The following is a 230,686-nucleotide window of genomic DNA, read 5'->3' as shown; positions in this document are numbered from 1 at the left end:
TTAAGCCATTGCTAAATGACTTTTTTTAGTAACTATAATTCTGATTGAATGGTTTTAATTAAATCTCCTACATTATTCATATTCATCAAATCCATCAGTTTAAATTTTATATTAAAAACTTTTTCTATTTCTGATATAATCATCATATGAGTAATAGACTCCCATCCATCTACATCATTTGCTGTAGTATCATCAGTTAATTTAAAATTTTTATGCTCTAATACTACAACAAAAGCTTCTTCTACTTTTAGTAAAATCTCTTCTTTATTCATTATGATTATCTTATTTGTGTTGAAAATATTTTCTTAATTCTTTTCTATCTATTTTTCCATTTATACTATGTGGAAATTCTTTAACAAATCGAACATGCGTAGGAATCATATAATTAGGCATTTTCTTTTTCATATAATCAAATAACTGCTCTACATCAAATTTTTCTGACTCGATGACTAAACCTAATTCTGCATTCCCTAAATTATTATAAATATCAAGAGCTACTATATTATTTTTTTTATCAGCTCCGGTTTTAGCATGAAACTCAATTTCTGCCAACTCTACTCTATATCCTCTTATTTTTACCTGAAAATCTGCTCTTCCTACATATAAGAAATCTCCTTCTTGATCTTTAAAACAAAGGTCCCCTGTTTTATAATATTTTACTTCTTTACCATTTTCTGATCTAGTAAAGAAACTTTGAGAATTTCGTTTTTCATTTTTCCAATATCCAGAAGTCATTTGAGGACCAGAAAGACACAACTCTCCTGTTGTATCTACTGATACTTCTTCATTTTTTTCATTAACGATAAGGTATGTGGTATCTTTATGAGGTGTTCCTATGGCTATTATACCATTGTGTGCTTTTTGATTCGTTATTTTATGGTATGGGTAAAAGCCACTATATACAGTAAACTCTGTAGGACCGTAATAATTAAATATTTTACAATTAGGGAGACAATCACTCCACTCTTTTGCGATATCATTGTGTAGTGCGCCTCCTCCAAAACTACAGTATCTTACATCAGGTGTATTAATCTCAGAAAAATAGGGGCGTAAATAATTTATTATAGAAGGTACCATTGTAAGTACAGTAAGTTTTTGCTCTATAATTAATTTAAAAATATAAAAATACTTAATTGCATTCTTTGGGATTGTATACATACAGGCTCCTGATAGTATCGGAAATAAGTACGTAACTACCGAAAAATCAAAAGTGAGTTCAAACATTTGAAGACACCTATCTGATGCTACCAAATTAAACTCGGGTTCTGCATCGATTGCATTTACTAAACTCCCTACATTATCAAAAGTAATAGGAACTCCTTTAGGAAGCCCTGTAGTACCTGATGTAAATAAAATATAAGCTAATTGATCTCCTAAACATGCTTTAGGTATCAAATCAATTATAGTATCTGTAAGATTCGTAGAAACAATAACTTCATAATCATTATATATCGAAGTCTCTGAGGAGTCGATTACATACTTAGTTTCTGTTAATTCGAATATTTTTATATTTCGTTCTAATGGTGTTGAGGGGTTTACAGGAACATATGCTTTTCCTTCTAACCATAGTGCTATAATACTTGCATATGTTTCTAGGTCATCATTTGTGACCAAACCTATTATTTTTTCTGAGTCTGCTATCCGGTCTATTATAGCAGTCCTTATTTTGGATACTGCAATAGCAAAATCTCGATATGTATAAAAAGTGTTATTGATACATAATGCATTATGATCAAAATGTTTTTCTATTGAATTCCCTATTCTTTTTATAAATTCCATACACCGTATAAATATACCTTACATGTCTTATTTTTGATATCTAAATTTAAGTAGATTTTAAAGTAAAGTTCAACTAATAGAAATGACCATCTCTGTTTAGCATAGTTAACGTATCAAAATCTAATTTTGTATCATTGTGTGCTAGTCCTTTTTTCAAAACTTTATGCCTAAAAATAGTGCTATATCTTTTAGAAATACTGTCTGACAATTTAGTATCGTCTGTAAAAATAAATTTAGACCTTACTGTTATAAAATTTTCTATTAAAGCATCTACACATAACTGATAGTCCTTATCTTCTTTTACCAAAAAGTATTTTACATTTAACTCATTATAATTGACAACATATGATAAGAAGCCTATAATTTTATTATTTTTCAGAATTTTTAGGTTATGAATATCTATATTGTTACTCATACCTGTCTGCAATGATTTATATGGATGTTTATTAGAAATCGGAGTTTGAATATACTGAATATTGCTTATTTGCCAATCCACATATTCTTTTGTTTTATGTATAAGATCATTTTTACATAATGGTTTAATAAACTCCCATACTTCTTCATCTATAGTATTTATATAATCATATGACAGTTCTTTTGTCCTTCTTTTACCTTTTACTATATTGATATATCGTATAATTGTATACACAAGGCTATCTATTCTATTTAATAGAAATCTAAATGATTTTAAAAATGGAAATCTACCAATAAGCATAGAGGCATCTATGCTAAAAAATATAGTGTGTCTTAGTCTTGATGCGATAACGGTAAAAGGTTGCTTTTTATAAAAATCAGCTACATTTTCTGCATATGATTTTATAAAAACCTGATTGTCTGCGAGGTTTACAGCTTCGTTATAAATATATGTTCCTAATATCGTATTTTTATATTCCTGATGTACCCACCAAGATATCATCCAATACATTTTTTTTGGTTCACCACTTCTTATATTTAACAAGTCTGGAAACATAAAAATAAAAGAAACCATCTTTTTATCTTCATATCCTATAACACCACAATGATCTTCATCTTCTATTCTAGGATTAGAAACTAACCACAATGCTTTACTTTTTGGTAATGGAGAGAGGTCGTCTTTCCAAAAAGTATTGTTTTTTATCCCTTCTCTTAATGCCCTCTTTGTTAAGGCAATTATTTCTAAATTTTTACTCATCGACTTTTTTCCCTAAAACAAAACTAATCTTAATCTTTAAGAATAGTAGTATTAATTTAAAAAATAATCTTAAAAAAATAACCTATTGTTATATCGTTAAGTTTTATGCTAAATTGAAAAAAATGTCTAAACTAAAAAAACTATTTCGTTATTTTTCTGAATACCTATATAATGGAAAGAAAGAAATAGCATTTACCTTTTCTAAGCTATTTTTTTTTAATAATTGATCATAAATCTCTTGGTTTATGATTAATTTCCATAGTTTAAAATCTTTAATATCTTTAGAAAATGAAGATTTAAATTTAAATAATGAGTCCATATTACTTCCTCCTAATCCCCCTCCTAAGTTGAAGAATTTATAATTTTCTTTTGTTCCTATTAAACGCATCTCGTCTATCAGTAATTTATTAGGCATTAAATGTAGATATTCACTTCTTGTTCCTGATAAATGGTACTGAATAATTTTATTTGTTTTTATAAAAATGCTTCCTGCTATAATCTTAGAACTTTCTTTTTCTATAGCAAGTAAAATATCTGTATTAAAATTATTACTCTTATATAGATTAAAAAAATAATCTGTATTAAAGTAATAATAAGAACTTGCATTAACTCTATTCATGCTTTCATAATAAATATCTATAAACTCTAAGATGTCCTTATTTGTTTCAGCTCTTTTAACAATACAATTTCTTCTAGACTTATTTACATGGGTTTTCAATCTATTCTGATAAGATTGACGTTGCATATCCTTGTCTATTGTTACATCAATATTTACCAATTTACCTCCTACTACAATCTCTCCATATCCATTTAAAACAATACTTTGTGATTTAACATAAGGGTTAAGGCGGCTAAATATTGATATAATATCTTTTGATCTAAAATATTCTGTTAAATTTTTAATTAAGATTGAATTATCAAACTTATCTGTAACATTCTTACTAATAGGACCACAATATCCATATACACTAGTTACATCATAATAGGGTGTTCCTGTAATTGATCTTATCACCATAGGTAAACCTATAATCACATCATCATGTTCATATATCAATAAAACAGCTTTATCATTTTCGCTTTTTGATATTTGATGATAATCATATGTATGATAGAAATCAAAATCGCCTATTTTATTCAAAAAATTATCCCATGTCTTTTTTGTAGTTATCTCCGACATCCTAACCATAAACTCATCAATTTTATGAAGTATTACTTGAATTAATTACTCTTAATAATTTCAAATAAAAGAGTGTGAGTTTAGTCGTAAAGTATTTTATAATATTACATTAAGAAAGGGATTATCTATTATTGACAGGAATATTTTAGTATTTTAAAACAATATAAAGTACTAAAAGAACTTCTTTATATAGAGTTATTATACCAAACAAAAAAACGCCTCAGAAAATCTAGGGTAATTTAACATCCTATAAAATGATATCTAGAAACCTGAAGCTTTATTTATAGTTCCTTAATTGATTAGCCTCTCGTTATGTATCAAAAACTCTAATTACAGCTTCTAATCATTATAATAGAAAATCAGCTAGTTTTTATTTCAGTAGACTTATATACTAAATGATAGTACGTTTTTAGTATATAGGGTGTTCTATAAAGTATCTATATATTTATTTTTTCACTTCCTTAAAACACTTATTTTCAATAACTTTTATTGTTTTTATGATAAGTTCCCCTCCTTTTTCAACAAATTTTGGATATATGGTATCAAAAGTGTCTTCTTCCATAACTTCTATAGGAACTTGACACAAAATAGTCCCTTCATCCAACTTATCATCAATAATGTGGGTTGTAATTCCTGTAATTTTAACCCCGTATTCTAGAGCGTCCTGAATTGCTGTTTTAGTCCCTAAAAAACTAGGAAAAAGAGAAGGGTGTATATTAATAATTCTATCCGGAAAAGCTGTCAACATTTCATCCTTAATAACATACTTAAAGTTAAGCATAAATATATAGTCTATATCTCGTTTTTTAATCTCATCAATTAGTCTCTTTTGATAAGAGATTAAATTATCAAAATCTTTTTTATATAACTGAAGTGTTTCAATTCCTATTTGCTGAGCTAATTCTGCTGCTCCACATGGTTCTTGCTCGTATAGTACGAGAGAAATTCTACTTTTCTTTAATTTTTGTTTTTCAAAGGCTTCTATCGTATCTCTAGCATTACGTCCCCATCCGGTTACTAGTATCGCCCAATTAAGTTTTTGTTCTGTATTCATCTAAATCTAATATTACTGAATTAGGATCTACTACAACATCCTTAGAAGTAATTACATTTTTAATCGTTTTTATAATAATGACAAAATCTAATCTAAACGAAAGATTTTTAACATACTCTATATCTATAGCTAGTCTATCATCCCAGTTAAGCATATTTCTCCCCGATACCTGTGCTAAACCTGTAATACCTGGTCTCACAGAATGCCTTATTTTTTCTTCTCCTTCATAATATGGTAAATACCGTATAAGCAAAGGGCGTGGTCCAATGAAACTCATCTCACCTCGTATAACATTAATTAATTGAGGGATTTCATCTAACGAAGTTTTTCTTACCAAACTACCCACTACAGTTAATCTATCTTTATCTGGTAATAATTGCCCTTTAGCATCACATTTATCGTTCATGGTTTTGAACTTTATAATACGAAAAATCTTTTCATTTTTACCAGGTCTTTTTTGAACAAAAAATGGTTTTCCTTGATTCGCTATTGCAAGAAAAATAAGTAATAATATAAATATTGGAGAGATACAGATCAACAAAACTAACGCTAAACAAAAATCCAGAATCCTTTTAGTAAAACTTTTATACACTTCTTAGTAAGATTATACGTTTTTCATTTCATTAACCATAACTCTTCTTTTACCTGATGCAAGTAAAGGAATTTCGTCAACATACTCTACAGTAATTTTAGCATCTTTTCCTAAATACTTTTTAAATTCATTAAGAAATTCTTCTTGACGAATGAACTCTTTTTCGGCATTTAATTTAAAATGATACCCTTTTGATGATTTTTGAATCAATTGGGCTTGTTTTAATTCTGGGTATTTATTGACGATTAAGACTAAGTTTACAGATATAATTTCGCCTGTTGTATCATAAATCAAATCTATCTTTCTTCCTGTTATATTAGTTAAAATAACTTTTGAATCTTTATTTCCTATAACTCCTACATCTCCTGTATCATATCTAATCATTGGCATAGCATAGTTAAAGAGGTCTGTTATCACAATTCTACCAGATTCTCCATCTTTTACTTTCTTATCTGAATCAAATTCTAAAACTTCTACAACATAACTAGCTTCATTTATCTCAAAATATTCTTGTTCTCCTAAAAACTGCTGTGCAATTATCCCATTTTCTACATTAGAATATCTTGATATTACTTTAATCCCAAAATACGTATATATTGCTTGTTTTGTATAATCATTTAACTTTTCTGATATAGCAATTATTGATTTTAGATTATTAGCTATTGGTAATGCTTTTTTTTGATCTAAATATTTGCATATTTCTTGGTAAGCAGAAGCATATCCTAACCAACTATTAGATGATGTACTCTTAGTTAAATTACTTATTATGGTATCCATAACTGTTTTCTTCTTTAAATCAAAAACATCAATAGGTACTATATTCTGAATCCATCGTGTAAGTATTCCTTTTTTTTCAAAAGCGTTCCATAATCTAAAATATGTAAGGCGATATCCTATTTTAAAACCTACTTTTTCAGAAAAGACTATATTATCTGCAATATTTCTTATTTTTTTTCTGTTATCTTGGTATACTTTAAAAGGTGTTCCTGTAGAACCACTTGTACTGACTATAGATTTGGGTAATTCTAAATATTTTTTTGACTGAAAATCCTCAAAACTACTTCTAATTATATTTTTATTTACTATAGGGAAATCTTCTAAGGTTTTATAGCTTTCATTTTCTTTATAATACCCTACTGTTTCTACTGCATGTTTTAATATTTTATAAAGATGAGCTTTCTTGGATTCTATAGCTTCTAAAGAGGTTGGGTTATCAATTATAAATTTAATTTCATCATAATGCTTTCTCTTTTTTGCCCCTGTTATTGCATCCATAAACCAGAAAGCTTTATGTCTCAACATCTCTGATATTTTTATATTATTTTTCATTTGCTTTATCAAGCTTCTTCAATAATTTCTTTAAACATAGGGTGTTTCAAATAACCGCCATAAGCAATATCAGGGGTTATGAAAGAGTTATTATCATTTCCTTCTATAATTACAGGTCCATTAGTACTAATCGCAATATCCCATCCTATAATACGATCAGGAATATAAGCAACCGCTTTCTTTATTAATTCACAAGATTCTTTAAAATATGGAATTTCGAAATTATGAAACACTACATCTGTATCTGGGTGCGCTTCTAATTGACGCCCTCCATATTTCATTAATTGATGACTTTTACCTATAAGGGTACCTTTTTCTAGATCTACAGATACATAAAGTCCTCCTGAACTACCATTATCAATAACATTACCTCCTCCTCCAAATCTCATGAATGCCGATAAGATATGAATATTTGCATTCTTGTCTATATAAGTATCAAATCGAATCGTATTTACACTATGCTTATATATTTTATTCACTACATCATTCTGTATTACAACTTCTTGATGAATACAATCATTAGCTAAAATATACGCTCCACAAGAGTCGATTTCTTTTTTTAAGTTTTGTTGGGTGATCAGATATACTCCTGTACCTCCCATTTCTGTAATCGATTTAATAAATAAAGATTTCTTACCTGTATTAATGAATACCGTATTAAAAAAATCATATAAACTTTCATTATCTATAATTGTATACATCTGAGATTCATAAAAGAATGTATTGCCTAAATTATAACTTATAAGAGGAGGAACAGGCATCGCATTTTTTTCCATATAAAACGCAAATGCCAACTTATTTCTTAATAATGATGAATATTGAAAATGATGAAGGTTTTTTGATAATGTTATTTTATCTACTTCTTTACTACTTAGATACTCCGTGTAATTTTTTACATTTTTTCGATATAGAAATTTTCCAAAATAAAAATAGGGGAATTCTTTTTTCGCTATCCAAAAAATAATAGCTTCTTTTATAATTTGAAAAAAACCTTTTCTATTATCATCTTGTAAAATTACCAAAAGTCTTTTATGTAATAAAAATAGCTTTGTTTTCATAACTAAAAAATCGGATTATTTATTACTCTCCTATCAAAAGTCTATATTCTTTTAATAATTCTTCCCAGATATATTGCCGCTCATATCTACTTGTAATAGAGTCTCTAGCCTTAGTAGCCATACTATTCCTCTTAGTTCCGTTCTCAATCATCATTTTCATACTTTTGCACAGTGTTTTCGAATCTTTAACAGGTATAATTATACCATTAATAGTATCTGATATAATTTCATTACAACCATTTATATTAGTTACAATACTAGCTAAGCCCATAGATGCAGCTTGCATTACTACATTAGGAAATCCTTCTCTATAACTAGGAAATGTTAGCACATCCGATATTGCAAAATATGGTCTTACGTCTTCTTGCCAACCTACAGAAATGATATTAGGATTTGTATTTATCTCATTTTCTGAATCTTCTGATATAGGATCTAGTTCTTTCTCATAAGTACCTAACAACAGTAGTTTAACATTATCATAAGTAGTATCTACTTCTTTAAAAGCTTTAATTAATTCATTAATCCCTTTATCTGTAACAAATCTTCCTGCATATACAAAAACAAGATCTGATTCTTTAATTCCTAATTGCTCTCTAAGTTCTTTATTATTTTTTTCTGTATATAATTCAGGGTTAAAATATGTTGTATCTATACCATTAGAACTACCTTCTCCAATAACTTTTAGTTTTTTAGGAGTTGTATATTTATTTTCTATAATAATAGTATTAAGACCAAATGAATTTGGATAAATTTTTGTGGCACAACTATACGTTATTTTTTCTACTACATCTAATAGTTTTCTTTTTGCACCTGTAGCTTCAAGCAATGGTAATCCTGCTATAGTATGTAAACGATGAGGAACTCCTGCCAGTTTTGCAGCTATCATAGACAATGTACCTGCTTTTGGAGTATGACTATGGACTATTTGCGGTTTTTCTTTTCTAAAAATTTTATATAAAAGATATACTGCTTTTAGATCCTGAAATGGAGTTATTTTACGAGTCATTTCTACAGGAAGTACTTTGATTCCTTCAGCTTCAGAAACCATACTAAGTTGATCTTTTCCGTTACTAGCTATACCAATTACCTCATAATATTGAGACATAAATTTTAATTGCCCTTGTAATAATTTGCCTAATGATATTGGCACTGTAGTAACTCTTATTATTTTTTGCATCTCATCCCAAGATTAAAAATATAATTATTTTAAATATTTTCCTGAACAAATATAATCATATGACTGTATTCGAAAATCAAAAAATAAAGGTTTCTTTTTGTAAATTATAAATACAATAAAAAAAACGAAGAATCATCAAAATATTTGTTTTTATGGTAAAACAATATAAATAGTAAGGACTAGGTATAAAAAAAAGTCAATTTTAAAATTAATAAAAAAATTAACATTCAAAATCAAGAAAATACACAATTAATTCTTTTTTTTATCGTTAGAAGAAAAATTAATCAATTAACCAAGTATAAATAACCCCCCAATGAAAAATTTATTGTATTTATTGTTTTTTACTTTTATTATTTTTTCTTGTAGTGATGAAAGTATAAATGACCCTGCTCCAAAACCTCAAGTAGAAAAACCTGATCCTGATAAGGAAGAAGATGTTGTTGTCCCTGATGAACCAGAAAATACTGCAACTACTCCTTGTACTATTGATTTATCTAAAACTGTTGCTAATTCTACAATTATATTAGATTGTGTATTAGATCTAAATGGTAAGACGATTACACTTCCTCCTGATGTAAAATTCGAATTTAAAGGTGGAGATATTATTGGCGATGGTAAATTAATATTTTCTGGTGGAAGTATTGATGGAAGGCTTTTAAGTTCTAAACTTAAGATTGAAGGAGATGTACAACTTAAAGAACCTACATTTAAATTCTATGCCTCTAGATGGGGAATTGTAGAAGGTAAGGTTCCTCAAAAAACAGCTGAAGAAAATAGACTAGCTATACAACATGCTATTGATGTAGTTAAATCTCTTACAAAATCTTTTGATAAAACATTGTTTAATATTAATAAATTAGATGCTTTTTTTCATGGTCCTGATAAATGGGCTTATGCAATGAAATTACCATCTGATTTTGAATTAACAATGACAAAAGAAACGCATTTAAGAGCTTTTCCTTCTCCTTCAGACTATTCGACCATACTTATTATGATATCTAATTCTGAGAATGTAACTGTTAAAAACGGGTTTCTACATGGAGAAAGAGATGAGCATACAGGACCTTTCAATATCTCAGGAAATTTAATGGTTGTAAAAACAGGAATTAATGTACATATTGAAGGTGTTTATATGGGATATGCTGGCTCTGATGGATTAGATATAGAGAGTTATAGAAATGCATATGATCCAAAATACATTCCAACTAGAAAGGTTTATGTTAAAGATTGCGTATTTGATTCTAATAGAAGAAATAACATGGCAATTACTGATGGAGTAGATATTACAGTAGATCGTTGTACATTTAAAAATGCAGGTGTAGATACCCCAAATTCTAAAGGTACTGCTCCTAGATATTCTATAGATATTGAACCAGATGTACAAGATTATAATAGACCTTTACAACTTGTAAAGACCGTTAAAATACTAAATTGTACAGAAACAGGAAGTATTGGTGGCGCCTTAGTTGTTGCTGCAGGTGATGATATTTTGGTTTCTGGAAATACTTTTGAAAAACGAACAGCTGTTAATACTGCTTTTAATGTTAAAATTAAAGATAATCCATCTCTAGGAGGTGTTATTGCTGGTATTGATGGTGTTACTGGCGTAAGAAATATAGAAGTTTCTGGAAATACTATTATCAATAGCACTCCAGGGATTAGAGCTACAAATCAAGCCGTTAAAATATTAAATAACATAATTAAAAATTGTGGTGTAGGAATTCAATTATATGATATTAAAGACTCTACAGTTTCTGGAAATACGATAACAAGTACTGGTATAGATGGTGATGGTATTAATGGACTTATAAAAGTAGAAAATGTAATGATTGAGAACAATAATATCGATGTTGATGACAGACCATTCCTTTTTACAGGTGTAAATACTGGTAACGAAACGTTTACTTTTAAAAGCAATACGATTAAATCAGGAAGATTTGGTATTATGCAAGGAACAAAAGGAGCTCGTTTTATAGGTAATACGTTTAACAATGGTGTTAGAATAGATAAATCGTATAATATAAAAATAGAAAATAAAAATATATTCAATCTATCTAACTCTCCTATCGAAATAAATGGTAATGAATCTAATGAAATTTATATCATTGGTAATACCATAAATAATACTAATAGAGGTCGAGGAATAGTAGGAAGAGGAACAACCTCTACAAATAAGGTTATTAAAATAAGTAACAATACTTTTAATTCTGCAGTTATTAATATTGAAGGTCATAACGGAGTATCAGTAACAGGAAACATTGTTAATAAATGGGATAACAACTATTCGTTTATTCATTATAGAGGGCAAAATGCTACATTTAATGCCAATAAAGATGATAAAGGAGTATTAGTAAATGTTACAGATATACAAGCCGGAAACAGTGTCAATGCACAATAAAAAAGAGTATTACATAGTTATAATTTCTTAATCTTTTTATAATTCAAAAAAAATCTGAGGAGTAAATTACTCCTCAGATTTTTTTTTGTAAACAATACGCCTAAATAAAGTATCATTTTTATAATTCAATATAGATTTATCTAGTTTAAATTATTTTAATCATGATAATTTCTCATATACCATTTCTGAAAGCAGAAAAAAGACCAAACCATAAAAGTATTATCTTTTCCATTTAAATGTTCTGTTACTAATTTAGAAACAGCTTCGACATTAAATATATTTTGTGTTTTCAAAAAATCTTTTTCTATATATCGTTCTAAATCTATACGCAAAGAAGAACGTAACCAATCTCCAATTGGTACTCCAAAACCAGCTTTGGATTTATTTAAAAAACCTTTAGGAAATTCGTCAGCAAAAGCTTCTTTTAATATATATTTTTTATTCCACCCTTTCATTAAAAAATCTTCGGGTAAACTATCTGTATAACTCCATAATTTTTTATTTAGAAAAGGAGCTCTACATTCTAATGAAGTTAGCATACTAGTTCGATCTACTTTAACCAACATATCTCCTTCTAAACTTATTTGTCTATCAATTCTTCTATACTCTGTTAAATTTTTAGGAGAACTAATAGCTGTCTTTTCTTTATAATAATCAAAAAGTGATGTTTCTATATATTCTGGTAGTAGATACATCGATAATGTATCAGAAGCAAAACCAAGAGATATAATATCCCAATAATAATTATCTGAATAATCAATAGCTCTTAAGAGTCTTCTCATCTTAAACCTTTTACCTCTTTTATCGCTTTTAGTATTCATCATAAAATCTATAGATTTTGATAAATACCGATGAACAGTTTCTGGAATTACATTAGTATACTTATGGTTAATTTTACCCATATAATATTTATTATACCCTCCAAAGACTTCATCCCCTCCATCTCCTGTCAATGCTACTTTTACCTTTTCACTTGTTTTATTTGCTACTAAATAGCTAGGTAATGATGATGAATCTGAAAACGGTTCATCAAAGTTTAATAGAACTTCATTAACATTTTTTTCAAGATCCTTTTCATTAAGAATAAACTCATGATGATTACTATTAATTAATTTAGCAACAGTTCTTGATTTATCTGACTCATCATATGATTTTTTATCAAAACCTATAGAAAAGGTATTTATTTTAGAAGAAGTCATTTTTGATAAGCATACTGAAACTACTGATGAGTCTACTCCCCCAGAGAGAAATGTCCCAATTGGAACATCAGAAACAGAACGACTTTCTACCGTTTCCTGAACTAACTCTTTTACTTTAGATTTTGCTTTATCAAAAGAAACTTTCTGCTTTTCCTTTTTTACAGGTTTATCTATAATTTCAATTTCATATGATTTAGTACTTAGATCATATGTCAAAAAATGATTTGCTTCTAACTTATGTATATTCTCATAAATTGTATAGGGAGCAGGAATATACGTCAGTCTAAAAAATAAATTTAATCCTGTCTTATCTATACCCGGAACAGTTTTAATTAATTTAAGAATTGATTTTAGTTCTGAGCCCCAAATAAATTTATCTTCTTGCTTGGTATAATACAATGGTTTTTCTCCAAAAAAATCACGAGCAATGAATATCTTATTTTTAGTTTTATCATAGATACTAAATCCATACATTCCATCTAATTTCTTAAACGAATCAGTACCCTGTGTTTCATATAGTTTTAAAATAACCTCTGTATCACTATTAGTACTAAAAGTGACTCCTTGTTTTATCAAATCTTCTCTTAATTCTCTATAATTATATATCTCTCCATTAAAAACAATTACGATATTTTTATCATCAGAAGATATAGGTTGTTTACCTGAATTTAAATCAATTATAGAAAGCCTTCTCATTCCCATAAAGACAGAAAAATCAGAACCTTCATACACAAACTCCCCATCATCATCTGGTCCACGATGTATAATCATATCATTCATGATTGTAATATCATTTCTTAACTGAGATGCACTATCTTTTTTTAAAGAAATAAAACCATTAATTCCACACATTCCTTTTATTTATTTATTTGGTTGTAATAAAATTCTTGAAGTAACAATGCATTATTATGTATATCATAATTACCATCAATTATTTTTTTCATTGTATTTTCTTTGTGGCTACTTGATATACTTAATAATTTTTTTGCCCATAATTGAGGGCTTTCTTCTAAAGACATAAAATCAACTTGCCCAGTAATATTTAATTCTTTAGAGATCTCATCTGAGGCTATAATTCTTAATCCAGAAGCTTGAGCTTCTATCAAAGTAACTGGTAGTCCTTCATTTGTAGAAGGAAATAAAAAAACATCCATTGCTTGTAGTAAAACTGGGACATCACTTCGAACACCTAAAAAAAGAATATTTTTTTCTAAATTCATTTCTTTTGCCATACGTTCAAAAACTGATTTATTAGGTCCTCCTCCAACTAATAGTAATAAACAATCATCTTTTATTTTTATCAATTCTTGAAAAGTTTGTAAAATAAATTGATGGTTTTTTTCGGGTACAAAATTACCAACATGACCTACTACTAATTTGTCCTTTAAATTTAATTCGGTTTTAATTTGTAAAGATTTTTCTGGATCATATATAAATTTACTCGAATCTATAGCATTATTTATAGTTCTAACCTCAGACATGTTTTTCTTACCATATAACCAAATCCCTGCTTTATCTCCACAAGAAAAATAATGATTTGCGTATTTAGTTATATTACGTTTTAATAGATTCTGAACTATAAATTTAAATGCAAAGCCTAAACTATGCCTTTCCTTAGAAAATGGATTTAGATTTAGATTATACAAACTGGTATGACTATGAGCAATCCTAATGCTTACGCCATTTTTCTTTGCAGAATTTAACACAAAAACACTCAATGCATTAAGATGTGAATGTACAATCTTATACTCTTTATGATCTATAAAAAAGTTATCTAAAGCTTTTTTATACTTTGACAGATTTTTAAAATTAATATTTTGCAATCTATATATTTTACCTCCAAGATTCTCGATTTCATCATCAAAAACACCTCTCTCTTGGCGGTGCAATAAAAAATCAAATTGAACTTTAGAACGATCTAAATTCCTATAATAATTCATTACCATAGTCTCAGCTCCTCCTCTATTCATAATAGTTAATACCTGTAATACTCTTATGGGTTTCATAGTATAGTGCTAAGAGGTTTTATTAGTTTTAAGAAGTATATAAATATATAGTAATACTCCAAAAGGAATCATTAGTATAGTCAATATTTTTTTAGGCGATTCTTTTATAAATCTCCAATTTTTGGATAACAAACTGCTAGATATATAATGAATTGTTTTTTTGATAAGTTCTTTAAAACTTGTAGCATATTTTATCTCTGTTAGTCTAGAAAAAGCAAATCCTTTTGGATGTCTTCTATATTGCTTTAGCATATTTAAACTCGAACCATCTGGCATGTATTCTACAATACACAAAACTTTATTAAGAGTCAAAACTTTATAATCTTGATCAATCATTTGATATAAATATCCAAGGGGAACAAATTTTTCGCCTTCAAATATTGGATATGGAGGGTATTTTTTGACTACTTCTGTCCTGTAGACTAACTTTTTATCTCCTATTACTTTATGTTTTTGGTATAGATCTATTACCGTAGTTTCTTGTATTTTTTCAGGAATTTTAGTTCCAATAATATCTCCATTTTTATCTGCATCTAGACCTATAATTCCTGCATACGTATTGTTTCCATTTTTTTTCCAGAAACTAACTATATTTTCTACTGCATCAACTGGCATAAAATCATCAGAATCAATACATACATTTAATTCTGTTTCTATTAATCTATATGCTGCATTATGCCCTCCATGCATCCCTAAGTTATCTTGATAATGATATATAATGTCAACTATATTTTCTAATTTCCAACTTTCTACTAATTCTTTTGTGTTATCTGATGACCCATCATCTATAATTAACCATACAAAATCTTTGGAAGTTTGCTTGACTAAACTTTGATAACATTGATCAAGGCAATATGCCCTGTTATAAGTTGGCGTAAATACTGTTAGTGTTTTCATCCGTAATAGATATAATACATAAAATAAGTAAATGAAAAATAGACAACCATCACTTTACCGATCATAAAATGCTGGTTTTTAAAAAATTGTTGTTTTAGGAATGGATAAATAATAATCAATCCCATCATAAACCATGACAAATAAGCAAATCTATTGGAATAATTAGCTTTAATAATTAAAATCCAAAAACCATTACAAATCAGATATGTGTTTAATAGTTGAAAATAAAATTTATCTTCAAATTGTTTTTTGTAAATAAAATACCATCCTGCAAATACCGCAAAAGCGCTATGAAATACAAAATCCCACCTAAACCCTGTACTAGAAAATGTTCCTGCTTCTGATTCTGATGTTAAATATCCAGAAAGTCTATCATCGGCAAAACCTAAACTGGCAAATATTGTAATCCAAAACCCTCCCATAACTAAAGATAATGGGATACAAAAAAGCCATCCTTTAAAATATATTTTAGGGTTATTATAAAAATAAGTCACAATAAATGCGAAAATTGGTAAATACAAAGTTTTATGAAAGAAAGTTGCCCATAAAAAGAAGAGCCCCATGACAATCTTTTTTTTATGAAAACATAACCCCCATAAGAATATTGAAGTTGCAGCTCCATTTCGAACACCATTCACTCCATATGTCCAAAAAGAAAAAGAAATCACAAACATTATAAATGCATAGTACCAATAATCTTTAAATAAAACCTTTGAAATCTTATATAATGGATATATATATATAAAAGTACAAATGGTAAGGAAAGTATGTATAGACATCCAACTAGATAGTGTTTTCATAAACACATCCCATCCATAATCATCAAAACTTGTAATTTCTTCTCCTAATTGGTATCGTTTAAATGCAATATTATAATTTACAGTATCTCCAAATATTCTATGAATAGGTCTTTCTCCTAAATAAAAAATTAAAAAGATTAGTAATAAATACCCTGTGATATTAATAAAACTTATATTTTTAGTTTCATCCATTTTCAGGATTAAAGTATGTAGTACCGTAAATACCACCAAAAATAAGCACAGATTAATGTACAAAGGGTAGTAATGTTCTAATGGCACTAAAGTATTCATTTAACTATACCGATTTAGTAATCTTTTTTATATTTCTATCAATTCTAAACATCATACTTCAACTCGTTTTCCATCTTTCTTAACTATTCTTGCTGGATTACCAACAACAACACAATCATTAGGTATGTCTTTTACCACCACAGCTCCTGCTCCTATTACTACATTATTTCCTATAGTGATATCTCCTATAATAATTGCTCCTGTATTAACAGAAACATTATCCCCTATTGTTGGTTTTTTCCCATTAACCTCACCTACAGTAACTAAATGATTAACATAAAAATTTTCTCCTATAGAATTTGCATTAAGAATCGTACTATATGGATGACCTGTTAACACTCCTCCTCCTAGTTTTGTATTAATATCAATTCTAAAATATTTTTCTTTCCTACAATAGAAGTTTAAAATATGTGCTAGTATTCCTCTAGTTCTAAAATAAAAAATTGTTCTAAAATCGGGTGAATATGCCAAAAAGTCTAATAATAAAGAAATTCTACTTCCTTTTTTTTGTTTAGCAAAAGCCCACCTATCTATATCCTTATGTATATCATTTTTGTTATTACTATACTTATATAACAAAATATGTGGTATTAAAAATATTTTGTAAAAACTTAAAATCAATGACCTCATATTGCAATTATTTTATTCTGATATTAGATTATTAAACATACTTTCCCAAAGTTCCATAACAGCATTCAATTTATATTGAGAAGAGTTTTCTCTAGCATGCTTACCCATTCTTATTAACTCTTCTTTATGATCCATTAATCGTATAAGCTCTTTTGCAAAAGAGTCATTGTCATACAACGAAACTAACGATCCATTATCTGTATTAATTATATTTCTAGGACCATGTGGGCAATCGAATGAAACAATAGGCAATCCACAAGCTTGAGCTTCTAATAAAACTAAAGGAAAACACTCATTATGAGATGTCATTACAAAAATCGAAGAGCTCAACATTTTATCTTTTATAGCATCTGTTGATCCTTTTAAAAAAACAACTTTTTCTAACCCATATACAGTAATCTTATCCTGTAAGGTCTTTATATAATGTAAATCTCCTTCGCCATAAATATACAATTTCCAATCTTTATTCTTTTCATATACAGTGTTCCATATATCAATCAGCATATCATATCCTTTAACTGGGGCGATTCTACCCGCCGCGATAACTATTTTTTCTGATATACTTGATACCTCTTTTGGATAAAATGTTAGTGGATTAGGAATAATAACCTTATTATTTGTTTTATAATATGTAGCTTCATCTTTATTAAGAACTACTAATGCATCATATTTACTCTCTACATAATCTGCAAATTTTAAGAAATACTTTTTTATAAGATTTTTTGGATTTTGACGGCTTTCTATTTCAATGTGTTTTGAATAGTGAAATTCTTTTACCTTAGGTATTCTTTTTTTAACAAAAGGCATAAAATATGTGTCTGTACTATGACTACAAACTACTACTACATCTGGATTAAAATAGTGTATCTCGGACTTAAGCTTACGAATATGTTTCGGTAATTTCTTTAGATTTACAGGATGAAAATACGATTTTTCTCTATTATAGTTTATTCCTAGATCTTTAAAAAGTATCTTATCATCAAAATGATAACATGGTTTATTGTTTTTTTGCTCTGTAGTTACTATACATATTTCGAATCCTTTCTTTGCTGCAAAATAATTAGCTTTAATAGAAAGTACTCTTTCGATACCTCCATGCAAATATACCTGGTCTATCACAAAAATTATTTTCATTAAGAAGCTCTTTTTTTAAGTGTTTCTTTAAATAATTGATCCCAGACAGAAGCTATTTTTTCTGGTAAATAATACGTTACTGATTTTCTTGCAGATTTACCCATCATCTGCCTTTTGTTTTCATCACTCATAAGAGTATTGATTTTATTCCCCAACTCTGCAATATCGCCGTTTTTAACTAAGAATCCGTTTTGCTGATCTTTAATAATATCAGAAGGGCCAAAAGGGCAATCAAAAGAAACACAAGGCACTCCGTATGCCATAGCTTCTGTTAATACCATTCCAAATCCCTCATATCTCGAGGACATTACATATATAGATGCTTCCTTATATTTTTCTGAAATATTCTTTACAGGAGGGTAAAAATTGACTGTATCTGAGATCCCCAAGTCACTGGCCAATTGTTCTAAATTTTCTTCTTTACTTATGGTTCCATATATATCCAGTTGCCAATCTGGATGTTGACTTACAGCTATTTTCCAGCTTTGTAATAAACGGTCATAACCTTTTTGAAAACTCTGTTTACCTACCGCAAGAACTTTTTTATTCTGCAAGGTACTTTGCGTATTTGGATAAAACGATAATGGATTGGGTATGACTTTTAGGTTTTTGAGATTCCACTCTTTTACATTACCTTCTGTAAGAACGACAAAGTGATCATAAAGTGAACCTCCTAAATTCATTAGTTTAAACTTAAAAGAAGAAATTAGACGATCTACTATTGATTGATGATCATTTCTAATTTCAATATTTTTAGAAACATGCCTTTCATAGATCATTGGATGTGATTTCCCTATAATCATAGGAAGAAGTAATCCCTTTATTCCATCATCACAGACTATTATGATATCTGGATCTACCTTTTGTAAGATGGATTTAATTCCTTTTCTATATTTAGAAATATAGCGTATTGGATTGCCTTCTACAGCAATATCATGGTAATAAATTTTAGCACTAAAATTATAGAATAAGGGCTCATCTCCTTGGTTTAAAGTTAAAATATGAATATCATAATCAAAATTATCTACTAAAAAGCTTGCTTTAATAGACAATACTCTCTCCAAACCTCCTGGACCACACACTTGATTTGTTATATATAATAATCTCATGGCTTTTAGCTTGTTAGGGCTGTATTAAGATATGTTTTAGATTTTTTGATAAGTACATCCAATTTTTTTTGCACTTCTATGTAATTTATAGTATCCAACTCATAATCTAATATTGTGTCTTTATCCAATAAAAACTTACTAAGTCCTACAGATTGCAATAAATCTCGCATACGTGTATTTATTTTATCACTTCTATTAAAAACAGCTAAGTTTTTATGTAATATTAAAGAGTATGCTACCGCATGAAATGAGTTGGCTAAAATACATTCTGCAGTATTCAATACAGTCAGAAATAGTTCTGGACCTTCTAAATAAAAATTTTTGTCAGCGTAATCAATTAATTCATTAAAAGCATAGATTTTCCATCCATTTTCTTTTTTCAATTTCTCTGCCAACTCCTTAATTACAGGATCGTTATCAAAATCATAAACGACTATATACTTCCCTTTATCTACGATATCTTTTTCTATCTGAGGAAGCATTAATGCTTGCCATTCTTTTGGCTCTAGTAAAAAAACCGGATCCAATACTTGTGTAACTTTATCAAAACCTAAATCTTCTAAAATTCTTTTCCCTGAAGATTCTCTTACAGAAACATAATCTAACCTAGATACTTTTTCTTTTACAAAACCTTTTATATCTTCTTCCAATTCATCAATAGCAAAACTTGCAGCATATGATAATTTTAACTTATTATCTGGTACAAAATCTAAATAAAAAGAAGGGTCTTTTCCATTTTCAAAAAAAGAATTCCATATTTGATCACTGCCACATATATAAGCATCGGCTTCAGGAATATCCGCTTTTAACTCTTCGTTAGATCTATATAATTTTTTACCACTCTTTATATATTTTTCAGAAAATTCATCAAACTTCTTTTTCCTTTTTAGGTTAATCAATCGCTTAGGCAATTTTAAAATCAAATATATAGCTCTAAAAAGAAAATTTTTATCAAAAAAAGGGCTAGAAACTATCCATAGCTTAAAATGCTTACTTAAATAAGGTGGCTTATAATGAATCGTTTCTGCTTCATAGCCTAAATTTTCTAAATATTTCAGTAAGGCATACTCTTGTAAGCTTGCGCCATAATTATACACTTCGTGACAAGTAATCGTTTTTATTTTCATAATTGTTATAACAATAGTTGATCTGGCTAATTAATTGATTATACCTCAATTATTCATTAAAATGTTAAATTTCTGTAATGATATTTCTTTATCTTTATTTACTCTATTATCTAGGTTCTCAATAACTTTTTTAACTAATATTTCATTATTCATATAGTTCTCTATACTAGTTGCAATAGCATCAGGGTTCATTTCACAGATTATACCTGTCTTATCATGTTCTATTATTGATGATGCTGTAGGGAAATTAGTAGTTACTATTGGTTTTTTTAACATAGCTGCTTCAATTACAGTTAAGCCTAAACCTTCAAACAATGATGTCTGGGTATAGATATCACAAGAATAGATATATGGGTATGGATTTTCCTTAAATCCTAGTAAAATAAAATTCTTTTCGAGATTATGAATGCGAATTAACTCTTCAAGAGTATTGCGCTCGGGTCCCTCTCCTATTACGTACCACTTCACATTCTTTTCTTTCTTTTTTAAAATTGAACAAGCTTCGATTGCCATATGTAATCCTTTTGCCTGTGCTAGTCTACCAACGGTAACTATTGTAGTTGTATTTTTTTCTTTTCTGAACTCGATTTTTTCTGAACTCATTTTTTTAATTAGCTCATAATCTGTAATATCTTTAATAATTGTAGTTTCTATTTTTTTTCCAATACCCTGTACAGCGCTCTGTAATGATATTTCATTTTCTTTTGAAACACATACAACTTTATTAAACTGAGTATAATGTTTAAAATCAAAATTAATAGTATACCCTGCTTTTTGATAATCTGTATTCAACCAAGCATATTTTTTATTAGCAATAACCTTATTAGCTACATAATATGTAGAAAACCCTTGATTATATGCTATAGCAATAGCATACTTTTTATCATGATTAGCAATTGATGAACCAAAAGCTTTCCAGTATTGCTGAGCTAAATGGTATGTTTTCTGGATGCTGTTTAGTTTTCTTAATAACAAGTAATGGATTCTTTTTATTTGACTCGTAAGAAAACCTGAGTTTAAAAATTGATCTTTATATATAATATTAACTTTTTCTGGTACAAATTTCTCAAACTCTCCTCCTTTATTTATAAGGATCAAATCAATCTCATATGCATCAAAACTAATATTTTGTAACAATGTTGTAAGGCTCTTTTCTGCTCCTCCACATTGTAATGATTCTATTACAAAAAGAATACTTTTTTTATGATTCTTATTTTCCATATTTTTTAATAAAATCGTCCGTACTCATATAGAAATCTTCTGCTTTTTCTTTTATTTCACTCTCATCCCAGTTCCACCAAGCAATATTATTTAATCTTTCAATGGTCTGTTTATCATGTTTAAACTTCAGGATTTTTGCAGGACTTCCTCCCACGACACAATAATCAGGTATTATGCTATTGCCTGTTACTACAGAGTTTGCCGCGATAGTTACCCCATTTCCTATTTTTGCTCCGGGCATAATATATGCCCCCATTCCAATCCATACATCATTACCTATAACAATACCTTCTCGTTGCTCTATTGTTTTCAAAAAATCATTCTTATCTTTCCCACTGGGTAATACTAACTCATCTTTAAAAAAATTATTGATTATAGGAAAAGATGTTATTCTTGAAGCTTGATGATACCCCTCGTCTACAATAAACCGTACATTGTTGGCTATACTACAATATTTTCCTATTTTTAATTCTGCCTTTGTCCATCGCCACACTAACGCCCCATTATCATAAGTTTTATGACCAATACTAGAAAAGTTATCATTTTTAAGAAAAACATAATCATGTATTCTTAGTGCATGGTGATAATCAATCCCTAATAATCTCCATAAAACATGTCTAACTTTATTTAACATAATAATTTAATTACTGTTGTACTAGTTCTTTAAAAATAGTTATCCATTGTTTCCCTACTTTATCCATTTCGAATTGGTAACTACTTTGTACTCCTGCCATGGCCATCTGTTCTCTCTGTTCTATATTATCGATTAAATAGGTTACTTTATTTTTAAATAATTCTATATCTCCCTCTGGTATAATAAACCCTGTTTTGGTATCCTCTATAATATCCTTAATAGAAGAGAATGTGTTAAAAGCTATAGGGACACATCCTGTTTGTAATGATTCTGTTAAAGTCATACCCCAACCTTCTATAGACGAGGACATCAAAAAAATTGATGCTTCTTTATAAAAAGAAAGAGGTTTCTGTTTTCCTAATAACATTACATTTTTTAGCCCCTGTGTTTCTATTAGACTTTCATACATTTTTTTATCTGGTCCATCTCCTACGATTTTTAAAGACCAGTCACTATATTTTTCTTGTAATTGTTTCCAAATTTTGATTAGCATACTTATTCTTTTACTTGCTTCATCTAATCTAGATACTACTAGTATAACTTTTCTTTTAGCTTGTATATCTTGCTTCGTAGCAAAATAGTCAAATGACAATGCATTACCAATACCTACAAGTTTTTCTTTATTTGGTAGAGAATAATATGATTTAAAATCTTCAATAAATCGTTCTGATAACAAAACAAATTTATCACTGTAATCATATCCTTTTTGAAATAATTTTTGAGTTTTTCTCTTATTTATAGCTTTATAAATAGGAAAAAATGTTAAATTAATAAGGTAGTATATTTTCTTAACATACTTTTTTTCTTGTACAAAAAAACGTTTTAATCGCTTTTTTAAAACCAGAGTTTCATATCCTGGTTTTGAATGATATGCTGTAATTATTTTACAAGTTGTATCATATACAGCTTGGTTTCCTACTAGGGTATACCATGGGCCTGCAGGAAATAAAATGATATCAATCTTATGATTAATAATAATTTTTCTTAATTCTAATGGATTATTGATACTACCTTGTATCTTTTCTATATGCTGAAATTGATCCAAAAACTGATTAAATAAACAATAACACTTTATATCATCTCTTAAAGAAAGATATTTTGCTAAATTTACTGTAGTCCTTTCTATTCCTCCTGCAGTTGATGAAAAAGGAGCATTCATAGCTATTAAAACATGTATTTTTTTATCTAATTTCAATTTAACTTTTTAAATTTCTTTTTTTATGTAATATCATTAATAATTCGGATATAGAACTCAACTTTATCATATAGCTAAATGTTAAATATAATAAAGAGCCTATTACACTCCCCACAAGTAATCTTACTATATCAATATCATATCCCATCTGGTATTTTAGTCCTTTGTCAGCAAAGTGTACTATCAGTCCCATAAAAAAAGCTATAATAACTGCAGGGATTATGTCCTTAATCTGCTCTATTGTATTATAATTAATAAACTTACCAGTATAATAGCTATTAATAAAAAATGATATGAGAGATAATAAAACGCTTCCATATAACAATCCGTCAATTCCTAACTGAAAAGTACAGGCTATAACTACTATTATTATTATTTTTTTTACTATTTCTAACTTCAGAAATAAATCACTTCTCCCTTTTACTTTTAAAATATTAAGATTATATGAGTGAATAGGAAATAATAAGCCATTTAAACATAGTATTTTAAAGTATGGAACAGCAGGCATCCACTTCTCTCCTAATAATAAACTGATTAATGGTTCTGCCAAAACTAACATTAGGGCAAGGGTTGGAGCTACAATAAAAATAACCATTTTCATTATTTTCTTATTGATCTCTTTTAAACGTACATCATCATCTTTAATACTTGCAAATAATGGAAAGGTTACCTTATTTATAATTTGAGTAATATTAGTTACTGGTAATTGCTTCAATGAATCTGCTCTATTATAAAATCCCACCTGTGCTGTTGTAAAGAACTTTCCGATAATAATTGTATATGCATTATTAAAAAATGTATCTATAATACTGGATATTGTTAATTTAAAACCATAACCAAAGTGGTATTTAAATTTTTCTTTACTAAACACCCATTTAGGTTTCCATTTTGACCAATACCATAACTGAATCGCCATTAATGATGATTGCACAATACTATTCCACACCAAACTCCATACTCCAAAACCATTATATGCCAAAGTTATACCTATAACACTACCTATTATTAATGATGGTATTGAGACTATTAACTGCCTTTTAAAGTCTAAATTTTTTAATAATATTGTGTTTTGAATTGTAGAAAATGCGTTGATAATAAATATCACTGAATATACGCGAATTAGTAATGTTAAAATCGCTTCCTTATAAAATAAGGCAATCAAAGGAGCTGAAAAAAATATAATAAGATAAATAACAATACTCCCTCCTAAATTAAAAAAGAATACTGTAGAAAAATCTTCATCATCAGGATCTGTTGTTCTAATTAAAGACTGACTTAAACCACTTCCTACTAAAGCTGACCCTATTCCTATAAAAACACCTATCAGCGCTATCAAACCAAACTCTGAAGGCAGTAATAGTCTAGCCAAAATAATAGACACCACGAACGATATTCCCTGAGTACTAAATTGCTGGATTGATGTCCAAAAAACACCTGAAAGTGCTTGTTTTCTTAATGACATTTTATTGTTTGAGTTATGATAATTTTAGAGTTATATCTCATACGTGTTATTTTTTTAAACTCATCATCGATATATCTCGTTAATTACATCTACAATCGTCCATTTACATCCTCTGTTAATATACCTTTAACATCATATAGAACACCGTTTGGCATTAACATCGATTTTAAATCTATATCTAAAAATTCTTTATGAGCAACAGTTAATACAACAGCATCGTACTTTTCTTTAGGTAAGTCCATTGTGGTATTTAAATTATATTCATGTAATACTTCTGATGGATTTGCCCAAGGGTCATATACTGTAACTTTGGTTCCAAAATCACTTAACTGGTTAATCACATCAACAGCTCTAGTATTACGTACATCAGGACAATTTTCTTTAAACGTTATTCCTAATACTAGTACATTCGCTCCTTTTATATGAATATCGTGTTTTACCATAAGCTTAATTACCTCTGATGCTACATATTGCCCCATACTATCATTTAATCTTCTTCCTGCAAGTATAATTTCTGGATGATACCCAAACTCTTGTGCTCTCTGAGCTAAGTAATATGGATCAACACCAATACAATGCCCTCCTACTAATCCTGGTTTAAAAGGAAGGAAATTCCATTTAGTTCCTGCAGCTTTTAATACATCATTAGTATCAATATCCATTAAATTAAAGATTTTAGCTAATTCATTAACAAAAGCAATATTAATATCTCTTTGAGAATTTTCAATTACCTTAGCAGCTTCTGCAACTTTTATTGTTGGAGCTAAATGAGTCCCTGCTGTAATAACAGAATTATATAGATTATCTACTTTTTTTCCTATTTCTGGAGTAGAACCTGCTGTAACTTTAAGAATTTTTTCTACGGTGTGTTTTTTATCTCCAGGATTAATCCGTTCTGGGGAATATCCTGCATAAAAATCTTCATTAAACTTCAATCCACTGATTTTCTCTAATACAGGAATACATTCTTCTTCGGTTACTCCTGGATATACCGTAGATTCATAAATGACTATATCTCCTTTTTTCAAAACCTGCGCTACCGTTTCACTTGATTTATATAAAGGAGTCAGATCGGGTCTGTTATTTTTATCTACTGGAGTAGGAACTGTAATCACATAATAATTACAATCTTTGATATCTTCTAAAGTAGAGGAACAATATAATCCGTTAGTATTTAAATCTACTTCATTTTTTAATACGGATTGTAATAACTCATCCTCTACTTCTAGAGTAGAATCAGTCCCTGAGCATAATTCTTCAATTCTTTTTTTATTAATATCAAAACCTACTACAGGGTATTTAGTGGCAAACAACCTAGCTAAAGGTAATCCTACATATCCTAATCCAATAATGGCTATCTTAATATCTTGTTGCATAATAGTGATGTGTCTTTATTTTTTTTTACTGGAAGAAAATTAGAAACTACTTTAGATTTTCCCAATACCATTTCACGGCTTCTTTTAAGCCTGATTTTATGTCAAATTTGGGAGCATATCCAAGTAATGCTTTTGCTTTATCTACAGAAGCCAGAGAATGCGGTACATCTCCTTTACGTTCTGAACCATACTTCATTTCTATATCTGCTATAGCAGAGTCATATTCCCCTAAATATTCTTTTAATAAAGAAGTCAATTCGTTTAATGTTGTTCTCTCCCCAAATGCTGTATTATATACATTATTCAATGCTTCTGGGTTATCTGATACGATAGATAATAAATTCATTTGTATAACATTATCTATATATGTAAAATCTCTAGAGAACGATCCATCTCCATTAATTACTGGAGATTCGTGCTTCATAAACTGCATCACAAATTTTGGAATTACAGCTGCATAAGCTCCGTCAGGATCTTGTTTACGACCAAATACATTAAAATAACGTAGTCCAATAGTATCTAAATCATATGTCTTTTTAAAATTATCAGCATACAATTCATTTACATATTTAGTAATAGCATATGGAGATAATGGTTTTCCTATTTTCTCTTCTACTTTTGGCAACGCTATAGAATCACCATATGTAGAAGAACTCGCTGCATAAATAAATCGTTTCACTCCTGCATCTCTAGAAGCTACTAACATATTAAGAAAACCACCTACATTAACATCATTAGATGTTATTGGATCATTTATAGATCTTGGAACAGATCCTAATGCTGCCTGATGTAATACAAAATCTACACCCTCACATGCTTTATGACAGTCATCAATATTCCTTATATCTCCTTCAATAAAAGTAAACTTAGGATTTTCTAGTAGTTTAGAAAGGTTTCTCTTATGCCCTGTAGCAAAATTATCTAGTCCTACGACTGTACTCCCTATATTAATAAGTGTTTCACAAAGGTTTGATCCTATAAACCCTGCTGCTCCAGTGATCAATATCTTTGAAGCCTGAAGTATTTCTTGTTGATTAGTGTTCATAAATTATATTTTAACCCTTAAATGTTTCAATCCCAAAGATTATACTTTTGTATAATCAACGCGAAATTAAGATTTACTTATAGAACACACAACATATGTTAAAGGGGATTTTAACCCTAAATTGAATTAATAATACTTCACTACCCCCCACAACCTTTATCTAACACCTTAACCACCTACAATACATGAATTAACAACAACCTAAAACAATGTATTATTTTTATTAACTATAACGTTTTCATAACTATAAAATCGCTTTCGTTTTTTTTAATAAATCACAAAATCCTTCAAATTTTAGCTTTTAGAAAAGACAAAAACGTATTCTAAAATTGTACTAGTGATATTAATTCTTCTTCAAATCTTTCTATACCTAAATATTGACTTTCGAGATGTAAATCAAATGGAATTGGGGTTTGCAAACTAGCCACCCGTTTTACGGGTGCATCAAGAAATGTAAAACAGTTTTCCATAATCAATGCTGAAATATCAGAAGCTATCCCCCCGAATAAAGTATCTTCTTGTAAAATGATCACTTTACCTGTTTTTCTAACAGATCTATAAATGGTTTCTTCATCTAAAGGTTGTAATGTCCGTAAATCTATTATATCCGCTTGAATATAGGGATATTTCTCTAATACTTCTGTAGCCCAATGCACTCCTGCTCCATAACTTATAACAGTAATATCGTTTCCTTCTATTATCACAGATGCTTTTCCTAATGGCAAATTATAATATCCTTCTGGGACTTGCTGACGAATATTTCTATATAAAGCTTTATGCTCAAAAAACAATACTGGATTAGGATCCTCAATAGCAGCAATCAACAAGCCTTTTGCATCAAATGGAAATGCAGGATATATAACCTTGAGTCCTGGTGTTTTAGTAAACCAAGCCTCATTAGTTTGACTATGAAAAGGTCCCGCTCCTACACCTGCTCCACAAGGCATTCGGATAACAACATCTGCTGATTGCTTCCATCGATAATTTGATTTTGCTAATAAATTAACAATCGGATTAAACCCAGAAGACACAAAATCTGCAAATTGCATTTCAACTATCGCTTTATGACTATTCACAGCCAATCCATATGCTGTAGAAATGATCCCAGATTCGCAAATTGGGGTGTTCCGTACCCGTTCTTTACCAAATAAATCTATAAAACCTTCCGTTATTTTAAAAACTCCTCCATATTCTGCAATATCTTGCCCCATAATCACAAGATTATCGTACTTATACATTCCTTCTTTTAAACCATCAGAAATTGCATCAATTAACCTAAGCTCTTTAGTACTGGATTTTGGTTTTATTTCAATATGATCAAATCTCGTATAGACATCATTTAACTCTTTATCCAAATCTACTTTAATAGCTGATTCGCTATTAGCCTGTTCCCAATGAGTTTCTATTTCGGTTTTCAAAACTGATCGTTTTTGAAGATCATCCTTCACAGAGATCACCCCTTTATCAATTAAATAGTTTTTATAATTCTCTACAGGATCTTTAGTACTCCAGTACTCCATTAGTTCCTTGGGTACATATTTTGTTCCACTAGCTTCCTCATGCCCTCTCATTCTAAACGTTTTGAATTCTAATAAAACTGGACGTGGATTTTGTCTAATACTCTTAGCTAAACCATTAACCTTATCATACACCTCTAGTACATTATTCCCTTCAATTATATGTGATTCCATACCATATCCTATACCCCGATCTGCAAGATGCTTACAACAATATTGTTCAGTAGTTGGTGTCGATAAACCATACCCATTATTTTCTATACAAAACAATATTGGTAAACTCCACACAGAAGCAATATTAAGTGCTTCATGAAAGTCTCCTTCACTAGTGCCTCCTTCTCCTGTAAATACTGCAGTAATTTTCGGGTTTTTAGTCAGAAGATTACTTAGAGCAATACCACAAGCCACTCCCATTTGAGGGCCTAAGTGAGAAATCATACCTACAATATGATATTCTTGTGTCCCAAAATGAAAAGAACGGTCACGACCATTAGTAAACCCACTGGCTTTTCCTTGCCACTGACTAAATAATTTATACAAAGGAATATCTCGTGTGGTAAACACTCCTAAATTACGATGCATCGGTAATATATACTCATCGTTTTCTAAAGCCGCTGTTACTCCTACTGATATTGCTTCCTGACCTATACCACTAAACCATTTAGATATTTTGCCTTGACGTAACAATACCAGCATTTTTTCTTCAATAAGTCTAGATTTAAGCATCTTAAAATACAACATAATAAGTGTATTTTCATGATACGCTAATCGATCAAAGTGAAGTGATTTTGTTTTCTCCGAAATATGCTCCATAAAAGAAAATTTGTTAAGTAAATGTACTTATTTTTAATCTCAGAATTTACATCACAACTACAATATTATTAAGTAGTTGTTAATTTTCACCTAACAATTCTATGAATTAATTAAATTTACTACAAAACTAGTGGTTAGCTTCTAAAAATTAATAAATTTGACTTATATCTTACTAACTATATATAAAATTTGAAGTACTATTTGGAGTTTTTAGCCGAAATACACTTATTTTAGTTCTTCAAGACACTATAACTATATTAATGAATACTATACCAAGCATAGATTTGGCAGATTTTCTGTCTGAGGATCCTTCTCTAAAACAAAAATTTGTCAACGAAATAGGAAAAGCCTATGAAGAAATAGGTTTTGTTGCATTGAAAAATCATTTTTTAAGCGACAAACTCGTAGAGAGTTTATATACAGAAATTAAAGCTTTTTTTGATCTTCCTACAGATGTAAAAAAGAAATATGAAATTGAAGGATTAGGTGGACAACGTGGCTATACCTCTTTTGGCAAAGAACATGCTAAAGGAAAGAAAGAAGGTGACCTTAAAGAGTTTTGGCATTTTGGGCAAGAACCCGATGCAGGCGCCAATTTATTAGAGAAATATCCTTCTAATATTACTGTAGAGGAGTTAAAAGAGTTCAATAGCATAGGAATGGAATCATATAAAATGCTAGAAAAAACAGGTATATACATTCTTAGAGCATTATCTCTTTATATAGGAGTCGATGAATATTATTTTGATCACTGGGCGAGTAATGGAAATAGTATCTTAAGACCAATTCATTACCCTCCGATCACAGAAGAACCCAAAGGAGCAGTTAGAGCTGGAGCCCATGGAGATATCAATCTAATCACATTACTGATGGGGGCCTCTACAGGAGGATTACAAGTCCAACGTAAAGATGGGCAATGGATTGATGCCATTCCAAAAGAAAACGAGCTAGTCATTAATGTTGGAGACATGTTGGAGCGTCATACAAACAATAAATTACGATCTACAATACATCGAGTAATAAATCCGCCAAAAGAGCAATGGAATCAACCTAGATATTCTATTCCTTTCTTTATGCACCCAAGAAGTGACATGAAATTAAATTGTCTTGAAGAATGTATTACAGAAGAAAACCCTAAACATTACGAAGATATAACTGCTGGAGAATTTTTACACCAAAGGCTTGTCGAAATTGGATTAATAAAAAAATAAAATACCTTCATGGATTTACAAGACCAATTAAAAAATTTATTTCCTGATCATCAACTCGAAAAAGAAGAAATTGTACAAGATCATAAAGATCAGATATGGATGCAAGAAGACCCAATACTTTGTAAGTATGAAAAAAGAAAAGGAAAACCAATCACCATACTCGAAGGATATACTGGAGCTGATGAAGATTTTAAAAAACTAGCGAAAGAATTAAAAACTCGTTTAAGTGTTGGAGGAAGTTTTAAAAATGATGCAATAATCATACAAGGTGATTATAGAAATCAAATTATGGAAATTCTTAAAGAAAAAGGATTTAAAGTAAAACGTGTTGGAGGATAGTATAAATTAATTATTTAATCAATGGCTACATTACACATTACCAATGGAGACAGTCTTACTAATAGAATGCAAGAATTAAAACTTGTCACAGGAGATTTTATGGTCTGGCGTGAAATGTTTTGTGAAGGTCCTACTGTAATTAAGGTAGAAACTGAAAATTCTATTAGAAAACGAAAAAGGTTTTTAAAAAAATACTATAGAATTTCTGCCTCTGATTATGATACTAAATTCATTTCACAATTAAAGAAATTAGATAGCATACTAGATTATGATGAAATAGTATTATGGTTCGAATATGATCTTTTTTGTCATATCAATATGGTTGCGGCGATTAGTTTGATTTTAAGAAAAGGAGTTAGAAATATTCCTATATATCTAGTTTGTAGTGGTAAAGTACTACATAAAAAAAAGCTATTTGGTCTCTGTGAATTATCCAACGAACAACTAAAACAACAATATCATAATAAAATCCAATTAACCCTTGATGATCTAGAACTTGCTGACCATGTATGGACTTTATATTGCGAGTCAAAGCCACAAAAAATTGCTGGCCAAATCAAACGAAACTCTTCTTTTGAATACTTATCCATATGCCTAAGAGCACATTTACAACGATTTCCTAATATGCTCACCGGACTTAACACCCTAGAACACAATGTTCTGGAGATGGTAGATAATTATCAAATTAAAAATATTAAGCAACTTACCGGATATGCTCTTGAATATCAAGGATATTATGGGTATGGTGATATGCAAATGAAACGTGTTCTTGCTAGGCTTTTTCAGTTTCTAAACCAGACAAAAGATATGCTTTTACTATCCGAAAGAGGAAAACTAGCCTTAGAACGTAAAAAAAATTTCTATAATACGCAAATATTAGATTGGCACTATGGAGGTGTTAAAAAATATGATTACCTATACAACAATGACACACACACATTATTAAAATTATAATATGGCTATAGCCGAATCCGAACTTATCATTAATGAAGATGGTAGTATTTATCATCTCAATTTAAAACCTGAACATCTAGCTCATCACATCATAACAGTTGGAGATCCTGATCGAGTTGATGAAGTTACTCAGTATTTTGATTCTATTGAATATAAAATTCGTAAACGAGAATTTCACACACAAACAGGAAATTATAACGGAAAAAGAATTTCTGTAATTTCTACAGGTATAGGCACAGACAATATTGATATCGTATTTAATGAATTAGACGCCTTAGTAAATATAGATTTCTCAACCAGAAAAGTTAAAGAAAAGCATACAACACTACATATCATACGTATAGGAACTTCTGGAGCAATACAATCAAACATCCCTATTGATAGTTTTATTATATCAGAAATTGCTATTGGTTTTGATAGTTTGCTTCATTTTTATGATAGTCAACATATACAACTACCAAATATCTCTAAAGAATTAATACAACATTTAGATTGGGATCAGAATAAATCAACACCTTATGTAGTTTTATACGATGAGAAATTAGGCAAACACATTGCTAACGATCCTCTTATCAATAAAGGAATCACAATTACTAATGTTGGTTTCTATGGCCCACAAGGCAGAGTCTTAAGAATTCCTCTTCAGAATGATCAACTCAATAAAAAAATAACTGAATTTAGTTATGAGAATAAAAAAATTACTAATTTAGAGATGGAAACTTCAGGAATATATGGAATGGCAAAATTACTTGGTCATAAAGCCGTTTCTATGAACGCTATTCTAGCAAACAGAACTACAGGAGAATTTAGTAAAACTCCAAAAAAAACCATCAACAAACTGATTACATATACTCTGGATAAAATAGTAAGTTATCAATAATAATCTAAACTTGTATAAAAAAGCAGATTACCTCTTTTTTTCTATACAAGTATATTATCTTAATTTATAAAGGATTATCCAAATAATATTTTAAGACTAATTAATAGATTTGCAAACAACAATACTGCAATAAAAACAACGATACCATTCTCTACAGAATTATTTTTTAACTTCGCAACTTTTACATATGTATTTTTATTTTTAAAAAAATCCTTTTTCATAACAATATTGTTTTTTTTGGGGGTTAAATCTTTTTATAAAGATACATCTTTTAGAAGAATAATAGTTCAAATATATATAAAAATAAATTATTTTTACCGATAAAAAACACAAAAACAACGATAAAAAGCAATTTATTAATCATTAAATACTATGCACACTATAAAAATAGGCGGTGTTCCAGAGCACTTCAATTTACCTTGGCACTTAACAATTGAAGACGGAAGCTACCTAAAGAATGATATACAATTAGAATGGGTAGAATATCCAGGAGGTACCGGCGCTATGTGCGAAGCCTTAAGAAACAAAGATATCGATATGGCCATAATCCTTACAGAAGGAATTATAAAAGATATTATAGATGGTAATCCTTGTAAAATAGTACAAACCTATATTAAAACACCTCTTATATGGGGTATTCATGTCGGAGCGAATTCTAAGTATAACCATCTATCTGAATTAGAAAACACAAAAGCTGCTATTAGTAGATATGGATCTGGTTCACACTTAATGGCACATGTAAACGCACAAAATCAAAAATGGGATTCTTCACTTCTAGAATTTGAAGTTATAAAAAACCTTAGCGGTGCAATAGAGGCTTTAACCAAAGGAAATGCGGATTATTTTATGTGGGAGCATTTTACCACAAAACCTTTAGTTGATAGCGGAACCTTTAGAAGAGTTGCAGATTGTCCTACTCCGTGGCCATGCTTTGTAATAGCTGTAAGAGAGGACATTCTAAGTAATAAAGCAAAAGAAATAAAAACAATCTTGAATATCATTAATACTACTACAGAAGATTTTAAACACATACCTAGTATCGAGAAAACATTAGCTAATCGGTATGATCAACAATTAGAAGATATACAAAAATGGTTAGCACTTACAGAGTGGAGTCAATCCCTAATCAAAAAAGAAACTCTTATAGAAATACAAAATCATTTATTTGATTTACAAATCATTGATAAAAAAATAGATCCAAAAAGACTAACTTTTAATATCTAAGTGTGTTTTTTCAGAAAAAACACTTCAAAATAAACACATTATAATAAAGGATATTACAACAAATTAAGATAAAAAAATAAAAACCAGCAGAGAAAACCAACATTACACAACAAATAACTAATTCTTAAACATTTACACAATAAGCTCTTATACAGTAAAAATATTTTGTACATTTGCATCACCTACCCCGATGATATGAACTAGTTATTAGTTGCAAAAGCAACCTTTTGGTTATACATGCATCTAATAATAAACTAAAAAAATATTTATTATGGTAACTTTTTTAATAATACTAACAGGGCTTGTTGCTTTCAACTTTATTTTACTTAAAATAAGCACTCAGTCAGTCGATACAGACAAAAAGAAATCAAAGACTTCTATAAATAAAATTGAAGATAAAAAATCTAAAGAATCAGACATCTCTAATGCAGCATAATTAACTACCAATTTACCCTCATTTGATTGGTTTCTGCTAAATATGAATTAGTTTTACTAAAATGCTTATTTCCAAACCAATACCCTCTATTCGCACTTAATGGAGAAGGATGTCCACTTGTCAAAACACAATGCTTAGAAGTATCAATCTTTGCTCCTTTTTTCTTAGCATACCCTCCCCACAATAAGAAAACTACATTTTTCTTATGATCAGATATTTTTTGAATCACAGCATTCGTGAACTCTTCCCAACCTTTATTTTGATGAGAACCTGCTTGATGAGCTCGTACAGTTAATGTAGCATTTAATAATAAAACTCCTTGTTTGGCCCAACGTTCTAAATTTCCATTTGAAGGAAAAGGTACATTTATGTCTGTTTCAATCTCTTTAAAAATATTTATTAATGAAGGAGGGTTAGCAATACCACCAGCTACAGAGAAACATAACCCATTAGCTTGCCCTGTCCCATGATAAGGATCTTGACCAATTATAACTACTTTAACATCATCAAAACTACAATGATCAAAAGCTGCAAAAATCTCAGATCCTTTTGGGTAACATGTATGATTTTTATACTCTGTTTTCACAAAATTTGCTAGAGCAGTAAAATATGGCTTACTAAATTCCTCTTTAAGTTGCTGATTCCAAGAAGTTTCAATATTTACATTCATATAGAGATGAAAAAATTATAGCAATTGTGTATTTTTGCTTGTTCATAAAACGATCGAATATAACCCAAAAATAGGGTAAAACAAAGTATGATCCACATTTCTAAAAAAACACTAGACGATCTAGAATTTGATACTGTACTTAGTCATATTGCAGAATACTGTAATACTGAGTATGGAAAATCAAAGGCATTACAAATTACTCCTTTTAGTACTAAAAAGCAACTTCATATTGCCCTACAAGAAGTATTTGAATATAAATCTTCATTTCTTAATGATACCCGAATTCCTAATCATAGTTTCGATAGTATTTCTAAAGAAATCAAGTTATTACACATAGAAAACACCTTTCTAGAAGCTTTTAATTTAAAAAAAATAGTCTCTATTAGCATCACTGCTAATGATTTATTATTTTTTTTAAAAAAAAATGCAGAACTATATCCTGTACTACACCAAACCTCATCAGAGGTCCTTTTTACTAAAGAAATTATCAATCTAATTGATACTATAATTGATAAGTTTGGAGAAGTCAGAGATAATGCATCCCCTAAGCTACTAAATCTTAGAAAAGAAATAAATAGTGTTCAAGGAAAATTAAATGGAAGTTTTGGAAGAGACTTATCGCGATATCATAATCTAGGATATCTAGATGAAATCAAAGAAAGTGTTGTAGATAATAGAAGAGTTCTGGCAGTAACAGCGATGTACCGTCGTAAAGTCAAAGGTGCCATTATGGGTAACTCTAAGACAGGTAGCATTGTATATATCGAACCAGAAGCTACTCTTCAATATAGTCGAGAACTTAGTAATCTTCTATATGAAGAAAGAGAAGAAATTGTAAAAATATTAAAAGACCTTACCAATAGACTACGTCCTTTTATTGATTTATTAGAACAATATCAAGACTACCTTAGTTATATTGATATCGTTTCTGCTAAATCAAAATATGCTACTAGGCTTAATGCTGTATTACCAAAAATTACTGAAAACAGAGAATTAACTCTAAAAGAAGCCTACCACCCATTATTATATTATTCTAATACATCAAAAGGTGATACAACCTTTCCACAAACAATAACCTTAGACCAAAACAATCAAATTATTGTTATCTCCGGACCTAATGCTGGTGGTAAAAGTATCACTCTAAAAACTATTGGATTGCTACAAGTAATGCTACAGAGTGGAATGTTAATACCTGTACATGAATACAGTAGAATATGTTTGTTTGATATTATCCTTACTGATATCGGTGATAATCAATCTATAGAAAATCATCTGAGCACTTATAGTTATCGTTTAAAAAACATGAAATATTTTCTCAGAAAATGTAATGATAAAACGCTGTTTTTAATCGATGAATTTGGAACAGGTAGTGACCCAGAACTAGGAGGTGCATTAGCAGAGGCTTTTCTTGAAGTTTTCTATGAAAGAGAATCCTTTGGAATCATCACTACACATTATGCTAATTTAAAAATGTTGGCTAATGAATTGCCCAATATGAGTAATGCCAATATGCTGTTTGATGCTAAAACATTAGAACCTCTATTTAAATTACATTTAGGTGAAGCAGGAAGTTCTTTTACTTTTGAGGTTGCTCAAAAAAATGGTATCCCATATAGTCTGATCAATAAAGCTAAGAAAAAAGTAGAGAGAGGAAAAATTCGTTTTGATAAAAGCATTGCTAACCTTCAAAAAGAACGATCTAAATTACAAAAAACTACTGCTGGGCTTAAAACGAAAGAACAAAAAGCAGAAGACGAAAAGGAACGTTTACAAAAAATCAATGAACGTATACAGCGTAAGTTAGAAAGCTATCAAGAATTATATGATAGTAATCAACGAATGATTTATTTAGGTCAAAAAGTAGATGACCTTAGTGAAAAATATTTTAATAATAAGAAGAAAAGAGAACTGCTCAATGAATTTATTAAAATTGTTGAAGTAGAAAATTCTAAACGAAAAAAGCAAACTCCAAAACAACGAACAGTAGAAAAAGTTAAAAAACAAAAAATTATAAATGAAGTAAAACAAAAGGTTGGAGTTATTCGAGAGAAGAAGAAAGAAGAAAAAAAGAAAGAAGAAAAAATCGAAGCTGCAAAACCCAAAATCACCTTACAAATTGGAGATCGAGTACGTATGATAGATGGTAAATCTATAGGCACTATAGATACACTAGAAAAAGGTAAAGCAGTTGTTAATTATGGCATTTTTACAACTAATGTGAGTGTTGAACAATTAGAATTTGTAGAAAGGAAAAAGAAATAATAACCAAAATATAAGATCTAATCTTGGACTTCAGCCTTCTAATCAAAAAGAAAAAATAAAAAGTTGTACATACATTGTACGCATACTGTATACACCCCTATAATCCTTGTTAAAGTATCCTTAAACCATAATTCTGAGAATTTTATCTTTATATATTTGGGGAAAATCAACCAAAATTTGCTTCAATAATTATGCGAAAATTATTTTTTGTAATCAGTATTACAATACTATTCCCGTTCATTATCCAAGGACAACAACCCCATAAACCTAGTACCGCAGAAATCTATCAAGCTATACAAAAATTAAACTTTCTAGGCTCTGTACTCTATGTAGCTGCACATCCTGATGATGAAAATACACGATTGATATCGTATATGGCTAATCAACAAAAAGCAAGAACAGCATATTTATCATTAACCAGAGGAGATGGCGGACAAAATCTAATAGGCGCAGAAATCCGAGAATTATTAGGAGTAATCAGAACTCAAGAATTACTCGCAGCTCGCAAAACCGATGGTGGAGAACAATTATTTACTCGAGCCAATGATTTTGGATACTCCAAACATCCTAATGAAACGCTTTCTATATGGGACAAAAAAGAAGTATTAAGTGATGTTGTTTGGGCAATTAGAAAATTTAAACCCGATGTAATCATCAATAGATTTGACCATAGAACACCTGGTAGTACACATGGACATCACACTTCGTCTGCTATGCTAAGTGTAGAAGCCTTTGATCTAACAGCAAACACAGCTATGTACCCTGAACATCTTAAATACGCAGAGACATGGCAACCAAAACGATTATTCTTTAACACTTCTTGGTGGTTCTACGGTAGTCAAGAAAAATTTAAAAAAGCAGATAAAACAAAATTATTAAAATTTGATACAGGGGTATATTACCCTATTTTAGGACTATCCAATAGCGAAATAGCATCTCTAAGTCGTAGTCAGCATAAATCTCAAGGATTTGGAAGCACTGGTAGTCGTGGACAACAAAATGAATATATCGAATTAATAAAAGGTGAATTACCAAAAGATAAGACCAATATTTTTGAAGGCATTGATACCTCTTGGAATCGTGTTAAAGGAGGAAAAGCTATTGGAGATATCTTAGCACAAATAGAGAAAAACTTTGATTTTAAAAACCCTTCCGCCTCAATTTCTCAATTAGTTAAAGCATATCAACTCATTCAGCAATTAGAAGATCAGCACTGGAAAATTATTAAATCTAAAGAAATTAAAGAAATTATTGCAACTACTGCTGGACTTTACTTAGAAGCCGTTGCTCCTGAAGCTAATATGACTAAAGGCAGTAAGGTATCCCTAAAAATAGAAGCAATTAATCGGAGTAATACCTATATGACATTACAATCTATTAAAATTGCTACACTTGGTATAAATGATACTTCTGATAAAATTTTAAAAGATAATATAAAAAACAACTTCGAATACACTGGGACTATCCCTAATGACATAAATTTCACAAATCCATATTGGCTTACTAATAAAGGAACATTAGGAATGTATACTGTATCTGATCAACAATTTATCGGAAAACCAGAAACAGAACGTACTATCAAAGCTACATTTACAGTAGCAATAGATGGAGTATCTATACCATTTACTAAAGCTGTTGTATACAAAACAAATGATCCTGTAAAAGGAGAAGTATATAAACCATTAGAAATTATCCCTATAATTTCTGCTAGTATTAAAGATAAAGTAATTATATATGCTAATGGTCCATCAAAACAAATCCCAGTTACTATAAAAGCAGGAAAAGCTAATCTAAAAGGGCAAATAACGCTATCACATCCTAAAAACTGGAGTGTAACTCCTACTCATATTGATTTTAGACTATCACAAAAAGGAGAAGAAAAAACAGTAGTATTTACACTTACTGCTCCACAAACACAAAGTGAAGGTTATATTTCTCCAAAAATCAAAATCAATGATGCCACTTATTCTAAAGAAATTATCACCATTGATTACGACCATATCCCCTATCAAACAGTAATATTGCCTTCTCAGACTAAAGTTGTTCGTTTAGATATCAAAAAGAAAGGGCAAAATATCGGTTATATAGAAGGTGCTGGAGATGTTGTTCCAGAAAGTTTACAACAAATTGGCTATAATGTAACAATAATTGACCCAGAATCTGTTTCTCCAGAAAATCTACAATCTTTTGATGCTATTGTGGTAGGTATTAGAGCATACAATACTGTAGAACAATTAAAGTTTAAACAACAATATCTATTAGAATATGTAAAAAATGGTGGTAACCTTATCATCCAATATAATACCAATCATAGATTAAAAGTAAAAGAAAATCTAGGACCTTTTCCTCTTACCTTATCAAGAGATCGAGTAACCAATGAAGACGCAGAAGTTACTTTTTTAGCCCCAGATCATCCTGTTTTAAACACTCCTAATAAAATCACATCTGCTGATTTTAAAGGTTGGGTACAAGAACGTGGATTATATTTCCCTAATAAATGGTCGGCAGACTACACCCCTATTTTATCGGCTAATGATAAAGGAGAAACAGAAAAGAAAGGAGCCTTACTAGTAGCACAATACGGAAAAGGATATTATGTATATACTGGATTAAGTTTCTTTAGAGAATTTCCTGCAGGAGTATCAGGAGCATACCGACTTTTTGCGAATATATTATCACTAGGGAAATAAACCTTAAAAAATATAGTAACTTTAAAATATGAAAGAAATCAAAGAAAAGGTAAAATGGAAAAAATTATATAGTGCTGTATTAATAGCTAATGTAATATACATCGTACTATTTTATATCATTACCAATAGCTATTCATAACAATTCTTTTAAAACAATCCCGTTCATCCATATACTAATTTAATCAATTATTACTTATGCAAATCATAGATTGGATCGTACTACTAAGTACTCTTCTATTCATAGTATTATACGGAGCTTGGAAAACCAAGGGAAGTAAAAATGTTAAAGATTATATCCGAGGAGGCAACGATGCACATTGGTGGACAATAGGATTATCTGTTATGGCTACCCAAGCAAGTGCCATTACTTTTCTATCTGCTCCAGGGCAAGCTTTTCATGATGGGATGGGGTTTGTACAATTCTATTTTGGAGTTCCTATAGCTATGGTAGTCATTTGTATGATATTTATACCCATATATCACAAGCTAAATGTATATACTGCATATGAATACCTAGAAAGTCGATTCGATCTAAAAACCAGAACATTAACTGCTATTCTTTTTTTAATACAAAGGGGATTAGCAGCAGGAATCACTATTTTTGCCCCTGCCATTATATTATCATCAGTATTAGGTTGGGATCTCACTACTCTAAATATTATAATAGGTATCCTTGTCATTATATACACCGTATCCGGAGGTACAAAAGCAGTTAATATTACACAGAAGCAGCAAATGGGAATCATTTTTATAGGGATGCTCATTGCTTTTTTTATTATCATCAGCTATCTCCCAGATGGAATAACGTTTTCTAAAGCATTAGATATTGCAGGTGCAAGTGGAAAAATGGAAGTTCTAGACTTTTCATTTGATCTCGATAATCGCTATACATTCTGGAGTGGTATTATTGGAGGAACATTCTTAGCCCTATCCTATTTTGGAACAGATCAAAGCCAAGTACAACGATACTTAACAGGTAAATCCATAAAAGAAAGTCAACTAGGATTATTATTTAATGGACTTCTAAAAGTACCTATGCAGTTTTTTATCCTATTAGTAGGAGTTATGGTTTTTGTATTTTATCAATTTAATCCTTCCCCTCTTAATTTTAACCCAAAGGGAAAAGAAGCAGTTGCCAACTCACAGTACGCAAAACAATATACTGAATTAGAAAATCAATTGTCCGACATTCATAATTCTAAAGAAGTATACATCAATAAATATCTTAAAGGAAGTGAACAAGAAAAAATCGATAATCATAGTTTTATACAACACCTAAACGAAGAAGATAAAAAAACTCGTAAAGCTGCTAAAGAATTAATCAAAAAAGCAGATGCTAATGTAGAGACCAATGATAAGGATTATGTTTTTATTCATTTTATATTAAACAATCTGCCTAAAGGACTTATAGGATTGCTTCTTGCTGTTATTCTCTCTGCTGCTATGTCTTCAACAGCTTCAGAATTAAATGCGCTAGCGTCAACTACCGTCATTGATCTATACAAACGAAATGTAAAAAAAGAAAAAAGCGAACAACATTATGTATCTGCTTCTAAGCTTTTTACATTAACATGGGGGATTTTAGCCATTATAGTAGCATGTTTTGCCAACTTATTTGATAATTTAATTCAATTAGTTAATATCATTGGTTCTATCTTTTATGGAAATGTTCTAGGGATATTCCTTTTAGCATTCTTTATCAAATTTGTAAAAAGTAATGCCACTTTTATTGCAGCACTAATCACTCAGGTATCCATAGTTTTAATATGGTATTTTACTATATTTAGATTAGAACAAATGGGACTTAAACCATATATCAGTTTTCTTTGGCTTAATCTAATTGGCTGTATTCTTGTTATGGCAATTGCCATGATGATACAACCTATAATAGGTTCTAAACCAAAAGTCAAAACTACAGTATGAATGTAGAAAAAACCATAAACTGGGGAATTTTAGGTTGTGGTAAAATAGCGCATAAATTTGCTAAAGACTTAGAATTTGTACCCAATGCTAAACTATATGCTGTTGCTAGCAGAACTATAGAAAAAGCTAAAGATTTTGGTCACAATTATCATGTATCTAATTGTTATGGAGATTATGAAACGCTCAGCAAAGATCCTAATATCGATGTAATATATATTGCTACTCCTCATGTTTTTCATTATGAAAATACCATAATGTGCCTTACTCATAAGAAAGCCGTTTTATGCGAAAAACCATTTGCCATGAATGCCAATCAGGTCAAAGAAATGATTGCTTTAGCAAAAAAGAATAACGTATTCTTAATGGAAGCACTTTGGACTTATTTCTTACCTCATTACAGATACGTTATAGACATCATTACCTCTAAGAAATTAGGAGAAGTAAAAACACTAAAAGCCGACTTTGGTTTTTCAATGTCTTTTGACCCATCAAGTAGAGTATTTAACAAATCTCTTGGAGGAGGAAGTCTCCTAGATGTAGGTATATACCCATTATTTACTGCGCTAAGTACCTTAGGCTACCCAGACGAAATCATTGCAACTGCTACACTAGGAAAAACAGGAGTTGATGAAGATTGTACTGTAGCATTACATTATGCTAATGGTGCAACTGCATCTTTATATAGTGCTGTTATAAAAGAAACTAGTACCGAAGCCATTCTAGAACTAGAAAAAGGAACAATACTTATCAATAGTCGTTTTCAGGAACCCTCTTCTGTAACCATTACTAAAAATGGAAAATCAGAATTAATAGAGTTTGAAGTACCTACAAATGGATATAATTTTGAAGCCATTCATGTACAAGAAATGCTACAACAAAACCGAACCGAAAGCACTATTATGAGTTTTGAAAAAAGTTTACAATTGATAACATTATTAGATACTGTTAGAAATCAAATAGGGTTACATTATACTTAATAAGGAATCAAGAATAGCATAAAAATAAATCAACAACCTCGAGGAAAACTCAATATCATTAAGATAAAAACTTAAACTATTAATTTATAATTTATACCAGTCATACTTTAAATTTACTGTAAAACAAAATGATGATTTTTTTCTTTATGTGAATTAGAAAATTAAAGTATAATCTTAGCTTCGGTTTCATTATAAAATGAAACCGAAGGAAAAAAGGGTGTTTTATTACGGTAAATTCAAAATGTAAATGGTATTATTACTAATGGATTCTGGTATACACCAGAATGAACTGTGCCTAAAAATAGTACGCTCTCATTGCTGTGTAGAATAGAATCCATGCATGATGTAAGTAAAGAAATATGGGTATACTGTTTTTACAAATATTTAATAATCAAAAAAGATACAGAGCTTAATGTGATTGGAGACAAGCTCCTGAAATATGCTTCTGAAAAAAAGAGTTTGATTCTCTGAGGCTAGCCTCAGAGAATCAAACTCTTCAATGAGGGATTAAAAAAAAGCGTTCTGAATTATCAGAACGCTTCTTAAACGATTTGTGTGTGTGAGAAAGAGTGTTTACTTAGCTCCCCACTCTAAAAGGGAGTCTTTGTTTAATTTAACATAGTCAGCATTGCCTGCCTTCTCTGCTAACTGTAACGAAGTTTTTGCTGCTTTTATTGCCCCAGCTTTATCTCCAGATTTTGCATAGATCAAAGATTGCTGTCTATGATACCAAAAAGCAGGGTTTTTACGTAGTGAAATAGCTTTATCTATATGTTCTTTAGCCTTAGCAATTTCTCCAACTTCTTTATAAAAAGTAGCTGCTTGATAGTGATCCCCTGCGGATGGTCCATCCATTACTTTTTTAATACTAGCCATTGCCTTTTCTTTTGAAGGAACCTCTACTTTTAATGCAACCTCTGTAGTTGCCCATAAAAAGCTTAGAATAGCAGAATCCATTTTAAAATCGCTAAACATAATGGTAAACGTTTCTACATTGATAGGAATAGTAGTTGCTTTTACCGTTGTTGTTAATGCAGCTTTAGTAGCATCCCATTTCTGCGGAGTTCCCCAATTATTAGCATCACTATAAAAAATCACTTCCCAATTTTCTTTTCCTGGTTTAGTATAAATTGCATAAGTTCCTTTTTTTAATTCTTTCCCTCCTATTTTTACATCATCACTAAAAGTAATTTGAGTATTTTTATTAGCCCCTGTTCTCCATAATTTATCATAAGGAACTAAATTCCCAAAAATAGCTCTTCCTTTCATACTAGGTCGCGAATATGCTACAGTGACATCTGTTAATCCGATAACCTGTTCTATTTTAGATGATGGACTTGGTTGAGGTGTTTTTACCTGAGCTTCTATTCCTATAGACAATAAAGCTACAGAAAAAAATAAGACAATCTTTTTCATGGTGTTTAGTTTAGTTTGTAAATTACGTAGTAACGAAAATAATAATTACAAATACATAAAAAGTTAACAAAAGCTTAAAATAAGGAATACTATATTTGCCTCTATTTTATAATTACAATGAGAAAATATATATCAGAATGTATAGGAACCTTTAGCCTAATATTTTGCGGTACTGGGGCAATGACTATTAATGAAGTAACCGGAGGTGATGTTAGCCATGTAGGTATAGCAATCACATGGGGATTAATTGTTATGGCTATGATTTATGCATTTGGAGAAATCTCAGGCGCTCATTTTAATCCTGCTGTCACTATTGCTTTTGCGTACGCCAAAAAGTTTGAATGGAAAGAAGTTCCCAAATATATTATGGCTCAATGCATTGGAGCTATCTGTGCCAGTAGTGTCTTATTATTTTTATTTCCTACAAGTGAGTTTCTAGGTGGTACACTACCTGTATTAGATGACCTTAGAGCATTTGTATTAGAACTACTACTCACATATTTTCTTATGGTAGTTATTATAAATGTATCCTCAGGATCCAAAGAAACAGGAACTATGGCTGGTATAGCAATAGGTGGAGTTGTACTATTAGAAGCGATGTTTGCAGGACCTATGACTAATGCTTCTATGAATCCTGCAAGATCTTTTGCTCCAGCACTATTATCTGGTCACTGGGAGCATCAATGGTTATATTTTACTGCTCCGATTATAGGAGCTTTACTAGCTGTTTTGACCTGCAAACTTGTAAAACATGATAATTGCTGTACTGAATGCTAAGTAAAAATATAAGCATCATTTATCTGATTAAAAAAAAGATATATCCATACACTCTTAAATAAATTCTAAAATTATCTACCCTATCATAAAATAAAATAATAACTACGTTGTTTATTAACTAGATAAAAAAAATGTTATCACTATAATTAATATATAAAAAGGTAATCTATAAAATTAATTCTTTTTAACATATATTTACATTTTAGACAAACCATATTCCCCTATGGAACATTACGTTACTGAATTCTGTGAAATAGAATTATATACTCAATACGTTATCATCACTATTAATGAAGATGTCAACTTCACTTTGAATGAAGCTTCAATTATTAGAGATAAGTTACGTAGTTACTATAAATCCAATGATTTTATAATGATTAGTCATCGTAAATATCATTATGATTTTTCTTCAGAGGTTTATAAAAAAGGACAGCTAAATAATATGAAAGGGCTTGCAATTGTTTCTAGTAGCGATACAGAAAGAGACAAAGCAATTATCGAACAACCACTATACGGAAAATCTTTTACTTTTTTTAGTACAATTGAAGAGGCTAAATCTTGGGCTGAATCTTTTTTCTAGACTGAATTCTTTATTTTGTTTAACAAAAAATATTTTTTGTTAAACAAAATAGTTTTACTTTTACTGTAATATTATCTCATAGACTATGAAAATTTATACGTTAAAAGCTAAACAGAATCTTCCTATATCCATAGAAAAAGCATGGGAATTCCTTTCTAATCCTAAAAACCTAAAGACCATAACCCCTGATTATATGGGGTTTACTATTTTATCAGGAGCTGACCGTAAGATGTATCCTGGTCAGATCATACAATATATTGTTACTCCAATAGGAAATATTAAAAACAAATGGGTTACAGAAATAACACATGTAAGAGATGGAGAATATTTTGTAGATGAGCAACGATTTGGTCCGTATGCATTATGGCATCACAAGCACTTTCTTAAAGAAATACCTGGTGGTGTAGAAATGGAAGACATTATTAATTACAAAGTTCCGTTTGGACTATTAGGTCAGCTAGTACACCCCTTTATTGTTCAACCAAAACTCAAAGAAGTTTTTGAATATCGAGAGAAAAAATTAAAAGAATTATTTGGTGTACTACACACCAAGAATAATCATCAAATTATATTCGAATAATGAGAAAAAATATTCTACTCATAGGCGGAAGTCATGGAATTGGTTTTGAAATAGCCTTAAAATTATATAATGATCACAATCTTTTTATTGCATCCAGAACTTCTGAAAATCTTAGTAATTTAGAAGTTACTCACATCCCTTATGATGCTTCAAAAGATGAAATTGATATCTCTATACTCCCTGACAGAATTGATGGTTTTGTATATTGTCCTGGGAGTATTAATCTAAAACCTTTTAAGATGCTTACTCCTACTATTTTTGAAGAAGATATGCAGATTAATTTTATGTTTTTGGTTAAGATTATACATGCATTACTTCCTAAATTAACAAATTCAGATCAAGCAAGTTTAGTATTCTTTAGTACTGTTGCTGTAAAAGTAGGAATGCCATTTCATACTAGTATAGCAGCAGCAAAGGGTGCTATAGAAGGTTTTGCTAAAGCTTTAGCTGCAGAATACGCTCCTCAGTTTAGAGTTAATGTAATTGCTCCATCGCTAACCGATACTTCTTTAGCAAAAAGATTACTAAATAATGAAAAAAAGAAAGAAATGATGAATAACAGGCACCCGATGAAACGTGTAGGAAAAGCAGAAGACATTGCTAATATCGCACAGTTTCTATTAAGTGATGATAGTAGTTGGGTTACTGGTCAGGTTATCGGAGTTGATGGAGGTATGTCTACCTTAAATATAAACTAATGACAAATAAAAAAATTACTATTTTTTGGTTTAGAAGAGATATTCGACTAGATGATAATGTAGGATTTCTAGAAGCCTTAAAAAGCGAAAACGCTGTACTTCCAATATTTATTTTTGATAAAAATATTATAGATAAACTCCCAAAAAATGATGCTAGAGTAACTTTTATTTTTGAAAGATTACAAAAAATTAGACAAGAACTTCAAAAAACATATAATAGTTCTTTAGCACTATACTATGATAGTCCAGAAAAAGTTTTTAAAGAATTAATTTCTAAGTATCAGATACATCAAGTATACACCAATCATGATTATGAACCTTATGCACTAGATAGAGATACAAAAATCTCTAACCTTCTACAAAAGAATAATATCGAATTTTATAGCTTTAAAGACCAAGTCATTTTTGAAAAAAATGAAATTGTAAAAGCAGATGGTTCTCCTTATATTGTATATACCCCCTATAAAAATAAATGGAAAGAAAAATTTGATCCTTCTACACTTATAATTCATTCTACAAAAAACCACCTACATAACCTAATAGAAAACATTGATCTGCCAAGTATCTCACTTCAGGAAATGGGTTTTATTGAATCTTCTATAAAAGTCCCTGATTATAACGTTTCATCGAACCTTATCCAAAATTATGAAGACACTAGAAATTTTCCATCAAAAGAAGATGGAACCTCTAAAATAGGACCTCACTTACGTTTTGGAACTGTTGGAATTCGATCCATCATAAAAAAGGCTATCGCAGAAGAAAATGAAGTTTTCTGGTCAGAACTGATATGGAGAGAGTTTTTTATGCAAATCTTATGGCATTACCCACATACCAAAGACACTGCTTTTAAATCTAAATATGATAGAATTCTATGGCGAAATAATGAAGATGAATTCAAAAAATGGACAGCTGGGCAAACGGGATATCCTATGGTTGATGCAGGTATGCGACAATTAAATCAAACAGGATATATGCATAATCGTGTGCGCATGGTTGTTGCCAGTTTTTTATGTAAACATTTATTAATTGATTGGAGATGGGGTGAAGCCTATTTTGCAGAAAAGCTATTAGATTATGATCTATCTGCTAATGTAGGTAATTGGCAATGGGCAGCAGGATCTGGCGTAGATGCAGCACCATATTTTAGAATATTCAATCCTACGACCCAAATTACTAAATTCGATAAGCAACTAACCTATATCAATACATGGGTAAAAGATCTAAATGATTTTACATACCCACAACCTATTGTAGAACATAAGATAGCAAGAGAACGCTGCCTTAAAACGTATAAAAATGCCCTAGATAGTTAGAAAACATAACACTACTCTAAAATATTTTTGCAAAGTTTTTTGTAATTTACGGATATTATAAATCATATAAATCAATAAATTATAAAACAATGAATACACAAGAAGTAGCTACACGATTAGTAGAATTGTGCCGCAAAGGAGAAAATATGCAAGCGATTAATGAGCTGTATGATCAGAATATTGTAAGTAAAGAAATGCCTGGATCACCTAATGAGTATGCCTCTGGAATTGATGCTGTATTAAAAAAGAGTCAAGACTGGTATGCTAGTGTAGAAGAGTTTCATAGCGGAGAAATATCTGATCCTGTTGTAGCAGAAAATCATTTTAGCTGTGCTATGAAAATGGATTGCACATTTAAAGAACAAGGACGTATGCAAATCGAAGAAGTATGTGTATATCAAGTAAATAATGGAAAAATTACAGAAGAGCAATTCTTCTATTCAATGCCTCCTCAGTAATCTTATACTAGAACAGGTAGTCAAAACAAATACTACCTGTTCTCTTATTTTTTTATCTAATAAATAAGAAGTTTTATTATTTCGTCTTTCTGTGATAAAATCATTCTTATAGCCAAGAAAATACAGAATATCCAATCGCATACTACAATGATCAATAAGCTTATGATCACCGATAATATTTTCTAAATATCCAAACAAATATAACTTAAAAAACACTACTGGATCAATACTCTTTTGACCAGAATCACCATAATATTTTTTAGTCCTATCATATAAAAAATCTACGTTCTAGATACTTAATCAGAAATTAATAGCTTGTTTTCTCCCCTACTTGCCATATATTTAACTTATATAAATCATGTATGATGAACATACATCCACACTTATAAAATAAGACCTATTAACTAAATGAAAAAATACTTATCATTAATTCTGACTATAATATTGTTATCTAACTGTGACAATAAAAAAGAAATAAATAAAAAAGAAATAAAAAATATTTTTAACTCTACAGTATATGTTTTGGTTTCAATTGGAGAAAGTAATAATAAATTCCACCCTAATTTGCATATGTTTAGAGATGATAAAAACATACCCTTTTTTCCAATTTATACTAGCAGAGAAAAAATTTTAGAAACTGAAATAGTTATGCCTGATAGTTTTCCTGCTAATGGAACAATTTTAGCGCTAATGTCATCTGATGAGATGACATACAAGATAAACTATTCACTAAATGACGAAATTATAATTAAAGGAAAAGAATTGAAAAAAATTCTAAGTAAAGAAATTGAAGAATTCAAAAAAAATAACAAAGATATTTTAGAAGGAGTTATCCTAAATAATTAAAAAACAAAAAATAACTCACTTCTATTCAAAAAAACAAAATTTGGGTAAATAATAAGAGAATTCCCTTCCCCATAGAAGTATATAAGCATAAACGACACCGCATAGTACAACAGCGAATTAAATCAAATATGCCTATGGCTTACATAATTTAATCCTAACAATATTTGAAAACGTGGTATGAAACTGCCAAATCCTCATATTGGACTTCTCTCAGCGAAGTGAAACAAACTTACATCAATACAAGTATTTTAAAAGATAGTCAGGTTGTTTTTAATATTAAAGGTAATTCATATCGATTGATCGTTAAATTTAATTATGAAAAACAATATTTTTTCTTTGTCAATAAAGAGGATTTAAAAACTAAAAATACTGCTAGTTAGATCTAGGAGTTTTATAAAATTCCTTCTGACTTTAATAAAAATGTAGCTTCATTAAGAAAATCGATAATCGAATGGCACGAAGAATATGGAGCTGACAATTTAAATATATAAACTGGTGCTAACACGGTGTATAAAACATAGCTAATAAGTGTTACATCAAAAGGTAAATGCTTATTTCCGAAGTCCAACAAATTTTCAAATTTGGCTTTTAAAGACATAAAATTAAACAAAATATAAAAATTCGGGTCTGTGTTTATTCTAAAAATTAGTGCCTTTTTATCCGCTACTATTCATACATAAAACGCTACAAATAATTAAAACTAAAATCTATATTATTTATGAAATAGTATAAAAAAAAGAATTATTTAAATCAATCTACGCAACTTTTTAAACTTTTTAAGACTATAGAATAGATAGAAAAATTAAACAAAATGGAAAATTATGAAAAAAACAAAATTATTATTCACGATACTAATTGGAACATTCATGGTCTTAATCTCTTGTTCAAATGATGATGATGATGATGAAAATTTGATCACCACTCAAAACTTAATTTCAAGATCCGAAGAATACTATAAAAACAATAGTCTTATATTTTCACTAAAATTTAATTTTCAGTACGGTAAATTAATTAGCATTCGGGATTCTGATGATCGTTATAATAAGATTTTATATGAAGGAGACTTAATATCAAAAATTTTAGAGTTTGATACAAATGGTAATTTGGAGTGGACAACAACATTTACTTACAATAATTCTGATGAACTAATTCAAAAAAAAGTAATCCCTAGCCCCAATAACTCTATGACTGATGTTAGTCGTCAAAAAAACTTTACTTATGAAGAAAATATAATCCAATCTGAAAGTTCTTGGAGTGATGGTGGGTTTCACAAAAATACAATCTCATTAAATAACAACAACTATATAATAGAAGATAAAATGTTTAACTTGGATAACGAACTTTTGATTCAAAGACTCTTTAAGTATGTAAATAATAATTTGACCAATCAAACCATAAAAAACTCAAAAAATAAAATTACATACGAAGGAACATATAATTACTTGAACAAACAAAGTACTAAAGAGTACAGGTATAATGAGTATCTATTTGGTGACAATTGGAAAAACAATAGTTCTCTAAATAAACAATTTGGTTTAGGTCAAATTAAACCTTATGAAATAAGCAAAAACTATATTTCAGATTATTATACCCATAATCTTATTTCAAACACCTCACGTACAGGAACGTTTAGTTATGAATTTGATTCGAATGACTATATAACCAAACAGACTGAAAATATTACTTGGTCAACTGGTGAAATATATAAAATAATTACAACGTATAGATATGAGTAAAAACTGTTTGCTACAATAGTAATTGTTGCACAACTCATATTTCTGAATAAACCAATGTTTTTTCAAATGATTATAACACAATTAGTATTGTAAATCAATTGAATACGATCTTTTAAAAACATAAATTGTAGTTCTTTTAACATTTTTATGAGTTGTACAACAGCTACAAAAGCTATAATTAATACGGGGTTAAGTGTCTAATCTAAAGTAAAGTGTATTTTTACTAAGTCTGCCTAATATTTTTCATTTAGCTTTAAACATAAAATTAAACAAAATAAAAAGTTTTGGCTAAGTACTTAATCTGAAATTAATCGCTTGTTTTCTACCCTACCTGCCATATATTTAACTTGTATAAATCATGTCTCTTAACGAACAGCACATCAGAACCTAATTAATCCCAAGAGCTAACGAAGAAAAAAAGATTGAAAAAAGAAGCAGGCTATATTGTCATTGAGTATCTAGATAATAATGGCAAAAAACAAACAGAGAATATAAGTTATGATCATATGAAACTCCAATAAGAGAATGATAAAATAACTATTCAATATAATCCTAACTCACCGAATGAAATAATAGAAATAGATGAATCTAAAAAACAAAAAAGATTTGTTACTTATGCCCTCTTATTCGTTACCCTTTTTATTATTATAGGAACAATACTTCATTATTTCTATGCAATGAAAAAAGGTAAAGAGTTTAGATACAAACCTATTTTTTTAATTTTGGTTGTAATTTTATTTTTAGTTTCTTTATATGCTACAATCACTGGACAAACTCTTTGTAATGGAAAACTGATGGAAAAGTAGTTTTATACTTGCGTACGATGCTTTTTCAGTCAGATTTGAACCTTTTATACTCATGATTGATGCTTTTTCACTCAGACTCGAACCTTTTATACTCCCTGATTAAGGAGACTGTTCAGTAAAATGTGTCACCAAGTATGATAGTATTCATTAAAGTATGTTACTACTTTAAAAAAAAATGATAGATTTGACTTAAAACCTGATAATTTAGAATTTAATAAACTCCTAATAATCGACAACTAAAATTGACGTTAGTCAGAGTTTTTAAAATGAAAGAATTAATAGCTATAACAGAAATCAGAAATTAAAATAAGTAGTTTGGAAAAAAACATATTCGTCCCCCTAGAAAGCCTATTCATTTTAATAAAAAAGAAATTCTCTTAGCAGAAGGGAAAACTGCTGATAAATTCTTTTTCTATAGCAAACAAGATGTTAAGAGGTTATACAATCCATACCAATTTATCAATAATTAGGTAACATTTTATTCTACTATAACATATACTTATAATAAACATTAACTACTATCAAATGAAATTTACTTTTTTTGTATTATTCTTCTTTTTATTCCTTTTTAACTTTTTTGGACAAACAATTGATTCAAAAAAATCTAGTAAAAATAACATCTATCTAGATACAAGTTCATCAATTTTTTTCTCTCAAATATCCATCAATTATGAACATATCTTATATGATGGAAAAAAGGTTTCTTGGTATGGTCGTTTAGGTGTAGGAAAAACAAAATTATTGTTCGATGATACTAAAAAGAATAAAAATGGAACTAAAAATAAAAATGACAGTAATACTGATTTTCTTTGCGGAGTAACTTTATTAACGGGTAAATCAAATAATCATTTTGAATTAGATTTAGGAACATATATAGGACAATATAATGGCTCGAGTATTATACCAATAATTGATTTAGGGTATCGATATCAAAAACCAATAAAAGGTATTAATTTTAAACTAAAAATAGGATCCCTTGGGATAGGAATAGGTCTTGGGTACAACTTTTAAACGATAAAGAAGTAATTTAAAGAGATGAATCTATTTTATAACCTAGATAGTGTTCTATAAACTCTGTAAACAAAAGAACAGGAGACCAGAATAAATGCCACCTGCTCTTTTGTTTGACAGTATCCATAATTTTGTGTAAATAAAATTTCAGCGGGTTTAACTTTTTATAGTTGAACCCGTTTTTCATATATAGTTAAGAACTGATTAAGTATTAATCCCCAATTGGGTATTGGAGCTGTCCACTTTTTAGTACTCTGCATTAATGCTAGATATACTGATTTTTTGAGGGCATCATCTGTTGGGAATGCCATTTTGTTTTTAGTGTACTTTCTGATTTTACCATTAAGGTTTTCGATAAGATTGGTGGTGTAAATAATCTTTCTGATCTCTATTGGGAAGTCAAAAAATACAGTGAGTTCCTCCCAGTTTCTTTGCCAGGATTGCACCGCATAAGGATATTTGTCATTCCATTTTTCTGCGAATCGATCTAGTTCTACTTTGGCCATTTCTTTATTTGGAGCATTGTAAATATGCTTCATATCTCCAGTAAATTCTTTTTTGTCTTTCCAGACTACATAACGTGCACTATTGCGTATTTGATGCACTACACAGACCTGAGTATCTGCTGTTGGGAATACGTTTTTGATAGATTGAGTAAAGCCATTAAGATTATCTGTTACAGTCACCAAAATGTCCTCTACCCCACGAGCTTTCATATCAGTAAGTACGCCTTGCCAAAATGCAGCAGACTCATTATGTCCAAGCCACATTCCCATGAGCTCTTTACGACCTTCTCGATTAAGCCCAACGGCTAGATAAATGGTTTTGTTTATTACTTTTCCAGCTTGTCTAACCTTAAAGACAATACCATCCATCCACACCACGCAATACACATTCTCTAAAGGCCTGTTCTGCCAATCTAGAACGTGTTGATTAACCCTATCAGTAATAATTGAAATCGCTGAAGTAGAGAGTTTAAATCCGTAGATTTCTTGCAACTCATCTTCAATATCAGAAACACTCATTCCTTTAGCATAAAGAGAGATCACTATGTTTTCAACTGATAAGGAGTTGCTTTTGTGTTTAGGCACCACAATAGGTTCAAAACTACCTTGACGATCTCTAGGAATCGTAATCTGGCTTTTACCAAATTCAGTCTTGACCTGTTTACTAGTGGTTCCGTTTCGAGCATTACTGGTAAGGTTCTTGGCATTCTTGGGATAACCCAAGTGAGCATCAAGTTCTCCCTGTAACATTGATTCTAAAGCAGTACTGTGAAGCTGTTTCAATAAACTGGTTAACTCGGCTTCGGTCTTTAAACCATCCAGTAAGCCACTTTCTAAAAATTGTTTCTTTAAATCTTCCATAAGAAAACTGTGTTATTAAAATTAAACAAAAAAAATTAGGCGGGTTTTAAAACCCGCCTAATTTTTATTTACACAGTTTATTGGACACTACCTTTTGTTTTTTAATCTAATCTATCAGAAGTTTTGCTATCTGGCTTTTTTGTGATGAAGTCATTCTTATAAAATATAACTTCTCTGATAACTCTGCTACATTAAGTTTTTCTGTATAACTTCCTGCATCCATTACCCTATTAATTATAGTTTCATGATAAGTACCATTAGCATTTAATATTTCTACTAGCACTCTTTCTTTTTTTGCTACATAAAAATTAATAGTTGTCTCTCTTTGTGCAGGATTGGGGTAATTAAATAACGTAGAGACTATTTTACGATCTTCATTATTAAAACTTTTCTCAACCACTCTCGCTATTTTTTCTGTTTCACCAAAGTATATATTATCTAGCCAAATACAATCCTCTCCGTTACTAATAGAATAATCTTTTTCATAAGTCCATGTAAAAACATGATTACCAGCACTAACAGTATACCGTACTTGACTCCAATCAGTAGTTCCACTCCATCTATTCTTTTCTTCTCCATCAATTCTAAATATTAAAAAATCATAGTCTTTTTCTGATGAAACTTTATAGTCAAATTCTATAATCATCTCCTTATCAAAACTTTTATGAATTGATAACTGCGTTCGCTCATCGTTTCTAATTTTCAATGACTTAGTGCTAAATCCATAATCAGGATTTAACTGAACTAAGTTCCATTTAGCATTATTAATAAAACTAAACTCTGCTTGACTATAATCATTAGTTTCAAAATCTACAACAGAAGATTCATTAGGATTTCCTTCTCCTTTTACCACTATTGTAAATACCTGATTATTTGATAAAGTTGCATCTTTTACCTTTAATTCTATTACATGCTTACCGATATATTCAGAAGTTGGAGTTCCTATAAGTTTATAACCATTACGATCAGATACAATCTGTAACCATTCAGCTCCTTTACTTAACTCTATTTGTAGCGCATCATCATTTTCATCAAAAGTATGAATAACATACTCATACTTTTCATTTATTAGTATTTCTTCTACAGGAATAGAAGTAATAACAGGAGCCATATTTCTAGGTTTTAGATTTATAATTGCAGAATTATTTTCTATCCAATTATGCTCTCCATTATGTGTAATCATTTCTGTTAAATAAAAATAGCCATTAGATTTTCCTCCCCATCCCCAATTGATATGAAAATAATCTCCTTGCTCGGTTACTTGATATCCATCTAATGCAAATAAGTGCCCTGCAGGTTTAGTAAGGCTACTTCTACCAGAATATAAAACAGGTCTTTTAGCTTCCATCTCTCGTTTCATTATCGCATTCCAATCTGATTGATTATAAGAATGTTTATAAATCTGACGAGCACTTTGGTCATACTTAAAATATTTTTTTAATATATTCTGAAGACTGTATGTATAAGCCCCAGAAGAATTGGCTCCATAATTCATATTTACTGCTACTCCACAATGATAAAGTAATTTTGCATTTTCCTCATCGGGTACCTCTTTAGACATACGACTCCAATGATATGTTGTCTCTCCAAAATTGACAGATAACTTACCATATTTATTATGAGAATACGTTTTAGATCCCGAGCCTGTTTTAGGGAATTCCCAATACCTTAGTACCTGTCCCATAGCAGTAGCAACACACCCCACTAGAGCATGCCCATCTCTACCGTCAGTATCCTCTGGGCATTGCTTATTCCACCCTGCCCCTTGGCTATACTTTATATCATTCATAAATGGAATTACCTCTGTACGTCTACCACTTAGAGAGCCTTGCCTTAAATTTTTCCACTCTGGTGATACATCATTAGACTTAGATGTTCTACTTATCAATACCTGATTATAAACATACTCCTTATACTGCTCCATCCAAGAGATAATAGCAGGATTGTTATCAGATACCTCTAATAAATTCTCATCAGAATATCCTAAAATAGGTTTAGCTGCATCATCCGCCGAAACGATTACAAATCCTCCTTCATTGTATTCAATTAAATAATAGGCTGTAATTCCTTTATAATTAATTTCATGTACCTTCTGTACTTTTTTTGATAAAGAAGACCTAAAATGGACGCCTCCATTAACCCAATTATTTGCTACATCTATAGCTGTTTTTTTGTCTATTACATTAGCTCTAATTCCAAAGAAAAAAAAGCATAAAATAACTGTCGAATAAGATAATAATCTTTTCATTTAAGTTGGTTTTAATTAAAATAATCTATTAAATAATAGCACGAATTTAATCTCTCTTACTTTAAATACTTAACTATCTTCTGAAAAAAAATAACACAAAAAAACTAGTAAAACACCATATTTTATATCGATTTAACTAATTACGCTTCACATATCATAAAACTGATTTTTACAATAGCTCTTCTAATAAGGTATTAACAAAATGAATGATTAAAAAAGGGAAAATTCCCTTAATTTTTAGAAAAAAGTGCTCAAAAATTAACAACTGCAGTGAACTTATCTTTAGAGATGTTTCCGAAATGTTTTTTTTTGATATCGAAGTAAGAATATAGAAACCATTAAACCATCTAGGGATTAAAGAAACTTCATTATCTTCCATAAGGCAGGATTTCGATTATCTTTTTTCCAAATTACAGAAAGTGTTGCTTTTTGAGATATTTTAGGGATTTCCAAAAATTTCACTCCTAGATCAAATCCATATTGTAATGATGTCGGTACTATAGCCACTCCAAGACCACTTTCTATTAACTTAAATATAGTTTGCGCATGTACCGATTTATGAGAAACCTTAGGAGTAAAACCTTTATCCTCGCATATACTCATAATTCTATCGTAATATAATGAGCTATAATCAGATGAAAATAAAATAAAATTCTCATTAGAAACCTGTGCTACATTCTTAAAACTCTTTTTATCCAAATGATGATCTGTTGGTAAAACTAAAGAAAATGTATCTACATGCACTGTTTTCATTTGTACTCCACTTGGTACTCTAGCAAGCCTAACGAAACCAAGATCTAGTTCATCCTTTTCAATAGCTTCTACCTGAAGGTGATTAGACATTTCCTCTAGACTAAACTTTATATTAGGATACTCCCCATTGACCTTTACTAATAAAGAAGGAATCACAGTTTGTACAGCAGAGCCCAAAAAACCTATTCGAATTTCTCCATCACTCCCCTTATCAATTAACTGAGTTTGTTTTATCGTAGAATCAATATGATTAAAAATATAATCCATTTCCTTTTTAAGATATTCTCCTGCCGCCGTTAAACTTACCTTACGTCTATTTCTTATAAACAACTCTACCTCCATGATCTCTTCCATCTGCTTTATTTGTCTACTTAGCCCTGGTTGCGAAATGAATAACCTATCCGCTGCTTTTCTAAAATGTAACTCCTCTGCTACAGCTAAAAAATAAGCAAAATGTCGAAGTTCTATTTGATAACCCATAGTTATTAGTTAATGATAAAATTAGTATTTCTAATTATTAAAAATAGGTATTAAATTAGTACTAGCAAATAAAAATATATCAATGTCAAATACAATACATCATTTTTCATACGGAGAAGATCATCTTACAGCAGGAATCGCTATTAAAATTGCTCTTGGAGAGATTAAAGGTCTTATCTCCGAAGCTTCTCGAAAGAAAATTAAAAAAAGTAGACAAGTTGTCGAAAATATTGTCGAAAAAGGGCATCCAGTTTATGGTATCAATACTGGTTTTGGACCACTTTGTACTACAAAAATATCTAAAGAAGAAACCAACATTCTACAAAGTAATATTTTACAAAGCCATAGTGTTGGTGTAGGAGAACCTATCGATACAGAAATTGCTAAATTGATGATGATTCTTAAGATCCAGTCGTTATCCAAAGCATATTCTGGTATTGCAGAAGAAACATTAGATAGAATTTTATGGCATATTGATAATGATGCTATCCCAATTGTTCCATGCCAAGGATCTGTAGGTGCTTCTGGAGATTTAGCTCCTTTATCTCATCTCTTTTTGCCACTAATAGGTTTAGGAAAAGTAGTGTATCAAGGAAAAATAATCACTACAGCAGAATTATTTAAGAATACAGGTCTGTCTCCTATAGATTTAGGACCAAAAGAAGGGCTTGCCCTAATCAATGGTACTCAGTTTATCGCCGCACATGCAGTACAGGTAGTTGCTAAATTACATAGTTGCCTATCACAAGCAGATATTATTGGAGCAATGATGATCGAAGGTTTACAGGGGTCTGTTAAACCATTTTTTAATGAGCTACATCAGCTAAGGCCATATAAAGGAAATATACATGTCGCATCTAGAATAAAGTCATTACTCCAAGATTCTGAGATTATGGAAGACCATATCGATTGTGATAGAGTACAAGACCCGTATTCTCTGCGTTGTATGCCTCAGGTACACGGAGCATCCAGAAATGCATGGTTGCATCTCAAAGAACTTCTGGAAATAGAACTAAATTCTGTAACTGATAACCCTATAATTATAAACGAAGAACTTACTATTAGTGGAGGTAGTTTCCATGGACAGCCACTAGCTATGGCTATAGATTACGCATGTTTAGCAGCTTCAGAATTAGGGAATATCTCTGACCGAAGAATATATCTAGCATTAGAAGGAAATTCTCCAGGAGTACCAAAATTATTAATGGAAGATACAGGGATCAACTCTGGATATATGATATTACAATATACAACAGCAGCATTAGCCAGTGAAAACAAAGGATTATGCTTTCCTTCTAGCGCTGATAGTATTCCTACTTCTCTAGGACAAGAAGATCATGTAAGTATGGGATCAATAGGAGGCAGAAAAGCACTTAGAGTAATCGATAATCTCGAAAAAATATTAGCCATTGAATTATTAACAGCCGCCCAAGCATTCGAATTTAGAAAACCCTTAAAATCAGGAGTTATTCTAAACGAGATTCATAAAAAAATACGTGAGGTTGTACCTTTTGCAAATAAAGATCGTGTATTTGCTAATGATATAGAAAAAGGAATCCGTATAATTAAAGATAAGACTATCATCATTGTTGCTAATCAAATAGCTATAAAAGAACAAGTTTCATTAGAAACTAAATTTTCATCAGAACTTGAAACCTACTAAGTAATTACTTTATAATCTAGTACATAGATCACAGTACTATTATAAAAGATCATACTAGAATTTAGAATAAAAAAATACTATGAAAAACTATAAATTGATAGGTCCAATTACCCAACTTATAAGTATGGATAAATCAACCATCAAAGGACCAATAAGAGATGAAGAATTGAGTATCATGAATGATGTTGGAATCTTAATTGAGGATGAAAAAATCCATGCTATAGATACATTTTCAGATATAAAAATAAAAGCTCTACACTTAAATGCTGAGATTATAGAATTGCATGGTCATCATGTATGTTTACCTGGATTTATAGATGCCCATACTCACATTTGCTATTCTGGGTCAAGAGCTAATGATTATGCTATGCGAAATGCTGGAAAATCATATTTAGAAATTGCTGAATCTGGTGGTGGAATCTGGGATACTGTTACTCAAACCAGAAAAGCAAAACAAGAAGAACTTTCTTGTGGTGTTGTAAAAAGAGCCAATACACTATTAAGAATAGGAATTACTACAATAGAAGTAAAAAGCGGATACGGCCTTTCTATTAAAGAAGAACTTAAAATGCTACGTGCTATAAAAACCGCAAATGTAGATACTGAAGCAGACCTAATTACTACTTGTCTTGCAGGACATATATTACCTAAAGATTTTGATGGAGATCACAAAACTTATCTAGAAGAAATCAGTACTACTCTTTTTCCTATTTTAAAAGAAGAAAAACTTACCAAACGTATTGATGCCTTTGTAGAACAAGGAGCATTCTCTACTGATGATATCTATCCCTATTTTGAAAAAGCTGTACTCATGGGATTTGATATCACTGTCCATGCCGATCAGTTTAGTGCAGGAGGTAGTGAAGTTGCTGTAAAAATGAATGCCATTAGTGCCGATCATTTAGAAGCTAGCACAGAAAATGAAATTAAAATGCTTGCTAACAGTGATGTAATTTCGATAGCACTTCCTGGTGCATCTATAGGATTAGGGTGTAGTTTTACCCCTGCCAGAAAAATTCTAGATGCTGGAGGAGCATTAGCAATAGCTAGTGATTGGAATCCCGGTTCAGCACCTATGGGTGATCTGTTAACACAAGCCTGTATTCTTGCTACGTTTGAGAAACTAAGTAATGCAGAAGTTCTTGCTGGGATAACAAATAGAGCAGCAGCAGCACTAAAACTTAATGATAGAGGTAAATTAGCACCAGGTATGTTAGCAGATTTTAACTTGTTTCAAACAGACCATTTTAATGAAATCTTCTACCATCAAGGAAAAATCACTCCATCAAAAGTATGGAAACGAGGTGAATTAGTATACAAGCAATAAAAATAGTAACCCTCTCGGTTGCTTCAAAATCCGTTAGGTCAATAAAAAAAATTAGATATGACTTTCAAAGAACAAATACTTCTAGGTATTCCTAAGATATTACCACCAAAAAAATCTTTAGATTCCGCAATTAGTCGTGCCCCCAAACGAAAACAAATCCTCTCTAATGAAGAGAAAAAATTAGCACTTATAAATGCACTACGATATTTTCCAAAAAACTGGCATACAGAACTTGCTAATGAGTTTTTAGAAGAACTAAATACCTATGGTCGAATATATATGTACAGGTTTATACCCGAATATAAAATATATGCACGATCTATTAATGAATATCCTGCAGTAACAAAGCAAGCTGCAGGAATCATGTTGATGATTCAGAATAATTTGGATAATGCTGTTGCACAGCATCCCTATGAATTAATAACCTATGGAGGTAATGGAGCAGTATTTCAGAACTGGGCACAATATCTCTTAACGATGCAGTACCTAGCATCCATGACTGAAGAACAAACTTTGCACATATATTCTGGGCATCCAATGGGATTATTTCCTTCCTCTAAAGACGCTCCTAGAGTAGTAGTTACCAATGGAATGATGATCCCTAATTATTCCAAGCCCGATGATTGGGAAAAATATAATGCTCTGGGAGTAACACAATATGGACAAATGACCGCTGGAAGTTATATGTATATTGGACCTCAAGGAATTGTACATGGCACTACGATTACTGTAATGAATGCCTTTAGAAAAACATTACAATCTGGTGAAACCCCAGCAGGTAAAATATTCTTAACCTCAGGATTAGGAGGAATGAGTGGTGCTCAACCAAAAGCAGGAAATATTGCTGGATGTATTACTATATGCGCTGAAGTTAATCCTAAAGCTGCTCAAAAAAGATATGAGCAAGGTTGGGTAGATGAAATCATTGAAGACATCAATACGCTAGTAGTTCGGACTAAAAAGGCAATGGATCAAAAAGAAATTGTTTCTATTGCATATCAAGGAAATGTTGTCGATATATGGGAGCGGTTTTATGAAGAAAACATTCATATACAATTAGGATCTGACCAAACCTCTTTACATAACCCTTGGTCAGGAGGATACTACCCTGCCGGAATTAGCTATGATGAAGCAAATACTTTAATCAGTAATGATCCAGACACCTTTAAAAATAAGGTACAAGAATCTTTATGTAGACATGCTGATGCAATTAACAAACATACTACCAGAGGTACTTATTTTTTTGATTATGGAAATGCCTTTTTACTAGAATCATCACGCGCAGGGGCAAATATAATGGCAGAAAACGGTATCGATTTTAAATACCCATCCTATGTACAAGATATTCTAGGACCGATGTGTTTTGATTATGGATTTGGACCTTTTAGATGGGTATGTACTTCAGGAAAACCTGAAGACTTGGATACCACCGATCAGATTGCATTAGAAGTACTAGAATCCATTAAGAAAGTTTCTCCAAAAGAAATTCAACAACAAATGCAAGATAATATCACTTGGATACGAGAAGCAAAACAAAATAAACTCGTTGTAGGATCTCAGGCTCGTATTTTATATGCTGATGCAGAAGGAAGAATAAAAATTGCTGAAGCTTTTAATAAAGCAATAGAGAATGGAAAAATCTCTGCCCCAGTAGTCCTAGGAAGAGATCACCACGATGTAAGTGGTACTGATTCTCCATATCGAGAAACTAGTAATATCTATGATGGTAGTAAATTTACTGCAGATATGGCAATTCATAATGTAATTGGAGATAGTTTTAGAGGAGCTACCTGGGTATCAATACATAATGGCGGTGGCGTTGGCTGGGGAGAAGTAATCAATGGAGGCTTCGGAATGCTTTTAGATGGATCTCCCGAAGCATCAGAAAAATTGGAACGCATGCTGTTTTATGATGTTAATAATGGAATCTCTAGAAGAAGTTGGGCCAGAAATGAAGAAGCTCTATTTGCTATAAAACGAGAAATGGAAAGAACACCACAACTTAAAGTAACATTACCAAACTTAGTTGATGATGAATTATTAGAAAGTTTTATATAAATTCATCATGGAAATTAATAGTATTACATCCAGTCAATTTAAAATCAATACTTGGTCAGGAGGGAAAACAACTCAGTTTTATATATACCCTCCTACTGCAACCTATCAAAAATTAAATTTTGATTTTAGGCTAAGTATGGCTACTGTAGCAATAGAAAATTCTATTTTTACTACATTACCTAATATATCAAGAACATTAATGGTATTAGAGGGCAATATAACTCTTAATCACGAAAATAAATACTCAAAACAATTGGGTAAATTTGATAAGGATGAATTTGAAGGAGGATGGAAAACATCGTGTATAGGAAAGTGTACTGATTTTAATTTAATGACTTCTGGAGATACCAAAGGCACACTAGCCGCTATCAATATTAAACAAAATAAAAACACCCAACATCCCATACATAGTAAATGGGATTGGATATTTATGTATATCTACTCTGGTAAGATCGAGATAGACATAAATACTAAAACTTATAGCCTAAATCAAGGAGACTTATTAGTGATAAACAAACCCGAAAACACTAATATATCTATTAATGCTAGTGAAAATAGTATCTTGATTGTTTCAGAAATAGCAAATTAAAAGAATACTATGAATCTATTTAAAATTAAAAAACCAGAAACCTCTGTAGTACCAATCATTATTAGTGTTCCTCATTCAGGGACAAAATTCCCTTCTGATATAAAAAAACAGTACAAAAAGAGAATGCGCAACCATTTAGATGATACAGACTGGTATGTAGATCGATTGTATGAATTTGCTCCTTCTTTAGGAATTACAGTAATCAAAGCAAATCTAAGTAGATGGGTAATCGATCTTAATAGAGATCCAGAGAGCGTACCTCTTTATAACGATAATAGACTTATTACTAGCAATACTCCAATCACAGATTTTTATGGTAATGCAATTTATAAATCAAAAGATGTAGAACCTGATGAAAATGAAGTAAAAAGGAGATTGAACACCTACTACTGGCCATATTACAAGCAGCTAGAAGAGATGTTAGAAGAAAGGAAAAAGCAATTTGGCACTGTATTACTTTGGGATGCCCATTCTATACGACATAAGGTTAGTACTATCCAAAAAGATCCGTTTCCTGATATGATCTTAGGGAATAACAATGAAAAAACAGCCGATCCTAAATTAATAAAATCAGCATTAGAAGGTTTACAATCAGGGAATTTTAAAATTAATCATAACACTCCTTTTAAAGGAGGGCATATTACTCGCTATTTTGGAAAACCAGAGAATAACATTCATACACTTCAATTAGAGATGAACAAAATCCTCTATATGGATGATAATGAAATTACATATAATAATGATAGAGCAGAAAAAGTGCAACAAGTACTCCTAAATACAATGAAAAACTTAATAGATACGCTTCAGAAAATATAAAAAAACCTCTGAAAATAAAAAATAAACTTAAAACAAATGAAAACCTACCATTTTAAAGGAATACTACAAAACACTGGGTGGAAAGAGAATACAAGTATAACGGTAAACCATAATGGTATAATTACTGACATCTCTTCTTTTGATTCGCAACATAGTCTACCTAATGAGATTACTAATGGTTTTGTGATTCCAGGGTTTCAGAATGCACACTCTCATGCTTTTCAATACGCAATGGCTGGTTTAGCAGAAAGACATGAAGGAGGCACTAATCCTGATGATTTTTGGGGATGGAGAGAAGCCATGTATCAATTAGCATTAAGTATGAATCCCGATCAGATGGAAGCAATAGCAACAATGCTATATGCAGAAATGGTACGTCATGGATATACTAATGTTGCTGAATTTCATTATATACATCATGATAAAAATGGAAAATCATATTCTAATCTTTCAGAAATGGGAAGTCGCCTAATTGCTGCAGCAAAAACTGCAGGAATTGGCATTACTCTTATCCCTATTTTTTATCAAAAAGGAGGTTTTGGAAAAAAACCAAATGATAGGCAAAGAAGATTCATCTCTCCTACTATTGATGAATATTTAAGACTATTAGAATCTAGTAAAGAAGCTTGCAAGAATTATAAACATGCAAATATTGCTATCGGAATTCATTCTATGAGAGGGGTAGCACCCTCAGACATTTCCGAAATAGCAAAATCTGGTCCTCAGGATATCCCTTTTCATATTCATGTATCAGAACAGCTAAAAGAAATAGAAGATTCAATAGCATATCTTGGAAAACGCCCTGTAGAATGGTTATTAGATACTATAGAAATGAATGAACGATTCCATCTAGTACATGCTACACACTTAACTGATAATGAAATTACTGGAATTGCCAAAAGTAAAGCCAATGTAGTACTATGCCCTAGTACAGAAGGTAACTTAGGTGATGGAATATTTCCTTTAAAAAAATACCAAGAAGAAGATGGAAAATGGAGCATCGGAACGGATAGCCATATCGGTATAAATCCTTTAGAAGAATTACGCATCTTAGATTATGGACAACGATTAATATCTCATAAACGAAATATTTACTCCTCTACACAACAAGGAGATTCTGGTATGTATGCCTTAGAAATGGCAACTATTACAGGAAGAAGAGCTATGAATAATTTCAATACTGATTTTTTTAAAGTGGGAGAACTATTAAATGCTTCAGTTATCGACGCTAGCTCACCTCTAATAACAACTTCGTCTGTAAAAAATTTAGCTTCTACAATTGTATATTCTGGTAATCTAGATATACAACTAGGAACAATTGTCCAAGGCAAAATGATTACTAGTTCTGGGAATTATGAAAAATACCAAACTATTAAAGAAAAATTTATAAAAACTATGAATGAATTAAAAAATAGGTAAATCAAAAATTTTAGACTAAGCCTAGTCCGAATATGAAATAAAAAGATACTATAGTGTAACATAAAAAAAAGGGATTATATTTTATAATCCCTTCATTTAGATTTAAAAAAAACAAATTCCCAAAATTTGTTATATCTCAACTACTTACGCATAGCATAACTAGAAGCTTTAGGTAGTTCTCTTAAAAAACTTATAATACTTTTAAAATTAAGCCCGAAAGTGAAATAAAAATTGTCCATAATTGTGTGTATTAAGGTTAACTCTCACTAATATAGCAAGTTATCAACAATAAATAAAATATTTTGCTTGTTTATTGTTAATAATCTGTTGAAAACACAATTTTTTAAGACAAAATACACAATCAATCCTAATTATTTATTTATAAAGAATATATAACTGTTTTTTTTTATGAAATTGAACATTAACTATTTTAAAAACTAAACTTTTATTATTTATTTTAAAATTTAAGTGAATTCTTACTTTTACTTAAATTGCACTTATGAAAACTGCCTCTGTAAAAGAACTTAAAACTGAATTAGGAGATTGCTCACATCAAGAGCTAATAGAACTGTGCTTGCGTTTATCTCGCTTTAAAAAAGAAAACAAAGAATTACTTACTTATTTATTATTTGACTCTACTAATGAAGATGAGTTTATAAAAACTATAAAAAGAGAAATTGATGAAGAATTTGAATCCATCAATATAACATCTTATTATTTTATTAAAAAGAGTATTCGTAAAATTTTACGTAATATCAAGAAGTATATCAGATACTCAAAAAATAAGGAAACCGAAATAGAATTAATACTTCACTTCTGTAGTAAATTAAACTGTTTCGCTCCTTCAATACATGATAATAATGTTCTTAAAAACATATATAATAGAGAAATAGTAGCTATTAAAAAAAAGATAATTTTAGTACATGAAGATCTACAACATGACTATCAATTAGAGTTACAAAAACTATCTTCTTAAGATCTTGTTCTACTAAACATACTTTTTTTTACCCTATATAACACGATTGCTAAATGATCTTGATAAAAAACACTTATCAATATTTTATGCTTTTATTCAGCAATAAACGTTTAAATTTTGTGTTTAATCAATAAAGTAAAAACAACTTAACAGTAATCATATGGATATTTGATATATCTTTGAGTCATATTAACTAATTTAAATTTTAACAATGAATAAAGGAACAGTAAAATTCTTCAACGATGCTAAAGGATTTGGTTTTATCACTGAAGAAGATTCTAACAAAGAACATTTTGTGCACATCTCAGGGCTAATCGATGAGATTCGAGAAGGAGATGCAGTTGCATTTGATTTGCAAGAAGGAAAAAAAGGATTAAATGCAGTAAATGTAAAAGTACTTTAACAGATACTCTATTTATTTTTTTATCATATAAGACCTGTCCAAAACGACAGGTCTTTTTTAAGTTTTATGAAGAGGTATAAAACAAAAAAGTAATTATCTATAGCTATTGTATACACAAACAACAAAACTCTACTGATTACCATATCAATAGATCGTTTTTCGATTATAATTCTTCTTAAAAATAATTTATGACTAGAATTTTATTTTTCTCTAAAACTTTTTAAACATTAATTTACTCTTAAAAGTTTTTTACGGTAAAATTATAGGTAAAATTTCACAATTGTTCGTAGCTTTAAGGCACTTAAAAACATCTCATATATTATAACGAATCTAAAAGCATTAATTAAATACAATGTTAGAATCTATGGATGCATCTATATTTTATCAAATCTTAATTTTTCTATTTCAAGGTTTTGTCATTACTTTTTTAATATTGCTCCTGTTTCGTTTACGAACAATAATAGGTTTAGGTGTGTTATTCACATCTATGGGGCTATTTCAATTTGTGCAATTTTTTATGGCAAGTACGCTCTATTTTGAAATATCAGACACTATTGTTGTTTCTCCTGGTTCATCTGTTTTATTCTCTGCGACACTTTTTGTAATATTAATAACTTATATTAAAGAAGGTGCTATTACTACTAGAAAATTAATTTATGCATTAATTATAGCTAATATCGTATTATGTTTTCTCTTACTCTGTTTTAGAATCAATATCGAAGGTGCATATAGTTATAATCCGTTTAATGTTTCTACTGAATTCTTTTTAACTAATATTTTTGTACTATCTATAGGAATTATTATCCTCTACCTTGATGCTATATTGGTTATCTTTTTATATGAATTTATTTCAAAACATACTGCAAATTTATTTTTCAGAATAGTATTTACTATGCTACTCGTATTGAGTTTTGATGCCATATTTTTTACGTTAGGTTCTTTCTGGCATTTCGAAAATTTACAGAAGATTTTATACTCAGGGATACTATCTAAAACTTTTATGGGATTTTTCTATAGTATTCTGTTTACCCTCTATTTAAAGTATTTTGAAAAAGAGGAATACCAAACCAATTATGCAACTATCAAAGATATTTTTCATTCTCTTTCCTATAAACAAAAATTTGAAGTAGCCGAAAAAGCAGTTCTACTAACAAAAAGTAGATATAAGACATTAACTGATTTAGTACCTGTCGGAATTTTTATAACTAGTGCTGATGGGAAAACCATATTTGTAAATCCAAAATGGTCTACAATTTCTGGATTATCACAAGAAGAAGCTTTAAATGATGGATGGCTTAATGCCATTCATCCTAAAGATCGTAAAAAGTTAAAACATGGCTGGTATAGTAATACAAATAAAAGAAAAACTTCTGATGCAGAATATCGGTTCATCAGACCAGATGGCACAATTACATGGGTATTAGGAAGAGTCATTCCAGAATATAATGACAAAAATCAAATTACTGGCTACATAGGTACTATTACTGATATAACAAAAATCAAATTATATGAACTCGAATTAAGTTTTTTAAAAGAAAAAGCTGAAGAAAGTGATCAGCTTAAATCTGCTTTTTTAGCAAATATGAGTCATGAAATTCGAACTCCTATGAATGGGATATTAGGTCTTGCTGAACTTTTAAATGAACCTCAGCTTAATGGAGATGAACGACAACTTTATTTAAATCTTATTAAAGAAAGTGGAGAACGAATGCTGACTATCATTAAAGATATTATTGATATTTCACAAATAGCAACTAATCAAGTTACTATTTCTGTTGATAAAGTAAATATTAATAAACAAACAGAATATCTATTTGATTTTTTTAAGCCTCAGACAGATAAAAAACATATCATACTCTCTTTATCTAACGGTTTATGCGAAAAAGATGCAATTATTAATACCGACAAAGAAAAATTTAATACTATCTTATCTTGCTTGATTAAAAACTCTATTAAATACACTAATGAAGGTGGTATCGAATTTGGATATCAAAAAGAGAATGATAATATACAATTTTATGTCAAAGATACAGGTATGGGCATTGATAAAAATAGACAGAAAGCTATTTTTGAACGATTTGTACAAGCTGATTTAGAGGTTAGATATGCATCAGAAGGAGCAGGTATTGGGTTATCGATTGCTAAAGCTTATGTAGAAATACTTAAGGGAGAAATTTGGCTTGATAGTAAAAAAGGTAAAGGATCTACATTTTATTTTACTATCCCATATACTAAGTGATACATTCTTACCTAAACAAAATAACATCCCTATAAAATATAGAGATGTTATTTATCATAGTTATTACATTATATCTTTTTTCTTTACTCTATTCTAATAATTTTAGCTCCAATTGCTCTAAGGCGTTCATCGATGTTTTCATATCCACGATCAATTTGTTCTATATTATGGATCACAGAAGTTCCTTTAGCACTTAATGCCGCTATCAATAAAGATATTCCTGCTCTAATATCTGGTGATACCATAGTAGTAGCTTTTAATATAGACTGAAAATCATGACCTATGATTGTTGCTCTATGGGGATCACATAGGATAATTTTTGCTCCCATATCAATTAGTTTATCCACAAAAAACAAACGGCTTTCAAACATTTTCTGATGTACCATTACCTCTCCTCTAGCTTGTGTTGCCACAACTAATACAATACTAAGTAAATCTGGTGTAAATCCTGGCCAAGGAGCATCAGCAATAGTCATAAACGAACCATCTATATAGCTTTCTATTTGATATCCGTCTTTATGAGCCGGTATATGTATATCATCTCCTATCTGTTCTAATGTAATTCCTAATTTCCTAAAAGTATTTGGAATCACTCCAAGGTTTTCCCAACTTACATTCTTAATCGTAATCTCACTTTTAGTCATTGCTGCTAATCCAATCCAAGATCCAATCTCAATCATATCAGGCAATACGCTATGATCGCATCCATTTAAAACCTCAACGCCGTCAATCACTAATAAATTAGAACCGACTCCTGAGATTTTTGCTCCCATAGTATTAAGCATCTTACATAATTGTTGTAAGTAAGGTTCGCACGCTGCATTATAGATCGTAGTTGTCCCTTTAGCAAGTACTGCTGCCATTACAATATTCGCCGTACCGGTTACTGATGCTTCATCTAATAACATATAGGTACCTGTTAAACCTTCTGGGGCTTCTACACCATAAAAACGTTCTTCTTTATTATATCTAAATTTTGCTCCAAGATTAATAAATCCCTCAAAATGAGTATCTAAACGTCTCCTCCCTATTTTATCTCCTCCAGGGCGAGGGATATAACCTTTTCCAAATCTAGCTAGCAATGGTCCTACAATCATTATAGAACCTCTAAGTCCACTTCCTTCTTTCTTAAACTGTTCACTCTCCAAATAATTAAGGTTAAGTTCATCACTCTTAAAAGAATATTTCCCTTTTCCTAGTTTCTGAATCTTAACACCCAAATTTCTCAGAATATCGATCAATTTATTAACATCTCGAATATCAGGTATATTAGTGATTGTAACTTTTTCTGAAGTTAATAATACTGCACAAAGAATTTGAAGAGCTTCGTTTTTAGCACCTTGAGGTGTTATTTCTCCCTTAAGCTGATGCCCTCCTTCTATCTGAAAAGTACCCATGTAATAGTTAATAATTAGTGGTTAGTAAATTGTAGTTTATTGAGGATTAATCAATAACGTTTTTTACCGCGATTGTTGGTTCGGTAATTCTTTTTACCTCCGTTTGTCGCTGTAGATGTAGAATATTTTTTCTTTTTTGCTCTCATCAGATTTGAAGAATCCATAAGATCTTCATCACTTCCTTTTAGATTAATCTTACCATCACTTAATTCATAAAGGTGATTAAAAATAGCACTATCCTCTACTGTATCTTTATTCCAGTTTAAATAACACTTTTTCATATGATTAGCAATAGTTAATGTAAGAGCATTTTTTAACTCTCCATCTTCCCAACTATTGGCAACATCAACCATTCTCTTAATATTATTTCCATAAAAACGATATTTTGGAAAATTCTGAGGATATGCAAGCGGTTCTGGTCTTTCTTGTAATTTTTCTTTAGTCAATACCGGAAAAGGAGTGTCAACATCTAGTTTAAAATCACTCATTATAAATAACTGATCCCATAACTTATGCTGAAACTCTGGTACATCTCTTAAATGCGGTTGTAAATTACCCATAACTGCGATGATAGATTTAGCAACTTTATTACGTTCTTCTCTATCTTCAATAGCAACGGTATGGTTGATCATTTTCTGTAAGTGACGACCATACTCCGGAATAATGAGCTTTTCGCGCTCAGTATTGTATTCTATATTATATATATCCATAAAATGTATGTAAAAATTGTGTAGCGATAATTCAAAGAATCAATATGTAAAGGGCTGTCAGAAAAAGTTTTTTGAAGACTCTTTAGTTGTAATGTGTATGCAAAACTGTAATAAATTCAGTTTGATAATCAATTACTCTTTTTGAATTATTCTATAATTTATGCGCAAAATACTAAAATAAAATAAGTAAGCTATGATCATTACTATATTTATTTGTTAACTACAATATCTATTTATGAGACTTTAAGCTAATTAAAAGGTTATAATTATAAAATTTAAGATCTTTCTCACTAAAAAATACAATGAAATTATAACGAAATTACTCCTTCTACTTGAGTAGTTATTTCTTTATATTTTAAAATAACATGGTCTGGATTTTTCATTCTTACATTAATAGATACACTTGTGTATTTTCCATTTTTGGATTGTTTTGTATGAATTACAGCGCCTAAATTATCAAAAATAGTTTCGATTTGTTTAATTTTGGTGGTATCAGTAGGTACAATAAATTTGTATAAGTATGCAGATGGCCAAATAGACGTTTCTTCTAATTGTCCTTTTAATTTTTGATAAAACTCTTCTGGGTCTTTCATATCCTCTGTTTAAACAAAATTTGGACTCAAAGATACGAGTTCTGTTTTAATAAAACGAAACTAACATGAGCCTAGATTTATATGAATACTCCCACTCTTTTTTTAAGAAGAAAAATTAGTATTCAATACGCTATGGTATTCTTCTATTGTATCTATATCCAAACCTTTATCAGCTACTGAAATTGTTTTTACTATCGTACTATTTTCTTTGATAATATATCGTGCTCCATAATCAGCCTTTAACTCTGTTAATTCATCAAAATATGTTATAGGTATCATCGCAGGGACTCCTACTCGTTCTCCAAGAGCTGTAGCAACAATAATAGTATTAGAATGATTACAAAATTGAGTAATCATCGAAGCATAATGTACCGCTCCTAATAAGGGTTGATCTACTAATGAAATCAAAACTACATCGTATTGTAAATCATCTTTTAAAATTCCCTGTATTCCACAACGTATTGTAGATCCCATGCCAGATTGCCAATCTATATTTTTAAAAATCGTTATCGGAAAATGATTCACTTCTTTGTATATAGCATCATAATATGCTCCTAAAACTACATAAACTGAAGTATCTTTTATCAGTAGTGCTTGTTCTATAGCGTATCCAATCATAGTGGTATCTCCCCATGGCAATAGTTGCTTTGGTTCTCTCATTCTAGTTGAAGAACCTGCAGCAAGGATCAAATGTGCTATTTTAGGCTTTTTTGGCGGCAACACTTTCTTTTTTTAACTTAGGAACAATATCATGGATAGCTCCTTTCTTTTCATATAATGGTATAGGATCTTGCCCTCTTATAACCGATAGAATTTCTGCAATAATAGAAATAGCAATTTCCTGCGGAGTTTCTGATCCTAAATTTAATCCTGCGGGACCATGTACCGAATCTAAAAACGATTCAGATACCTCTGGGAAATATTCTATAAGAGCAGAAAGCAATTTTTCTCTACGCTTTGCAGGACCAAGAAGCCCTACATATAATGGACTGGTTTCTCTTATAGCTTGAAGATACAGCATATCTTTAGCAAAATTATGAGACATCAGTATAATTGCTGTTTGATCATCTACATCAATACTATTACTATTTAAATCTTCGGGTGAGCTATGTATCATTTCTTTTGCTCCAGGAAAATCTTCTAATCGATTAGGTGTTGTAGGAGATCCTATCACAATAACCTCCCATCCCGTTACTGACGCCAACTGGCATAATACTGTAGCATCATGTTCTGTTCCTATAATTATTAGTCTAAAACAAGGTTGTATTTCTCTTTTAAAATTAGTTAAAGTAGTATCAAATTCATTTTGTTGAGAAAAAGAAAATATAAGTTCTTTATTAAACTGAATTACAGATCCCATATTAGACGTTCTTCCTTCTTCTTTTGAATACCATGATTTAATTTCAAATGGTATTCTACGGTTTAGATATTCCTGTATTGTAACTATTCCTGCATCATTAATCTCAAAAATTTCAATCAATATATATAATACTCCCTCACATCCTAACCTATATTTACCATCGTAAATCATCATTCTTGATTCTCCTGATGCGAATACATGCTGTGCCTGACGTAGTATTTCTTTCTCAACACACCCTCCACTGACAGCTCCTACCATTTTTCCATTTTGAAGTAGTAACATTCCTACCCCTGGTCTTCTGTAAGAAGAACCTTCTACATCTACTACAGTAGCCATAACAGCAGGTATCCCTATTTGTCTGGCTTTACCATAAGATGTAATTATTTCTTTGAATTCGTGTGTCATATAGATGTTACCCTAATAATTCTTTGGCTTTTATATGTTTAATAAACGGTTGCTTATACAATCGTATCCCTTTGGATGCTTTAATTGCATTAGCTACAGCTGCTCCTGCTGGAGGCAAAGTGGGTTCTCCTAATCCTGTTGGAGCAATATTACTTTCTATAAAATGAGTTTCGACTATTGGAGTTTCATTAATTCGTATTAAACGATAGGTATCAAAATTTTTGTCTTGTGGTTCCCCATCTGTAAATGAAAAATCTCCATACATCGCATGTCCTACTCCATCAATAATACCTCCTTCGATCTGATTTTTGGCTCCTAGTGGATTAACCACAATCCCACAATCCACCACACAGGTAATTTTTTTAACTACAGGCATATCATCCTCTACTATTACATCTGCTACTTCGGCTACATGTGTATTATGGCAATAGTATGCACTAAACCCTTGATATACTCCTTCTTTTGTATTTTTCCACCCAGATTTATCAACAGCTACTTTGATTACATTCTCTAATCGTTCAGGAGAGTATTGAATCTTTTCATCAGTAGTTCCTTTAACTTTTTGAAGTAAATCTAAACGTAATTGAATACAGTCTACCTCTATCAATTCTGCCAATTCATCAAAGAAACTTTGTTCAGCAAAAGATAAAAAATTAGTATATGGAGCTCTCCATGCTCCTGTTGTTATCTCACTTTGATAACTTGCCACATCTACTTGGTAATTTTTAATCGCACCTGCCGGGAAAAAATTTGGAATCAACCCATACATATTTGAGTTAATAGAGGCTTCTTTAAGGTGATATCCAGTGATCTCTCCTTCTTTTATAGCTGCACTAATTTTATATTTTATAGCTGGTCGATATATTCCTGCAGACATATCATCTTCTCTAGAGTATACTACTTTTACAGGGGCTTTAGCTATACTTGATATTTCTGCTGCTTCTAAGGCAAAATCTCCATATAAGCGTCTACCAAACCCTCCTCCCATTCTAGTCATCTCTACAGAAACACTATCTGGGTCTCGACCTAATAATTGTGCAACTCTACGTGCCGTACCCGCAGGTGTCTGTATGGGGCCTACCAGACGAACTTTCTCTGCTGTAACATCTGCAAAGAAATTCATAGGTTCCATACAATTATGGGGTAAAAATGGAGATTCATATATTCTTTCTATCACTTGATCTGCTTCTGCAAATGCTTTTTTAACATCTCCATCTGCACGTAATGTGTTAAATTCTTGTCCATTAAGAAGATTAATCAATATTTTATCATGATCTTCTGTATTTTCTAGTTTAGAATCAGATGTCCAGTTTGCTTTTAAAGCTTTTTTTCCTTTCATTGCTGTCCAAGTATCTTTTGCCAAGACCGCAATCTTATCTCCAAACTTAACTACATCTTTCACTCCTGAAATAGCTTTTACCGAAGTATCATCAAAATCTATCAGTTTTTTTCCAAAAGCTGGAGGTCTTAGTACTGATGCATACAGCATCATTTCTTCTTTATAATCCATTCCGTAGAGTGATTTTCCTGTAATAATTTTATCGATATCTACATTAGGAATATCTTTCCCTATAATCTTAAATTCTTTAGGGTTTTTAAGTACTATTTTTTCTGGTATAGGAAGCGTTACTGCTTCTTTAACTACTTCGCCATATCCTAGTTTATCTCCATTACTATTAATTATAACCCCATTTTCTGTCTTACATTCTGATGCACTTACTCCCCATTTGTTTGCTGCCGCATTAATCAACATTTGTCTGGCGGTAGCTCCTGTTTGGCGTAACGGTTCCCAACCTTGCCTAAGAGATTGGCTTCCTCCAGCTACTTGCCTAGTAAAATTCTTAGTATCTAATGCCCCTTGAGCTACAATAACATTATTCCACGACACATCTAATTCCTCTGCTATAAGCATTGGCATAGAAGTCTTAACACCTTGCCCTATTTCTGGATTAGGAGAAAAAATAGTTACCATACCATTATCTGCTATCTTGATAAAGGCATTAAAATCATTAAAATTTAATTGAGAAATATCAACAGGTGGTACCGTTTCAGGTTTACATGCCTGAAATAAATTAAACCCTATTAACATTCCACCACCAACTAATGCTGATGTTTTTATAAATGACCTTCTACTGAATGAAGGTGATATATTTTTTTTCATGTGTTCAAAAATTTATATGGGTTAACTCATTTTACTGGCGGCTACTTCCACTGCTTTTTCTATTCTATTATATGCAGCACATCTACAAATGTTACCACTCATTGCATTTCTAATCTCTATCTTATTTGGATTCTTATTTTGTTTAATAAAAGCAACTGCAGACATCATTTGACCTGCCTGACAATATCCACATTGTGGCACATCTACTTCTTTCCAAGCTTGCTGAACAGGATGTGAAGCATCCTCAGATAAGCCTTCGATTGTAGTTATTTCCATGTTTTTTACCATAGAAACCTGAAGTAAACAACTTCTAGTAGCAGAACCATCTAAATGTATAGTACATGCACCACATTGACCAATACCACAGCCAAATTTAGTACCAACCATGTCGAGGTGATCTCTTAACACCCACAGAAGAGGTGTATCCTGATCTACCTCAACAGTATGAGATTGACCATTAACTTTTAAATTATAAACTGGCATGACTTTTATGTTTTTAAAGATTTGTTTTTAACTAGTCTAAATAAAGCAATCATGTATCGATTGCTAATAAAGTTAGCAAAAAAAATATTTTCTTACTTCAATTTTAACAGACCTTTATACTTCTAGTAATATGATTTTCAAAATCCTTTTATAATTCCGAGATTTGCATCAAAACTATTCCTTTGATAAATAAAAGAATTGTAATCACCGGAGGACCAGGAACAGGAAAAACCTCGGTCATCAATAAAATTGAAGAAGCAAATTTTTTCTGTTTTCATGAGATTATACGAAGTATGACTCAGGAAGCTCAGAAAAGCAATGACTGTACCCCTATTGTTTCTAACCCAATAATATCTGTATCTGATCCTTATCAGTTTAATACACAAATTCTAAATGGTAGAATCAATCAGTTTAAAGAAGCGGCATTCAAAAGAAAAGAAATTACATTTTATGACAGAGGTATCCCAGATGTGCTAGCATATATGAATTATTTTAATCAATCTTATGACAACCAATTTATAACTGCTTGTAAAGATCATACATATGATCAAGTTTTTTTATTACCTCCATGGGAAGATATATATGTATCTGATGATGAACGATATGAAAGTTTTGAACAAGCAAAAGAAATTCATCATCACTTATTAGAGATTTATACTGAATTTGAATACAAATGCATAGAAGTTCCTTTTGGAACTATAAAAGAACGCTATGATTTTATTTTTAAAAATATAAAATGATTTGATAAACCCTCCTCTTAAAATATTGCAACAATTTTGGAATCACAAAAATTTCAGACCGCTTCAGGAGGATATTATCTCAGCAGTACTTGATCGAGAAGACACTTTTGCTCTTTTACCAACTGGTGGAGGGAAATCAATATGTTTTCAAGTTCCTGCTTTGTTAAATAAAGGTATTTGTATTGTTATCTCACCATTAGTTGCACTAATGCAAGATCAAGTAAAAAACCTTCAACAAAAAAATATAAAAGCAATTGCACTACCTAGCGGAATCAAATATTCTGAACTAGATACGTTACTTGACAACTGTATTTATGGGAATTATAAGTTCTTATATCTTTCTCCAGAACGCCTTCAGCAAGATATTGTACAAGAGCGATTAAAAAAAATGGATATCAATCTTATTGCTGTGGACGAGGCACATTGTATTTCGCAATGGGGAAATGATTTTAGACCATCTTATAAAAAAATAGAAATTCTTAGAAGAATTCATCCCTCAGTACCAATGATTGCTTTAACTGCTTCTGCTACTACAGATGTGGTTAATGATATTATTAAAGAATTAGATCTTTTTCAACCTAAAGTATTTAAACAATCATTTTTTAGAGCCAACTTAGGGTATAGAGTTGAAGATGTAATAGACAAAAATTATAGGCTTACACAGATTTTACACACACATTCTGGGAGTTCAATTGTTTATGTACGAAATAGAAAATCTGCAGTAGAGCTAAGTGATTTTCTTAATGCTAGTGGATATGTAACTACGTATTATCATGGAGGTGTAGATCGCCAAGAAAAAACTAAGCGTTTTAATAAGTGGTTAAATGAAGAAATTAGAGTTATGGTCGCAACAAATGCCTTTGGAATGGGAATTGATAAACCCAATGTGCGTACCGTAATACATTATACAATTCCCGAAAGTATCGAAAGTTATTTTCAAGAAGCCGGTAGAGCTGGTCGTGATGGAGTGCTATCTCTTGCTTTTCTTTTAAAAAACAAAAATGACAACCAACGATTGCATAATCAATTCATTAAGGTACTACCTAATACAGATACTGTAAAGTTAGTATATCGAAAATTATGTAATTATTTTAGAATATCATATGGCGAAGGAGAGCAAACAGTCCATGATTTTGGCTTTAATATGTTTTGTAAAACCTATAACTTAAATACATTAACAACTTATAATGTTCTTCAATTTCTTGATCGTTGTGGTGTTATTCGGTTTATACAACTTTTTACTAAAAAAAGTAGTATCCATATGTTATCAACCGGAAGTCATGTTTTAGACTTCTTAGAAAATAATCCTAAAAATCAGACTATTATAAAAGCTATTTTAAGAACTTATGGAGGCATTTTTGATGATGAAGTGATTATTAATATACCTTTAATTGCTTCAAAAATAGGTAAATCTGAAAAAGAAATAGTCACCACTCTCAATAAATTACAAGAAGCCAATTTGTTAGAATTTAAGTACAGTATATCTGATGCTGAAGTTATTTTTTTAGTTCCTCGAGAAGATGATCATACCATCAATCGTATTAAACACCATCTAGTAAAACAAAATACTGCAAAAATAAAAAAGGTAGATGCTATATTACAATACACAGAAAATAATACTGTCTGCAAGAGTACACAACTTCTTTTATATTTTGGAGAGCAAGATACTAAAGACTGTGGCATTTGCAGCTTCTGTATCAATAAAGACAAAACCACTAAACATATCGATCCTCAAAAGATCCAAGAAGATATTATTAGACTATTAAAAGTAAAAAACTTAACTTCAAGAGATTTACTAATGCAATTATCATATCCTGAAAAATTGACATTAAAAGTATTACAAGAAATGAATGAGCGTCAAATTATAAAAATCAATCATGATAACAACTATCAATTAGTATAAGAAATAATGAGAGACATACGAATCCTGTTTATGGGTACTCCAGATTTTGCTGTTGAAACCTTAAAAACCATAATAGAGCATAAATATACTGTAGTTGGTGTTGTTACCGCTCCAGACAAACCTGCCGGAAGAGGTAGAAAACTTAAAGCATCAGCTGTTAAAGAATATGCTGAGTCGAAGCATTTAAAAATTCTTCAGCCCACGAATTTAAAAGATGAATCTTTTATTGAAGAATTAACATCTTTAAAGATAAACCTAGCTATAGTTGTAGCTTTTAGGATGCTCCCAAAGGTAGTTTGGAATATGCCAGAATATGGTACTTTTAATTTGCACGCTTCTCTATTACCAGATTATCGAGGTGCTGCGCCGATAAATTGGGCCATTATTAATGGAGAACAAAAAACAGGAATCACTACTTTTTTTATTGATGAAAAAATAGATACCGGTCATCTTATTTTTCAAAAAGAGGTTGAAATACACTATAATGATACTGCAGGAGTATTACATGATCAACTCATGACAAAAGGCGCTAAGCTAGTCTTAGAAACTATCAAAGCGATAGAAAATGATTCGGTAATCGTAAAACCTCAACCAAAAGATACGGCTTTTAAAACAGCTTATAAATTAAATCGTGAAAACACTAAAATTAATTGGAAAGATGATATCTATACGATTTATAATCTAATTAGGGGTTTAAGTCCTTATCCTACAGCTTGGTGTCAATTATATAATAAAAACTCCTTTGAAAATGTAAAAATCTATACCGCACAACCAATTGAAGAAACTCATAATCATGAAGTTGGAAAAATTATTATTGAAGATACCATGATAAAAGTAGCTGTAAAAAATGGATATCTTATTATAAATAAACTTCAACTCCCTGGAAAAAAAGCAATGGAGTCTAAAGCTTTATTAAATGGTTACGTTTTTTATAGAGATGCAAAAATGCTCTAAAACCAAGCAATATCAAGGATTTAGAAATAAATGGAAAAAAACATACAGTTTTATTAACAATCATATTGAGTTATCAACAAATCCTTGTATTTACTGGGCTAATCCTTGCACGAATGATAAATCCGTATAAATTTGTAGAGCGTTTAACATATAAGATTGGTTTAACCAACAATTTAATTTAAAAATAGAATTATGAACAAAACAGAATTAATCGATGCAATGGCAGCTGATGCTGGAATTACAAAAGCAGCGGCTAAAAAGGCCTTAGAATCTTTCCTAGGAAACGTTGAAGGTACTCTTAAAAAAGGAGGACGTGTTTCTTTAGTAGGATTTGGATCTTGGTCAGTTTCTGAAAGAGCTGCAAGAGAAGGTAGAAACCCACAAACAGGAAAGACTATCAAAATTGCTGCTAAAAATGTTGTTAAGTTTAAGGCTGGTGCTGATTTATCAAGTTCAGTAAACTAATCAGTTCGTTTTCGATATTATCTAAAAACTCCCATATATGGGAGTTTTTTTATACTTTTTATTCAAAAAAAATGAGTAACTACTTTGTTTTTAACAAATATTTTTTTTAGATTTAAGATAAACAAAATTGCAAGTATGATATCACTTCAACCTTCAAAAGGACATTTGTTAGTTGCTGAACCATCGATTATAGGAGATGTATCGTTTAATCGTTCGGTAGTTCTTTTGGCAGATCATAGTGATCAAGGTTCTATCGGGTTTATAATGAATAAACCTCTTGAGTATTTTCTTGCAGACCTTGTGCCAGAAATTGAAGTAGAATTTAAAATATATAACGGTGGTCCTGTTGAACAAGACAACCTATATTTTATACACAAAATACCTGATCTAATACCTAATAGCGTAGAGATATCTAGTGGGATTTATTGGGGAGGAGATTTTACTATTGTATCTAAACTTATTTTAGATGACAAAATTACTCCTAATGAAATTCGCTTTTTTTTAGGGTACTCTGGATGGGATTCCAAACAACTTAATGAAGAGTTAAAAGCCAATTCTTGGGTAATTGTAGAAAACAATTACAAAAAGAATATTTTTGGAAAATCATATGATACTTTCTGGAAAGAAAAAATGATAGAATTAGGAGGAGAATATGTACTTTGGTCTAATGCCCCAGAAAATCCTGCATACAATTAATTCCCTAATCTTATTCTTGTATTTAACACTCCTAATAATCTTCTACTTACTTTAGAATCATAATTTTTTTTCCTGAATTTTGTAATAGGTAATATACCTATTATAACGTTAGTTATAAATAACTCATCTGCTTTTTGTAATTCAAACGGAGAAATAGAAGCTTCTTCTATCTGATAGTCCGGAAATTTCTCTAAAATTCGTAATAATTGAGTTCTAAGAACTCCTTTTAAACATCCATCAGCTAAAGGAGGAGTTTTTATTGTATTTCCTTTTACGATAAATAAATTTCCATTAAGAGCTTCGACAATCATCTTATTAGAATTAACTAATAAGCAATTATCAAAATTATTATCTTTAGCAAAAATTCCTCCTAGAATATTGACTAATTTATTATTTGATTTTAAAGTTGACAACAAATCTGTAGAAACATAATGATCTTTATAAAGAGTAACTTCATATTCCTGATCTTCAATTGTATAAAAATTTGATTGTAGATTAGCTACAGTTATACTATATTCTACCTCATTAGAAATAGGTGTATATAATCCTCCAGAAACTCTATGAATCATCAGCTTAACTCTTACTGAAGAATTCATATTACCATTTGCTGTAATGATATCTATAATCTCTTTCTCCAAAAATTCTGGAGTAAACTTCATAGGGATCTGCATCCTTAAGAGGCGCATAGAAGCCATTAATCTAAAATAATGATCTTCCCAGAATAAAAGTACTCCAGAATTAATTCTTATAGTTTCAAATAGAGCGTCTCCGTATGCATATCCTCTGTTATCAATTGCTAATACTGCTTTATCGCTTGCTACTATATTTCCGTTGATGTTAATCATAAAAAAAGACTCATAAATTAACCTTTATGAGTGTATAAATTTATATTTAAAAAAAGAATTATGCTGAGCCCAACACATGTTTAAGATTACTAACCATATTATCCCAAAGCATTTTATTTTCATCAATTTCATCATCTTCGGAGTAATCAGTAATCATAAGGGAAACATCTTTTGTTATTTCGTCTACCTGAATACGCATTTCGAAGAAATAATCATCTCCATTATCATCATCTTCTGACCATCTAAATTTCACTCGTTCACCACTTTTCTTACTTAATAGCTTTGCTTCCTCCTCAGAATCATCCCAGATAAATGTAAATAACTCTCCCCTAGAGTTCACGTTATCAGCAAACCATTCTGAGAGTCCTGATGGTGTAGATATATATTGGTATAATAGCTGTGGTGATGATTGTACCACAAATTCAATTTCATATTTTGTTTTTTCAGACATATCATTAATTGTTGATAAGCCAATATATAGATTAATTACCGACTTTAAAAGGACAATGAAAAAAAAATTAATTATCCATTATTGTTTGCCACATTCCATTTTGTTTTTATATTTGCACCCTCCTTAGGAACACTATTAAAGTGTAAGGTTATAAAAAGCTAATAAAGATAGCTTATAATAGAGATATGGCGAGGTAGCTCAGTTGGTTAGAGCGTCGGATTCATAACCCGGAGGTCGGGGGATCGTGCCCCCCTCTCGCTACTAAGATTATCAAAATAAAGCTGACTTTAACGAGTCGGCTTTTTTATTTTATGTACAACAATCATACTTCTATCCAGATCATATTTCTCAATCAGCTCTTTTAAACTCCGACCTGATTGTAAAAGCTCTATAATGATTATTTTTAAATCATTACTATGTACTCGTTGTACCATAATTCAAAGATTTTGCTTTAGGTTTCTGTGACACTCTATATCTAAACCGTTCTTACCACTTGGCTCAATATTAATTGTAAATGGTCAACCTTTGTGACCTAGCATTAAAGGAGCTTCAAGTATTGTCACTGTTCTTTTATTTAAAATACTAGCTTAGAGCACAACGCAAGGGCGTTTTTTTTGTGTTTCATGCCCCCTAACTTGGCTCAAGGTCTATCCAATAAATATCGAGATGTTTGGCCATTAATCATTCAACCCATCTGCTAAGGTAACATCCCATAAAGCTATTTCAGCCTGATGTTCGGAATCCTCAGCCTCTTCAATGTTTGCCCTGAGAATAACTTCTTTAAGTACTTTACGCTTTAATAGCTCATTAATTAAACACTTTTAGTATCCCCGCCTATTTTCTGAAGAAAGCATGATTCTCTGGTTCTAATGTAAACGTAGCACGTTCCGATGTAGACATAATTACACTCCTAATTAGTATCATTCTATCATAATTATGATATGTCATGCAAATATGATAGTACAGTATTACTAAGTCATAAGAAACATTATGTGATTTATAACAATCCACTGAAATATAAATCCTATTCATCCATAATAACCATTTTTAATTATATAAAAAGTGAATACAACCCTAGTTTTAATATTAAGCTTATCAATATAAACTGTTTCGCAACTAACGGGTTTTTCATTCATGAAACCATTAAATAGTTCGTAAAGATAATTTCTATTTTAATTATTATATTTGAGTTAATCTTAAAATGTAATTATGAAAAGTAAAAAAAGCATTGACAGTTTAGCAAAAAGCCTAGAAAATCAAAAAGGAGCAATCTTAGTTAACAAACAGGGTAAATCTCTTCAATATTGGTGTGGTTTAAGTGTAATTGGTGGTGATCATGGATCTCTTTTTCCACCTGATCCTAATAAATTAAAGAACTCAGATTCATAATATTATAATAATATATTATTATAAGCATTAAATGAAACATCTCATATTTTCTGAAAAAACGGATTTCTCAGTTAATAGAGTTATCGATTGGTTAGCTTATTATGATCAATCATTTGAAAAGTTTATTGGTCCTACAGAAAATAAGGATCTTTTTATATACAATGATAAAACCTTTTCTTTTACTTTTGGAGGAAAAGGTTTTTCTAATTCTTCTAAGGTTTACAAACAGTCACAAATTAATACGGCTACGACTTGGTTTAGGCGGCCTTACAAAAATTGTGATCATTTTCTGCAAGAATACGAATATCAAGGTGCCTACCCTAGAGAGAAGTTGGATTATACTATTTATCAAAGATTTAGAGTTTTTTGGGATTTTATAGGTTATAAGCTAAGCGAAGGACATCATTTTGGTTCTTTTAAAATCAATGAACTTAATAAACCTATAGTATTACAAGAAGCACAAAAGATAGGATTGTTAGTTCCCAAAACCTTAATCACCAATTCTAAGGAAGAGTTAATACATTTTTTAAGGGATTGTAATCAAAAAATTATAACTAAACCTATACATGAAGTGATGCGAGATCATCATTACGAACTTGAAAAGGACGAATACTTATTTATTTACCAAATGACTCAATTATTAGAGGAATTAGATGATAAGCCTGATATTTTTGCTCCCTCCTTATTTCAGGAATATATTGAAAAGGAATATGAGATTAGAACAATTTATATAAATGGAGAATGCTACTCTACGGCTATATTCAGTCAACTTAATGAACAAACAAAAATTGACATGCGTAATAGAGATGCTAATGAACCTACCCGCTATTTTCCCTATAAATTAGATGCTTCTACTGAAGAAAAAATAAATGTACTTATGAATAAGCTAAATTTGAATTTTGGAGCAATTGATTTTATAAAATCTGTGGAAGGAGATTGTTTTTTCTTAGAAATTAATCCGGTAGGACAGTATGGTGATGTTTCTATCTTTGGCAACTACTACCTACATAAGAAAATAGCAGAGTTTTTACTAAACAAAAAAGAAAAAAAATGATTGATGATTCAGAAAAATATAAAGATTTAATTTCGATACCAGAACACCCATCTATTTCTTATGATTTACATAAGATATCTATTTCACATCAAAGTAAAAAAAATAACTCAAAACGTTTTATCTATATGAAAAAATATAGAGGTGAAGGTTCAATTTTAGACTTCTATAAACCTAATTCGAATATTTTGTCAATTAAGGAAAATGACTAATACCTATTTTTTACTTTTTCCATCTTGTGTACCAGTTAACGGTACTAAAGTTAGTATTATAATGGATTTAGATAAAGGAACGTATTTAGAAATTCCGAATCTTTTGCACGACATCCTTTCTATAGATTTACAGAGGTTTACAATACACGAAATAATGAAAAAATTTGATCATCAATATGATCAAGGAATCAAAGAATATTTTCAGTTTTTGGTAGATAATCAATATGGTTTTTACACTAAAGATCCTAAACCATTTAGAAAACCAGAAGATATATTTTATAGCCCTTATAAGATAATTTCTTCTGTTTTGGCTATAAATACGACTACAAATTATGATCTTCCTGAAGTACTTAAACAGTTGGATAGACTTTCCTGCCAATTATTACAAATTAGGATTTATGATCCTTATGATATGGATAAATTATTTAATAGTTTGTCTCCACTAAAAGGAAGTTCTATAAAAATTTGTGAAGTTTATGTATGCTACTATTCTTTGATATCAGAAGAACAATTAATAACAATCTGTAAAGAATATCCCAATGTAATTATTGTTGTACATACTTCTAAAGAAAAGAAACAAATAAATATTTCTGATGAGTTTAATAAAAAAATAGTATTTACTGGGGAGCAGGTTCATGCTAATACAAAAGAAGTGTATGACCCAAGTCTATTCACAATCTCGCATTCAATGTACTATGAATCCAGACACTTTAATTCAGGATTACATAGAAAAGTATGCATAGATACGGATGGCTCTATTAAAAATTACTTATCGCACACTAAGGTATATGGAAATATCAAGGAAAATAAGATATCAGAAATCATCACTAAACCAAAATTTCAAGAGAGGTATTTTATAACGAACGATCAAATTGAAAAATGCAAATCCTGTCAATTCAGATACATGTGTGTCAGTAACTCAGATATCATAAAAAAGAATGGAAAGTATTTTAAAAAACACACCTGTAATATGGATTTTTAGTCTGTAGTTAATTTTAAAAGTTAATCAACATACTCGCTTCTAATAGTATAAACTGTTAGCCCTACTAATTTTAATTTTAAGTTTTTCAAAAAAGATATCTCTTTGACTATCAAACACTCTAACACATTCACTATTAAAATATAGTCATAAACTATGATGATGGCATTTTTCATCTATAATGCAATTTTTATGGTTAGTTTAATTCCTTCATCAATCTGGCTTTCTAAAGGAAATTCCCTTCCTAGCGTTTAGGTTCTCCTTTCCATATTTTAAAGGCTAATTTTCTTAGCTTCTAACTTATCAAAATCTTTTTCATCATCTTGTAAACTTAAAAACAAATTATCTTCAAGTTTTGAAAGATGTACCTGAACATTTTTACAACTTACATGTTTAATCCTATTTTACAAAACGCTTGCGCGATCCGAAATAAAATAATTTTGGAGTGCCTACTTTTATCAGGATAAAAAATACAGCTTATAACATTACATCTGAATTATGACTACAAAGTATGACAACGAATTTAAAATAGCATTTTGGTTCATATCGAAAGATAAAAACCAAAACACTTTTAAACAAATAAAAAAAGACTGCCTTTTCAGACAGCCTCCTCATACAAATAAGTGTATAAAAAAATTACATCTTTTCTGCTAGTTTTGTCAATTGGTCTGATTTCACCTGCATATATTCACTTAGTTTCTCGATTTCTTCACCAGGCAACTTAGTCATTAGAGCATTGTACTGACGACTAAGGTCACTACTCGCGTCACTTAATCTAAGAAAAGAATCCATGTCTTTAGCTTCTACAGCTTTTTTATAATTTGCTACATATCTTTCATAATCTTTGATATATTTTCTAGTGTCAGGATTACTTGTATGACCAGAAGTTCCTGGTATAGGGATTAATTTATTTGTTCTTTCAAATTCTTTTTTTCCATCTCTTTTTCCTGTAACCTTTTTCTTTTTCTTTACTTTAGGTTTTACTTCTTCTACAACTTCTTCAACAGCAACTTTTGTTGAATCCTGAACTTCTTCTACAACATCCAAAGCATCTGATTTTGGATCTTTTTTACAAGAAATTACTGATAATAATAGTGTACAAACAAAAATGGTTAAAATAGGTTTTCTCATAATTTTGATTTTAAGATAAAGCTGATTACATCAGCATTTTTATATTGGTTTTTGACTATGTATTCTACAACAAAGAGTTAAATTAAAGAACTATTTCAAAAAAAAATTTAATTCTTCAAAATTCATTTCATTCTGAGCACCTGATTGCATATCCTTAACAGTATACGTTTTATTACTCATTTCTGATGTCCCAGCAAGAACTACATACGGAATGGATCTTTTATTAGCATACCCCATCTGTTTCTTCATCTTAGCATTATCAGGATATAGCTCTGCTGTTATTTGATGATTTCTAAGCATATTAACTGCTTTTAAACAATACAATGCTTCTTCTTCTCCAAAGTTTATAAATAGTGCTTTGGTAGAAGTAGTAATTGTCTCAGGGAATAACTTTAATTCTTCGAGAACTAGATAAATCCTATCTAATCCAAAAGAAATCCCTACACCACTAATATCTTTTAATCCAAAAATTCCTGTTAAATCATCATATCTTCCTCCTCCTCCAATAGATCCCATTGCTACTGTTTTTGGTGCAGATACTTCAAAAATTGCTCCTGTATAGTAATTTAAGCCCCTAGCTAAAGTAACATCTAGGTCTAAAATTGCTGTTTCTAAAGGAATTTCTTTTATAAGATTAACAATAAATTGTAATTCTTCTACTCCTTGCATACCTTCTTTAGAAAGAGCTAGCATGTTTCTCAATTTATCTATTTTTTGAGGTGTCGTTCCTGTAAAATCAAACAATGGCTTTACTTTTTCGATAGCTTCTTCCGAAATGCCCTTTGTAAGCATTTCTTTTTTCACTCCTTCTTCTCCTATTTTATCTAGCTTATCTAATGCTACTGTAAAGTCTATCAATTTATCACTAGCTCCTATCACTTCTGCAATCCCAGAAAGTATTTTACGATTATTCATCTTAATAGTTACTCCCTTAAGATTTAATTTTGTAAAAACACTATCGTATAATTTAATAAAGTCTACCTCTTGGAATAAAGATGTACTCCCTACAACATCTGCATCACATTGATAAAATTCTCTAAACCTCCCTTTTTGAGGTCTATCTGCTCGCCAAACGGGCTGAATTTGAAACCTCTTAAAAGGAAAATCAATTTCATTTTGATGTTGTACTACATATCGAGCAAAAGGTACTGTAAGATCATAGCGAAGCGCTTTCTCGCTAATTTTAGAAATCATTTTACTACTATCCTTACTAGCATACAAAGCATCATCTACTTTGTTTAGGTAATCGCCACTATTCAGTATTTTAAAAATTAATCGATCTCCTTCTTCTCCATACTTTCCCATTAGGGTTTCGCTATTTTCAAAACTAGGTGTCTCAATAGGTTGAAAACCAAATATTCTGAATTGCTCTCTAATAGTATCGACAATATAATTTCTCTTTGTTACCTCTACAGGAGAAAAATCACGTGTTCCTTTAGGTATAGTTGGTTTTTGTGCCATTACAGTAATTTATACAGTTAATTAACTGATAGTCAAATATTAAAACTTACAATCATCTTCTAACTACAACATACTATTAACAATCAGGGATGCAAATATCTAAAAAAACTCTAAAGCCCTTTAATAATACGAATAAAAAATCAGTTTTTTAAGTAACTTTAAGGACGTTTTGTAGTCATATATAAAAATACACTATCAAAAACTATTTATGTTTTCACTTTTTAGAGAAAATATCAGAATCGCAATAGATTCTATAAAGGGTCAGGTTTTACGAACCATTCTAACAGTTTTAATTATTGCTATTGGAATAACCTCATTAGTTGGAATACTTACACTAGTCGGAGCTTTAGAGAACACTATTTCTGGAGATTTTGCTTCGATGGGAGCTAATACTTTTAACATTCAACGATATGAGTTTAATACCAGAAATAATAGAGATAGAAGTAAGATTAATCCTATAATTAGCTATCGCAATGCCAAAGAGTTCAAAAAGAAATTTAGTTATCCTTTTTCAAAAACTGCCATTCATTTTACAGGAACTCGTAATGCTGAAGTAACATATGAAAATGAAAAAACTGATCCCGAGGTTGTTGTTGTTGGAATTAATGAAAATTATTTAGAAAATACTGGAACCGAAATTGATGTTGGTCGAAATTTTACTTTTTTTGACATAGAAAACAATAATCATGTATGCCTAATTGGACCAGATTTTAAAAAAAATTTGTTTAAAAACACTAAACCAATAGGCAAGACAATAAGTATAAGAGGTGTCAAATTTAAAATTATAGGTATTCTAAAAAGTAAAGGAGCTACTTTTAGAAACAATCAAGATCTAAAAGTTCTTATTCCATTACAATTAGCGCGATCAATCTATACACTCCCTAATATTAATTATAACATTAATGTAAAAGTAAATGATAAACAATTTCTTAATGGATCTCAAGAAGAGGCTATTATCACTTTTAGAAACATTAGAAGATTAAACCCTATAGAAGAAAATAATTTTGGGCTTGAACGTAGTGATGATTTATTAAACCGAATAAGTAGTATAACTGTTTATCTATATTATGCTGCTTGGATTATTAGCATCATTACTATTCTAGGGTCATCGATTGCACTAATGAATATTATGTTAGTTTCTGTTACTGAACGGACTCGTGAAATTGGAGTTAGAAAAGCTCTAGGAGCAAAAAAGCACACTATAGCAGGTCAATTTTTTATGGAAACCGTCATTATTGGACAGATTGGTGGTCTTATAGGGATTATTCTAGGAGTTTTGATTGGTGGAGGAATTTCTGCAGTACTAAATTTCTCATTCAGTACCCCTTGGTTAGCCATAATTGCAGCTACCACAATTTCTTTTATTATAGCCATTGTTTCTGGACTATATCCTGCGCTAAAAGCAGCTAAACAAGATCCTATTGAATCCTTACGATATGAGTAGAATTTATATCTTATCAATTAATCCCTATGTCTCAAATCATTACCTCCTATCTTTAATCAATTTATTAAAATAATGATACAAGTCTCCTTTAGTTATATTTGCACCTTTTTGAATTAAAGCAAATTTATCTAAATTCTTATCAGTACTATATTCTTTAGTAGCATTATAAAATACCACCTCATCATTTAATAAGTTATCTTGTAGCCATTGATACCCCTCTCTTGTTGTAATATCAATAGTAGTATTATTAACTTTTATAGCAATAAGACACATCTCATTTTCTAACAATTCAAATAAATGTATCTGATCCTTTGAGAAATGCTCAAGATATTGTGCATTAGTAAGTACTTTTTCCCATACTAAATCACTAAAAACGTCAACCTCATCTTCAGCTATTTGTGGTTTATTTATTTTTATATCATCCCACTCATCTGATGTAATTGATTGCGTGGCTAGAAAATTAATAAACTCAATATGCAATTCCTCTAACTGCTCTTTAGTTAATCTTTGGTATTTCATCTTTAAAAAATTAAGCGCAAAAATAAGTATAATACCATTTACACTATGAATTTATTATAATAAATTCATAGTGTAAATGACATCTATAAGAGAACTATATACACATACAAGAATAATTCTTTTCTTCTTTTACAATTTTTATGATACCCTATATTAAACCAAATAATTAGTTAAATATATATCTCAATCCAACTTGGGCTTGCCATCTAGATTGAAGACTGGAATCATACCCAAATGTTTTAGCTAAATTGGGATTAAAAGAATATTCAGGAATATTTGTTGTATTATCTACCTTAACTCCTAAAATCTGTACATTGTTAGGTTGCTGTACTAATCCCCAATCTGAACTAATCAAATTACCTATATTTAATATATCTACACTTAACTGGATTGTATTTACCTTTTCTCCTACATTAATATTAAAATCTTGTAACACTTTAAAATCAACTCTATTTCTCCATGGAGCTATTGCTCCATATCGTTTAGCATATCTTCCTCTATTTTTATTAAGATAGTCATCTTGTCGAATATAAGAATCAAATGCAGCCCTTTGCTGTTCTCTTTCACTTACAGAAGTTCCACTAAATATATATGTAGACAATTCTTCTTTAGTAGGTATATAAATTAGATCATTTGAGAAAGAACCATCACCATTAATATCTCCAGCATATGTATAACTAAATCTACCACCTTGAGCAAATTCTGCAAAAGCAGAAATCGTAGTTGCGAACTTATCATTATTATACTTCCATTTTTTAGAAGCAATAGCAATAATTCTATGTTTATCTCCATATTTGGAGTATGATAAGACATCCCTATTAACATTACCCAATGCTGGATTACCAGCAAATGCATCTCCAGTAATTTCTGCTTCTATCGAGTTTACATCCTTAGCATCTAGATAACTGTATGCTACACTTGCATATAAGTTATTTTTAAAATTCTTTGCTACTTTAAAAGAAGTGTTAATTACTCTTCCTTGATTAGAGTTTGTTAAAACAAATGCATTCGCGGATTTATCTGAAGTTCTATAAATCTGTCTATTATCTGCTCCTTGTAAAGCTCCTGTAGGATTTCGCAATCCCCAGTTCTGAACATGCACCCCATTAATATCATTCGTATATGAGAAATCTCCTGTAAAAACAATCCCACTATTTAATTTATAATCTACCCCAAAACTAGACCTCCATACTTGAGGGAACTGAAAGTCTGGATCTACAATTTGAAAAAAACCATCGTCTGCTCCACTAACTTGGTTCCCTATCCAAACAAAAGGTAACCTTCCTGTAAATATACCTGTGCCTCCACGTATTTGAAATGTTTTATTACCTCTCACATCATAATTAAAACCAAGTCTTGGAGATATTAAAACTTTATCTGTAGGTAATATTGTAGAGTCTAAATTTACCTGATCTCCTGTAGAAGGATTATAATATAACACGCTTTCATCTCTATTTGCTCCATTATCAGTATCAATATATCGTTTTATCAAATCTTTAGTATCAAAATATAATGGCTTATCAAATCTAAGTCCATAACTTAACTTAAATCGTTCTGTTACATTCCATTCTTCCTGAATATAAAAAGCTAATTGACCTACATTTAACTCTGCTAATCTCCACCCCTTATCATTTCCTTCTCCTGCCGAATTTAGAGCAGAAAATTGGTTCTGAGCATACTGTAAGTTAGTCCGTAATACTCCATTAGGATCAGTAGCATCTGCTAAAAATGTCCCTACAGAAGGATAGGCTCCAAATGGTAATGTTCCATAATACCTACTAGCTCCAAAATTATCATAAGCTAATAAATTAAATGAATTCTTAAATTTAAACATTTCAAAAGAAGCACCAACAGTAACAGTATGATCTCCCAAAAAGATATTAAGATTATTGGTTGCCTGAATAACTTTTTGATCTAGTCTATTATGGATAGAAAATGGTTCGTGTCCAGCAATAATATAATTAGATCCTGCTCCATCCTGAATGGTTATCACAGGTGCCGGAGTTGATAATGGATTTCTAAAATCATCAAAATGAGTATATCCCGCCTGAAACTTGTTAGCAAACTTATTAGAAAATGTAGAGTTAACTTCTAATTGAAAAGAATTAATGTTATTATTTATTTCATAACCTGAATTTTCAAACTGTAATGTTGAAGCACTAGGTCCTCGTACCCCTAATGCAGAAGGATGTGCTGGTTTCTCCTTAGAAGCTTTTAAAAAATTATAGATAATAGCTGCTCTGTGATTAGTATTAATATTCCAATCTAATTTAAAAATTCCTTTTACAGATTCAGAATCATATGTAAATCCTTGATATGCACCTGTATTATATCCTAGATCTGATAATGCATTTCTAACTGCTATTAAATCTGATTCTAATACTCTAGATTCATTTATTGCTCCACTATTCTTATTAGATAACCAAGGAGCACCTAAGTCTGTACGCTCATCTCTTTCTGCATTAGCAAAAAAGAATAGTTTATTTTTTATAACAGGACCTCCAATACTAAATCCATATTGTACTTGCTCTAAATCTGACTTGAACACATTATCGCCTTTTACTTTACCCCCCGTAAGGTCTTCATTTCTAAAAAAGCCATAAGCAGTTCCTTTAAAACTATTTGTACCACTCTTAGTAACAGCATTAACTGATGCTCCCGTAAATCCAGACAAAGTTACATCGTAGGGTGCTGTAGAAACCTGAATTTGATCAATCGCATCCAGAGAAATTGGCTGAGCATCTGTTTGCCCTCCGGGAGTTGCTGCATCTAATCCAAATGGATTATTAAATACTGCACCATCTAAACTAAAATTATTAAATTGATCATTTCTTCCTCCAAATGAGTTCCCACTTGCCGTAGGTTCCAATCTGGTAAAATCAGCTGCAGATCTTGATATGGTTGGCAAAGTAGTTAATTCTCTCCTTCCAACACTGGTTTCAGCTCCTGTACGTTCACTACTAAATGCTGAATTTTTATTAGTAGTGATCACTATTTCTTCTAATTGATTATCATTTTCAATCATAATAATAGTAAGATTAAACGTTTGCCCTAATTGCAAAAACACATCTTCAATAAGTTGTTTTTTAAAACCTACATAACTTATTGTTATTTTATATGGCCCTCCTACACGTAGATTATTAAGGTTAAAACGTCCATCAAAATCTGTAACTCCTCCATAAGATGTTCCTGTTGGTGTATGTATCGCAGTAATATTTGCTCCTAGCAATAATTCACTTACATTATCCCGAACAATACCCGAAATATTAGATGTTGTTACCTGAGCATTAACCGTTCCCCCTAATACTATCAAAATCAATACTATAATTTTTTTCATCTAACAAGGTTTTTGTGTTAACTAAGTATAAAATTAAAACAAAAAAATCGCTCAAAAGAGCGATTTTTTTAATCTTATAAAACAGTTATTAACTGTTCTTCCTTATTTACCTTGAGGAATAATCTCAAAAGCAACAGGAATAATTACTTCTCTATGAAGGCGAACAGAAGCTTCATATTGACCTAATCGTTTAATTGTTCCTCCAGGCACTGTAATAAATTTTTTCTCTAGTTCAACTCCTCCTTTACCAAATGCTTGTGCAACATCTGCATTAGATATAGAACCAAATAATTTATCTCCAGAACCTACTTTTGCAGAAATCTTAATCTCTAGTCCAGTAAGTTGTTTCCCTATTTTCTGAGCATCTTCAATCTCTTTCTTTTCTTTAAAGGCACGTTGCTTTAATGTTTCAGCAAGTACTTTTTTAGCAGAAGGAGTTGCCAACAATGCAAAACCATTAGGTATTAAATAGTTACGTCCATAACCATTCTTAACTTCTACTATATCATCTGCGAATCCTAGATTCTCAACGTCTTTTTTTAATATAAGTTCCATAATATGTTATGACGAATTTTATTTTAATAAATCACCAACGTATGGCATTAAAGCTAAATGTCTTGCTCTTTTTACAGCAACACTCACTTTACGTTGATATTTCAATGAAGTTCCTGTAAGACGGCGAGGCAATAATTTACCTTGCTCATTTACAAATGCCATTAAGAAATCTGGATCTTTATAATCTATATATTTGATTCCTGATTTTTTGAAACGACAATACTTCTTAGTTTTTGTCGTATCTATATTAAGAGGAGTAAGATATCTGATCTCTCCGTCTTTTTTTCCTTTAGCCTGTTGTTCTATAGATGACATAATTAAGCTTTTTGTTTGTTTCTAGTTCTTCTTTTCTCTGCCCATGCAATTGCATGCTTATCAAGACGCACTGTAAGGTAACGCATTACTCTTTCGTCTCTTCTGTACTCAACTTCTAAAGCATTGATAGCTTCTCCTGGCACTTGGTACTCAAATAGGTGATAAAAACCACTTTTTTTGTGTTGGATTGCATATGCAAGCTTCTTAAGCCCCCAATCCTCTTTTGATATCATCTTGGCACCATTAGAAACAAGAATATCTTCGTATTTCTTAACTGTCTCCTTTATCTGATCTTCAGATAAAACGGGATTCAAGATGAAAACAGTTTCGTATTGATTCATAAAATCTAAAATTTAAATTAAAATTGGCTGCAAAAGTAACACTATTTTTTGATTTTTCAAATCTTATTTTTATTTCGACGAAACACTACTTTTATCGACAAAAAGCTAAAATTGTTTGTAGAAACAAGATATATTCATTAATATTGTATTTACAATTTTTAACCTGAACAAGTGGAGCAATCTCAATTAAAATGTGCGGTGGTAGATGATTCTCGCCTCCAAAGACTAGCTATTGTAAAGCTAATAGATGAACATTCGTCCCTAGAATTAGTGGCTGAGTGGAATAATGCTATTGAGACTAAAAATGGTTTACTCGATACACAAGTTGATTTGTTATTCTTAGATATTGAAATGCCAATCCTTACTGGTTTTGACCTTCTTGATGATTTAGAAAACAAGCCTCATATTATTTTTGTAACAGGAAAAACAAAGTACGCTTTTAAAGCTTTTGATTATGATGCTGTAGATTACCTACGAAAACCTTTAAAGAAAGATCGATTTAATGCCGCTGTAGATAAAGCACTTAGCATGTCTCGAATAGGTAGTGGTGAAAATGCCATACTAGAAGATGACGACTATATCTTTGTAAAAAGTAATCTCAAAAAACGAAAAATTTTCTTAAATCAGTTAAAGTACGTTGAAGCTTTAGGTGATTACGTAAAACTTATTATGGAAGAAGGTGATCCTATTGTAGTTTTAGCAACAATGAAATCTTTTGAAGCGCAATTGCCTAGTGATCGTTTTTTAAGAATCCATAAATCTTATATTGTTAATTTAGATAAGGTAGAACGTTATAATAGTCGTAATATAGAAATTGCTGATGAAAAAATACCACTTAGTAGACATAAGAAACATTCTCTTATTGAAGCTTTAAATGGTTAATAATTATCCACATTTATTATAATCCTTACTCCAGAGAACTCTTTTATACTTTTAAAAGAAGTATGAATTCTTCTTATAACCTCTTTTGTCTTATATAAGGATTGTTTTTGAGGAATTTTTATAATTAGGTTTTTATGATATTGATTTCTTATTCTTGATATTGGAGGAAACTCTGGACCTAATACATTTTCATTAAATACATTTTTTAAAGATATACCTAACCAATCCATAGCTTTATTTACTTTATTATAATCTTTGTGCTTACCTGTAATCTTTATCGTTTTGTAAAATGGAGGGTACTTATATTGATACCTTTCTTCAATTTGATCTGTATACATTCCTTCATAATCATTTACAGATACTTGTTGTAAGATTTGGTGAAACGGATTATATGTTTGAATTAAAACTTTTCCCCTTTTTTTGGTTCTTCCTGCCCTCCCTGCAACTTGTTGCATCAATTGAAAACTACGTTCATGAGCTCTAAAATCAGGAAAATTAAGTAAATTATCTGCGTTCATAACACCAACCAAGCTCACATTTCTAAAATCTAATCCTTTAGAAAGCATCTGTGTACCTACCATAATATCAATATCACCATCTTCGAACCGATTTATAATCTTCTCATATCCATGTTTTCCCCGAGTAGTATCCTGATCCATTCTTCCTATATTATGATTAGGAAAAAGATCTTTCAATTCTCTCTCTATTTGTTCTGTCCCAAAACCTTTGGTTGTTAAATCAATACTACCACAAGCCATACATTTTTGAGGCATCGAAATATAATATCCACAATAATGACATCTTAATTGATTTTTATAGTTATGAAATGTGAGACTTACATCACAATTCGAACATTGAGGTGAATGCCCACAAGTATTACATTCTATTACAGGAGAATATCCTCTTCTGTTCTGAAAGAGAATAACTTGTTCTCCTTCTTTTAAAGCTTCATTAATCCCCTCTAATAGTGTATCACTAAAGTGCCCTGTCATCTCTTTTTTACGGTATTTTGTCTTTATATCGACCAAGTTAATTTCTGGCATAAGCACATTACCATACCGTCTAGTAAGTTTTACAAATCCATACTTCTTCTGATTTGCATTATAAAATGTTTCAAGAGCTGGCGTAGCTGATCCTAATAATACTTTGGATTCAAACATTTTAGCTAAAACTATAGCGGTATCTCTTGCATGGTATCTTGGTGCAGGGTCATATTGCTTAAATGTATTTTCGTGCTCTTCATCTACTATAATCAATCCTAAATTCGTAAATGGCAAAAATATCGCAGATCTAGCTCCAATAACTACTTGTGCTTTAGATTTTCCTGCTTTAACATTATTCCACGCCTCCACTCTTTCATTCACAGAATACTTAGAATGATATACTGTTAACTGTTCTCCAAAATATTCTTGTAATCTAGCAATCAACTGTGTCGTCAATGCTATTTCTGGAAGTAAATACAATACTTGCTTCTTTTCTTGAATCGCTTTTTCTATAAGTTGAACATAGATTTCTGTCTTACCAGATGATGTTACGCCATGTAACAGACATACATCTTTAGTAGTAAAAGAATTGTTTATTTCTTGAAATGCTTTAAGCTGATACGCATTAAGTTCTTTTGTTAGACTAGTTACCGCTCCTGTGTACTGAACTCGATCAGTTTGCAAATGATATTCTTCTAATATATTTTTATCAATTAATGCTCGTACTACCGCTGTAGAACTATTTGATGTTTTTAAGAGTTCACTAACTTTTATCTGTTTAACAGTTTTAGCCTGTAAGGTAAATAAATGCAATAGTACTTCACGTTGTTTAGGTGCTCGTGTCATTGATTCTAATAAAACACGTAGGGATTCTTCCTTAGTATACTCTACATTTAATCGTATATACCTTACTAATTTAGGTTTATACTGTTCATAGATTTCTTCCTGAACAGTGATAACTTTTTTTTCTATTAATCGTTTTATTACTGGAAGTACATTTTTCTTATTTATTATACTCATTATTTCTTGTATCCGAAGTAAACTTTGATATTGTAATGCTTCGTAAATCAAAAACTCATCATCTTTTAATAATGCTTCATCAAAATGAGTTTTCTCATTTTTTAAAATAATAGTTTCACTTTCTAATAAAAATGCTGTAGGAAGAGCTGCCCTCATTACCTCTCCTTTTGTACACATATAATAGCTAGAGATCCAAGACCACAACTCTAATTGATGTAATGTAACAATCGGAGATTCATCAAGGATATGCTCTATTTCTTTAGCTTCATAAACTAAGGGAGGATTCTGATGTATCTGGGTTACTAGAGCTGCATATACTTTACTCTTACCAAATTGAACGGCTACCCGCATTCCTGGTTTTAGAAAAATAGCTTCACTACTGTTAATACTATAAGTAAACTCTTTATCAAGAGGTATAGGAAGAATTACGTTTATAAAGTGCGACATTATCAATTAATAACAAAAAAATAGATATCTACCATTTCATAAAACAAAACTCTTCTAGAAAGTCATATTGCTTCGTCTTACATTCTAAAATAAAAATAGGTAACATTATTACAGTATCTCCTAACTTATCTTTATATATAAAATGAAAAGCATTTACCACTTTTATAATAATTTCACATAAGAATTGGCATAAACAACAAAAATACAAGTTTAACGAATAAGATTAAGGTTAATTTTTAATATGAAACTATATATTTTATAATTTGATCCTAAAGCTATAATCAAATCCTAATTTATAGAATAAAAAAATCCGATTTATAATTAAATCGGATCTTGTACCCTAAGGTTATATTGTCTATTTACTTAATCCTAACATTCCTCCTTTGATGAGCTTACAAGCTGGTTCATTTCCTAACCATATTTTAAATAGTGCATACTTAAAATCTCTACCTTTTATAAAACCTAATTCTTCTCCATTTTTATATGTTTTGATTCCTTTTCCTTTAATATACACTAAATCAAAATAATCATTAATTAGCATAGGAGAAGAAAATAACTTTAAGAACTCTTCTATTCTTACATCTAAGCTTTGAGTATTTCCAAACATAGCATCGTCAAACCCTTTTTTAAAAACTTTTATCATTCGCTTATTAGTAACTTTTTTAGAAACAATATTCAATCGGATAGACATACTCTCATCTGAATCTAATACCACTCTTGGATCATTATATTTTTTCTTAGTATATAAACCTCCTGAATAGGTATCAAACCCAAGAATACTTCTCATTCCTGCTCCATTTAATGATAACTCTTCTCCTTCGAAGTTTACTTTATATGGTAGTACAATATCTCCTACTCTTATTTGTGCCATACTAAAAGTAGATATTGCCAATATAGTTATTAAAGTAATTATTTTTTTCATGGTTTAGTTTTTTAAGATTATAGTAGGTTAGTTATATGATTTTTAAAAAACTAACATAAAAAAAATGTTAAAGTTTTAACCATAACTCTGATAGCCTATACAAAAAGCTGTAGTTCTTCATTATTTCATTATTTTTTTACTCCTAAAAATTTAAACTAAAAAAGCTACCTGACATACCAGATAGCTTAGTTTTATCAAATATTTTATGTATATTATAAATTATCGTATTCCTAACATACCATTTTTTATTTCTTCACTTGCGGGTTCATCTCCTAACCAAATTTTAAATAACGCATATTTAAAATCACGTCCTTTAATCAAGCCTAATTCTTTTCCGTTTTTAAATGCTTTTACACCAACGTCTTTTACGTATACCAAATCAAAAACATCGTTCTTTACTATGGGCTCAGAAAAAAAGTTTAGAAATTTATTTATTCTTTTGTCTAGTGTTTTAGTGTTTCCAAACGTAGCTTTCTGAAAACCATCTTGAGCTGCCTTTATAAACTTTTTCTGTGTCACAAAACCAGACACAATATCTAATTTCATAGACATTGTCTCATTTGCATCAAGAACAACTTTTGAATCTTTACTCTTTTTTTGTAAATAGAGCCCTCCTGCATACATATCGATCCAAAGTACTTTTCTCATTCCTGCTCCGTTTAATTTAAGATCTACTCCTTCAAAAGTTTCTTCATATGGCAATATTGCTTTACCTACTCTAATTTGTGCATTTACTGAGGCTAAAGAAACAAGTACTAAAAATAGTAAAACAGTCTTTTTCATTTCTTTTAAAGATTTTATTTTTTTGCAAACATAATAAAATATATTATGCCTGCATAATACATGATATATTAAATATACTCAAATTAAGTATTTTATCGCAAAAATAACAACTTTCAACCTATTTCTTACCTAACATTTTATCTTTTAACCCTTTATCAACAGGATTATTTCCTAACCAAATATTAAATAATGCTTTCTTAAAATCTAATCCTTTTACATATCCTTTTTCTATTCCATTTTTATACAACACACTACCTTTTCCTTTTTCATAGACTAAGTCAAAAACTTGTCCTACTTGTATTTCTTCGGATACAAAACCTATAAATTTTTCTATTCTATCGTTTAAAGGAGCTGTTTTATCATTTGTAGATTTTTTAAAGCCGTTTCTAAGAGCAGATGCTAGCTTTTTTTTGGTCAACAATCGAGATAACACATGTACTTTTACTGCCATTGTCTCATCAGAATTTGCTATCATACTTGCATTATCACTCTTCTTTTTAAGATATAATGCTCCTGCATATATATCAAAAATTATTTTTTCTCTAAGGCCCGCTCCATTGATTATTAGTTTTTCTTTATTAAATGTTAACGCATTAGACAATACAGCATCGCCTACTTTGGTTTGCGATTGAGCTATTATAATACTAAAGAAGATCAGAAACAGTGTCGTTATTTTTTTCATTCTAAAAAAGTTTTTTAAATATATTAATCCGTATTATTATTTTTTCTTAATTGATTTAGTGATGCATTTAACTCGAAACCAAGTAATACTAAATTAGCATTTAGCCATATATACAACATTAGTATTAGCATCGCCCCAATGGATCCATATAATTGATTATAATTAGAGAAATTATCGATATAAATTCCAAATAAATATGTGGTTACAATAATCAAAAACGTTGTCATAAATGCTCCTGGAGAAAAAAACTTATTCTGTTTTCCTTCGGAAGTTCCTAAATAAAACAGGGTAGCTATGATTATAAATATCATAAAAACAAACATTGCATATTTACCTACTGTTAACCAAAAAACAGTATCATCTACAACTCCCATTTTATTTAAGTCATCCACCAAATATGAAAAATATAGGGTTCCTATAACAGTAATTAACAATAAAGATGCCACAATAATCGAAACTCCTAATGCTACTAAATACTGTCTAACAAAGTTCCTATTAAGAGTTACATGATACGAGTATTCAAAACCAGAGAAAACAGCATTAACTCCATTAGTCATAAAAAGTATTGATAGTACAAAAACTGTAGATAATAACCCTCCTCTAGGATTAGATGCTATATCTTTAAATATACCCGAGAAAAAGTCTGAAGATTGTTTAGGCAATGCGCCATTAACAAATTCAAAAAAACCTTTCTCAAACCCATTTATAGGAACATAAGGTATTAAATTAAGAAGAAATAACAAAAAAGGAAATAATGAAAGAAAAAAACTCCAAGATATTGCACTTGCTCTTGCCGAAAAAGTTCCTTTTATAATTCCAGTGACATAGATTTCTATTAAATCATATATAGATAACCCTACAAAACCAGGAAGAATAAGTTTCTTCCCTATCTTTATCAGAAAATTGATTACTGGAATCTTATTGAGTTTCTCTTCAATGATTTTTGACATATATTATATTGCTTTCAAACTCAAATCTAAATTATATACAGAATGTGTTAAAGCTCCGCTACTAATATAATCTACACCACATTCTGCATAATTCCGAATAGTTTTTTCGTTAATTCCTCCACTAGATTCAGTAAGACATGTATCTCCTATCAATTTCACTGCCTTACGAGTATCTTCATAATTAAAGTTATCAATCAATATCCTATATACTCCCGATGTCTGAAGTATTTCTTTAATTTCATCAAGATTACGAGCTTCTACAATGATTTTTAGATTAAGATTATGATCAGCAAGATATTTTTTAGTCTTCTCTACAGCTTTAGTAATTCCTCCCGCAAAATCTATATGGTTATCTTTAAGCATCACCATATCATATAATGCAAATCTGTGGTTTTCTCCTCCTCCAATCTTTACTGCCCATTTTTCTAGAGCGCGTAATCCTGGAGTAGTCTTACGAGTATCTAATATTTTTGTTTGGGTATCTTCTAATAAGGTAACAAAATAATTTGTTTTTGTAGCAATTGCACTCATTCGCTGCATTGCATTAAGAACTAATCGTTCTGCTTTAAGAATTGATTGAGAATTTCCCGAAACATAAAAGGCTATGTCTCCATGACGTACAGGGGTTCCATCTTCTAAAAGCACTTCAATACTCAAGTTTGGGTCTACATAGTTAAATACTTTTTTTGCAAACGATACACCTGCCAAAATACCTTCATCTTTTACTAAAAGCTTTGCTTTTCCATTTGCTGATTCTGGGATACAAGCTAACGAGCTGTAATCTCCATCTCCAACATCTTCTCGTATTGCATTGATTATTATTAAATCGACTTCTTTATTGAATTGGGTTTCACTAATCATATTGAATGGTTATTTTTGCTAATGTAAAAAAAGAAGTCGGAAGTACGAAGCTAGAAGCATATGGTATTTCTATTTACTTTATAACTTTATTCAAAATTTTGTCTAGTTTCTAGGATAAAAATATTACAATTAAGAAGGATAATGAATATTAAATTAATCGTTATAGGAAAAACAGATAATAAAGAACTTAATAGTCTTACCAATAGCTATATAAAAAGACTACAGTTTTATATTAAATTTAATCTTGAAGTAATTCCTGATCTTAAAAATGCTAAGAACTTAAGCGAGTCTCAACAAAAAGAAAAAGAAGGAAAATTAATATTAAGTACTATTGAAAAGTCTGATGTATTAATAGTACTAGATGAAAATGGAAAACATTATGGCTCTGTTGATTTTTCTGAAGTACTACAAAAACATATGAATAGTGGAATCAAACAATTAATTTTTGTTATAGGTGGACCTTATGGTTTTAGCCCAGAAGTTTATGATAGAGCTAATAGTAAACTAGCTCTTTCTAAGATGACATTTTCGCATCAAATGATACGCTTGTTTTTTGTAGAACAATTATACCGAGGCTTTACTATTCTAAAAAATGAGCCTTATCATCATCGATAAATATAAGTACAATATCTTTTAAATTTAGAAAAAGCAATTACGTATAGTTATAATTTAGAATTAAGATTAATTATTACATTTACAGACTAACTAACCAAATACCTTATGTTACCCTATTTAAAACTTATAAAATTTGACAACCTCCTAATCATAGCCTTAGCCCAGTTATGTGTTAAATATGGTCTATTTACTCCTTTTAATATTGCTATCACTTTAAATGGTTTTGGTATTTTTCTTTTAATAATAGCTACTGTTTCAATAGCAGCTGCAGGAAATATAATCATAGCCATCTACAATCAAGAAAGTTTAAAAAAAACAAATTTATTAGAAGGTAAGATAACAGAAAAAACAGCTAACCAATTGTTTATCTTTTTTAATATAACAGGGGTTCTTATAGGGTTTTACATAGCAAATCTTATAGGAAAACCTAGTTTTGCAGCATTATTCATTATTATCTCTGGGTTATTTTATAGTTACGCCTCATATTTAAAAGAAATTATCGTTCTTAAAAACATTATAATTGCTGTACTTATTGCATTAAGCATACTTATAATAGGCTTCTTTGATCTTCTTCCTGCTATCACCGAAAAAAATAAAGAGTCTCAGAAAGTTATTTTTTCTATCATTTTTGATTACTCTATATTTGCATTTATGATTATCTTTCTTAGAGAATTAGTCAAAGATTGCTTACACATAGATAATGATCATAATAAAGGGATTAAGACAGTTCCAGTAGCTATAGGTAAAAACAGAACAACAAAACTTATTGGTTTAGCAACTCTACTCCCTATTATGGCTGTTATTTATTATATGTACTCCTACCTTTTTTCAAATAGTAACGCTGTTATCTTAGCTCTTATTTTTATAATTGCTCCACTACTTTATTTTATGATAAAAATTTTTAGCGCAGAATCAAATAAAAGCCTTACTCGATTAAGTTTAATTCTAAAAATGATTTTGCTCATTACATCTATTTCACTAGTATCATATCAATTTATTTTAAAATAAAACATGCTGAAAAACCTATTACGTAATAGCACTATAATTCTTGCTTCTGGCTCCCCTAGAAGACAACAATTTTTTAAAGATTTAGATCTGAATTTCACTATAGAATTGAAAGAAATAGAGGAAATTTATCCTGATCACCTCCAAGCTGAAGAGATTTCTGATTACCTTGCTGAGCTTAAAGCAAATGCTTTTTCTCAACTAAATCCTAAAGATATCCTAATCACTAGCGACACTATTGTTTGGTATAATCATAACGCCTTAGGAAAACCAAAAAACCTAGAGGAGGCATCAAAAATGATCCGATCTTTATCCGGAGATACCCATGATGTTATTACTTCAGTATGCTTTAAAACTACTAGACAAACTATACTAATAAATAATACAACTAAAGTAACTTTTAAAGAACTTACTACAGAAGAAATTGAATATTATGTAAACACCTATAATCCAATAGATAAAGCTGGAGCTTATGGCATACAAGAATGGATAGGACTAATAGGAATAACGAATATACAAGGGAGTTATTTTAATGTTATGGGGCTCCCTACGCATCTTGTTTATGAAATGTTAACAACACTTGCTGAGCACTAATTTTATTGTAATTTGTTATTCAAAATAGATTTTTATGAAAAAGATAGTGTCCATATTCATTACTCTAAGCATACTAGCTATTATTGCTTGTAGTAATATTAAAGCAAACAAAACGAACGATATTGTTATCAAAACTGATACCCAGAATAATAAATTTAAAAAAGAGTTATCAAAGGATTTCAAAAAATACTGGTATAATGGTGAAGCAGAAATAACGTCGTATACATTAGAACAAGCTCGATATGGTGAAATGAGAAAAGGAACTGCTATTCTCATTTATGTTACTGAAGATTTTCTAACTAAAGAACAAGTCAAGGCAGATCATAAAAATAGCAATAACACACCTATTTTAAAACTTAATGCTACCAAAAAGTTTAATACAGGAATCTATCCATATTCAACCATGCAAAGTACATTTTATCCTGTAAAAGATAATCAGCACGCGATTAAAGTTTCTAATTCTATACAAGAATGGTGTGGTCATGTATATACACAATTAAACAATCGAAACCAATTTGAAATCACATCACACTCATACTTTCAAAATGAAGCAGATCAAGAGTTTAAACTAAACAAAACTATCTTAGAAAATGAACTTTGGGCAAAAATTAGAATTAACCCAAACGGATTACCTCAAGGTGATATACAAATCATTCCTTCTTTTGAATACTGCAGATTAAGGCATAAAGAAGTTAAAGCGTACTCCGCAAAGGCTTTTATACAAAAAGGCACTTCTACTAATACATATACCTTAGAATATCCAAACCTTGACCGTAGTATCAGTATTACTCTTACTAATACCTTTCCCTATACAATAGAAAAATGGGAAGAAACTTTCATTAGTGGATTTGGTAACAATTCAAAAAAACTTACTACAAAAGCGACTAAAATTAAACGTATTAAATCTGCTTATTGGAATAAAAACAATAATAAAGATGAAGTCTTACGCGATAAATTAGGATTAAATTAAATAAAAAAACATCTATTAACTAACAACAAATACTAATGATAGTAAAATTATCAGAATCTAAGATAAACGAAAAGCTTAAAGAAATAGATGGTTGGGAATACCATGATAATGCACTTCACACAACTTTTGAATTTAATGATTTTAAAGATGCATTTTCTGTAATGACTCGTATCGCTTTTGAAGCCGAAGTACAAAATCATCATCCTGACTGGTCGAATGTATACAATAAATTGCAGATCAGCCTTTCTACTCATGATGTAGGAGGAATCACCGAAAAAGATTTTAAACTCGCAAAAACAATAGATACTATTATTGAAGGAGAATAATGAGAAAATTTAATAGTAAAACTAAAATTTTGATGATTATAATTTTACTATTAAAGTTTGAAACTTTACATTTATATAAATTGATATGAAACAAACATTTGTCAAAAACTTCGTTTCTACTTATGTTTGTATTCAGATTTTAAAATTAGCATATGGGAAGAGCTTTTGAATTTAGAAAAGCACGTAAGATGAAACGTTGGTCTGCAATGGCAAAGGCGTTTACTCGAATTGGCAAGGATATTGTTATGGCGGTAAAAGAAGGAGGACCAGATCCAGATTCTAATTCTCGTTTAAGAGCGGTAATTCAGAATGCCAAGTCTGTAAACATGCCTAAAGACAATATAGAACGGGCTATTAAAAGAGCTTCTGACAAAAGTCAAGGAGACTACAAAGAAGTTCTCTTTGAAGGATATGCTCCTCATGGAATAGCCATTCTAGTAGAAACTGCAACAGATAACAATAATAGAACAGTAGCTAACATCAGATCATATTTCAACAAATGTGATGGTAATTTAGGTACATCTGGCTCTGTAGAATTTATGTTTGATCATACTTGTAACTTTAGAATTAATGGAGAAGGTCTAGACCCTGAAGAACTCGAACTTGAGTTTATTGACTTTGGTGCTGAAGAAGTTTTTCAGGATGATGATGGAATATTAATCTATGCACCTTTTGAAAGTTTTGGAGCTATCCAAAAAGAACTAGAAAGTCGAGAAATCGAAATTCTTTCATCAGGATTCGAACGCATCCCACAAGTAACCAAACAACTTAATTCAGAACAAGCTACTGATGTAGAAAAACTTTTAGAAAAAATTGAAGAAGATGAGGATGTACAAAATGTTTATCACACTATGGAAGAATTATCTTAATAAAAAGTTTTTTTTTAAGAACAACAACATAGCAATTATACTTCTAACTAATTAGAGTATACTAAAAGAGATCTATTTTATAATAAAATAGATCTCTTTTAGTATACTGTTATAAATATAGATTTCTTATACAAAATCAACTTCCATCGAAACTATATTCAGGAATTTTACCTTTAACTCCAATAAAAAAATTATACATATGTTTAAAATCTTTTTTAATATCATTGGTAGGATAAAATGGTTTTGAAATAACTGTTTGCTTCTTCCCAAAATCAAAAGCTACCATAATGATTGGTATTTCTGCAGTTTTAGCGATGTGATAAAATCCTGTTTTCCACTCTTTCACTTTTTTTCTTGTACCTTCAGGAGCGAGTGCTAATCGTAACTCTTTTCTTTTTGCAAAAAACTCTGCAATAGCTTCAACTTTATTTTGTCCTGAAGTTCTATCTAGAGAAATCCCTCCTACTTTAGTAAAATACCACCCTAATGGCCATTTAAAAAGTTCTTTTTTTGCCAAAAAACTTATCTTAACACTTGATAATTGCCTAATCAATAAACCTATATAGAAATCATGCCAACTTGTATGTGGCACCACAATTATGATACATTTTTTTACAGTTTTTGAACTAAAATCACCAACAATTTCCCAACCTAGAATTTTATGAAATATAAACGAAGAAAAACGTCTCATTTGCTAATTTTACTATTTCTTAAAGATTCTATATAAGTTTTTAAATCCAATTTGATGCGTACTAACATAAATTAAAAACTATTTATAGAGCTTTATAAAGCTCTATAAATAGTTTTTAATTTATCTTCATCAATCTTTGATTTCCAATCACGTCCTAATGCATTTTCCCATAATGGTTCTAAACTTAAGGCCACCTTTGTCATAACATCTAATTGCTCTTCTGTTACATTCGCACAAACACCTTTAGGCAAATCTATATTATGGAGTTCTTTCATTTTTTTAAACAAAGCAACTCCTTCTGGGTAATATTTTTCTAATTTATCAAACACAATACAATTACCTATACCATGCTTAGTACCTAGTACGTATGCTAAACCATAACTCATAGCATGAGCAACACCAACCTGAGAATATGCAATACTCATTCCTCCATGCCAAGATGCCATCATCAATTTTTCATCTGCTTCAGCTTTGGTTAAACTTGTTTCAAGAAAAATCTCTTTACAAAGTTCTAATGCTTTTTCTCCATAGCTCTGGCTAAACGCATTTAAATAAGTTCCATCTAATGATTCTATACAATGAATATAACAATCCATCCCCGTATAAAACCATTGATTTTTAGGGACATCTTTTATCAATTCTGGATCTAATATAACTTGGTCAAATGGTGTGAAATCAGAATTAATTCCTAATTTACGCTCAGGACCTGTAAGTACTGTTGTACGAGATACTTCTGCACCTGTTCCCGAAATTGTAGGTACTCCTACATGAAATACTGCCTTATTTTTTACTAAATCCCAGCCTTGATAATCTGCTGCACTTCCTGGATTAGCAAGCATTATTGCTACAGCTTTAGACAAGTCTAATATAGACCCTCCTCCAATACCAATAATCCCACTTGGAGTATATTGATAGTCATTTTTAATTGCTGTAACTATTTGATCTACTTGAGATGTTTTAGGCTCTTCTGTTGTAGATATATAAATGATCTTATCTGTATAAAATAATAGTATTCTATCTTCTATAAAAGAAGTATTTTTTTCAAAAACATCATCTACTAAATATATAAATGGTGCAACACCATTTCTCTCTGGTGAAATAATACTACTTATTTGATTAAAAGCTCCTCTTCCAAATACTACTTTTGGAACCATTGGGAAATTTTTATGCATAGAGGTAGATACCTCCGAAGTAGACAAAACTGGTTTTGGATCCAATTGATGTTCTTTACTTATTATTTTTTTTGCTCTTTCTAAATCTTCTGGAGTATCAATTTCAACACCTTCATGATCTGTTTCTACCATTTTAATATTTTTATCATATTCCAAATATCGAATGCATTCAATTTTTTCTGAAGCTTCTAAAGTACGCATAGGTAAATGGTAAAAATCTAAAATAGCTTGTTTTTTAAACGCATATACTCCTTTATGTTTATAATAAACATGATTTATTTCTTTATCTCTAGGATATGGAATAGGAGCTCGAGAAAAATATAACGCATAATTATGTTCATCCACAATAACTTTTACACTATTAGGATTCATAATATCATCCCAATCTTCCATTGGTGTCATAAGGCTAGCCAAATCTATACGATCAGAATCCTCTTGATAAAATACATCTAACACTTTTTCTAAACTCTCACGATCAGTAAAAGGTTCATCTCCTTGGACATTTACTACAATATCAACATCCATATCCTCAACAGCCTCTGCTATTCTATCACTACCACATGTATGTTCTTTCTTACTCATAATAGCGACACCTCCATGAGATGTAATCTCTTTATAAATAATATCACTATCAGTGACTACATAGACTGAATCAAAAAGTCCAGAATTAAGAGTAACCTCATATGTTCTTCTTATAACACTTTTTCCTCCAAGATCTTGCATTAATTTACCAGGGAATCGCGTGGCTGCATATCTCGCAGGAATCATTGCGATAGTTTTGAGAGTATTTTTCTTCAAAATTTGTTGCTTTTCTAGAAATGCAAAAGTAACTTTTTAAAATTAATTTTACATCTTTATTATCAAATTAGTTTATTTCCTTTTGCTTTAATTTTTTTTTATCTTCAAAGTCTATCTCAAGATCTATACCAAAATAAACGCAATATTAAATTCTTAATTTTCATAAAAAAAATCTTTTTTAAAGCCTATCAAATATAATTTCTTTTTTGCTCTTGTAACTGCTGTATATAGCCATCTTAAATAATCTTTATTTACTCCCTCTGCAATATAAGGCTGCTCTATGAATACATTATCCCATTGTCCACCCTGTGATTTGTGACATGTTATCGCATAAGAAAATTTGACTTGTAAACTATTAAAAAATTTATTGTTTTTAACCCCTAGAAATTTTTTATACTTTGATTTTTCATCTTCAAAATCTTTCATTACCTCTTGATATAATTGATTTGATTCTTCATAAGATAATGAAGGGGTTTCTGAAGTTAGTGTATCCAGTATTAGAACAGTTTCAAAAGGCTTTTGGTTTGGATAATCAACCATGCTAACATTCACTATCGCAAATCTGAACCCGTATAATTCCTTTATTGAAAAGATCTCTAAAACTTTAATAATATCACCATTAGCAATAAAACCAGCTTCACTATTGCTATCTAGCCAATAATAATTATTTTTAACAACCATCAAATAATCTCCGGAAGATAATTCTTCTTCTTGAAAAAGTATTCTAGATCGGATTTGTTGATTATAAACATTTGCTCGCTTATTAGAACGCAATATAATTACTGATTCTTCATGTCCAGAATTAGAATATGCTTCGTTTAGAGCTTCCATAATTTCATATCCATCAATAAATCGAACTACATCTGAATATCCTGAAATATTAAACTTGAAAGAATCATAAAAACCATCATTAAGAACTTCTCTTAAACAAGTAGCATTTACAAGAATACCACTATCCTCAGTTTGTCGTACTACTTCATCTAGCTCTATCTGAGTGACCTCTTTATTAAAGCCTATTGAAAGAGTATTTACATCCAAAGCAGGGCTTACCTCTAATTTAACTGGTGGTAATTGTGCTGTATCTCCTATAAAAAGAATTTTGCAATTATGACCAGAATACACATACATCATTAAATCATCTAACAAAGATCCATTTTCGAATAATTTACTATCACTTGGAGTATCAGGAATCATGGAAGCTTCATCTACTATAAAAATAGTATCTCTATTCTTATTTTGTTTTAATTGAAAAGCTAATCCTCCGTTTTTATTCTTTTTTGGATAATATATATTTCTGTGGATTGTCTGAGCATGTTTACCTGAGTAATTACTAATCACCTTAGCTGCGCGACCTGTTGGAGCTAAAAGAACTGCTTTTGACTTAATCTTTGATAAATTCTTAACTAAAGATCCTATCAAAGTAGTTTTTCCTGTACCGGCATATCCTTTCAATAAAAAAAGAGACTCTTTTGATTCTGACAGCACAAAATAGGATAGTTTTTGGAGAACGATATCTTGTTTTATAGTAGGTTCAAAAGGAAAACTCTTTTTTAATAATTCATAAAACTCTTTTTCTTTCATTGAAAAAAAATTACTTTTAGGATTAATATCCCCATTAATAAATCAAAGATAAGGATGATTTTTTGGGAATAAACTTTTACGATTAAAAAAAAATTGTAGATTTGCGTATACACTAATGTTAAAAGTTAAATCATAAAATGAAAATTGTTGTTCAATTAGTTCTGTGGGTAATTATAGGGTTTTTAGGATACTTAGTATTCAATTCTATTAATGGTCCTGTAAAGTTCAATAAAGTAAAACAAGCTCGATATGCAAAAGTTGTAAAGAATCTAAGAGATATTCGTACAGCTCAATTAGCATATAGATCAGTAACGGGTAAATTCGAGAAAGACCCAGTTAAGTTGGTTACTTTTATAGACACTGCTAAATTCACGTTAACCCAGAGAAGAGATTCTAGTTTTATCAGATTTAATAAAGTCCTTAAAATTGATGAACCAAGAGATACTGTTGTCATTGATACACTTGGTTATGCTTCTATAAAAGATTCTTTATTTAAGACTGGAAGTCATAAAAGTATGATGAAAATTCCATTAGAAGATATTGATGGTGATTTTGAACTAGATGCTGGTTATATTAATAAAAATGATCTTAGAATAGCTGTTTTTGAAGCTAAAGTTGCAAAAGACATCCTATTAAGTGATCAAGATAAAGACCTCCTCGCTCAAGAAAAAGAAGTACAATCTGTTGATGGAGTTAATGGTACGCATCTATCAGTAGGATCAATGACAGAAGTAATGACTTCTGGTAACTGGCCAAGAACTTATGGTGCAAACGATCAATAGTATAGATGATAATACATCAAAAAAATTGTCCATTCAGGTGAGCCTGAATGGATTTTCTTTTTGCATCACAAATAAAAACCAAAAAATCATTGCCATAGAACAGGACAATTTTGGTATTCAATTAACTCCAAAACAAGTTCTCGATAAGATTAAGTATAGTTTCAACCATAATAAAAACCTAAGAGAACAAGTATTTAATAGTATTGATGTAATCCACCAAAATGATTTATATACTGTTGTCCCTAAACCTTTATTTGATGAAAAATTATTAAATGAATATTTAAAATTCAACACAAAAGTTCTAAAAAATGATTTTATAGCGTATGATACACTAGATAGACATGATATTGTGACTGTCTATATACCTTATACAAATATCAACAATTATTTTTTTGACTCCTTTGGTTCTTTTACATATAAACACACTAGCACTATTCTAATAAACTCCTTGATTACCCAAGAAAAAAATAATGAATCCACAACTGTTTTTGCTAATATAAATGACGATTCTTTTGATATAATCGTATTCATTAAAGGTAAATTTGTGTTAAGTAATACCTTTAAACACCAAACTAAAGAAGATTTTTTATATTACCTTATGCACATTGCAGAGCAACTAAAGTTAAACCCTGAAGAGTTTAACCTATTTTTTTTAGGAAATATATCTGAAGACAGTGAATTTTATAAAATTGCATATACGTATATCAATAATGTAAGTTTTGGAAGTCATCAGCAGCAATTAAAATTAGCATCAGAAATAACTCCTTTTAAATCTCATCAATATTTCACATTACTTAGCCATTTCTAAATATGCGTATCATCTCAGGAAAATATAAAGGAAAAAGATTAACAGCTCCTAAAAAACTGCCGGTTAGACCTACTACTGACATTGCAAAAGAAGGATTATTTAATATTCTAAGAAATCAATATAATTTTTCTAGTATATCTGTTTTAGATCTTTTTACAGGAACTGGAAACATTAGTTACGAATTCATATCTAGAGGCACAAAAGACATAACAGTGGTAGATTCTCACTATGCATGTTTAGGATATATCAAAAGTATCGCAAAAGAACTCGACTGCCCTATAGAAACTATAAAAAGTGATGTCTACAATTATCTCGAAAAAGTAAAACATCCTGTAGACATTATTTTTGCTGACCCTCCTTATGATTTCTCTATTGATCAATTTAATAAAATTCCTGAATTAGTTTTTAAAAATGAATTATTAAATGATGGTGGAATTTTAATTATCGAACATTCTAAACATACCTCTCTAGAAGAATCAATAAATTTTAGTAATTCTAGAAAATATGGAGGTTCTGTTTTTAGCTTTTTTAAAAAATAAAAAGCTTTACTATATATAATGATATTACATTTATTAAGAAAACCTTACTCCCATAATTTCTCGTTAAAAAGAAATTTAATTCTAGCTATATCCATTGGGTTTTTTATATTTTTAATAAATCAATTATTGTTTAATGACCCAGAACAAAAATATTTTATAATCTCAAAAACTAAAATATCTATTATTTTAGGCAGCATTACATTTGCATCTATTATTTTGATACTTGATATATTTCCAAGAATGTTTTTCTCCATTACCAGAAAAGAAAACTGGACAATATCAAAAGAGTTAGGTATACTCTCTATACTACATTTTGGAATTTTCATTTTTAATTATACTTTTTTAATTAGCATCTGCAAAGACCTTTCTTTTTCTTTATCATCTGTTTTCTTTATTAGCACAGCTCTTTCTACAATTTTAATAGGTTTTATTCCTTCATCGATTATAGTATGGATTGATTATACTATCAAATTAAAATCAAACTTAAAACAAGTCTTACTACACAATCAAAAATTAAAAAATAGTATAAAAAAAGATCAAAAGTCTTCAACTAAAGAGGAAATCATACACCTACCTTCTAATACATTAAAAGAAACCATAAAGTTTGATTTAAGCACTTTATTATTCATAAAGTCAGATGGTAATTATATTGAAATATACACACAGAAAAAAGATCAAATTGCAACTTCTTTTTATCGATTTTCAATTCAACAAATAGAAGAAACATTAAACGAATTTCCTTTTATAATTAGAACGCATAGGTCATATTTGGTTAACATACGAAATATCGAAAAATCAAAAGGAAATGCTCGTAATTACCAATTATTTTTTAAAGGAGTTGATCACACTGTTCCTGTTTCAAGAAATCGATTTGAAAAGTTTAATATCGCCTTTAAAAACATAGTGTCTATCCACAACAAATAAATGGCCATTCACACCATAATAGGCTTATTAATATAGAATTAAGTAGTTGTATCATAATCTTGCACTAAAATTCATAAACTACTTAATGATCATGATAAACAAAAAGGTAATTTCAGTTCTTTGCATACTATTTTTAGCTCATATCTCCTCTGCACAACAAAACAATGAAGAGAGTAATTTGATAACTATATTTGATTCTGAAAGTTCAAAAATAACTGGTTTTGGAGGATCAAATTTAAATTTCTCTTCAGTAATGAATCAGTTTGCTTTTTTTGCTGGAGGAAAAGGAGGTATTATTATTAATCATAAAACAGTATTTGGTATTGAAGGCTATCATTTAACAACTGATATTACTCACAAAAAAATTGAAACTAATCAAAACCTTAATTTTATTTACGGTGGTTTTTTTGGAGCATATATAGTTAATTGGAAGTCTATAGTACACTTAATTCCCTCTGTTATGATTGGATGGGGAGGTATCGGAGAAAAAGATAACCACTCACACAATGAACATCTTGATGTATCTGACAGCCTATTTATTATACAGCCCAGTTTAGAATTAGAATTCAATATCTACAAAGCTTTTCGAGTAGGATTAGGAGTTAACTATAGAACTGTATCTGGATTAAATACAGACTTTTACAGCAATAATGACTTCTCTTCACTTGGCGGAATTCTTTCTCTAAAATTTGGTAAGTTTTAACTCAAAAAAAAGTTTCCCTTTTAGATTTCCTGACTTTGTACACCACATAATAGCCCTTTTTTTTCAAAGTCGGGAGGTCTAATAAAGTATTTTCAATCTATAAATTTAAGATTTTAGCATTATAGTTCTTAAAGAAAAAAATATCTAAAAAACTAGTCCTCTATTGCTTCATAAATTATCTTTTGTATATCTGATCGAATATTATGAGATATCAATTTTCGATTTGCAGCATTGGGAAAAGTACGATTACTTAAAAAGACATATATTAATTCTTTCTCTGGATCTGCCCATGTAAATGTTCCTGTAAAACCACTATGACCAAAACTAGTCATTGACACACATCCACAGGTTGGTCCTGCCTCTCCTAATTGTGGTTTATCAAATCCTATTCCACGCCTCACACGTCTGTGACAATAATGACAGGTATTAAAATCATCTAATGTTTGCTGTTCAAAATACTGTTTCCCTCCATAATATCCTCCATTAAGATACATCTGCATTATCTTAGCCACATCATTAGCATTAGCAAATAATCCTGCATGTCCTCCTATACCTCCAAGCATAGCTGCTCCTTGATCATGTACATACCCATGAACAATTTCATCTCTAAAGATCCTATCGTATTCTGTAGGAATTATCTTTTTTTTATTAAACTTTGTTAAAGGTAGGTATGATGTATTATTAGCCCCCAAAGGCTTATAAAAATGCTGTTGAGTCAGTTTATTTAACGTATTCCCATAATGATTTTCTACAAATGTTTTTAAAAGATAATACGGTAAGTCACTATACTTATAACTTAATCTTTTACGTAATTCACTTTCCTTAATTTTTAAAAGCAAAGAATCCTTCATATCACTTCTAAAATAAAGATTATTGGTAACTTGAATATTAAAATCCTTAGAGCGATTACTTCTATAATATTTTTTATCTGGTTTTCGTGTTATAGAATCCATAGTTTGCAGATAAAACGGAATCCATGATTTAAATTTCGCATAATGCGATAGCATTGATCTTATTGTAATATTTGCTTTATTAGAACCTTTAAAAGACGGTAGTATTTTCTCTACCTTAGTATCTAAAGAAATCACTCCTTTATCTTTTAATTCAATAATAAGAGGTAAAGTAGCTAATATCTTAGTGAGAGATGCCAAGTCATAAACATCAGTTTTTTTTACTTTCCGAATTTTGTTATAGGTATGATATCCATAATTTTTATTAAAAACCACCTTTCCTTTTCTTGCTACAATTAATTGCACCCCTGGTGTCATCTTCTCTTGTAATGCAAAATTCACTACAGAATCAATTTTTGCTAATTTACTAGAACTCATCCCTACACTTTCTGGCACCCCATAAGATAATCTTTTCAATAATCTAGTATACTCTCCTGTACCAATAGGAAACTCTTCTCCAATACTAACCGGAAGTTTACCTTTAGCTTCTAATGCCCCAAAAAGAAGGTGTGCAGCTTTCTGCTGAGCCACATTACTATTTTGATATGCCATCAGAATCCCCTCAAGATTTGTAGTTGTTAACATATCTAACATGGCATACGGTTTTGCAAACACATTAAGTACTGTAGTATTCAGTCTGGCTATTTCATACAACCACACTAATTCTTTATCCTTAAACTTATATGCTTCCCAAGGAGAATCATTAGACTTATGGAAACCGACAATCACATAATTATATTTATTTAGTTTGCCTATCATTTCGCTTAGTCCAATCGCCTTTATCCAATCAACTTTAGCATATTTATTCAACTCATTATAAAACTCTTCTCCAGAGTCATCCCCAAAAGATACATAAGCTATTTTTTTTAGATCTATATTCTTAATTGGTAATGTAGCTTTTTTATTTTTTATAATAGTTAAAGAGTTCTCTATCAAATCATGTTGTAATACAGTATCATTTATACTATTTAAGTCTTCATAAAGAAAATCTTTTTTTATAGGTTTATATCTATTTAGTCCTACTTTATACTTAGCTGCTAAAATTTTTTTAACAGAATATGACAAACGTTCTTCTGTAATTGCTCCTGCATAATATGAAGAAACTATCTTCTGAGAGGCTAGTGGCACATTTTCTGACATCAAAAGAATATCATTACCTGCTAGAAAAGCTACTAGATCAATCTCTCCAGGGGTTTTAAAATCAGAAACTCCTTTCATATTAAGGGCATCAGTAAAAATTAGCCCTTTAAATTTTAGACTATCTTTTAATAGAGTAGACACTACTTTTTTGGATACCGAAGAAGGGTAATTAGTTCTGTACTCTATACTAGGTACATTTAGATGAGCTATCATAATACTAGGCACCCCTCTACTTATAAGTTTTTTATAAGGATATAACTCTATACTATCAATTCGTTTAGCATCAAATCCAATTGTAGGAAGTGTATGGTGAGAATCACTATCTGTATCTCCATGACCCGGAAAATGTTTTGCACTTGCCAAAACTCCTTCTTTTTGCATACCCTTCATAAAAGCTAATGCTTTTTGAGTTACTATTTCTTTACTTTCTCCAAAAGAACGATTACCAATAATAGGGTTTGCTGGATTTGTATTGATATCTACAACTGGAGCAAAATTAATATGAACTCCTATTCGCTTACAATGTTTAGCTATTTGTTGCCCTGTTTTTTCGATTAAGGCATTGTCCGTAATAGCTCCTAGAGTCATATTCCAAGGAAAAATTTGGGTAGAATCTAATCGCATACCAAGTCCCCACTCTGCATCAATACCAATTAACAAGGGTATTTTAGATATTTTTTGACATTCGTTATTTAATATTACCTGCTCTTTAGGTCCTCCTTTAGAAAAAACAATTCCACCAATCTGAAACTCCTCTATAAGCTGTTTAATTTTACTCCTTTCTTTTGATGAAGCTGAAGAAGGCATACTAACCATAAATAGTTGACCTACTTTTTCTTTGAGAGTCATTCTATTATATATACTGTCTACCCAATTTTTTTGAGCGCTAAAATCTTCTGTTGCTAAAGGATTTTGCAACTGAGCGTTTACTCCAAAAGTTACAAGAAACACTAGGCAATAAAAATACTTTTTGATTATATCCCGCACGAAAAATTTTATTTTATGAAACGGTTATGCCAACTATCTTTTGCAGGAACTTCCCAATTCGTATGATATTCGGCTATATTAGTAACCAAATTATTAAATACAATAGTATTAGAGGATACGGATCTATTTTTTGCCATTTTTTTAAAATCCACTAAAGATTTATAAGCTACAAACTCTCCTTGTTTAAAAGAGACATTCATCCTATCCATTAAATCAACATCATATGTCTTTTCTAATTCTTGAATAAAATGAACAGAAGCATCAATAGAGCATCCCGTTGCAGAATTTACTCCTTGATCCAGCCCTATAACTATAAAACGCTTATACTTAATCTCATAACCTGCTTTTAGATCAGCTCCATGGGCTGTCCATTGAGTTATAAATTTGTTTATTTTTTGTTCTATCTCTTCCAGTTCATCAATAGTAAATGATCGATTAGCTTGGTAAATCCAAACTCGAGATGTTTCTGAAAGGCTCTTAAAATCCGCCAACATAATCTTTTTATTAAAGTAATTAAACCAGAGCATCAATTATGCCACAAATCTATTGTAAGATAAAATTAATTATTTCACACAATAAACTCACACTGCAAATGAAATGACATTATTAGTCCGATTATAAAAAAGAGTTAATATGAATACACAGATTAACTCTAACTAATTTTATATAACTAAGAACGTTTATACGTTTATAGATCTTGAGCGTTAGCAATAAGCTCCGCTACATCTAAAACTTCAACACTTTTTTCTTTTTCTTTACTCTTAACACCATCTGTCATCATTGTATTACAGAATGGACAACCTGCAGCAATAATATCAGGTTTCACTTCTAATGCATCTTCTGTTCGCTCTACATTAACATCTTTATCCCCTGGCTCTGGTTCTTTAAACATTTGAGCTCCGCCTGCACCACAGCATAATCCATTTCGTTTACAACGCTTCATTTCTACAAGTTCTACTTCTAATTTTCTCAGTAAATCTCTTGGTGCTTCATATACATTATTAGCTCTACCTAGGTAGCATGGATCATGAAATGTGATTCGTTTACCTTTAAACTTACCTCCCTCTACTTTTAATCTCCCTTCATCCAAAAGGGATTTTAGAAATTGCGTATGGTGCATCACATCATAGTCTCCTCCTAATACTGGATATTCATTTTTTAGAGTATTAAAACAGTGTGGACATGCTGTAACTACTTTTTTTATTTCGTAAGCATTTAAAACTTCGATGTTTGTAACTGCTTGCATTTGAAATAAAAACTCATTACCTGCTCTTTTTGCAGGATCTCCTGTGCAGCTTTCCTCGGTTCCTAATACAGCAAAGTCAACATTAGCATTATGAAGCAGTTTCACAAAAGCTTTAGTTATTTTTTTAGCTCTATCATCAAAACTACCTGCGCAACCTACCCAAAATAAAACTTCAGGTTTTTTACCTTCAGCTAAGTATTCTGCCATTGTTGGCACTTTTACTGTCTCACTCATATTATAATACTATTTAAGATTAAGCCTTTGTTTAGAAATTTAAAAAACCAAACTTATATCTTAATCATGTTTACCATCATCAAAAACTTCAATGGTTACTACTCTTTCTACTAATTCTGTGAACTTGCCGGTATACCTTGTTGCTTTTACCAAATGGTTATCAATCCAGTGATAATTTCCTCCTCTAGGCTTACCCATTAACAAACTATGATACTTAAATCCATATTCCTTTAACCATGTCTCTGTTACTCCTCTATGTTCCTCTGTTCTAGATGTGAAAAAACAAATTATATGTCCTTGATCATACCATTTATTTAAGGTTACTAAAGCATCAGGAAAAGGCTTACAAGTTCCCATACGTTCTGGTTCTTCATTAGGAACATCTTCTGTAATAGTTCCATCAATATCAATAAGATAGTTTTTTATCCCTTCTGGCAAAACAGGACTTATATGTTGTCCTTCTTCTAATTTATCATGCAATAATTTATCTACCTCTTCTTTTTTCATAATTATTTTAATTTAAGGTTTGGTTTAATTGGTTAAAAATCTTGGTTAAACTTACTATTTATTCGTCACTCCAATTTAATCGGTCCATCTGGTTAAATGGCCAAGGAGCTCCGTTATTTTCTATGTTAGACATCATATTATTTAAGTCTGATGGTGCAGCACTCTGTTCCATTACTAAATACCGTCTCATATCGATAATAATTGATAATGGACTAATACTTACAGGGCAAGTTTCGACACAAGCATTGCAACTAGTACATGCCCACAATTCTTCTGGGGTAATGTAATCGTTCAACAATTCTTTTCCATCAGGCACAAAACTACCATTCTTATCTATAATATCACCTACCTCTTTTAATCGATCTCTAGTGTCCATCATTATTTTACGTGGTGATAATTTTTTACCCGTTTGGTTTGCTGGACATTCACTTGTACAACGACCACACTCAGTGCATGTATATGCATTTAATAATTGAACCCAATTTAAATCGGTAACATCTGATGCTCCAAACTTTTCTGGTTCTCCTTCTGTCTGGTCATCATCTACAGGAGCAGCGAATGGATCTGCACTAGGATCCATCATTAATTTTACTTCATTAGTAACAGCTTCTAGGTTATCTAACTCTCCTTTTGGGTTTAAATCACCATAATATGTATTTGGAAACGCTAATAGAATATGAAGGTGTTTTGAAAAGTATAAGTAATTTAAAAAAATTATTATCCCAATAATATGCAACCACCAAGAAGTTCTTTCTAATATGATTAAGGATAGTTCAGACATACCATTAAAAAGAGGAGATATAATCTGACTTATAGGGTATGCTCCTGCCTTACTGTAGTGATCAGCTCCTAACTCTTGTAATTGAAGATCCGCTGCATTCATTACCAAAAACAAAGTCATCAGAATCATTTCAAAATATAAAATCAAATTTCCATCATTCTTTGGCCAGCCTTTCATCTCTGGGTTCCAGAAACGTTTTAGCTTAATAATGTTACGTCGAGTCCAAAATATTATAACTCCTACTAAAACTAAAAGTGCTAATACCTCGAACGAAGCGATTAAAAAGTCGTAGAATCCTCCTAAAAATGCAAAAATCCTGTGGGTTCCTAAAATACCATCTATAATAATTTCTAATACTTCGATATTAATTATTATAAAACCTATATAAACGACAACATGTAATATCCCTGAAATAGGACGTCGCACCATTTTAGATTGCCCTAATGCAATCATTAACATGTTTTTAAATCGTTCTTTTTTATTATTGGATCGTTCGACATCTTTTCCTAAGCGGATGTTACGAATAACTTTTCGTATATTCTTTGTAAAATATCCAATACCTACCCCCAAAATAAGTATAAATAAGATATTAGGTATGTACTGTAGCATAATCTTTTAATTTATTGAGTCTGTTGGTTTTTCGTAAGGAGTATTTTTCTTTCCGAAAACCGAAATGTGAATATATCGCTTTGGATTTAATCGTAAATCTTGTAACAATAATTCTAACTGTTTGCTGCTTTTTTCTAAATTACTATACAGCTTATCATCTTTCAGTAACTTTCCTGCAGTTCCTTTTCCTGAGTTAAGGTCTTTTGATATTTTATCAAAATCAGCTAATATTTCTTCTAAATGTTTCCCTAATTCACCAACATTAATTTTTGCCAAAGAATCAGAAACCTTGGTGAAATTTGTAGACATTTTATCCAGATTAACTATCGTATTATTCAGTTTATCTTCATTAGTAGAAATCATATTATTTAATGATCCTGATACTTTTTTAAAATTGTTAACCGCAATATTTAAATCTTTAAAAATCGAATTAAGGTTATTTTTATTATCTCTACTAAGAATATCATTAACCGATCCCATAAGTGTATCCGCATTTGTAATTGCTGATTCTAGCTTTTTTTGTAAAGGAGTAAATTTCTCACCTACAAGATCTATGATTCCTGTTCCTTTTTTACCAGGTAGTGTATCCTTATTTCTTGCTTCTAACCCTTGCTCATATAATGGTATTATTGCTAAAGACTTTCCTCCTAACAATCCATTTCCATCTATTTTTGCTTTACTATTTCTTGAAAATGAAAAATCACTATTAACCGTAAATTCTACAATAAGATTACCTTGGGTATCTGCAAAATCAATCGATACTACTTGCCCAACAATTAAACCATTTATAGTTACAGCAGAAGAAGGTATTAATCCTTCTACATTATCATATACGGCATAAAGGGTTCTATTATTTTCTAAGAGATTTTTTCCTTTTAGGAAACTATAGCCAAAAACCAAAAGTGCTATTGCGCAAACTGCTAATATTCCTGTTTTGACTTCTCGTGTAAATTTCAAAATAGATTATGTTTTAGGACACAAATTTAGAATAAAAATATATTTTTACTGATAAATTCGTAAGGAATTATTCTGTGTTTATTTAAATCAATTCGAAGATTCATTAGCTTTTAGAGCTTCTGTTAGAGGAATTAACTCATTATTACGAAAAGCGACAACAAAACTAGAGCCAAAACCTTTACTAGCTGCAACCTCTCTTAACTCTTGTGCTAATGTATAATTAGGTGTGTTACCAAAGAAATATTTAAACAACTCTCCTTTTTTAATTTTAGACAATTGATCTAGCCCTTTAAAATTAAATGACTGTAACTCTATATCACTAGATCCTGCAGATATCTGTACTCTATATGTTATTTCTTTATTAGCACCTTCTTCTATTGTCTGAGTCGTAATTTTTGTGAGTTCTGTTTTTTTAGGTTGATGTACTTTATAAACAGCATCTAAACTTTCTTTATAATCTATTATTGAAGTAGTAATAGATTTTGCCATATTATCCTGACCTTTTTTAGAATTCAAATATTTTCCTTCATTATTATTGGTTAAAAAACCTAATTCAATAAGAATACTAGGCATATAAGTTTGATGAAGGACTACGAACCCTGCTTGTTTTACTCCTCTACTTTTTCGTTCTAAAGTTTTCTTAAATCTATTTTGTACAAAACTAGCTAGAGTAAGACTCTGATCTAAATATTCTTCTTGCATTAATGTTAATCCAATAATCGATTCGGGAGAATTTGGATCAAATCCATCATAATTAGCTTCATAGTTATCTTCTAAGAGAATAACAGAGTTCTCATTTTTTGCTACATTAAAATTCTCATCATTAGCATGCAATCCTAACACAAAAGTCTCTGTTCCAGAAGCTTGAGAACGATGTGAATTACAGTGCACAGATACAAATAAATCTGCTCCTGCTTTATTAGCGATACTACCTCGTTCATGTAGCTCTATAAATTTATCTGTTTTTCGGGTATAGACTACTTTAAATCTACCATCTTTTTCTAATGCTGCACCTACAGTCAAAACCACTTTTAGGGCTATTTCTTTCTCTTTATATCCATTTCCTCTATTACCAGGGTCATGACCCCCATGTCCTGCATCCAAAACAACAACAAATTTATCCTTATCCTGAGAAGTAATAGGAGACTTAAAAGTACTTATTAAAAAAAATGCTACTAAAAAAATAGTATGAGTTATACTTCGTTTCATCAACTACAAATAATTTTATTACTAATTTTGAAACATTTTTATTCTGTTTCAGTTTTTAATTATAATACATTAAAAATATTAAGATTGTGATTTATACAACACCTCAAAATTTTTCATATTTACACAACCTAAGAAGTGTTCTTTTAATATATTTTTTTATTTTTTTATTAATTGCAATCTAAGCATAAAAAATATATGTAATTTTGACACTTCAAAAACTAAGCCATAGTTGTACAAAAATAGGATTTAAACCATTGCAAACAAAGGTACGTAACATACTTTATTCACTAAGTTTTTCACTGTTTTGTTTTTATCAAATCACAGCGCAAGAGACGAATAACACTAAGAATATCCCTATTCCTATAGATCAGGATACTATAAAAAAGGTTGAAATCAATCCTGAAAAACTGCTTAATGAAAAAAATCAGGATACTACTACACAAGATTCTCTTACTACAGAATCAGGTTTCTTAACTGATAAGGTTGTCTATAAAGCGACAGATTATATGCGATTAGGTCGTAAAGAGAATAAAATGTATCTCTATAATAATGCAGAGATTGTGTATGGAGATATGCAAATTAATGCTGGATATATCATCATTGATAATACTAAAAATGAAGTCTATGCATATGGGATTAAAGATTCACTAGGTGAATACACACAACCTCCAGTATTTAAACAAGCTCAAAATATCGTAGAGCCTGACTCTATTCGTTTTAATATTGATACTAAGAAAGCATTAATCTATAATTCTAGAACGGAACAGAATGGATTTAAAATCAAAAATGAAGTTTCAAAACGCGAAAACGATTCTGTGATTTATATGCGAAATGTAAAATTTACAACTTCAGAAAATATTGAAGATCCTGAATATTACTTTTACGCTCGTAGAATAAAGTTTGTTCCTAAAAAGAAAATTATAACTGGATTGGTAAATATGTTTATTGCAGACGTTCCCACTCCATTAGGATTACCATTTGGATACTTTCCTCTATCAGAAGACAGAACCTCTGGTTTCATTCTCCCTAGCCCAGGAGAGGAAAATAATCGCGGGTATTTTCTTCAGAATGGAGGATATTATTTTGCTCTTAGCGACTATGCTGACTTAACATTAATGGGAGATTATTATACTAATGGTAGTTATACTTTTGCTATAGAATCAGCTTATGCTAAACGTTATAGATTTAGAGGTAATTTAAGATTTAGATATGAAAATAATTTAACTAGTGAGAGAGGTTTTCCTGATTTTTCTAAAAGAACAACGTATAACATACAATGGTCACATAGTCAAGATGCCAAAGCTAGTCCTAATTCTCGGTTTTCGGCTTCAGTAAATTTTGGTAGTAGTGATTTTTACCAACGATCCACTAATCAACAGAATAATGGTAATTTCTTAAACAATCAGCTTAGTTCTTCTATTTCTTATTCTAAAACAATACCAGGAGATCCACAAGTTAGTTTAAATATTGCTACAACGCATAATTCTAATACAAGAACAGGAGTAGTTGATTTATCACTACCTAACACTAGCGCTAGTGTCTCTAGAATATTTCCTTTTGCTCCAAAAGTAGGTGTAAAAAAAGGGATTATACATAACATCAATACACAATATAATTTTAGAGGAGAAAATAGGATAAAAACAAATGATAGTCTTCTTTTTAAGTCCGAGATGTTTAAAGATTCTAAAATAGGAATGCAACACACAATCCCGATAAGTACCAATTTTAAAATCCTAAAATATTTAAGTGCCTCAGCAGGAACCAGTTTTCAAGAAAGTTGGGTTTTTGAAACGATAAAACAAAGTTATGACTCTGATGCAAAAGATGGTGCAGGAGAAGTTGTACGAGATACAATTAAAGGATTTGATAGTTTTCGAACCTACAATTTTTCTACAAGTATAGGAACAACAATATACGGTACTTTTAACTTTAAGAAAGGTAAAAAAATTGAAGCTATTCGTCATACCATGAGACCATCTATTAGCTATAGTATCAATCCTGCATTTAATCAATTTTATGATTCCTATACGGTTACAGATGATCCTAATACTACTAATATTAATGAGACAAAAGTTGTGGAATATTCTAGATTTTCAGGAGGATATTTTGGGGCTCCAAGTAATGTTTTCTCTAGTAGTATTGGTTTTTCATTAAATAACAATCTAGAAATGAAAGTAAAAAGTAAGGATAGTACTGCTACAGAATCAAAAAAAATTGTCTTACTGAACAACCTCAATTTTAGCACTTCTTATAATGTTGCCGGAGATTCATTAAAGTTAAGCCCATTATCCATTTCGGGTAATATCCCAATAATTCAAAACAAATTAGATATTAATTTTAACGCACGATTAGATCCTTATGCATTAGACAATAATAATCGTAAAATCGATGTTTGGAATATAGATAATGGCGGTAGTCTTTTTCGTTTAACCAATGCTAGTTCTAATTTTGGATACTCATTCTCTAGCAAAGATTTTGAAAAAGGAAAGGCTAATGACAACCCTCATGAAAATCAAACGTTTAGAAATGGTGGGAGGACTGATAATCTTTTTGGAGGAGGAACTGATTTTAATCAAAATCAATCTCTTGACAAAAAAAATGATACAGATGCCAATAAAGATGTAAAGAATTACAATTATAAAATCCCCTGGTCTTTACGATTATCCTATAATGTTAATTATAGTAATAATGCTAGAGAAAATGAAATATCATCACATTCTATTATGTTTTCTGGAGATATCGAACTTGCTCCCAGATGGTCTGTTGGAGCATCCTCAGGATATGATCTTAAAAATCTAGGTTTTACATATACTAATTTAAGATTTCAAAGAGATTTAGAAAGTTGGACTATGAATTTTAATTGGATTCCTTTTAGTGAGAGAACATCATGGAATTTCTTTATTGGTATTAAATCATCTGTATTGAGTGATATCAAATGGGATAAAAGAAGAGAACCTGATAGACAATTATAATAACAAAAGAAGTACTGTTTTTAAAAAATCAACGTTTATTTTAATCAAAATAGAAACAATTAATAAAATATTCTTCACATGAAAAAAATTATAACTACAGAAAAAGCTCCTGCTCCTATAGGACCGTATAATCAAGCTATTTTAAATGGTAATACACTATATACATCAGGTCAAATCGCTATTAATCCTGAAACAGGCGAATTAGTATTAGATGATATAAAAACTGAATCAGAACAAGTAATGCAAAACCTAAAAGCAGTACTTGATGAAGTAGATATGACATTTGAAAATGTAATCAAAACCACAATTTTCTTAAGTGACATGAATAATTTCTCACAAGTAAATGAGGTTTATGGAAATTATTTTAATGAAGATACCGCTCCTGCCAGAGAAACAGTAGCTGTTGCAGCATTACCAAAGTTTGTGAATGTAGAAATCTCTGTAATAGCTGTAAAATAAACAATATTATAAAAAATGCATACTTATTAAAACTATCTAAATAGCAACAGTATACATTGAATTAAAAAAATCTTAATATTATAAACTGGATGATATTTTACTCATCCAGTTATATATCTAGATATTTCATCAGACTAACTCCCGCCTCAACTCATTTAATGAAATATTACTATTAATTAATCTAGTAATGACTTCTTCTCTAAAATCTTCTAAATCATCGTAATCATAATATTTTGCCCACTTATGAGTTTCAAGAAGGTTTTTAATTTGCTTAATTAGTTTTCTCGTAGCATCAGCAGAACGTAATACAGCAATCTGATTATAATTAGGATCATCCTTATGCATATAACTCACTTTTTTTGTATTAAAATCTACTGAGATATAATACGCATCAATATCGGGGTCTAAGTTTTCTCTAAAGTCTCCCCAATCAGCATACCCTAATCGTAAATCGTCAATCTCTGATGTAAAATCAGAAACAAGTCGCCATTGACATTTTGCTGCTCTTCCCCAGTGATTCGACAGCCTATAAACTCCATGTTTTGTATAATAATAAGTGCTACCAGATTCGCTTCTGTAATTTGGCTTTCTTCTCGAAATTTCGCGTAATGCTACTCCTCTAAATACACAATATGTTTTATTAAAAAAATTATATCGTGTATATGTTTTAACTTGATCTTTATGTTGATGTTCCAAACAAAATATTTTTTTTCCCTAGCGACAAATAACCTACATTTTTTTTGAAAAGTAAAAACAAGTTTTTAACATTCTAGGATCACATCTAGAGTTTTGACCAAAATTTAGTGTAAAAAATCCTAAATCACTAATAATCAACAAGTATTTTTTTGTTTTTACCACTCCTTATTTACTTTTTTTTCGATAATTTAGTCAGTTAATGATTTTTTCTATTTTTTTTATAAAAAAGACAAAAGAAGATGAAAAGGAAGTCACTTATTTTAATAATTACCCTATATAGTTTTTCATGCATAATAGCTCAAGAAAACAATAAAACATTAAAGGATAGTATCTATAAATTATTAAGTTTTGTTAGTCCACTTAATTCTGAGCGTAGATTTAAAGAATCTATTGCTTACGCAAATTCTGCTATAAAACTATCAAGGTCTTCGGGAAATATAAAGTTAATCATTCAATCTCAAAGAAAATTAGCCGAAATATATATTAGGATGGGAGAGCCTGAAAAAGGCATTACTATTATTAAAGAACTTATCACCGAAGTAAAAAAAACAGAGCATAAAAAGGAATTAGCTGATCTTTATTGCTTATTAGGATTATCGTATAGAAAATTAAATGACATCAACACTACTGAGCAGTACCTCTTAATCAGTCTAAAAACAGCAAAGGAGATAGAATATGCTGAAGGACAAAGAGTAGCATTAATTAATTTAGGTATCCTTAATTTTCGTAAAGAAAAATATAATGTAGCTCATAAATATTTTGAAACCGCAATACCTTTCTTTAATTCAGAAGATGAAAAGAGTGTTTCTTTACCATATTATTTTGCGCTTACAAAAATAGAATTAGAAGATTATAATAATGCAGAACTTTACTTAGCTAAAGCATTAAAGATTAGTGAAGGTAATATTATTAATTTAAGAGGAATATGCCTAGCATATGCTAAGCTATATGAAAAACAAAACCAACTAAAAAAAGCTATTACGTGGTACAAAAAATATGACAAGTACATAGATACTTACATTAATGATTTTAATCAACTAAAAGACGAAACTCTTAAACTTAAATATGATCTAAAAATCAAAGACAATCAAATACAAATAGCTAGTAAAGAAAAAGAAATCAGAGAAGCAGAAATAAAAACTTCTAATATGATTATCTATTTTACAACTTTCCTATTAGCAGGATTCTTATTTACAATTCTGATAATGTATCAAAGTAAACGTAAAGAAAAAAAACTCAATAGTAGTTTAAAAGAAAAAAACAAAGAACTTTTAATAGCTAAAGAAAAAGTAGAATCATTATCTAATATTAAGTCTAATTTTTTCTCAATGATTAGCCATGAGTTAAGAACTCCTTTATATACCATTACAGGGATTACAGAACTATTAATTCAGAATAATCCAGAGGAGAGTCAAAAAAGTTTTTTAGAGTCTTTAAAATTTGCAGGTACTCATCTAATTTCTCTTATTAACAATATTCTTCAAAATAATAGTATTGAAAAAAAAGAACTAAAAATGCATTTACAATCCTTTACCCCAAAGGAATTAATACATAACATTGTAAATACTTTTGAGTATCATGCTAATAAATCAAACAATACTCTACATCTTAACTATGATGATACTATACCTTCATTTTTATATGGAGATGTAATGAAGCTATCACAAATACTAAATAATCTTTTGAGTAATGCTATGAAATTTACTCATAATGGAAATATCTGGATTACAATAAAGAAAGATCTAAATAAACAAAACAACTATTTATTTAGCATAAAAGATGATGGAATAGGAATAGATATTAATAAACAAAAAATGATCTTTAATGATTTTTTAGAAGAGTCTATGAATTTTGACAAAAAATATGAAGGTTCGGGTTTAGGATTACAAATTTCTAAAAAACTATTAAATTTATTAGGTTCTGAAATCGAGTTTAATAGTAAAACAAATAACGGATCTGAATTTTTCTTTACTATAGAATTTAAAGAAGTTTCTATACCCGAAGAAAATAACAAAAAAATATCGAATGATAGTGATACTATATTTGATAACAAAAAAATAGTTGTAATCGATGATAATAAGGTAAATCTTGTTCTAACAAAAAAAATATTAGAAAATAAAAAAATGAATGTAACTGTCTTTGAAAATCCTATAAAAGCAATTGAAGACATTAAAAACAAGCCCTACGAATTAGTCTTAATGGATATTCATATGCCTCCAATAAATGGTTATGAAGCAACTCAAATAATTAGAAAATTTGATAAAGACATCCCTATTATTGCACTTACAGCATCGTCACTTCAGGATAATAAAGAGAAGGCTATTAAAGCAGGGATGAATGATTTTATTAATAAACCATATATACAAAAAGAGTTTTTCGAAATTATTTCACAACATATAAGAAGTTAATTTAAAAGAAATCATACATAAAAAATGTAATTCAATAGTAGCATTATCATAACCTCGCATTTATGCAGTATTACTTTTTTTGCAATATAGATTTAACTTTCGCTTGTAATTGAGGAATAACATCTCTTTTATACCATTCGTTTTTTGCCTGCCAAATATTATTTCTTGGTGAAGGGTGTGGTAATACAAAATAATTAGGCAAATACCCTTTATAATTCTTCACTGTATCTGTTAACGTTCTTTTTAATTGATTACCGAGATAATATTCCTGCGCATATTTTCCTATAAGTAACGTAAGTTCTACATTTTCTATTTTACGTAAGAGTTTTTGATGCCACAAAGGAGCACATTGTTTTGTAGGAGGAAGATCACCTGATTTTCCTTTTCCTGGATAACAAAACCCCATTGGGAGCAAAGCTATTTTCTTGGGATCGTAGAATGTTTTAGTATCAATTCCCATCCAAGTTCTTAAATTTTGCCCACTCTTATCATCCCATGGGATGCCAGATTTATGAACAATACTACCAGGAGCTTGCCCTATAATCACTATTTTACTATTAGTATGTGCTGAAACAATAGGCCTTGGTCCTAACTCTAATTGCAATGAACATTCATCACATTTTGAAATCAAAGACAATAATTGTTTCATAATATATATTATTCTTTAAGTGAATTCCCTATCTTTTTCTTCTGATAATGTACTTTATATCTCCAATAAGACACTCCTCCTAAAATTGCCCAAAACAAAATAAAATAATATCCTTCTACTGGAGTAACAGCTTTATCACCACTTGCATAAGAATGCAATCCTTTTAGATAAAAATTAACTCCAAAATACGTCATTAACACTGATAGAATTGCAAAAACAGACATTAGATTAAAAAACCATTTACCACGCAATCCTGGCACCAATCTCATATGAATTACAAAAGCATATACCATAATACTTATTAAAGCCCATGTTTCTTTAGGATCCCATCCCCAATAACGCCCCCAACTCTCATTAGCCCACATTCCTCCTAAGAAATTACCAATAGTAAGCATCACCAATCCAATCGTAAGTGCCATCTCATTAATAATTGTAATTTCTTTTATATTAAGATCCATTCGTTTTTTATTAGACTCTGTTGTCAAAATCATTAATAATAACGCTAAGATTCCTAAAATTGCTCCGACAAAAAACGGACCATAACTTCCTACTATAATAGAGACATGTATTAGTACCCAGTACGAGTCCAATACTGGTTGTAAATTAGCTATAGCGGGATCTGTCCAATTTTCATGTGCAAAAAACAAGATAATTGCAGCCACAAATGTAGTTGCTGCAATAGTTAAGTTACTTCTCTTACCAAAAGCTAACCCTATTGCTAAGGTCATCCATGCTACATATATCATCGATTCATACGCATCACTCCATGGAGCATGCCCCGAAACATACCAACGCATAATTAATCCTGCCGTATGCAATATAAATAACAAAACAATTATTCCTATTGCACTATTAATCAAACCTCTGACAATCGCAGATTCTTTAAATATCCTAATAATTACAAAAATCATCATCAATAACCCTATAATACCATAATATCTATACAAGGTTCTAAAAATATCATACTTATTTAATGTAATTTCTGTTTTAATTTTTTTGTCACTTGGTAACACTTCGCTACCAAATTTTTTCTGAAAACTTTTAATACTTTCTATATACTGATCCGATTTACTATAATCTCCTGTTTTTCTCGCATCCTGTAATGATTGTCTATAGATTTGGATAATCTGTCTGGTATACACCGAATCCATACCACTAAACTTATACTCATTCAATTCTGGGACAGATACCCATTTATTTCCTTGATCATTAGGAACCGGAAAAACTCTTAGAATCCCCCCTCCTAATGCCTGATTAAGTAAATAAAACTTCTCATGAGTTTTAAGAAAATCTTTTTCAAACGGACTAGGAGTATTAGTACTACTCGCTTTCTCTAAATAAGGTGATAATTTATACGATCCATCTGGTTCTACTAAATCAATAAGAGAAACCTTCTTTTCTGTTTTTGGCACTCCTAGTATTTTACGGATACTATCATTTTTTCGTTCAATTTCTATAATAGGAATACTATACCATATAAAAGGATTTTCTACCATAGATACAAATACTTGATCCGCATTCAATCCTTCATAAGTATCTTTCTTACTAAGCTTACGTAATAATTCTGACGAAAAAGTATTTACAGGTTTCATTCGACCTCGTTCATCTTGGATTACGATACTACCAAATTTTGCAGCATGCTCTGCTGGAACAGAATTTGCCAAAATAACAGAATCCAACTTCTTTTTACTTGGTAATGTCTGTATATGATCTGTGTGATTTGGAGAATTTTGTGCAAAAGAAAATGTAGAAATAAATAACACCAATAACATTGTCAATGCTTTCTTCTTTTTCTTTATATTACTTAACTGACGCTCAATATCTTTAAAACGAGATCCTTTAGTAAATAAAATTAACATTAAACCTAGATATAATAACATATACCCTGCATAGGTAATCCAAGTCCCCCAACGATCATGATTTACAGATAATACAGTTCCTTTTTCATCTGGATCAAAAGAAGCTTGAAAGAATCGATATCCCTTATGATCCAACACATGATTCATATATATATCATAAGGACGAGAAGTATTATCATCTACAATAGTCACTTTACTTTTAAAAGATTTATACACATTCTGTGTACCAGGATATTTTTCTGCTATAAAATCATCAAGTTTTAAAGCAAAAGGAAGTTCCATTTGCTTAGATCCATAACTAAAATACATTTCTAACCCTCCCATCGAGATTTTAGTCATATCATTAGTATGCCCCTTTCCTCCTAGTAATTTAACCTCTTTAGTTTCTCCATTTGTAGAAACATTAAAAACCAGTGCATCTTGCTGTCCTTTCTCCTTAATTTCTGTTGAAACGATATCATAAGTTCCTGTAATTGCTGGTTCAGGAATTACAAATTGCATTCCTGCAGTTTGATATAAAGATCTAAGCATCAAAGGTTGAAGACTATCCTTAAACACCAATCCTTGTAACTGATCAGCCATTCTTAGAAATGATCCTTCAAAAGGAGATTCTATAAAATAATCATCATTTTCATATGTAATATTTATAGCTCCTTTAGTAGGTTTATTAAAAGCGATTAGTACATTATGAATATTAGATATTTCTCCTTCTTTAAGAAAGTGATCATGCCTATTTCCGTCTCCTGCCTCTACTATTTTTAGGTAATTATCTCCATCTTCTGCTGCTACTAATCCCATCTCTGCGCCCTGAATATAGTTTTTATAAGCTATTGTTACAGGCTGTTTATTATAATCTGTATTAATAGTAAAATCATTAGTAGTAGCTTCCGCCAACTCTAAAGCTTCTGAAAGTATGCGTCTGCGAGGTTCTCCATCAATCTCTCCATCTAAGAAAATCGTTAGATATGTTTTTTCTGAAAGAAAAGTTGCTGTAGTCTCGCCTTCTCGTATAGGCATTACCCCCTCATAGCTAATATATCGAGTAACAAACGCACCTATAATAATCAGAATAAAAGATAAATGCAATAGTAATGTAGCCCATTTATCTTTTGTATACAATCGATATCGTATAATATTTCCACAAAAATTAATCACAAAAAACACCATTATAGCTTCAAACCACCACGTATTATAAATCCATATTCTAGAAGCAACAGTACCATATGCATCTTCTAAAAATGTCCCTATTGCCATAGAAACTGCAAAAACAATAAATAAAATTGCCATTAATCGTGTAGAGAACAAAATACTCGCTAGTTTAGCCTGCATAATAACCTTCTTTTTTGGTGGGCAAATTTACTGTTTTTAGTAGTATTATATACCATGATGCTTATTTGATTTGCAGGTTTTAACAGAAGTATTACTCTTGTTTAATTTTTTTTAAATGAACTTCCTTATTTTAGCCGAATGATTAGGATTGTTATTCTTGGTGCCGGAAATGTAGCAAAACATTTGTATACTGCTTTTTGTAATCACAAATCAGTAACCGTTGTACAATGCTATAATCGCAAGGGAGTACGATTAGTTCCTGATCAAAAAGAAGACAATATCATACAAGATATTAACAATTTAACAGAAGCAGACATCTATATTTTAGCAATTAGCGACAATGCTATTGAAGAAGTTTCTGGTTTACTACCGTTTAACAACAGATTAATTGTTCATACTTCGGGGAGTGCTCCTATAGATGTTATTAATAGTCGTAATAAAAAAGGAGTGTTTTATCCATTACAATCATTTAGCAAAGATAAAATTATAGATTTTAATACTGTTCCTTTTTGTATAGAAGCACAGGATGATAGAGATCTAGAAATTTTAAAAAAGCTTGCATCTGTGCTTTCTAAAAAAATATATGACATCTCATCAGAACAACGCAATGTACTACATGTCTCAGCTGTATTCGTCAATAATTTTACAAATCATTTATTTTCAATAGGAAATGATATCTGTAATGAGCATAAAATCCCTTTTGAAATTTTATACCCTTTGATTGAGGAAACTGCTAAAAAAATTACGACAATAAATCCTGATCTTGCACAGACCGGACCTGCAATACGAAATGATTCAAAAACTATAAAAAGACATTTAAAAACGTTAAATAATACTTCACAAAAAGAGATTTATAAAACCCTTACTGAAGCAATACAATCTAAATATGGAAAAAAGTTATAAAGAATATTTACAACACATTACTACCTTTATTTTTGATATAGACGGGGTACTTACTGACGGAACTGTTATCGTCAATACAGATGGTGAATTACTAAGAACAATGAATATTAAAGATGGATATGCTTTAAAAACTGCCATACAGCAAGGCTACAATGTCTGTATTATTTCAGGAGGTAAAAATGAAGGTGTACGCCAACGATTAAAAAACTTAGGGATCACTGATATATATCTTGGTGCACATCAAAAAGTAGAACAATTAAATGAATACTTGGATGCTCATACTATCAAAATAGAAAATGTACTCTACATGGGAGATGATATCCCAGATCTACCTGTTATGGAAATAGTAGGATTACCCACCTGCCCACAAGATGCTGTTGCAGAAGTAAAAGAAGCTTCTAAATATATATCCTTAAAAAAAGGAGGTAAAGGGTGTGCTAGAGATGTTATAGAACAAGTACTTAAAGTACAAGGAAAATGGATTTCTAATTTTGATGCAAAGGCATAATACCCTGCATTACTCTAAACATGGCTTCTGTAACCAGAAAATTAAAATTGCATAATATCTAATATACCTATGAAAATAGTCTTTGCCACCAATAACCATAATAAGCTAAAAGAAGTACAAGCTTTAATGCCTCCCACTATCCAAATTGTAAGTCTTACTGACATAGGATGTACAGAAGATATTCCTGAAACTTCTTCTACCATCGAGGGTAATGCTAAACAAAAGGCGATGTATATCAAGGAACATTATGGGTATGATTGTTTTGCAGACGATACAGGCCTAGAGGTTACCGCATTAGATGGCGCGCCAGGGATATACTCTGCTCGATATGCCGGAGAAGCAAAAGATGCTAATGCCAATATGAATAAGCTTTTAACAGAATTAAAAGAAAAAGAAAATCGCCATGCTCAATTTAAAACTGTAATTGCATTAACCTTAAACGGAGAATTAAATCTATTTACAGGAATTTGTTCTGGAAACATTACCGAAGATAAAAAAGGAACAGGGGGTTTTGGGTATGACCCTATTTTTCTGCCAAAAGGATATACCAAGACATTTGCAGAACTTTCTTTATCAGAAAAAAACAAAATTGGGCATCGAGGAAAAGCAGTACAACAATTAATAAAACATGTAATACGTAGTATATAAAAGTACTCAGGTATCCCTTCTTAAAAAAATATATAATTATTCTACTCCAGGAAAAGCTAGCATTTCTCCCATCCCTACTGTAAACAACCAATTACCATAAATAGCATGCTCTATGGACACTAAAATAGTAGATTTTGTTTTTTGATAAGTATACGCAAACAATACACCCCCTATAAAAGTTAATAGTTGTACTAAAAAACTACCTAAAAAAAGATGTGCTAAAGAAAATAGAATTGCATTTATAAAAATAAACAACCATTTATTCTTAATCAATGCTGCATAACGCTTATAAAAAAAAGTTCTATATATAATTTCTTGCGGCCATACCGATAAAAAGGTATAGACAAAAAGTATCAGAATCCATAACTCTGGCTTTTTTAATATAACAGAAAATAATTTATCAGGGGCTACAAAAAAAACATACACTCCCGTTATCACCATTATGATCAAAAGCTTGACCATTGTTTCTTTCCAAAAAGATTTCCAACAAATCTTATTAGAAAAGTTAAACCTTAAGAGGTCTTCCTTTTTTAGGAAAATCAAAATATAAACAAATCCCAAAAAAGTAGGAATCACCTTAAAAAGAAAATGGGAGTCCAATAAGAAGCTTACCGGAAGTACTACAAAAAGAAAAAACAGCTCTAAACTCTTATATTCATTAGTCTCCATTCTACCAATTTTTGACTAATTTCTATATAAAAAATGAAATAGTTAACTTTTTAACAAAAAAAAGCCTCTTGGGGTATGAGGCTATTAGTAGTAGGCTAAAACTGGCTTAGGGGTAAAAAAAGAGTATGTTCTAATTCAATTCAACTAATCAATATTTTAATATTCATTATCTTTTACATTTCAAAAGTAATCGATCTCTTCATAAATTTTACAAAAATAATCATAATAAAAACTAAAAATATCGATTAAAAACAATAAACATCGATAAAAAGAAAACTCCTATTACTTTACTTATAAAATTATAGAAGTAAAAACTTAGTATCTTAAAAAATAGTTTTTAAAATTGATCCTATTTAGAATTATAAATAAATGTGATCAGTTCTACCAAAAACATAAAAAAAATAATTAAACTGAATATAGACATTGCATAACTTTTATTAAAATCGTAACATTACATCCATTAAATTTCGAATTCAACATATGGAAAGTAAAAACATCAAGCCTACACTCCCTCAAAACGAAAATATCATTGAAAATAAAGAGTTAAACATTTGGGAAGCATTACTACCTGTTATTGTATTAGTAGGTATATTAGCTTTTAATGTTTATGTGTTTGGAGATAATGCATTGAGTGGTAGTAATCAATTTATTTTACTTATTGGTGCAGCTGTTGCTACTATAGTAGGTTTCTTTAACAAAGTATCCTATAAGCAAATGATGGAAGAAGTTGCTAAAAATATTAAATCTACTACTGGAGCATTACTTATATTATTAATGGTAGGATCTTTAGCAGGTACTTGGCTTGTTAGTGGAATCATTCCCTCTATGATTTATTATGGTTTACAAATTCTTAATCCGACAATTTTTCTAGCGGCTTGCGTTGTTATATGTGCTGTTATCTCTATCGCTACAGGAAGTTCCTGGACTACTTCTGCAACAGTAGGTATCGCATTAATTGGTATTGGAAATGCTCTTGATATATCACTAGGAATGACAGCAGGAGCTGTACTATCAGGGGCATATTTTGGAGATAAAATGTCTCCTTTATCAGATACAACAAACCTAGCTCCAGCTATGGCAGGAGGTGAACTATTTGCTCATATAAAATACATGGCATACACCACAGTACCAACAATACTAGTAACCTTAATAGTTTTTATTATCATAGGTTTTACCCAAGAGACTTCAGGTACTACTGATACTGAACAAATGCTTACAGATATAAAAAAAGCATTTAATATTAGTCCTTGGTTGTTTTTAGTTCCCTTAACTGTAGTTTTACTAATAATTAAAAAGACTCCCCCTTTAGTAGCTTTACTTGCAGGAACACTCTTAGGAGGAGTTTTTTGTCTTATTTTTCAAGGGGAAATAGTTTGGCAAAATGGATTGAGATATGACGTAACCAAAATACCTTCTGAATATAGTGATTATATTGAGTGGGATAGCACTTATGATGTAAGATCAAATAATAATTACCAATCTCCTGGGAAATATGTTTTAATACCAAAAAATCAAGATATTAAGCTCTCAAACGAAGTGATATTAGAGTTACCTTCATCAAATAAAAAAGTAACGACGTCCTTTGAAGAAAAAGTAACCATATTTCATAAAGATAAAGTTCTTGGAGAATTTATTATCGAGGCTAAACCTACTAATTATCTAGTATCTTCTTATTTTACAATCATGAATGCAATGACGGTAGATACAGCTGTAGCAACTACTAATACAGATCTTAATGATTTATTTTCTGCAGGAGGTATGTCAGGAATGCTTAATACGATATGGTTAATTGTATGTGCTATGGTTTTTGGAGGAATTATGGATGCTATCGGTGCATTAGCTAGGATCAGTAAAGCACTACTAAATCTATTTGATTCTGTATTTGGACTTTTTGCAAGTACAGTCATAAGTTGCTTAGCATTAAACGTAACAGCTTCTGATCAATACCTCGCTATCGTTGTTCCAGGAAAAATGTATGCAAAAGCCTATAAAGACAAAGGACTTGCCCCAGAAAATCTTAGCCGTACACTAGAGGATTCTGGTACTGTTACCTCTGTATTAGTTCCTTGGAATACCTGTGGAGCTTATCAAAGTGGTGTACTAGGAGTACCTGTAGCTGATTATTTCTTTTATGCTATTTTTAATTGGATGAGTCCATTTGTAACGTTACTCTTTGCTGCATTCAGAATAAAACTAAAACAATTGAAACAAAATTAAAATATCTAGCTAAATCCTTTTTGAAAGGAATACTAATTATTATAGCTTCTAGGTGTTTTTTTGATAACAGTTTAAAACTTGGTATCAGCAATAAAGGCATACTTTTTAGTGAATACACTTTCATTTAAAAAACTTCACTATTTACACGAGTTTCTGATAACATTTCTTAGCACCTCTATAATATTTCTCAACACTCCGAGGGAATTTCTCGATACTCGTAAGGTAATGTTTATGAGGCTGTTTAACAATAGTGTATTACTTGTTTATAAAAAAACCAGATATTCTTTTTCTAGAATATCCGGCTCTGTTTTATACACTCCCTAAAGAATTGATTGTTAAAAAACTACTTACTCAAGTACATCTTACGTCTTGAGTATAAGTCGTAGAATTGATCATCTTTTAAATCATCAATAAACAAAATACTCTCTCCGGTACTTTTCATCTCTGGGCCTAATTTCTTATTTACATTAGGGAATTTATTAAATGAAAATACTGGTTGTTTAATCGCATAACCATCTAGATATGGTTTAAAATCAAAATCTGTCACCTTCTTCTCACCTAACATTACCTTAGTAGCATAATTTACATAAGGTTCTCCATAAGCTTTAGCAATAAATGGTACTGTTCTAGATGCTCTAGGATTTGCCTCTATAATATACACCATATCGTCTTTGATTGCAAACTGAATATTTATCAACCCTACAGTGTTTAATGCTAAAGCAATTTTATGTGTATGATCTTTAATCTGTTGCATAACAAACTCTCCAAGATTAAAAGGAGGCAATGTGGCATTAGAATCTCCCGAGTGAATTCCACAAGGCTCTATATGCTCCATAATCCCTATAATATACACATTCTCTCCATCACATATTGCATCTGCTTCTGCTTCTATAGCACCATCTAAATAGTGATCTAGCAGTAGTTTATTACTTGGCATTTTACGCAATAAATCAACAACATGCTCTTCTAATTCTTGCTTATTAATCACAATTTTCATTCCTTGCCCTCCTAATACATAAGATGGTCTTACCAAAATCGGAAAATTTAGACGGTCTGCTACTTCTAATGCCTCATCAGCAGTTTCAGCAGTATCAAACTCTGGATAAGGTATATTATTTTCTTGTAATAATTTTGAGAAATGTCCTCTATCCTCAGCTAAATCCAATGACTGATAGCTTGTCCCCAAAATTTTAACTCCATAACGGTCTAACTTTTCTGCAAGTTTTAATGCAGTTTGCCCACCAAGCTGAACAATCACTCCTTCTGGTTTTTCATGTCGGATAATATCATAAATATGCTCCCAGAATACAGGCTCGAAATATAACTTATCTGCTGTATCAAAATCCGTAGATACTGTCTCAGGGTTACAATTAATCATTATAGTTTCATACCCGCACTCTGCAGCTGCTAGAACACCATGTACACAACAATAATCAAACTCTATCCCTTGTCCTATTCTATTAGGTCCAGAGCCTAAAACTACGATTTTTTTCTTATCAGTAACAACACTTTCATTTGCTACATATCGTTTTCCATCAGGAGTTTCTATTTCTGCCTCAAAAGTGGAGTAAAAATAAGGCGTTTCTGCTTTAAATTCGGCAGCACATGTATCTACTAGCTTATACACTCTTTTTATTCCTAATTCATCTCTCTTGTTGTGTACTTCGCTTTCATAACAACCAACCATATGTGCGATCTGTCTATCTGCAAAACCTTTTTGTTTTGCTTCTAATATTAGATTTTTGGTAAGCGATTGTATAGTATATGTAGTGATTTCTTTTTCGAGATTATATAGCTCTTCATATTGTTTTAAGAACCACATATCTATTTTTGTAATTTCATGTATCCTACTTAATGGAATTCCCATCTGAATAGCATCGTATATTACAAATACCCTATCCCAACTAGCATAGGTAAGTTTTTCTATAATCTGGTCATAATTTTTATATCCTTTACCATCTGCTCCTAATCCATTTCTCTTTATTTCTAGAGATTGTGTAGCCTTATGTAATGCTTCTTGGAACGATCTCCCAATCGCCATTACCTCTCCTACAGACTTCATCTGTAGTCCTAATCTACGATCAGATCCTTCAAACTTATCAAAGTTCCAACGTGGTATCTTTACAATAACATAATCCAATGTCGGTTCAAATAAAGCTGAAGTAGATTTGGTTATTTGATTATCTAGCTCATCCAAATTATATCCTATAGCAAGTTTTGCTGCTATTTTAGCAATTGGATATCCTGTTGCCTTTGATGCTAATGCTGATGATCTCGAAACTCTAGGATTAATTTCTATCGCGATAATATCTTCATTTTCATCTGGACTTACTGCAAACTGTACATTACATCCTCCTGCAAAATCTCCAATATTACGCATCATATGGATTGCCATATCACGCATACGCTGAAAAGTCTTATCACTTAGCGTCATTGCTGGAGCGACTGTAATAGAATCTCCTGTATGAATCCCCATAGGATCCATATTTTCTATAGTACAAATAATAACTACATTGTCGTTATTATCTCTTAACAACTCTAGCTCATATTCTTTCCACCCGATCAATGCTTTATCGATCATCACTTCATGAATAGGTGACACTTCAAGCCCTCTAGTAAGTAATTCATCAAAATCCTCTTCTTTATAGACAAAAGATGCTCCTGCACCTCCAAGTGTATATGAAGCTCTGATTACTAGGGGAAATCCAAATTCTTGAGCAATTTCTTTTCCTTTTAAATAAGAATTAGCTGTGGCCTGAGGAGCCATAGAGATCCCTATTTTAAGCATTAATTCTCTAAATTGTTCTCTATCTTCGGTAATGTTAATAGCATCAATATCAACTCCGATAATATCAACTTCAAAATCTTTCCAAATCCCTTTTTCATCAGCCTCTATACAAAGATTTAAAGCAGTTTGCCCTCCCATAGTTGGCAATACTGCATCAATCTGTGGATGCTCTTTTAAAATTTCTATTATCGATTTGGTGTTTAACGGCTTAAGGTACACATGATCTGCCATAGAAGGGTCTGTCATGATCGTCGCTGGATTCGAATTAATCAAAATTGTTTCTATCCCATCTTCTCGTAGAGAACGTAGTGCTTGCGTTCCGGAATAATCAAATTCACATGCTTGACCAATAACAATTGGACCTGATCCTATGATAAGTATACTCTTTAGTTTTTCGTTCTTAGGCATTTAATATTCGTATTGTCTTTGTCCTTAATTATTTTATTAGATATAAAAAAAGGCGTTACCTATAAAGTAACACCTTCAATATTTTTTAATACACAACATCATTTAGTGCTTATGTCTTAATTCTGATGAAACAGATAGCTTATGTCTTCCTTTCGCTCTTCTACGAGCCAATACCTTTCTACCATTTGCAGAAGCCATACGCTCTCTGAAACCGTGTTTGTTTTTTCTCTTTCTCTTCGATGGTTGAAACGTTCTTTTCATTGCTATCTATCTTTATAAAATCTTCTTGAAATATCTAATTTTAACTTTTGGGATCTGTCTCCTCAAAACTGCGGGCAAATATACAAAGAGTTTTTACTTTGACAAACGTAATTATAAAATTATTTTTATTTGTTTTTATTACCTTTGCCTAATTTTTAATAATTAAACGTTTTCAATGTACAACAAAAATATAAAATTAGTAATTGCAGCAATCATCATTGGTGTAGCCATATGGCAAATAATAGAGGGATATGTAGGTAATGGAATTATGCTTATCTTATTAGCTGCATTTTTTGTTTTTTTATATTTTAAAAATGAATTTATTCTTCTTGCTTTCTTAGGACTACGTAAGCAAGATTTTGTAAAAGCACGAAAATGGTTAGATAAAATTAAAAACCCAGAAAGTGCTCTTACGATAAAGCAACAAGGGTATTACAACTACCTTCTCGGTATTATGTTATCACAGACTAATATTACACAAGCTGAAAAATATCTTAAAAAAGCAATTAAGCTAGGGTTATCCATGAATCAAGATCTTGCGGTTGCAAAACTAAATCTTGCAGGTATTGCAATGACCAAACGCCGTAAAAGAGAAGCACAAGCGCTCTTAACCGAAGCTAAAAAACTAGATAAACATAATATGTTAAAAGATCAGATTACAATGATGAAACAGCAAATGAAGAAAATCTAGGCATACTAATTGATCCTAAAATTACGTTTAATGATAACTTAATGTATCTTTATAAAATTGGTACATTTACGAATATAATTTTTAAAAAATCAATACTCAAAACCTTTTTCTAATAACATTTGCTATATTAGCCACTATCGTAATCTATTTATAATGAATAAATTATTAATACTAGGAATATTCTTTTTACACATTGGTAACGTCTTTGCACAGGAAGAAAGAAAAGTACCTTTTTCGGTTGCTATTTCCTCACATATCGTAAAATACAATTATAAAATCGATGCAGCTTATCAAGATAAAGACATAGAAAGAGCTGAATTCTTATTCGATTCTCTAGTTACGAATCACCTTAGTGGAACTTATATGGATGATTTTAATGTCTATCCATTAAAGGGTGAATCTATTTCATTAAAAGATTATGAAAAACCTATATTTCTTATTACATCTGCTTCATGGTGCGTTCCTGGGATTGGAGAAATCCCTGCTCTAAATGATTTAGTCGATAGATTTCATGATCAGATTGATTTTGTTGTATTATTTTGGGACAGTAAAGAAAACCTAAAAGAAAAAGCCAAAGAGTACAATAGCAACATACAATTAGTTTATATTGATGAAAAAACAAATCATGACTCACATATCATTAATAAACTAAAACATGCATTAGGTTTTCCTATGATGTATTTTATGGATGAGGATAAAAAAATATTAGATATCCGAAAAATTGTAACTCATCACTCTAGTGAATCTTTAAGTAATTCTTATAACATCCATTTTAATTCTCTATCCAAAGGAGTTTCTCTTCTAATTGCTAATATAGATGTAAGCACTGAAGAAAGCTCTGAAGCCACGGAAGAGTCTAAAAAAAATAAAGATGGGCGTACTGATGAGGAACGAGATATTGATTTAGAATACGAGCAATATAAACGAGAACGCGACTCTATAAATAACAAAAACAGATAATTTTTAAAAAACAATCATTTAATTTATGCTGTTATTACAATAGTTTTAACAATAAATCCTCGAGATATTGTTTGGTAAACATTCTTCGGTTTATAAATATATTATTTTAGGACTCCTCTAATTAATACTAATTTAGTTATTTTTAGATCGTATTAATCTACACAATCCTAAAGAGTTTTATTGATAATTACTATTTACCAAGAATCATTTTAAAAGCAACTAATAATAATACACCTCCAAAGATTTTTTTTAGCAATACTTGATTTATAGATATTGCTAACTTACTTCCTAAATATCCTCCAACAATAAACGTCACTGCTATAATAATCGCATATTTCCAATTTACAAACCCTTCTTGATAGTAGTTATATGCAGCTAATAATGTTACGGGAACAGCTAATACCGCAAGGCTAGTACCTTGTGCCTCATGCTGAGAAAAATTAACCCATAGAATCAAAAGAGGGATCATAATTACACTTCCTCCTATTCCTAATGTTCCGCTAAAAAAACCTGCTAGTAATCCTATTAATATCAATGATATTAGTATCGAAGTATTCATTAGTAAAATTTAGTATTCATCACTTAGTAGTTCAGTAAAATATATATAAATCAGAAAAGAAACAGCTCAATAGTTTAAAACTACTGTCCTACTCCTGTTTTATAATATCCTTCCTTTGGAATTTTTACTAAATATTCCTTACCCGTAGCATTATTTAAATGAGCCTCTCTAAGCCAAGGGTTATGTAATTTCAATATTTTATAATTGATCTCATATTTCTTAGCAAATTCATTAAAATTGGCAACAGGTTCATCTATCAGTACATTAAAAGTAGGTATATGTGTATATAAATCCTCATCATTAAAGTTAAAACCATATTTCTTAGGATTGCTTAATATTTCTTTTACTGCTACAATTCTAAACACATAGCGACCCGTTTCTTCTCCTAATAAAAGATCATAATATGAGTTAACATCCTGTTTTTCTAATCGTCTGTTTACTCCTGCACTACCTGCATTATATGCTGCTGCTGCTAGAGTCCATGAGCCGAAACGCTTTTTTGCTCTTTTAAGATACTCGCAAGCTACTTTTGTAGATTTTTCTATATGATAACGTTCATCAACGTTTTGATTTACTTCTAACCCATACTCTTTTGCTGTACCTTTTAATATTTGCCAAAACCCAGTAGCTCTTGCAGGAGATACCGCCTGAGTTAAACCACTTTCTATCACTGCTAAATACTTAAAATCATCAGGGAGCCCTTGTTCTTTAAGGATTGGTTCTATAATAGGAAAATATTTATTTGCTCTCTTAAACAAAAGTAATCCATTAGATTGCCAATAGGTATTAACTAATAATTCTCTATCCATTCGTTCTCTTATATCAGGATTTTCTATAGGAACTAGTTCTCCTGAGAAATTGAGATTCTCTGGCATAGGAACTGCATAGACATTATAATCATTTACTAACTTCTCTTCTAAAACCTCTTGAGCTAAGGGTTTTTCTGGCTTTTCTTGTGTTGCATTAATTAAGATTCCAACGGTAAATAACACACCTAAAAAAGCTAAAACTTTTTTAATCATTTTCATTTCTTAAAGTAGATTTTTGAATGTAATTGGGGAATATATTTTCGTTATACAATATAACGCAAAAAAATCAATAATTTAATACATGTTTCCATTAATTATTTCTGGTAAATTTTTATTGAACCATTTTGCTCTATTTAAAATCATTACATGAGTCCCCTTATTAACTGTTATACATTGATCTATATTAGAGATAGGAAAAACAATATCTTTATTACCATGGATATGAATTACACCTTTTGGAGGTATTTCCTGATCCCAACATACTAACGTTTCTATAGCCCAATCTAGATACCTTTTATCATTCATCGATAAATACTTCTGATACAACACTGCTCGTTTTTTAGCAAAATCACCAAAAGCTAATTTCTCCCAATCTTCTATCTTAGATACAATTGATGTCGGCAATAACTTATATGCTTTTGTTTTTCTTGCCAATTTTATTCGTTTAGGGAACTCATGCCTAGTTTTTACACTTGAAACAATAATAAGCTTCTTTACTTTTAAGTGTTTGCACATCTCTTGTACTATCAACCCTCCAAACGAAACCCCAATTAAAACGCAATTTTCATGTTCGACTCCTTCACACATCCGTTTTGCATACTCCTCAATAGGTTCATTTTTATCAGGAATCTTCCACGGCAGAGTATAACATTTAAATTGATCTTTGGGGAGATCTATAAATTCAAAAATCGAAACATCTGCAGCCATCCCTGGCACAAAATAAACATGGCTAACTTCCTGCGACATAGGTATTTTAACAGTCTTATTAAAGTTTAAAATTCTAATTTTAGTATCTTTGTAGTCCAAAACTATACTATTACCTCATTGTAAAAAAGGAAATGTTAAGTTATTTTTTGTAAAAGGAAATCATTAGAACTAATAAATCTTAGTTAAACAAAGTTAGTCAAATTATAAAATTCAAGTAATTAACTATCATTTTTTTTAGTACAGTCTTCTTTTGTAAGATGATTGTTACAATAAACAAGAGTAATCCTTTGATATGTTTGGTATATAGTTTATAATTTTAAAAAGAAGATGGAAAACATGAGTGCTATTGAATTAGAAATCACGGATAACGAGTTTCTGAGACAATTCGAAACTACAATTGATGGTCAAAAAGCAAAGATTGAATATGCGTCACAGGAGAGGAAAATTTTTTTAACTAAGCTTATTATGAGTGAAGAACATATCGAAAAAGGCTATGAAAAGGATTTTATTATTGCTGTTTTCAATATTATCGAAGAACGCAATATAAGATTAGTACCTACTAGTCCTATTATTGCAAAATTTATGCGAAAAAATAGAAGAAAATATAAAGATCTACTTCCTGTAGGAATAAACATATAGTATGTAGCTTTATAAAAACTAAAAAATCTGCCTTAGTGCAGATTTTTTGGTTTTTAAAATCACTTAGCTCCAAAAATATTAAACAAAATCAAATCTTACCACTCCATCTTCATCTATTGCAATTAACTTTATAGCATGTAATGTATTGACATAAGACGGATTCCATGGCATTTTTACTTTTACATAATTTTCAGTAAAACCATGTATATACCCTTCCTTATTTTCTGACTCAAATAAAACAGTTCTTTCTGTACCTAGCTGACTTTCATAAAAAGCTCTTCTCTTCTTAGCAGACAATCCTCTTAGCATTTTACTTCTTTTCTTTCGTACTTCTGAAGAAACAACCCCGTCTAAATTAGCTGCAACCGTATTATCTCTTTCTGAATATGTAAATACATGAAGGTAAGATATATCTAATTGAGATAAAAAATTGTATGTATCCAAGAAATGATCATCTGTTTCTCCGGGGAAACCAACAATAACATCAACACCTATGCATGCATGCGGCATTGTTTTTTTAATCTTATGCACTCTATCAATATAAAGGTCACTAAGATACCTACGACGCATTAACTTCAATACTTCATCATTACCAGATTGCAAAGGGATATGAAAATGTGGAACAAAAGTTCTGGAATTAGATACAAAATCTATTGTTTCGTTTTTAAGTAAATTTGGCTCTATCGATGAAATCCGTAATCGTTCTATACCTTCAATCTGATCTAATGCCTTTACAAGTTCTAAAAAAGTATGTTCATGTTTCTTATTACCAAACTCTCCTTTTCCGTAATCTCCAATATTAACACCAGTAAGAACAATCTCTTTAATTCCTTTCTCAGAGATTTCTTTTGCATTTTTTAATACATTTTCTAAAGTATCACTCCTAGAAATACCTCTTGCCAAAGGAATTGTACAATATGTACATTTATAATCACAACCATCTTGTACTTTTAAAAATGCTCGAGTACGATCTCCTATAGAATAACTTCCTACATAAAAATCTGCTTCTTCTATTTCACAAGAATGTACTTCTCCAAATTCATTTTTAGAAAGATCTGTTATATAATCTGTTATTTTAAATTTTTCTGTAGCTCCTAAAACCAAATCCACTCCATCAACCGAAGCTAATTCTTCTGGTTTTAACTGAGCATAACACCCTACAGCAGCAACAAAAGCATCTGGATTTATCTTTTGAGCTTGCTTTACTATAGTTTTAAATCGTTTATCTGCATTTTCTGTAACAGAACATGTATTAATCACATAAATATCTGCATTATCAGAAAAATCTACACGATCAAAACCTTCATCCACAAAATTCCTAGCAATAGTAGATGTTTCTGAAAAATTTAATTTACATCCTAATGTATAAAAAGCTACTTTTTTTCTCATAAAACATAAGTGTCGTTTCCACAAAGGCAGAAATCTCTTTATATTTACCCCTATAACGTTAATATTATATTAAACTCTCATAGAATAAATTTTTAGGGTGCAAATATACCAACAATAATCCATTTACTAAAATTGAAATTCACTAGAAGATCCATCTCAATTAACTATATAACAATAGCTTACACTATAATAGCATTAACATCATGTAAAAACTCTTTTAATCAAAACAAAGATCATTTAGTGTTTCGCTATAATCAATACGAGAATGTTAGCTCATTGGATCCTGCTTTCGCTAGAGACGTCCCCAATATATGGTCTACAAACCAGCTATTTAACAGCCTAGTACAATTAGATGACTCCCTACATATAAAACCTGATATAGCAAAAAAGTGGAAAATCTCTGATGATGCTCTAAAATATATTTTTATTCTTAGAAATGATGTAAAATTTCACAAGCATAAAGAATTTAGAACTAAAGACAGTACTCGACTAGTTACTGCCCATGATTTTGAGTACAGTTTTAGCAGGCTTACAAATCCTAAAGTATCTTCTCCTGGAGGTTGGGTATTAAAAAATGTAGAAAATTATAAAGCTATTAATGATACAATATTTGAAATTAAACTAAAAAAACCTTTTCCTGCATTTCTAGGATTAATGAGTATGAGATATTGTTCTGTTGTTCCAAAAGAAATTGTAACATTTTATGGAAATCAATTTAGAGCCAACCCTATTGGCACAGGACCTTTTAAATTCAAAATGTGGGAAGAAAACATAAAACTTGTACTACGCAAAAATGAAATCTATTTTGAAAAAGACAATAAAGGAAGACAACTTCCATATCTTGAAGCTGTTGCCGTTACTTTTTTACCCGATAAACAAAGTGAATTTTTACAATTTGCGCAAGGTAAAATCGATCTACTAAACAGTCTAGATGCCTCATATAAAGATGAATTATTAACTCCTAGTGGAAAATTACGAGATAAATACAAGGATCGAGTACATATCAGTAAAGGCGCCTACTTAAACTCAGAATATCTTGGTTTTTATCTAGATACAGATAAAAAAGAAATTCAATCAAAATTATTACGAAAAGCAATTAATTATGGGTTTGACAGGAAGAAGATGATCACGTATTTAAAAAATGGTATTGGCACCCCCGCTATACACGGCTTTATCCCAAAAGGGATTCCTGGATACAACAACACCCCTGGATACAAGTACAATCCAGAGAAAGCCCGTCAGCTCATAGATACGTACAAAAAACAAACAAAAGATAATACCCCTACAATACGAATTGCAACAGACGCTAACTACCAAACTATTTGCGAATTCATACAACGAGAACTTGAAAAAATTGGATTGAATATCATTGTAGATGTAATGCCTTCTTCTACAATACGCCAAAAAAAATGGGCTGGAAAATTAGAGCTTTTCCGTGCTAGTTGGATTGCCGATTACCCTGATGCAGAAAATTTTCTCTCTCCATATTACAGCAAAAACTTTACTCCCAATGGACCAAATTACACTCATTTTAAGAATGAAACCTTTGACAAATTATACGAAGAAAGTTTTTTAATAACAGACATTAAATTAAGAGAGCAACATTATATAAAAATGGATTCCATAATTATAGCTCATGCTCCTATTGTTCCCCTATACTATGATCAAGTAGTTCGATTTACCCAAAAAAATGTAAAAGGTCTCACCAATAATCCACAAAACTTTTTAGTCTTAAAGCGAGTATGGAAAGAAAAAAATAACTAGAACAATCAGTTCTAGTTTGTTAAACATTCACTTTTAACCCTTTAATCTAGCTATTCATTATTTTTTTATATATTCGCAATCATTTTAAAACACGTTATCAATAAATAAATAAATTACCTCAAATCTTATGAAAAAAATTACAGCATTTTTATCTATTTTACTAGCACTTACATTCGTAGGATGTAGCAGTGATGATGATTCCAATACTAATACTAATAAAGACCTAAGTTCAGCTCTCCCTGATCCACAAGAAGAGACTGAATTAGATGCTAACAAAGTATCTAAAGACATCAAAATTAGAGGAGCAAAAAAAATTGAAGCTGCAGCACCTACTCCAACAGGAACTCTTGCTTTCAACTTAGACAAAACTGATCAATCTGCTTTTCTGAATAGTGGATTTGACATAGAATTTAATGCTCCTCAAAATTATAAAGGAGCATACCTACAAGTCTTATCTAAAGACGGAAGTCCTGCAAGTGAATATTTTGACATCCCTAGTAATTTCTATAGCTCTTCTTCTTCAAAAACTCTTCTAAATAAGAGTGCTAAAACAGAAGAAGATGAAAATGATTATAGAATTGAAGTAAATTTTGGAGCAAAAATAGCTCCTGGTAAATTCTGTTACGCTATTTGTATCTATGATGAAGATGGAAATATTAGTCAACCAATTCAGGTCTGTGTAGAAGTAGAAGCATGGGGAGGAAATACAAATTTTATCGGAACTTGGAATTACAAAAAACAAATAAAAGATAATACAACCACTATAAACGCAGGAGAAGAAAATTGTGACGATTATGAATACACCATAAATTGTAATAACGAAAGTACTCTTACTATCAATAAAGATTACTGTTACATTACTAATACATTACCAATCACATTTAATGCTGATGGAACATATGAATACACATCAAATGGAACAAATACTAGAATTGATTATGAAAAAACTCGTTCTACCTGTACCCCTACTTTTACTGCTGTAAAAAATGATTCATATTACTCTAAAGGATATTGGGCATATGATGAAGAAGAAAAGAAATTAACTCTAGTAGAGTTTGAATATAAAGACGATAATGGTAATGGAGATATCAGTGAAGGAACGAATGAAGATGGAGAGCTTGTATTTGATGGAAAAATAACATTAACAAATTCAGATTTTACATTAACAGAAAGCTATAATGATGGTAATGACAATGAAGTAGAAACATACCAATATTTCTTTTCTAAATAAAAAGAATAAAACGAAAAATGTATAAAAAAACGACTCGAAGTGAGTCGTTTTTTTTATATATCTTAATTAACATAATTTAGTAATTTATACCCTATAAATTCAGTTACATTTACGATATATAATTAATCAATTAATATATCAATGAACATCAATTTTATAAAAAAAACAAAACTACTCTCACCAATTATTCTAACACTTCTCCTAGCAGGCTGCAACAATGACGATGATACCAGTCTAAAAGAATCAAATAATATCGATTCTAACCCAAAGGAAGAAGTCTTACTAGACATCAATACGGTATCCAAAAACATTATAATTAATGGCTCAAAAAAAATCTCATCAACAGCACCTTCTCCTAAAGGAACACTTCCTTTTAAGTTAGACTACAGCAATCAATCAGCTTTTATGAATAGTGGTTTTCAAATTCCACTCGATATACCTTCAAATTACAAAGGAGCATATGTCCAAATTACATCTAAAAAAGGAGATCCTGCATCAGAATATTTTGATATTCCAAATACTCACAATAACTTTTCTTCTAATAATTTTGCAAACAAAACAACAGAAGAAGATAAAAATGAGTATACTATTATAATAAATTTCGGTTCCAAAATAACTGCTGGAAAATTTTGCTACACAATATGTATCTATGACGATCAAGGAAATATTAGTAAGCCCACCCAAATCTGCGTAGAAGTAGAAGACTGGGGAGGTAACACAACCTTTGTTGGGACATGGAATTATCAAAAACAGATCGAAAACAGCCTAACAACTACCTATATAGAGAAAGAAAATTGTGAAAACAGAAAACGTACTATAAAATGTAGTAATCAAGAAACCATCACTATTAATAACGATAATTGTAATACTATTAACTCCTTCTCAATTACAGCTAACGCAGATGGAACATATGAATACACTCGAGAAGATACTTTTAGACAAGTAAACAACTATACTACTCAAGCTAATTGTGATATCGTATTCACTGATTCACATAAATCAAAATATACCTCTAAAGGGAATTGGGCATATGATGAAGAAGAAAAAATACTTACTATGGTAGAATTTAAAAGCATACATGACAGAAGGAATGGAGACGTCACTGAGAGAACTAACCTAAATGGAGAACTTGTTTTTAACGGTGTAGCAACAATATCAAATTCTAAATTCTCTATAATAGAAGATTATACTATAGATGAAATCCCTGAAATAGTCAACTTTTTTTTCTCAAAATAACAGAATTTAACTCCAAATAAAAAAACGACTCTTTTGAGTCGTTTTTTTTATCATATTATGTATCTAAATTATGAATCATAACTCTTTCTCCATTGAGCAGTTTCTTCAAAAATATGGTTTAATATCTTTTCATCCTCCTCAGTAAACTCAATATCTCTTCTTGACATTACCACCTTAGCTACTTCAAACGCTTTTTTAGTCAAGTATGTAGTAAATCCAGAACTTCCTCCCCAACTATAACTAGGAATAAAATTACGAGGGAATCCTGATCCAAAAATATTGGAATTCACACCAATTACGGTTCCTGTATTAAACATAGTATTAATGCCACATTTAGAATGATCTCCCATCATCAATCCACAAAACTGTAATCCTGTTTTTGCAAAACCTTCTGTTTCATAACTCCACAAACGAACCTCTGCATAATTATTTTTAAGATTAGAAACATTGGTATCAGCTCCAATATTGCACCACTCTCCTAATACACTATTTCCCAGATATCCCTCATGCCCCTTATTAGAATACCCAAATAAGACAGAGTTATTCACTTCTCCCCCTATCTTAGAATAAGGTCCAACTGTAGTTGCTCCATAAATTTTTGCCCCCATCTTTACCACAGAGTAATCTCCTAGAGAAAATGGACCTCTAATTAAACTGCCTTCCAGAATCTTAGCATTTTTACCTATATAGATAGGTCCTTTACTAGCATTAAGAGTTGTAAATTCTAATTCTACACCTTCTTCTATAAAAATATTTTCTGATGCAATTACATTATTACTTTCAGGAATAATCTGGCTTTCTCTACCTTCTGTAACCAACTTAAAATCATCTTTGATTGCTTGATCATTTTTTGCAAAAATATCCCAAGTATACTGTATCTTTAAAACATCAAAATCACATCTAATAATCTCATAATTTTCAAAATCTACTTCTTTCCCTTCATTAACATAAAACGCAATAGGTTCATCATTATGAAAAATAGCTTGGTCTGATTTTAAAGTTTTAATTATTTCAACTAGTTCTTCCGATGGTAAGCAAGAAGCATTTATCATTACATTTTTTTCCAATTCTACCATTGGAAATTTTTCACTCAAATAATCCTCTGTTACTGTAGATGTAGAATACCCCAGATGTCTTTCCCATTTCTCACGAATAGTTAATATCCCGACCCGAATTTCTGCTACTGGTCTAGTATATGTAAACGGTAATAACGCATTACGCGAAGCTCCATCAAAAAGAATATAATTCATGGTTTTATTTCAAAAAAAAATTAATAATTATTCTAAGATTAAATCGTTGCAAAAATAACTACGTTAATGGTAATAATACTGTTGTTTGCCGAATTTATTTGCTCAATAAAATTTTGTCAATTTTTTTTTGACAAAAAAAAAGCCTTTCTGTACAGAAAGGCTTTTTGTATATGTACTACTAAACTATTTCTTGAATTTAGCATATTTATTTTTGAACTTGTCAATACGACCTGCTGTATCAATAAGTTTTGATTTACCTGTATAGAAAGGATGAGAAGTTCTTGAAATTTCTAATTTCACTAACGGATACTCTACACCATCAACTTCTAGAGTTTCTTTAGTATTTGCTGTAGATTTAGTTAGAAAAACTTCATCGTTAGACATATCTTTAAAGGCTACTAATCTGTAATTTTCTGGGTGAATATCTTTTCTCATTGTATTATTCTTTTCTTTTTTCGAGGTGCAAATTTAATCATTATCTTTAAAATACCAATAATAATATTATATTTTTATTGATTTTGTTTAAAATTTCTTTTTTTCAATCCTTCCTGTAACAATTTACTATCTTTGTGTACTTATGGTTTATAAACAACCAAAATAGCGATATACATGAAAAATGCAAAAGTTTCTTCGAAAAAAACAATTATAAATAACGGAGTATTATTAGGTATAATTTCAGTTTTACTTGGAGTAATAATGTATGTAACAAATACATATACAGATCCTCACTGGGTATATAATCTTGTTGGTTTTTTGGTTATTATTGGTATTATAACCTATGGAATAAAATCATACAAGACATCTAATAATGGATATCTAACGCTATCAGAAGCTATAAAAATTGGGCTAGGGATTGCTCTTATTGGTGGTATCATTGGTGCTATCTGGTCTCTTACAGTAACAACAGTAATTGAACCTGATTACACACAACAAGTTCTTGAAGTACAAAGAGAAAAAATGATCGAAACATATCCTGATTTTTCTCAAGAACAAATTGATCAAAGTATGTCTATCGCAGAAAAGTTGAGCTCTCCATTTGTTAGTATTGCACTCTCGATAATCGCTAGTTTATTCTTTGGATTTATTATTTCTCTTATTAGTGGTCTAATTATGCAAAAGAAACAAGATTTATATTAATTTATGAATATATCTATAGTCATACCATTGCTTAATGAACAAGAATCCCTTAATGAATTATACAATTGGATTGCAAAAGTTATGCAATCCAATTCTTTTTCCTATGAAATTATCTTTATTGACGATGGCAGTACAGATCATTCTTGGAATACTATATTACAATTATCCAAAAAAGACGAGCACGTAAAAGGTATTCGTTTTTTAAAAAATTTCGGAAAATCTCAAGCACTACATGCTGGTTTTAAAGTTGCCAAAGCCGAAGTAGTTATAACTATGGATGCTGATTTACAAGATAGTCCCGAAGAAATTCCGGAGCTATACAACCGTATTACCAAAGAAGGATTTGACCTAGTTTCTGGATGGAAAAAGAAACGATATGACTCTGTTATAGCAAAAAATTTACCTTCAAAATTATTTAATGCAGCTGCAAGAAAAACATCTGGAGTAAAATTGCATGATTTTAATTGTGGGCTAAAAGCCTATAAAAATGATGTTGTAAAAAACATAGATGTTCATGGAGAGATGCATCGATATATTCCTGTACTCGCTAAAAATGCTGGTTTTAATAAGATTGGAGAAAAAGTAGTAGTACACCAAGCTAGAAAATATGGCAAAACCAAATTTGGTATGAGTCGATTTATTAATGGTTTTCTAGACTTAATTACTATCTGGTTCATGTCTAGATTTGGAAAAAGACCCATGCATTTTTTTGGTCTTATCGGCACATCACTTTTTATAATAGGTTTTTGTTTTTCATTATATCTAGGAATAGATAAACTTTTTATAGAAACAAAAGGAAGATTAATTGCGCAACGTCCAGAATTTTATATTGCATTGACTTCTATGATTCTAGGAACGCAGTTTTTTTTAGCAGGATTCTTGGGAGAAATTATGTTAATAAGCAAACGAGATAAAGAACGATATCATATCGCAGAAAAAGTACATCTTTAAAACTATTCTTTATATATTATAAGAATCAAATTTTAAATCAAAAATATCAGTTTAATTAAAAATATTATATCTCAGAGTTTTTTTGTCTAAAAATATTATAATTATAACACCCTAAATCACTTCAAAACACTTATTTAAGACACATAAGATCAGGAAAAAATGAGGATATATATCAGTATTAACTAAAACATCTAAATATTTGACTTATAAGCTTAATTAATCTAAAATCAAATACTTAGATAAATAATAAGCAATACCTATCAACAATACTCAAAATATAGTATTTTTACAACTAAAATCATAAGAATGCAAATCACAGATTCTGATATAAATACAAGGGTTGAAGAGTGGTTAACTCCTGTTTTTGACACTTCTACTCAAAAAGAAATTCAAAATTTACAGCATAGTAATCCAAAAGAACTAAAAGAAAGCTTTTATAAAGATCTAGAGTTTGGTACCGGAGGTATGCGTGGTATCATGGGAGTAGGAACCAATCGAATTAATAAATATACATTAGGAAAAAGCACTCAAGGGTTAAGTAATTATATAATTAAGCAGTTTCCTAACGAACAACCTAAAGCTGTGATCGCTTATGATTGTAGAAATAACAGTGATACTCTGGCACAAATAGTCGCTGATGTTTTTTCTGCAAACAATATAAAAGTATATTTATTCTCTAGCCTACGCCCTACTCCAGAATTATCTTTTGCGGTAAGAGAATTAGGATGCCATTGTGGCATTGTATTAACCGCTAGTCATAATCCCCCAGAATATAATGGATATAAGGTATATTGGAAAGACGGAGGACAACTCGTCCCTCCTCAAGATCATGAAATTATTTCAGAAATAAATGCTTTAAAATATTCTGATATTCAATTTAAAACCAATGCTGATCTTATACAAAAAATAGATCAGGAAATTGACTCTGTTTTTATCGATGAAAGTGTGAAAAATGGAAGTTTTGTAGTTGACCAACAAGCAAAAGATGACACCAGAATTGTATTTACATCTTTGCATGGTACTTCTATAACAGCAGTTCCTGAAACTTTAAAAAAAGCTGGATATAAAAATGTTCATATTGTAAAAGAGCAAGCGGAACCAGATGGTAATTTCCCTACAGTAAAATCTCCAAACCCTGAAGAACCTGAAGCTTTAGCTATGGCTATACAATTAGCAGAAAAAGTTAATGCAGATATTGTAATTGGTACAGATCCTGATTGTGATCGGTTAGGAATAGCTGTTCGTAATAATAAAGGAAAATTACAATTATTAAATGGAAATCAGACTATGATTGTAATGACCTGGTTTCTTTTAGAAAATTATAGGAAACAAAAAGGTTTTAAAGGAAATGAATTTATTGCTTCTACCATTGTATCTACACCAATGATGCAAAGCTTAGCTAATGCTTATGGAGTAGAATATAAGGAGGTCTTAACTGGCTTTAAATGGATTGCTAAACTAATCAAAGATTTTCCTAATAAAAATTTTATTGGTGGTGGTGAAGAAAGTTTTGGGTTTATGGTAGGTGATTTTGTAAGAGACAAAGATGCTGTAACCGCTACCCTACTAGCTTGTGAAATAGTTGCTTTTTCTAAAGCAAATAGCGGCTCATTTTATAATACATTATTAGAATTATATACCAAATATGGATTCTATAAAGAACACCTCGTTTCATTAGTAAAAAAAGGAATTGACGGAGCTACAGAAATCAAACAGATTATGATAGATCTACGAAATAATCCTCCTAAACATCTTAACAATGAAAAAATAGTCCTAATCGAAGATTATCAAACTAGTATTGTTAAAAATATTCAAGATCACACAGAAAATACTATCGATATCCCAAAATCAAATGTTCTGATATTTTATACTGAAGAAGGAAGTAAAATTGCTGTTAGACCGAGTGGAACAGAGCCTAAAATAAAATTCTATATGAGTGTACAAGAATCAATTCTTTCAATTGATGATTTTAATACAACACAACAACATTTAGATAATAAAATTGAAGCTATCAAAAAAGATTTAAAGTTAACTTAAACAACAGTAAACCACTGTTTAGTATATTATTAATGAATTATTTTAAACAAATTATTCGCTTTGCGAAGCCTTATAAATTATACGGAATTTTAAATATTATATGCAATATTTTTTATGCCTTATTTAGTACATTATCCTTTCTTGCTCTAGTTCCTGTTCTCAAAGTATTGTTTAATACCGAAAAAGAAACTGTATATTATCAACCTATTTGGGATGGAATAAAAAATTCTAAAGCTTATTTAACTGATTCTCTTAATTGCTTTATTGTAGACAATATGGCAACACAGGGTAAAATGGCTGTACTCACCTATATGATTGTTGGAATTATTGTAGTCTTTATGCTGAAAAACTTTTTTAATTACCTAGCAATGTACTTTATCACATTTCTTCGTAATGGCGTATTAAAGGATATAAGGAATGAGCTTTATGAAAAATCCGTTAGTCTACCTTTATCATTTTTCTCTGAAAAACGAAAGGGAGATACTATAGCAAGAATATCTACCGATGTTTTAGAAATACAACATTCTTTTCTTTCTATTTTAGAATTAATTGTAAGAGAACCACTTACCATAATATTTACACTTGCAGCAATGCTTTTTTTAAGTACTAAACTTACATTATTCGTATTTATATTCATTCCTATCTCTGGTTTCTTAATTTCACTAATTGGTAAAAAATTAAAAAAACACTCAGATAAAGTTCAAAAAGAACAAGGTTTCTTTCTTTCTATTGTAGAAGAAACTTTAGGAGGCTTAAAAGTTATTAAAGGATTTAATGCTGAAAAAATATTTGAAAATAAGTTTAAAGAATCAACAACTAGATTTAACCAATTTTCTAACACCCTTCTTAATAAGCAAAATCTAGCATCTCCCACTAGTGAATTCTTAGGTATCTGCGTAATTGCAGTATTGTTATGGTATGGAGGTAATCTTGTATTTATCGATGGAACTTTAGAAGCCGAAATGTTTTTAGCATATATTGGATTAGCATATAACATTCTTACCCCTGCAAAAGCAATCTCTAAAGCTAATTATGGTGTTAAGAAAGGAAATGCAGCTGCAGAGCGCGTACTAGAAATATTAAATACAACATCCCCTCTAAAAGATAAACCCAACGCTATAGAGAAGAAAGAATTTAATACTGATATTTCTATAGAAAATATTTCTTTTAAATATGATGATGAATATGTATTAGATGATTTTACGTTAAAGGTTCCAAAAGGTAGTTCTGTAGCATTAGTAGGCCAATCCGGAAGTGGTAAATCTACTATTGCCAATTTAGTCACTCGATTTTATGATATAAATAAAGGATCCATTAAAATAGATAACACGGATATCAGAGACTTAACCAAACACTCTCTTAGAGATTTAATGGGGTTAGTAACCCAAGATTCCATATTATTTAATGATTCTATAAAGAATAATTTATTAGTTGGAGATATTACCGCATCAAATGAAGAAATAATTGATGCTCTAAAAATAGCTAATGCTTGGGAGTTTGTAAAAGATTTGCCTAAAGGTATTGACACAAACATCGGTGATAGTGGAAATAAACTTAGTGGAGGGCAAAAGCAACGCTTATCTATAGCTAGGGCAGTATTAAAAAATCCTCCTATTATGATATTGGATGAAGCAACCTCAGCACTAGATACCGAAAGTGAACGACTAGTACAATCTGCATTAGAAAAGATGATGAAAAATAGGACTAGTATTGTAATTGCACATAGATTATCAACAATACAAAACTCAGATTTAATTGTTGTAATGCAAAAAGGAAAAATTGTAGAGCAAGGTACTCATGATGAACTTATTTTAAAAAATGGAGTATATCAAAAATTAGTAACCATGCAATCATTCGAATAATAATAGTAACAACTCAACCTATCAAATCGCAAAAAAAATAATAAAGCATAAAAAAAAGTGCTTTCGCACTCTTTTTTATGCTTTAGATTATCACACAATTAAGGTGGCTTATTTTAAAATCGAATTACACATTTATATAATAGTTTTACATTTTGGGGGAAATGAAAAATAAAATTATTAATGTTTTATAAATATAATATATATTTTAAAATTTAACAATAAAAAAACGTCATTTATCTAGAAAAAAAACTTTTAATCCATCAAAAATACAGTTAAACCGTAAGTACAGTAATACTTAACCTACAAGATAAAATATAGATAGTTATAAACTATAGTAGTAAAATAAAAAAGAGTGCTTTCGCACTCTTTCTCTTCACACAAATCATCTTAATTTAAGGGGCTTACTCTAAAATTAAAAACTCACTTTTATATAAACTTTCATTTTGGGGAGAATGAAAGAACTAAATCAATATTACACTCCAAAGATACTATTATTTTTGATTAAACCAAACAAAAATAGCTTTTTATCTATTTATTTTGCTTTTTAACATGAAAAATGATTTAAAATCAAAAAAAAGTAATACTATTCCTACTTTTTTAAATATAGAAAGATAAAGTTAAAACACTAATAAATAAAAAAAAGAGTGCTTTCGCACTCTTTCTCTTCACACAAATCATCTTAATTTAGGGGCTTACTCTAAAATTAAAAACTCACTTTTATATAAAAACTTTCATTTTGGGGAGAATGAAAGAACTAAATCAATATTACACTCCAAAGATACTATTATTTTTGATTAAACCAAACAAAAACAGCTTTTTATCTATTTATTTTGCTTTTTAACATGAAAAATAGTTTTAAATCAAAAAAAAGTAATACTATTCCTACTTTTTTAAATATAGAAAGATAAAGCTAAAACACTAATAAATAAAAAAAAGAGTGCTTTCGCACTCTTTCTCTTCACACAAATCATCTTAATTTAGGGGCTTACTCTAAAATTAAAAACTCACTTTTATATAAAAACTTTCATTTTGGGGAGAATGAAAGAACTAAATCAGTATCACACTTCAAAGATACTACTATTTTTGATTCTACAAAACAAAAACACACTTTTATCTATATATATTGCATTTCAACAGATAAAATAACATTAAAAGATATAAAAGTAGCTTTTATCTTACTTTAATTAATTACTATTTATAAAAACGAAATACTAAAAAACAAAAAAAGAGTGCTTACGCACTCTTTCTCTTCACACAAATCATCTTAATTTTTAGGGGCATCTAAAATTAAAAACTCACTTTATAAAAATTTTCATCATTAGGTGTAATGAAAATGGTTAGTCATTATTACAATGTAAAGATACTACTATTTTTGATTTTACCAAATAAAAAACGCAATTAATCTATTAAAAATGTTTTTAATCAAAAAAAATGTTATGAAACTATCTATAAATGTAAACTTTTTCTTACTTTTTTTTAATATAAAAAAGTAAGAAAAAAACAAAAAAAGAGTGCTTACGCACTCTTTCTCTTCACACAAATCATCTTAATTTAGGGGCTTATTCTAAAATTAAAACTCACTTTTATAAAAACTTTCATCTCGGGGAAAATGAAAGATATAATCTTTATTATGATGTAAAGATAACACTATTTTTAATTCTACCAAACAAAAAATGTATTTTATCTGTCCATTTAGTTTTTCAACTACAAAAATGCATTTATAAGTAATATTTTTCTTACAATAAATGTTTTTAGTAAAAAATAATAGAAAACAAAAAAGAGTGCTCTCGCACTCTTTCTCTTCACACAAATCATCTTAATTTAGGGCTTATTCTAAAATTAAAACTCACTTTTATAAAAACTTTCATCTTGGGGAAAATGAAAGGCTTAATCATTATTACATTGTAAAGATACTACTATTTTTGGTTCTACCAAATAAAAAATGCATTTTATCTAATTATATTGTATTTAAACATTTAATATAATGTAAATACATTAAAAAAGTAGCTTTTTTCTTACTTATTAAATATAGTATATAAAGAGAAAACAAAAAAATGAGAGTCCATTTTTTTGTTTCACTAAAATCACCTTACTTAATTTAAGAGTTATTTAGAACTCGTTATACTAACACTTTAGTTAATAAAATTAATGTGAAAATAAAAATTCATAACATTTTAATGATGCTACTGCTCTTCTTTTAATCAAATAAAAAGAACATTTTATCTATAAAATTCTTACAAACGAGTGTGTAGTAAGCTCAATGATCATAAATTAACAATCTTAGAACAAGTTAACGAAATATCCCTTCTGAAATGATTTTTTACTATCGAGGCAAACCTCGAGTAATTAAAATCTCTGTAAAAAATTAAACCTTTTTTATGTAAATTAGTCATATAGAGAATGAATCTAATAAATAATTCTTTGAATACACAAGAAGAACAAGATTTACTCATTTCCTTACAATCAAGAAATAATGTAAATATAGCTTTTAAGAAACTTGTTGAATTATACCAACAACGACTTTATTGGCATATTAGAAATTTCTTAAAGAACCATGATGATACAAACGATGTATTGCAAAATGTATTTATTAAAGTATATAAAAATATACATAAGTTTAAAGGGGAAAGTAAATTATATTCTTGGTTATATCGTATTGCAACAAACGAATCAATCACTTTTTTAAACCAAAAAGCAAAAAAACATAATATTAGTAATGAAGAACTAAAACTACAACTGGTTCAAAATCTAAAAGCTGACGTCTACTTTGAAGGTGATGAGATACAATTAAAGTTACAAAAAGCTATTGCTAAGTTACCACAAAAACAACAACAAGTGTTTAATATGAAATATTTTCAAGAATTAAAGTATCGAGAAATTTCAGAAATATTAGGAACTAGTGAGGGAGCTTTAAAAACTTCATATCACTTAGCTTCAAAAAAAATTGAAGAATTCCTAAAAAAAAATTAAACCTATAGACAAAAAATCAGTCATATTAATAGTGAAAAAAGATAATTTACATAAAAACAATAGTGGATTTAAGGTTCCTCAAAATTATTTTGAAAATTTTGAAAATGAACTTTCTAAAAAAATATCATCTGATAGCAAAACAGATGTAATATTATCTTCTAAAATAGAATCAGGTTTTAGAACTCCTAAGAATTATTTTACTACTCTTGAATATACTATAACACAAAAAATCGATGATGATCAACCTAAAAGAAAAAGTAGGGCTTTAATAACCACGAAAAACATTGTATATATCACTGGAATTGCTGCAATGATCGCAATCACAATCCTATTATCTGTAACTAAAAAATCAAAGTTAAATTTTAATGATATTGAAGTTGCAGATATACATGTATATATAGACGATGAAAATATTAAGTTTAGTACCGCCGAAATAGCATCTATATTAGGAAATGATATAAATAAAATATTTGAAGATAATCTGATCACAGATGAAATAATACTAGACTATTTATCCGAAGAAAATTTAAACGACGAAATTATATATATAGAATAAAATAAGCACATGAAAAAAGTAGTATTAGTTATTTGTTTAGTTAGTTTTTTTATAGAAGCATTTGCTCAAAATACACCAAAAGAAAGAGTAAAAACATTTAAAATTGCGTACATCTCTGAAAAATTAGATTTAACCAGTAAAGAAGCACAACTCTTCTGGCCAATCTATAATGACCATAAAGAGGCGATAAAAAAAATTAGGGTGCAAGAACGAAAATTATTTAAGGCAATCAAAGAATCTGATAATGGTGAAGCATTAAGTAATAGAACTACTGAAAGTTTCTTAAATAATTACCTCAATGCCGAAGAACAAAAATTCGAAGCACGAAAAAAATTAATTATTGACTTAAAAAATGTTATTTCTGATAAAAAAATCTTAAAACTTATAAAAGCCGAAGGAGATTTTCATAAACGTATGCTAGATAGAATTAAAAACAGAAGAAAAAAACATTAAAATTATATTATACCTTCTAAATAATTAAATCTTGTATATGTAATTTCATATTATAACGATTAAGAATCAATTTTAATATTATTTTACGACAATTAACTTGTAATTACTCCCTGTCATAAGTTAATTACAGGTTAATTATTGTTAACTTAAGTTAATTTTTAATAATACCTTAATAATAGCATTAATTATATATTTTTCTTTAAATATTCCTTGTTTTTTTACTAAAATTTTAGATAAAACTCATTAAGCACATACGATGCAATAATATTGCATTATTATAATGTAATCGTTTTTTTATTATAAAAAATCCCACAAATTACGGACTAACCATCTGTTCTATAAAATTTTACCGTATTCTTATATTCAGATTAATTTCTACTTTTGGTTTATAAATTTTAATTAGAGCTCGTAATTACAATTTAAAAAAGTTTAAAATTTAACACAAAAACTCAAAAATTTTATGAAAACTCAACTGAGAATTTTAAGCCTAGTACTAATTGCTTCTTTATTCTTTTATAGCTGTGAAAAAGACACAGATATAATTGATAACGAAGCAACCGCTCCTCTTACCGATTCTACTATAGGGGCAGATCAAGCAGTGTCTAAAGGTTATATTGTTGTCTTTAAAAAAGATGATTCTAAATCTGGAAAACAATTAGAAATGAAAGCAAAATCTGCTAATACCTTAAAAAAGTATGCTATAGAAGAAGATAATCTAGAGTTTACATATAGTAGTGTAATACAAGGATTTTCTGTAAAAAACTTATCAGAAGCACATCTAGAAAAACTAAAAAAAGATCCTAGTATAGCATATATAGTTCCTAATTATATTCATAAATTAGAACTAGAAATAGGAACACCTGTAAGTACACTTCCTGCAACTGTACAAAGTAAAGCTACAACCTATGATTCTCGATTACCAAATGGAGAGTTTTTACCTTGGGGTATTAATCGAGTAGGTAGAGCAAATGGTTCAGGGAAAACATGTTGGATCATTGATAGTGGTATAGCACCTCATAGTGATCTAAATATTGATCAAGCTAGAAGCAGAAGTTTTGTAGGTGGTTCATGGCAAGATCAAAATGGTCATGGGACTCATGTAGCAGGAACTGTTGCTGCAAAAAATAATGGTTCTGGAGTTATCGGAGTTGCCTATGGAGCAACTGTTATAGCCGTTAGAGTTTTAAATGCTGCTGGATCTGGATCGGATGCTAACATTATTGCAGGAGTAGATTATGTGAGAAGAAATGCTAGAAATGGAGATACATGGAACTATAGTATAGGATTTTCTCAAAGAAATACCTCTCGAGCAATAGAAGATGCTTTCAGAAATTTAGAAAGAACAACTTATGGAGCTATGGCTGCTGGTAATAGTAATGATGATACTCAGTATTATTCTCCTCAGCGATTGCGAACAGCAAACTCATGGTGTGTAGGAAATATGACATATACAGATAGCCCAGCAGGAAGCTCTTGCTATGGAAGAAGTGTAGATCGTTGGGCACCTGGTACTAATGTATGGTCTACTTGGACAGGTGGCGGATTTAATAAAATTTCTGGTACCTCTATGGCATCACCTCATGTAGCAGGAATATTACTTCTTAGAGGTAATAGTACAGCAACAGATGGAACTATATACAAGGGAGGTTATACTGCTCCCATTGCTACCGTAAGATAATCTTAATCAGCATAATATAATTAACAATAAGGAGCTAAATATTTTTTTAGCTCCTTATTCTATGTATTAGTTTTTTAACCAAAATTTATTTTATAAGTATTTCTAAGCATATTCCTATCTTTCAATCTAAAAATAATTTTAACAGTTAACTGAGATAAGTTAGTATTCAATAACATTATATTTTCTTCTTCTACCACCCTAACAGTAGTATCTCTTTATTATATATTATAATAATAATTTGTTAAGAACATCACTTCCTTTAAACAAGAGAGCTATTAAAATAATTCAAAACCTCATAACAAAATGTAAATCAACTAAATACTAAGCACACAAGATTTAGACCTAATACCATGCATATTATAACTTGGGATGTTGCAAACACTAATGCCAATGGAATTAATACGGCAATCATTGATATTTTACTATCTAGAGATGGAGGTAATACATATCCTGAAAATGAAGCTCTGATTAGAAATGTTAGAAATAATCGAGCACATGAAGTGAGACTTCCTAGAGCATTAGCTAATAATTATAAGATAATGGTAAAACCGGTAGGCAATATCTTTTTTAACATAATAAGCTAACTATCAGTAGACTTACATTATCTTATTTAAACTAGAAGAGGCTAGAATAATATCTAGCCTCTTTATAAGTATTTTTTTACTGATATTTTCTTAAAAACATATAATATTATTTTTCCTTAAAACCATCAGCTACCCAATCTAACATAACATCAATAGTTTCTTGTGGCAATCTATTATTTGGAGGCATTACATTTCTACCTGTAGTTTCCATTCTTCCCACAACATCTCTTTTTCCATTTATTGCTGTTATGACTTCTTGATAATTTGTTAATGACATAGGCGCTCCCTGAGTAGGAGGATTAGAATGACATTGAATACAATTTGTATCAATAATTGTTTTCACATCAGCATCATACGTTGTTGTTTTATTCGGATTAGGGTTAGTCGTAGGATTAGGTTTGGAATCTTCTGTACCAGCTCCATCATCACCACTACTACAACTAAAACTTAGTATAGTTATTAAAAGTAATAAAAGTTTTCTAATGTCTATCATCTTTATAGCAAATTATAATATTAATGAGTATATGGATTTTATTATCAAAGAAACTCATCTTCTATTTTAATTATTAATAGTCGTTTTTAAAAAAAATACTTACAGATTAAGATTAATTTTTACATCATACTCATTTAGAATTTCTAAATGTGACTCTAGCTCAAATTCTGATTCTTTAAATCTAGTCTGTCTAGTTTTAGCATCTTCTTTACGAATAATACTTCTTACAAAACGACGTATTGCAGTTTTATTTTCTAAAATGAGACCAGGAATAGGTATACTAGCTCCTTTATCATTTTTAGCTACCATAGTAAAATAACTAGAGTTGCAATGTTTCATTTTTCCTGTTTGTATATTTTCTGATTCAACACGTACGCCTACAACCATAGAAGTAGTGCCCACATGATTTATAGATGCTTTTAAGGTTACAAGTTCTCCTACCTCAATAGGTTTTAAAAAATCTACTTTATCAACACTTGCCGTCACACAATAGGTTTCAGAATGTTTAGAAGCACATGCAAAAGCGATTTGATCCATTAATGATAAGATATATCCTCCATGTATTTTACCACTAAAATTAGAGTGAGATGGAAGCATTAATTCAGAGATAGTTACTCTGGATTCCTTATTAGTTTTATATTTTTTCATAAAGAATTAATAGTTTATCTATCTATAAAAATCGATGATTCAATATATAAAACTAGTGTATTGAAACATTGGCTTACTTATTTCTAAAATGAGGAGATTCTTCCTCTATAACATCTATAATAAAATATTTTGTATCACCCAACCAAGAAACTTTAGAGAATCGTTCTTTATATTTTAACTTAACATATCTCCCCTGAAAAGTTTCTAATTTTTTAATGATGTCTTTGTTTTTGCCTTCTACAGAAAAACTAAATATTTGCGCTCCAGAAATTCCTTGGCTAACTTCTCCTTCCCATGTCTTAATAATAGTCCCTTTATGACTAAATTTTATAAGTTCACCACTCCTAGTTCCTTCACTATAACTAGCATAATATATAAATGCGTACCATCCAGCAAAAAGAGCTATAATTACAATAATGACTAATGCAAGTATTTTTTTCATAAGTATAGTATCACTAATTTTTAAAAGTTATTGTATCGTTTTTAATATTTTTTTTAATAATCATAAAGAAACCTATTACAAATAGAATAGACCCTATAAAAGCAACAAGATTACATATTAAATTAATAAAAGTATATATATCAACACCTAAATTATCTATAAATCGAAATAAAAATTGGTGTATAATAGCTACAACTAGTATAAGAATATTACCAACTAGTATAAAAGTACCTTCTTTTGTATTGCCAACCTTATTGATATAATAAATTGAAAGAACAATAAAAGCTAAAATTGGTAATATATAGAAAAGTGTTCCTAATAGATAAGATAAGTTCTCTAAGAAGTGATTTAATGAATTCATTTGTATTAATTTTAATCAGTGTTTTTTTAGTATTTATTCGTTTTCTTCTGTAGCCCTCTTAATCATAGTATCTGGCAACGATTTTTTAGCTTTAGCTCCCATTATTTTAAGCTTTTCTACACTTGTTACTAAATTTCCTCGTCCTTCAACTAATTTATTCATTGCCGCAGAATACTCCCTTTTAGCATCATCCATTTTTTTCCCCACCCCTGTGAGATCTGTTACCAATCCATCAAACTTATCATATAAAGCTCCTGCCTGACGCGCAATCTCAATAGCATTACGCTGTTGTTTTTCGTTATTCCACATGGTATCTATAGTACGTAATGTAGCTAGCAATGTTGCAGGAGTAACAATAATTATATTTTTTTCAAAGGCTTGATTATATAAGTTATTATCCTGATTGATAGCTATCGCAAAAGCGGGCTCTATTGGTACAAACATTAGTATAAAATCTGGAGATTCTATGTCATAAAGATCTTGATAATTCTTTTCTGAAAGCTGATCTACATGTCGTTTTAATGAACTGATATGCTCCTTAAGATTTAATGTTCGTACCTCTTTATCTTCTTCATTACTATACCGTTCATATGCAGTAAGAGCTACTTTAGAGTCAATAATCATTTTTTTATTATCAGGAAGATAAACCACAACATCTGGCATCACTTTACGACCATCATCTAATGTAAAACTTTGTTGTACAAAATATTCTCTATCTCTTTCTAGTCCTGATTTTTCTAACACACGCTCTAATACTAATTCTCCCCAATTACCTTGTATTTTATTATCTCCTTTCAGTGCTTTAGTTAAATTAATTGCCTCTTTACTCATTTGTTCATTAAGATCCTTGAGTCCTAAAATCTGTTGACGTAATGCCGCATGATAATCAATACTTTCTTTATGAGTTTGCTCTACTTTTTTCTCAAAAACGTTAATTTTTTCCTGTAAAGGGTTTAAAATATTCTTGATGTTTTGCTTATTCTGCTCAGTAAACTTGATAGACTTTTCTTCCAAAATTTTATTTGCAAGATTTTCAAATTCTTTAGTAAATTTTTCCTGAAGCTTCCCTATTTCTTCCTTCTGTGATGCGTTTGTAAATTTAAGATTTTCATATTCATTAGTACGACGGGTAAGCTCTATACTAATAAAATCTTTTTCTCTACGTATTTCTTCTCGTTCTTTAGTTAAATCAGAAAGTCGAATTGTTGTAGTATTTTTATACTCATCAAACTGTAATTGTAATAGATTGATACGCTCATTCATTATGTTTTTTTCACCTTCTTGTTGTAATAAAATGATATATCTACCAATGAAAAAACCTGTTATAATTGATACAATTATTACCCCAATAGCAATAATAATAGGCGTGTATTCTAACATGTAATCCTTTGTTTAGTCAAAGATAATGATAAGCAATCAAAATTATAGGTAGTATCAAAAAGTTTTACCTCACCTGATATATCTAATCATTATTATGTAACCTTATCATTATTTAAATAGAAGTTTTGATATTCCTCCTTTACCAGCCGCTATAGCAATACTATCATTAATAAAACGTAACGTATAAAAACTTTCTTTACTAACTATATTCCAATTTTTTCCTAAATCATTAGAGATAGAAATTCCAGTAAATCCAACAGCTACTATTTCTTTACCTCCTCCATTAGGTATATACCGAACACAGCTTTTATATCCTGCTCCATTACCATTTGATACTAACTGCCATGTTTTTCCTCCATCATTTGTAATTGCCTTATTAGCAACATTATTTTCTGGTGCAGTATAATCTCCTCCAAAAATAATACCTATATTCTTATCATAAAAATCTAATGAATATGCACCCGTAGTTTTCTTTCCCTTAATAATAGGAGTATCAAAAACTTCCCAGTTTTTACCCTTATCAGGAGAATAAAATACTCTAGATACCATTCCTCCAGAAACAATCCATGTCTTATCTCCTACTATAGCAATATTACCATTACTGGCCGCAAACGCAGCTTCTCCTACAAAAGTTTCAGGTAAATTTGTACAAGAAATCTTTTTCCACGTATCCCCTCCATCCCTTGTTATAATGATAGATAAACAAGTATCAATAGGATCTCCCATTGCGATTCCTTCTAAAGGATTCCAAAATGCAATCGCATCATAAAACACACCCTCTCCTATTTCCTTGTATACAATTTTCTCCTCTTTAGTATTTTTATTTATTTTTCTCAATCTAGCAGGAGAACCTATACCTAAACTAAAAAAAGAACTATCCGCAAAATTTACAGCACGCTGCTCTGCAATCCAGTTATCATTATTTTTGATCGTATCACCACTACTAACTTCAAAATTAGTGAGCGTTACTTTAGTTGTGTTAAGATTTATAAAACCATATCCCTTAGTATAACCAAAACCCGCTAATGTATCATTATATATAGCCACAGCCCTTATACTAATCGTATCTTTAAAAAGAGGGACTATTTTAACTTTAGAAAAATTATGGGTTACTACACTATCTTCTGTAGTACAGAAAACAACACACATCCCTAATAGTAATAAAACGATTATTCTCATGAGCAATAATTATACTCAAATATAATAGTATTTCATTACAAAGGTCTACCTTTGCACTCCTTAAAAAATTAATACAATGCGTTTACATAGAAATCTTGTCTTTGCTGTCATAGATGGATTGCATCAAATATTCAATGAAGGAGCTTATGCTGATAAAGTGGTGCAAAAATTATTAAAGCGAGACAAAAGATGGGGATCTCGTGATCGTGGTTTTGTTGCAGAAACAGTCTATGAGATTGTACGTTGGAAACGTTTGTATGCAGAAATTGCTGAAGTAAAAGAGCCTTTTCATAGAGAAAACCTGTGGAGATTATTTGCTGTTTGGGCAACATTAAGAGGTATTACATTACCAGATTGGAAGCAAATTGTCCCTACTCCTACCAGACGTATTAAAGGACGTTTTGATGAATTAAGTAAAATTAGAAAGTTTAAAGAATCAATCCCTGATTGGATCGATCAACTAGGAGAACAAGAACTAGGTAAACTATGGGATAATGAAATTAGTTCACTAAATGAACAAGCTCCTGTAGTATTACGTGCCAATACATTAAAAACCACACGAGATAAATTAAGAAGTCTTTTAGAGGATGAAAATATCGATACTGAGTTTATTAAAGGGTATCCAGATGCACTTCAACTTATCGAAAGAACAAATGTATTTAGTACAGAAGTTTTTAAAAAAGGGCTATTCGAAGTACAAGATGCTTCTTCTCAATTAGTAGCTAATTTCTTAGATGTGCAACCTGGTCAACGTATTGTAGACACCTGCGCTGGAGCAGGCGGAAAAAGCCTTCATTTGGCAGCTTTGATGGAAAACAAAGGACAAGTCATCGCTATGGACATTTATGAGAATAAACTCAAGGAACTAAAAAGAAGAGCCCGCAGAGATGGGGCTCATAATATCGAAACTCGACTCATAGAGAGTACAAAAGATATTAAAAAATTATATGGCAAAGCAGATCGTATATTAATCGATGCTCCATGTAGTGGTCTTGGCGTATTACGAAGAAATCCAGATGCCAAATGGAAGCTACAACCAGAATTTCTAGATAAAATCAAAAATACACAAGCCGAAATATTAGAAAATTACTCCAAAATGGTTAAACCTGGAGGTAAGCTAGTCTATGCAACCTGTTCTATACTTCCTTCAGAAAATCAAAACCAAGTAAAAAACTTTCTTTCTAAAGAAACAGGAGAAGAATTCATTTTTATTAAAGATAAAAAAGTGCTTTCCCATCAATCTGGTTATGATGGATTTTACATGGCATTGCTAGAAAAAAAATCGTAATTTTTAAAACATCACATACATTAGTTTGAGTAATCAAAAAATGTTTTTGACTCCACTCTTTTTACAATCAATAACGGAGTAAACTCACGAAGTCTGCTTACGAAAAGTATCTTTTGAGATCAGAGATAACCTTTAGATTAGGATAACAAAACCTCCAAACCTGAAAAAAACTTATACATTTATGATTACTCATTTTATAATTTCACATTTTTCATAATATTATCCTTTTACTATTGTTTAAAATTCAGTGAATAACTATAGGATTCTAGACTAATTTTATGCTAAACTTTAGTTATAAAATAGTAAATTTGCGCTTTAATAAATAACACTAATAATCGAAGTATGATCCACTTCTTCGGAAACCAAAACGAGACCGTATTTGCTGTTCAAACAAGTACTGACATCTCTACTGAAAATAGTAAAAAATTAATCTGGTTATTTGGCAACCAACCTCAATTATCTGCGGCGTCTATTGACGCTTTTTTTGTTGGTCCTCGTGCCGCAATGATTACTCCATGGAGTACCAATGCTGTAGAAATTACTCAGAATATGGGTATACAAGGAATTATTAGGATAGAAGAATTTAAAGCCGTTTCAAAAGAATATACTGATTTCGATCCTATGTTATCACAAAAGTATGATAAACTGGATCAAAATATTTATACCAATACGATTCAACCAGAACCTATTATAAAAATTAATGATATTGCTGCATACAATGCTAGTGAAGGTCTGGCACTTAATAATGAAGAAATTGAATATCTCGAAAATGTTAGTAAAAAAATAGGCAGAAAACTTACTGATTCAGAAGTATTTGGATTCTCTCAGGTGAATTCTGAACATTGTCGTCATAAAATTTTTAATGGAACCTTTATAATTGATGGAGAAGAACAACCTACTTCACTTTTTAAGTTAATTAAAAAAACCTCAGAAATAAATCCAAACAATATTATTTCTGCATATAAAGATAATGTTGCTTTTATAAAAGGGCCAAAAACTATTCAGTTTGCTCCAAAAACTGCTGACAAACCTGATTTTTATCAAGAATCAGAATTTGAAAGTGTTATTTCGCTTAAAGCGGAAACCCATAATTTTCCAACTACAGTAGAACCTTTTAACGGAGCAGCAACAGGATCAGGAGGAGAAATCAGAGATCGCCTTGCTGGTGGAAAAGGTTCCTTACCCCTTGCTGGAACTGCTGTATACATGACTTCTTACTCTAGATTAGAAGAGAATCGTCCATGGGAGCAAGCAATGAAAGAAAGAGCTTGGTTATACCAAACTCCAATGGATATTTTGATAAAAGCCTCTAATGGAGCATCTGATTTTGGAAACAAATTTGGGCAACCTTTAATCACTGGATCTATTCTCACATTCGAGCATGAAGAAGATGCTCGTAAGCTTGGCTTTGATAAAGTAATCATGCAAGCCGGAGGGATCGGATACGGAAAAGCCGAACAAGCCATAAAAGCTACCCCACAAAAAGGAGATAAAATTGTTATTCTAGGTGGTGAAAATTATCGAATTGGTATGGGAGGAGCTGCCGTTTCTTCGGCAGATACCGGAGAATTTAGTAGTGGTATCGAATTAAATGCCATACAGCGTTCTAATCCCGAAATGCAAAAACGTGCCGCTAATGCAATTCGTGGTATGGTAGAAAACGAAGAAAATACTATTGTATCTATACATGATCATGGTGCAGGAGGTCACCTTAATTGCCTATCAGAGCTAGTAGAAGAAACTGGAGGAAAAATAGACCTCGATAAATTGCCTGTAGGAGACCCTACATTATCCGCAAAAGAAATTATCGGAAATGAATCCCAAGAACGTATGGGGTTAGTTATAGGACAAAAAAGTATCGATACCCTACAACGTATTGCAGAACGCGAACGCTCACCAATGTATCAAGTAGGAAACGTTACAGGAGATCATCGCTTTACTTTTCAATCTAAAACCAAAGGAGATACTCCAATGGATTTAGCTCTAGAAGATATGTTTGGTAGTTCTCCTAAAACTATAATGACTGATCAAACAATTGATCGTAATTATAATGCAATTACATATACTATAGAAAAATTTAATATCTATCTAAAACAGGTACTACAATTAGAAGCTGTAGCCTGTAAAGATTGGCTAACTAATAAAGTAGATCGTTGTGTAGGAGGAAAAGTAGCAAAACAACAATGTACAGGACCATTACAGTTACCACTAAATAACTGTGGAGTAATGGCCTTAGACTACAATGGTAAAGAAGGTATTGCTACCAGTATTGGCCACTCACCTATCTCTGGACTAATTGATCCTGAAGCTGGGAGCAAAAACTCAATTGCAGAATCCTTAACTAATATCATTTGGGCTCCCCTTAAAGATGGACTAAAATCTGTTTCTTTATCCGCTAACTGGATGTGGCCATGTAAAAACGAAGGAGAAGATGCTAGATTATATAAAGCTGTAAAAGCTATTTCTGATTTTTCTATTGATTTAGGAATTAATGTTCCCACAGGTAAGGATTCCTTATCTATGAAACAAAAATATCCTAATGAAGAGGTTATTTCTCCGGGAACAGTAATTATATCTGCAACTGCACATTGCAATGATATTACCAAAATAATTGAGCCCGTTTTACAAAAAAATGGTGGTAACATCTATTACATTAACCTCTCTAATGATAAACACCAACTAGGAGGTTCTTCTTTTTCACAAATATTGAATACTATAGGTTCAGAAACACCAAGTATTAAAAATGCTGATAATTTTAAGAACACATTTAATATTATTCAGGATTTAATTAGAGAGAATAAAATTGTGGCAGGTCATGATGTCGCCTCTGGTGGTTTAATTACCACCCTTCTCGAGTTATGCTTTGCAGATACTAACCTTGGAGCAGAACTTGATCTTACTAAGATTGGAGAATCAGATTCTATTAAGTTATTATTTTCAGAAAACGCTGGAATTGTATTTCAATGTGCTTTAGACTCTAACATTGAAACTGTTTTAGCCGATAACAACATTGAGTTCTTCAATATTGGTAGTCCAAAAGAGCAAACATCTTTAATGATTAAAAACCAGAATGATTCTTTTAATCTTAATATTGAGGAATTAAGAAATACATGGTATAAAACTTCTTTCTTACTCGATCAAAAGCAAACTGCCAATAACCTGGCGAAAGATCGATATGAAAACTATGCAAAACAACCATTACACTATACATTTCCAAAACATTTTACAGGAAAAAAACCTGTAATCGACATTACAAAACCAAGACCTAAAGCAGCCATTATACGAGAAAAAGGAAGTAATTCTGAGCGTGAAATGGCTAATGCTATGTATATAGCAGGTTTTGATGTAAAAGATGTACACATGACTGACCTAATATCTGGTCGAGAAACATTAGAAGATATTCAGTTTATAGGAGCTGTCGGAGGTTTTTCTAACAGTGATGTACTAGGATCTGCTAAAGGTTGGGCAGGAGCATTTTTATATAATGAAAAAGCAAATACAGCACTAAAAAACTTTTTCAAAAGAAAAGACACACTATCAGTTGGTATCTGTAATGGTTGCCAGTTATTTATGGAACTAGAAGTGATTAATCCAGACCATAAAACACATGGTAAATTAATCCATAATGATTCTCATAAACATGAAAGCGGGTTTACCTCAGTAACTATTCAGGACAATAACTCTGTAATGCTATCTACATTAGCAGGTAGTACACTAGGTGTATGGATTTCTCATGGAGAAGGTAAATTTAACTTACCAATGCCAGAAGATCACTATTCTATTGTAGCAAAATACGGATATGATACATACCCATCTAACCCAAATGGATCAGATTATAATACTGCTATGATGACTGATACAACAGGTCGTCACTTAGTAATGATGCCACATATCGAACGCTCTATCTTTCAATGGAATTGGGCAAATTATCCACAAGAAAGACATGATGAAGTATCACCTTGGATCGAAGCTTTTGTAAATGCTAGACTATGGATCGAGAAAAACACAATAAAATAAAACAAAACAAGGCCCTTTTGATCATAGACATGCAAAAGGGCTCTTTTACTCCTAAAACACCTCGGTTTGATACAGACGAAGTGATTAATAGAATTAATATTCTTTCAGAACTATTTCGAACATTTAACTTCCCTGTACTATTCGCTCAACATGATGGTACAAAGTCGAATGAATTTATTCCCAACACAACAGAGTGGGAATTATTAGAAGGTTTAAAAACAAACTCAACAGATATTTTCATAGACAAGTATGCCAATGATGTATTTTATAAATCTAAACTTCAGTCAAAATTAATTGACTTAAACATAAATGAGTTATTCATTACAGGTTGTGCTACTGATTTTTGTATAGAATCAACCATTCAATCAGGCTTAACAAAAAATTACAATATAACTGTAGTAAAAAATGCTCATACTACAGGAGATAGACCTCATCTAAAAGCCATAAAAGTAATAGAACATTATAATTGGGTATGGAAAAATATGATTCCTACTCAAGGAAAAGTAACAGTCAAAAGCTGCCATCAAATACAAGAAGAGTTAACTACATTATAAAAACAGTTAATATCTACAAAACAGTAATCTTTATAATTTATCTGTTATAAAAACAATTCACTTTCAAGCACATAATCTAAAATTAACAACAAATATTTTATATTACTTCTTTATAAAATAATAAAATAGTAAAGAGTTAACACATTTCAGCTCCTTTTTTCATATATTAGAATTGATTATTGTGATATTTTTTATATTTTGCGAAACTATGCACGCATAACACATTAAAAATTTCGAGTGTTACTATCTTTTAATATTAATTCATTAGGTATATTTTTAAATAAAATCTAAAAATAGAATTTTACTAGATAGTCAAAAAAATTATTTTAAAACGACTTATGACGAAAATTACCAGACTATTTGATTTCCCGCATTATCAGCTAAAAAACTTCAACTTAGATAAAGCTTTAATAACTAAATATGATGGCAAATGGATTGCAACTTCTTCCGCAGAATATGTAGAAAAAGCAAATCAAATTAGCCGAGGTTTATTAAGATTGGGAGTAAAACCTAATGATAAAGTAGCCATAATATCTTCTAATAATAGAACAGAATGGAATATTACAGACATTGGTATTCTTCAAGTTGGCGCTCAAGATGTACCTATTTATCCTACAATTTCGCAAGAAGACTATGAATATGTTTTAAATCATTCAGAAGCAACATATTGTTTTGTCTCTGATGAAGAAGTATTTCAAAAAGTCAAAAACATTAAAACTAATGTCCCATCACTTAAAGAAGTCTATTCATATAACGATATTTCTAATTGCAAAAGTTGGAATGAAGTTCTAGAACTAGGTAAAGATGACACCAATCAGCAAGAAGTGGAAAAAATCATGGCTTCAATAAAAGAAGATGATCTAGCTACTTTAATATATACTTCGGGTACTACAGGAAGACCTAAAGGTGTAATGCTAAGTCATAAGAATTTAGTAAGTAATTCTATAAACAGTGCGACATGCTTTGGATTCGACCGAAATAAAAATGATTCTATAAAAGCCTTAAGTTTTTTACCCGTTTGCCATGTTTATGAGAGAATGCTAATGTATATGTATCAATATCTAGGTGTAGAAATTTATTTTGCAGAATCTCTAGAAACTATCAGTGAAAATCTTAAAGAAATAAAACCACATATTATGACTGCTGTACCGCGGTTATTAGAAAAGGTGTACGATAAAATAATTGCAAAAGGAACAAACCTTACTGGTATTAAAAAGAAATTATTTTTCTGGGCAGTAGAACTAGGTTTACAATATAAACCCTATGGCGCTAATGGGTGGTGGTATGAAAAAAAATTAGGTGTCGCCAGAAAACTTATTTTTAGTAAATGGCAAGAAGCATTAGGAGGCAACCTTGTAGCTGTTGCTTCAGGAAGTGCAGCACTTCAACCTCGATTAGCACGCATTTTTAATGCCGCAAATATACCCGTAATGGAAGGGTACGGTCTTACCGAAACATCACCTGTTATATCAGTAAATGATGTAAGAAATCATGGTTTTAAAATTGGTACTGTAGGAAAAATGATTCCTGATACCGAGGTAAAAATTGCTGAAGATGGTGAGATTTTAGTTAAAGGACCTCAGGTAATGCTTGGATATTATAAAGATGAAGAAAAAACCAAAGAAGTATTAAAAGATGGTTATTTTCATACTGGAGACATCGGAAAAATAGATAGTGATGGTTTTCTACGTATTACAGATCGTAAAAAAGAAATGTTCAAAACATCCGGAGGAAAATATGTCGCCCCTCAATTAATTGAAAACGCAATGAAACAATCTCGTTTTATTGAACAAATTATGGTTATAGGAGAAGGAGAAAAAATGCCTGCTGCCTTTATACAGCCAAACTTCGAATTTCTAAAAGAATGGGCTGAACGTAAAGGACTCCAAATAGGAAGCTCTAATCAAGAAATGATTAACAATCCTGATGTAATTAAACGATATCAAATAGAAGTTGACCAACATAACGAAAAATTTGGTAAATGGGAACGTGTAAAACGGTTTGAACTTACACCAGACGAATGGAGCATTGACGGCGGACACCTCACCCCTACTATGAAATTAAAAAGAAAAATAATAAAAGAAAAATACAAAAGCTTATACTCCAAAATTTACGGCTAGTTCAATTAACTGATACAAGATAAAATCTAGTACAGTTTTAATTTAATCAGTAAAACTCCTCAATCATGAGGAGTTTTTTTATTAATTCAATAGAAAAACGTATATTACCTATATCTTCAGTAAATTTTTTCATAAATTTACTATGCGTGCATAATAAATTTCACTACCTTTACCTTCATAATTTTTTTAAATGAGAGAAAAGACAATAGATTATGCACTTAGAGCTACTTGGATGGCAGTTGCTAAGATGTATAATGAAGAAGCAAGTAAAAAAGGTAGTACAATGGCTACTGGATTTGCATTAATAAGTATAGATCCAGAAAATGGCACTCCTTCCACTTCATTAGGTCCCAAAATGGGAATGGAAGCGACTAGCTTGTCTCGTACCTTAAAAGCCATGGAGGAAAAAGGATTGATTTTTAGGAAAAAAAACCCTCAGGATGGACGCGGAGTATTGATCTATCTTACTCCTTTTGGCATAGAAATGAGAAATTTCTCAAAAGAAGTCGTTTTTACTTTTGATAATATCGTAAGAAAACATGTGCCACAAGAAAAACTGGATATTTTCTTAGAAGTATTTCAAACTATAAACGATCTTATTTCATCTAAAAAAGTTTACTCAAAACAAGAATCTATAACACCTTAATAACTCGAAGTTAAAAAATGAAAAGAATCATTAAAAAAGTTGCAGTTATCGGATCAGGAATTATGGGATCCGGTATTGCATGTCATTTCGCTAATATTGGTGTCGAAGTGCTACTATTAGATATAGTTCCTAGAGAACTTAACGACAAGGAAAAAGCAAAGGGACTTACCCTCGAAAACAAAGTGGTCCGTAATCGATTAGTAAATAACTCGTTAACCACTGCTCTAAAATCTAAACCTTCTCCTATTTACCATCAAAAATTTGCAAGTCGTATCACTACAGGGAATCTTGAAGATGATATCACAAAAATTGCAGATGTAGATTGGATCATAGAAGTTGTTGTAGAAAGATTAGATATCAAAAAATCTGTTTTTGAAAACCTTGAAAAGTATAGAACACCAGGTACACTAATTACTTCTAATACCTCTGGTATCCCTATTCAATTTATGAATGAAGGGAGAAGTGAAGATTTTCAAAAACATTTTTGTGGAACACACTTCTTTAATCCAGCTCGTTACTTAAAATTGTTCGAAATTATCCCCGGTCCAAACACATCTCAAGAAGTTTTGGATTTTCTTAATGGATATGGAGAGCAATATTTAGGAAAAACTTCTGTAGTTGCAAAAGACACTCCTGCATTTATTGGTAATAGAATCGGTATCTTTAGTATTATGAGTTTATTTCATATGGTAAAAGATATGGGATTAACCATAGAAGAGGTCGATAAACTTACTGGTCCGGTAATTGGTCGCCCAAAATCTGCAACGTTCCGTACTGTAGATGTAGTTGGTTTAGACACATTAGTTCATGTAGCTAATGGTATTGCTGATAATTGTACAGGTGATGAACGTGTTGAGTTATTCAAGCTTCCCGGTTTTATCGATACCATGATAGAAAACAAATGGTTAGGCAGTAAATCTGGACAAGGTTTCTATAAGAAAAATGTTGGCGCTGACGGAAAAAGAGAAATTCTTTCTTTAGATCTAGATTCTTTAGAATATAGAGAAAAGAAAAGAGCTTCTTTCGCTACCTTAGAAATGACAAAAACTATTGACAAAGTAGTAGATCGTTTTAAAGTATTAGTATCTGGTAAGGATAAAGCAGGAGAATTTTATCGTAAAAACTTTTCTGCACTATTCGCATATGTATCCAATCGTATTCCAGAAATCACTGATGATTTATATAAAATTGATGATGCTATGAAAGCTGGTTTTGGTTGGGAGCATGGTCCTTTCCAAATTTGGGATGCTATAGGTGTAGAAAAAGGAATCGAAATAATGAAAGCCGAAGGGTATAAACCTGCAGCTTGGGTAAATGATATGATCACCGCAGGAAGCACCTCTTTTTATACCATAAAAAATGGAGCAACATTCTTTTATGATATTCCTAAAAAAGAACAGATAAAAGTACCAGGACAAGATGCATTTATTATTCTGGATAACATCCGTAAATCTTCAGAAGTTTTTAAAAATAGTGGTGTTGTAGTAGAGGATATTGGTGATGGAATTCTGAATGTAGAGTTCCAAAGTAAAATGAACACTATCGGTGGTGATGTGTTAGCTGGATTAAATAAAGCTATTGATATTGCAGAAAAAGATTTTCAAGGATTAGTTGTTGGTAATCAAGCAGCGAACTTTTCTGTAGGAGCTAATATCGGAATGATTTTTATGATGGCCGTAGAGCAAGAATATGATGAGCTTAATATGGCTATTAAATACTTCCAAGATTCTATGATGCGTATGCGTTATTCAGCAATACCAACCATTGCAGCTCCACATGGTATGACTCTCGGTGGTGGATGTGAACTTTCTATGCATGCAGATAAAGTTGTCGCTGCTGCAGAAACCTATATTGGTCTAGTAGAATTTGGTGTTGGTGTTATCCCTGGAGGAGGTGGATCTAAAGAAATGGCATTACGAGCTTCTGATACATTTAAGAAAAATGATATTGAACTTAATGTATTACAAGAACATTTCTTAACTATCGGTATGGCGAAGGTATCCACTTCTGCTTATGAAGCATACGATACTAATATACTTCAAAAAGGAAAAGATAGTGTTGTTGTAAACAAAGATCGCCAAATTGCTACAGCAAAAGCTTATGCTAAACTGATGGCTGAACAAGGATATACGCAACCTGTAAAACGTAAGGATATTAAAGTACTTGGTAAGCAAGCATTAGGAATGTTTTTAGTAGGAACTGACTCTATGGAAGCTAGTAAATATATATCCGAGCATGATCACAAAATTGCAAATAAATTAGGGTATGTAATGGCTGGTGGAGATTTATCAGAACCAACTTTAGTTACAGAACAATATTTATTAGATCTAGAACGAGAAGCTTTCTTATCACTTTGTACAGAACGTAAAACTCTTGAGCGTATCGAACATATGCTTAAGAAAGGAAAACCGTTACGTAATTAGTATTGAGAATTTAGATTATAAAGTAATGCACAAAGTTGAAGATTTAAAAATATGGAAAAAATCAATTGATTTAGCCAAATCTGTCTATCAACTTGCAAATGATCTTTCATCTAATGAAAAATATGGTTTAGTTTCTCAAATAAAACGTAGCGCAATTTCTATTTCTTCTAACATTGTTGAAGGTACTGGAAGAAATTCAAGTAAAGAATTTAAACATTTTTTAAGTATTGCAAATGGTTCATGTTATGAACTCCATACACAATTAATATTAGTAATAGAATTAAATTATAATAAGTAAAGAAAAAGTAGAACAAGTTATTGAATTATGTATTGAAATACAGAAAATGAATTATTCATTTCAAAAAAAGATTATAAATCTCAATACTAACATCTCAATACTCAATACTATAAAACAATGAAAACAGCATATATAGTAAAAGCATATAGAACAGCAGTAGGAAAAGCACCTCGCGGAGTATTCAGGTTCAAAAGAACAGATGAGCTTGCAGCTGAAACTATTCAGCATATGATGAAAGAATTACCTCAATTAGACAAAGAACGTATCGATGACGTAATTGTAGGTAATGCCATGCCAGAAGGATCTCAAGGATTGAATATGGCACGTTTAATATCATTAATGGGATTAAATTCTGTTGATGTCCCAGGAGTAACCGTAAACAGATTCTGTTCATCTGGGATTGAAACCATAGGTATTGCTACAGCTAAAATACAGTCTGGAATGGCAGATTGTATTATTGCTGGTGGTGCAGAAAGTATGAGTGCAGTTCCTATGACTGGTTATAAAACTGAATTAAATTATGACCTAGCTAAGTCAGGTCATGAAGACTACTATTGGGGAATGGGTAATACTGCAGAAGCAGTAGCTCATCAATTTAAAGTATCTAGAGAAGATCAGGATGAATTTGCATATAATTCTCATATGAAAGCGCTAAAAGCACAAGCTGAAGATCGTTTTCAGGACCAAATAGTCCCTATAAATGTAGAACAGATTTATGTAGATGAGAATGGGAAAAAAGCTACAAAATCATATACTGTATCTAAAGATGAAGGTCCTCGTGCCGGAACTAGCAAAGAAGTATTAGGTAAGCTTAGACCTGTATTCGAAGCAGGAGGTAGTGTTACTGCTGGTAATTCTTCTCAAATGAGTGATGGAGCTGCCTTTGTAATGGTAATGAGTGAAGAAATGGTTAAAGAATTAAATCTTGAACCTATCGCTAGACTCGTTAACTATGCAGCAGCAGGTGTAGAACCTAGAATTATGGGTATCGGTCCTGTAAAAGCAATCCCAAAAGCTCTAAAACAAGCCGGATTAAACCAAGATGATATAGCATTAATAGAACTTAATGAAGCTTTTGCTTCACAATCTCTTGCTGTAATAAGAGAACTAGGCCTTAATCAAAACATTGTAAATGTTAATGGAGGTGCTATTGCATTAGGACATCCACTAGGATGTACAGGAGCTAAACTTTCAGTACAGTTATTCGATGAGATGCGCAAGCGTGATATGAAAGGTAAATATGGTATGGTAACGATGTGTGTTGGTACAGGACAAGGAGCCGCCGGAATATTTGAATTTCTGAACTAAACATTAAATTATTAGCGTCTACAAATTAGACTGTTAAAAATTTAAAAAGAAATCAAAATATATGTAATTAAAAAAAATCTAGGCTTTAGTTTCTAAAAGTCTAAACTCAAAAAAAAATAAAACTATGAGCGAAACTATAAACAAAGATATTCTTAGAGGAGGTCAATTCCTTGTCAAAGAAACAAAAAGTGAAGATGTATTTACTCCAGAAGATTTTTCTGAAGAGCAACGAATGATGCGAGATAGTACCAAAGAATTTGTAGACCGTGAACTATGGGCTCATTGGGAACGATTTGAAAATAAAGACTATGCCTATACTGAAGAATGTATGCGCAAAGCTGGTGAACTTGGGTTATTAGGAGTAGCTGTACCAGAAGCATATAATGGACTAGGAATGGGATTTGTATCTACTATGTTAGTATGTGATTATATCTCTGGAGCGACAGGATCATTTAGTACCGCATTTGGAGCTCATACTGGTATTGGTACAATGCCAATTACTTTATATGGTAATGAAGAGCAAAAGAAAAAATATGTCCCTAAACTAGCTACTGGCGAGTGGTTTGGTGCCTATTGCTTAACCGAACCAGGAGCAGGATCTGATGCCAATTCTGGTAAAACAAAAGCCGTACTTTCTGATGATGGAACACATTACTTAATTTCTGGTCAGAAAATGTGGATCTCTAATGCAGGATTCTGTAGTGTATTTATTGTTTTTGCACGTATCGAAGATGATAAAAATATCACGGGATTTATTGTAGAAAACGACCCTTCTAATGGGATTTCTCTAGCAGATGAAGAGAAAAAATTAGGTATTCATTCTTCCTCTACTCGTCAGGTATTCTTTAGTGATACCAAAGTACCTGTAGAAAACATGTTATCAGAAAGAGGTAATGGGTTTAAAATCGCAATGAATGCATTAAATGTAGGTCGTATCAAACTTGCTGCTGCATGTTTAGACGCACAACGTAGAATCATTGGAGAAGCTACTAATTATGCTAATGAGCGTATTCAGTTTAAAACTCCAATTATGAATTTTGGAGCAATCAAAGCTAAAATTGCAGAGATGGCTACCAATACCTATGCTGATGAATCTGCCAGTTATAGAGCTGCAAAAAATATTGAAGATAGAATTGCTATTCGTCAAGCGGAAGGAAATACACATCAAGAAGCAGAGCTTAAAGGCGTTGAAGAATATGCAATTGAGTGTTCTATTCTAAAAGTTGCTGTTTCTGAAGATGTTCAAAATACAACTGATGAAGGAATTCAAATTTTTGGAGGTATGGGATTCTCTGCAGATACTCCTATGGAATCAGCATGGAGAGACGCTCGTATTTCCCGTATTTATGAAGGTACTAACGAGATCAATCGTATGCTAGCCGTAGGTATGTTGGTTAAAAAAGCTATGAAAGGTCATGTAGATTTACTAGGTCCTGCCATGAAAGTTGCTGATGAGCTTACTGGTATTCCTTCTTTTGACACACCTGATTATTCTATCTTATTTTCTGAAGAAAAAGAAATTGTAGCCAAACTTAAGAAAGTATTCTTGATGGTTGCCGGATCTGCTGTTCAGAAATATGGACCTCAATTAGAAGAGCATCAACAATTACTATTAGCTGCTTCCGATATCTTAATTGAAATCTATATGGCTGAATCTACAATCCTAAGAACTGAAAAAAATGCAAAACGTTTTGGTGAAGAAGCTCAAGAAACTCAGATCGCAATGTCTCAATTGTATTTATACAATGCTGTAGATATTATCATCAAAAAAGGAAAAGAAGCAATTGTTTCTTTTGCTGAAGGTGATGAGCAGCGAATGATGCTTATGGGACTGAAGCGCTTTACTAAATACACTAACCAACCAAACGTGGTTGCTTTAAGAACTAAAATCGCAGATAAAATTGCTCAAGAGAATGGGTATTTTATTGGTTAAAATAAGGGTCTTATATTAGAATGATTATATTCTAATGTAAGTGATAGCCTGGATAGGCTCTAAACTATAATGTTGTTTATTTTAATTTTATGAAACCGCCTTTTTATATGAAGGCGGTTTTTAAATTTCTAAATGTAATCTAGTTTTTAATTCTATCTTACCTTTTGCAGTAATAATTACCTCTCTACAATCTTTTTTTCTTCGTACCCAATCTTGCTGTAGCATCATCATAAGAAATGTTGCTCCTAATGCGCCTGCTAGATGGTGTTTACGCTCACTCCAATCTAAACACGGATGTGCAAAAGAACGTTTTTGCAACCTTATTTCATCAGTATCAATTGCTAGGCTTTCAAACCATTTTTTTCCAATAGGAGTTACCTTATAAACATTTTCTAAAGTTTTTATAATATCATTTTTAAGCAATGCATCCGTGATTTTCACACTTATTTCTCCAGCCAAATGATCATAGCAAGTTCTTGCGTAGGTAATAGCACTACTCTTTGGTGTATGAACTCTATTATACTCATCATCTAAAGATACTAAACCAGCCATGGATTCAATAACCTGAGCAACCTCAGACGTTGAATATCGATAATACCTATGCCGTCCTTGTTTTTCTACAGATAAAATTTTGGCTGTTATTAATTTTTTCAAATGGTTACTAGCCGATTGTGCAGAAATATCAGCACATGTAGCTAATTCCATTGCAGTATATGCTCTACCATCTAATAAACACCAGAGCATAACAGCTCGGGATTTGTCTCCTAAAAGAGAAGCTACTTTAGTAAATTTATTTTCAAACTCTTCCATTAAATACTATCATGAGATTACCCAGTTTCAATACACAAAACTAATATACTATTTTCAATCCCATATCTTAGGCCTTTCTAAACTAAGTATTCTCAAATACCCCAACATTTGTCCCATGTGTACCGCCTCATGAAACACGATCCTATTCAGATAGTCTCCTAATTTTTTATGCTGCCCTACTTCTGTTCTTTCAATTATGATATTTTCTAAATCAAAAATCGTAAGCCCTTTTATCATATTTAAAAAATGTACTCTATACTTTTTTGCCAATTCTAGTTCAAATTCTAAATCTGAGTATTCTATTCCTTCCCAAGGAGATAGGTAATCTCCTAAGTTCCCTCTATTATCAATGATTTTATGAAATAAATGTTCACTTTCTAATACATGTCTTATTTTTTCTATAATAGTAAATGCATCTTTATCAGGTTTCCAATTCCAATACTCTTCTGGTATTCCTTGCCAAAGCTTTATACTTCGTCTTCTTGTTTCTTCACTGTTTAATAAAATAATTTCAATTGAATTCATAAAAACTACTATTTATATATTCCTTTACTCCAGTTTTCTGAAATAACCTTACCTTTTTCATAATCATCAACAACCAATATCAACTGATTCTCATGATCACTATATTGTGTTATTATGTTAACCCTATTTTTTTCCATTAAATCGCAAATTTTCCCTAACTGCCCAGGGGTTTCCTGATCTAGTTTTTGAATAAGTACATCATTGATTTCGAATACTTCAATTCCATGAGATTCCAATGCTTTTTTTCCTTTTTCGGCATCCTTTACCAAAAAATTAGCCACTCCAATGTTATGATATACAAAAACTCCTCCTCCTTCGAGACTTACTCCTTCATTTCCTAAAATTTTTCCCATTTTTGCTAGAGCTCCTAGTTTGTTTTCTAATCTAATTGCTAAATTTTTCATACTAGATTTTATATTAATTTGATTTGAATATTTGCGGTAATAGAATTTGCAATAAAACAATTAGAATGTGCCAAATGATGCATCTGTTCTATATTTTTTAATGACGGATCTTTTCCTCTAAAGACTATCTTAGGATGTAATGTAATTGTAGTAATTGCTTTTTTTCCATGGATAGCTTCTAGCTTTCCAATAGGATTATCCTCATAACTCTCTACAACATACTTTTTTTTTGAAGCGATAGAAAGAAAAAATAACATGTGACAACTAGAAAGAGAGGCTAAAAATGCTTCTTCGGGATCAACTGCCGATGCATCAGACATGGGAACAGGAATAACTGTAGGAGAAGATGATGCGATAATTTCTGTACCTCCATCAAAATACCAAATATGCTTTCGACTATAGTTGCCATCATTAAATAGTTCTTGTTGCTGTCTCTTCCAGAATATCCTCGCTGAATGTTTCATTTATATATTTTCATACTATTACATGACAAAAATATACTTGTCCATTTGTTTTTAGTTCATTGTAGAATGAAGTATAAAATTATACCATACTACCACATATCATATACACATCTCTGTAAACCATTTTTTGTATTGCCATTTTTTTACTAAAAACAAAGGAAAAATACCGTATGAGTGGTTATACTCATGCGGTAACAACCTAACATCGGTCCCGCAAGCAGTATCTGTTATAGAATGGAACTCGTATTTCAAAAAACCGAAGAATTACTTACATGTAATTATTTTTATAAAAACATAATCTTTTTCTCTTACTCTCTATGGATAATAACAGATCTATAGAGAGTTTATTATCGCTATATTTCCTCTACAGACAATAAAGTTGTATTAAACAATTCGGGTTAAAAAAAATCAGAATTAATGTATGGTACAAGTTTTTAAATTTTTGTTTACTACATTTACTATGATTATTAGAATCGTATCTAATTATGAAAAGAATAGCTTTATTATGTTATATCCTAAGTATCGTAAGTTGTAGAAAAAATATCTCTGATGCTAGTTTTAAGAATACATTAGCTATTGTGTCCCAAAAAGACATTAAAAATCAGTACAAAAAAATCGATCATCAAATCAAAAATGTCAAAAAAGCTGTAATTGTTCCAAAACTAGATGGAGAAATGAATGATCCTATTTGGAAAGAAACCATTTGGTATGGTTTTGATCAAAAGTGGCAAGGAGAACCTTATACATTTAATGACTTCTTTGGTCGATATAAAATAGCATGGACTCCAAATGCTTTATACATACTAGTAGAAATTAAAGATGATATCTTATACGACTTGCATAAAGATCCATTAAAATCATGGTGGAATGATGATACCATATCGATTTTTATAGATGCTGATAATTCTGGTGGCACTTATCAACATAATTTTAATGCATTTGTCTATCATATCGGATTAGATAATAATGTAGTAAGCTTAGATGAGGCAAAAAAACCGATGTTATTTAATAATCATATCAATTCTAAACGAAAAACCAATGAAGATGTATCTGTATGGGAGTTTGAAATCACTATTTATGACGACACCTATACAGAAGGAGAAGTTAATGACCCTATACTTCTAATAAAAGATCAAAAACTAGGGTTTGCAATAGCTTATAATGATAATGATGGTAGTAAGGAAAGAGAAAATTTTATCGGTTCTGTTTTTATTGCTGGAGAAGAAAAAAATCTAGCTTTGAGCAATACTAATACTTTTGGCACACTAATTCTAAAAGAATAGCCTATTGAAACCAAAATTCTACATACTTCCTGTTATTATTATTTCGCAATTTTTTTGCACTTCATTGTGGTTTGTTGGTAATGTTGTTATTGATGATCTTGCCTCCCATATCAATGCTAGTTTTAATATTTTGGGATATCTGTTATCTTTTGTGCAGTTTGGTTTTATCATAGGCACACTTACCTTTGCATTATTAACACTCGCTGATCGCTTTTCACCATCACGTATATTTATGATCTGCGCTTTTTTAGGAGGGTTAAGTAATATTGCTATATTGATCCCTAATATCACAATTTTCAATTTACTTACTGCTCGGTTTGCAACTGGCTTTTTTCTTGCTGGTATATATCCTATTGGTATGAAAATAGCTTCTGATTATTATAAAGGCGGTTTAGGCAAAGCACTAGGATATCTTGTAGGCGCATTAGTTCTTGGAACAGCGTTCCCTCATTTAATCAACCACTTTTCATTAAGCAGTGATTATCGAATCGTTATTATCAGTACATCAATATTAGCGTTTATTGGAGGATTGGTTATGTGGAGTCTAGTTCCTGATGGACCATACAGAAAATTAGTTTCCAAACTTCAATTAGGTATCGTAACACAGCTTTTTAGTATCCCTAGTTTTAGAAAAGCTGCTTTTGGGTATTTTGGTCATATGTGGGAGTTGTATGCATTTTGGGCATTTGTTCCAATGATTCTAAAAACATATGCAAATCATCATTTTATTAAGATTCCAATACCTTTTTGGTCATTTAGTATAATAAGTATTGGGGTTATCTCTTGTATTTTAGGAGGTTTTATTTCTCAAAAAACAGGAAGTAAAAAAGTAGCTTATATTTCATTATTAATTTCTGGTCTACTATGTCTTATTTCGCCTCTACTCTTTCAATTGCCTCCATTCTTTTTTTTACTTGTACTAAGTATCTGGGGAATGTTAGTTATATCAGACTCTCCTCAGTTTTCTACAATGGTTGCAGCAGCTGTTCCTTCAGAATTAAGGGGCACTGGTCTTACAATTGTTAACTGTATTGGTTTTTCCATAACAATTGTGAGTATTCAGTTATTATCATTTTTGATAGAACAAATAGACGATACTATATCATATATGATTTTATGTATTGGTCCAATATTAGGAGTATATGCCTTAAGGAAAACCTGAGATCTATCAAATTGAGTTTTCTGATTCTAGTGATAGTAAACTTTAGATTAACGAGATGCTTCTAATGCTTTTTTAATTCTAGACATAGCTTTTGACATTTGAGCTTCGACTGTTTTTATAGAAATATCTAATTGTTCAGCTACTTCTCGATATTTAAATCCTTGAATTTTATTCAAAATAAAGATTTCTTTACATTTCGGAGGGAGTTTTTCTATTTCTGACTTAACACGCTCTAATTGGTTTTTAACAAAATCTTCTTCTTCATCTATAAAAATATCTAAAGCATCTTTTTGTACTTGTTCTATATAATTTAATTCTTTTTTATTTTTCTTATAGAAATCGATCAGTTCGTAATAACAAGCTTTATACAAATAGCTTTTAACAGAAGTATTGATATTTAATTTTTTCTTGTTTTTCCAAATTTTCAACATTACATTTTGAACAATGTCTTCTGCTTGCTGTTTATCTCTTGACAAACTAAATATATAGGTACACAGTTCGTTATAGTGCATTTCATATAAACGCCTATATACAAATTCATTCCCTTTTTTAAGTTCCTCTATTTGGGTTTTATTCTTTATAGCAATCTTTTTTTAACTCATTTTTAAACCCTATCCTAAGATAATTAACAAAAACTTTACATAAATAATAAAAAAAACACTTCCAAAAGTAAGGGTTTTATGTTTTTTTTAAGTCTTACTTATAAATAAGCCAATAATTCAAACAAAAAAACAAAGATTTGGATATAAATCAAATATTAAAATACTTAAATAATGAGATGTCTGAAGATGAGTTCATCGAGTTTGAAAAATCTTTAAAAGATGAACAAAATCTTAATGAATTCAAAAAGTACATCACTACAAATCATTATGTTGAATTAAGTAAAAATGATTTCGATCATCAAAACGCGTCTTCAATCCTTCAAAATTATATACAAAGTACAAAATCTCGTACTAAAATTCGCAAAAACAGAATTAATAATTACTTGAAATATGCTGCTGTTTTTATAGGAATTTTAATTAGCACTACATTAGTGTATAAAAAATATGTACTTGATGCTAATTCAACGGTAAATGAAGTAACCTTACAACTAGAAAATGGAGAGTTTAAAACCATCAAAGAAACTCAGTTATTTAAAGAAATTAAAAATGAAAATGGAGTTGTATTAGGAGTACAAGAAAAAAGTAAAATAGTTTATAAAAAAGAGAGTGATACAATAGCTAATACTAAATTAGTCATTAACACATTAAAAGTTCCTAATGGAAAAAAATTCCAATTAGTATTATCTGATGGAACAACTGTCCATGTTAATTCTGGTTCTACGTTAAAGTTTCCTGTACAATTTATTTCTGGGCAAACTCGAGAAGTTGAATTATCCGGAGAAGCTTACTTCGAGGTAGCTAGGAATGAAAAAGATCCTTTTATCGTATCCACAAATGGTATTAAAACAGAAGTTTTAGGTACAAAATTTAATGTATCTTCTTATGCTAATGATTCTTTTTCTGAGGTTGTTCTTGTAGAAGGTAGTGTTGGTGTTTTTAAAGGTAAAAAGCGTTTTGATAAAAACACTGATCAATTACTTAAACCCAATCAAAAAGCAAGCCTCTTAAAGACAACTCAGAATTTAAATATTTCTACAGTATATACTGAAAATTATATCGCTTGGGTTGATGGCATATTACTTTTCAAAAATGAAAGTTTTGAAAGTATTATGAAAAAACTTGAAAGACATTACGATAAGAAAATAGCTATCAATTATCAAAAAATTAAAAAAGAAAAATTCACAGGTCGCTTTGATGTAGAGAATATAGAAGATGTATTAAAAACATTCAAGAGTAATACATTCTTTAATTTTAGCATCAAAGAAAATGAAATAATTATTAACCCTTAAATAAAAAAAATGATTACATAAAAACTCCCAAAAAATAAAAATCGAGAAATGCTGCAACATCTCCCGATTTTAAAATAAGCATAATTTAACAATGGTTCAATCATTAAATCATATTAAAAATATGAAAATAATTAAAAAGAACCACACTAATGGTGTGGCAAAATTAATATTTAATTTAAAAATGAGACTAACAATACTACTAATAATATTGTCTCTATTTAGAATAAATGCAAATACATATTCTCAAAACACTAAGATATCCTTAGATGTTAAAAATTTCACAATAGAAAAAGTATTTGATCTAATACAAAAGAAAACTGAATTCAAAGTGTTTTTTAAAGATGCAGAAGTGAATACTAAGAGGAAAGTTTCTTTTAAAGTTTCTAATAAAAGAGTAGAATATATTTTAGAGAAAATTTTTAAAAATACTACTATTTCTTATAAAATAGTGGACAAACAAATTGTATTAGTAAAAAAATCAAACAGTACAACTATTCCTATCAACAAACAAGTTGCACTTATCAAACCTCAAGAAGGATTTGAAATTAGTGGGCAGATAGTTGATAAAAATGGGCTTCCTATTCCTGGTTCCACAGTATCTATACAAGGAACTACCAAAGGAGTGGTTAGTGATTTTGATGGTTATTTTAAAATGCGAGTTTCTGTATCAGATGTAATTAAGATAGAAAACTTAGGTTTTGAAACTCAAACAATCACTGTTGCAAACAAGAATAAAAAAGAGTATACTATCGTATTACAAGAAGCTGTAGAATCGCTAGGAGAAATTGTAATAACAGACGGATATAAAAAGGTAGATCGTCGATTATTTGCCGGAGTTGCTACAAAACTTAACCTAGAAGATATCAAAATTGATGGAGTATCTGATGCTTCAAGGCTTTTAGAAGGTAAAGATGCTGGGGTAGTTGTAGATAATGTTTCTGGATCATTTGGAGCATCGCCAAGAATTAGAATTAGAGGTAATACTTCTCTTAATGGTAATAACAATCCTATTTGGGTAGTTGATGGAGTAATCTTAGAAGATAATGTAGAATTAGCTCAGGAAGATTTAGCCTCTGGAGATATTAATTCCCTAATAGGATCTTCTGTAGCAGGGATAAACCCTGATGATATTCAAAGTTTTTCGATTCTAAAAGATGCTTCTGCAACTGCATTATATGGTGCACGAGCTAAGAATGGAGTTATTGTAATCACGACCAAGAAAGGTAAAAGAGGAGGAGTTAAAGTGAATTACAGTAATAATTTTGCTTACCGACTAAGACCTCGATACACAAACTTTAATGTATTAAATTCACAACAAGAATTATCTGTATATGCTGAACTAGCTCAAAAAGGTTCTATAGATTTAACAACAGCTCAATTTGCACAATCTTATGGTGTTTTAGGTAAATATTTTAACTTAAGAGGAGTTAATAATGTCGCAATAGGAGCTAATGGGCAATTAGCTGATAGTTTTTTCAATCGTTACCAAACGGCTAATACCGATTGGTTTAAAACACTATTTACAGATTTATCACTACAACAAAATCATTCTATAAGTGTTTCTGGAGGTAGTGATGATGCAATCTATTATTTTTCTCTAAGTTACTTAAATGATGAAGGGCAAACTATAGGAGATGAAGCTCAGCGTTACACAGCTAAATTAAATACTAAATTTAATCTTTCTGATAAATTTTCTATAGGAACTTCATTAACTGGTAGTTTTAGAGATCAGACTGCTCCAGGGACAAATGATAGATCATTAAATCCAATAACAGGAGAATTTGATCGTGAGTTTGAAATTAACCCATATAACTATTCTTTAACTAATAGTAGAAGTGTTACTCCTTATGACGAAAATGGGAATTTAGAATTTTTCAGAAAGAACTACGCCCCTTTTAATATAGTTCATGAATTAAGAAATAACTATATCAATATTGATGTTACAGATATTGCTTTCCAAACAGATTTAGATTATAAACTCACTCATAACTTAACTGCGAACTCCGTATTTAACTATCGTAAAGCGATTACACAAAGAGAGCATGTAATTGGAGATAAATCTAATCAGGCTGAAGCTTATAGAGCAGATCAAGGTGTTTTGGCAAGGGTAAATCCTTTTTTATATCAAGATAGGGATAACTTAACAAGACCCCGTTACTCCGTATTACCAGAGGGAGGATTTAACATCTATAATGAAGATGTACTTGATTATCTATACTGGAGAAATTCTATTTCTTGGAATCCAAGTATTAATGATAATAATCAGTTTACTTTTCTTTTAGGTCAAGAAATAAAATCTACTAATAGAATAAGTAGAGAGTTTAACGGTATCGGTGTTTCTTACGAAAATGGATATTTAGTAAACACAGATCCTGATGCTCTTGATCAATCAATAGATAATGGCGATCAGTATTTTGAGCTATCAAACTTTAGAGATCGTTTTACTGGATTCTTCTTTAATACAGGATATACTTTAAATAATAAGTATACTCTTAATGGTACAATACGGTATGATGGATCTAACCTACAAGGATCAAGTCCTAAAACAAGATATCTTACGAATTATAACATTAGTGGAGCTTGGAATATTGATAAAGAAAATTTCTTTAAAGCGGATTGGGTTAATCTTTTAAAATTGAAAGCTACTTATGGTTTATCAGGAGGTAGAGGTCCTCTTACAAGTGCTACATTAGACTTAAGAGGTCGTGTACCTTTACGTGTAGTAGATAAAGAAAGTGTGATAGAGATTCGCTCTCTAGAAAACAATAATTTAACTTTTGAAAAACTTAAAGAATTTAGTACTGGTTTAGAATTTGCCATGTTTAATAATAGAGTTGCTGGTGAACTAGGATATTATCGTCGTAATTCATTTGATCTTATCGGAACCATTAAAACAAGTGGCGTGGGTGGACAACCCTTTAAAACTGGTAACTATGTAGATCTAAGTACTGAGGGATATGAATTTAGTTTATCAACAGTAAATATAAAAACAAAAAGTTTTGAATGGTCTACTAACTTTAATGTAGGATACAATACCGAAAAAGTAAAAGAACTACGATTTAGTCCACGTTTAGTAGATTTAATATCTCCTAGTGGATCTGCGTATACAGGTCGTGAAATCTCTGCCTTATATTCTATCCGCTTTGCTGGTTTAAATGAATTTGGAATCCCTACATTCTTTGATGCAGACAATAATAGAGTTACTAATATTGATCTTCAAAGTAGAGATGATATAGAAAAAATATTAAAATATGAAGGACCTACACAACCAAGAGGTGCAGGAGGTTTTAGCAATACCTTTAGCTATGCTGGATTTACATTATCCACCAGTATTTCATTTAAATTTGACTATAAAATACGTTTGAATAGTAATTTTGCAGCTTCTTACACTGATTTTAATTCTTTACCAGGAGAACTAGTTAACAGATGGGCACTCCCTGGAGATGAAAATATCACAAATATCCCTGCTATTATAGAGAATAGGATTTTAATTTCTGAACTTAATGCTAGGGTTAATAATGGTGTTGTATCAGGAGGAGATAACGCATATCAATTATACAACAATAGCGATCTAAGAGTAGTCGATGGAACTTATGCTCGTATGAGATCAATCGCATTAGGGTATACAGTACCATCATCATACACAAAAAAACTAGGAATTGCTTCAGCTAAACTCCGTTTACAAGGAGAAAACTTATTCTTATTGTATTCTGATAAAGCTTTAAATGGTCAAGATCCAGAATTTTTTAATTCAGGAGGAGCTGCTCTACCAGTAGCTAAAACAGTATCGTTTTCACTTAATGTTGGATTCTAAAAAATAAATTATGAAGAACTATAAAATACAATCATATATACTATTACTTGTTCTTATAGTATTTGGAACAAGTTGTAATAAATATTTGGATGAAGCTCCAGATAATAGAATAGAAGTAGACAATATTGATGCAGCTGCTAAAGTTATTGCAAATGCATATACTCAGGCTAGCTATGTTTTTACAGATATATACACTGATTTAGCAGGTCCTGTAGGAAACCCTAATGATGATGGCCTGTCAGAAACTTATGGAGGAAACACCATTGATAATCAAGATTTGCAAACCTATAAATGGGAAGATGTAACTGCACTATTTCAAGAATCTCCTACTTTCTATTGGGATGAGAGTTACACAGCTATTGCCCATACCAATGAAGTACTTTCGGTTATCGACGGGATAGAGACAGAAAATCAAGAAAAAAAAGATGCTATAAAAGGTGAAGCCCTTATTTCTAGAGCATATCATCATTTTATGTTAGTAAATCTATTTGGCTTACATTATGATGAAAATGCTTCTTCTAATTTAGGAGTTCCATATATACTAAAGCCTGAGGTAGAGTTTTTACCAAGCTATAAACGTAATACGGTAGCTGAAGTTTATGATCTCGTAGAAAAAGATTTATTAGAAGGATTAGCCTTAATCAACGATAAGTTTTTTATAGGAACAAAAAAACATCATTTTACTAAAAAAGCTGCTCAGGCTTTTGCTTCTAGATTCTATCTATGGAAAAAAGATTATGCTAATTGTATAAAATATAGTGATTTGTTCTTAGGCGATAGTCCAGAAACCTATATAAAAGATTATAATTCAATACAAGGTAGTGGTTATAATGAGACAGCTAACAACTATGGTGATCCTACTGATCCTAGCAACCTATTAGTAATTTCTCAAGTAACTTCTTACATAAGAAGAACTAATGGATTTAGATTAAATAATGGTGACGTAAATCGTGTATATAGAAACCCTTTATCATCAAGAGACACTAGACTTGCTAATGGTATATGGAGAGCTGGAACAGATGCTAGATATCTCGCTAGATTAAAAGAAGAATTTTTTAAAGAAAATTTATCTTCTGCCACAGGAACGCCATATTACATTGCTGTCGTATTTAAAGGAGAAGAAGTAATCCTAAATAGAGCTGAAGCATACTTATATATGAATATGCAAGATAAAGCATTAACTGATATCAATATCTTAGCTAATAACAGATATGGTAATACATTTACTGATATTTCTCCAATTATTAATTTTTATAGCCCTGTTGATCCTGAAACAAATCAACCAATTTTACTTAGCGAACAAGAAGCTATTAAAGAATTAATATTACATGAAAGAAAAAAAGAATTCTGGGATCATGGTCTGCGTTGGTTTGATATCAAACGACACAATATAGCTGTAACTCATGTATTGCCTATAAGTGAAGGAGGAGAAAGTTTTACTCTAACTGAAACTGATCTAAGAAAAGCTATACAAATTCCTAATGATGCACTTTCATTTGGATTAACTCCAAACCCTAGATAAAATATTTATTATGAAAACAAAAAGTATATCAATAAATAAAATCTTATTTTTTATATTCAGTATAGTATTATTATCTGGATGTGATAGAGAAGAAACATTGCAACCAAGAACCGTATTTGAAACTGAAAATGAATCAACTAATGAGCTTGATTTATATCTTAAGAAAGAATTTAGAGATCCTTATGGATGTGATGTTATTTATAAATTTGTAGATCGATATATTGATCCTACAAAAATTGCAACCCCTCCAAAAGTAGATGTGGTAAAACCAATAGCAGAGTTAATCAAAAAAGCATGGATAACTCCATATAATAAAGCTTCTAATCAAGGAGAAGGTTTCTTAAAAACTTATTTTCCTGCAGAGATCGTAATACTTGGATCTGGATTGGATAATGGAGATGGTACTGTTACATTAGGAATAGCAGATGCAGGAGTTAGAGTAACTCTTACAGAAGCTAACAAATATACTGCTGACAACAAAGAATGGATACTTAGAACTTTTAGAACACTACATCACGAGTTTGCTCATATTGTAGATCAAAACTTTAATTTTGATGTGGAAGCTTTTTATAATATATCTAGCACAGACTATACTAGTCCTGGAACTTGGACAACATTAATTCCTCGTGGAAAGCGTGAAGATAGTGTAGAAGCTATCGAAAATGCTATCATAAGAGGCATGGTAACTCCTTATGCCACATCTGCAGTAGGAGAAGATTTTGCAGAAATTATAGCCCGTATTGTTACTACTGACCCTGCTGTATTCACTGCTACTTACCTTACTCCAGAAGATTGTGATGGTAAAGGCCAAAGGTGTTTAGATCTTAATAAAGGGAGAGCACGTTTACAAAAAAAATATGATGCTACTGTAAAATATATGAAAGAAGATGTAGGAATTGATATTTTAAAACTAAGAGATGAATTCTTAAAGAGTATTAACTAACCTAATTTTAGAAAAACATGTTAAAATATATAAAAATATACATATTATTTATTGTTACTATAGGCTTCATATCCTGTAGTAATGATAATGAAGTAGCTCCTCTATTTAATCAAGATATTGACACTCGTGTAAATGAGCTATTAGCTAGTTACAAAAAGACACTTACAGATGCTGAGTTTGGATGGATAGCTGATTATCAACCCATAGATAATAAAACAACAGGAGTGTACAATATTCATTTAAAATTTAATGAAGATAACTCTGTTAATTTAGTTTCTGATTATAATGGAGGAACTGATGATTTAGTTTCTAGTTATAGAGTTGGTAAATCACAATTACCTGAATTAGTTTTTGAAAACTATACTGTATTACATCGTTTATTTGAAGTAAACAGGTTTAGTTTAGAAGCTGAATTCGAATATATCATCAAAGAAGTTTCTAGCGACGTAATTAAGTTAGAAAGTAAGACTGATAACGGAGATAAAAAGTCTACACTTATTTTAACCAAGGCTACAGCTAACGATAAGGAAAATGTAAAAAAACTTCAAGGTTTAGATAACCGAGTTAAAAATGGTTATAATACAACACTTGCTTTTAGAGGAATAACTATTACGAATACTGCTTCAGATCTTATATTTTCTGGATCATTTTCTTATGATGAGCTTACCAGAATAGCTACAGTAATATATGAAGATGCTGATAATAACGAGAAAATAGACAAACTTGCTATTGAATTGACAGAAGGTGGTATTAATTTTGTAAGCCCAGTTACATTTGCAGGTACAGAATTTCAAGTTTTCACATACGATGAAGATTCTAATACATTTAAATCTACTATAGGAGATCTTACTGCTGTAATTAGTGCATCAAATGAACCTTCATATATCAATAATGATATTTTAAATATACAAAATGGTACTCGTACAATTTTTGGATATAGGCCTATTTATGGTGATGCTCAATTTATGTCTCAAGAGTTTCTTGATATTTTCACTACTATTGATGCTAACCTTGCCCCTAATGGGTTAAACATGGAAATCTATTTTTTTATACTTGATTTCTCAACCCCAACACCTACAGCTACTATGACATTTAGAGCTATAAATAAAGCAGGTGATAGAAGATTTGTTGGAAATTATAGTTTCAATGTATCTATAGTAAATAAAAAACTGTTTTTAACTTTAATAGGAGCAACTAACGCTAATGGAGGTTTCTTTCAATCTCGTATCAAACCACTATTAGATTTCTGGACATCTCCTAATGGTCTTTTATATACTGAAAGAGGAAATTTTAGAACGTTTAACAATAATTTCACTAACCAATCAGGAAGTTTCTTTAGCATAGATAACCCAATTAGTTCTTATGTAATATGGTTTCAATAATTAGTATCCTAATTTTAGATTCTCTATATACGGTCTTTAAAATTAATTAACAACAAACTATTGTTCCCTCAATAGCCTTTTCTAACTCAACTTCTGAAACCCCAGAGCATATGCTCTGGGGTTTTTGGTTAAGGACTTTTAAAATAGTATTCAAAAACTCTAAACCAACTCTTTATTGGAAATCTCTTCTTCTTATAAATATGTTAATACATCTTTATAACACCCCTATTTTAGTTAAATTAGGCAATCAAAATCATTATAATGAAGACATTTTTTTCAGTTATCCTATTTCTATTATCAACGGTATTAGTTGCACAAACAGATCAAAAAATTTATGATATCATCAATTCAGTATCAACCATACGTATCAAAAGTGATATTAAAACCCTTGCAGGTTTTGGAACACGCCACACGCTAAGCGATACTGTTTCTAATACCAGAGGTATTGGAGCAGCAAGACGATGGATAAAATCAGAGTTTGATAGTATTTCTAAAGATTGTAATAACTGCTTAGAAGTTTTTTATCAAAAAAATCTCATAAAAAAAGGAACCAATCAACGTATTACAAAAGATGTTTGGGTAGTCAATGTTGTTGCTATCCAAAGAGGAACAAAATACCCTAATCGTTTTATGATGATGAGTGGTGATATTGATTCTCGGGTAACCGACCCAAATAATTATACTTCAGATGCTCCTGGAGCTAATGACAATGCCAGCGGTATGGCAGGAACTATTGAAGCAGCAAGAGTACTCTCTAAATACAAGTTCGAAAATAGTATTATTTATGTGGGATTATCAGGAGAAGAACAAGGACTATTTGGCGGTCAAGGGCTAGCAAAATATGCTAAAGAAGAAAAATGGGATGTTATAGGAATTATGAATAATGATATGATCGGTAATATCAAGGGAGTAGATGGAGTAATTGACAATAGAACTTTTAGAATATTCTCTGAGCCCGTTCCTCCTACTGAAACTGATAAGCAACGAAAATCAAGGCGTTTTTATGGCGGTGAGGTAGATGGTATCTCTCGACAACTCGCGCGATATATCCATAAAACAGTACAAACATATATGCCCGAGATGAATCCTATGATGGTATATCGTTTAGATCGTTTTGGTCGTGGTGGTCATCACAGACCTTTTAATGACGCTGGGTTTGCAGGAGTTCGAATTATGGAAGCCCATGAGAACTACACACAACAGCATCAAGATATTAGAGAGGAAAATGGAATCAAATATGGAGACCTTGTTGCCTATGTAGATTTTGATTATGCAACAAAATTAACTGCTGTTAATGCAATAAATCTGGCTAGTATTGCTTGGGCTCCCCCTACTCCTTCTAATGTAAAAATAGGCGGAATCGTAGAGCCTTCAGTAAAATTTAAATGGAAAAAAAGTAATGACCCTAACATTCTCGGATATAAAATCTATTGGAGAGATACTACATCTCCTACATGGGATTATAGTAGATTTGTTGGCAATGTTGATAGTTTTCTATTAAATGGTATCGTCATTGATAATTTTTTCTTTGGAATTGCTTCTGTTGGAAAAAATGGATATGAGAGCCCTATAGTTTTTCCTTCAGAAGTATTTAGATAGTAAAACTTAATATTTTTTTTTTATCAAAAGAAATAGTAGTTAAATAGTAAAAATCTTTAACTATCATGGAGCAATTCTTAACTAAGTTGACTAAAATAATAACCAAACAGAAAAATTATTAACTAACTTCGTGTAAAGGTTAACTATACAAACAAAATGCAAATCAACTCCTTTAAAATTAAAATCACCATAGTAACACCAATGTATAAAATTTTTCTTTTTTATTTACTTACACTTCCCATATATTCCTTATTTGCACAAGAGTTAAAATTCACAAAACAAGACTCACTTCGTGGATCTATAACTCCTGAACGAGAATGGTGGGATCTGACCTATTATCATCTGGATATAACAGTAGATCCTGATCATAAAACAATTTCAGGAAAAAATACTATCCATTATAAAGTTATAGAAGAGCATGATGTAATGCAAATTGACCTACAACCCCCATTGAAAATTGAAAAAGCACTTCAAAACAACAAGAAACTAAAAATAACCTCTGTTGGCAATGCTCACTTTATAAAACTTATAGCATCTCAAAAAAAAGACACTATAAATACTGTAGATGTCTATTATAGTGGAAAACCGCGTGAAGCTGTTAATGCTCCTTGGGATGGTGGTATTTCTTGGAAAAAAGATATCAACGGCAAACCTTTTATTGCTTCTTCTTGTCAAGGATTAGGAGCTAGTGTATGGTGGCCCAATAAAGATCATATGTATGATGAGGTAGATAGCCTATTGATAAGCGTTACCGTTCCTAAAGATCTTATGAATATTTCTAATGGTCGATTACGTAAAATAGAAGAACATAATAACACTAAAACATTTCATTGGTTTGTATCCAACCCTATTAATAACTATGGTGTAAATATAAACATCGGGGATTATGTCCATTTTGGAGAAAAATATGAAGGAGAAAAAGATATCTTAGATATGGATTATTATGTATTAAAAGATAATCTCGAAAAAGCAAAAAAACAATTCAAAGATGCTCCTAAAATGATGAAAGCTTTTGAACATTGGTTTGGTCCCTATCCCTTTTATGAAGATAGCTTTAAGCTCGTAGAAGTACCTTATCTGGGGATGGAACATCAGAGCTCTGTTACGTATGGCAACAAATATATAAATGGGTATTTAGGAAATGATCTTTCTGGTTCTGGATGGGGTATGAAATTTGATTTTATTATTATACATGAATCTGGACATGAGTGGTTTGCAAACAACATCACTAATAAAGACATCGCTGATATGTGGATACATGAAAGCTTTACTGCCTACTCAGAAAATATATTCCTAGACTATCATTATGGTAAAAAAGCAGCCTCAGAATATGTGATTGGTACCAGAAGAAATATTCAAAATGATAAACCAATTATAGGTACTTATAATGTAAATAAAGAAGGATCTAGTGATATGTATTATAAAGGGGCTAATATGCTACACACATTGCGTCAGCTTATCGAAGATGATGAAAAATGGAGATCGATCTTAAGAGGACTCAATACAGATTTTTATCATCAAACAGTAACTACTCAACAAATAGAAAAATATCTCAGTAATAAAACTAAAATTGATCTTACTCAGTTTTTTGATCAATACCTTAGAGATACGAGAATACCTACTTTAGAATATATTGTTGCAAAAGGAAAATTAAAATATCGATATACCAATATTGTAACTAAATTCGACATGCCTATACGTATTTTTATAGATGAGATTCCACAATGGATACAACCTAATGCAGAATGGCAAACAAAAGAGTTTAAAGGAAATAAAATTATGATAGATCCAAATTTTTATATAAACTCAAAAAAAATATAACCCAATAAACGCAGAAGAAGAAAATACAGCTTTTAATCTTTTAGTTATTTTTGATTCTTTCTGGGGCTTTCCTTGGATTATATAACCAAGCATTTTTCATCACTAATATCAAAGTTGTAGATTGCTTTTTATCTAAAGAATCTAGCTCCGTATTAAAATAAAACCTTGAAGCCTGATATATCCCTGTTGTATTATATAAAAAGTCATATTTCACAACCAAATAATTTAAACATTCATTTTGTGACAATTCTTTTTCTAATTTCCATGCAAGAACATAACGATTTCTTAATAATTCGTTTTTTATTCATTAATAAATTCTTATGAATACTTGCAACATCAAGACATGGACAACTCCTATCATATTTTCCCATCATCCAATCTATAATAATACCTGTTGTTGAAACAGTTATATGATTTTGATTATATAATTCTACAAATTTATTCGGTAATTATTTAGAAGGTCTAATTGGATTGTAATTTACTTATCTCATTTTTTTAAAAACTATTATTAAAATCACTTTTTAAAAATGAAAAGAATAACTAATATCAGAATTCCTAAAACCAAATGGTTTAGTATTTTTAAAATTCGTTTCATCAAATTAAACAAAATATCTAAATAAAAATATATCACAGAATATTTATAGGTTTCTTATCATTATCAATTGCTACAAATTTAAAATGCCCAGAAACGGCAATCTCCCTATCATAACTATACATATCTTCTTTAAAAATATCAACTTTTACCAAACAACTGGTTTTCCCTACTTCTGTCACTCTTGCTATTAATTCTACAATTGTACCTTCTGGTATAGGTTTTTCAAAATCAATTTTATCCGTAGATATAGTCACCATTTTTTTTCTACTAAAGCGTGTTGCGCATATAAAAGAAACCTCATCCATTAATTGTAATGCAGTTCCTCCGAACAACGTTCCGTAATGATTTGTGGTATTAGGGAATACAGCCTTAAAAATTCTAGTTTCAGATTTTTCAATTAATTCTTCTATCGTACTCATGTGATACAGGTATAAATTTTTCTTATCATTTTACTCTTCAAAGGTAAATCTTATCGTCTTATATTTGTTTTATATTTAAAAAACTTCGAATGGATATTATAGAAAGTTTACATTGGCGATATGCAACTAAAAAATTTGATAGTGATAAGATAGTATCTCAAAAAAAAATAGAAATACTTACAGAAGCCTTTAATCTTACAGCTACATCATATGGGCTACAACCGCTAAAATTAGTTGTTATTAAAGACAAAGAGTTACAAAAAGAGCTTACCGAACATTCTTGGAACCAACAACAGGTTGCCGATGCTTCTCATGTATTAGTATTTTGTATCGAAAAAGTAATTGATAAAAAGTATATTTCTCAATATTTTAATAATGTAATTGCAACACGAAATACTCCTGAAGAAATCATAAATCCTTTTAAAAAACAACTTATAGAATCTTTTGATTCTAAATCTATTGAAGAGATATCAAACTGGGCGACAAAACAAGCATATTTAGCTCTGGGGAATCTACTTACGGTATGTGCTATCGAAGAAATTGACGCTTGCCCAATGGAAGGTTTTATTCCTAAAAAATATGATGAAATTCTAAATCTTAACAATTTAGGGCTTACTTCCGTTTTAGTATTACCCATTGGATATCGAGCAAAAGATGATATGTTTTCCGAATTTAAAAAAGTAAGACGATCTATTGATGAAACCATCATAAAAATCTGATTGTAAATAGCATAATAAAATTTAACTGCTTTATATTTCTATAAAAATAAAAATATAATAGGCTAACTATAAAATCAATCTCTTTTTAGGTATTTTTGCCAATACGATTTTAATTATATACCTATAGATATTATGCCTGGATTTGAATTATTTGGTACTGAAGAACAAAAAGAAGTTCAAGATGTTTTAGATAGTGGAGTTTTAATGAGATATGGATTTGATCCTATGAGAAATGGACATCATAAAGCATTAGAATTAGAAAAAGATTTAGCAGATAAAATGGGAACCAAATATGCACAAGTAGTATCTAGTGGGACTGCTGCATTAACGGTAGCATTAGCCTGTGCAGGAATTGGATCTGGAGATGAAGTAATTATGCCTACCTTTACTTTTGTTGCTAGTTTTGAAGCTATATTATCTGTAGGAGCCATACCAATATTGTGTGATATTGATGACACACTTACTTTAGACCCTAAAGCTATTGAAGCTTGTATTACTGAAAACACTAAAGCTATAATGCCTGTACATATGTGCGGATCAATGGCAGATCTTAAGGCTTTAAAAAGTATCTGTGAGGCTCATAACCTTATTTTAATAGAAGATGCATGTCAAGCTATTGGTGCTACTTATGATAGTAAACCTTTAGGTAGTTATGGCGATTTAGGTTGTTTTTCTTTTGATTATGTAAAAACGGTTACCTGTGGTGAAGGAGGTGGAATAATTACTAATTCCGAAATATATGCTGATCGAGCTCATAAATATCAAGATCATGGCCATGATCATATTGGTAATGATCGTGGAGCTGAAACACATCCTTTTTTAGGGTATAATTATAGATTATCAGAATTAAATGCTGCTGTAGGTATTGCTCAATTAAGAAAACTCGATAATGTACTTTCAATTCAAGAAAAAAACTACACCATACTACGTAATGCCTTAACCGCTATACCAGAAGTTACTTTTAGAAGAGTTCCGGAAACAGGAGTAGAAAGTTATGCTTTTTTAAATATATTTCTTCCTACTGAAGACCTTTCTAGAAAAACTCATAAAGCTTTAGGAGCACATGGAATAGATGCTTGTTTTTATTGGTTTGACAACAATTGGCATTATTATAAAAAGTGGGAACATCTTTTAGAACAAAAATCTCTAGGAAAATTGTCTAAAGAAATACAAACAGGACTTCAAAAAAACAATAAAACATTTCATAACAGTGATATTTGGATGGGTCGTACAATATCTTGTCTTATCAAACTTAACTGGACTGAAAAAGAAGTTGAAGAAAGGGCTTCTAAAATGAAAGAAGCTATACAAAGTATTCTATAGAACATAAATAAGAGTAACTAAGCTTCTAAATATTATTCAATCTGATCGCGCATTATTAAGTTAAATAATTAAAACATTTAAATAATCAGATGAATATAAAAAAATACCCTCTAGATTTTTAGAATTTAAAATCTAGAGGGTATTTTTTTAATAGTATATAATTACATCTTTAATATCCTACATAGTCTACGATTTCCAGACCATATCCAATCATTCCAACTCGTTTTTGTTGTACTGTATTAGAGACTAATCGTAACTTATGAATATTAATATCATGCAAAATCTGTGCTCCTATTCCAAAATCTTTGGTATCCATAGCTATTTTAGGTGCTTTAACAACTTCTTTTCCATTCTGAATTTCTTTTAATGCACTTAACCGTCCTAAAAGATTCAGAGATTGACTTTCTTGATTGATAAAAATAATTGCTCCTTTACCTTCTGTATTAATACGTTTAAACATTGCATCTAAACGTTTATCTGCATTATTTGTTAATGTACCTAATATATCATTATTAAATAATGTAGAGTTGACTCTTGTAAGTACAGGTTCATTTTCTTCCCAAGTCCCCAAAGTTAGTGCTATATGAACTTGATCATTGGTTGTTTGTTTATATGCTCTTAATCTATAACTACCAAAACGTGTAACGATATCAAAATCCTCTTTTTTCTCAATTAGAGAATCATGCTGCATACGATATGCTACAAGATCTTCTATCGATACTAATTTAAGATCAAACTTCTTTGCTACCTCTATTAATTGAGGCAATCGTGCCATAGTACCATCTTCATTTAAAATTTCTACTAAAATTCCTGCTGGTTGTAAACCTGCTAATCTAGCTAAATCTACAGCTGCTTCTGTGTGTCCCGTACGTCTTAGCACTCCTCCATTTTTAGCTTTTAATGGAAATATATGCCCTGGTCTACCTAAATCTTGAGGTTTTGTATTTTCTTTAACTAATGCATTTATAGTTTTGGCTCTATCATGAACAGATATACCTGTTGTACATCCATGACCTATTAAATCTACTGATACAGTAAACTGAGTTTCATGTAACACCGTATTATTCTGCACCATCATATCTAGATGTAACTCTTCACAGCGATCTTTGGTAAGTGGGGCACAAATTAATCCTCGACCATGTGTGGCCATAAAATTAATCATTTCTGGTGTCACCTTTTCTGCTGCTGCAATAAAATCTCCTTCATTTTCGCGGTCTTCATCATCAACCACAATGATTACTTTTCCTTGCCGAATATCCTCTATAGCCTCTTGAATAGTATTTAACTTCATTTTATTTTTGGTCTCAGTAGTTTGCGACATAATTATACTCTTAGATTAGTGCTTGCAAAGGTATTTAAAAAGAATGCTATATTGTGATTTTATACCTAATGAATTTCTAAATTTATGAAGGTCTTTAATTAATTTTATTTCCTCTTTTATATCGTAAAGCTTTAACTTTAGAAGTGACAATTTCTATAATCGTTCTAAAAAAGTTCATATTAGAAAGTCCCCTATCTCTGGTTGCTCTATATGTTAAAAACATGCTCAATGGAAATATAATAAATGTAGAAAGCCATGATCCAACAAATGGTGGGATACCTCCTTCTTCTGCACTATTTTTTGCAAAAATACCCACAAAATGATATGTTAAAAACAATCCTACTCCGATAACTATTGGTAATCCCAATCCTCCTTTACGAATAATCGCTCCCAAAGGAGCTCCTACAAAAAATAATAAAATACAAGAGATTCCTAAAGCGTATTTATCATGTAATGACATTTCATACTTATTAAGAGCTCTTTGTCTGTTAACCAGAGTTTCTCTAGTGGAGTCAAGCTTACGTATTACTGCATCTACATTAGAAGAAGCTATTTGATATATTTGTATTTTTTTTATAGTTTCAAAATAGTCTATTATTTTTAAAGTATCTGTATTTATTTTTTGAATTGTATCTAGGTTTCTATTTAACCCATCAAAACCAACTCTTCTATCTATTTCGAATCTCATATGCTTTCTATTTACATTAGATTGATCTGATAATGTATCCAATTCAGCCTTCAATTCTCTAACATTAAGCATATTATAACCTTTACTATGATGCTGAGCGTCCATATCAACATTATCTAAAGATGATAAATCTATATTTAAAACATATTTCTCAAAATGTGTTTTCGAAAATGGTAATTTATTCCTTTTTTGAGCAGTTTTTTGAGCAATTTCAGTATAATGATTACCGTCATTAAGTATTAATGTTACAAAATTAGAATCAGCACTGCCCTTTAACTCACCTCCTACAGCTTTTATTACTGTAAAGTTACCTGGTCTTGCTTCTTTCTTATGTATAATAACATCCTTAAGGTATTCATCATTATCTCCATACTTTTCGGCTACCTTAATATTGATATCTCCCAAATCATTAAATTGATTTGGTGTAATTACCATTGCAGGTTTTACTTTTACTATATTCTTTCTCAGATTGATAAACCTCTTTTCTGAAGATGGAATCACGGTATTCGAAAATAGAAACGCTCCTATACCTACAAAAAAGATAAAAACAGCTAATGTTCTCATTGCTCGTTGTAATGATATTCCTGAAGATTTCATTGCTGCAAACTCATAGTTTTCTGCAAAATTTCCAAAAATCATAATAGAAGTTAATAAAATTGTAAGTGGCAAAACCATAGGTATTAACCTAGGTGTTGCATAAGCTAAAAATTTTAAAATGACAGAAAAATCAAGATCTTTCCCTGCCAATTCTGATATAAACAACCAAATTGTTTGGAGTAAAAGGATAAACATAATAATTATAAAGAGCGGAAAAAATGTCTTTAAAAAAGTGGTTAAAATGTATCTATCAAGAATCTTCACACGTTTTGTATTTTCTAAATATCAAAAATATAAAAAAAGAACGTGTGTGATATACACCCGTTCTTTTTTGTACTATATTTTTTTTAATCTAAGCGATTAATATAATAATTTTTATATTTTGATTCATCAAAAACAAATAACGTTTCAGATAATGGTTGATTTGTTTTAAAATTATTTACGGTAATGGTTACATTAGTACCATTATTTTGTTTTTGAATCATTTTATAAATATGTTTTGTTTGCTTATCAATACCTAATAGTATTTCTTTTAAATCGCTTTTAGAATCAATCGGAGTCAATTTAACATATTGAATTTTTCTACCTTTTACATCTTGTACAATATCCATTTTATACGAATATCCTTCTTCATAAAAAGTAAGCATTTTTGAAGGGGTTATACTAGTCCCATCTTCTTCATTCTGAGATGAAATATTTATTTCTTCATCCTCTGAGATAATCACATGTAATTTTTTACCATCATACATCTGCTCTGTACCCATTAAATTAAGGACATACTTATTTCCTTGTAGTATTACCTCTCCTCTGGTTTCTTGAGAAACATTCTCTGCTTGATTATGAATAGAATATTTAAAGCCAATAACCATATTAGTGTAGCTTTTTACTTTCTTAGAGACTTCATCTAATAAGGATTTGGCACTTTGTGCTTGTATAGTAGTTACACAAAATATAAATAGTAAAAGTAATATCTTCTTAATCATTTTTGTAATTCTTCGTTTAATTTATTCTATCTATCACGGAATCTCCAAAATAGTTTATTATTCATTATCTAATAATTGTTGAAGCGATACTAGATCAGTAATCAAAACTTGCCTTGCTTTACTTCCTTCAAACGGACCTACAATCCCTGCTGCTTCTAATTGATCAATTAATCTCCCTGCACGATTATATCCTAATTTTAATTTCCTTTGTAACAAAGACGCTGATCCTTGCTGAGCTGTTACAATTATTTCTGCTGCTTCGGCAAAAAGTTTATCTCTATCTTTTTTATTTATATCAAGACTTGTGCCACTTTCTTCTCCTAAGTACTCTGGTAATAAATGTGCATCAGGATACGCTTTTTGACTACCAATATATTCTGTTATTCGTTCTACTTCTGGGGTATCGACAAAAGCGCATTGTATTCGTACGACATCGTTTCCTTGTGTAAATAGCATATCTCCTCTACCAATTAACTGATCTGCTCCTCCTGTGTCTAAAATTGTACGCGAATCTATTTTAGAGGTTACTCTAAATGCAATCCTAGCAGGAAAGTTAGCTTTAATCATTCCTGTTATCACATTTACTGATGGTCGTTGGGTAGCTATAATAAGATGTATTCCAATAGCTCTTGCTAACTGAGCTAGTCTGGCTATAGGAGTTTCTACTTCTTTACCTGCAGTCATAATTAGATCTGCAAATTCATCTACTACAAGAACAATATATGGTAGAAAGCGGTGCCCATTCTCTGGGTTTAATTTCCTAGCTTTAAATTTAACATTGTATTCTTTAATATTACGTACCATTGCCAACTTTAACAAATCGTAGCGAGTATCCATCTCTATACATAAAGAATTAAGTGTATTAATTACTTTAGTATTATCTGTAATTATAGCTTCTTCTGTATCTGGCAATTTTGCCAAATAATGGCGTTCAATCTTATTAAATAAAGTAAGTTCTACTTTCTTAGGATCTACCAATACAAATTTTACTTCTGCTGGATGTTTTTTATATAATAATGACGTAAGTATTGCATTAAGTCCTACAGATTTACCTTGTCCTGTAGCACCTGCCATAAGAAGGTGAGGCATTTTTGCTAAATCTACTACAAATGTTTCATTAGAAATTGTTTTACCTAGTGACAGTGGTAATTCCATTTCTGCATTCTGGAACTTAGAAGATGCAATAGCTGATCGCATTGACACAATTGTAGCTTTTTTGTTAGGTACTTCTATCCCTATAGTACCTTTACCTGGTATTGGAGCGATTATACGAATCCCTAAAGCTGCTAACGATAATGCGATATCATCTTCGAGGTTTTTTATTTTAGATATCCTTATCCCTGCCTCAGGAACAATCTCATAAAGTGTTACGGTAGGACCTACTGTAGCTTTTATCTGAGCTATTTCTATTTTATAATTCTTAAGTGTTTCAACAATACGATTTTTATTTTCTTCTAACTCGCCTTGATCAATAGTAATACCTCCTGTCTGTACAGTATAATCTTTTAAAAGAGTGATTGCTGGGAATTTATAATTCCCTAACTCTAATTTAGGATCAAACTCACCAAAATCTTTAACTAATTGGTCACTTAGGTTCTCTACAACTTCTTCTTCTATTGTCGTTTCAACCTCCATAGCGATATCCTCTGGGTTATCTTTGGATTTTATAACTAATTTTTCTAAATTTTCGTCGGTATGCTTACTTTTATCATTATAGGAGTCATTAATCGTAGGGGTTAATGTAATTTCTCCTGTATTAGAACTAGCAATATCAGTCTTCTCTTTTTCTATTTCAATTTTCTGTTTATCATTAGATGTATCTATGATTTTTTCTGCAGTAGTAGAATATTGCTTTTCTATAGAAGGATCTTTATTTGTTTTTGAAGTTTTTTCAAAATCCTTAACGATAGTTTTTTGAGTATTTTTCAAAGAGTTGGATAATTTCTCAGGAGTATATTTAAGCCTAACAACAATATATACTATTGCAAAAAAAGCTAGAACTAAAACTGTTCCTATAAAACCGATATAATCTCTTAAAAAATCATTAGTTTCATACCCTATTACTCCTGCTAACAATCCTTCTTCTTTTTCTACAAATCCTAAAACAATAGCTATCCAAAGCATTACTAATATTCCCCAAAACCAAAATCCTAGTAATTTTTTTCTATTAAGATCAAAAAACAAGTATACTCCTGTTAAAGAAGTTAAGACAGGAATAATTAAAGCAGATATACCAAATCCTTTAAAAATAAAAAAATGACTTACAACAGCTCCAAATTTACTCAACCAATTTTTAGCAGATGACGCTCTATTATAAAATTGTGATATTTCACTTTGATCAACTTTCCAATTAAAGAAAAACGAAATAAAAGCAAAGAATAATCCTATACCTAAAAAGAACAAGAAACTACCAAAAACAACTTTCTGTTGTCTTGATAATCCTACTTTTTCTTTTAATGAAGTTGTAGCTTTTTTTGTCGTTGTCTTTTTTGTACTTACCTTTCTTTTGGCCATTTTTTGGGTATCTAATCGCAAAAATACGAATATCTATATTGGAACGTAAAAATGCCTAAAAAAATTCTAAATCAAATATGGTATATATATTAACAGTCCTATTAGTATTGCAATTATTGCGGCAATAAAAACAGCTCCTGCAGCAATATCTTTTATAAAACCTATTTTATTATGAAAATCTGGGTGAATAAAATCAGCGATTGCTTCAATTGCAGTATTTACTCCTTCGACGCTAATCACTAAACCTATAGCAAAAATTTGTAAACCCCACTCGATTGTAGTAATTCTAAAATAAAATCCTAGTACAGTCATTAGTACAGCAATTGTAAATTGAACTTGTATACTTGGTTCTGTTTTGATCAGTAATAATGCTCCTTTAAAAGCATAACCACAACCGCGGAGTCTACCTAGTGCAAATTGCACAATTTTACTACCCATAATAAATATTAAGATAATGCTTTTAAGGCTGCAGAATAATCTGGTTCTTGTACAATTTCTGGAACCTGCTCTTTATAAATAATTTCTCCTTGCTCATCAACAACAATAACTGCTCTAGAGTGCAACCCTTGTAATGGACCATCTATAATATCTAATCCATAATTTTTACCAAATTCTCCTGTTTTGAAATCAGAGTGATTAATTACATTTTTTAATCCTTCTGCTCCACAAAAACGATCTTGAGCAAATGGTAAGTCTCGAGAAATACATAAAACTTTTGTATTAGATAAATTACTTGCCTCTTTATTAAATGCTCTCACGGAAGCTGCACAAATCCCTGTATCTACAGATGGAAAAACATTTAAAATAACTCTGGTTCCTTTATAATCTGATAGTTTTGTTGTTGACAAATCTGTATTAACCAATTCAAAGTTTGGAGCCGTATCTCCAACTTCGGGTAGAGTTCCACTTGTATGAATTGCATTTCCTTTTAATGTAATTGAAGCCATAATATTGTTTTTGTGTGTTCTAAAATTTATAAATTAGTGAGATTATAATGTAATAATAATGATTTTTTGAAAAATAAAAAAACATCTGCTAGCTAGAACGTTTTTTTTCTATTTTAAGTATCTATTGATCCAAGAACTCTTTTCATAAAGCTATTTAATGCTTCTTTTTTTGGAGTCCCATTTTTAATCATTTTATCAACCTCTAACGCTCCATACATATTAGAGATTAATTCTCCTATAACATCTAATTCTTCATCTTTAAGTGACGGGATCTCTGTTAAAGATTCTAGTGTTTCAATGGTTTCTACTATAAAATCTTCATCGTTTTCTTCTATAAAACTTGTAAGATGTTTAATTACTGGCAACTTCATCTACTAATTCTTTAAGAATATCAAATTTATTGGTTTGAACCTGATTTACAAAAGCTCCACTTTTAAATGTAGCAAATGTAGGTAGGTTATCCACTGTTGCTAGTTTTCTTGATTCAGTATACTTCTCTGCATCAACTATTACAAATACAGCTGTATCGTGTTGTGAAGCTAATTTTTTAAATTTTGGTTTCATTATTCGGCAATTCCCACACCATGAGGCAGAATATTGAACAATCACCGTTGTGTTTTCTTCTATAAGTTGAGAAAGGTTATCCTCTGCTAATTCTTGTAACATAACAATATTTTAATTAAAAATCATAATACGTTTTCTCTGAAGTCAATTTTCCTCAGAGAAAACGTATAAAATTATTTATTTATTAATGTGCTGCAAGGTAAGAAGCTACACCGTCTCTATTAGCGTTCATTGCATCTTTTCCTTCTTCCCAGTTAGCAGGACATACTTCTCCATTTTTTTGTACATGTGAGTATGCATCAATTAATCTTAAAAACTCTGCTACATTTCGACCTACTGGCATATGGTTTATTCCTTCATGAAAAACAGTTCCTTCTTCATCTATCAAATACGTAGCTCTATAAGTTACATTGTCACCTTCTACAGTTACAACTCCTGTTTCGTCATTATAAACTTCGTTTGTAATATCTAGGATACCTAAAGTACTAGAAAGATTACGATTAGAATCTGCTAAAATTGGGTATGTTACTCCTTCTATACCCCCATTATCTTTAGAAGTATTTAACCATGCAAAGTGTACTTCGGGTGTATCACAAGAAGCTCCTATTACAATAGTATTTCTTTTTTCAAACTCTTCTAAAGCTTCTTGAAAAGCGTGAAGTTCTGTTGGACAAACAAATGTAAAATCTTTTGGATACCAAAAAAGTAGTACTTTTTTATTTTTATTTTTAGCTTCTTCTAAAACATTAAGTTTAAAAGTATCCCCCATCTCATTCATTCCATCAACTTCTAGATTTGGAAATTTTTTACCTACAAACGCCATATTTTTGTTTTTTAAAATATTTATAATTGTTTTTTAACACCACAAATATACGTCTACTTATAGAAGAATTATTGCTACACAATTTTAATTTTTTATAATTAAATAGTTTTTTCTAATCATTAGCAGATTTAACACAAAAACAACAAAAATTCCTACAAAACAAATCTTACACTTACATCTCATATAGATAAATTACACTTTTCTTACGTTGAATTACATCATCTTAAATCTATTTTTGTATTTTCGTCAACGAAAATGAATCAACAATTACTGTATGTTGAAAAACTATATTCAAAATATAATTATCTTATTTTTAATTGGTTTTTCTCAAATTGTACAATCACAATCTTCCTTAATTTCGGATAGTATTCAAAGTTATATTGAAAAAGCTGAAAAATTACAAGAAGAGTACAAATATGAAAAATCTTTAGAAATAGCAAAAGCGGCGCTTCAAAATGCGCTGTATAATAACGATGAAAAAAGTCTCGGGCATATCTATAATATTATAGCCAAAAATTATGAGACAAGTGAAGATGATGATAAAGCTATAAACAATTATAGAAGAGCTTTAACTTATGCTCGTAGCTCTAAAAGTAAAATATTAGAAACAGATCTTTATAACAACCTTGCTCGAGTATACACTAAACATAACCTTACTAGAAAGAAAGGTCTTGACTACTACAAAAGATCTTATGAATATGCTGTACAATTAAATGACACCTCCAGAATGATAAGACCTCTACTTAATCTAGGGGAGTATTATATTTCTAGGAATGATTTTGACAGCTCATATGAATATCTGGCTCCTGCACGAAAATTTGTTCATAAAAACTCTTCTAATCTTATTAAAACAAAATTAAATGAGTTATTAGGAAAATACTATTTAAGTATACGCCAGTTTGAAAAGGCTGAACAATATACCGATAAAGCAATATCATATGCTCTAGGAGAAACCAAAAATAAAAATAATAAAGACGAGCTCATTTCTACATATTATGAGGAACTAGCTTCTTCATATGAAACCAAATCTGAACTCTATGTCAAACAAGATGACTATAAAAAAGCATATTTTTATCAAAAAACACAGTTTCAAAATATCTTAAAAGCAAAAGATTATAAAAAATTAAAGGAATTGAGACGTGCTAATATCAAATATGAAGTTGATATTTTTGAGAAAAGAGCAAAAAAGGCAGAATCAGAACAAAAAGAAAGTGAATCAGAAGTTTTAAAATGGAGAATGAGTATCATATTAGGAGTCATATTAATCCTAATCTCACTAACTTTTTTAATTAGTGCTTATAAAAATAATATCCAAAAGAAAAGGCTAAACAATGATTTGATTAATAAGAATAAAGAACTAATTAGTGCTAAAGAAACTGCGGAGCAGGTATCTACTCTTAAATCTCAATTTATCTCTACAGTTAGCCATGAACTTAGAACTCCTTTATATGGAGTTATTGGTCTTACTTCATTACTAATGGAGAATCCTGATAAGAAAAAGACAAATGAATATTTAGAATCATTAAAATTTTCTGGAGATTATCTACTAGCATTAATCAATGATGTCTTACAACTCAGCAAAATAGAAACTAACGAGATAAAATTAGAAAAAGTATCTTTTGATATCAAAACATTAATAGAGGGAATTGTAAACTCTTTACATACTAAACAAAAGAGTAATAAGAATACCGTTCATATTGATATCGATAGTAAAATAAACACTACTTTATTAGGTGACTCCGTAAGGCTTTCTCAAATACTAATAAATTTAATTGGTAATGCACTTAAATTCACTAGAGATGGAAATATATGGATTAATGTAAAATCTATAGAAAACAATGAAAGTAGCCATCTTTTAAGATTTACTGTAAAAGATGATGGAATAGGAATACCAAAAAATAAACAACAAACTATTTTTGACAGTTTTGCTCAGGTAAAAAATGACAATCAAGAATATGAAGGAACAGGGTTAGGATTGGCTATTGTAAAAAAATTAATACATCTACATGATAGTGAAATTCATATAAAAAGTAAAGAAACTAAAGGCTCTGAATTCTATTTTGATCTTTCGTACGAAAAAGCTATTAAAGAAGAAGGGGTTTCTTTAAATACTAGGGAAAATTTAAGTATCGGAACAAGTAATTTTAATGTTCTTATTGTAGATGACAATAAAATCAATCAAATTGTTACTCAAAATATTCTTAAAAAGAAAAAATACACCTGTAATATCGCTAATAATGGTATAGATGCCATCGAGATGATAAAAAATGAAAAATTCGACTTAGTATTAATGGACATCAATATGCCTGGAATGAATGGTCTCGAAGCTACCAAAGTAATACGTACTTTCTCCAACATACCAATTATAGCATTAACTGCTGTAGAAGAAGGAGAGATCAAAAATCAAGCACTATCAGTAGGGATGAATGATATTATTATTAAACCTTATGATACTCAACAATTTTTTCAGACTATAATGAGAAATATTTCTAAAGTAAAAATATGTTAGGTAGCAATTAATTTAAAAAACACCCCTTCTTTAATTTAAATCTGTTAAACCCTTATCTAGTTTCTTTTGATTATCTTAATTTAGATGCATATATCACACTATTTATTGCTTAAATTATGAACACAAAAAATATAGGTTTTAACACTATCTGCACTCATTTTGGCGAAATTAAGGATCAACAATTCAAAGGAGCTATATCTCCAATATACTTATCTACATCTTATGCTTTTGAAGATGTAGAAACAAAACGTTATCCCAGATATTTTAATACTCCAAACCAAGAAGCTTTATGTAAAAAAATAGCCAAATTAGAAAAAGGAGAATCTTCTTTGGTTTTTGGTAGTGGCATGGCAGCAATAAGTACTACTTTATTTGCCTTTTTACAAAAAGGAGATCATATTATTCTACAACGTGCAATATACGGAGGAACTGCTAATCTTATTAATGAAGAGTTTAAAAAACATGGAATAGATTTTTCTTATGTAGATTCTCTGTCGATAGAAGATTTTGAAAATAAAATACAATCAAATACTAAAATAATATATGTAGAAACTCCTTCTAATCCATTACTATCAATTATAGATCTTAATGCTATAGGTGCATTAGGCAAAAAAAATGGGATTATTACAATAGTAGATAATACTTTTGCCTCTCCTGTAAATCAAAATCCAATTGTATTAGGAATAGATATCGTTGTACATTCTGCTACTAAATATCTTGGAGGGCATAGTGACATTCTTGCAGGAGCAGTAATTGCTAGTGAAAAAAATGTGAATCAAATTTTTGAAGTTGCCAAAAATTTTGGTGGCAATCTAAGTGATTTTACCGTATGGATGTTAGAAAGAAGTATTAAAACATTAGGAATTAGAGTAGAACGTCAAAATAAAAATGCACTAAAAATTTCTAAATGGCTTCAAAAAAATGAAGATATTTCTACTGTATACTATCCTGGATTAAAATCACACCCCAACCACGAACTCGCCAAACAACAAATGAAAGGATACGGAGGCATGTTATCTTTTGAATTAAAAGAAGGGTTAAGTGCCGATTTGTTTCAAAAAAATCTAAAATTAATTAAAAGCTCCATGAGTCTTGCAGGCGTGGAAAGTACAATACTATCTCCTCACCTAACCTCACATGCACTACTGAAAAAAGAAGAAAGGAGTTCTCAAGGAATAAAAGATGAACTACTACGACTTAGTGTAGGAATTGAGGAAAAAGAAGATATTATACATGATATCCTACAAGCTATAGAAAAAGTAAAAAAACAGTATTAAAAATATTAAAATATGAAATTAGACATCTTAGCCATAGGTGCTCATCCGGATGATGTAGAATTAAGTTGCTCAGGAACTATTGCAAAAGAAGTTAGTAGAGGCAAAAAAGTAGGGATATTAGATCTTACCCGAGGAGAATTGGGAACAAGAGGGACTCCTGAAATTAGAGATCAGGAAGCTAAAAATGCAGCTTCGATTTTAGGTATCGCAACTCGTGAAAACCTTGGTTTTAAAGATGGTTTTTTTGTTAATGATCAAAATCATCAATTAGAGATCATTAAAATATTAAGAAAGTATCGACCCGAAATAGTGTTATGTAATGCTGTTACAGATCGCCATATAGATCATGGCAAAGGAAGCAAACTGACCAGTGATTCTTGTTTTTTGTCTGGCTTAAGAAAGATTGAAACAACTCTGGACGGTATCACTCAGGAACCTTGGAGACCAAAACATGTGTATCATTATATACAATGGGCAACTATAGAGCCTGATTTTGTAGTCGATATTAGTAGTCATATTGACAAAAAAATGGAAAGCGTTATGGCATATGCTTCACAATTTTATGATAGTAACAGTAAAGAACCTACTACTCCTATATCTAGCAAAAATTTCTTAGAAAGCACCAAATATCGTGCGGCTGATTTAGGGAGAATTATTGGTGTAGAATATGCCGAAGGTTTTACTGTAGAACGTTATATTGCAGTTGATTCTATTTTTAATTTAATTTAATTTAAAAAAAGTTTTGTAGAAATATAGAAAAGCTTTATTTTTGCACCCGAATTAAAATGGTGGTTGTAGCTCAGTTGGTTAGAGCATTGGTTTGTGGTACCAAGGGTCGCGGGTTCGAATCCCGTCTTCCACCCTTTGAGAATAAAAAAAAGCCCTTATAAGGGCTTTTTTTTATTCTTCCTATCAAATTTAATTATTCATTAGTTTTATTTTTTTCTTCATTAAAAACGTCTACCAGAATTCGTTTTTCTCTATTAGCAATATCCCAAGCAGTATAAAAAACTAATTGTGCGCGCTTAGTCATAAGATCATATTCTATTTTATCTGGTGTATCTGTTGGTTTATGATAATCTTCATGTACTCCATTAAAATAAAATATAATTGGGATGTTGTGTTTTGCAAAATTGTAATGATCACTTCTAAAATAAAATCTATTTGGATCATTCTTTTCATTATATGTATAATCTAAATTTAATTTAGTATACTTTTCATTCATCTTTTCACTAATATTATGTAGTTCAGTGCTCAATCTATCACTTCCTATTAAATAGACATAATTACTATCCTCTTCATGCTTTTTATCGATCCGTCCAATCATATCTATATTAAGATCTGTTACTGTATTTTTGAGAGGAAAAACTGGGTTTTCTGTATAAAACTTAGAACCATACAACCCTTTTTCTTCACCTGTTACATGTAAAAATAAAATAGACCTCTTAGGACCAAATCCATCTTTTTTAGCTTTCATAAAAGCATCTGCTATCTCTAACAAACTAACGGTTCCTGATCCATCATCATCGGCTCCATTATAAATATTCCCTTTTGCATCCACTCCTACATGATCATAATGTGCAGAAATAACAACAATTTCTTTTGGTTTTTCTGTTCCTTCAATAAAGGCTAATACATTTTCCGAGGATTTAATTCCTCCTCTAAAATAACTTTCGGGAATTTCCTGAAAATAATCATCTCCTCCTAAAGGAGAAGGTATTCCCATTTTTTTATATTGCTGTTTCAAATATTCTGCAGCTTTCTTCTGACCAGGCTCTCCAGTATCACGCCCTTCAAAATCATCCCCTGCAAAAGTATATAGATATTCTTTTAATTCTTTTGCAGTAATACTTTCTGCATACATAGCTGCCACATCATCATTATCTATGTTAGAATGCGAATCTGATTCAGACTGATAATCATTTGTATTAGATTTATGACAAGTACCACAGCTACAAATTATAACTAGGCTTAATAATACGATAAGGTTTTTCATGAAAATTAAATTTATACATGCACAATATACTTAATTCATTGCATATGATTATATCAATGTTATCACAAAAAAAATGCTTTTAAAAATATTTTTATCTTTTTTCTTTTTAAAACCAAAAAAGGTATTATATTTGCACCCGCATTCAGGGAATATCTGAATAAGACTAAACACTGGAGAAATGGCAGAGTGGTCGAATGCGGCAGTCTTGAAAACTGTTGAGGGTCACACCTCCGGGGGTTCGAATCCCTCTTTCTCCGCTGAGAATTTACTAAATTCTACTAAGAGCCTGTAAACAATATGTTTACAGGCTTTTTTAATTTTATCAAATACTAAATAACAGTATAAAACAAAAACGTTTTATAGTAATCATACTAAAAATAGATTCGAATTCATTTAAGATTGGTTGAGCAATGCTTCTACCTATTTATTAAATATATCTACAAAATAAAACGCAACATAGTTGCATTATAAAATATTCCTCTTTAGTTTTGCAACTAAGTTTTGTATTAAAAAAAATCAATGATATTAATAAAACAGAAATCAGATATTATAGGAACTCTCTCAAGTTCATTATGTCTCATTCATTGTATTGCTACTCCTTTTCTTTTTATAGCTCAGACTGGTTCAGCAACCTGTTGTGACGCCCCCCCTACATGGTGGAAGTTTATGGATTATTTTTTCTTAACTATTTCTTATTTTGCTATTTATTGGTCCACAAAAACAACTACTCTTAATTGGGTTAAACCTTTATTATGGTTAAGTTGGTTTGCATTATTACTAGTGATCATGAATGAAAAACTAGAATTATTACCATTATCAGAAGCTATTATTTATGTTCCTGCATTTGCTTTAATGATACTACACCTTTATAATAAAAAACACTGTAATTGTAGTACAGATAAATGTTGTACAAATGAAAGATAAAGAACAAGTTCAAATAATTGGGGACAATCATTTTTCAACAAGTATAAAAACACCGTTACGTGCAGATGCATTCGAAAAAACAGATGATGAAAAAATAAAAAATATAGAGTATCATTTTGAAATGATAATGAAAGAGATGGGTTTAGATTTAACAGATGATAGTCTATCTGGAACTCCTTATCGTGTTGCTAAAATGTACGTGAAGGAGCTATTTTATGGATTGAATCCAATTAATAAACCAAAACTTTCAACATTTGAAAATAAGTACGGTTATAAAAAAATGTTGGTTGAACAGAATATCACAATTGATTCCGCTTGCGAACATCATTTTCTACCAATAATTGGGCATGCTCATGTGGCATATATCCCTAAAGACAAGGTAATAGGATTATCAAAAATCAATCGTTTAGTTGATTATTATGCACGTCGTCCACAAGTTCAAGAAAGATTAGTCCTTCAAATTCTTAACGATTTGCAAGATGTGTTAGAAACAAAAGATGTTATTGTCTCGGTAACAGCTAAACACCTTTGTGTTTCATCAAGAGGAATAAAAGATCAAAGTAGCTTCACTACAACTTTAGAATATGGAGGCTGTTTTTCAGAAACTGAAACTCGTAATGAATTCTTGAAAATAATAACATAATAAATAAAAAAATAAAAATGATAACTAAAGAACAAGTATTAGATGCTCAAAACAATTGGGGTAAAGGCGTAGTAAAAATTGGCGCACTAAAAGACAACAGAATTGAATGTGAGAAATTCGCTAACGAATTTCTTGATAAAGCCTATGCTTATGAAGTAGGTTCAGTTTCATTTAAACCGACCAAATGTGAAATAGAACAGTTTAGACCAACTAAACCAAAAGCTTTATCTTATTTCATTGCAGGAGAAGATCGTGCATGTAACGAAGATAAAGGATTTGCTATTCAGCCTTGGACAAAAGTAAGGTTTGAAAATTCAAATTTCATTTTGGAAGAAAACCGTGCAATTGCTATGGGGAATTACTTTTTTACTGATTTAAATGGTAATGAGGCAAAAGTTGAATATACGTTTGGGTATAAACTAATTGATGGGAAATTAAAAATTGATTTGCACCATTCTTCATTTCCATACAATCCAAATGCAGTGGTCTAATGCAAAAATGTTTTTACCTTATATGTCCCACCGACTGCTTAGAATATATTATTAATAGGACATTTAAGTCTGAAAACTATTTTTATACTTCGCTTGGTAATTCTTTTGTCTATGATAGTAAAACAATTGAATATATAAAGGAAATAATTAAAAAACATAATATTAGAGAAATTCATTTTGTGCTTTCTATGGATAATCAAATCATTTTAGATGCATTAGGCAACCATATTTTTTTTGATATTGGAGGATTAAATAATTTCTATAATGAAATTACAAGGCAGAAGGAACACTCTAAAACATCAACGCAAACAGGTAATCGTCAATTCTCAGTTCTTTCTTATTATTTGAATAAAAAAATAAAAGAATTACAATTAGAATTAAATAATTTATCAAATCAATCTATTAAAATAAAGGGTAAAATATATAATAGACATCAGGATACATTTACGGATATATATTCTGATTTAATTTGTTTAAACAAATATCATTTAAATTAAAAATATGAATCACTAATTTGTTCGGATGTAAAATAATTTGATCTAAAAATATTATGGAGTATAGTCGAAGAAAATTTATTTCCTTTATTGGAAAAGCTGGGTTAGGCTCTGTCATCACACCTCAGTTCTTAATAAGTTGTGGCAATACAACTACACCAACAACAGGCTTTAATACCATATCTACAGAAAGACTTAATGAGCTAAAAAAACTTCCTCTAGAAGGCTTATTTCCTTCTGATAAAGATGATTTATTATTGGCTAATGGATTAGATTATCATACCATAATAAAATGGGGAGATAGAATTAGTGATAAAGATACCTTTGGGTTTAATAATGATTTTACATGTTTTATCCCTTTTGATGATGGCAATCCTAATGACGGCTTGTTATGGGTAAACCATGAATATGTAAACCCGCTTTTTGTTTCTGATTTTGATTATAGAAAATATGAAAACCCATTTCAGTATAGAACTATAGAGCAGGTAAATAAAGAAATGTACAACGTTGGCGGAAGCATTGTAAGAATTAAGGAAGAAAAAGGACGTTGGAAAATTATTGAAAATGACCCACTTAATAGACGTATTACTGCAAAAACACCGATTCAATTAAACTGGGATATTCCTATCAAAGGAAAAACTACTGTAATAGGAACACATAGTAATTGCTCTGGTGGCATTACCCCATGGAAAACCTTTCTTACTTGTGAAGAAAACTATGACAGTTTTTTTGGTGAAACAGAATATGATAAAGATAACGTAGCTAGTCATAGACCAAGTAGCCAAGGTTGGGAAAAATTTTATAAGTATCCCCCAGAACATTACGGATGGGTAGTAGAAGTAAATCCTAAGGATGGAACGGCTCAAAAACATATTGCTTTAGGAAGATTTGCCCATGAATGCTGTACCTTATATGAGTTAGATGATAAGCGAATAGTTGCCTATACTGGAGATGATAAAAACAATGAACATTTGTATAAATTTATCTCTTCGAAACCACAATCTTTAAAAGAAGGAATGCTTTATGTTGCAGATACAATTAATGGAAAATGGCTTGCTTTAGATTGGGAAAATCAATCTGTTTTAAAAAATAAGTTTAAAGACCAAACAGAGGTATTAATTAGAGCAAGAGAAGCTGCAAAATTACTAGGTGCTACTGCGTTAAATCGTCCTGAGGATATTGAAATTGATCCTGTAACAGGAAACATATTTGTTTCACTAACCAACAACAAGAGTAAAAACGATTTCCATGGTTCAATTCTAAAAATTGTAGAAACTAATGGAGAATTTGATGCCTTAACCTTTAAAGCTACTACTTATAAAGCTGGTAATGAAGAAAACGGATTCTCTTGTCCTGATAATTTAGCATTTGATTTATCAGGGAATCTTTGGATGACTTCAGATATCTCAGGAAGTGCTATGAATAAACCAGATGGATCTTATATGCCTTTTAAAAACAATAGCTTATTCGTAATTCCAAGATATGGAAAAGATACCGGAAAAGTAATTCGGGTTGCTTCTGCTCCAAGAGATGCCGAATTCACAGGTCCTTGGTTTTCACCAAATGGCAAAACCTTATTTTTAAGTGTTCAACATCCAGGAGAACAAACAAGAGATAAGAGTAACCCTACAAGTAAATGGCCTTTTGATGAAGATGGTATTCCTAAGCCTGCGGTTGTAGCAATTACAGGGGATTTAATCGAAAAAATGAATACTTTAAATCAAATCGAAGTTTAATCGATACACTTTCTAGAGAAATTAAAGTCTTTTGATATCATACTTTTATAGCTCAAAATGAAATTAAAAGTAAGAAATACCAAACAGAAACTACTTTTAGAAAATATAGAAGCTATCATCACGATTGTTGTTATTTTTTTAGGAGTAGGAAAAATAACACTTTTAAGACATTTAGTGAACAGCCATATAGATAAAAGCTGGAGTCCTTTTATTGTTCTAAATAATTACGAGAATGCAAATCTTAATGCTATCTAGTTTATGGATAGATTTCCCCAAAGTGGATTAGCCACTCTTACTGGTAACTGCATTTTTGCTACAGTGATATTAATGAGCTGAAGGATTACGTAAATGCATCCCTCCACGAACGAACGGTATCACTTTAATTGATGTTAATAGTCATTTAAGATGCTTGGTTCTCATTTAAATCAACAACCTCGGAGCAAACTCACGAGGTATGTCTCCGAAAAAAAATATTTTGATGTCGAGGCAAGCTTCGAAGAATTAAACCCTCAATAAGGGATTAAATGATAGGTTTTTACCACCTATACAAGTCACATCTGTAGATGTTAAAAACTAGTAAAAACGTGGAAAACATCGTGAACTTAAATCAAATCAGATTCAAGTATCTTCATTAATTGTGTTCATACATATTAAAAAAATAACTTGTAAAATACTATTGGGTATTCGAATACTTGTACTCAATTTGTTTTGGTACTGAAACGCAATTTATATTTGTATTGTACTCAATACTAAACCAAGCACTCTTCACAATTTCCTTACAACAGCACCTAAGATACTATACCCATAACATAAAAGTGATGCAATTAATTTGCAAAAAAAGTTTCCCATCTACATTTTCAATTTTGAGATACCGTAAGATTTTATTTTAATTGGGATTTTTAGTTAATCAATTGTACTTCACATTCCGTTAGGATATAATTAAAATGTTCTATATCATCAGCATTTAATTTTAATGTTCCTGTAACAGTTATTATAGCATCCGTTTTAAAAGTTTTCTTGGATGTAAATTGTAATTCTATAGCGGTTTCAGCCCCCCCCATTCCACAGAAAAAACAAGATGACATAGGTCCTTTAGATAGTATAAGCAATTTTCCTCGAGGATCTATATTTAAGAAATACCCTGTAATAGTTACTCGTTTTCCTTCTAAAAATTTTACGGAGGGCAAAAATTCTGGATACAAAAATTTTTCTCCATAAGCAGGGAAAAATTTTTCTGTAAATTTAACTTGTGTTAAATCTTCCCAAGTAATATTCTTCTGACTAAAACATGTATAAGAAGATAGAAGAATTAAAGTAATTATAATTTTATTTTTCATTGCTTAAAGTAGTTGATATATTCATTTTTATGATAGGATATATGGCTAATAAAACAGAAAGGATTATCGTTATCACAACTACACCCCCTATTTGTAAGAATTCTTGTAACGGTATTTTTTGGAGTATGTTTTGTTGATATTCCGTCTCTATACTTTTAAACATAAAGTATAGTCCTGTTTTCAATACTATAAATCCTAAAAAGAAAGCAAAAAATCCAATTATTAACCCCTCATAGGCAATCATTCGTATCAATTGAAAATTACTAGCCCCATAAGTTCGCAATAGTGCCAGATCAAAAGCGCGTTCTTTTACCATTTTATATAGGCTAATAAAAATTGTAATACAAGAAATAATAAGTATCATATACCCTATCCAAGAAATTGTTTTAAATCCAATACCAGTATATTGATATAATTTATCCAACTCATATTTTGGTAATGCAGCTTGCATATTGGTATTTTCATTAATTCTTCTTGGAAGTGTTAAAAGAGCAGAAGGGCTTCTAAAAGAAACCAACAAAGAGGTTATTTCTTTTCCTTTCTCATGGTGTTCTAAATAATTTTTATTTTCTTCATGTTCATTTTCTTGATGATGTACATCCCATATACTTTCTAAATTGGTAACTATCAAACGGTCTATTATCTTATTGGTAGATTGATATACGCCAACTACAATTAAATGTTCGGGATGCACATGCATATCATTTTCTACCAACCCATGAGAACTTAGAAAAGCGTCTCCTATTTTGAGCTGCAATTGTTCTGCTACAATAGAACCAAGTATTACTTCCATAGACTTTTTTATAGCGCGTCCTTTCTCTAACTTAGCATTATAAAGCTTTGCAAATTCATTTGTCGTTCCTACAATTTTATAGCCTTTATAATTATCTCCGTAAGAAATAGGGACAGCAGTCTTTACAAAAGGGCTCTTGCTTATTTTTTTTGCATCTTCATATAATATGTTTCCTGTTGGGTTATCCATGTGCAGTACGGAAGCCAAAATTAACTGTAACGGACTTCCTTTAGCACCAATAACTAAATCTATCTCACCTAAATTATTTTGCATTTGGTATTTAAAAGAAGCTTCTAATTGTCTAACTCCTAAAAGAAGGGCAATACTTAATGCTAATATGAAAATACTTAAAAAGGTATATATGGGTTTAGATTTTATATTTTTTAAGCTAATTTTCCAAATATTCATAATGTAATTGAATTTGAAAATAATGACTTAATCCTATGGTCATGGGTAATAACAATTAGATTAGCATTGGTAAGCTTAGCTTGTTTTATAAGTAGTTCAATGACAATTTTACAATTCTCATCATCTAAACTAGAGGTAGGCTCATCAGCAAAAATAACTTGTGGGTTATGTATTACAGCCATCGCAATACCCAAACGCTGTAATTGTCCTTCACTAAGAGTATTTATCGTACTATTTTTACAGTTACTTATATCTAATTGCTTTAATAAAAAATCTATCGAAGTATTGTTTATAGGTTTTTTGCTAAGAAAAAGACGTGTTTGTAAATTCTCTATAACATTCAAAGATTGAATTGCATGTTTTTTTTGGAATACAAGTCCTATATTCTGGCCTCTGAATTTGTCTAATTCTGGATGAGAAATAGAATGGATATCAACCCCTGCAATAACTACTTTTCCACTAATAGGTATTAAAATGCCTGCTAAAAGATGTAAGAGGGTTGTTTTACCTATCCCAGATTTACCTAATATAAGTAAATTCTCTCCCTTACTTAATGCTATATTAGGAAAGTCAAAAAAACGTTCTTCTTTTTTATAATAAAACGTAAGACTATCTATTTGTACCATTTTAAAGTTTGTGTATCTTCACCTTGCTATGGGCCATTGATCCTCCTGAGAGAATAATTTATTTTTCCATACTTGAATTTCTTCATCTGTAAGCAGACATTCATTCAATTGAGTAGTTATTTCTTCTTTGTTTAAATATTGCCCTATAAAAACTAATTCTATTTTTCTGTCTCCGAATAAAGAATCCCAATCAGATTCAATTTCATCTTTATGATCATTAAAAGCTGCATAATTAATTCGTTCTCCAAAAGTCATAGAAGCCCACCAAACACCTGCAGGGTCTGCCTTACAAGAACCACCTGCAGAACTCCATATTAAAGCTTGATTTGGTCTTGATGCTAACCAAAATAATCCTTTGCTTCTAATAATACTTTGAGAAAAATCAGTATTAAGGTAATTTAAGAAACGTTCAGGATGAAATGGTTTTTTACTTCTAAAAATAATAGAGCTTATATCATATTCTTCGGTTTCTGGAGTATGCTCATTTTCAAGTTCTTTTATCCAACCAGCCGAAGCTTCTACTTTTTCATAATCAAACATACCTGTATTGATAACATTTTTTAATGGAACCTTTGATTTATTCGCAAGAATAATATGGGCTTCGGGGTTTAGTTTTTGAATAATGGTTTTAAGCTCTTTAAGTTGTTCCTTGGTTACTAAATCAATTTTATTAATAATAATAGTATTGGCAAATTCTATTTGATCGGTAAGTAAATTAACAATAGTCCTATTATCACCTTCTATATCAGTAAGTGACCTTGTTGTAAGATAATCGGAGCTAGAAAAGTCTTTTAAGAAATTAAACGCATCTACTACAGTTACCATAGTGTCTATATAACTAAACCGACTTAAATCTATTTTTCCATCTTCGCTTTCAAATGTAAAAGTTTGGGCAACAGGAATAGGTTCGCTTATTCCTGTACTTTCTATAAGAAGATAATCAAACTTATTCTGAGTAGCTAGTTTTTCTACTTCTATCATAAGGTCTTCACGTAGCGTACAACAAATACATCCATTAGACATTTCAACTAATTTTTCTTCTGTTCTAGAGAGTGTATTTTCATTTTCAATAAATTGAGCATCAATATTTACCTCACTCATATCATTAACGATAACGGCTACTTTTAATCCTTCTTTGTTATGTAATATATGGTTTAATAATGTGGTTTTTCCAGCACCTAAAAAGCCACTTAAAACGGTTACAGGTAGTTTTTTCATTTATTCAACAATTTCTATATTTATTAGTGTTATAGCCTGCCAACCCATTTAATCTGTTATAGAATAGGTATGTACAGTTATAATTTCTAGCATCTATATCATTAGGTTTTTTATAGTGATATTAATTTTATCACTAGTCAACTCATCTTTTATAATATATCTTTATAAATGATCATTAATGTAATTTAGTTGCAACAATGTTGCACAAATATATTATTATTTTATTTTAATCCGATATGGATCAAGATCAAAAGTTGTATTTACGCAAATATTCTGGTTAATCTAAAGAGGAAGAATTCTATATTTTTCATTCTTCTAAATTGTGCTCTAATAGCTTTTAGTATAGTATTAAAAAATTCTGCTGAAGCATTTATACTTCTATTGATCTGATATCTTAACAGTAAGCTTGTTTAAGTTTACATATACTATCTATTAAAAAAACTGAAAGGATTTGTTAAAATTAAAAATGAAAGAAATTAATTTAATACTTTCGCATTTCTGTAAGAAAATTTCAATTTTATTTTGGCAAAATATAGGCAACATATAGCTTCTTTTTTTGCGATACTTTTTTTAGTATCGCAAGTAAGTCATGTTGTACATTGTTCAACTGATCATTATCAGTTAAACAAAAATGAAATATTTGCTATTTATAATAGTTTAGATTCTTTTATTCATGATGATAATGTCGTTATCAATCAAAATTTTGATGATTGCACTCTTTGTTTTCAGCATAACTCTTTAAAGTTTTATTCTACAAGTAAAGATATATTTGATATATCACCAAATGAAAAAAGTCTTCAAAAAATAACTATAAAATATAGTACTCCTTTTTTA

206 protein-coding genes, 3 tRNA genes and 2 pseudogenes (1 of these 211 cut by a window edge) are annotated in these 230,686 nt (G+C 30.4%); 107 read left to right on the top strand and 104 right to left on the bottom strand.

The genetic code is table 11. The features are described 5' to 3' along the window. Positions 1 to 32: 32 nt before the first annotated feature. The 9 genes from N456_RS15910 to N456_RS15870 form a co-directional block, all read right to left on the bottom strand. A complete protein-coding gene (locus tag N456_RS15910) occupies positions 33 to 272 on the bottom strand; it encodes an acyl carrier protein (protein ID WP_062059404.1) in 240 nt (79 codons plus the stop codon). A gap of 10 nt (positions 273 to 282) precedes the next feature. Then, a complete protein-coding gene (locus tag N456_RS15905) occupies positions 283 to 1,779 on the bottom strand; it encodes an AMP-binding protein (RefSeq protein WP_062059402.1) in 1,497 nt (498 codons plus the stop codon). 73 nt (positions 1,780 to 1,852) lie between these two features. Beyond that, the gene (locus N456_RS15900) at positions 1,853 to 2,950 is read right to left on the bottom strand and encodes a hypothetical protein (RefSeq protein ID WP_062059400.1); all 1,098 of its coding nucleotides are present in this window, start codon (positions 2,948 to 2,950) and stop codon (positions 1,853 to 1,855) included. 148 nt (positions 2,951 to 3,098) lie between these two features. Further along, positions 3,099 to 4,136 carry a peptidoglycan bridge formation glycyltransferase FemA/FemB family protein gene (locus N456_RS15895; RefSeq protein ID WP_062059398.1) on the bottom strand — a complete coding sequence of 346 codons (1,038 nt, stop codon included), beginning with the start codon at positions 4,134 to 4,136 and terminating at the stop codon, positions 3,099 to 3,101. A 436-nt stretch (positions 4,137 to 4,572) separates the two neighbouring features. Then, complete coding sequence (locus N456_RS15890; RefSeq protein WP_062059396.1) at positions 4,573 to 5,181, bottom strand: formyltransferase family protein; 609 nt, start codon at positions 5,179 to 5,181, stop codon at positions 4,573 to 4,575. After that, entirely contained in the window at positions 5,159 to 5,773 is a 615-nt protein-coding gene (locus tag N456_RS15885; RefSeq protein ID WP_062059394.1) for a sugar transferase, read from the bottom strand. Before N456_RS15885 ends, N456_RS15890 begins: the two co-directional genes overlap by 23 nt. A gap of 12 nt (positions 5,774 to 5,785) precedes the next feature. Then, entirely contained in the window at positions 5,786 to 7,102 is a 1,317-nt protein-coding gene (locus N456_RS15880) for a phenylacetate--CoA ligase family protein (protein WP_240315544.1), read from the bottom strand. Positions 7,103 to 7,110: 8 nt separating this feature from the next. Further along, the gene (locus N456_RS15875) at positions 7,111 to 8,160 is read right to left on the bottom strand and encodes a sugar-transfer associated ATP-grasp domain-containing protein (RefSeq protein WP_062059392.1); all 1,050 of its coding nucleotides are present in this window, start codon (positions 8,158 to 8,160) and stop codon (positions 7,111 to 7,113) included. A 22-nt stretch (positions 8,161 to 8,182) separates the two neighbouring features. Further along, positions 8,183 to 9,337, bottom strand: a complete 1,155-nt coding sequence (locus tag N456_RS15870) for a glycosyltransferase family 4 protein (protein WP_062059390.1) — start codon at positions 9,335 to 9,337, stop codon at positions 8,183 to 8,185. A gap of 313 nt (positions 9,338 to 9,650) precedes the next feature. On the opposite strand from N456_RS15870, the gene N456_RS15865 reads away from it, so the two are divergent. Next, positions 9,651 to 11,735, top strand: coding sequence for a right-handed parallel beta-helix repeat-containing protein (locus N456_RS15865; protein ID WP_062059388.1), 2,085 nt, complete (start codon positions 9,651 to 9,653; stop codon positions 11,733 to 11,735). Positions 11,736 to 11,890: 155 nt separating this feature from the next. Here N456_RS15865 and asnB read toward each other — a convergent pair whose 3' ends face one another. The 15 genes from asnB to N456_RS15790 form a co-directional block, all read right to left on the bottom strand. After that, positions 11,891 to 13,786 (bottom strand): asparagine synthase (glutamine-hydrolyzing), encoded by a 1,896-nt coding sequence (asnB, locus tag N456_RS15860; RefSeq protein WP_062059386.1) that lies wholly within the window; start codon positions 13,784 to 13,786, stop codon positions 11,891 to 11,893. Positions 13,787 to 13,791: 5 nt separating this feature from the next. Beyond that, on the bottom strand, positions 13,792 to 14,940 hold the full coding sequence (locus N456_RS15855) for a glycosyltransferase family 1 protein (protein ID WP_062059384.1): 1,149 nt from the start codon (positions 14,938 to 14,940) through the stop codon (positions 13,792 to 13,794). A gap of 9 nt (positions 14,941 to 14,949) precedes the next feature. Further along, positions 14,950 to 15,837 (bottom strand): glycosyltransferase family 2 protein, encoded by an 888-nt coding sequence (locus N456_RS15850; RefSeq protein WP_062059382.1) that lies wholly within the window; start codon positions 15,835 to 15,837, stop codon positions 14,950 to 14,952. Then, on the bottom strand, positions 15,834 to 16,928 hold the full coding sequence (locus tag N456_RS15845; protein ID WP_062059381.1) for an EpsG family protein: 1,095 nt from the start codon (positions 16,926 to 16,928) through the stop codon (positions 15,834 to 15,836). The genes N456_RS15850 and N456_RS15845 overlap by 4 nt, the downstream gene beginning before the upstream one ends. Before the next feature lie 51 nt (positions 16,929 to 16,979). Then, on the bottom strand, positions 16,980 to 17,558 hold the full coding sequence (locus N456_RS15840; RefSeq protein ID WP_082422558.1) for an LbetaH domain-containing protein: 579 nt from the start codon (positions 17,556 to 17,558) through the stop codon (positions 16,980 to 16,982). A 12-nt stretch (positions 17,559 to 17,570) separates the two neighbouring features. Next, positions 17,571 to 18,692 carry a glycosyltransferase family 4 protein gene (locus N456_RS15835; protein WP_062059377.1) on the bottom strand — a complete coding sequence of 374 codons (1,122 nt, stop codon included), beginning with the start codon at positions 18,690 to 18,692 and terminating at the stop codon, positions 17,571 to 17,573. Beyond that, positions 18,692 to 19,801 (bottom strand): glycosyltransferase family 4 protein, encoded by a 1,110-nt coding sequence (locus tag N456_RS15830; RefSeq protein ID WP_062059375.1) that lies wholly within the window; start codon positions 19,799 to 19,801, stop codon positions 18,692 to 18,694. The genes N456_RS15835 and N456_RS15830 overlap by 1 nt, the downstream gene beginning before the upstream one ends. Before the next feature lie 5 nt (positions 19,802 to 19,806). Continuing rightward, complete coding sequence (locus tag N456_RS15825; protein ID WP_062059373.1) at positions 19,807 to 20,928, bottom strand: polysaccharide pyruvyl transferase family protein; 1,122 nt, start codon at positions 20,926 to 20,928, stop codon at positions 19,807 to 19,809. A gap of 45 nt (positions 20,929 to 20,973) precedes the next feature. Then, entirely contained in the window at positions 20,974 to 22,149 is a 1,176-nt protein-coding gene (locus tag N456_RS15820) for a glycosyltransferase (RefSeq protein WP_062059371.1), read from the bottom strand. Beyond that, a complete protein-coding gene (locus tag N456_RS15815; protein WP_062059369.1) occupies positions 22,139 to 22,783 on the bottom strand; it encodes a CatB-related O-acetyltransferase in 645 nt (214 codons plus the stop codon). The genes N456_RS15820 and N456_RS15815 overlap by 11 nt, the downstream gene beginning before the upstream one ends. Positions 22,784 to 22,793: 10 nt before the next feature. Next, a complete protein-coding gene (locus N456_RS15810; protein WP_062059367.1) occupies positions 22,794 to 23,978 on the bottom strand; it encodes a glycosyltransferase in 1,185 nt (394 codons plus the stop codon). A gap of 1 nt (position 23,979) precedes the next feature. Beyond that, entirely contained in the window at positions 23,980 to 25,440 is a 1,461-nt protein-coding gene (locus N456_RS15805; RefSeq protein ID WP_062059366.1) for a lipopolysaccharide biosynthesis protein, read from the bottom strand. 89 nt (positions 25,441 to 25,529) lie between these two features. Next, positions 25,530 to 26,816: a nucleotide sugar dehydrogenase gene (locus N456_RS15800; protein WP_062059364.1), complete on the bottom strand. Its 1,287-nt coding sequence runs from the start codon at positions 26,814 to 26,816 to the stop codon at positions 25,530 to 25,532. Between the two features lie 46 nt (positions 26,817 to 26,862). Then, on the bottom strand, positions 26,863 to 27,861 hold the full coding sequence (locus N456_RS15795; RefSeq protein WP_062059362.1) for an SDR family oxidoreductase: 999 nt from the start codon (positions 27,859 to 27,861) through the stop codon (positions 26,863 to 26,865). 323 nt (positions 27,862 to 28,184) lie between these two features. Then, positions 28,185 to 30,191 (bottom strand): alpha-ketoacid dehydrogenase subunit alpha/beta, encoded by a 2,007-nt coding sequence (locus N456_RS15790; RefSeq protein WP_062059361.1) that lies wholly within the window; start codon positions 30,189 to 30,191, stop codon positions 28,185 to 28,187. A 260-nt stretch (positions 30,192 to 30,451) separates the two neighbouring features. On the opposite strand from N456_RS15790, the gene N456_RS15785 reads away from it, so the two are divergent. From N456_RS15785 to N456_RS15770, 4 genes are read left to right on the top strand one after another with little or no spacing between them, the layout of a single operon-like run. Next, a complete protein-coding gene (locus tag N456_RS15785; protein WP_062059359.1) occupies positions 30,452 to 31,402 on the top strand; it encodes an isopenicillin N synthase family dioxygenase in 951 nt (316 codons plus the stop codon). A gap of 9 nt (positions 31,403 to 31,411) precedes the next feature. Further along, positions 31,412 to 31,741 carry a translation initiation factor gene (locus N456_RS15780; RefSeq protein WP_062059357.1) on the top strand — a complete coding sequence of 110 codons (330 nt, stop codon included), beginning with the start codon at positions 31,412 to 31,414 and terminating at the stop codon, positions 31,739 to 31,741. Positions 31,742 to 31,762: 21 nt separating this feature from the next. Next, complete coding sequence (locus N456_RS15775) at positions 31,763 to 32,695, top strand: DUF1835 domain-containing protein (RefSeq protein ID WP_062059355.1); 933 nt, start codon at positions 31,763 to 31,765, stop codon at positions 32,693 to 32,695. Between the two features lies 1 nt (position 32,696). Continuing rightward, entirely contained in the window at positions 32,697 to 33,575 is an 879-nt protein-coding gene (locus N456_RS15770; RefSeq protein ID WP_062059353.1) for a nucleoside phosphorylase, read from the top strand. A gap of 74 nt (positions 33,576 to 33,649) precedes the next feature. Here N456_RS15770 and N456_RS24555 read toward each other — a convergent pair whose 3' ends face one another. After that, positions 33,650 to 33,796, bottom strand: a complete 147-nt coding sequence (locus N456_RS24555; RefSeq protein WP_158447911.1) for a hypothetical protein — start codon at positions 33,794 to 33,796, stop codon at positions 33,650 to 33,652. Between the two features lie 151 nt (positions 33,797 to 33,947). Between N456_RS24555 and N456_RS15765 the strand changes: the two genes are divergently transcribed. Next, positions 33,948 to 34,799 (top strand): substrate-binding domain-containing protein, encoded by an 852-nt coding sequence (locus tag N456_RS15765; protein WP_062059351.1) that lies wholly within the window; start codon positions 33,948 to 33,950, stop codon positions 34,797 to 34,799. A 271-nt stretch (positions 34,800 to 35,070) separates the two neighbouring features. After that, positions 35,071 to 35,235 (top strand): hypothetical protein, encoded by a 165-nt coding sequence (locus tag N456_RS24550; RefSeq protein ID WP_158447910.1) that lies wholly within the window; start codon positions 35,071 to 35,073, stop codon positions 35,233 to 35,235. Between the two features lie 4 nt (positions 35,236 to 35,239). Here the strand turns inward: N456_RS24550 and ung are convergent, their stop codons facing one another. After that, a complete protein-coding gene (gene ung, locus N456_RS15760) occupies positions 35,240 to 35,905 on the bottom strand; it encodes a uracil-DNA glycosylase (RefSeq protein ID WP_062059350.1) in 666 nt (221 codons plus the stop codon). Positions 35,906 to 35,992: 87 nt separating this feature from the next. On the opposite strand from ung, the gene N456_RS15755 reads away from it, so the two are divergent. The 4 genes from N456_RS15755 (at position 35,993) to N456_RS15740 (ending at position 43,757) form a co-directional block, all read left to right on the top strand. After that, entirely contained in the window at positions 35,993 to 38,167 is a 2,175-nt protein-coding gene (locus tag N456_RS15755; RefSeq protein ID WP_062059348.1) for an endonuclease MutS2, read from the top strand. Positions 38,168 to 38,358: 191 nt separating this feature from the next. Further along, positions 38,359 to 40,857, top strand: coding sequence for a PIG-L family deacetylase (locus N456_RS15750; protein WP_062059346.1), 2,499 nt, complete (start codon positions 38,359 to 38,361; stop codon positions 40,855 to 40,857). A gap of 195 nt (positions 40,858 to 41,052) precedes the next feature. Further along, positions 41,053 to 42,780 (top strand): sodium:solute symporter family protein, encoded by a 1,728-nt coding sequence (locus N456_RS15745; RefSeq protein WP_062059344.1) that lies wholly within the window; start codon positions 41,053 to 41,055, stop codon positions 42,778 to 42,780. After that, entirely contained in the window at positions 42,777 to 43,757 is a 981-nt protein-coding gene (locus N456_RS15740; RefSeq protein ID WP_062059342.1) for a Gfo/Idh/MocA family protein, read from the top strand. The genes N456_RS15745 and N456_RS15740 overlap by 4 nt, the downstream gene beginning before the upstream one ends. Before the next feature lie 573 nt (positions 43,758 to 44,330). Here the strand turns inward: N456_RS15740 and N456_RS15735 are convergent. Continuing rightward, a complete protein-coding gene (locus tag N456_RS15735) occupies positions 44,331 to 45,173 on the bottom strand; it encodes a DUF2911 domain-containing protein (protein ID WP_062059340.1) in 843 nt (280 codons plus the stop codon). Between the two features lie 117 nt (positions 45,174 to 45,290). Here N456_RS15735 and N456_RS15730 point away from each other — a divergent pair, with 117 nt between their 5' ends. From N456_RS15730 to N456_RS15705, 6 genes are all read left to right on the top strand, one after another. Then, a complete protein-coding gene (locus N456_RS15730) occupies positions 45,291 to 45,950 on the top strand; it encodes an MIP/aquaporin family protein (protein ID WP_205410276.1) in 660 nt (219 codons plus the stop codon). Between the two features lie 223 nt (positions 45,951 to 46,173). Next, positions 46,174 to 46,530: a hypothetical protein gene (locus N456_RS15725; RefSeq protein ID WP_062059336.1), complete on the top strand. Its 357-nt coding sequence runs from the start codon at positions 46,174 to 46,176 to the stop codon at positions 46,528 to 46,530. A gap of 85 nt (positions 46,531 to 46,615) precedes the next feature. Beyond that, positions 46,616 to 47,110: an SRPBCC family protein gene (locus tag N456_RS15720; RefSeq protein WP_062059334.1), complete on the top strand. Its 495-nt coding sequence runs from the start codon at positions 46,616 to 46,618 to the stop codon at positions 47,108 to 47,110. Further along, entirely contained in the window at positions 47,110 to 47,808 is a 699-nt protein-coding gene (locus N456_RS15715) for an SDR family NAD(P)-dependent oxidoreductase (RefSeq protein ID WP_062059332.1), read from the top strand. The genes N456_RS15720 and N456_RS15715 overlap by 1 nt, the downstream gene beginning before the upstream one ends. Beyond that, positions 47,808 to 49,121, top strand: coding sequence for a cryptochrome/photolyase family protein (locus tag N456_RS15710; RefSeq protein WP_062059330.1), 1,314 nt, complete (start codon positions 47,808 to 47,810; stop codon positions 49,119 to 49,121). The genes N456_RS15715 and N456_RS15710 overlap by 1 nt, the downstream gene beginning before the upstream one ends. Positions 49,122 to 49,210: 89 nt before the next feature. Beyond that, the gene (locus N456_RS15705; protein WP_062059328.1) at positions 49,211 to 49,579 is read left to right on the top strand and encodes a SnoaL-like domain-containing protein; all 369 of its coding nucleotides are present in this window, start codon (positions 49,211 to 49,213) and stop codon (positions 49,577 to 49,579) included. A 99-nt stretch (positions 49,580 to 49,678) separates the two neighbouring features. On the opposite strand, the pseudogene N456_RS25420 reads toward N456_RS15705, so the two are convergent. Further along, positions 49,679 to 49,864, bottom strand: a pseudogene (locus tag N456_RS25420) (transposase); the annotation flags it as partial. Between the two features lie 123 nt (positions 49,865 to 49,987). On the opposite strand from N456_RS25420, the gene N456_RS15700 reads away from it, so the two are divergent. The 4 genes from N456_RS15700 to N456_RS15680 all read left to right on the top strand — a co-directional run bounded on the left by N456_RS15700 (position 49,988) and on the right by N456_RS15680 (position 53,978). Further along, a complete protein-coding gene (locus N456_RS15700; RefSeq protein WP_062059326.1) occupies positions 49,988 to 50,425 on the top strand; it encodes an SseB family protein in 438 nt (145 codons plus the stop codon). 164 nt (positions 50,426 to 50,589) lie between these two features. Then, positions 50,590 to 50,805, top strand: a complete 216-nt coding sequence (locus N456_RS23775) for a type II toxin-antitoxin system HigB family toxin (RefSeq protein ID WP_082422557.1) — start codon at positions 50,590 to 50,592, stop codon at positions 50,803 to 50,805. Positions 50,806 to 51,246: 441 nt separating this feature from the next. After that, positions 51,247 to 52,161: a hypothetical protein gene (locus N456_RS15690; RefSeq protein ID WP_062059322.1), complete on the top strand. Its 915-nt coding sequence runs from the start codon at positions 51,247 to 51,249 to the stop codon at positions 52,159 to 52,161. 1,331 nt (positions 52,162 to 53,492) lie between these two features. Further along, positions 53,493 to 53,978: a hypothetical protein gene (locus N456_RS15680; protein ID WP_062059317.1), complete on the top strand. Its 486-nt coding sequence runs from the start codon at positions 53,493 to 53,495 to the stop codon at positions 53,976 to 53,978. Positions 53,979 to 54,142: 164 nt separating this feature from the next. On the opposite strand, the gene N456_RS15675 is transcribed toward N456_RS15680, so the two are convergent. The 3 genes from N456_RS15675 to N456_RS15660 all read right to left on the bottom strand — a co-directional run bounded on the left by N456_RS15675 (position 54,143) and on the right by N456_RS15660 (position 58,826). Further along, positions 54,143 to 55,345: an IS256 family transposase gene (locus tag N456_RS15675; RefSeq protein WP_062054977.1), complete on the bottom strand. Its 1,203-nt coding sequence runs from the start codon at positions 55,343 to 55,345 to the stop codon at positions 54,143 to 54,145. Positions 55,346 to 55,451: 106 nt separating this feature from the next. Continuing rightward, positions 55,452 to 57,593, bottom strand: a complete 2,142-nt coding sequence (locus tag N456_RS15670) for a C10 family peptidase (RefSeq protein WP_062059314.1) — start codon at positions 57,591 to 57,593, stop codon at positions 55,452 to 55,454. A 354-nt stretch (positions 57,594 to 57,947) separates the two neighbouring features. Then, entirely contained in the window at positions 57,948 to 58,826 is an 879-nt protein-coding gene (locus N456_RS15660; protein ID WP_062059308.1) for a LysR family transcriptional regulator, read from the bottom strand. Positions 58,827 to 58,908: 82 nt separating this feature from the next. Here N456_RS15660 and hutH point away from each other — a divergent pair, with 82 nt between their 5' ends. The 9 genes from hutH (at position 58,909) to N456_RS15615 (ending at position 70,316) form a co-directional block, all read left to right on the top strand. Further along, positions 58,909 to 60,489, top strand: a complete 1,581-nt coding sequence (gene hutH, locus N456_RS15655) for a histidine ammonia-lyase (protein WP_062059305.1) — start codon at positions 58,909 to 58,911, stop codon at positions 60,487 to 60,489. Positions 60,490 to 60,568: 79 nt separating this feature from the next. Further along, entirely contained in the window at positions 60,569 to 61,816 is a 1,248-nt protein-coding gene (gene hutI / locus N456_RS15650; RefSeq protein ID WP_062059302.1) for an imidazolonepropionase, read from the top strand. A gap of 57 nt (positions 61,817 to 61,873) precedes the next feature. Continuing rightward, the gene (locus tag N456_RS15645) at positions 61,874 to 63,874 is read left to right on the top strand and encodes a urocanate hydratase (RefSeq protein ID WP_062059299.1); all 2,001 of its coding nucleotides are present in this window, start codon (positions 61,874 to 61,876) and stop codon (positions 63,872 to 63,874) included. 7 nt (positions 63,875 to 63,881) lie between these two features. After that, a complete protein-coding gene (locus N456_RS15640; protein WP_062059296.1) occupies positions 63,882 to 64,463 on the top strand; it encodes a HutD/Ves family protein in 582 nt (193 codons plus the stop codon). Positions 64,464 to 64,472: 9 nt separating this feature from the next. Beyond that, positions 64,473 to 65,279, top strand: coding sequence for an N-formylglutamate amidohydrolase (locus N456_RS15635; RefSeq protein ID WP_062059292.1), 807 nt, complete (start codon positions 64,473 to 64,475; stop codon positions 65,277 to 65,279). Between the two features lie 36 nt (positions 65,280 to 65,315). Then, complete coding sequence (gene hutF, locus N456_RS15630) at positions 65,316 to 66,698, top strand: formimidoylglutamate deiminase (protein ID WP_062059289.1); 1,383 nt, start codon at positions 65,316 to 65,318, stop codon at positions 66,696 to 66,698. A 499-nt stretch (positions 66,699 to 67,197) separates the two neighbouring features. After that, positions 67,198 to 67,674: a hypothetical protein gene (locus N456_RS15625; protein ID WP_062059284.1), complete on the top strand. Its 477-nt coding sequence runs from the start codon at positions 67,198 to 67,200 to the stop codon at positions 67,672 to 67,674. A 211-nt stretch (positions 67,675 to 67,885) separates the two neighbouring features. Continuing rightward, positions 67,886 to 68,077, top strand: coding sequence for a cold-shock protein (locus tag N456_RS15620; RefSeq protein WP_062059281.1), 192 nt, complete (start codon positions 67,886 to 67,888; stop codon positions 68,075 to 68,077). A gap of 352 nt (positions 68,078 to 68,429) precedes the next feature. Then, positions 68,430 to 70,316, top strand: coding sequence for an ATP-binding protein (locus tag N456_RS15615; RefSeq protein WP_062059278.1), 1,887 nt, complete (start codon positions 68,430 to 68,432; stop codon positions 70,314 to 70,316). 83 nt (positions 70,317 to 70,399) lie between these two features. On the opposite strand, the gene murA is transcribed toward N456_RS15615, so the two are convergent. The 7 genes from murA to N456_RS15580 all read right to left on the bottom strand — a co-directional run bounded on the left by murA (position 70,400) and on the right by N456_RS15580 (position 77,425). Further along, positions 70,400 to 71,713, bottom strand: a complete 1,314-nt coding sequence (murA, locus tag N456_RS15610; protein ID WP_062059275.1) for a UDP-N-acetylglucosamine 1-carboxyvinyltransferase — start codon at positions 71,711 to 71,713, stop codon at positions 70,400 to 70,402. A 50-nt stretch (positions 71,714 to 71,763) separates the two neighbouring features. Then, entirely contained in the window at positions 71,764 to 72,423 is a 660-nt protein-coding gene (locus N456_RS15605; protein ID WP_062059272.1) for a DUF4290 domain-containing protein, read from the bottom strand. Between the two features lie 308 nt (positions 72,424 to 72,731). After that, positions 72,732 to 73,016, bottom strand: a complete 285-nt coding sequence (locus N456_RS15600) for a DUF493 family protein (protein ID WP_062059270.1) — start codon at positions 73,014 to 73,016, stop codon at positions 72,732 to 72,734. A 102-nt stretch (positions 73,017 to 73,118) separates the two neighbouring features. Beyond that, entirely contained in the window at positions 73,119 to 73,736 is a 618-nt protein-coding gene (locus N456_RS15595) for a nucleotidyltransferase family protein (protein ID WP_062059267.1), read from the bottom strand. Continuing rightward, the gene (locus N456_RS15590) at positions 73,717 to 74,781 is read right to left on the bottom strand and encodes an XdhC family protein (protein WP_062059264.1); all 1,065 of its coding nucleotides are present in this window, start codon (positions 74,779 to 74,781) and stop codon (positions 73,717 to 73,719) included. Before N456_RS15590 ends, N456_RS15595 begins: the two co-directional genes overlap by 20 nt. Positions 74,782 to 74,788: 7 nt before the next feature. Next, entirely contained in the window at positions 74,789 to 76,942 is a 2,154-nt protein-coding gene (locus N456_RS15585; protein WP_062059261.1) for a xanthine dehydrogenase family protein molybdopterin-binding subunit, read from the bottom strand. A 21-nt stretch (positions 76,943 to 76,963) separates the two neighbouring features. After that, positions 76,964 to 77,425: a (2Fe-2S)-binding protein gene (locus N456_RS15580; RefSeq protein ID WP_062059257.1), complete on the bottom strand. Its 462-nt coding sequence runs from the start codon at positions 77,423 to 77,425 to the stop codon at positions 76,964 to 76,966. A 182-nt stretch (positions 77,426 to 77,607) separates the two neighbouring features. On the opposite strand from N456_RS15580, the gene N456_RS15575 reads away from it, so the two are divergent. The 5 genes from N456_RS15575 to N456_RS15555 all read left to right on the top strand — a co-directional run bounded on the left by N456_RS15575 (position 77,608) and on the right by N456_RS15555 (position 82,183). Further along, positions 77,608 to 78,165, top strand: coding sequence for an AAA family ATPase (locus N456_RS15575; protein ID WP_082422556.1), 558 nt, complete (start codon positions 77,608 to 77,610; stop codon positions 78,163 to 78,165). Position 78,166: 1 nt separating this feature from the next. After that, positions 78,167 to 80,068 carry a RecQ family ATP-dependent DNA helicase gene (locus N456_RS15570; protein ID WP_338021426.1) on the top strand — a complete coding sequence of 634 codons (1,902 nt, stop codon included), beginning with the start codon at positions 78,167 to 78,169 and terminating at the stop codon, positions 80,066 to 80,068. 6 nt (positions 80,069 to 80,074) lie between these two features. Beyond that, complete coding sequence (fmt, locus tag N456_RS15565) at positions 80,075 to 81,022, top strand: methionyl-tRNA formyltransferase (RefSeq protein WP_062059251.1); 948 nt, start codon at positions 80,075 to 80,077, stop codon at positions 81,020 to 81,022. Between the two features lie 192 nt (positions 81,023 to 81,214). Beyond that, the gene (locus tag N456_RS15560) at positions 81,215 to 81,487 is read left to right on the top strand and encodes an HU family DNA-binding protein (protein ID WP_025739504.1); all 273 of its coding nucleotides are present in this window, start codon (positions 81,215 to 81,217) and stop codon (positions 81,485 to 81,487) included. A gap of 135 nt (positions 81,488 to 81,622) precedes the next feature. Next, positions 81,623 to 82,183: a YqgE/AlgH family protein gene (locus N456_RS15555; RefSeq protein WP_062059248.1), complete on the top strand. Its 561-nt coding sequence runs from the start codon at positions 81,623 to 81,625 to the stop codon at positions 82,181 to 82,183. On the opposite strand, the gene N456_RS15550 is transcribed toward N456_RS15555, so the two are convergent. Continuing rightward, a complete protein-coding gene (locus N456_RS15550) occupies positions 82,180 to 83,028 on the bottom strand; it encodes an aminotransferase class IV (protein WP_062059245.1) in 849 nt (282 codons plus the stop codon). The two genes, N456_RS15555 and N456_RS15550, sit on opposite strands and share 4 nt — an antisense overlap. A gap of 58 nt (positions 83,029 to 83,086) precedes the next feature. After that, the gene (locus N456_RS15545) at positions 83,087 to 83,479 is read right to left on the bottom strand and encodes an START-like domain-containing protein (RefSeq protein ID WP_062059243.1); all 393 of its coding nucleotides are present in this window, start codon (positions 83,477 to 83,479) and stop codon (positions 83,087 to 83,089) included. Between the two features lie 187 nt (positions 83,480 to 83,666). Here N456_RS15545 and N456_RS15540 point away from each other — a divergent pair. After that, positions 83,667 to 83,740, top strand: a tRNA-Met gene (locus tag N456_RS15540). Positions 83,741 to 83,766: 26 nt separating this feature from the next. On the opposite strand, the gene N456_RS24545 is transcribed toward N456_RS15540, so the two are convergent. Beyond that, on the bottom strand, positions 83,767 to 83,913 hold the full coding sequence (locus tag N456_RS24545) for a hypothetical protein (RefSeq protein ID WP_158447908.1): 147 nt from the start codon (positions 83,911 to 83,913) through the stop codon (positions 83,767 to 83,769). Positions 83,914 to 84,688: 775 nt separating this feature from the next. On the opposite strand from N456_RS24545, the gene N456_RS15535 reads away from it, so the two are divergent. From N456_RS15535 to N456_RS15520, 4 genes are read left to right on the top strand one after another with little or no spacing between them, the layout of a single operon-like run. Next, on the top strand, positions 84,689 to 84,868 hold the full coding sequence (locus N456_RS15535) for a hypothetical protein (protein WP_062059240.1): 180 nt from the start codon (positions 84,689 to 84,691) through the stop codon (positions 84,866 to 84,868). A 31-nt stretch (positions 84,869 to 84,899) separates the two neighbouring features. Next, positions 84,900 to 85,922, top strand: a complete 1,023-nt coding sequence (locus N456_RS15530) for an ATP-grasp domain-containing protein (protein ID WP_062059238.1) — start codon at positions 84,900 to 84,902, stop codon at positions 85,920 to 85,922. Beyond that, entirely contained in the window at positions 85,919 to 86,131 is a 213-nt protein-coding gene (locus tag N456_RS15525; RefSeq protein ID WP_062059235.1) for a hypothetical protein, read from the top strand. Before N456_RS15530 ends, N456_RS15525 begins: the two co-directional genes overlap by 4 nt. Further along, a complete protein-coding gene (locus N456_RS15520) occupies positions 86,124 to 87,113 on the top strand; it encodes an SPASM domain-containing protein (RefSeq protein ID WP_062059232.1) in 990 nt (329 codons plus the stop codon). The genes N456_RS15525 and N456_RS15520 overlap by 8 nt, the downstream gene beginning before the upstream one ends. A 633-nt stretch (positions 87,114 to 87,746) precedes the next feature. Here N456_RS15520 and N456_RS15515 read toward each other — a convergent pair. Together N456_RS15515 and hisS are read right to left on the bottom strand one after the other, a co-directional pair. Beyond that, entirely contained in the window at positions 87,747 to 88,241 is a 495-nt protein-coding gene (locus N456_RS15515) for a hypothetical protein (RefSeq protein ID WP_062059229.1), read from the bottom strand. Between the two features lie 90 nt (positions 88,242 to 88,331). Then, positions 88,332 to 89,702 carry a histidine--tRNA ligase gene (gene hisS / locus N456_RS15510; protein ID WP_062059226.1) on the bottom strand — a complete coding sequence of 457 codons (1,371 nt, stop codon included), beginning with the start codon at positions 89,700 to 89,702 and terminating at the stop codon, positions 88,332 to 88,334. A 208-nt stretch (positions 89,703 to 89,910) separates the two neighbouring features. On the opposite strand from hisS, the gene N456_RS15505 reads away from it, so the two are divergent. After that, complete coding sequence (locus N456_RS15505) at positions 89,911 to 91,146, top strand: ABC transporter permease (RefSeq protein WP_062059223.1); 1,236 nt, start codon at positions 89,911 to 89,913, stop codon at positions 91,144 to 91,146. 39 nt (positions 91,147 to 91,185) lie between these two features. Here N456_RS15505 and N456_RS15500 read toward each other — a convergent pair whose 3' ends face one another. The 5 genes from N456_RS15500 to rpsF form a co-directional block, all read right to left on the bottom strand. Next, positions 91,186 to 91,665, bottom strand: a complete 480-nt coding sequence (locus N456_RS15500; RefSeq protein ID WP_062059218.1) for a DUF6495 family protein — start codon at positions 91,663 to 91,665, stop codon at positions 91,186 to 91,188. A gap of 166 nt (positions 91,666 to 91,831) precedes the next feature. Then, on the bottom strand, positions 91,832 to 95,002 hold the full coding sequence (locus tag N456_RS15495; protein WP_062059216.1) for a TonB-dependent receptor: 3,171 nt from the start codon (positions 95,000 to 95,002) through the stop codon (positions 91,832 to 91,834). Positions 95,003 to 95,104: 102 nt separating this feature from the next. Then, positions 95,105 to 95,557, bottom strand: coding sequence for a 50S ribosomal protein L9 (gene rplI / locus N456_RS15490; RefSeq protein WP_062059211.1), 453 nt, complete (start codon positions 95,555 to 95,557; stop codon positions 95,105 to 95,107). 18 nt (positions 95,558 to 95,575) lie between these two features. After that, a complete protein-coding gene (rpsR, locus tag N456_RS15485) occupies positions 95,576 to 95,875 on the bottom strand; it encodes a 30S ribosomal protein S18 (RefSeq protein ID WP_189457518.1) in 300 nt (99 codons plus the stop codon). Further along, positions 95,875 to 96,213, bottom strand: coding sequence for a 30S ribosomal protein S6 (gene rpsF / locus N456_RS15480; RefSeq protein ID WP_062059209.1), 339 nt, complete (start codon positions 96,211 to 96,213; stop codon positions 95,875 to 95,877). The genes rpsR and rpsF overlap by 1 nt, the downstream gene beginning before the upstream one ends. Before the next feature lie 171 nt (positions 96,214 to 96,384). On the opposite strand from rpsF, the gene N456_RS15475 reads away from it, so the two are divergent. Then, a complete protein-coding gene (locus tag N456_RS15475) occupies positions 96,385 to 97,095 on the top strand; it encodes a LytR/AlgR family response regulator transcription factor (RefSeq protein ID WP_062059206.1) in 711 nt (236 codons plus the stop codon). On the opposite strand, the gene priA is transcribed toward N456_RS15475, so the two are convergent. From priA to nadC, 6 genes are all read right to left on the bottom strand, one after another. Then, entirely contained in the window at positions 97,092 to 99,545 is a 2,454-nt protein-coding gene (gene priA, locus N456_RS15470) for a replication restart helicase PriA (protein WP_062059203.1), read from the bottom strand. The genes N456_RS15475 and priA overlap by 4 nt on opposite strands. A 355-nt stretch (positions 99,546 to 99,900) precedes the next feature. After that, positions 99,901 to 100,467, bottom strand: coding sequence for a chalcone isomerase family protein (locus N456_RS15465; RefSeq protein ID WP_062059200.1), 567 nt, complete (start codon positions 100,465 to 100,467; stop codon positions 99,901 to 99,903). A gap of 219 nt (positions 100,468 to 100,686) precedes the next feature. Further along, entirely contained in the window at positions 100,687 to 101,250 is a 564-nt protein-coding gene (locus N456_RS15460) for a chalcone isomerase family protein (protein WP_062059196.1), read from the bottom strand. A 118-nt stretch (positions 101,251 to 101,368) separates the two neighbouring features. Next, positions 101,369 to 101,932 carry a chalcone isomerase family protein gene (locus N456_RS15455; protein WP_062059193.1) on the bottom strand — a complete coding sequence of 188 codons (564 nt, stop codon included), beginning with the start codon at positions 101,930 to 101,932 and terminating at the stop codon, positions 101,369 to 101,371. Positions 101,933 to 101,955: 23 nt separating this feature from the next. Beyond that, a complete protein-coding gene (locus N456_RS15450; RefSeq protein ID WP_062059190.1) occupies positions 101,956 to 102,882 on the bottom strand; it encodes a YihY/virulence factor BrkB family protein in 927 nt (308 codons plus the stop codon). Positions 102,883 to 102,885: 3 nt separating this feature from the next. Then, positions 102,886 to 103,743 (bottom strand): carboxylating nicotinate-nucleotide diphosphorylase, encoded by an 858-nt coding sequence (nadC, locus tag N456_RS15445; protein ID WP_062059187.1) that lies wholly within the window; start codon positions 103,741 to 103,743, stop codon positions 102,886 to 102,888. A gap of 141 nt (positions 103,744 to 103,884) precedes the next feature. Here nadC and rlmH point away from each other — a divergent pair, with 141 nt between their 5' ends. The 6 genes from rlmH to N456_RS15415 all read left to right on the top strand — a co-directional run bounded on the left by rlmH (position 103,885) and on the right by N456_RS15415 (position 108,122). Further along, positions 103,885 to 104,358, top strand: coding sequence for a 23S rRNA (pseudouridine(1915)-N(3))-methyltransferase RlmH (gene rlmH / locus N456_RS15440; RefSeq protein ID WP_062059184.1), 474 nt, complete (start codon positions 103,885 to 103,887; stop codon positions 104,356 to 104,358). Positions 104,359 to 104,463: 105 nt separating this feature from the next. After that, entirely contained in the window at positions 104,464 to 105,366 is a 903-nt protein-coding gene (locus N456_RS15435) for a geranylgeranylglycerol-phosphate geranylgeranyltransferase (protein WP_062059180.1), read from the top strand. A 3-nt stretch (positions 105,367 to 105,369) separates the two neighbouring features. After that, a complete protein-coding gene (locus N456_RS15430; RefSeq protein ID WP_062059177.1) occupies positions 105,370 to 105,957 on the top strand; it encodes a Maf-like protein in 588 nt (195 codons plus the stop codon). A 34-nt stretch (positions 105,958 to 105,991) separates the two neighbouring features. Continuing rightward, complete coding sequence (locus N456_RS15425; protein ID WP_062059175.1) at positions 105,992 to 106,927, top strand: hypothetical protein; 936 nt, start codon at positions 105,992 to 105,994, stop codon at positions 106,925 to 106,927. A gap of 35 nt (positions 106,928 to 106,962) precedes the next feature. Beyond that, complete coding sequence (locus N456_RS15420; RefSeq protein ID WP_062059172.1) at positions 106,963 to 107,253, top strand: 4a-hydroxytetrahydrobiopterin dehydratase; 291 nt, start codon at positions 106,963 to 106,965, stop codon at positions 107,251 to 107,253. A 152-nt stretch (positions 107,254 to 107,405) separates the two neighbouring features. Beyond that, entirely contained in the window at positions 107,406 to 108,122 is a 717-nt protein-coding gene (locus N456_RS15415; protein ID WP_062059168.1) for a YebC/PmpR family DNA-binding transcriptional regulator, read from the top strand. 136 nt (positions 108,123 to 108,258) lie between these two features. Here the strand turns inward: N456_RS15415 and N456_RS15410 are convergent, their stop codons facing one another. The 4 genes and pseudogenes from N456_RS15410 to N456_RS15400 all read right to left on the bottom strand — a co-directional run bounded on the left by N456_RS15410 (position 108,259) and on the right by N456_RS15400 (position 112,364). Continuing rightward, positions 108,259 to 108,813 carry a 1-acyl-sn-glycerol-3-phosphate acyltransferase gene (locus tag N456_RS15410; protein WP_062059165.1) on the bottom strand — a complete coding sequence of 185 codons (555 nt, stop codon included), beginning with the start codon at positions 108,811 to 108,813 and terminating at the stop codon, positions 108,259 to 108,261. A gap of 92 nt (positions 108,814 to 108,905) precedes the next feature. Continuing rightward, positions 108,906 to 109,967 carry an iron-containing alcohol dehydrogenase family protein gene (locus N456_RS25040; RefSeq protein WP_062059502.1) on the bottom strand — a complete coding sequence of 354 codons (1,062 nt, stop codon included), beginning with the start codon at positions 109,965 to 109,967 and terminating at the stop codon, positions 108,906 to 108,908. An 81-nt stretch (positions 109,968 to 110,048) separates the two neighbouring features. Next, a pseudogene (gene kdsB / locus N456_RS25035) lies at positions 110,049 to 110,753 on the bottom strand (3-deoxy-manno-octulosonate cytidylyltransferase); the annotation flags it as partial. Positions 110,754 to 110,936: 183 nt separating this feature from the next. After that, positions 110,937 to 112,364, bottom strand: coding sequence for an ATP-dependent DNA helicase (locus N456_RS15400; protein ID WP_062059162.1), 1,428 nt, complete (start codon positions 112,362 to 112,364; stop codon positions 110,937 to 110,939). 137 nt (positions 112,365 to 112,501) lie between these two features. Here N456_RS15400 and N456_RS15395 point away from each other — a divergent pair, with 137 nt between their 5' ends. The 5 genes from N456_RS15395 to N456_RS15375 all read left to right on the top strand — a co-directional run bounded on the left by N456_RS15395 (position 112,502) and on the right by N456_RS15375 (position 116,120). Next, positions 112,502 to 113,146, top strand: coding sequence for a hypothetical protein (locus tag N456_RS15395; protein ID WP_062059159.1), 645 nt, complete (start codon positions 112,502 to 112,504; stop codon positions 113,144 to 113,146). Beyond that, the gene (locus tag N456_RS15390; protein WP_062059156.1) at positions 113,127 to 113,954 is read left to right on the top strand and encodes a DUF3822 family protein; all 828 of its coding nucleotides are present in this window, start codon (positions 113,127 to 113,129) and stop codon (positions 113,952 to 113,954) included. The genes N456_RS15395 and N456_RS15390 overlap by 20 nt, the downstream gene beginning before the upstream one ends. Before the next feature lie 2 nt (positions 113,955 to 113,956). Further along, positions 113,957 to 114,493 (top strand): RsmD family RNA methyltransferase, encoded by a 537-nt coding sequence (locus N456_RS15385; RefSeq protein ID WP_062059153.1) that lies wholly within the window; start codon positions 113,957 to 113,959, stop codon positions 114,491 to 114,493. A gap of 18 nt (positions 114,494 to 114,511) precedes the next feature. After that, the gene (locus N456_RS15380) at positions 114,512 to 115,417 is read left to right on the top strand and encodes a LytR/AlgR family response regulator transcription factor (RefSeq protein WP_062059150.1); all 906 of its coding nucleotides are present in this window, start codon (positions 114,512 to 114,514) and stop codon (positions 115,415 to 115,417) included. A gap of 91 nt (positions 115,418 to 115,508) precedes the next feature. Continuing rightward, positions 115,509 to 116,120, top strand: a complete 612-nt coding sequence (locus N456_RS15375; RefSeq protein WP_148639343.1) for a hypothetical protein — start codon at positions 115,509 to 115,511, stop codon at positions 116,118 to 116,120. Positions 116,121 to 116,272: 152 nt separating this feature from the next. Here N456_RS15375 and N456_RS15370 read toward each other — a convergent pair whose 3' ends face one another. The 7 genes from N456_RS15370 to N456_RS15340 form a co-directional block, all read right to left on the bottom strand. Next, complete coding sequence (locus tag N456_RS15370; protein ID WP_420834727.1) at positions 116,273 to 119,197, bottom strand: serine hydrolase domain-containing protein; 2,925 nt, start codon at positions 119,195 to 119,197, stop codon at positions 116,273 to 116,275. An 8-nt stretch (positions 119,198 to 119,205) separates the two neighbouring features. Continuing rightward, a complete protein-coding gene (locus N456_RS15365; RefSeq protein ID WP_062059498.1) occupies positions 119,206 to 119,691 on the bottom strand; it encodes a hypothetical protein in 486 nt (161 codons plus the stop codon). Positions 119,692 to 119,885: 194 nt separating this feature from the next. After that, the gene (locus N456_RS15360; RefSeq protein ID WP_062059144.1) at positions 119,886 to 120,677 is read right to left on the bottom strand and encodes a (Fe-S)-binding protein; all 792 of its coding nucleotides are present in this window, start codon (positions 120,675 to 120,677) and stop codon (positions 119,886 to 119,888) included. Between the two features lie 60 nt (positions 120,678 to 120,737). Then, a complete protein-coding gene (locus N456_RS15355) occupies positions 120,738 to 121,184 on the bottom strand; it encodes an HAD family hydrolase (protein WP_062059141.1) in 447 nt (148 codons plus the stop codon). Between the two features lie 58 nt (positions 121,185 to 121,242). After that, complete coding sequence (locus tag N456_RS15350) at positions 121,243 to 122,574, bottom strand: 4Fe-4S dicluster domain-containing protein (protein WP_062059137.1); 1,332 nt, start codon at positions 122,572 to 122,574, stop codon at positions 121,243 to 121,245. A gap of 6 nt (positions 122,575 to 122,580) precedes the next feature. Continuing rightward, positions 122,581 to 123,531 (bottom strand): MlaD family protein, encoded by a 951-nt coding sequence (locus tag N456_RS15345; RefSeq protein WP_062059134.1) that lies wholly within the window; start codon positions 123,529 to 123,531, stop codon positions 122,581 to 122,583. Between the two features lie 87 nt (positions 123,532 to 123,618). Further along, the gene (locus tag N456_RS15340) at positions 123,619 to 124,740 is read right to left on the bottom strand and encodes an N-acetylmuramoyl-L-alanine amidase family protein (protein WP_062059131.1); all 1,122 of its coding nucleotides are present in this window, start codon (positions 124,738 to 124,740) and stop codon (positions 123,619 to 123,621) included. Positions 124,741 to 124,943: 203 nt separating this feature from the next. Here N456_RS15340 and N456_RS15335 point away from each other — a divergent pair, with 203 nt between their 5' ends. Then, a complete protein-coding gene (locus N456_RS15335; protein ID WP_148639342.1) occupies positions 124,944 to 127,712 on the top strand; it encodes a putative LPS assembly protein LptD in 2,769 nt (922 codons plus the stop codon). 78 nt (positions 127,713 to 127,790) lie between these two features. Then, complete coding sequence (locus N456_RS15330) at positions 127,791 to 128,171, top strand: RidA family protein (protein ID WP_062059128.1); 381 nt, start codon at positions 127,791 to 127,793, stop codon at positions 128,169 to 128,171. A 129-nt stretch (positions 128,172 to 128,300) separates the two neighbouring features. Here the strand turns inward: N456_RS15330 and N456_RS15325 are convergent, their stop codons facing one another. Beyond that, positions 128,301 to 128,867, bottom strand: a complete 567-nt coding sequence (locus N456_RS15325; RefSeq protein ID WP_062059125.1) for a hypothetical protein — start codon at positions 128,865 to 128,867, stop codon at positions 128,301 to 128,303. 239 nt (positions 128,868 to 129,106) lie between these two features. Between N456_RS15325 and N456_RS15320 the strand changes: the two genes are divergently transcribed. Then, on the top strand, positions 129,107 to 131,275 hold the full coding sequence (locus N456_RS15320) for a tetratricopeptide repeat-containing hybrid sensor histidine kinase/response regulator (RefSeq protein ID WP_062059122.1): 2,169 nt from the start codon (positions 129,107 to 129,109) through the stop codon (positions 131,273 to 131,275). 70 nt (positions 131,276 to 131,345) lie between these two features. On the opposite strand, the gene N456_RS15315 is transcribed toward N456_RS15320, so the two are convergent. Next, a complete protein-coding gene (locus N456_RS15315; RefSeq protein WP_062059119.1) occupies positions 131,346 to 131,924 on the bottom strand; it encodes a uracil-DNA glycosylase family protein in 579 nt (192 codons plus the stop codon). Between the two features lie 8 nt (positions 131,925 to 131,932). After that, entirely contained in the window at positions 131,933 to 135,112 is a 3,180-nt protein-coding gene (locus N456_RS15310) for a cytochrome c biogenesis protein CcsA (RefSeq protein ID WP_062059116.1), read from the bottom strand. A gap of 138 nt (positions 135,113 to 135,250) precedes the next feature. Between N456_RS15310 and N456_RS15305 the strand changes: the two genes are divergently transcribed. From N456_RS15305 to N456_RS15295, 3 genes are all read left to right on the top strand, one after another. Next, a complete protein-coding gene (locus N456_RS15305) occupies positions 135,251 to 136,015 on the top strand; it encodes a Rossmann-like and DUF2520 domain-containing protein (protein WP_062059112.1) in 765 nt (254 codons plus the stop codon). Then, on the top strand, positions 135,999 to 136,523 hold the full coding sequence (locus N456_RS15300; RefSeq protein ID WP_062059109.1) for a KdsC family phosphatase: 525 nt from the start codon (positions 135,999 to 136,001) through the stop codon (positions 136,521 to 136,523). The genes N456_RS15305 and N456_RS15300 overlap by 17 nt, the downstream gene beginning before the upstream one ends. A gap of 69 nt (positions 136,524 to 136,592) precedes the next feature. After that, on the top strand, positions 136,593 to 137,171 hold the full coding sequence (locus tag N456_RS15295; RefSeq protein ID WP_062059106.1) for a non-canonical purine NTP diphosphatase: 579 nt from the start codon (positions 136,593 to 136,595) through the stop codon (positions 137,169 to 137,171). 36 nt (positions 137,172 to 137,207) lie between these two features. On the opposite strand, the gene N456_RS15290 is transcribed toward N456_RS15295, so the two are convergent. Continuing rightward, positions 137,208 to 137,840 (bottom strand): CPBP family intramembrane glutamic endopeptidase, encoded by a 633-nt coding sequence (locus tag N456_RS15290; RefSeq protein WP_062059103.1) that lies wholly within the window; start codon positions 137,838 to 137,840, stop codon positions 137,208 to 137,210. A 480-nt stretch (positions 137,841 to 138,320) separates the two neighbouring features. Here N456_RS15290 and N456_RS15285 point away from each other — a divergent pair, with 480 nt between their 5' ends. After that, the gene (locus N456_RS15285) at positions 138,321 to 140,057 is read left to right on the top strand and encodes a Na+/H+ antiporter NhaC family protein (RefSeq protein WP_062059100.1); all 1,737 of its coding nucleotides are present in this window, start codon (positions 138,321 to 138,323) and stop codon (positions 140,055 to 140,057) included. 343 nt (positions 140,058 to 140,400) lie between these two features. Here the strand turns inward: N456_RS15285 and carB are convergent, their stop codons facing one another. Then, entirely contained in the window at positions 140,401 to 143,253 is a 2,853-nt protein-coding gene (carB, locus tag N456_RS15280) for a carbamoyl-phosphate synthase large subunit (protein WP_062059097.1), read from the bottom strand. A gap of 102 nt (positions 143,254 to 143,355) precedes the next feature. Continuing rightward, a complete protein-coding gene (rpmH, locus tag N456_RS23765; protein ID WP_082422555.1) occupies positions 143,356 to 143,514 on the bottom strand; it encodes a 50S ribosomal protein L34 in 159 nt (52 codons plus the stop codon). Positions 143,515 to 143,689: 175 nt separating this feature from the next. Between rpmH and N456_RS15275 the strand changes: the two genes are divergently transcribed. Together N456_RS15275 and N456_RS15270 are read left to right on the top strand one after the other, a co-directional pair. Next, positions 143,690 to 144,205 (top strand): hypothetical protein, encoded by a 516-nt coding sequence (locus N456_RS15275; RefSeq protein WP_062059093.1) that lies wholly within the window; start codon positions 143,690 to 143,692, stop codon positions 144,203 to 144,205. Between the two features lie 153 nt (positions 144,206 to 144,358). Further along, positions 144,359 to 145,165, top strand: coding sequence for a TlpA family protein disulfide reductase (locus N456_RS15270; RefSeq protein WP_062059090.1), 807 nt, complete (start codon positions 144,359 to 144,361; stop codon positions 145,163 to 145,165). 190 nt (positions 145,166 to 145,355) lie between these two features. Here the strand turns inward: N456_RS15270 and N456_RS15265 are convergent, their stop codons facing one another. The 3 genes from N456_RS15265 to N456_RS15255 form a co-directional block, all read right to left on the bottom strand. Next, positions 145,356 to 145,724 (bottom strand): sulfite exporter TauE/SafE family protein, encoded by a 369-nt coding sequence (locus N456_RS15265; protein ID WP_062059087.1) that lies wholly within the window; start codon positions 145,722 to 145,724, stop codon positions 145,356 to 145,358. A gap of 80 nt (positions 145,725 to 145,804) precedes the next feature. Beyond that, a complete protein-coding gene (locus tag N456_RS15260) occupies positions 145,805 to 146,752 on the bottom strand; it encodes a lytic transglycosylase domain-containing protein (protein ID WP_062059084.1) in 948 nt (315 codons plus the stop codon). 75 nt (positions 146,753 to 146,827) lie between these two features. Next, complete coding sequence (locus N456_RS15255) at positions 146,828 to 147,499, bottom strand: alpha/beta hydrolase (RefSeq protein ID WP_062059494.1); 672 nt, start codon at positions 147,497 to 147,499, stop codon at positions 146,828 to 146,830. A 297-nt stretch (positions 147,500 to 147,796) separates the two neighbouring features. Between N456_RS15255 and N456_RS15250 the strand changes: the two genes are divergently transcribed. Continuing rightward, on the top strand, positions 147,797 to 148,099 hold the full coding sequence (locus N456_RS15250) for a GNAT family N-acetyltransferase (RefSeq protein ID WP_062059492.1): 303 nt from the start codon (positions 147,797 to 147,799) through the stop codon (positions 148,097 to 148,099). A 78-nt stretch (positions 148,100 to 148,177) separates the two neighbouring features. Here the strand turns inward: N456_RS15250 and mtaB are convergent, their stop codons facing one another. Beyond that, the gene (mtaB, locus tag N456_RS15245) at positions 148,178 to 149,488 is read right to left on the bottom strand and encodes a tRNA (N(6)-L-threonylcarbamoyladenosine(37)-C(2))-methylthiotransferase MtaB (protein WP_062059081.1); all 1,311 of its coding nucleotides are present in this window, start codon (positions 149,486 to 149,488) and stop codon (positions 148,178 to 148,180) included. A gap of 132 nt (positions 149,489 to 149,620) precedes the next feature. On the opposite strand from mtaB, the gene N456_RS15240 reads away from it, so the two are divergent. The 3 genes from N456_RS15240 (at position 149,621) to N456_RS15230 (ending at position 153,719) form a co-directional block, all read left to right on the top strand. Further along, positions 149,621 to 151,252, top strand: a complete 1,632-nt coding sequence (locus N456_RS15240) for an ABC transporter substrate-binding protein (protein ID WP_082422554.1) — start codon at positions 149,621 to 149,623, stop codon at positions 151,250 to 151,252. 127 nt (positions 151,253 to 151,379) lie between these two features. Next, the gene (locus N456_RS15235) at positions 151,380 to 152,483 is read left to right on the top strand and encodes a hypothetical protein (protein ID WP_062059078.1); all 1,104 of its coding nucleotides are present in this window, start codon (positions 151,380 to 151,382) and stop codon (positions 152,481 to 152,483) included. 141 nt (positions 152,484 to 152,624) lie between these two features. Continuing rightward, entirely contained in the window at positions 152,625 to 153,719 is a 1,095-nt protein-coding gene (locus N456_RS15230) for a hypothetical protein (RefSeq protein WP_062059074.1), read from the top strand. Positions 153,720 to 153,787: 68 nt separating this feature from the next. Here the strand turns inward: N456_RS15230 and N456_RS15225 are convergent, their stop codons facing one another. Both N456_RS15225 and N456_RS15220 read right to left on the bottom strand, forming a co-directional pair. After that, positions 153,788 to 154,969 carry a GlmU family protein gene (locus N456_RS15225; protein ID WP_062059071.1) on the bottom strand — a complete coding sequence of 394 codons (1,182 nt, stop codon included), beginning with the start codon at positions 154,967 to 154,969 and terminating at the stop codon, positions 153,788 to 153,790. A 183-nt stretch (positions 154,970 to 155,152) separates the two neighbouring features. Beyond that, entirely contained in the window at positions 155,153 to 155,404 is a 252-nt protein-coding gene (locus N456_RS15220; protein ID WP_025741669.1) for a type B 50S ribosomal protein L31, read from the bottom strand. A gap of 174 nt (positions 155,405 to 155,578) precedes the next feature. On the opposite strand from N456_RS15220, the gene N456_RS15215 reads away from it, so the two are divergent. From N456_RS15215 to N456_RS15175, 9 genes are all read left to right on the top strand, one after another. Next, complete coding sequence (locus tag N456_RS15215) at positions 155,579 to 156,106, top strand: DUF4199 domain-containing protein (RefSeq protein WP_062059068.1); 528 nt, start codon at positions 155,579 to 155,581, stop codon at positions 156,104 to 156,106. Positions 156,107 to 156,109: 3 nt separating this feature from the next. After that, positions 156,110 to 157,057: a glycosyltransferase family 2 protein gene (locus N456_RS15210; protein ID WP_062059065.1), complete on the top strand. Its 948-nt coding sequence runs from the start codon at positions 156,110 to 156,112 to the stop codon at positions 157,055 to 157,057. A gap of 306 nt (positions 157,058 to 157,363) precedes the next feature. Further along, on the top strand, positions 157,364 to 159,094 hold the full coding sequence (locus N456_RS15205) for a phospho-sugar mutase (RefSeq protein WP_062059062.1): 1,731 nt from the start codon (positions 157,364 to 157,366) through the stop codon (positions 159,092 to 159,094). A 32-nt stretch (positions 159,095 to 159,126) separates the two neighbouring features. Continuing rightward, a complete protein-coding gene (locus N456_RS15200) occupies positions 159,127 to 160,956 on the top strand; it encodes an ABC transporter ATP-binding protein (protein ID WP_062059058.1) in 1,830 nt (609 codons plus the stop codon). 2,400 nt (positions 160,957 to 163,356) lie between these two features. Beyond that, the gene (locus N456_RS15195) at positions 163,357 to 163,926 is read left to right on the top strand and encodes an RNA polymerase sigma factor (protein ID WP_062059055.1); all 570 of its coding nucleotides are present in this window, start codon (positions 163,357 to 163,359) and stop codon (positions 163,924 to 163,926) included. 31 nt (positions 163,927 to 163,957) lie between these two features. Further along, positions 163,958 to 164,482 carry a hypothetical protein gene (locus tag N456_RS15190; RefSeq protein ID WP_062059052.1) on the top strand — a complete coding sequence of 175 codons (525 nt, stop codon included), beginning with the start codon at positions 163,958 to 163,960 and terminating at the stop codon, positions 164,480 to 164,482. Between the two features lie 9 nt (positions 164,483 to 164,491). After that, complete coding sequence (locus N456_RS15185) at positions 164,492 to 164,935, top strand: hypothetical protein (RefSeq protein WP_062059049.1); 444 nt, start codon at positions 164,492 to 164,494, stop codon at positions 164,933 to 164,935. A 460-nt stretch (positions 164,936 to 165,395) separates the two neighbouring features. Continuing rightward, a complete protein-coding gene (locus N456_RS15180; RefSeq protein WP_062059046.1) occupies positions 165,396 to 166,613 on the top strand; it encodes a S8 family serine peptidase in 1,218 nt (405 codons plus the stop codon). A 350-nt stretch (positions 166,614 to 166,963) separates the two neighbouring features. After that, positions 166,964 to 167,197 carry a hypothetical protein gene (locus N456_RS15175; RefSeq protein WP_062059044.1) on the top strand — a complete coding sequence of 78 codons (234 nt, stop codon included), beginning with the start codon at positions 166,964 to 166,966 and terminating at the stop codon, positions 167,195 to 167,197. Positions 167,198 to 167,303: 106 nt separating this feature from the next. On the opposite strand, the gene N456_RS15170 is transcribed toward N456_RS15175, so the two are convergent. The 6 genes from N456_RS15170 to N456_RS15145 form a co-directional block, all read right to left on the bottom strand. Beyond that, positions 167,304 to 167,690 carry a hypothetical protein gene (locus N456_RS15170; protein ID WP_062059041.1) on the bottom strand — a complete coding sequence of 129 codons (387 nt, stop codon included), beginning with the start codon at positions 167,688 to 167,690 and terminating at the stop codon, positions 167,304 to 167,306. Between the two features lie 99 nt (positions 167,691 to 167,789). Then, positions 167,790 to 168,338 carry an acyl-CoA thioesterase gene (locus N456_RS15165; protein WP_062059038.1) on the bottom strand — a complete coding sequence of 183 codons (549 nt, stop codon included), beginning with the start codon at positions 168,336 to 168,338 and terminating at the stop codon, positions 167,790 to 167,792. Positions 168,339 to 168,411: 73 nt separating this feature from the next. Beyond that, positions 168,412 to 168,780 carry a hypothetical protein gene (locus N456_RS15160; protein WP_062059035.1) on the bottom strand — a complete coding sequence of 123 codons (369 nt, stop codon included), beginning with the start codon at positions 168,778 to 168,780 and terminating at the stop codon, positions 168,412 to 168,414. A 13-nt stretch (positions 168,781 to 168,793) separates the two neighbouring features. Further along, on the bottom strand, positions 168,794 to 169,141 hold the full coding sequence (locus N456_RS15155; RefSeq protein WP_062059032.1) for a hypothetical protein: 348 nt from the start codon (positions 169,139 to 169,141) through the stop codon (positions 168,794 to 168,796). Between the two features lie 33 nt (positions 169,142 to 169,174). After that, positions 169,175 to 170,521 (bottom strand): DNA recombination protein RmuC, encoded by a 1,347-nt coding sequence (locus tag N456_RS15150; protein WP_062059030.1) that lies wholly within the window; start codon positions 170,519 to 170,521, stop codon positions 169,175 to 169,177. 108 nt (positions 170,522 to 170,629) lie between these two features. Beyond that, complete coding sequence (locus N456_RS15145; RefSeq protein ID WP_062059027.1) at positions 170,630 to 171,700, bottom strand: WD40/YVTN/BNR-like repeat-containing protein; 1,071 nt, start codon at positions 171,698 to 171,700, stop codon at positions 170,630 to 170,632. Positions 171,701 to 171,776: 76 nt separating this feature from the next. Between N456_RS15145 and N456_RS15140 the strand changes: the two genes are divergently transcribed. From N456_RS15140 to N456_RS15100, 9 genes are all read left to right on the top strand, one after another. Continuing rightward, entirely contained in the window at positions 171,777 to 172,988 is a 1,212-nt protein-coding gene (locus N456_RS15140) for an RsmB/NOP family class I SAM-dependent RNA methyltransferase (protein ID WP_062059024.1), read from the top strand. A gap of 342 nt (positions 172,989 to 173,330) precedes the next feature. After that, positions 173,331 to 177,005 carry a phosphoribosylformylglycinamidine synthase gene (purL, locus tag N456_RS15135; RefSeq protein WP_062059022.1) on the top strand — a complete coding sequence of 1,225 codons (3,675 nt, stop codon included), beginning with the start codon at positions 173,331 to 173,333 and terminating at the stop codon, positions 177,003 to 177,005. Beyond that, positions 176,978 to 177,559: an isochorismatase family protein gene (locus N456_RS15130; protein WP_205410275.1), complete on the top strand. Its 582-nt coding sequence runs from the start codon at positions 176,978 to 176,980 to the stop codon at positions 177,557 to 177,559. The genes purL and N456_RS15130 overlap by 28 nt, the downstream gene beginning before the upstream one ends. A 338-nt stretch (positions 177,560 to 177,897) precedes the next feature. Beyond that, positions 177,898 to 179,679: an AMP-dependent synthetase/ligase gene (locus N456_RS15125; RefSeq protein ID WP_062059019.1), complete on the top strand. Its 1,782-nt coding sequence runs from the start codon at positions 177,898 to 177,900 to the stop codon at positions 179,677 to 179,679. Between the two features lie 190 nt (positions 179,680 to 179,869). Then, positions 179,870 to 180,325 (top strand): MarR family winged helix-turn-helix transcriptional regulator, encoded by a 456-nt coding sequence (locus tag N456_RS15120; protein ID WP_062059016.1) that lies wholly within the window; start codon positions 179,870 to 179,872, stop codon positions 180,323 to 180,325. Between the two features lie 17 nt (positions 180,326 to 180,342). Then, a complete protein-coding gene (locus tag N456_RS15115; RefSeq protein ID WP_062059014.1) occupies positions 180,343 to 182,748 on the top strand; it encodes a 3-hydroxyacyl-CoA dehydrogenase/enoyl-CoA hydratase family protein in 2,406 nt (801 codons plus the stop codon). A gap of 25 nt (positions 182,749 to 182,773) precedes the next feature. Then, complete coding sequence (locus tag N456_RS15110) at positions 182,774 to 183,046, top strand: four helix bundle protein (RefSeq protein ID WP_338021424.1); 273 nt, start codon at positions 182,774 to 182,776, stop codon at positions 183,044 to 183,046. 117 nt (positions 183,047 to 183,163) lie between these two features. After that, positions 183,164 to 184,354: an acetyl-CoA C-acyltransferase gene (locus tag N456_RS15105; protein WP_062059011.1), complete on the top strand. Its 1,191-nt coding sequence runs from the start codon at positions 183,164 to 183,166 to the stop codon at positions 184,352 to 184,354. Between the two features lie 124 nt (positions 184,355 to 184,478). Next, a complete protein-coding gene (locus N456_RS15100; protein ID WP_062059008.1) occupies positions 184,479 to 186,287 on the top strand; it encodes an acyl-CoA dehydrogenase family protein in 1,809 nt (602 codons plus the stop codon). 120 nt (positions 186,288 to 186,407) lie between these two features. On the opposite strand, the gene N456_RS15095 is transcribed toward N456_RS15100, so the two are convergent. The 4 genes from N456_RS15095 to N456_RS15080 are packed head-to-tail and all read right to left on the bottom strand — an operon-like array spanning position 186,408 to position 188,490. Then, a complete protein-coding gene (locus tag N456_RS15095) occupies positions 186,408 to 187,097 on the bottom strand; it encodes an ArsR/SmtB family transcription factor (protein ID WP_062059006.1) in 690 nt (229 codons plus the stop codon). Positions 187,098 to 187,151: 54 nt separating this feature from the next. Beyond that, a complete protein-coding gene (locus N456_RS15090; protein WP_062059003.1) occupies positions 187,152 to 187,622 on the bottom strand; it encodes a DinB family protein in 471 nt (156 codons plus the stop codon). 8 nt (positions 187,623 to 187,630) lie between these two features. Beyond that, positions 187,631 to 188,026 (bottom strand): hypothetical protein, encoded by a 396-nt coding sequence (locus N456_RS15085; RefSeq protein ID WP_062059001.1) that lies wholly within the window; start codon positions 188,024 to 188,026, stop codon positions 187,631 to 187,633. A gap of 8 nt (positions 188,027 to 188,034) precedes the next feature. Then, complete coding sequence (locus N456_RS15080) at positions 188,035 to 188,490, bottom strand: OsmC family protein (RefSeq protein WP_062058998.1); 456 nt, start codon at positions 188,488 to 188,490, stop codon at positions 188,035 to 188,037. 485 nt (positions 188,491 to 188,975) lie between these two features. Here N456_RS15080 and N456_RS15075 point away from each other — a divergent pair, with 485 nt between their 5' ends. Together N456_RS15075 and N456_RS15070 are read left to right on the top strand one after the other, a co-directional pair. Further along, positions 188,976 to 189,773, top strand: coding sequence for a sugar-binding protein (locus N456_RS15075; RefSeq protein ID WP_082422553.1), 798 nt, complete (start codon positions 188,976 to 188,978; stop codon positions 189,771 to 189,773). 4 nt (positions 189,774 to 189,777) lie between these two features. Further along, entirely contained in the window at positions 189,778 to 190,935 is a 1,158-nt protein-coding gene (locus N456_RS15070; protein ID WP_062058995.1) for an MFS transporter, read from the top strand. Positions 190,936 to 190,982: 47 nt separating this feature from the next. Here the strand turns inward: N456_RS15070 and N456_RS15065 are convergent, their stop codons facing one another. Further along, positions 190,983 to 191,498: an RNA polymerase sigma factor gene (locus N456_RS15065; protein WP_262482846.1), complete on the bottom strand. Its 516-nt coding sequence runs from the start codon at positions 191,496 to 191,498 to the stop codon at positions 190,983 to 190,985. A gap of 176 nt (positions 191,499 to 191,674) precedes the next feature. Here N456_RS15065 and N456_RS15060 point away from each other — a divergent pair, with 176 nt between their 5' ends. From N456_RS15060 to N456_RS15030, 7 genes are all read left to right on the top strand, one after another. Then, complete coding sequence (locus N456_RS15060; protein ID WP_148639341.1) at positions 191,675 to 192,826, top strand: FecR family protein; 1,152 nt, start codon at positions 191,675 to 191,677, stop codon at positions 192,824 to 192,826. A 121-nt stretch (positions 192,827 to 192,947) separates the two neighbouring features. After that, entirely contained in the window at positions 192,948 to 196,640 is a 3,693-nt protein-coding gene (locus N456_RS15055; protein ID WP_158447907.1) for a SusC/RagA family TonB-linked outer membrane protein, read from the top strand. Positions 196,641 to 196,650: 10 nt separating this feature from the next. Further along, complete coding sequence (locus tag N456_RS15050; RefSeq protein ID WP_062058982.1) at positions 196,651 to 198,162, top strand: RagB/SusD family nutrient uptake outer membrane protein; 1,512 nt, start codon at positions 196,651 to 196,653, stop codon at positions 198,160 to 198,162. A gap of 10 nt (positions 198,163 to 198,172) precedes the next feature. Further along, a complete protein-coding gene (locus tag N456_RS15045; RefSeq protein WP_062058979.1) occupies positions 198,173 to 199,105 on the top strand; it encodes a substrate import-associated zinc metallohydrolase lipoprotein in 933 nt (310 codons plus the stop codon). Between the two features lie 17 nt (positions 199,106 to 199,122). After that, positions 199,123 to 200,487: a DUF4302 domain-containing protein gene (locus tag N456_RS15040; protein ID WP_062058976.1), complete on the top strand. Its 1,365-nt coding sequence runs from the start codon at positions 199,123 to 199,125 to the stop codon at positions 200,485 to 200,487. Positions 200,488 to 200,748: 261 nt separating this feature from the next. Beyond that, the gene (locus tag N456_RS15035) at positions 200,749 to 202,086 is read left to right on the top strand and encodes a M28 family metallopeptidase (protein ID WP_062058973.1); all 1,338 of its coding nucleotides are present in this window, start codon (positions 200,749 to 200,751) and stop codon (positions 202,084 to 202,086) included. A gap of 201 nt (positions 202,087 to 202,287) precedes the next feature. After that, positions 202,288 to 203,907, top strand: coding sequence for a M1 family metallopeptidase (locus N456_RS15030; protein ID WP_062058970.1), 1,620 nt, complete (start codon positions 202,288 to 202,290; stop codon positions 203,905 to 203,907). A 40-nt stretch (positions 203,908 to 203,947) separates the two neighbouring features. Here the strand turns inward: N456_RS15030 and N456_RS23760 are convergent, their stop codons facing one another. Together N456_RS23760 and N456_RS15025 are read right to left on the bottom strand one after the other, a co-directional pair. Then, positions 203,948 to 204,211, bottom strand: a complete 264-nt coding sequence (locus N456_RS23760) for a transglycosylase domain-containing protein (RefSeq protein ID WP_082422551.1) — start codon at positions 204,209 to 204,211, stop codon at positions 203,948 to 203,950. A gap of 323 nt (positions 204,212 to 204,534) precedes the next feature. Beyond that, a complete protein-coding gene (locus N456_RS15025; protein WP_062058967.1) occupies positions 204,535 to 204,921 on the bottom strand; it encodes an acyl-CoA thioesterase in 387 nt (128 codons plus the stop codon). Positions 204,922 to 205,010: 89 nt separating this feature from the next. On the opposite strand from N456_RS15025, the gene N456_RS15020 reads away from it, so the two are divergent. Both N456_RS15020 and N456_RS15015 read left to right on the top strand, forming a co-directional pair. Continuing rightward, positions 205,011 to 205,640 carry an NAD(P)H-dependent oxidoreductase gene (locus tag N456_RS15020; RefSeq protein WP_062058965.1) on the top strand — a complete coding sequence of 210 codons (630 nt, stop codon included), beginning with the start codon at positions 205,011 to 205,013 and terminating at the stop codon, positions 205,638 to 205,640. A 132-nt stretch (positions 205,641 to 205,772) separates the two neighbouring features. Then, positions 205,773 to 206,963 carry a DegT/DnrJ/EryC1/StrS family aminotransferase gene (locus tag N456_RS15015; RefSeq protein ID WP_062058962.1) on the top strand — a complete coding sequence of 397 codons (1,191 nt, stop codon included), beginning with the start codon at positions 205,773 to 205,775 and terminating at the stop codon, positions 206,961 to 206,963. 169 nt (positions 206,964 to 207,132) lie between these two features. On the opposite strand, the gene ribB is transcribed toward N456_RS15015, so the two are convergent. The 9 genes from ribB to N456_RS14970 all read right to left on the bottom strand — a co-directional run bounded on the left by ribB (position 207,133) and on the right by N456_RS14970 (position 215,400). Next, entirely contained in the window at positions 207,133 to 208,284 is a 1,152-nt protein-coding gene (ribB, locus tag N456_RS15010; protein ID WP_062058959.1) for a 3,4-dihydroxy-2-butanone-4-phosphate synthase, read from the bottom strand. A 94-nt stretch (positions 208,285 to 208,378) separates the two neighbouring features. Beyond that, on the bottom strand, positions 208,379 to 209,764 hold the full coding sequence (locus tag N456_RS15005; RefSeq protein ID WP_240315540.1) for an LptF/LptG family permease: 1,386 nt from the start codon (positions 209,762 to 209,764) through the stop codon (positions 208,379 to 208,381). Between the two features lie 152 nt (positions 209,765 to 209,916). Then, positions 209,917 to 210,549 (bottom strand): outer membrane lipoprotein periplasmic chaperone LolA1, encoded by a 633-nt coding sequence (gene lolA1, locus N456_RS15000; RefSeq protein ID WP_476726730.1) that lies wholly within the window; start codon positions 210,547 to 210,549, stop codon positions 209,917 to 209,919. A 60-nt stretch (positions 210,550 to 210,609) separates the two neighbouring features. Beyond that, complete coding sequence (locus N456_RS14995) at positions 210,610 to 213,066, bottom strand: FtsK/SpoIIIE family DNA translocase (protein WP_062058950.1); 2,457 nt, start codon at positions 213,064 to 213,066, stop codon at positions 210,610 to 210,612. Positions 213,067 to 213,132: 66 nt separating this feature from the next. Continuing rightward, positions 213,133 to 213,504, bottom strand: coding sequence for a diacylglycerol kinase family protein (locus N456_RS14990; RefSeq protein ID WP_062058947.1), 372 nt, complete (start codon positions 213,502 to 213,504; stop codon positions 213,133 to 213,135). Between the two features lie 8 nt (positions 213,505 to 213,512). After that, the gene (gene tpx, locus N456_RS14985) at positions 213,513 to 214,013 is read right to left on the bottom strand and encodes a thiol peroxidase (protein ID WP_062058944.1); all 501 of its coding nucleotides are present in this window, start codon (positions 214,011 to 214,013) and stop codon (positions 213,513 to 213,515) included. Positions 214,014 to 214,126: 113 nt separating this feature from the next. Next, positions 214,127 to 214,384: a DUF6952 family protein gene (locus N456_RS14980; protein ID WP_062058941.1), complete on the bottom strand. Its 258-nt coding sequence runs from the start codon at positions 214,382 to 214,384 to the stop codon at positions 214,127 to 214,129. Beyond that, positions 214,365 to 214,679: a thioredoxin family protein gene (locus N456_RS14975; RefSeq protein WP_062058938.1), complete on the bottom strand. Its 315-nt coding sequence runs from the start codon at positions 214,677 to 214,679 to the stop codon at positions 214,365 to 214,367. Before N456_RS14975 ends, N456_RS14980 begins: the two co-directional genes overlap by 20 nt. 82 nt (positions 214,680 to 214,761) lie before the next feature. Beyond that, complete coding sequence (locus N456_RS14970) at positions 214,762 to 215,400, bottom strand: peroxiredoxin (RefSeq protein WP_062058935.1); 639 nt, start codon at positions 215,398 to 215,400, stop codon at positions 214,762 to 214,764. A 274-nt stretch (positions 215,401 to 215,674) separates the two neighbouring features. Between N456_RS14970 and N456_RS14965 the strand changes: the two genes are divergently transcribed. The 4 genes from N456_RS14965 to N456_RS14950 all read left to right on the top strand — a co-directional run bounded on the left by N456_RS14965 (position 215,675) and on the right by N456_RS14950 (position 220,049). Continuing rightward, entirely contained in the window at positions 215,675 to 217,909 is a 2,235-nt protein-coding gene (locus N456_RS14965) for a tetratricopeptide repeat-containing hybrid sensor histidine kinase/response regulator (protein WP_062058932.1), read from the top strand. Between the two features lie 116 nt (positions 217,910 to 218,025). Next, positions 218,026 to 219,186 (top strand): trans-sulfuration enzyme family protein, encoded by a 1,161-nt coding sequence (locus N456_RS14960; RefSeq protein WP_062058929.1) that lies wholly within the window; start codon positions 218,026 to 218,028, stop codon positions 219,184 to 219,186. A gap of 12 nt (positions 219,187 to 219,198) precedes the next feature. After that, entirely contained in the window at positions 219,199 to 219,915 is a 717-nt protein-coding gene (gene bshB1, locus N456_RS14955) for a bacillithiol biosynthesis deacetylase BshB1 (protein WP_062058925.1), read from the top strand. A 58-nt stretch (positions 219,916 to 219,973) separates the two neighbouring features. After that, positions 219,974 to 220,049, top strand: a tRNA-His gene (locus N456_RS14950). Between the two features lie 59 nt (positions 220,050 to 220,108). On the opposite strand, the gene N456_RS14945 is transcribed toward N456_RS14950, so the two are convergent. Further along, the gene (locus N456_RS14945) at positions 220,109 to 221,182 is read right to left on the bottom strand and encodes a M28 family metallopeptidase (protein ID WP_062058923.1); all 1,074 of its coding nucleotides are present in this window, start codon (positions 221,180 to 221,182) and stop codon (positions 220,109 to 220,111) included. Positions 221,183 to 221,354: 172 nt separating this feature from the next. Here N456_RS14945 and N456_RS14940 point away from each other — a divergent pair. The 7 genes from N456_RS14940 to N456_RS14910 all read left to right on the top strand — a co-directional run bounded on the left by N456_RS14940 (position 221,355) and on the right by N456_RS14910 (position 225,725). Continuing rightward, positions 221,355 to 221,439 (top strand) — tRNA-Ser (locus tag N456_RS14940). Between the two features lie 262 nt (positions 221,440 to 221,701). Then, positions 221,702 to 222,106: a MerC domain-containing protein gene (locus N456_RS14935; protein ID WP_062058921.1), complete on the top strand. Its 405-nt coding sequence runs from the start codon at positions 221,702 to 221,704 to the stop codon at positions 222,104 to 222,106. Continuing rightward, positions 222,096 to 222,749 carry a GTP cyclohydrolase I FolE gene (gene folE, locus N456_RS14930; RefSeq protein ID WP_062058919.1) on the top strand — a complete coding sequence of 218 codons (654 nt, stop codon included), beginning with the start codon at positions 222,096 to 222,098 and terminating at the stop codon, positions 222,747 to 222,749. The genes N456_RS14935 and folE overlap by 11 nt, the downstream gene beginning before the upstream one ends. Before the next feature lie 17 nt (positions 222,750 to 222,766). Next, the gene (locus N456_RS14925; protein WP_062058918.1) at positions 222,767 to 223,240 is read left to right on the top strand and encodes a hypothetical protein; all 474 of its coding nucleotides are present in this window, start codon (positions 222,767 to 222,769) and stop codon (positions 223,238 to 223,240) included. Between the two features lie 188 nt (positions 223,241 to 223,428). Next, complete coding sequence (locus N456_RS24540) at positions 223,429 to 223,737, top strand: hypothetical protein (RefSeq protein ID WP_158447905.1); 309 nt, start codon at positions 223,429 to 223,431, stop codon at positions 223,735 to 223,737. 53 nt (positions 223,738 to 223,790) lie between these two features. Beyond that, positions 223,791 to 225,470, top strand: coding sequence for a PhoX family protein (locus tag N456_RS14915; protein WP_062058914.1), 1,680 nt, complete (start codon positions 223,791 to 223,793; stop codon positions 225,468 to 225,470). A 57-nt stretch (positions 225,471 to 225,527) separates the two neighbouring features. After that, positions 225,528 to 225,725 (top strand): hypothetical protein, encoded by a 198-nt coding sequence (locus N456_RS14910; RefSeq protein WP_062058912.1) that lies wholly within the window; start codon positions 225,528 to 225,530, stop codon positions 225,723 to 225,725. Positions 225,726 to 226,369: 644 nt separating this feature from the next. On the opposite strand, the gene N456_RS14905 is transcribed toward N456_RS14910, so the two are convergent. The 4 genes from N456_RS14905 to N456_RS14890 are packed head-to-tail and all read right to left on the bottom strand — an operon-like array spanning position 226,370 to position 229,852. Further along, complete coding sequence (locus N456_RS14905; protein ID WP_062058910.1) at positions 226,370 to 226,807, bottom strand: hypothetical protein; 438 nt, start codon at positions 226,805 to 226,807, stop codon at positions 226,370 to 226,372. Then, positions 226,797 to 228,008, bottom strand: coding sequence for an ABC transporter permease (locus N456_RS14900; protein WP_062058908.1), 1,212 nt, complete (start codon positions 228,006 to 228,008; stop codon positions 226,797 to 226,799). Before N456_RS14900 ends, N456_RS14905 begins: the two co-directional genes overlap by 11 nt. Further along, a complete protein-coding gene (locus tag N456_RS14895) occupies positions 228,005 to 228,634 on the bottom strand; it encodes an ABC transporter ATP-binding protein (protein ID WP_062058906.1) in 630 nt (209 codons plus the stop codon). Before N456_RS14895 ends, N456_RS14900 begins: the two co-directional genes overlap by 4 nt. A gap of 18 nt (positions 228,635 to 228,652) precedes the next feature. Continuing rightward, positions 228,653 to 229,852 carry a GTP-binding protein gene (locus tag N456_RS14890; protein WP_062058903.1) on the bottom strand — a complete coding sequence of 400 codons (1,200 nt, stop codon included), beginning with the start codon at positions 229,850 to 229,852 and terminating at the stop codon, positions 228,653 to 228,655. Positions 229,853 to 230,374: 522 nt separating this feature from the next. On the opposite strand from N456_RS14890, the gene N456_RS14885 reads away from it, so the two are divergent. Beyond that, on the top strand, positions 230,375 to 230,686 hold the 5' portion of the coding sequence (locus N456_RS14885; protein ID WP_062058900.1) for a hypothetical protein. 57 nt of this gene lie beyond the right edge of the window; 312 of the gene's 369 nt are visible here — the first part of the coding sequence; it begins with the start codon at positions 230,375 to 230,377; its stop codon lies off the right edge, out of view.

The organism is Aquimarina longa SW024 (assembly GCF_001401755.1).
Taxonomy (GTDB): Bacteria; Bacteroidota; Bacteroidia; order Flavobacteriales; family Flavobacteriaceae; genus Aquimarina; species Aquimarina longa.
This window is presented reverse-complemented; position numbering and strand designations above follow the sequence as displayed.

What these genes read in the sequence shown, in the direction of transcription:
- N456_RS15910 (WP_062059404.1), bottom strand. Translation starts at nt 272, where the DNA reads ATGAATAAAGAAGAGATTTTACTAAAAGTAGAAGAAGCTTTTGTTGTA.
- N456_RS15905 (WP_062059402.1), bottom strand. Translation starts at nt 1,779, where the DNA reads ATGGAATTTATAAAAAGAATAGGGAATTCAATAGAAAAACATTTTGAT.
- N456_RS15900 (WP_062059400.1), bottom strand. Translation starts at nt 2,950, where the DNA reads ATGAGTAAAAATTTAGAAATAATTGCCTTAACAAAGAGGGCATTAAGA.
- N456_RS15895 (WP_062059398.1), bottom strand. Translation starts at nt 4,136, where the DNA reads ATGGTTAGGATGTCGGAGATAACTACAAAAAAGACATGGGATAATTTT.
- N456_RS15890 (WP_062059396.1), bottom strand. Translation starts at nt 5,181, where the DNA reads ATGAATACAGAACAAAAACTTAATTGGGCGATACTAGTAACCGGATGG.
- N456_RS15880 (WP_240315544.1), bottom strand. Translation starts at nt 7,102, where the DNA reads ATGAAAAATAATATAAAAATATCAGAGATGTTGAGACATAAAGCTTTC.
- N456_RS15875 (WP_062059392.1), bottom strand. Translation starts at nt 8,160, where the DNA reads ATGAAAACAAAGCTATTTTTATTACATAAAAGACTTTTGGTAATTTTA.
- N456_RS15870 (WP_062059390.1), bottom strand. Translation starts at nt 9,337, where the DNA reads ATGCAAAAAATAATAAGAGTTACTACAGTGCCAATATCATTAGGCAAA.
- N456_RS15865 (WP_062059388.1), top strand. Translation starts at nt 9,651, where the DNA reads ATGAAAAATTTATTGTATTTATTGTTTTTTACTTTTATTATTTTTTCT.
- asnB (WP_062059386.1), bottom strand. Translation starts at nt 13,786, where the DNA reads ATGTGTGGAATTAATGGTTTTATTTCTTTAAAAAAAGATAGTGCATCT.
- N456_RS15855 (WP_062059384.1), bottom strand. Translation starts at nt 14,940, where the DNA reads ATGAAACCCATAAGAGTATTACAGGTATTAACTATTATGAATAGAGGA.
- N456_RS15850 (WP_062059382.1), bottom strand. Translation starts at nt 15,837, where the DNA reads ATGAAAACACTAACAGTATTTACGCCAACTTATAACAGGGCATATTGC.
- N456_RS15845 (WP_062059381.1), bottom strand. Translation starts at nt 16,928, where the DNA reads ATGAATACTTTAGTGCCATTAGAACATTACTACCCTTTGTACATTAAT.
- N456_RS15840 (WP_082422558.1), bottom strand. Translation starts at nt 17,558, where the DNA reads ATGAGGTCATTGATTTTAAGTTTTTACAAAATATTTTTAATACCACAT.
- N456_RS15835 (WP_062059377.1), bottom strand. Translation starts at nt 18,692, where the DNA reads ATGAAAATAATTTTTGTGATAGACCAGGTATATTTGCATGGAGGTATC.
- N456_RS15830 (WP_062059375.1), bottom strand. Translation starts at nt 19,801, where the DNA reads ATGAGATTATTATATATAACAAATCAAGTGTGTGGTCCAGGAGGTTTG.
- N456_RS15825 (WP_062059373.1), bottom strand. Translation starts at nt 20,928, where the DNA reads ATGAAAATAAAAACGATTACTTGTCACGAAGTGTATAATTATGGCGCA.
- N456_RS15820 (WP_062059371.1), bottom strand. Translation starts at nt 22,149, where the DNA reads ATGGAAAATAAGAATCATAAAAAAAGTATTCTTTTTGTAATAGAATCA.
- N456_RS15815 (WP_062059369.1), bottom strand. Translation starts at nt 22,783, where the DNA reads ATGTTAAATAAAGTTAGACATGTTTTATGGAGATTATTAGGGATTGAT.
- N456_RS15805 (WP_062059366.1), bottom strand. Translation starts at nt 25,440, where the DNA reads ATGTCATTAAGAAAACAAGCACTTTCAGGTGTTTTTTGGACATCAATC.
- N456_RS15800 (WP_062059364.1), bottom strand. Translation starts at nt 26,816, where the DNA reads ATGCAACAAGATATTAAGATAGCCATTATTGGATTAGGATATGTAGGA.
- N456_RS15795 (WP_062059362.1), bottom strand. Translation starts at nt 27,861, where the DNA reads ATGAACACTAATCAACAAGAAATACTTCAGGCTTCAAAGATATTGATC.
- N456_RS15790 (WP_062059361.1), bottom strand. Translation starts at nt 30,191, where the DNA reads ATGGAGCATATTTCGGAGAAAACAAAATCACTTCACTTTGATCGATTA.
- N456_RS15785 (WP_062059359.1), top strand. Translation starts at nt 30,452, where the DNA reads ATGAATACTATACCAAGCATAGATTTGGCAGATTTTCTGTCTGAGGAT.
- N456_RS15780 (WP_062059357.1), top strand. Translation starts at nt 31,412, where the DNA reads ATGGATTTACAAGACCAATTAAAAAATTTATTTCCTGATCATCAACTC.
- N456_RS15775 (WP_062059355.1), top strand. Translation starts at nt 31,763, where the DNA reads ATGGCTACATTACACATTACCAATGGAGACAGTCTTACTAATAGAATG.
- N456_RS15770 (WP_062059353.1), top strand. Translation starts at nt 32,697, where the DNA reads ATGGCTATAGCCGAATCCGAACTTATCATTAATGAAGATGGTAGTATT.
- N456_RS24555 (WP_158447911.1), bottom strand. Translation starts at nt 33,796, where the DNA reads ATGAAAAAGGATTTTTTTAAAAATAAAAATACATATGTAAAAGTTGCG.
- N456_RS15765 (WP_062059351.1), top strand. Translation starts at nt 33,948, where the DNA reads ATGCACACTATAAAAATAGGCGGTGTTCCAGAGCACTTCAATTTACCT.
- N456_RS24550 (WP_158447910.1), top strand. Translation starts at nt 35,071, where the DNA reads ATGGTAACTTTTTTAATAATACTAACAGGGCTTGTTGCTTTCAACTTT.
- ung (WP_062059350.1), bottom strand. Translation starts at nt 35,905, where the DNA reads ATGAATGTAAATATTGAAACTTCTTGGAATCAGCAACTTAAAGAGGAA.
- N456_RS15755 (WP_062059348.1), top strand. Translation starts at nt 35,993, where the DNA reads ATGATCCACATTTCTAAAAAAACACTAGACGATCTAGAATTTGATACT.
- N456_RS15750 (WP_062059346.1), top strand. Translation starts at nt 38,359, where the DNA reads ATGCGAAAATTATTTTTTGTAATCAGTATTACAATACTATTCCCGTTC.
- N456_RS15745 (WP_062059344.1), top strand. Translation starts at nt 41,053, where the DNA reads ATGCAAATCATAGATTGGATCGTACTACTAAGTACTCTTCTATTCATA.
- N456_RS15740 (WP_062059342.1), top strand. Translation starts at nt 42,777, where the DNA reads ATGAATGTAGAAAAAACCATAAACTGGGGAATTTTAGGTTGTGGTAAA.
- N456_RS15735 (WP_062059340.1), bottom strand. Translation starts at nt 45,173, where the DNA reads ATGAAAAAGATTGTCTTATTTTTTTCTGTAGCTTTATTGTCTATAGGA.
- N456_RS15730 (WP_205410276.1), top strand. Translation starts at nt 45,291, where the DNA reads ATGAGAAAATATATATCAGAATGTATAGGAACCTTTAGCCTAATATTT.
- N456_RS15725 (WP_062059336.1), top strand. Translation starts at nt 46,174, where the DNA reads ATGGAACATTACGTTACTGAATTCTGTGAAATAGAATTATATACTCAA.
- N456_RS15720 (WP_062059334.1), top strand. Translation starts at nt 46,616, where the DNA reads ATGAAAATTTATACGTTAAAAGCTAAACAGAATCTTCCTATATCCATA.
- N456_RS15715 (WP_062059332.1), top strand. Translation starts at nt 47,110, where the DNA reads ATGAGAAAAAATATTCTACTCATAGGCGGAAGTCATGGAATTGGTTTT.
- N456_RS15710 (WP_062059330.1), top strand. Translation starts at nt 47,808, where the DNA reads ATGACAAATAAAAAAATTACTATTTTTTGGTTTAGAAGAGATATTCGA.
- N456_RS15705 (WP_062059328.1), top strand. Translation starts at nt 49,211, where the DNA reads ATGAATACACAAGAAGTAGCTACACGATTAGTAGAATTGTGCCGCAAA.
- N456_RS15700 (WP_062059326.1), top strand. Translation starts at nt 49,988, where the DNA reads ATGAAAAAATACTTATCATTAATTCTGACTATAATATTGTTATCTAAC.
- N456_RS15690 (WP_062059322.1), top strand. Translation starts at nt 51,247, where the DNA reads ATGAAAAAAACAAAATTATTATTCACGATACTAATTGGAACATTCATG.
- N456_RS15680 (WP_062059317.1), top strand. Translation starts at nt 53,493, where the DNA reads ATGAAATTTACTTTTTTTGTATTATTCTTCTTTTTATTCCTTTTTAAC.
- N456_RS15675 (WP_062054977.1), bottom strand. Translation starts at nt 55,345, where the DNA reads ATGGAAGATTTAAAGAAACAATTTTTAGAAAGTGGCTTACTGGATGGT.
- N456_RS15670 (WP_062059314.1), bottom strand. Translation starts at nt 57,593, where the DNA reads ATGAAAAGATTATTATCTTATTCGACAGTTATTTTATGCTTTTTTTTC.
- N456_RS15660 (WP_062059308.1), bottom strand. Translation starts at nt 58,826, where the DNA reads ATGGGTTATCAAATAGAACTTCGACATTTTGCTTATTTTTTAGCTGTA.
- hutH (WP_062059305.1), top strand. Translation starts at nt 58,909, where the DNA reads ATGTCAAATACAATACATCATTTTTCATACGGAGAAGATCATCTTACA.
- hutI (WP_062059302.1), top strand. Translation starts at nt 60,569, where the DNA reads ATGAAAAACTATAAATTGATAGGTCCAATTACCCAACTTATAAGTATG.
- N456_RS15645 (WP_062059299.1), top strand. Translation starts at nt 61,874, where the DNA reads ATGACTTTCAAAGAACAAATACTTCTAGGTATTCCTAAGATATTACCA.
- N456_RS15640 (WP_062059296.1), top strand. Translation starts at nt 63,882, where the DNA reads ATGGAAATTAATAGTATTACATCCAGTCAATTTAAAATCAATACTTGG.
- N456_RS15635 (WP_062059292.1), top strand. Translation starts at nt 64,473, where the DNA reads ATGAATCTATTTAAAATTAAAAAACCAGAAACCTCTGTAGTACCAATC.
- hutF (WP_062059289.1), top strand. Translation starts at nt 65,316, where the DNA reads ATGAAAACCTACCATTTTAAAGGAATACTACAAAACACTGGGTGGAAA.
- N456_RS15625 (WP_062059284.1), top strand. Translation starts at nt 67,198, where the DNA reads ATGAAAACTGCCTCTGTAAAAGAACTTAAAACTGAATTAGGAGATTGC.
- N456_RS15620 (WP_062059281.1), top strand. Translation starts at nt 67,886, where the DNA reads ATGAATAAAGGAACAGTAAAATTCTTCAACGATGCTAAAGGATTTGGT.
- N456_RS15615 (WP_062059278.1), top strand. Translation starts at nt 68,430, where the DNA reads ATGTTAGAATCTATGGATGCATCTATATTTTATCAAATCTTAATTTTT.
- murA (WP_062059275.1), bottom strand. Translation starts at nt 71,713, where the DNA reads ATGGGTACTTTTCAGATAGAAGGAGGGCATCAGCTTAAGGGAGAAATA.
- N456_RS15605 (WP_062059272.1), bottom strand. Translation starts at nt 72,423, where the DNA reads ATGGATATATATAATATAGAATACAATACTGAGCGCGAAAAGCTCATT.
- N456_RS15600 (WP_062059270.1), bottom strand. Translation starts at nt 73,016, where the DNA reads ATGAAAGACCCAGAAGAGTTTTATCAAAAATTAAAAGGACAATTAGAA.
- N456_RS15590 (WP_062059264.1), bottom strand. Translation starts at nt 74,781, where the DNA reads ATGACACACGAATTCAAAGAAATAATTACATCTTATGGTAAAGCCAGA.
- N456_RS15585 (WP_062059261.1), bottom strand. Translation starts at nt 76,942, where the DNA reads ATGAAAAAAAATATATCACCTTCATTCAGTAGAAGGTCATTTATAAAA.
- N456_RS15580 (WP_062059257.1), bottom strand. Translation starts at nt 77,425, where the DNA reads ATGCCAGTTTATAATTTAAAAGTTAATGGTCAATCTCATACTGTTGAG.
- fmt (WP_062059251.1), top strand. Translation starts at nt 80,075, where the DNA reads ATGAGAGACATACGAATCCTGTTTATGGGTACTCCAGATTTTGCTGTT.
- N456_RS15560 (WP_025739504.1), top strand. Translation starts at nt 81,215, where the DNA reads ATGAACAAAACAGAATTAATCGATGCAATGGCAGCTGATGCTGGAATT.
- N456_RS15555 (WP_062059248.1), top strand. Translation starts at nt 81,623, where the DNA reads ATGATATCACTTCAACCTTCAAAAGGACATTTGTTAGTTGCTGAACCA.
- N456_RS15550 (WP_062059245.1), bottom strand. Translation starts at nt 83,028, where the DNA reads ATGATTAACATCAACGGAAATATAGTAGCAAGCGATAAAGCAGTATTA.
- N456_RS15545 (WP_062059243.1), bottom strand. Translation starts at nt 83,479, where the DNA reads ATGTCTGAAAAAACAAAATATGAAATTGAATTTGTGGTACAATCATCA.
- N456_RS24545 (WP_158447908.1), bottom strand. Translation starts at nt 83,913, where the DNA reads ATGGTACAACGAGTACATAGTAATGATTTAAAAATAATCATTATAGAG.
- N456_RS15535 (WP_062059240.1), top strand. Translation starts at nt 84,689, where the DNA reads ATGAAAAGTAAAAAAAGCATTGACAGTTTAGCAAAAAGCCTAGAAAAT.
- N456_RS15530 (WP_062059238.1), top strand. Translation starts at nt 84,900, where the DNA reads ATGAAACATCTCATATTTTCTGAAAAAACGGATTTCTCAGTTAATAGA.
- N456_RS15525 (WP_062059235.1), top strand. Translation starts at nt 85,919, where the DNA reads ATGATTGATGATTCAGAAAAATATAAAGATTTAATTTCGATACCAGAA.
- N456_RS15520 (WP_062059232.1), top strand. Translation starts at nt 86,124, where the DNA reads ATGACTAATACCTATTTTTTACTTTTTCCATCTTGTGTACCAGTTAAC.
- N456_RS15515 (WP_062059229.1), bottom strand. Translation starts at nt 88,241, where the DNA reads ATGAGAAAACCTATTTTAACCATTTTTGTTTGTACACTATTATTATCA.
- hisS (WP_062059226.1), bottom strand. Translation starts at nt 89,702, where the DNA reads ATGGCACAAAAACCAACTATACCTAAAGGAACACGTGATTTTTCTCCT.
- N456_RS15505 (WP_062059223.1), top strand. Translation starts at nt 89,911, where the DNA reads ATGTTTTCACTTTTTAGAGAAAATATCAGAATCGCAATAGATTCTATA.
- N456_RS15500 (WP_062059218.1), bottom strand. Translation starts at nt 91,665, where the DNA reads ATGAAATACCAAAGATTAACTAAAGAGCAGTTAGAGGAATTGCATATT.
- N456_RS15495 (WP_062059216.1), bottom strand. Translation starts at nt 95,002, where the DNA reads ATGAAAAAAATTATAGTATTGATTTTGATAGTATTAGGGGGAACGGTT.
- rplI (WP_062059211.1), bottom strand. Translation starts at nt 95,557, where the DNA reads ATGGAACTTATATTAAAAAAAGACGTTGAGAATCTAGGATTCGCAGAT.
- rpsF (WP_062059209.1), bottom strand. Translation starts at nt 96,213, where the DNA reads ATGAATCAATACGAAACTGTTTTCATCTTGAATCCCGTTTTATCTGAA.
- priA (WP_062059203.1), bottom strand. Translation starts at nt 99,545, where the DNA reads ATGTCGCACTTTATAAACGTAATTCTTCCTATACCTCTTGATAAAGAG.
- N456_RS15465 (WP_062059200.1), bottom strand. Translation starts at nt 100,467, where the DNA reads ATGAAAAAAATAATTACTTTAATAACTATATTGGCAATATCTACTTTT.
- N456_RS15460 (WP_062059196.1), bottom strand. Translation starts at nt 101,250, where the DNA reads ATGAAAAAGACTGTTTTACTATTTTTAGTACTTGTTTCTTTAGCCTCA.
- N456_RS15455 (WP_062059193.1), bottom strand. Translation starts at nt 101,932, where the DNA reads ATGAAAAAAATAACGACACTGTTTCTGATCTTCTTTAGTATTATAATA.
- N456_RS15450 (WP_062059190.1), bottom strand. Translation starts at nt 102,882, where the DNA reads ATGTCAAAAATCATTGAAGAGAAACTCAATAAGATTCCAGTAATCAAT.
- nadC (WP_062059187.1), bottom strand. Translation starts at nt 103,743, where the DNA reads ATGATTAGTGAAACCCAATTCAATAAAGAAGTCGATTTAATAATAATC.
- rlmH (WP_062059184.1), top strand. Translation starts at nt 103,885, where the DNA reads ATGAATATTAAATTAATCGTTATAGGAAAAACAGATAATAAAGAACTT.
- N456_RS15435 (WP_062059180.1), top strand. Translation starts at nt 104,464, where the DNA reads ATGTTACCCTATTTAAAACTTATAAAATTTGACAACCTCCTAATCATA.
- N456_RS15430 (WP_062059177.1), top strand. Translation starts at nt 105,370, where the DNA reads ATGCTGAAAAACCTATTACGTAATAGCACTATAATTCTTGCTTCTGGC.
- N456_RS15425 (WP_062059175.1), top strand. Translation starts at nt 105,992, where the DNA reads ATGAAAAAGATAGTGTCCATATTCATTACTCTAAGCATACTAGCTATT.
- N456_RS15420 (WP_062059172.1), top strand. Translation starts at nt 106,963, where the DNA reads ATGATAGTAAAATTATCAGAATCTAAGATAAACGAAAAGCTTAAAGAA.
- N456_RS15415 (WP_062059168.1), top strand. Translation starts at nt 107,406, where the DNA reads ATGGGAAGAGCTTTTGAATTTAGAAAAGCACGTAAGATGAAACGTTGG.
- N456_RS15410 (WP_062059165.1), bottom strand. Translation starts at nt 108,813, where the DNA reads ATGAGACGTTTTTCTTCGTTTATATTTCATAAAATTCTAGGTTGGGAA.
- N456_RS25040 (WP_062059502.1), bottom strand. Translation starts at nt 109,967, where the DNA reads ATGGTTCCAAAAGTAGTATTTGGAAGAGGAGCTTTTAATCAAATAAGT.
- N456_RS15400 (WP_062059162.1), bottom strand. Translation starts at nt 112,364, where the DNA reads ATGAAAGAAAAAGAGTTTTATGAATTATTAAAAAAGAGTTTTCCTTTT.
- N456_RS15395 (WP_062059159.1), top strand. Translation starts at nt 112,502, where the DNA reads ATGAAAATTGTTGTTCAATTAGTTCTGTGGGTAATTATAGGGTTTTTA.
- N456_RS15390 (WP_062059156.1), top strand. Translation starts at nt 113,127, where the DNA reads ATGGTGCAAACGATCAATAGTATAGATGATAATACATCAAAAAAATTG.
- N456_RS15385 (WP_062059153.1), top strand. Translation starts at nt 113,957, where the DNA reads ATGCGTATCATCTCAGGAAAATATAAAGGAAAAAGATTAACAGCTCCT.
- N456_RS15380 (WP_062059150.1), top strand. Translation starts at nt 114,512, where the DNA reads ATGATATTACATTTATTAAGAAAACCTTACTCCCATAATTTCTCGTTA.
- N456_RS15375 (WP_148639343.1), top strand. Translation starts at nt 115,509, where the DNA reads ATGATAAACAAAAAGGTAATTTCAGTTCTTTGCATACTATTTTTAGCT.
- N456_RS15365 (WP_062059498.1), bottom strand. Translation starts at nt 119,691, where the DNA reads ATGTTGGCGGATTTTAAGAGCCTTTCAGAAACATCTCGAGTTTGGATT.
- N456_RS15360 (WP_062059144.1), bottom strand. Translation starts at nt 120,677, where the DNA reads ATGAGTGAGACAGTAAAAGTGCCAACAATGGCAGAATACTTAGCTGAA.
- N456_RS15355 (WP_062059141.1), bottom strand. Translation starts at nt 121,184, where the DNA reads ATGAAAAAAGAAGAGGTAGATAAATTATTGCATGATAAATTAGAAGAA.
- N456_RS15350 (WP_062059137.1), bottom strand. Translation starts at nt 122,574, where the DNA reads ATGCTACAGTACATACCTAATATCTTATTTATACTTATTTTGGGGGTA.
- N456_RS15340 (WP_062059131.1), bottom strand. Translation starts at nt 124,740, where the DNA reads ATGAAACGAAGTATAACTCATACTATTTTTTTAGTAGCATTTTTTTTA.
- N456_RS15330 (WP_062059128.1), top strand. Translation starts at nt 127,791, where the DNA reads ATGAAAAAAATTATAACTACAGAAAAAGCTCCTGCTCCTATAGGACCG.
- N456_RS15320 (WP_062059122.1), top strand. Translation starts at nt 129,107, where the DNA reads ATGAAAAGGAAGTCACTTATTTTAATAATTACCCTATATAGTTTTTCA.
- N456_RS15315 (WP_062059119.1), bottom strand. Translation starts at nt 131,924, where the DNA reads ATGAAACAATTATTGTCTTTGATTTCAAAATGTGATGAATGTTCATTG.
- N456_RS15310 (WP_062059116.1), bottom strand. Translation starts at nt 135,112, where the DNA reads ATGCAGGCTAAACTAGCGAGTATTTTGTTCTCTACACGATTAATGGCA.
- N456_RS15305 (WP_062059112.1), top strand. Translation starts at nt 135,251, where the DNA reads ATGATTAGGATTGTTATTCTTGGTGCCGGAAATGTAGCAAAACATTTG.
- N456_RS15300 (WP_062059109.1), top strand. Translation starts at nt 135,999, where the DNA reads ATGGAAAAAAGTTATAAAGAATATTTACAACACATTACTACCTTTATT.
- N456_RS15295 (WP_062059106.1), top strand. Translation starts at nt 136,593, where the DNA reads ATGAAAATAGTCTTTGCCACCAATAACCATAATAAGCTAAAAGAAGTA.
- N456_RS15290 (WP_062059103.1), bottom strand. Translation starts at nt 137,840, where the DNA reads ATGGAGACTAATGAATATAAGAGTTTAGAGCTGTTTTTTCTTTTTGTA.
- N456_RS15285 (WP_062059100.1), top strand. Translation starts at nt 138,321, where the DNA reads ATGGAAAGTAAAAACATCAAGCCTACACTCCCTCAAAACGAAAATATC.
- carB (WP_062059097.1), bottom strand. Translation starts at nt 143,253, where the DNA reads ATGCCTAAGAACGAAAAACTAAAGAGTATACTTATCATAGGATCAGGT.
- rpmH (WP_082422555.1), bottom strand. Translation starts at nt 143,514, where the DNA reads ATGAAAAGAACGTTTCAACCATCGAAGAGAAAGAGAAAAAACAAACAC.
- N456_RS15275 (WP_062059093.1), top strand. Translation starts at nt 143,690, where the DNA reads ATGTACAACAAAAATATAAAATTAGTAATTGCAGCAATCATCATTGGT.
- N456_RS15270 (WP_062059090.1), top strand. Translation starts at nt 144,359, where the DNA reads ATGAATAAATTATTAATACTAGGAATATTCTTTTTACACATTGGTAAC.
- N456_RS15265 (WP_062059087.1), bottom strand. Translation starts at nt 145,724, where the DNA reads ATGAATACTTCGATACTAATATCATTGATATTAATAGGATTACTAGCA.
- N456_RS15260 (WP_062059084.1), bottom strand. Translation starts at nt 146,752, where the DNA reads ATGAAAATGATTAAAAAAGTTTTAGCTTTTTTAGGTGTGTTATTTACC.
- N456_RS15255 (WP_062059494.1), bottom strand. Translation starts at nt 147,499, where the DNA reads ATGTCGCAGGAAGTTAGCCATGTTTATTTTGTGCCAGGGATGGCTGCA.
- N456_RS15250 (WP_062059492.1), top strand. Translation starts at nt 147,797, where the DNA reads ATGAGTGCTATTGAATTAGAAATCACGGATAACGAGTTTCTGAGACAA.
- mtaB (WP_062059081.1), bottom strand. Translation starts at nt 149,488, where the DNA reads ATGAGAAAAAAAGTAGCTTTTTATACATTAGGATGTAAATTAAATTTT.
- N456_RS15235 (WP_062059078.1), top strand. Translation starts at nt 151,380, where the DNA reads ATGAAAAAAATTACAGCATTTTTATCTATTTTACTAGCACTTACATTC.
- N456_RS15230 (WP_062059074.1), top strand. Translation starts at nt 152,625, where the DNA reads ATGAACATCAATTTTATAAAAAAAACAAAACTACTCTCACCAATTATT.
- N456_RS15225 (WP_062059071.1), bottom strand. Translation starts at nt 154,969, where the DNA reads ATGAATTATATTCTTTTTGATGGAGCTTCGCGTAATGCGTTATTACCG.
- N456_RS15220 (WP_025741669.1), bottom strand. Translation starts at nt 155,404, where the DNA reads ATGAGAAAAGATATTCACCCAGAAAATTACAGATTAGTAGCCTTTAAA.
- N456_RS15215 (WP_062059068.1), top strand. Translation starts at nt 155,579, where the DNA reads ATGAAAAATGCAAAAGTTTCTTCGAAAAAAACAATTATAAATAACGGA.
- N456_RS15210 (WP_062059065.1), top strand. Translation starts at nt 156,110, where the DNA reads ATGAATATATCTATAGTCATACCATTGCTTAATGAACAAGAATCCCTT.
- N456_RS15205 (WP_062059062.1), top strand. Translation starts at nt 157,364, where the DNA reads ATGCAAATCACAGATTCTGATATAAATACAAGGGTTGAAGAGTGGTTA.
- N456_RS15200 (WP_062059058.1), top strand. Translation starts at nt 159,127, where the DNA reads ATGAATTATTTTAAACAAATTATTCGCTTTGCGAAGCCTTATAAATTA.
- N456_RS15195 (WP_062059055.1), top strand. Translation starts at nt 163,357, where the DNA reads ATGAATCTAATAAATAATTCTTTGAATACACAAGAAGAACAAGATTTA.
- N456_RS15185 (WP_062059049.1), top strand. Translation starts at nt 164,492, where the DNA reads ATGAAAAAAGTAGTATTAGTTATTTGTTTAGTTAGTTTTTTTATAGAA.
- N456_RS15180 (WP_062059046.1), top strand. Translation starts at nt 165,396, where the DNA reads ATGAAAACTCAACTGAGAATTTTAAGCCTAGTACTAATTGCTTCTTTA.
- N456_RS15175 (WP_062059044.1), top strand. Translation starts at nt 166,964, where the DNA reads ATGCATATTATAACTTGGGATGTTGCAAACACTAATGCCAATGGAATT.
- N456_RS15170 (WP_062059041.1), bottom strand. Translation starts at nt 167,690, where the DNA reads ATGATAGACATTAGAAAACTTTTATTACTTTTAATAACTATACTAAGT.
- N456_RS15165 (WP_062059038.1), bottom strand. Translation starts at nt 168,338, where the DNA reads ATGAAAAAATATAAAACTAATAAGGAATCCAGAGTAACTATCTCTGAA.
- N456_RS15160 (WP_062059035.1), bottom strand. Translation starts at nt 168,780, where the DNA reads ATGAAAAAAATACTTGCATTAGTCATTATTGTAATTATAGCTCTTTTT.
- N456_RS15155 (WP_062059032.1), bottom strand. Translation starts at nt 169,141, where the DNA reads ATGAATTCATTAAATCACTTCTTAGAGAACTTATCTTATCTATTAGGA.
- N456_RS15150 (WP_062059030.1), bottom strand. Translation starts at nt 170,521, where the DNA reads ATGTTAGAATACACGCCTATTATTATTGCTATTGGGGTAATAATTGTA.
- N456_RS15145 (WP_062059027.1), bottom strand. Translation starts at nt 171,700, where the DNA reads ATGAGAATAATCGTTTTATTACTATTAGGGATGTGTGTTGTTTTCTGT.
- N456_RS15140 (WP_062059024.1), top strand. Translation starts at nt 171,777, where the DNA reads ATGCGTTTACATAGAAATCTTGTCTTTGCTGTCATAGATGGATTGCAT.
- purL (WP_062059022.1), top strand. Translation starts at nt 173,331, where the DNA reads ATGATCCACTTCTTCGGAAACCAAAACGAGACCGTATTTGCTGTTCAA.
- N456_RS15130 (WP_205410275.1), top strand. Translation starts at nt 176,978, where the DNA reads ATGGATCGAGAAAAACACAATAAAATAAAACAAAACAAGGCCCTTTTG.
- N456_RS15125 (WP_062059019.1), top strand. Translation starts at nt 177,898, where the DNA reads ATGACGAAAATTACCAGACTATTTGATTTCCCGCATTATCAGCTAAAA.
- N456_RS15120 (WP_062059016.1), top strand. Translation starts at nt 179,870, where the DNA reads ATGAGAGAAAAGACAATAGATTATGCACTTAGAGCTACTTGGATGGCA.
- N456_RS15115 (WP_062059014.1), top strand. Translation starts at nt 180,343, where the DNA reads ATGAAAAGAATCATTAAAAAAGTTGCAGTTATCGGATCAGGAATTATG.
- N456_RS15110 (WP_338021424.1), top strand. Translation starts at nt 182,774, where the DNA reads ATGCACAAAGTTGAAGATTTAAAAATATGGAAAAAATCAATTGATTTA.
- N456_RS15105 (WP_062059011.1), top strand. Translation starts at nt 183,164, where the DNA reads ATGAAAACAGCATATATAGTAAAAGCATATAGAACAGCAGTAGGAAAA.
- N456_RS15100 (WP_062059008.1), top strand. Translation starts at nt 184,479, where the DNA reads ATGAGCGAAACTATAAACAAAGATATTCTTAGAGGAGGTCAATTCCTT.
- N456_RS15095 (WP_062059006.1), bottom strand. Translation starts at nt 187,097, where the DNA reads ATGGAAGAGTTTGAAAATAAATTTACTAAAGTAGCTTCTCTTTTAGGA.
- N456_RS15090 (WP_062059003.1), bottom strand. Translation starts at nt 187,622, where the DNA reads ATGAATTCAATTGAAATTATTTTATTAAACAGTGAAGAAACAAGAAGA.
- N456_RS15085 (WP_062059001.1), bottom strand. Translation starts at nt 188,026, where the DNA reads ATGAAAAATTTAGCAATTAGATTAGAAAACAAACTAGGAGCTCTAGCA.
- N456_RS15080 (WP_062058998.1), bottom strand. Translation starts at nt 188,490, where the DNA reads ATGAAACATTCAGCGAGGATATTCTGGAAGAGACAGCAACAAGAACTA.
- N456_RS15075 (WP_082422553.1), top strand. Translation starts at nt 188,976, where the DNA reads ATGAAAAGAATAGCTTTATTATGTTATATCCTAAGTATCGTAAGTTGT.
- N456_RS15055 (WP_158447907.1), top strand. Translation starts at nt 192,948, where the DNA reads ATGAAAATAATTAAAAAGAACCACACTAATGGTGTGGCAAAATTAATA.
- N456_RS15050 (WP_062058982.1), top strand. Translation starts at nt 196,651, where the DNA reads ATGAAGAACTATAAAATACAATCATATATACTATTACTTGTTCTTATA.
- N456_RS15045 (WP_062058979.1), top strand. Translation starts at nt 198,173, where the DNA reads ATGAAAACAAAAAGTATATCAATAAATAAAATCTTATTTTTTATATTC.
- N456_RS15040 (WP_062058976.1), top strand. Translation starts at nt 199,123, where the DNA reads ATGTTAAAATATATAAAAATATACATATTATTTATTGTTACTATAGGC.
- N456_RS15035 (WP_062058973.1), top strand. Translation starts at nt 200,749, where the DNA reads ATGAAGACATTTTTTTCAGTTATCCTATTTCTATTATCAACGGTATTA.
- N456_RS15030 (WP_062058970.1), top strand. Translation starts at nt 202,288, where the DNA reads ATGTATAAAATTTTTCTTTTTTATTTACTTACACTTCCCATATATTCC.
- N456_RS15025 (WP_062058967.1), bottom strand. Translation starts at nt 204,921, where the DNA reads ATGAGTACGATAGAAGAATTAATTGAAAAATCTGAAACTAGAATTTTT.
- N456_RS15020 (WP_062058965.1), top strand. Translation starts at nt 205,011, where the DNA reads ATGGATATTATAGAAAGTTTACATTGGCGATATGCAACTAAAAAATTT.
- N456_RS15015 (WP_062058962.1), top strand. Translation starts at nt 205,773, where the DNA reads ATGCCTGGATTTGAATTATTTGGTACTGAAGAACAAAAAGAAGTTCAA.
- ribB (WP_062058959.1), bottom strand. Translation starts at nt 208,284, where the DNA reads ATGTCGCAAACTACTGAGACCAAAAATAAAATGAAGTTAAATACTATT.
- N456_RS15005 (WP_240315540.1), bottom strand. Translation starts at nt 209,764, where the DNA reads ATGTTTATCCTTTTACTCCAAACAATTTGGTTGTTTATATCAGAATTG.
- N456_RS14995 (WP_062058950.1), bottom strand. Translation starts at nt 213,066, where the DNA reads ATGGCCAAAAGAAAGGTAAGTACAAAAAAGACAACGACAAAAAAAGCT.
- N456_RS14990 (WP_062058947.1), bottom strand. Translation starts at nt 213,504, where the DNA reads ATGGGTAGTAAAATTGTGCAATTTGCACTAGGTAGACTCCGCGGTTGT.
- tpx (WP_062058944.1), bottom strand. Translation starts at nt 214,013, where the DNA reads ATGGCTTCAATTACATTAAAAGGAAATGCAATTCATACAAGTGGAACT.
- N456_RS14980 (WP_062058941.1), bottom strand. Translation starts at nt 214,384, where the DNA reads ATGAAGTTGCCAGTAATTAAACATCTTACAAGTTTTATAGAAGAAAAC.
- N456_RS14975 (WP_062058938.1), bottom strand. Translation starts at nt 214,679, where the DNA reads ATGTTACAAGAATTAGCAGAGGATAACCTTTCTCAACTTATAGAAGAA.
- N456_RS14970 (WP_062058935.1), bottom strand. Translation starts at nt 215,400, where the DNA reads ATGGCGTTTGTAGGTAAAAAATTTCCAAATCTAGAAGTTGATGGAATG.
- N456_RS14965 (WP_062058932.1), top strand. Translation starts at nt 215,675, where the DNA reads ATGTTGAAAAACTATATTCAAAATATAATTATCTTATTTTTAATTGGT.
- N456_RS14960 (WP_062058929.1), top strand. Translation starts at nt 218,026, where the DNA reads ATGAACACAAAAAATATAGGTTTTAACACTATCTGCACTCATTTTGGC.
- bshB1 (WP_062058925.1), top strand. Translation starts at nt 219,199, where the DNA reads ATGAAATTAGACATCTTAGCCATAGGTGCTCATCCGGATGATGTAGAA.
- N456_RS14945 (WP_062058923.1), bottom strand. Translation starts at nt 221,182, where the DNA reads ATGAAAAACCTTATCGTATTATTAAGCCTAGTTATAATTTGTAGCTGT.
- N456_RS14935 (WP_062058921.1), top strand. Translation starts at nt 221,702, where the DNA reads ATGATATTAATAAAACAGAAATCAGATATTATAGGAACTCTCTCAAGT.
- folE (WP_062058919.1), top strand. Translation starts at nt 222,096, where the DNA reads ATGAAAGATAAAGAACAAGTTCAAATAATTGGGGACAATCATTTTTCA.
- N456_RS14925 (WP_062058918.1), top strand. Translation starts at nt 222,767, where the DNA reads ATGATAACTAAAGAACAAGTATTAGATGCTCAAAACAATTGGGGTAAA.
- N456_RS24540 (WP_158447905.1), top strand. Translation starts at nt 223,429, where the DNA reads ATGGATAATCAAATCATTTTAGATGCATTAGGCAACCATATTTTTTTT.
- N456_RS14915 (WP_062058914.1), top strand. Translation starts at nt 223,791, where the DNA reads ATGGAGTATAGTCGAAGAAAATTTATTTCCTTTATTGGAAAAGCTGGG.
- N456_RS14910 (WP_062058912.1), top strand. Translation starts at nt 225,528, where the DNA reads ATGAAATTAAAAGTAAGAAATACCAAACAGAAACTACTTTTAGAAAAT.
- N456_RS14905 (WP_062058910.1), bottom strand. Translation starts at nt 226,807, where the DNA reads ATGAAAAATAAAATTATAATTACTTTAATTCTTCTATCTTCTTATACA.
- N456_RS14900 (WP_062058908.1), bottom strand. Translation starts at nt 228,008, where the DNA reads ATGAATATTTGGAAAATTAGCTTAAAAAATATAAAATCTAAACCCATA.
- N456_RS14895 (WP_062058906.1), bottom strand. Translation starts at nt 228,634, where the DNA reads ATGGTACAAATAGATAGTCTTACGTTTTATTATAAAAAAGAAGAACGT.
- N456_RS14890 (WP_062058903.1), bottom strand. Translation starts at nt 229,852, where the DNA reads ATGAAAAAACTACCTGTAACCGTTTTAAGTGGCTTTTTAGGTGCTGGA.